Below are 230686 nucleotides of genomic sequence, written 5' to 3'. Positions count from 1 at the left end.
ACAATGATAACAACTGTATCAAATAAAGCTTGGTGGTGGCACAACGAATAACGTTGTGGCAAACTCCTATTGCATTATTTGATTAATACGTCAAGATATGATGGGCTTGCCTAAATAAGGTAAGCCCTTTTTTTATTTAAATTACCATGAAAGAAATTTTAGCGCATTTATTTGAATACAAGACATTTTCTCGGCAAGAGGCCTACGAGATTCTAACCAACATTGCCATGGGCAAATATGACAGTCACCAAATTGCGGCATTTATGACGGCTTATGGTATGCGCAGTATTCGCGTTGAAGAGCTTGGAGGGTTTAGAGATGCAATGTATGATTTATGCCTCAAGCTGGATTTTAACGGTTATGATTTAATTGACCTTTGCGGTACAGGTGGGGATGGTAAAAATACCTTCAATATCTCGACAATAGCATCTTTTATCACCGCTGGGGCTGGTTACCATGTCGCAAAACACGGTAATATCGGGGTATCTTCGAGCTGTGGTTCATCCAATGTCATGGAATATTTAGGCTATCAGTTCAGCAACGACAAGGCTGAACTACAACGCCAGCTTGATGAAGCCAATATCTGTTTCCTACATGCGCCATTGTTTCACCCTGCCATGAAAACCGTTGCCCCGATACGTCGTGCATTGGGTGTTAAGACTTTCTTTAACATGCTGGGACCATTGACAAATCCTTCCAATCCTAGATTTCAGTCTGTTGGTGTATTTAGTTTGGAATTAGCAAGATTGTATGGTTATCTATATCAAAATACCAACAAACAATATTCCATTATTCATGCTTTGGACGGTTATGATGAGATATCCATGACCGGTGATTTTAAGGTAATCAACAACCAAGGAGAGAATTACTACAACATGGAAGAACTTGGTTTTACCCCAGTCTCAGCTCAGGAGTTGACGGGAGGTGAAACGATAGCAGATGCGGCCCAGACATTCTTATCTATATTGAACAATCAGGGTACAGATGTGCAGAACAATGTTGTTTTGACCAATGCCGCATTTGCGATTAAGACCTTTAATCCCGAAAAATCTTTTGGCGACTGTTTTTATGAAGCTGAAAGTTCATTGATGGGAGGTAAAGCTTTGCGCAGTTTCCAAAAACTAATCAAAAAATAAAATGGCGATCAAAGTAAAAGTTTGTGGCATGAAATATCCCGACAATATAACCGCTGTAGCCTCCTTGGGCATCGATTATATGGGATTTATATTTTATGATCAATCCAAACGTTATGTTGGTCAAAGCTCCTCCTCATACATTAAGGACCTTGACAGCCTAAGCAAGGTCGGAGTTTTCGTCAATGCCAGCCTTTCAGAAATTCTAGATAAAATAACTGAATTCCAACTAAATGCAATTCAACTGCATGGAAATGAATCTGCGGAATTCTGTCTTGAATTGAAAGAAAAATCAGCAGTTAGCATCGTGAAAGCCTTCGGAGTCGATAAGAACTTTGACTGGATACAGCTGGATCCTTACGCTAAAATTGTAGACTACTTTTTATTTGACACAAAAAGTAGTTCCTATGGTGGTACAGGAGTACAATTTGACTGGTCCCTATTGGACCAATACAAACTTACTACCCCCTATTTTCTCAGCGGCGGTTTAGATCCCGAAAATATCAAAACAGCACTAGAAAGAAATGATCCACGGCTATATGCACTGGATTTAAATTCAAAATTTGAAGTAGAACCCGGCTTAAAAGATATTGAGCTATTAAGCCACAGTATAAATACTATTAAAAAATGAGTATATATCAAGTCAATGAAAAAGGATATTATGGTCCCTTTGGAGGAGCCTATATCCCTGAGATGCTCTATCCCAATGTGAAAGAGCTACGTGAAGAATATCTCAAAATTATCGAAGAAGAGAGCTTCCAGGAGGAATTTAACCAACTGCTCAGCGATTATGTCGGACGTCCTTCTCCATTATATCATGCCAAGCGTCTTTCTGAAAAATATGGAACCACGATTTACCTAAAACGGGAGGACCTTAACCATACCGGAGCGCATAAAATCAACAATACCATTGGCCAAATTCTATTAGCGGAACGCTTGGGTAAAAAGCGCATCATTGCGGAGACAGGCGCAGGACAGCATGGCGTTGCCACAGCTACCGTTTGTGCGCTGAAAGGTATACAATGTGCAGTGTACATGGGAGAAGTTGATATTCAACGTCAAGCTCCAAATGTAGCACGGATGAAAATGATGGGTGCCGAAGTTATTCCCGCAACATCGGGCTCCAAAACGCTAAAGGATGCGACCAATGAAGCTTTGCGAGATTGGATCAACAATCCTGTCGACACCCATTATATCATTGGGTCTGTTGTGGGACCACATCCTTATCCCGATATGGTTGCTCGCTTTCAGTCTATTATTTCTGAAGAAACGAAAAAACAACTATTAGCAAAAACAGGAAGAGAAAATCCAGATATGGTATTGGCTTGTGTCGGTGGAGGCTCCAATGCGGCAGGTATGTTCTATCATTACCTCGATGAAGAATCGGTTCAATTGTATGCCGTTGAGGCAGCTGGCCATGGTGTTGATTCAGGCGAATCCGCTGCGACAACAGCACTAGGAAAAGAGGGCGTTTTACATGGAAGCCGATCTATACTGATGCAAACAGCGGATGGCCAGGTCATAGAACCTTACTCCATATCGGCAGGACTCGATTACCCCGGTATTGGCCCTCAACACGCTTGGTTATTCAAATCCGGCAGAGGTAACTATGTAAGTGTGACCGACGACGAAGCGATGCAGGCAGGTCTTGAGCTCACCCGACTAGAAGGTATCATACCGGCTATTGAGAGTTCTCATGCCCTGGCTTATTTGGAAAAAATACCTTTTAAAGGTGATGAGACTGTCGTTGTCTGTCTTTCTGGACGTGGTGACAAGGATCTAGATAATTATATGAAATACTTTGATTTTTAAGGCATGAATACAATTGAAAAAAAAGAAGGTACTCCCCTTTTATCGATATATTTTACAGCTGGGTATCCAACATTGGACAGCACAATAAGTATTGCCAAGAAATTGGAAGAAGCTGGCGCGGACTTTTTGGAAATTGGTTTTCCTTATTCCGACCCAGTGGCAGATGGGCCTGTCATTCAGCACAGTTCAGAAGTCTCTTTGGCAAATGGCATGACCGTAAAAAAGTTGTTCGATCAATTGATTGACCTCCGCAAGCATGTTAGCATTCCCGTATTTTTGATGGGCTACTTTAATCCTGTGCTCCAATTTGGTGTTGAAAGATTCTGTGAAGAATGTAAAAATGCAGGTGTGAACGGTGTCATTATACCTGACCTACCCATGGATGAATACGAAGAACTTTACAAAGAGACGTTCGAGAAAAATGGGATTGCAAATATCTTCATTGTAACACCGCAGACTTCTGAAGAACGAATCAGAAAAATAGACAGCCTTTCTAGGAGCTTTATTTATTTACTTTCTTCCAATGCAACGACGGGTAAAACACTTGATGTTGGAGACGATACAGCTGCTTACTTCAAGCGGATACATGATCTTCAATTAAAAAACCCATTGATCGTTGGTTTCGGTATCTCCGATAAACCTACCTTTCAAAAAGCAAGTAAGCATACAGCCGGTGCCATTATAGGTACAGCATTTGTCAAACGGCTAAAAGAACCGGATTATCTTGCACAGATTCCAGCATTTATTGCGTCTATCAAAGCTTAATATGTAGGCTAGAAATTAGCAAAGCGTTAATTTTTTAATAAGAGTTCGGTCTAAAGTCTTTTTTCTTGGATCGAACTCTTATTTTTAAGACAGTTTTCGAAAATATGATTTTTGGAAAAGAATAACTTTGTTGCCTTGATTAACCAAGCAATAGGCAGCCAACCAAATCAATACTGATATAACCATGGATACTCGAAGAGATTTTTTAAAGAAAGCGGCTATGCTTGCTGGGGGAGCTTCTATCTCCCATGTTATTCCATCCGCTATTGCGAAAGCGATGGCTATAAATCCAGCATTGGGCAGCACATTTTATGATGCCGAACACGTTGTTTTATTAATGCAGGAAAACCGTTCATTTGATCATGCCTTTGGAACACTGCGTGGTGTAAGAGGCTTCAATGATCCTAGAGCTATCCGTCAACCCAATCGGAATAAAGTCTGGTTTCAGACGCAAAAATCCGGCGAAACATTTGCTCCCTTCCGATTGGATATCAAAGATTCAAAAGTCACCTGGATGGGTTGTCTCCCGCACAACTGGACCGACCAAACAGATGCTCGCAATAAAGGCAAGATGAACAAATGGTTGGATGTAAAACATTCCGGATTTAAAGAATTTTCGAATCTACCGTTGACTATGGGACATTATAGTCGCGAAGATATTCCATTTTATTATTCTCTCGCAGACTCTTTCACAATCTGTGACCAACACTTTTGTTCGAGCATCACCGGCACGAATCCGAATAGGCTTTATTTCTGGACAGCCAATATCCGGGAAAATCTTACAGGAAAGGCCTTGGTTTGGAATGGAGACTCCGAGTTTAGCGGGAAAGCAACATGGACAACTTTCCCCGAACGCCTTTCGGAATTAGGCATAGACTGGAAAATCTATCAAAATGAAATTTCTTCGAGCAGCGCTGGTTATAGTGGTGAGGCAAACAGCTGGCTCGCCAATTTTGGTTGTAATCCGATGGAGTACTTCCCCCAATATCAAGTCAAATATCATCCACGCTATCGTCAGCTCCTGACATTAAAAAAAGAAGATCTTGAGCGCAAAATTAGCGAAACAACAGCTGGCGAAGCACTTGAAAATTTAAAGAAAAATCTCAAGCATACTCAAGAAGAATTACAGTTATATACAGCCGAGAACTTTGAAAAGCTCGACGAGCGGACAAAAGATATTCATCGCCGTGCTTTTGTTAACAACAGTGCACAGCCTGAATATATGGAATTGGAAACAATGCATTATCAAGAAGGGGGGCAACAGCGCGAATTACAGATCCCTAAAGGGGATGTCCTGTATCAATTCCGAAAAGATGTCGAGGAAGGTAAACTTCCAACCGTATCATGGCTGGCTCCACCGCAGCTTTTTTCTGACCATCCTGATTCTCCTTGGTTTGGCGCATGGTATGTTAGCGAAATCATGGACATTCTTACCCAAAATCCAGAAGTTTGGAAAAAAACAATTTTTATACTGACATATGACGAGAACGACGGGTATTTTGACCACTTTGCACCCTTTACAGCTCCAAATCCGGATGATACAGAAAGCGGAAAAGTATCAGCGGGAATCAATCCTGGGTTAGAATATGTACGCCGCGATGAGCAATATTATCCTGAAAGCGGAAGAGAAAGCAATATCGGTCTTGGTTATCGTGTACCGATGATCATTGCTTCTCCATGGACCAGAGGCGGTTGGGTCAATTCGCAAGTGTTTGACCATACCTCTAGTTTACAATTCCTAGAGAAGTTTATTAACCACAAAATCAAGAAAGATATAAAAGAAACCAACATCAGCAGTTGGCGGCGTACAGTATGTGGAGATTTAACTTCGGCATTTAGGCCTTACCATGGCGAAATCATTAACAAACCGATTGTGCTAGAACGGGAACCTTTTATCCAAGAGATTCACCAAGCCAAGTTCAAAGGCCTTCCCATGGGCTTCAAAGCGCTCAGCGCAATGGAGATCAAACAAATAGAGGAAGACCCCAGCGGTTCACCTTATTTCCCAAAACAAGAAAAAGGGCTCCGGGATTCATGTATCCTTCCCTATGAACTTTATGTGCATGGCGAATACCAATCCAAAGGGGATTACTTGGTCACATTTGAAGCTTCAAATAAAATTTTTGGCAAACACGCTGCGGGCTCACCTTTTACAGTCTACCATGCTGCTAGCTACAAAGGAGAAGTTGGAACCTCAAGAAATTATGCTATTTCTCCTGGAGATCGTGTAACGGACCAATGGTCGCTAGACGCCTTCGATAAAAAAATGTACCACCTCGAGATCTATGGCCCAAATGGATTTTATCGAGCGTTTAAAGGTGACACAAACAACCCAGAGTTAAAGGTCCGCTGTACCTATGAAAAAAATAAAAATGAATCCGCGTTTACTGGGCGTTTGTCTTTTTCATGTACAAACAATGGGAAAACAACCCAGCAACTTGTTTTCGAGGATATCAGCTATGGAAAAGAAAAAAGGAAACTGCAACTTAAAGGTGGGCAATCCATTAGGATACATTTTGATTTGGCTAAGCAAAACTTTTGGTATGATTTCCGCCTCACCTGCGCTGGTTTTCTAAACTTTGAGGAACAATATGCGGGTCGTGTCGAAATTGGAAATGCGGGAAAAAGTGATCCTTTATTAAGCCGATAAACAAAACGAATGGGAGCATTTAAAAAATGTTCCCATTCTTATAACATCTTCTTTATAACATCTTCCTGGAATAGGTAAATTTCAGGAAATAAATTACATACGTTGTTATCCGATAAAGTGTTCCGAAAAAAGATCGAACACACTGTACTATTCCTGTATACGACGAACCAAATGATAGAATCCCTTGTACAATAGAATTGCCCCAACAATCAAAAAGATAGCTAACAAATACGAGCTGACCGGATTGATAAATAATAAATACATAACTCTGGTAATTTTTGGTTTTTCATTTGTTACTACAAGTTATAACATTTATCCAAAATATTACAAAAAAAAATTACATATTTTCTTTATTTTTGCTTCAATGAAGAAAATTGCACTATTTATCGGCTTATTTTTCTATTTGCTCGCAGCAAGTGGTGCCTCACTGCATCTTCATTTTTGCCAAGGGGAAACAAAAAGTGTATCGTTATCGGAAAGCCATAATATGGCCTGCCCTCTTTGTGCCAAGTCTGCAAAAAAAAAGCAGAACCACTGTCATGAAACAGGAAGCTGTAAAGATGTTAAGATCGAAGCACAAAAGGTCGATCACTTCAGCCGAGTAACACAAAATCTTGATTTTAACACTTTTTCTCCCGCAATAGTTACGCTTCATTGGATACTTAATTATTATCATTTCTCTGGGGAGGAAGACGATTTTTCTAAACTAAAGTATACCGATTTTGCGAGCGACAATAGACAGAACCCACCTGTTTTTATTCTCAATCAAAATTTTAGAATTTAATATCACCTCTTTTCACCCAACGCAGTTCATTTTCTTGAATTGACCGAAGTCCAGTATCGTTTTTATATTTCGTGAGAACAGCAGACTGTCATTCCCAGCATTGACCTTTCCGTAGCTTGTCACGGAACAAAAAAACAGTGGATTTTAAATCATTCAGCAAAAATAGTAGTAGAACTGAAAAAATAAATCCGTACCCCTTGAATGTGGTTGCGTGGTATCATGAAGGTAAAAATTAAATGCTAGTTGAAGCGAATACTCTTAATTAAAATGATGAATCAAATTTTCAAAAAAATATATACGACAACCATTCTATCCTTATTTTTTCTGGCATTTGTACAGGCACAGACCGACAGTACGAGGACTCTTACCGTGGCTGGAAATTGTGCCATGTGTAAAAAACGTATTGAAACTGCCGCAAAAATGCATGGCGTAGAAACGGCCGTTTGGAATGCAGGAGACAACTTATTGCAAATCAAATATAACCCCCAAAAAGTTCAACTGGAGGCAATCAAGAAAAATATTGCTCAAGTTGGTCATGATGTAGACAACTTGATTGCCACTGATGAATCCTATGCTAAACTCCATGAATGTTGTATGTATCCGCGATTGGAAAATGGCAAAATACCCGAAAAGAAAACTGTAACAACCGATAACCATGACCATCCACATACTGTTACCGGTGTTGTCGTTGAAGAAAATGAAAAGGGGGATCTTAAGCCCATTATTGGTGCCAATTTACACTGGGCCAACCTTCCAACAAAAAACACAAGGACAAACGAAAATGGTGTTTTTAAATTGGACCATAAAGAAGGGTTCAACAAATTGGTTGTAAGTTATGTTGGGATGAAACCTGACACCATCACCATCAAAGATCTTCATGAAGTCATCATGATTACAGCAAAGGGAAATGTGTTGATGGAAGTCGAGGTAAAAGGAACACGACGCTCAAATTACATCGACCGTATGACACCTGCACGACTGGAAGTTCTTACAGGAAAGGAGTTATTCAAAGCGGCGTGCTGTGATTTAAGCGAGAGCTTTGAAACCAATGCCTCCGTCGATGTCGTCAGTGCTGATGCAGTAACAGGCAGCAAACAGATTCAAATGCTAGGTCTCAGTGGTATTTATACCCAATTAACCGTTGAAAATTTACCCGGACCTCGTGGGCTCGCTTCTCCTTTAGGTTTAAATTCTATTGCAGGAACATGGATTGAATCAATTCAAATCGCGAAAGGTATCGGTTCCGTAGCCAACGGTTTCGAAAACATGGCCGGACAGATCAACGTCGAATTGAAAAAACCTCAAAATTCAGAAAGATTGTTTTTTAATGCCTATGCTAACAACATGGGACGCACAGATGTCAACTTAAATCTTTCACAAAAAATTGGTCAGCATTGGTCCACTGCAGTTCTATTGCACGACAATTTCATGTACAATAAATCCATGAACTTTAGTCACAACGGATTTAGAGATGTACCCGTTGGCAATCTATTCTCTGGGGTCAACCGTTGGTTTTATGAAAATGGAAAAGGACTTATGGTACAATTTGGGGTAAAATATCTCAATGACGACCGTACAGGCGGGCAGATTGATTTTAACGAAAAGACAGATAAGGGTACAACGAATCGCTATGGTTTAGGGTTTGATATTGAACGTGTAGAAGGTTTCGCTAAAATTGGTTATGTGTTCCCCGAAAATAAGCATCGCAGCATAGGTCTCCAGCTTGCAGGGTCAAATTACAATCAAAAAAGCTATTTTGGGCTCAATAACTACAATTCGGACCAACAAAATGGATACGCTAACCTCTTATTTCAAGATATTATCGGTACAGTCGCTCATAAGTATCGCGTTGGTGCCTCCATTAATTATGACAATTACAATGAGCGGTATTTAAAAGATCAAAACTTCAAAAGGAAAGAAGTGGTTTCGGGAGCATTTGCAGAATATACCTATAGTCCATCAGAAAAATTTGATGCCATTATCGGTCTCCGCCAAGACTACAATTCCCTGTACGGTTGGTTTACAACACCACGCATCCATTTACGTTATGCCCCGATTTCGGGAACAACGGTTCGAGCTAGCTCAGGAAGAGGTCAACGTACAGCAAATATATTCGCAGAAAATACGGCCGTCTTGGCAAGCAGTAGAAAATTGGTTATTCAATCGCCTAATATATACGATAAAGCTTATGGCCTACAACCTGAAGTCTCCTGGAATAGCGGAATAGCGATAGACCAAAGTATGCGGATCTTTGGACGTGAGGCTTCGGCATCCGTTGAATTTTTCCACAACAGCTTCTCTAACCAGGTCGTGGTCGATTACGAAAATCCCCGAGAGATCAATTTTTACAATTTGAATGGGAAGTCTTTCTCCAATAGCTTGCAAACAGAATTTCGCTTTATGCCAGCACCACATTTTGAAACGAGATTGGCCTATCGCTTACTTGATGTCCAAACTGATTTTGAAAGTGGCAGAAAGACCAAACCGCTATTGGCCAAACACCGTGGTTTTGTCAACCTAGCTTATAATCACCATTCTGGCTGGAGTCTAGACTATACGTTGAATGTAGTTGGACAAAAACGTATTCCGTCAACAGCAGAGAACCCCGTTGAATATCAAATGCCTACTGCATCAAAAGCTTATGCAACCATGAATGCGCAGATTAGCAAAACTTTTGGGAAAGAGAAAAACTTCACTGTATATGTGGGCGGAGAAAATCTGTCTAATTATTTCCAAAATATGCCAATACTTGCAGCGGATCAACCCTTTGGAAGCTATTTTGACACTTCGATGCTCTGGGGACCATTAACAGGACGCATGTTCTACACTGGGGTTCGTTATTTCATCAAATAACAGCTCAGCTAAAAAATCAAGGAATAATAAAAAAGCGGCAAAAGCCGCTTTTTTAGATTAACTTTTTCAATTCTTGATAAAGCTTTGCCGTTGGCAATCCGACCACATTATTATATTCTCCCTCTATTTTTTTTACAGCGATTAAGCCGATCCATTCCTGTATTCCATAAGAACCCGCTTTATCTAATGGTGAAAATTTAGTAACATAATGATCGATTTCATCCGCATCTAATTCGTAAAAATAAACAGTTGTCGTTTCGACAAAAGTGCTAATCTTACCCTCCCATGAGATCGCTACAGCAGTCAACACCAAATGTTTCTTACCAGACAAGTTTGTTAGCGTTGCTTTGGCTTCTAGTTCATCTTTGGGCTTACCTAAAATTTCACCCTTATCCGATACGACAATAGTATCAGCACAGATAACCAAACAATCGTCTTTATCCCTAAATGCCTCCGCTTTACAAATAGCGATTTGACGAACGACTTCTGCAGCGGATAAATTGGGATCCACATATTCTGCCGTTTCCCGAACGTCGACTTCAAATGTCAGCCCAAGCCCTGCTAACAGCTGTTTTCTCCGTGGAGATTGAGACCCTAATATAATTGTTCTATTTTTTATATTTTTCAACATCCCTATATACTTTTTACTGTTTCATCCTCATACCAATTACCTTGTACTTTCATGACCTTTTCGATCAATTCACGCACAACTCCCTTTCCGCCACAAAAACCAGACACATAATGTGAAATTTTCTTGATCTCTTCTACTGCATCTGCCGGAGAAACAGCTACGCCAACAGACTTCATGCAGCTAAAATCAGGAATATCGTCACCGATGTACATCAACTGATTTAATTCAAGCTTGTAATCATAAGCAAGTTCTTTCATTTTAGACAGTTTGTCACTAACTTTTGAATACACTTCTTTGATTCCCAAACCTTTCATCCGCTGCTCTACCCCCTTCGAACCTCCACCTGTGATAATAAAAATAGGGTAACCTTTCTTGATCGCCAACTGCATAGCATAGCCATCTTTTATATTAAATGTACGTAACTGATGCCCTTCTTCATTAACTTGTACAGTACCATCAGTCAATACACCATCTACATCCAATACAAATGCTCTTATCGATTTAAATTCGGTCAATACCATAAAAATTTATTTTTGTAAAAGTAAGGCATTTCGAGTAATAATTCGCGTAGCGATACTGATCTAATTGACAGGACTGTCAGATAATTATTCAGTTAAGCCGAAATATCATTTGTGTGTCACAACATAGTTGTATTAGCAACTTATTCTCAAAAATATTTGGATGCTACTGTATATTTACCGTATCTTTGTAGAAGATAATTAAAGGTTATCTCGCTATGAAACACTAACAGCAAGCAATCAGAAGAGTTATTTACTTGAAGCTTGCATAAGATTTAAAAAAACAATCATTTTTAGTTTTCACGGCACAACACGGCAACTAATTTAGTTTAGAAGCCCTTAAAGAGTCTTTTCATAATTTAGGTTTATAATTGGTTAGTAACGAACCCTGGTGCCCATCATCAGGGTTTTGTTTTTATAAGCATTTTTTCTTCTTCTATTTAATAGACTTGACCGAACCACTTTCCTACCAACATATAGTTAAGAACAATTGTCAATCAATTTTTAGACAGTGATCAGTCACTGCTTATCAGTCTATACTGAGTGATCACTGAACGAGCACTGAACAAACACTGAACAAGTACTGTTAGAAGGCCTAATTTGATCACTGCTTGACCCCTACTTGCCGCAACTAAGAATTAGAAGACAAAAAAATGGTATGAGCTACGCTTACGTAACAAAAAATCGCTATTGCGCGGTAATCGATTATTTTGGGATGCCCCTTGACTGTTTATAGGTTTGTTTCTATTCTGACTTTCGATTATTTTAGGAATAGCAAGTTTTTTTGTTATTTTACATATATCTTTTCCCCCAGGTACCATCGAAACACAATACCTACAGAAAAGTAAACGATAAACTCATTCTAACATGGATCGAAAAAATTATAGAAAGCAAATTACCATAGGAGTGATAATTTCTTTTTCGCTTATCTTCCTTTCAGCCCTATATTTTTTCATATCGCTGCATCATAATTTAAATAACGAGCGAAGTATTGTTCGTGTAGCCGAAAATAGATTCAATATCATTAATGAAATTAAATCAAGTGTAGACGAGGTAAATGACATCAAACTGGATTACCTGAATAAGAAAGACGCTTCACTATTTATTCCTTATAAAATGGAATTAAAAAAAATGGACGAACTGTTGCGATCTTTAAGTTTGAAAGATGATTTCTATCATGTTCAGCCAAACAGCACTGAAAACATCCGCAAAGATATTGTTGCATTTTACGACTTTGAGCAGGATATCGGTCACACAAAGGAAACTCAATCCATATCCCATAATATTCACGAACGAAAGGCCTCGATATTAAATCAGATCGATCTCATGTCCAGAGATCTATTAGACCAACGGGCAAGACTCTTAGAAAAATCTAGAAATGAACTGCAACTGGCCCAGTACATTACTTACCTTTTCATCGCCATTGGCTTAAGTGGGTTCTTCTATATTCTCGCTAAAATTTCCTCGATCTCTAGATTTCTGAGGTCTACAGTGAAAAGTCAACAAGAATCCAATAAAAGTCTACAACTATTGCAAGAACAGACCAACAGTGATAACTGGATTTTGAATGCGATTAATGGCATCGACGAACAGTTACGCGGTGATTATACAGACAAGAAAATTGCCGAAATAAGCCTACATGCTATTGCTTCTACGATAAAAGCATTAGGTGGGACTATTTATATTTTCGATGATAACTATCAAGAGTATCAGCTTTGCCACAAAATTGGCATTTCCTCCACACAGTATATCAAACGAACGTTTAAAGAAAACGATGGCATTTTGGGCGAAGTTGCAAACAATCATGAAGTCGTTAAAATAAAAGATATTGACCACAAACACCTTATCTTAGAGACCTCATTATCCGATCACTTAGAAGCTGAGATTTATATTGTACCCTTCTCTTATGAAAGCCATTGTGTCGGTGTTATGGAGATTTGTTGCCCCATTATCAATGAGAAGGACGAGCAACTGCGATTTAACTTCTTGGATAAAGCAAAAGATAACATTGCTGTTATCATCAAAGTAGCCCAAACTCATGGAAAGCTTGCCGATCTTTATGAGGAACTTCAACAACAAACGGAAGAATTAGAGACTCAACAGGAGGAATTGAGAACAACTAATGAAGAGTTAATCCATAAGACACATTTGTTGGAGGCTTCTGAAGAAGAGCTTCGAGTACAGCAGGAAGAACTTATCCAAACCAATAATGAGCTGGACGAGAAGGCAAAATTGCTCTTTGCCCAAAATGAAGATCTAGAAAAAGCCCGTCAGGCCATAGCCCAAAAAATAGAGGAAGTAGAGTTGTCCAGCAAATATAAATCTGAATTTATGGCCAATATGAGCCATGAATTGCGGACACCGCTTAATAGTATTCTCATTCTTGCCAAATTACTTCAGGATAACAAAAAGAAAAACCTCAGTGAGGACCAAATAAAGTATGCTTCTGTTATTCACAGTGCCGGCTCAGATCTCCTTCATTTAATTAACGAATTGTTGGATCTGGCAAAAATTGAATCTGGTAAAGTTGAAGTCCAAAAAGAACGTATCAACACAAACTATCTTCTCAATTATATTAAAGATTTTTTCAGTGATACCGCAGCGTCGAAAAATATTCACTTCTTACTCGATGTCGACGTAAATGCACCGCAGGAATTCATTGGTGATGAACATCGTATACAACAAGTCCTCAAGAATTTATTATCCAATGCGTTCAAGTTTACAAGCGAAAAGGGCGAAGTCTCTTTAGCAATAAAAGCTGAAGCAGAAAATCTTCTTTTTACGGTTAAAGATAGCGGTATTGGCATTTCTCCTGAAAAACAAGAGCTAATCTTTGATGCTTTTAAACAGGAAGATGGTTCAACTAGCCGTAAATATGGCGGCACTGGTCTCGGCTTATCGATATGCCGCGAAATTGCTAGCTTATTAAAAGGGAAAATAAGCTTATCCAGTAAGGTTGGTGATGGTAGTATCTTCACCTTCAGCATCCCGGTAGAACAGGAAATTCAAATTTCAGTCAAGAAAGTAGCATCTATCGAAAAAGAAAGCAATCCGCCAACGCAAATTCCGAAAGAATCTCCTATAGTCGAAAAAACGAAGTCGATCGACAACGATGGAAAACACAATAAACTTCTGATTATTGAGGATGATTTTATTTTTGCAGATATTCTAAAAGACTACGCCGAACAGAATGGCTACGATGTATACATCAGCTATGATGGGCAAGATGGTTTACAAAAGGCTCAAAATTTACGACCTGCCGCAATTATCTTAGATATCATGTTACCTAAAATGGATGGTTGGGAAGTTCTTCGTAACCTCAAAAAAATTGAAAGCACAAAGGAGATCCCCGTGCACATGATGTCGGCAGGAACATTTTTACATGATGAACCTATCTCTGCCGGAGCCATTGGATTTATGGCTAAACCTGTATCAGAAGAATCTTTGGCTGAAACATTCTTAAAAATAAAAGCATCGACTAGTCATCCATTGAAAAAAATTCTGCTGGTGGAAGATCAGGAAATCCAAAGCGATTTTATCAAACAATCTTTAGAAGAACAGCATATTCAAATATTTCAGGCTTTCAATGCAAGACAAGCACTCGATTTGTTAGATCAAGAGAAATTGTTTGACTGCATCATTATGGACCTGAACCTCCCTGACAAATCAGGCATTGAACTCCTGAATGAAATCAAATCGAACAATCAATTTAAGGATTTACCCATTATCATCAATACGGCGATGGAACTCAATACGGAGCAGACTTCCGAAATTTTGCATCACAGCCAAGCAATGGTCCTTAAGTCAGCTAAATCAAATAATCGTCTGATTGATGAAGTTAATTTATTCTTAAATAAAATTCGCAGCAATAAGCACGAATACACGATGTTCAATCACTCAGGATCCTCTGTAATTACTGAGAACAATTTAGCTTCCAAAACAGTATTATTAGCAGATGACGATATGCGGAATATTTTTGCCCTTAGTACGGCCTTTGAAAGCTATGATATGAACATTGAAATTGCCAACAATGGTCAGGAAGCTTTAGATATTCTTGAACGAAATAAACAAATTGACCTTGTCTTAATGGATATCATGATGCCCGTTATGGATGGTTATGAAGCTATTGAAAAAATAAGGGCAAACAAGAAATTTGCAAACCTTCCTATTATTGCTGTGACAGCGAAAGCAATGAAAGGTGATAGAGAAAAAACAATTGCTGTTGGAGCAAACGATTATATAAGTAAACCGGTTGATGTTGACAAATTAATATCCCTAATGCGCGTATGGCTGAGTTAACCGATAAAATAGTAGCAATGATAAGTTTTGAAGAGTTGGAAGAAGTTATTGATATAGTCAAAAATCTCCACGGCTATGATGTGTCGGGCTATACAAGAGCTTCCTTAAAAAGACGTGTGACTAGAATAATGGAACTTAACAAGCTCAATTTACAGGAGCTAAAGTCCAATTTGATTAATCAGCCAGGATTCAGCACCTATTTTCTACAGGAAATTACAGTCAATGTGACTGAAATGTTTAGGGATCCTGATTTTTATAAAGCAGTAAAAACAGATGTATTTCCCTATCTCGCAACTTATCCACATATAAAACTCTGGAGCGCAGGCTGTTCTACTGGCGAAGAAGTTTATTCACTGGCCATATTATTAGAAGAAGCAAATCTTTACCAACGTGCATTTATTTATGGTACCGACATTAACGGCAAAGTGTTAGAAAAGGCAAAACGCGGTATCTATTCTCTTGCAAAAGTTAAAGAGTACTCGGAAAATTTTATTAAAACAGAACCAAAAAACTCATTGTCGGATTATTATACTGCGATGTACAACGCCGCTACCATTAATAATAGTCTTAAAAAAAATGTCCTTTTCTCCATGCATAGCTTGGTGTCCGATGGCGTTTTTAATGAATTTCAACTGATTACCTGCCGTAATGTATTGATCTATTTTGATACTGAATTGCAAAATAAAGTCCTGGATTTATTCTATCATTCACTTTGCCATCTGGGCTTCTTATGTTTGGGAGCGAAAGAATCTTTAATCAACTATAAAGACGCTTCTAAATTTAAGGTCGTAAACAAAAAACAGAATATTTACCAAAAAATTGGGTAGTCGGTGATGGAAAGAAAAATTCTTTTGTTAGCGGGGTCTGCCGGTGGGTTTAGTGTCATTCTAAATATATTAAAGTCATTGGAACGACCGATCCGCATACCAGTTATTGTGATTGTACACAGAAACCCTAAATATGCTTCTAGTATTGAGGACACGCTTTCCAAAGCGCTTGTTCAAAAAATAAAAACTGCAGATGATAAGGAAGCGATAGAAAATGGGACTATTTATTTTGCCCCTGCAGGCTATCATCTTTTAGTTGAACCAGACTATAGCTTTTCTTTGGATATCTCAGAACCTGTTCAATACTCAAGACCATCAATTGATGTGACTTTCGAATCCGTGGCCGAAATATATAAAGAAAATTGTACAGCTATCCTATTCTCTGGAGCGAATCAGGATGGTGCACAAGGATTATTAATGATAAAACGGTACGGCGGGAAGACATTTGTACAAGACCCTGCGACTGCTGAAGTTCCCATCATGCCCGAAGCAGCTATTCAACTCGATGCACAGGAGCGCATTTTGACCATTCAAGAAATAAAAGATTATATCAAGCAATTGACTTAAAATTGTATTTAGATTTGCTATAATGAAGAAGATAAATATATTGATTGTCGATGATAAAATTGAAAATATTATCAGTCTTAAAGCACTGCTGGAGGATATCGAAAATATAAATATAGTGACGAGCACAGATCCTAACGAAGCTTTAAAAATCTGTTGGAAAGAGGATATTGACTTAGCGCTCGTTGATGTACAGATGCCAGAAATCAATGGTTTTGAATTTGTTTCCTTTCTAAAGAAGAATCCGAAAACAAACCATATTATCCCGATTATGGTAACAGCAATTTCAAAAGAAGACAAATACCTCATTCAGGGACTTAATAGCGGAGCTGTAGATTATCTATATAAACCACTGAACCCAGAAGCGACCATCGCAAAAGTAAAATCTTTTGTTCAGCAATTACTGATACAGCAGGAAATTAAAGAGAAAAACATTGCCTTAGAAGAATCAAAACAGGACATTCTCAAAGCTAAAGAAGAGGCCGATCTTGCTCGGAAATCCAAGGAAACCTTTTTAGCGAATATGAGCCATGAGATACGGACGCCAATTAACGGCATTATGGGGATTACACAGATGCTAAAAAACTCTCAGCTCACTTTAGAGCAAGAAAACTGGATCAATAAACTGGACTCTGCCTCTCAAAATCTGTTGACTATTATCAACGACATATTAGACCTCTCGAAAGTCGACTCCGGTATGATGAAACTTAACATGGAGTCGACATCAGTGCACGATATCACAGATGATCTCAACAACCTCTTTATTGATAAAGCCAACTACAAAGGGTTGAATTTTTCAATTGATGTAGACGATCGGATCACAAGTTATTTTCTGACAGATCCATTACGGTTGAAACAGATATTGACCAACTTCATCTCCAATAGTTTCAAATTCACCTCGGAAGGTTCTGTTGTATTAAAAATTCAGCTTCTAACAGAGGATAACCATAGCATCTGTTTACGGTTTCAGGTTATAGACACAGGGATCGGCATTGTAGAAGACGCCTTGGAAAAAATATTTATTGCGTTTGAACAGGGAGAAGATAGTATCACCAAAAAATTTGGCGGTACCGGATTAGGTCTTGCAATTGTAAAACGTATTGCTGCACTGCTCAACGGTCGGGTTTTTGCATCGAGTGAATATGGTAAGGGAAGCATATTTTCCTTTGAATGTACTTTTGACAAAATCAAAGACAAACCGGTAGAGAAAGAAACGCAGGTACTCTATACAGAATTACCCAAGTTTAACTTCCCGATGATTCTGATTGCTGAAGACAATGAATTAAACAGTTTTATGCTGGCAAATATCCTGAAGAGTTGGAATTGCGAAATCACTTTGGCGACAAATGGCCTCATTGCATTAGAGGAAATCAATAAGAAAAAAATTGATCTGGTGTTTATGGATGCCCATATGCCGCTCATGAGTGGTTTTGAAGCAATCAAGGAAATACGTCGAAACACTAATCCGATAATCGCAAACATGCCGATTATTTCCATTTCAGCCTCTGTGCTCCAAGCGGAACAACAGGAAGCGCTCGATGCCGGAGCCAATGAAGTTGTCGGAAAACCATTCGATCCTATCAAATTATATAAAACAATTGATACTTTATTGTCAAAATTGAAATGATAGTTTCAATTTATCAATGAAATCATTAATTTTAGAACATAAACAAGATGTTTTGATGTTATTTCTCATGAACGTGCATCCAGAAAGGAATTACGTTCGTCATAACTTCATCACTAAACCGCTAAAGGCTGCGGAAATGCCTACAATAAATAAAAGATAAACAAACAATCATTCAAATGAAAAAACTTTTTATGATACCAGCAGTTGCAGTTGCTTTATCAATTGCATCTTGTGGTGGAAACAGTGACAAGTCTGAAAAATCAACTAGTACAGAAGCGACAACTTCAACAGAAAGCCAAGCAACAGAAACAGTGCCTGGAATTGAAAACGTGGCTATTTCCAACAGCTTATCTTTAGAAGGTAACGATCAAATGAAATATAATAAGGATTTATTCCGTGTAAAAGCGGGTGAGCCAGTAGAATTATCTTTCAAAAATGCAGGTACTATGCCAAAAGAGTCCATGGGACATAACGTAGTTATCCTAAAACCAGGTGTTGACCTTCCAACTTTTGGTGCTGAGGCTGCTGCAGCTGCTGCAGACGAATATATTCCAAAATCAGCTTTATCTTCGATTGTTTCCCACACAAAATTATTGGGACCTGGAGAAACTGATAAAATCACTTTTACACTTGAAAAAGGAGTTTATACGTTTATTTGTAGCTTCCCTGGTCACTATGGTGTCATGCAAGGAAAAATTGTTGCAGAATAACTAATAAGTAAAAAAGGATATTCAAACTATGAATATCCTTTTTTCAATTTTATACCCCCACTAGCACCGATTCATTGTTCCCCAAGGTGCATAATTTCCATTCTTTTATCAAAAAAATGGAAAGTAAGGATCTTTGGTCACAAATCGTAAGTTTTGATTTCCTATCCCATTAATAATCATTAAATTTGTGGTACAAAAAAATAAAACGTAATCAATGCAATACGACGTAATTGTAATCGGAAGTGGTCCAGGCGGATATGTAGGAGCTATCCGTTGTGCCCAATTAGGATTAAAAACAGCTGTTATTGAAAAATATAGCACATTTGGTGGTACTTGTCTTAACGTTGGATGTATTCCTTCAAAAGCGCTTTTAGATTCTTCGGAGCATTACCACAATGCTGCGCACAATTTTGATGCATTCGGCATCAGCTTGAAAGACCTGAAAGTAGACATGGCAAAGATGATTGCTCGTAAAGACGATGTCATTGCCCAAAATACTGCTGGTATTACCTTCTTATTTAAGAAGAATAAAATTGACAGTTTTCAGGGGGTGGGTTCATTTGTGGACAAAAACACCATCAAAATAACAAAAGCAGATGGTTCTACAGAACAGATTACTGGTAAAAATGTAATTATCGCAACAGGATCGAAACCGACTTCATTGCCTTTCCTACCTGTTGATAAAAAAAGAATCATTACCTCAACCGAAGCACTTAACCTAAAAGAGATTCCAAAACACCTTATTGTCATTGGTGGTGGTGTTATAGGTTTGGAACTAGGTTCTGTTTATGCTCGTTTGGGTTCAAAAGTTTCTGTTGTTGAATTTGCAAAATCTATCATCGGTACAATGGATGGTGGCTTAGGAAAAGAACTACAACGTGTTTTGAAAAAATCATTAGGCATGGAGTTCTATTTAGGTCATAAAGTGACTGGAGCTTCCGCTAAAGGTAAAGTTGTAAAAGTAACTGCTGAAGATCCGAAAGGACAAGAAGTCACTTTAGAAGGCGACTATTGTATCGTAGCCGTTGGTCGTACCGCATATTCTGAAGGTTTAGGATTAGAAAATATCGGCATCACAGTAGAAGAAAGAGGCAAGAAAATCCCTGTTAATGCCCATCTGGAAACAGCTGTACAAGGTGTATTTGCAATTGGTGATGTGATCACTGGAGCAATGTTGGCACACAAAGCTGAGGACGAAGGTGTATATGTTGCAGAATATATTGCAGGTCAAAAACCACATATTGATTATAATTTGATTCCAGGTGTTGTTTATACCTGGCCTGAGGTTGCTTCTGTTGGAAAGACTGAAGAGCAACTTAAAGACGCAGGTATAAAATACAAAGCTGGATCATTCTCTTTCAAAGCTTCTGGTCGTGCAAAAGCATCTGGTGACACGGATGGTTTTGTAAAAGTACTGGCAGACGCGACAACTGACGAAGTATTAGGTGTACATATGATTGGTCCTCGTGCAGCAGATATGATTGGTGAGGCAACCGTAGCTATGGAATACCGTGCATCTGCAGAGGATATCGCGCGTATTTGCCATGCACACCCAACCTATACTGAAGCAATCAAAGAGGCGGCGCTAGCAGCTACAGCAAACAGAGCAATACACGCTTAGGCGAGAAATATCGAATACTCAAGGGGAAAAGGAAACTTTTCCCCTTTGTCATAAATACCTATACACGATGAATTTTTATACAAGAAAATGGGTCAAACCCGAAGACCTAAATCCCAATGGAACATTATTTGGAGGAACACTACTGCGATGGATTGATGAAGAAGCAGTCATCTATGCTATCGTTCAATTAGGAAATCCCAAAGTGGTTACGAAATTTATTTCAGAAATAAACTTTGTAAGCTCAGCCAAGCAAGGCGATATTCTCGAACTGGGTATTGAAGCGATTAATTTTGGAACAACATCTTTAACGATGCGCTGCGAGGTACGCAATAAAATATCCAGGAAAACAATTCTATCGATCGATAAATTGGTCTTTGTCAACTTGGATGAAGATGGTAATCCAGCTCCTCATGGAAAAGATAGCATTACCTATGCGTATATGGGGATTGAGAAGACAGGTAGAGATGATTAAACATCTCCCCTGTCTTTATTAATTTGGTATCTCCCCCCCTACCTAACCCTTTGCAAAAATTCATGCATTTGTATTTTTTAAACAAACTATGATTTCTGTCTCTTTCCTTCAATTTCTTTTTTAAGATCCAATTCCACCCAAAAGCCAAAAATAGGGATCAAAGAAGCCAAGAAATATTTCACGGCCTTTAATATAGGCCACTTGTATTCTACAGTTGACATGATCAGCATAACGACGAAGATAACGACAAAGAAGCCATGAATGGAACCGGCTATTTTGACTGCTTCGGGGATTCCCGCGAAATATTTCAACGGCATGGCAATAAAAAACAAGCAAATGGTGGAGATTGCTTCCCACAGGGCGATCTGTCTGAATATTCTTAACATAATGATAAACTGTGTATTGTGAACTTCAAAAATAAGACTCTAAAAACGCTTTAACTATTATTTTTCCCCCTTTGACCAGGATGTGACATTCAGCTAGAAACAGCGACAGTGTTTTATCAGAAACCGCCAATTTTACAATAAATAGTTCATATTCATCAGAAAAAATGCGTACTTTTGAATGAATATATGCTTCACAGATTTTGTCATTTGAAGCTATAACACTCAACTACAGAATATTTATTTATATGAATTACGACATCATTGTAATCGGTAGTGGTCCAGGCGGGTATGTTGCTGCCATTAGAGCCGCTCAGTTAGGGTTCAAAACAGCGATTATTGAACGCGAATCATTAGGCGGAATCTGTCTAAACTGGGGCTGTATCCCTACAAAAGCATTATTGAAAAGTGCTCAGGTATTTGAATATTTAAACCATGCCGCTGATTACGGCATCAATGTTCAAGGTGGTGAGGCTGATTTTGACGCTATTGTCAAAAGAAGTCGCGGGGTTGCTGAAGGAATGAGTAAAGGTATTCAGTTCTTGATGAAAAAGAATAAGATCGACGTCATCAATGGAACTGCAAAAATTAAAAAAGGTGGTAAAATCGATGTGAAAGGAGCAGACGGTTCTACTAAAGAATATTCGGCAAAACATACCATCCTAGCGACTGGTGCACGTTCACGTGAATTGCCTAATTTACCTCAAGATGGTAAAAAAATCATCGGCTATCGTCAAGCAATGACACTTCCTAAACAACCAAAATCTTTAGTTGTTGTTGGCTCAGGTGCTATCGGTGTTGAGTTCGCTTATTTCTATAATGCAATCGGAACAAAAGTAACTATCGTAGAATTTATGGATAGAATCGTTCCTGTTGAAGATGAGGAAATTTCAAAACAATTAGAGAAAAGCTTAAAGAAACAAGGTATCACCATCTTAACGAAATCTGAAGTTCAATCCGTTGACACAACAGGTGAGTTGAGCAAAGTTTCTATCAAAACAGAAAAAGGTATTGAAGTTATCGAAGCAGAGATTGTATTATCGGCAGTTGGTATCGCTCCAAATATCGAAAATATCGGCTTGGAAGAGGTTGGTGTAAAAACTGATCGCGGCCGTGTTGTTGTAGATGATTTCTACAAAACAAACATCGAAGGTGTATATGCGATCGGTGACATTGTTAAAGGCCAAGCCTTGGCTCACGTTGCCTCAGCAGAAGGAATCACTTGTGTTGAAAAAATCAAAGGTCTACATGTTGAACCTATTGACTACAATAATATCCCTGGCTGTACATATTGTTCCCCAGAAATTGCTTCTGTAGGTTATACCGAAAAAGCGGCAAAAGAAGCCGGGTATGAAATTAAAGTTGGTAAATTCCCATTCTCAGCTTCAGGAAAAGCTTCAGCTGCTGGTGCGAAAGATGGCTTTGTTAAAGTTATCTTTGATGCTAAATATGGTGAGTTCCTAGGTGCACACCTTATCGGAGCCAATGTTACAGAAATGATTGCAGAAGTTGTTGTTGCCCGCAAATTGGAAACAACAGGTCATGAAATGATTAAAACAATACATCCTCACCCAACAATGAGTGAAGCGATTATGGAAGCTTGTGCTGATGCTTACGGTGAAGTGATCCACTTGTAGTAGTAAAACAAATAAAACTAAAAAGGGGAAAATCTAACGATTTTTCCCTTTTTAGTTTTATGATCGAATGGTTAATAGCGATTACATAACCAATCGCGACTTAAAGACGATCTGTTGATCGACAATCTCGGTGTTGTCAATGCGTTCAAATAAAATTTCAGCCGCTTTACGCGCTTGCATTCCCGGAAATTGCTCTATGCGTCCCATTGGCGGATTTTCCATATATTGCCATAACGGATAGTTGGCATAACTAATAAAGAAAATATCTTGATTTAAGACAAGCCCCTTTTGTCTGGCCGCTTTCATCAAATCAAGTGTAACAAAGTCATTAAAAGATATAATTGCAGAAGGTCGCTCAGACATCGCAAATATACTATCCATAGCCTTTTCGTTTCCTTCCGTACTCAGGTCTGTTTCGATGATATTCTTTTCTAGAATATCCATACCATTCCTTTTCATGGCGGATAGATAAGCTACTTTTCGATCTTCACTAGCCGGCAAGGTTTTCGGCCCATTTACAAGGGCAATAACTTTATGTCCACGCGCGACGAAAGCATCCACAGCTTCGTTCATACCCGTAGAAAGATCGCTTTGTACTTTATTGATATTGGGTAAACTAGGCACACAGTCAAAGAAGACAATCGGGATACCAGACGCTTCCAATTTCTCAATGAATTCTAAATTGGTCGTCTTTTTACCTATAGACATCAAAATCCCATCGACACGATGGTTTTTAAATGTTTTTAAGATCTGCTCTTCACGCTCGGGGTCATCCAGTGATTGTCCCATCAGCACAGTATATCGGTGTTCTGATGCAACATTTTCAATTTCACTAATGGCGAAAGAAAAAAACGGTTCGGACAAACTCGGTAAGATAACAGCAATCGTAAATGTTTTACGCTGCTTGAAGAATATAGCCGTTTGATTGGGTTCATAATTCAATTCTTCGGCCATTTTTTTTACGCGCATTGTTGTCACCAATCCAATACTAGGATGATCATTCAATGCTCTAGAAACTGTCGAAGGACTGATTTTCAGCTTCTTGGCAATTTCTTTAATCGTGGCAGGCTTGTTCACTTTATTCATAAATCCAAGGGCTTTATATAAAAATAGGGCTTTTATATCCCTAATCATAATTTTTTCTCAACAATATCGACAACGACTTTAATAACAATTATTGTTGGTAGATTCAACAAAGATACTGACTGTAAACTTAGTCTACAAATTGAATTGCGGTCGTGTCCACCGTAAACTCATTGGCGAGGAACTCCAATGGATCAATTCCCCTAAAAACAAGTTCATCCTTAAAGTAAACTTTTATATCATCCCCATATTCACCCCAATCCACAAATTTGACTTTATTGAGTTGTTCTAGCGGATTTCCTTTCGTCAAAATACAAACATGTTTATCTGCGGCTTTTAACTGCCTAAACAGCGTATTAATATGATCAAACAAATGTAACTGTAGTGGCAAAATTGCATTGACATGAAGCCGCTCAAAATTTTCCTTATATTTTTGATCAAATCCAAAAGTTTGCTGCGCATGTTCGAACAATAAATTCTCACCTTGATGCTCGAGGTGATTTTTCATAAATTGAACCAAATCTGCTTGAGCCGGAACTGTCTCTGTAAATTCTATAAAATTAGCAAAAAGATAATATACTTGAAGTAAGTAATCCCTTTTAGGAAAAACAACATCATCTAATTCAAAAACATATACCTTTTTTTCTTCTGGGAACATCATGATATATAAAAGCTTAAAATTTAAGGGCTATGTCAACAGGGTTAAAACCTTAATGACACTAACCACAAAAATAAGATTCTATTTGGATACACAGATTAATGCTAAATCCTCCCCGGAATCCGAAGCAACAAACAATCCATCCAGTGATCTTTCGAAAGTCGCTGAGTCCAATAAATCGTTGCCCTTTGACAGAAGTCTATAAGGCAAATCAGCTGGCGGATTTTCCATAACAGGAATAGTTTCAAGCAGATCTTTATCAGGGACAAGAACTGAAATCTGATATTCCTCAAATAAAACTTTGGCTGCAGCCAATGGTTCCAGCTCAAAACCACCTAAAGGCAGCACATAATCAACCTGTTGGTCTAAACTTAATTTGAGTATCTCATGTGCAAAAGTAGGAAGAAGACCTTTTGGAATTTTGGCATATTTCCCCGACGCTAAAAGCAATTCTGGAATATCTTCTGAACTTGCATATAATATTTCGAAATCAGCCCCAAGTCTTTTAGCGATACGCATCGCCAAAGGTCTGGTCCCGAAAGTTATGAGTATTTTCTTCATTAAAAATATAATTATAATCCGGATTACTGTTACACGACTAACCCATCGCGCATATGTATCGTTCGGTCCGAAATTCGGGCAAGCTCCTCATTATGGGTAACGATAATAAATGTCTGCTGAAATTTATGTCTAAGATCAAAAAACAACTGATGCAAAGCTGCTGCATTCTCTGAGTCAAGATTACCCGAAGGTTCATCTGCCAAAATAATGGAAGGATCATTGATCAGAGCACGAGCCACAGAAACACGTTGTTGTTCTCCGCCAGACATTTCAGCAGGCTTGTGATCAATACGATGAGAAACCCCCAATAGTTCAAGTAATTCTCTTGCTTTAGCTTCCGCCTCGGACCTTCCCTTTCCTTGAATAAAAGCTGGAATACACACGTTTTCCAAGGCTGTAAATTCAGGCAGCAAATGGTGAAATTGAAAAACAAAACCAATATGTTCATTTCGGAAAGCGCTTAGCTTTTTAGCATTCAATTTTTGAACATCAACACCATTGATGGAAACCGTTCCCTGATCAGGCTTATCCAAGGTACCAATGATGTGCAACAGTGTACTTTTACCAGCTCCTGAAGCACCGACAATACTGACGATTTCCCCTTTTTCAACAGCGATATCAACACCTTTCAAAATTGGTAATGACCCATAAGCTTTGTGAATTCCTTTGGCATGTAACATCATAGGACAAAGATAAATAAATTTACGATACCACGAGTTTGAATAAATAAGCTGTTATTTCTCTATTCCAGCCATTTTATTTTGTCTAAATGTCAAAAAATAGATAAAAGAGCAACTTATCCCTTGTCTTATCCCCCAAAAAATTATATTTTTACGCCAAATATTTTTGCAAATGAACATTCACGAATATCAAGGAAAGCAAATACTAAAGAGCTTTGGTGTGCGCGTACAGGAAGGTATCGTAGCAGATACTCCAGAGCAAGCTGTGGAAGCGGCCAAAAAAATGAAAGAAGACTACAACTCTGATTGGGTTGTTGTTAAAGCTCAAATTCACGCTGGTGGCCGTGGTAAAGGTGGTGGTGTCAAGTTAGCTAAGAACTTAGATGAAGTCAAACAAAGAGCAACTGACATCATTGGCATGCAATTAGTAACGCCTCAAACTGGACCTGAAGGTAAAAAAGTAAACAAAGTTTTGGTAGCTCAAGACGTTTATTATCCTGGCGAGAGCGAAACAAAAGAATTCTACATGTCTGTATTATTAGACCGTGCTAAGGGACGTAACATCGTTATGTACTCTACAGAAGGTGGTATGGACATCGAAGAAGTTGCAGAAAAAACACCACACTTGATTTTCAAAGAAGAAATCGATCCAAAAGTAGGCTTACAAGGGTTCCAAGCACGTAAAATTGCTTTCAATCTTGGTCTTTCTGGTGCTGCACACAAAGAAATGGTGAAATTTGTTGCCGCTCTTTACAAAGCATACGATTCTACAGACTCTTCTATGTTTGAGATCAATCCGGTATTAAAAACTTCAGACGACAAGATCCTAGCAGTTGATGCGAAAGTAAATCTTGATGAGAACGCTTTGTACCGTCACCCAGATTACGCTGCTATGCGTGATGTAACTGAGGAAGATCCAACGGAAGTTGAAGCTGGTGAATCAAACCTAAACTACGTTAAATTAGATGGTAACGTAGGTTGTATGGTAAATGGTGCTGGTTTAGCAATGGCTACAATGGATATCATTAAATTAGCTGGTGGTGAACCTGCAAATTTCTTGGACGTAGGTGGTACTGCAAATGCTGAAACTGTAAAAGCTGGTTTCAATATCATTTTAAAGGACCCTAACGTAAAAGCGATCTTAATTAATATCTTCGGTGGTATTGTTCGTTGTGACCGTGTTGCTCAAGGTGTAATTGATGCTTACAGCGAAATCGGTAACATCCCTGTTCCAATCATCGTTCGCCTTCAAGGTACGAATGCTGAAGAAGCGAAAAAATTAATTGATGAGTCCGGTTTACAAGTTTATTCTGCAATCTTATTGAAAGAAGCTGCTGAATTGGTAACGAAAGTATTGAAAGGTTAATTCCTTTAATCATCATAACAAAAAACGCGGACTAGTTATAGTCCGCGTTTTTTGTTTCTAATCTTCCTATCGTTCGCCACACAAACAAAAAGCTCTCTTCTTAGCAAACCTATATTCCGTAGCAAAACGAGGTGTGTGCCATTTTCCAATCTTTGAGTTTTCACCTGTCTTTATTTCAAAATATATTTTCCTTGTGCAGGTTAACGAACCATCTTTAAGCGAATTAAATCAACATTTATAACCAATAAACCAACAGAATAGCTTATTTTTGTATTGCTTTTTTAACAAAGCATCTTTTACAAGTCAATCTCCAAAAATTAAGATGGAACACACAAGAATAAAGGAACTATTGAATGCCACAGAATTTGGCAAAGAGGTCGTTGTTAAAGGTTGGGTAAGAACTTTCCGCAACAATCAGTTTATAGCAATCAATGACGGTTCGTCAATCAATAATATTCAAGCAGTTGTCGATTTTGAAAATACACCTGAAGATATCTTAAAACGTATCACTACTGGAGCCGCAGTTCGCGTAAAAGGTCAATTGATAGAATCATTGGGTAAAGGGCAAAAAGTTGAGGTAAAAGCTACTGAAGTAAGTATTATTGGCGACTCTGACCCCGAAAAATATCCATTACAACCCAAAAAGCATAGCTTAGAATTTTTACGTGAAATTGCGCATTTGCGTTTCCGTACCGGAACATTCAATGCAGTATTCAAAGTGCGTAATGCTTTAGCATTTGCGGTACACAAGTTTTTTCAGGAAAACGACTTTGTCTACATGCATACACCAATCATCACAGGTTCCGATGCGGAAGGTGCTGGAGAAATGTTTCAGGTTACAACCTTGGATTTAAAAAACCCGCCACGCAAAGAAAATGGAGATATCGATTTCAAAGAAGACTTTTTTGGAAAATCGACGAACCTTACTGTATCGGGCCAATTGGAAGGTGAGCTTGGTGCCATGGCATTTGGAAACATCTATACGTTCGGTCCAACATTTAGAGCGGAAAACTCAAATACAACACGTCATTTGGCTGAATTTTGGATGATCGAACCCGAAATGGCTTTCTATGAATTAGAGGACAATATGGACTTGGCCGAAGCTTTGCTGAAATATGTAATCAAATATGCTTTGGAAACCTGTCCAGAAGAAATTGAGTTCTTAACCAATCGTTTGTTGGAAGAAGAGAAATCTAAGCCTGCTGCAGAACGCTCAGAATTAAATCTTGTTGAGAAATTAAACTTCGTATTAACAAACGATTTTGAACGCGTTACCTATACCGATGCTGTTGAAATATTAAAGCGTAGCAAACCAAACCAAAAGAAACAATTCAAATATTTAATTGATGATTGGGGTGCTGATTTACAATCGGAACACGAACGCTATTTGGTTGAAAAACACTTCAAGAAACCTGTTATCTTAACAGACTATCCGCGCGAAATCAAGTCCTTCTATATGAAGCAAAATGAGCCGGATGCGCAAGGAAGAAACACCGTACGTGCCATGGATATTCTTTTCCCAGGTATTGGTGAAATGGTCGGTGGTTCGCAGCGTGAAGAAAACCTTGATCGCTTACTCGATCGCATGGCTGAAGTTGGTATTCCTGCAGAAGAAATGGAGTGGTTCTTGGATACACGTCGTTTTGGATCGGTACCGCATTCAGGATTTGGTGTAGGTTTTGAACGCCTCGTTTTATTCACGACAGGAATGACCAATATTCGCGACGTCATTCCATTCCCACGTACGCCGAAAAACGCAGAATTTTAATATAAAGAACAACAGCCAAAACAAAATATTTTGGCTGTTGTTCTTTTAGATATAGCGTATCTGAATGCAGATAATAACCATTGCCCTATTGACTTCCTACAACAGTGGCTAAGATTAAACCTAATTCAGGTACTTAACAAAAATAGAAAATGCTTATTAAGATATATAACGACAATCCTAACCCCAAGGCAATAGAACAGGCGGTTGATATTCTACGGCGTGGAGGTGTAATCATCTACCCTACTGATACCGTATATGGTATCGGCTGTGATATCACGCAACAAAAAGCCATAGAACGAGTATGTGAAATTAGAGGTCTAAAACCAGAAAAGGCCAATCTATCATTTATATGCTATGATTTAACAGATATTTCGCAATACACAAAATCCTTCGATACCTCCGTATTCCGTGTATTAAAAAAAGCCTTGCCTGGACCTTTTACCTTTATTTTTAACGCAACAACTAAAGTCCCTAAGCTACTAAGTTCCAAAAAGAAGACTGTGGGTATACGTGTGCCAGACAATAATATTGTTCGTGAAATTGTCAAACAATTAGGCAACCCTATTGTGACAACCTCCATTCACGATGAAGATGAAATTATTGAATATTCTACTGATCCCGAATTAATTCATGAAAAATACGAAGATCTAGTTGATGCTGTTATAGATGGCGGTTATGGCGATAATGTCGCATCTACCGTGGTCGATCTTACAGAAGGAACTTTTGATATTATTCGTGAAGGAAAAGGTGATTTGGAGCAATTCCTATAAAAACCAACTTTCAATAGAAACTCCCCTTATTAACTATTTGCAAAATTACCAACAGCAGCATTGTTGGTAATTTGTGTATAAACTCCCCCTATCAACATACTTATCAACAAAACAGGCTACTTATTAACACAATAAATGTTAATAAGTAGCCTGTCAACACCTATACATTAACATAAAATGTGTATAAGTACTCCTTTATCAACACCAAATTGTTAATAACGCAAACCAAAAGGATTCAAAAAAATAACAAAATGTGTAAAACTAAGGGGTTATACACATAAAAATGTGTATAAGATAACATTCATCGACAAATTCGCTAAATATCATGTTTATAAATAAACTAGACTAACAGATCCCTGTGGAAAGTTAAGAACGACACTCTACCCGTCCTTTTATCGCTATGTTGAAAAGTTCAAATCCGCGTTTTGTTTCTATCAGTAGTTTTCCCAGAAAAGGAACCAACAATCCAGAAAAAAATTCACCTTGGACAAATCTAACTTGTGAAGCTCCCACTTGTTCTAGCCTAAAATAATGCTCGCCATCAAAAATACCTGGAAAGAATAAATCTCCTTTCCAGCGCAGCTCGCTATTCTGTTCAATAGAAAGGAATTTTGGATTCATTTTGATCTTGAATCCGTTTGGTTGTTCTAAAAGGACTTTGCAGCGTTTTCCGACTACCGGTTGCTTTTCAAACTGCTTGATTGTTGGGCTCCATTGGGAATAAGCCTTAAATTCACTTAATACCTGCCAAACCTCTTCTGCTGTTGCATCAATGAGAATACTCGTTTCAATCTTTTTCATTTTGTTCTTTTTATCGCTGAAACGACAAAATAGCTCAAGCTTCTTCACCTGTGTTCAAATAACGATAAAGCGTATGTGATGCTATTCTAGTTTCGTATTAATTTCAATTATTACAGCTACAAACAAACTATTCCAAGCCTATTATGAACCGTATAAATACACAAAATTTTGGTTACGTGTTCGATTAAGCAAGCTGTTCGTTAACAGCTACAGGACAAAACTAGAAAAAGACAGGCAGCTCGCTCTTGACTTTTATCAAGAACTTATTTTTGCTCGAATACGACTCAAGGTTTCTGGGCTCATACCCAACACGGAGGCGATATATTGAAGGGGAACTTGTTGGAATAATAATTTATGTTGTTCAAAGTATTGGACATACCTTTCTTCCGCTGTTAGACAAATAAAATCCGAGATTCGCTGCTCCATAGTACAAAAGCATTTTGCCAAAAAAGCCTTCTCAAATTTATTCCATTCCACAATTTCGGATTCCATTCGCTGGTAATCGGACTTTGACAAACGGTATACCGTACAATCGCTAATGCATTGGAAATTCCATATGGAAGCCCTGTCAAAAATGAAAGAAGCAAGATCTGTCACAAAATGATTCCTTGTACCTATCCATTGCGTAAACTCTCCTTTTTTTGACCAAGCATATTGACGGATTAATCCGGATTCTATCACAAACAGATTGGAAGAGTAATCGCCCGCCTTGATCAGATATTCACCTCGTTTTAATTCAATGCGTTCGAAGTTTGAGAAAAGTTTTAAGGTACTAGCCTCAGAAATAGGAAAAAAATCTCGAAAGAGTTGATCTAACATGAAAGGAGGTTTTATAAAATCACGACTTCTTCAATAATGACGTGACCTACATATTCATTTACCCTTCCAAGAATTTGTCTTCGCATAAGCGCCAATTCATTCTTAATAACAGCAGACTCTACACGAACGAACAGTTTTTTATCACGAACATATAGCTGCTGTGTGCGATTAGCGATAGCTTTACCAATCAATTGAGGCCAAACAGATGCGATCGAAGTTTCATCAAATTTTCTCCGTAGTTTATAAGCCTCAAGAAGACGCTCAACCCCCTCCTTAATTGTCATATCGTCGCTTGACCGAATGAATTCCAGGCTTTTTTTAGTTTGCTTCTTATACATTGACTTGTCCTCCTTCAATATCAAATATACGAACAGGTCGGCTGATTTCGTCAAAGATTCGCTGAATTCTCACGGAATCCGTATCTGTCAGGAAAATCTGTCCAAAATCATCTTCTGAAACCATCTGCATCAATTTATGTGTACGGCGATCATCAAGTTTATCAAAGATGTCATCCAAAAGAAGTAGGGGCTTAAAACCCTTTTTCTGCTGGAGATAAGAATATTGTGCAAGCTTCAGGGCAATTAGAAAAGATTTTTGTTGGCCCTGAGAACCAAACTTCTTTAAGGGCATTCCACCGTGAATGGTAAAGATCAGATCATCTTTATGTATTCCTTGCGTTGTGCGTTCCAGCATACGGTCACGTTCCAAATTCTTCTCCAAAATATTTAGAAAAGAATCTGTCATTAAAGGCGATTCATATTGTAATTGAACAGACTCTGCATCCTCGGTAAGGAACTGATAGTGTCGGTCAAACTCCGGCTGAAACTCCTCCATAAAAGACCTTCTTTTTTGAAAAATAATATTTCCAACTTCTTCAAGTTGAAAATTGAGAATTTCGATTAGGCCAAGATCCAACACACTGGTTTGACGTGCTTGTTTAAGGAGACTGTTACGTTGGGCTAAAAACTTATTATAAATAATCAGGGTATCTAAATATTTATTATCTGTTTGGGAAATCACATTATCCACAAACTTTCTACGCTCTTCACTCCCATCTGTGACGATGATGCTATCGTTTGGGGATACCATGACCAAAGGAAATAAGCCGATATGATCAGCCAGTCGCGGATAATCCTTCTTATTTTTTTTAAATTGCTTTTTCTGATTTTTTTTTAGGCTACAAGAAATGAAATCACTAATGGATTCTTTATCAAATTCACCCTGTACCATAAACCAGTCATTTCCTGATTTGATATGCTGCGAATCAATTGGATTGAAATAACTTTTACAGAGTGATAAATAGTGAATCGCATCCAAAAGATTGGTTTTACCAACACCATTATTCCCTGTAAACGCATTTACCTCGGGGAGAAATTCCAAAGATGATTCCGAGTAATTCTTGAAATTTAGAACAGAAAGTTGCTTCAGCCACATAGCACAAAGATACGCTATTTGGATTGCTAAAAATTATTTTATTTCCTCAAAATCCACAAACTCACCAGCGGTTTCAGTGCCTTTGCGTTCAGGGCTTTCTTTCGGCGGAATGTAATCGACATGTACCTTACCTTCGGGCTGAGACCTTTTACTTTCCTGTTGCCCTTGACCATTAAATTCATAATAAAAGGTACCGCCTGATCCTTGGCTACCGTATGCTCCCCCCTGCTGCTGCGCTTTTTTCATCAACTTTTCAGCTGCTTTACGCATTGCAAATGGTAAAAATAATCTAAATAAGAATCTTACTACAAAGTAAACAGCGAATGTAATAAGTATAAATTTTAAAAATGCCATAGTTAATTCGTTGCTATTTTATCAAATTTAACCAATAACTCGATAAACTGTTGTCTTTAAAATGTCAGATAAGAATTTATTAACAAATTTTAAGACTTTCCTAATCGCGCTTTTGTTTCCATAATAATTCGATAGAGCTCTTCCTGGCGCTGTGTACCCAACACATAAGTAAGACCATCTTTATCTGTTAAAAAAACAGCATTTTTGCCTCCAGCGAAGAATTTAATCTTTCCTTTAGTGTGCAGATTATAAACAGGATTATTGAAAAAGAATGTACTATAAGGCGCCTTTTCTATTTTTGTAATGGAGGCAAGATCGATTTTGACGACTCGAGTAGACCATAGTCCACTAATAAGTATATGGTCTTGAAATACTTCCGTACGAAATAATACCATATACATCATGACAATAGATGTGATGATAATCCCTACTCCTACAATAAAGAACAATTGGCTCGATATCAAATGGTCTAAATTCAAATAAAATGCCGTAAAACAAAAAAGTACGAGCACTAAACGCACGCTGATCCAAACACGGTCACGACCTAAATATTGATTTTCCGAATAGAGTACACCTTCTTTCATTTACTTAAGATTTAGCTATTAATTTGGAGACTTCGCACCATTGTCTCTTACTATTTGAACTCCTCATTAGTATCATTTTTGCTGCTATAGATTTTGTATCATTCAGGATCCTTCCATCATTTTTAGCAGCAACAATTTTTCTTGCTAATCAGTTCTGCAAACTAAAGTAAGGACTTTTTTTGTATTGGCGGTAATTTTATAACGATTGTCCATGCGATAATTGGCTACCCAAAGGATATCTCCATTTCCATTCACCACGATCGGGATATTTTCCTTTTCAAATAAGCTGATCTTCTTATTGATAAAAAAATCACTCAACTTCTTGCGCCCTTCCATACCTAAAGGATAGAAGCTATCGCCAACTTTCCATGATCGAATCGTGAGCGGGAAAACTAATACATCATAATCCAGCTTTGCAACCTCACTCGCTTTGACAATAGTTAGATCCGCAGAAACATTGGCATGAAAACAATAGTGTTTCCACTCCACAGTTGAAGTTTCGGAGGTGATTAAAGCCTCATCAGGTGAAATAAATTCCTTTTCACGAATAAAAAGTTCATTTCTATCCAGGAGCATATGGTAGGCTTCGGATTGAAAAATACGTCCAGACTCTCTTGACCAAGCTTGTTGGAGATCACTTAGTACCGGCTTTGAGAAATTAAAAGCCGAAAACAACTCATAGAGCAAAGGCAGATTATCTATATAGGGTTCCAGATCTTCCTTCCGAACTCCCCATCCTTCGTCAATAGGGTAAAACAGCTTTCTCCGAATGGGCTCCACAAATTGCTGCAACAGCTGGTAAGATTCCTTAAAATGATTGATATTCTGCTCGAAGACCATCTCAAAATCTGGCTGAAGTTTTTTAAAATGTGGGATGATATCAATCCTTATTTTATTACGTGCATATTTTGTTGAAAAGTTGGATTGATCGTCTCGATAAGCAATCCCATACATATTCACGAAATGTTCAATTTCGCTAGCCTTCAGAAAAAGTAGTGGTCGGATGATGCGCTCTCTGATAGGGAAAATACCCTGGAGGCCTTGGAGACCGGTTCCACGTGAAAGGTTCAGGAGTACCGTTTCGATATGATCGTTCAGATGCTGAGCTACTGCAATTCGGTCGAACTGCAGCTCATGTCGCAATTTCTCAAACCAAGCATAACGAAGTTCCCGTGCCGCCATTTGAATCGAAATCTGATGGTCCTTTGCGTAAGCCTGTGTATCAAAGTGCTTCACGTATATTGGCACATTATTTTCCGCTGCAAATTTTCTGACTAGAGCTTCATCCTCTTCAGATTCCGCCCCCCTTAATTGAAAATTGCAATGTGCAATAGCAATCGTATACCCTGCTTTTGCAAATAAATGTGCCATTAACATCGAGTCCTTTCCTCCACTCACCGTAAGCAATATTTTATCATGAGGCATCAACAAATGCTCCTTCTCAATATAGCCCATTAGTCTTTCCAGCACATTCATATAACAAAGTTACGGTATATTTTGTCCGAATGATAAATTCAAGTCTTAAAATTTGTGAAATCCAGTGAAGTAGCAATTAAAATCCATATTTTTGCCCTTGTGAAACAATACATTTATACACTTATTGTATTTATTTTAACTGGCTTGTCGGTCCAAGCTCAGAAACAGGATGAACTAAAGCTTCTTTCATCATCCCATATTATTACTGGAAAAGACGGCAATATCCTCTTTTACCGCCCAGTCTATGAACATGTAGGCTCAACACTATCATCAGATAGTGGCTATTTACACAAAGACAACATTGGTAGACAATTTTTTGAAGCCTTTGGAAATGTAATCATTACTCAACCCGACGGTACGCAGATATTTTCCAATAAATTGCACTATGAAGCGGCCATGCAGCTCGCTACACTTACGGGCGCTGTACGAATGGTCAGCACCAGTGGCTCTATACTGACAACCGATCATCTTGTCTATAATATGCGAAGTAAAATCGGTAATTATTACAGTGGTGGGCGTATTCTATCAGGAAGCGATACAATTACAAGTCAGCGAGCTACTTATTTCGAAAATACAGGGGAATCTTATTTCAATCAAAAAGTTGTGGTCCGATCAACCAATGTAAAAGTCTATACAGACTCCATGAAATATAATGGTAATACACGCATTACTGATTTCTATGGGCCTACCAATATCAAGGGAAATAAAGGGGAAAACCTGTATACTGAAAAAGGCCGATACCATATGGCAACGGGCCAGGCTTATTTCTCTAAAAACAACCTCTACACAGAAGGGACAAAGTTTCTTAAGGGAGACAGCCTATTCTACGATAGACAAGTGGGAATCGGTAAAGCCGTAAAAAATGTGGTCTTTGTTGATACCTTGGACAAATTTTATGCCTATGGTGGATTTGGTTTGTACAACGGGAGAAACGAATCCATTACAATGACGGACAAACCCCTGATCATTTCGGTTGTCAAAAAAGATTCAACACAAAAAGATTCTGTATCTTCTTTGTCTCCCGTCCAACAAAAATCGGAGAAAGAGCTAAAAAATGAAGCTAAAGAATTGAAGAAGATTGAAAAAGAACAACACAAAGATGACCTCAAATCAAATAAAACTACATCGCAAGTTGCTCTAGAAGAAAAGGAAAATCCAGGTAAAAATATCAAAAGCGGCAATAATAAACCACTTAAGGCTGATTCACAGGTAGATTCTGTTTTTATGACAGCCGACACGCTCTTCTCACAGATGATATTTCGCCGAGATTATATTGCAAAAGATTTTAAATTGAATCGTGAAGGTGGGGCGATTGAGGATGACAATGAGGTCGATTATGGTGACCAGGATTCCAGCTCAACAACAGTTGATTCCACGGGTACATTAGAAAACATAAAAGATGACCTTCACAAGGGAATCGACAGTTTGCATAAAAAAGACAGCGGCAAACCGGTTCTTGAAAAGAGCATTAAAAAAGTACAAGATACACTTACAAATAAGAAACCGATTGCAACAAAAAAAACACCAGCTATTGTCGGTGACCAAAACAAGATAGAAATTGAAAAAAATCTCAAGGCTGATAGTGTATTGCGTAAAAAAGCGATCATCCCGAAAGGCGGTGAATCCGATAAACTGATGGGAGCAGCTTTAAAAAATGCCCAAAAGGGTAAACGGGATTCTCTCGCTCAGGATACGGCCAAAACACGGATTATAAAGGCATACTATAATGCCCGATTATTTAAATCGGACTTGCAAGCAGTAGCAGATTCTATGTATTATGGTATGCAAGATTCCATGTTCAGACTGATGGGAAAACCAATGATGTGGGCCGAAAACTCACAAATATCGGGCGATACCATTTTCCTACAGGTAAAGAATCAAAAATTAGACAATTCGCTACTTGTCGGTAACGCTTTCATGGTAAACGCAACAAGTGACTCATTGAAATTCAATCAGATTAAAGGTCGGAAGATTACTAGCTTTTTCACCAATAACCGTATGGAACGTCTGTTTGTTGATGGCAACGCTGAAAATATATTCTACAATATTGATGAAAAGACCAATATAACCACTGAGCTTGTCCATGATCGAAGCAGTCGTTTCAAGATCTTGATGGAAGATAATAAGCTGAAGGAATATGTATCTATTCGGAAAGTCGATGGCAAAGTATATCCTATTGCTGAAGTCACGGCCGACAAGGAGTTTCTTCCGAATTTCACCTGGCGCCCCGAAGATCGACCTAAATCAAAAGATGATTTATTAAATCGAAAAAGGGATCTTTCAAAAGCGTCATTTACGGTTCCGGCGGCACCAGAAGGTGAAGAATCTGGAACAATGAAGTCTATTAAGAAAGGCGATAAAACAACTACTCCCCAAAAAGGCGCCACCAAAAAAGCTGGCGCGGACGAAACTCTCGAGAAAGAAAAAGAGGTGGAAGCTGCAAACAATAAAACAAGCGCTGTAACCAAAACAGCCAAGCCATCTGAAACAACGGATAAAGCTAACGCTACGAAAACAAGTGTAAAGACCGCAACTGACAAAGTAGCTGCAAAGTCCGACTCAACAACTAGTAAATCGGCGATAATACCTGCTCAAGATAGTACCCAAACAAAAGTAAAAGCTAAATAATAGCAGAAGTCAATAAAAAAAAGGAAGTGCGAAACAAATTGTTTTGCACTTCCTTTTTTTAGGCTTCAACCGATCAGATTAGGATCTCCTCCTGGTAAATTGAAAGCTCCTACTTCTAATCTAATTGAAAGAAATATTAACCTATTTTGTTTTTAGGTATTCAGCAAGTTTGCCTACAGCAATCGCTCGGTGGCTAATGCTATTTTTTTCCGCAGCTGTCATTTCGGCAAACGTTCTATCATAGCCATTCGGAATAAAAATGGGATCATAACCAAAACCATCAATACCCTTACGTTCTTCAATAATTTTCCCCTCGATACTTCCTTCAAAAAAGTGCTGCTGCTCATTCAAATATAAGGAAATAACTGTTTTGAATCTCGCTGTACGATTGGGGTTATTGCCTAAATTTTCCAGGACAAGATCAATATTCTTTTCCATATCCCTCGATCCGGAATAACGTGCTGAATAAACTCCAGGCTCGCCATTTAATGCATCAATTTCCAAGCCTGAGTCATCTCCAAAACAGTAAAGACCATATTTGTTCACCAAATAGTCCGTTTTCTGCTGGGCATTTTCTTCAAAGGTCACTCCCGTCTCTGGAATATCATCATTACAGTCAATATCATTTAAGCTCTTAATGATAAAAGCACTCCCCACGATCGCTTGGACTTCCTCTAATTTATGGGCATTATTGGTTGCAAATACAAGTTCTAGCATCTTATTCAAATTTAGTTTTTGTTTGTTCTTTCGCTTTATCGACCGTGCTCCTCACTCTGCCGTGGGCTACGATTTTTCCATGAAGTTACACCTTCAAAAATAAGCATTACGATATATATATTCTGTAATAAAACTTATATTTGGCAACTATTAACCCAATAAAAATAATGAAAAAGTTTTCTTTAGCAGTTTATCTACTGCTGTTCTTAGTGATGGTGTCGCCATGCAGTACATTTGCACAAAAAATGAAAGTTCTTTCTGGAAATTTTGAGTTCCTAAAAGGACAACAAGAATTGAACGTTGTGTTTGATTATACTCCCATGACCTTTTATAACGAGAAGATGTCAGAAAATGACTATTTAGAAAAAAGAAACAAAGACATCAGTGCAAATAAAGGTACGAATGAAGCCGAAAACTGGAAAAACGACTGGGCTTATTCTAAATCTACAGCATTTCCAAACAAATTTTTTGCTTCTATGAACAAAAACTGTGCTATCGCGACAGGGAGCAAAGAATCGGCCCCTTACACATTAGTCGTTCAAACAACATGGATCTATCCAGGGTGGTTTGCCGGAGTAATGAAACAACATGCAAAAGTTACCACATTATTAAAGTTTATCGAAACAGCTAATCCCGCTAATGTGCTACTCGAAATAAACAGTGAAAAAGCACCTGGAGATTTTGATTTCGTCGGGATACCCAATACCAATGACAGAATAGCCGAGGGTTACGCTAAAACTGCAAAGTCCCTTGCCAAATTAATAACAAAGAAGATTAAATAATAGATGGGGTTTAAGAGCTCACATTCCCTCTTAAATCCCAATTTTATTCATAACAAGTTTCTGATAAAAAAATCAAGAAACAATAAAGGTCTTAAATTCGTTCCAGAACAGCTTCTTTTTATTCACATCGACAAACATCTCTTCAAAACTGAACGTATTAAAAACCGTTGCAATACGGCCTTTCATATAGGAATTATGTTCAATAAATGGAAGTTTCAAAGATGCAGGTTCCACACCCAACAATATAATCTTAGTCGGTTGAAAAAACTGCATAATGCGCTTAAAATCATTCGGGTTATGGGAATTTGCCAAATTGAGAACCGCAACGGTCTCTTTGGTCAATTTCAAGGCACCAATTGTTTTTTCAAAAGCGTCCAATGCGGCTGGAGAAAAGTAGGGGTATTGCTCGTAACGCAAAATAAAAAGTACTCCCTGATCCTTATTTCCTTGATAGATAAATTCACCACCCAATACTTCAAGATGGTTAACAGTATCACCGCCCTTGCGGGGCTCAATAGCCACAACGGCCTGCTCCGCACCTACCCCCACTGCTACACACGAAGTGTCCTTCGTTGTCGATGATGCCTGTACAACAGCTGTTTGCGCATGCGCACTGTTCTCCTCCTGTAAAGGATGTGCAGACAGATCGCCTTGAAAATCAAAACCATTTCCAAAGATTGTTTCATCCATTAAGGTCTGAAGTGCAACGGGATTATCTGTTGTAAGATTGCTCATCGAGAAAAGAAATATTAGACAGTAAAGATAAAGAAGAAAAAGGGAAAAGAAAAAGGAGCGAAGAATCGCTCCTTTCTGTATGTCAAAAAGATTAATGACCTAAGATATACGAGAAGATTAATGGCGCAACGATCGTCGCATCAGATTCTACGATAAATTTAGGTGTATCAATATCTAATTTGCCCCAAGTGATTTTCTCATTTGGAACAGCACCAGAGTAAGAACCATACGAAGTTGTTGAATCTGAAATTTGACAGAAATAAGCCCAGAAAGGTACTTCTTCCCATTCAAGATCTTGATACATCATCGGAACTACACAGATTGGGAAGTCACCAGAAATACCACCTGCGATTTGGAAAAATCCAACACCTTTACCTGCTGAGTTGTTACGGTACCACTCTGTCAAGTAAATCATATACTCAATACCAGATTTAACCGTACTCGCTTTCAATTTACCTTTGATCACATTGGAAGCGAAGATATTACCTGTCGTTGAATCTTCCCATCCTGGACATACAATTGGTAAATTTTTCTCAGCAGCAGCAACAATCCAAGAATCTTTTGGGTCGATTTCATAATATTGCTCCAACACACCAGAGTTAACAACTTGATAAAGAAACTCATGTGGTAAGTAACGCTCACCTTTAGCCTCAGCAGCGTGCCAAACATCTTCAAGATGTTTCTGCAAACGACGGAAAGCTTCTTCTTCCGGAATACAAGTATCTGTAACACGATTATAGTGATTATCCAATAGCTCTCTTTCTTGCTCAGCTGTCAAATCTCTATAATTCGGGATTCTTTTGTAGTGTGAGTGTGCCACAAGGTTCATCACATCCTCTTCCAAATTAGCACCAGTACAAGAAATAAAGTGTACTTTATCTTGACGGATCATTTCTGCCAAAGAAACACCCAATTCAGCGGTAGACATTGCACCTCCCAAAGAGATCAACATTTTTCCACCATCCAATAGATGTTCCTCGTAACCTTTTGCAGCATCTACTAATGCAGCTGCGTTAAAGTGACGGTAATTATGCTCAATAAATTGAGAAATAGGTCCTTTTTGAGTACTCATGATATTTTCTAACTTTTATAAAATAATAAGTATCGCAAAGGTACTGAATATAATCTATTTTCGTTCCAACAGAGATTCAAAACGCGTATAGACCACATTTTTTTTAACAAATGTAAAAAGAATGGTATTCCTCATATGCGATTATAAACGTGACGCTTCTCCTTCGATCGAAGTCTGTTTGATCTTTTGCTTTTTATAAAGGCCAAATGTATAATTAAAATTTAGGCCAATAATTCTTGAATCGACCACTGTTTTAGAATAAATGTTGAATTCCTGTTCCAAAATCTCTCGTTTCAAAACACGGCTATGAAACAGATCAGTATTCGAAACTTTGATCTATAGCGTGGGCTAGTTTATTGACAAAGTCAGGTTTCACATTTTTATCAATGGCATTGATGTTATCCAGCTCAAGAAGAAGTGCCGGTATTTTAGCACCACGTAAAATCGCTAGTTTTGTATTTATCGCCGGAGCACTTGCTGCCAGTCCATTCTGTTGCAACCTTTGCCCCAAACTAAATGCAAATTTGCGGTTAAGCTCTTCTAGCATCGTATGATTAACCCCCGACTGATATAATATTCGAATAGGAAGAGATTGTTTGTCCTTTACATTGTCGAAATGGATCGATAGCAATAAATCCCCTTCAAAGTTCGATCGGTCTCTGAGTAATTTATATTCATCAGCAGCCCTTGACAACACTACTTTGTACCCCTTGCGCTCCAGCTCCTGTTTCAAAAGTAAACAGGTTTCCCAGGTCAATGATTTTTCTTCCAATCCGAAAGATGAAATCCCCCCCGTGTCTTTCCCACCGTGTCCGGGGTCAAGGATGATCGTTTTAGACGGATTCTTTTTCCCATTTAAAGATGCGGAAAACCAAACGCTCTTCGGTGGATTAATAAAAGAGTAAAATAGCAGTAAAAAGCCTAATAAAGGAACGGTCAATACGTATTGCCATCTTTTCTTTTTAGAGGAAGGTTTTGCCATCATGGCCTGAACCCGTTCAACCAGCTCATGCCTATTGTTAAATAAACTGCTCTGCAATCCAGCAGGACAGGGCTGTTGCGTTAAAGTCAGTAGAAAACGGGCATAGCGGCTGTTACCATATCGATTGGCCAATACCTCGTCAACCTGATATTCATGCACCAAATACAACTGTCTACGCATCCAATAAACAAATGGATTTAGCCAAAAAAGACAACGAAAAATTTCTATAAACAATTTATCCCGACGATGTTTAAAAACAATATGCTGGCTCTCATGTTCAAAAATCAATTTTCCATCTGGCGTATCAAGCTGATCTTCTTCCATAACAATTACATGCTGAACTGAACAATTTGCATAATGTCCAAAGGGAGCAACCATCGTAAATCCTTCAAATTTATACTGACTCAGCTGTCCAATACGACGGCCTAAGCGGATATAGCGTAACGCAAATCGGCATAACAAAACAAAAGATACAAGCAGATAACCATAAGCAATGCCATATCCAATCGAAAAGGAATGCCAGAAAGAATCGACCATTTCTGTTTCAGATACGAGATCACCCGAAGCTCCTATCGAATGAGCAACTGTGTTCGATTGTTCAAAAGCGAGCACTGGACTTGTCGGCGAAAGAAATAGTTCGCCCAAACGTACAGTTCCAAATGGCAGAAGCAGACTCAACAAACATAAACCCAGGATAAAATAACGGTTCCATTGAAAAAATGAAAGCTGTCTGAATACCAGAAAATAAAGAACTGCGCCGATTACCAGACTGCAGTTAACTTCAAATAAATAATAAAGTAAGCTATTCATGATCTTCGTGTTTTTTGATGAGTTGTTCTATTTTCTGAATATCCTCCGCCGAAAGCTTCTTTTCTTTTACCATAAAAGACAGTAAGTTCTCAACCGAATCATCAAAATAATGATCGAGCACTCTTGAGAATGATAACTTTCGGTATTGCATCTTCGAAATCAAAGGATAATATTGATAAGTTTTTCCGAAGGCTCTATAACCTACATACCCTTTCTTTTCCAATATTCTTACAATCGAGGAGATTGTATTATAGGGTATGGAATTACTTGGATCCAGATACTCAATAATATCTTTGACAAAGACCTCTTTGAGCTTCCAGATCGCCTGCATGACTTCCTCTTCTTTTTTTGTTAATTCTTCCATAATTTGATACGTTGTTTATGCTAACATAAAGCTATAACTTATTTTTTAGTTTTACAACTGAAAAATAAGTTATAAAACTGAAAAACAAGTTCACAGAAGATATTCAATCAAAAAAAAGAAATTAAAACCTACTTTTTCAACAACTTAGAGAAAAACAAATAGGCCGCTACCAAAAAGATAACGATAATAATCAGGACAATAATCTCTTGTGTCCCTATTCCCCAGTTCATACTATTCATAATTTTTTTTCCAATTTAAATGATCCATTTCTCGCATTGATCTAAAAAAGTTTGGTCTATATCTGCCCCGATTCCAATTTGGTCTGAGATATGTATTTTGTATCCGTCATATTGAATACCACCGATAACAGGATCCTCCAGATGGCCAACCATACAAGTGTCCAGATCAAAAAACTTGACATTTGGGGCAGCATACGCGAAATGTACCTTAGCAGCCAAAGCCAAGCGAGATTCCAACATTCCTCCGATCATACAAGTAATACCGTATTCCGCGGCAATATGATTAATTTTTAAGGCCTCTTGAATACCTCCTGATTTCGAAAATTTAATATTAATATAATCGCAAGCATCAGCTTTGCAGAGACGCTCTGCGTCATGGTGAGAATAAACAGATTCATCCGCCATCACGGGAACAATAGTTTCTGTGCGCAATTGCGGTAAATATTCGTCATCCCAGGTACGCATTGGTTGCTCACAAAATTGTATCTTAAAAGGTTCTAGCCCCTGCAAAGCTTCTATTGCCCCCGCATAAGACCAGCCTTGATTTGCATCCACGCGAATAGGCATTTCGAATCCAACAGCCTTACGTATTTCACGAATGCGTGCAATATCCGTTTTTGGCTCCTTCCCCAGTTTAACTTTAAACATGACCGCACCTTCGTCCTGTAAACGCTTTGCCTTCAGCGCCATCTCTTCCGGAGACGCAATTCCTAAAGTGATATCTGTCGTAATTTCTCGTTTCGTTCCCTTTAGAAACTGATAAAGCGGTAGACCAGCATGTTTGGCGGCCAAGTCATACAAGGCCATATCAAAAGCCGATTTGATCGTTTTGTTACCGGCAATATACAAATCCAATTCAGCCAAACGCTCTTCTATGGCCAAAGGATCGCGCCCCTTCCAGATCTTTGCAAAATCTCTAGCCAGAACTAAGCAAGTATCTTGTGTTTCTCCAACGATCATCGGAAAGGCAGAACATTCGCCCACACCATATATATTGGCATCGGTATATATACGTATAAAAGTATTTTGCGCATAGTCCATTGTCCCTGTCGCAATGACAAAAGGTTCCATAGGAATGCTTAGTCGATAAATTTCAATTTCAGTTATTTTCATCTCATTCTCTTTAGTTAAGCCATGTCGATACAGCATAAAAGGATATGCAATACTTTGCCTAATTTATATATATTCTCGCAATCTTGGGATGCTTTTTCCATATCGCACAAAAAAATATTGCCAAATGTTGCATTATTCAGCTACGCATCAAACTGTATTAACAGCCACGAATACCAAATACAATATCAGCAACAAAACACTTCAAAAGAAATGATAAAATCAAATTAAATACATTTTCATTAGAATATTTACAATATTTACGTTTTTTATTCCTATATTAGCAATGTATAATATTTGAAAAGGAAAGATGATTCAACAAAGACCGAAAACGGAGGGCCTCTACGACCCTAATTTTGAGCATGACGCCTGTGGGGTAGGCTTTGTCGCCCATATCAAAGGGAATAAATCACACGCACAAGTAAAGGATGCATTGACCATGTTGGAAAACATGGAACACCGCGGTGCTTGTGGCTGTGACCCAGAAAGCGGTGACGGAGCAGGTATCATGATCCAGCTTCCACATGAATTTTTATGGGAAGAATGTATCAACTTGGGTATACAACTGGAAGAGCCAGGTTATTATGGCACAGGTATGGTCTTTCTTCCTAAAGAAGAAGACATGAACAAAATATGTCGGGATTTGATTGAGGAAGCGGCAACAGAAAGGGGTATGAAATTCCTTGGCTACCGTCCAGTACCAGTCAATCGTGAAGGTATTGGACCAACAGCGCTCAGTGCAGAACCTGAAATTGTCCAATTTTTTGTCAGCAGACCGGACGGCGTTTCAAACACTGAAGAATTTGAACGCAAACTTTTTGTACTACGTCGCCTGATCATTCAAAAAGTTAAACAACAACAAGAATATCCTCTCCCGCTTTACTTTGCATCGCTTTCTTGCAAAACAATTATTTACAAAGGTCAATTAACAACATACCAGGTCGGAACTTATTATCTTGATTTACGCGATCCTCGTGTGGTATCTGCTTTTGGCTTAGTTCACTCGCGCTTTTCCACCAACACCTTCCCTTCATGGTCGCTTGCTCAACCATTCCGTATGCTGGCACACAATGGCGAGATCAATACGTTGACAGGTAACCTGAATTGGTTTTATGCAGGTATGCGCGCTTTATCATCGCCCTATTTTACGGAAGAAGAGATGGAAATCTTACTTCCAATCGTTGACCGTGGTCAGTCCGATTCGGCCTGCCTCGACAATGTAGCGGAACTTCTTTTACACAGCGGTCGTAGCCTCACCCACGTCATGTTGATGTTGGTACCTGAAGCTTGGGATGGCAATACACAAATGGATCCTTTAAAACGTGCTTTCTACGAATACCATGCGACGTTGATGGAGCCTTGGGATGGTCCTGCAGCCCTCTGCTTCACCGATGGTAAGCATATTGGTGCTACACTAGACCGCAATGGTTTACGTCCACTACGTTATGCCGTAACCTCAGACGACCGCGTCGTTGTTGCTTCTGAAGCGGGAGCGCTTCCGATCGAGGAGTCTACCATCATCAAAAAAGGCCGCCAACAAGCAGGCAAGATTTTTCTTGTCGATATGGAACAGGGCCGTATCCTTACCGATAACGAAGTAAAAGATCAGCTGATCAACCAGCAGCCCTACAGCGATTGGTTGGACAATTACAAAATCAAACTGGAAGAACTGGAAGAGCCTCGTGTAACCTACACCTATCTTTCCAAAGATTCCGTTTTCAAATATCAAAAGACATTTGGTTTCTCCCGCGAGGATCTGGAAACCATCCTGACCCCAATGGCATTGACAGGGTACGAACCGACAGGCTCAATGGGGTCCGATGTTCCGCTGGCCATTCTGTCCGATCAACCACAGCATATTTCAAGTTATTTTAAGCAATTTTTTGCCCAAGTAACCAACCCGCCAATCGATCCGATTCGCGAACGCTTGGTCATGAGTTTAGCAACATTCATCGGTAATGCAGGCAATATACTGATCGAAGACAAGAAATTCTGTCACTGTGTGACTTTACCGCATCCAATCTTGACCTCCAAAGAACTGGAGAAATTGCGTTCGATCGACACAGGATTGTTCCAAGCAAAAACCATTCAGTCTTATTTCCGCTCAGATGGTAAGCCTGGATCATTGGAAGCAGGTCTGGAACGCTTGTGCCGCTATGCGGATGATGCCGTACGTGATGGTTTTGAAGTCTTAATTCTTTCAGATCGTGCGATCGATTCCAAACATGCAGCAATACCATCGTTACTTGCTGTTTCAGCAGTCCATCACCACTTGATCAAAACAGGTAACCGTGGCGCTGTAGGTCTCGTGGTCGAAGCCGGTGATGCTTGGGAAGTGCACCATTTTGCCTGCCTATTAGCTTTCGGTGCCACTGCGATCAACCCGTATATGGCATTGGCGAGCATCCGTACGATGAAGGAACAAAATACCTTAGATACAGAGCTCACTTGGCCAGAATTATCCAAAAACTACGTCAAGGCCGTCAATAATGGTTTGTTGAAGATTTTCTCCAAAATGGGGATCTCTACATTGCAATCCTACCACGGAGCGCAGATTTTCGAGGTACTCGGCATCGACAAATCTGTCGTTGATAAATTTTTCTGCGGAGCAGTCTCACGTATCGGTGGCATGACATTAGATGATCTTGCCAAAGAAGCCCTCTCAAAACACTGGCGTGGATTTGAAAAAAGCCGTACACCGCAAAATCTATTGCCAGAGGGCGGTATTTACCAATGGAAACGCCGCGGTGAAGGCCACCTTTGGAATCCCGACACGATTCACCTATTGCAACAGGCCTGTCGCACCGGAGATTACGCAACCTATAAAAAATACGCTCAGAAAATCAACGAGCAGAAGGAACATATGTTTACTCTTCGTGGATTGTTGGACTTTGCAAAACATCGCAATTCTATTCCATTGGAGCAAGTAGAACCTGCTAGTGAAATTCTAAAACGTTTCGCAACCGGAGCGATGTCCTTTGGATCAATTTCCCACGAAGCGCATAGTACCCTTGCCATCGCCATGAACCGCATCGGTGCAAAATCGAACACTGGTGAAGGTGGAGAAGATGAATTGCGTTATCAACCGCTTCCAAATGGAGATTCTATGCGCTCGGCAATTAAACAGGTTGCCTCGGCTCGTTTTGGTGTCACGTCCAATTATCTGACACAAGCGGACGAACTACAGATCAAAATGGCCCAAGGTGCCAAACCGGGAGAAGGAGGTCAATTACCGGGTCCCAAAGTGGATGCCTGGATTGCAAAAACCAGACACTCTACACCGGGTGTCGGTCTGATTTCACCACCACCCCACCACGATATTTACTCCATCGAAGATTTAGCCCAGCTGATCTTTGACCTAAAGAATGCTAACCGTCAAGCAAGAATCAACGTAAAATTGGTCTCTAAAGCAGGTGTTGGTACCATTGCTGCCGGAGTTGCAAAAGCCCATGCCGACGTCATTCTTATTGCAGGTTTTGATGGTGGTACAGGTGCATCTCCAATCAGTTCAATCAAGCACGCTGGACTACCTTGGGAATTAGGCCTTGCAGAAGCGCATCAGACACTTGTTAAAAACAAATTGCGCAGTCGTGTCGTGTTACAAGCGGACGGCCAGGTAAAAACAGGTCGCGACATCATCATCGCTACACTATTGGGCGCTGAGGAATGGGGCGTATCTACAGCAGCATTGGTTGCCGGCGGCTGTATCATGATGCGTAAATGCCACCTGAATACGTGTCCTGTAGGTGTTGCAACTCAAGATCCAGAACTGCGTAAATTATTCTCTGGAAAACCAGAAGATATTGTCAACTTATTTACCTTCCTCGCGGAGGAAGTCCGTGAAACTATGGCTTATCTAGGCTTCCGTACCATCAACGAAATGGTGGGAAGAGCTCAATTCTTGAAAAAACGCGAGAATATAAACCATTGGAAAGCTAAGAAAATTGATTTCACAGACATTCTACATGTGGAACGCAACGAGCCTGGACAATCGTTATACAATACCGAAGAGCAGGATCACGGCATGGCTATGATTTTGGATTGGGGCCTCCTAAAACAGTCAAAATTGGCTTTAGACAGCAAAACCCCTGTATTTGGCACATTCAAGGTCAAAAATACAGACCGCACCATCGGAACAATGTTATCCAATGAAATTTCAAAACTCTATGGTTCTGAAGGTCTACCTGACAATACCATCAATTTCAAATTTGAAGGTTCGGCCGGACAAAGTTTCGGTGCATTTTCAACAAAGGGTCTTTCATTTGAATTACAAGGTGAAGCCAATGATTATGTTGGAAAAGGACTATCAGGAGCGCAGTTAGCAATCTATCCAGTTGCAGAAAGTGCTCTTGTACCGGAAGATAATATCATTATCGGCAACGTTGCACTATTTGGAGCAACATCCGGACATCTATTCGTCAACGGACAGGCCGGTGAACGTTTTGCAGTACGTAACTCAGGCGCAACAGCTGTAGTTGAAGGTGTTGGTGACCATGGCTGTGAGTACATGACTGGGGGCCGTGCGCTGATCTTAGGGGCAACGGGTCGTAACTTTGCTGCCGGAATGAGCGGTGGTATCGCATGGATCTACGACATTAACGAGGATTTCCGCGAAAACTGCAATCAGGAAATGGTCGATCTGGACCCATTGGAAAGTGAAGACGAAACCGCAATTATCGCCTTACTGAAACGTCATATCTTACTCACCAATAGCCGTAGAGCAGATTTCATTCTACAAAATTGGTCAAGAGAAAAAAATAAATTCATTAAGGTATTCCCTAGAGAATACAAAAATGTCATTCGTCAAAAATTAGTTGAAGCATAATATAGGAAGCACATCATGGGAAAAATTACAGGTTTTAAAGAATTTGAGCGCGTGCTTCCGACAAAAGAAGCTGTGGAAGGTCGCGTACAGCACTTTAAGGAATTCAATAAAGGGTATTCGGAGAACGAGCTCAATAAGCAGGCCGCGCGCTGCATGGACTGCGGCATTCCATTTTGTCATTCAGGTTGCCCACTGGGCAATGTCATCCCTGAGTTTAACGATGCCGTATACGATGGAAAATGGGAAGAGGCTTATCAGATTTTGTCCTCCACCAATAACTTCCCTGAATTTACAGGTAGAATATGTCCGGCACCATGCGAATCAGCCTGTGTACTTGGCATACATAGTACTCCGATCACTATTGAGGAGATCGAAAAACATATTATTGAGATTGCTTTTAAAAAGGGTTATGTCAAAGCACATAAAAGCTATTTAAAAACAGGCAAACGCGTCGCTGTCGTCGGCTCTGGTCCAGCAGGACTAGCGGCTGCCGCTCAGCTCAATAAGGCTGGGCACGATGTTATCGTCTTCGAACGTGATGATCAGGTTGGAGGTTTACTCCGTTACGGTATTCCGGATTTTAAATTAGAAAAATCGGTGATCGATCGTCGTATCAATCTCATGAAAGAATCGGGAATAGAATTCAAGGTTAACACAGAAGTTGGCAAAGATATCAGCTTTTATGAATTAAAAGCTTATGATGCAGTTATATTGGCCACTGGCTCAACCGTTCCTTGGCACATGCAATTACCGGGACATGAAGCTAAAGGCATACATTTTGCCATGGACTTTTTGACCCAACAGAATAAAGAAGTAAGTGGAATTGCTGTCGAACAAGACCGCATCTTGGCAACAGACAAACATGTTGTTGTCATCGGTGACGGCGATACCGGATCGGACTGTATTGGTACATCCAATCGTCATCGTGCAAAAAGTATTACACAGATTGCCCGCAAACCTACACCATCTAAACACCGCCTAAAAAACAATCCTTGGCCGATGGACAAGCTCACATTCGGAACCTCCTCTTCCCAAGAAGAAGGTTGTGAAAGACTTTGGGCTACAGAAACGCAAGAGTTTGTTAAAGATGAAGATGGCCATATCAAAGCTATAAAAATCAAAGAAGTTCAATACGAAGTTGATGAATTTGGAAAAAGAACCCGCTTAGGAGAATCCGAGATCCGTGAAATACCGGCAGACCTCGTATTATTGGCTATTGGTTATCAACACACTGAACATACGCTCTTAGAACAGTTAGGTGTTCGTGTAGATGAAAAAGGAAATATCCTTGCAAATGACAAAGACTACCAAACGACTATTGATAATATCTTCACTGCCGGAGACTGCCGTAAAGGCCAATCGCTTGTTGTTTGGGCCATCTCCGAAGGACGCGAATGTGCTCGAAAAGTCGATGAATACTTAATGGGGTATTCAGAGCTTGAAAGCAAAGACTTCCTGGCGACAATAAATGCATAAAAGTAGGCCGCGCTCAACAGGGGGGGCATACTAATGATACGCCAAGCCACCTTCAATATTCAGTAATAAGGACGAAAGCTTGAACAGTATAAAATCATAAAAAGGTCCGTTGAAAATTCAACGGACCTTTTTTATGATCAGTAATTAGTCCCTATTTCAATGGGTCCTTAAGCTTAACAAAATAAATACTGTTTTTGTCTACAGTCTTTATGTAAGGTAATATTTTCGACTCATAGAAGCCTTTTCCAGTCACCCCAAAATCATCATCATTACATACCGCGATCATGAATGGATTAATGACAGCCAAGCCCTCTGCTTTATCATGCGGATACAATTCCTTGATGTCAGTCATTAAATCAGCAACCAATGTCTTATTGACTGGTTTAATATTATACTTTGCCAATGTAGCTGCGTCTTTGAGTTCCTCGACAGTTTTACCGTCAAATAATTTCCCAGTTGCGGTATTATTCGCATCCGAGATATCTGTTGCGCCAGAAAGATCTATTTTATAAATTTTCTTAAATACAGTAGAGCGAGTTGCTTCTGTCGCGTATTCCCCATCACGTTCCAAGACAATAAATGTTGAATTGCTCACGGCAGCGATTTCACTCACAGCCTGCAAATCGGTACGCTCCATCATATAGACATATTGTTTCGTGGCGCCGCTCGCAATATCGAGCGTAACAATACGGATTGCCAACGAATTTTTAATCGCGTCTTTAGAGGGATTATACAGTGGAAATTGCATGATTCCGACCAATGTTTTACCGTCTGGTGTAAGCGTCAATCCCTCCATTCCGCGATTAGGACGACGTTTGGCAAATACCAAAGGCAACTTTTTACCCGTAGACCAAGGATTAATCCGTTCGATTTCTTTTCCCGAAGCGTCAAAATGAACGATATGTGGTCCGTATTCGTCACTGACCCACCAAGATCCATCCGCCGCTCTCGCTAGTCCCTCTGAATCGATTCCATCCTCGCTTTTCCCTAGATCTTTACCATCAACCCCCAATGCTTTTTCTCCAGAACCACCCTTCCCTTCAGGATTTGGCAGACCATTCAATTTCACACCATCTTTATTTTTCAATTCGATAACAGATTCCAATGTTAGCGTATTTTCCTTTAATCTGAATTTACCGATCTGCGGTGCAAATGCCGGAGTAGCAAATACTTTACTATCACTTTCTGTCCCATCAATATTTGGTCCCCTATCAGTTAAAAGATAAAATATAGATTTATCAGTAGGATCTTGGACCATCGAAGACCCATAGCCTCCATTATACACTTTTACACCATTAATATCACTTAATACTTTTGGGTCTGTTGCTATTGCCTTTTGCGGATAGGTCAGTTCTGTCGGGTCAGTAATCTGCGACACATCATCTTTACTACATGAAGCACACAATAGGGCTATCCCCAGTACACTGTATATTTTTTTCATCTGTACAAATTTTTCAAATAATGTTTACTGCTATTCAGGTTCACTCCAATAGCCAAATTCTATTCCTGTTGCCTTGCATATCTGATAAAACAGTAGGGTTAGTCTAAACAATCTATGCTTGGCTGGCTGTCCGAATACTGATGCAAACATAATTGCCAGATATTAGCCAATCATTAACATAAGTTTAAATAAACTGCATCTATCGTAAAAAACATCCTATAAAAATTAAATACCCTCGGTTATGGAATTTTGAATTTTCCTGCATCACTAGAAAAATAACAACTAATTGTGCCGCGAACCATCGATGTATTCACGGACCTCACCTACTAAACATAGAAAGATGAAAAAGATTATAGTTGCCCTTTTCATAATTTTGGTATTTTCCAATGTGGATACGAAATCTCAGATCAAAACTACACGCGAAATACCCAGCTTAAGAATTAAAAATGACGATGGCCAGCAAAACAAGGTGATGTTGGCAGACCTAAAAGTAGATGTTGCGATCTTCGGAAATATGGCCAAAACGACGATGACAATGGTCTTCGACAATAAGACCAATCGCGATCTCGAGGGCGAACTGACATTCCCTATGCCGGAAGGCGTCTCCGTGAGCGGCTACGCCTTAGATATCAACGGCAAATTACGCCAGGCAGTTCCAGTCGATAAAAATAAAGGTACCGAAGTATTTGAAAGTATAGAAACACGCCGGGTCGATCCCGGTCTATTGGAAAAAGTCGAAGGAAATAATTTCCGAACTCGGATTTACCCATTACCAGCGAATGGGAAGCGGACCGTTCAGATCAGCTATTCGGAAAATCTGACAACAGCATCCGATCAGGCTCGTTACTACCACCTACCCTTAAACTATACATCCCCCATTGAAAACTTCACCTTGGATATCCATGTCTTTCAAGACACATATAAGCCAGATTTCACAGAGAAACCAGATGGTTCGTTGGCATTCTCACAACATAACAGCAATTACACAGCTTCTTTACATAAACAACAGTTTAAATCCCAGCGAAATTTAGTCATTCAACTGCCGACAGACAACAGGGAAACATCAGGTCTATTTCAGGCAAATAATGACAATACCTTTTATTTTCTTGCCAATGCAAGCGTCAACTCCATAAAACCTGCTCAAAAGAAATGGGGGCACAGCATTGGAATTATATGGGACCGTTCGCTCAGCAGTAAAAATAGAGATATAGAAAAGGAACTCGCGCTATTAGATCTCTTTTTTAAAGAAAACCCCAATATGACTGTTGATCTGGGCTTATTGGACATCCGCTTTGTAAAAGGGCATACGTTTCAGGTAAGTCAAGGTAATTGGAATGATCTCAAAAACTACATCAAAGGAATTAATTACGATGGCGGTACAGATTATAGCCAAATAAAGGCCGGTGTAATCAAGGCCAGCAATTACCTGCTGTTTAGCGACGGCCTTTCTACATTTGGTCAAAGTAAAATGAGCCTTGACAATCCAGTCTATTGCATTACTTCATCCAGTGGGTCGGACTATGGTGTCCTAAAACAAATTGCCCAAAAACATATTGGAAAGATGATCAATTTAGTCAATACCTCAATAACTGAAGCTTATCATAATCTAAATACGATAAACCTTATCTATCTGGGGATAAAAGAAAAAAATGATTTTGAGGAAGTTTATCCTCAAAAAGGTACCCGAATACAAGCCAATTTTTCTATCGCAGGCTTAGGGAAACACCCAGGAATGAAGCAGCTCACAGTACTTGTAGGAGATGGGCAACAAGCACCACAAGAGATTAGTATAGCGCTGCAACCTGACCATGGTGAAATTGACCTACAACAGATCTGGGCACAAAAGAAAATTGAAGCGCTGGATCTTCAATACGAAGACAATCGTGAAGAAATTGAAACCCTTGGTAAACAGTTCGGTATTGTTACCCGAAATACCAGCTTAATTGTACTGGAAACTGTAGAAGATTACATACGTTATGCAATAACTCCACCTGCCGAATTGCTTTCCGAATTTAATCGGCTCATAAAAGAAGCACGTATCGCAAAGGAAGAACGTGTAGCAGACTTGTTGGATCAGGCTCAAGATATTACCAAACAGCTTCGGTCCTGGTGGAATACCGATTTTCAGCAAAAAAAGAAATATCCAAAGCGTAAAAGATTAATTCGCATTCCAGAACCTGCGGTTGCCGAAGAGATGGCTACCGGTGTTGCTCCTGTTACACCCATTCCGTCGCGTCCCTCAGCTAGTCCTGCAGCTCCCACGCTAGCCTTAGAATTGCGTTCGTCTGACGGAACCTCAGCGAAAAGCATCTCGGCAACTGGCAATTCAAGCACTGCCCATACAGCAACCAGCGAACTGGCGAAGGCGGCCGCATCTGAGGACGTTCTTCAGGAATTCGCTGTTGTTCAATCCTTAGAAGGGCGTGTAGCTGGCCTACAAACGCCAAGCGGCATTAACAACATACGTGGAAAAATTAGCATCCCCGAAATAAAAGAAGACCAAGCCTATTTACAGGACCTTATTCAATCCAAAGATCCTTACAAAAGCTATCTCCAACTTCGGGATCAGTATATGGGAACGCCAACTTTTTATTTTGATGTCGCAAACTTCTTTTTCAAAAGAGGGGATCGAGACAAAGCGTTACTCATTTTAAGTGCACTCGCAGACTTACAAATTGAAAATGCAGATCTCTACAAAACCATCTCTTATAAGTTACGGGAATGGGGCGATTACGATAATGCACTATTCATTACAGCTAAGGTTTTAAAATGGCGTCCAATGGATCCACAAAGCCACCGCGATTATGCCCTTGTCTTACAAGACAAAGGTATGTTCAAGGAAGCACTAGAACAATTATATGGGATTTTGATACAGAGCTACTCCCCGGAAGCCGCCGACCGCGATGACGGTATTGAAGAAACATTGGTTATGGAAATCAATAATCTCATTAAAGCAAACAAAGCTGCAAGCTCCACAGTTACCGTGAACAAAAAATTGATTGCGGATCTGCCCGTTGACATTCGTGTTGTTATCAATTGGAATTCACAAAATACCGATATAGACCTTTGGGTAACTGATCCAAATCAAGAAAAATGCTTTTATAGTAATCCAGTCACAGCGATTGGGGGTCGACTCAGCAATGACTTTACTGGCGGCTATGGCCCTGAACAATTTTTATTGAAAAAAGCACTAAAAGGAAAATATAAAATTGAAGTTGATTTCTTTAACGATGGTTCCCTTACGCTAGCAGGTCCAGCGGCTGTCATGGCTGAAATCTATACCTACTATAGCAGTGGGAAGCAAGAACGAAAAATCGTTACGATCTACCTTGACCGCAATAAGGAGCGCAATATTGGGATTGGCGAATTTTCATTCCAGTAGATTACCAGAGACAGTGAAGTCAATAAATTGACTTCACTGTCTCAATTAATGCAATTTACGAATAACCAGATCCTTTTGTCTATTCTCCAATTTGGTTTTTACATAAGGGTAAGTAAATACTGCTCCTAAAACGATACAGGCTCCAAGATAAAACCCGCCGCTCATGGTCTCCTTTTGCCCAAATATCAACATCGCTAACAGAATACCATAAACAGGCTCCAGATTGGTTGTCAGCGCAACAGTAAAAGCAGACAATTCCTTCATAACAGCAACGCCCATAACATAAGCCACCGCCGTACAAACCACACCTAACAACAGCAGATAAATTAAATCTTGCTGCCCCAATTTCATTTCAGCGTTGAAATCTCCTGTAAACAACATCAATATGCTGATCCAGAAGCATGCCCCCATCATCTCATAGAACGTAATCAGGGTTGGGCTCGATTTTTTAACCATGCGCGCATTGGCGATAGAAAATATACTCGCGCAAAACGCACAACCAAGCCCCGCCAATAGACCAACGAGGTAATGTGTTTCAAAAGAAAAGATCGTATAAATACCAATGATAATTACCAAACCAACAACAATATCCAACAGTGCAATGCGCTTTTTATTCACAATAGGCTCCAATATTGCCGTAAATAAAGTCACCGAGGATAGCGTAACCAATGTCACCGATACGGTAGATACTTTGATCGAATAAAAAAATAATACCCAATGCAGTCCAACAACGGCCCCCACCATAAAAAATTGGAGAAACTGTTTCCGCGAAACTACAATCGATTGTTTGGTTACCAAGAAATAGATCAACAGCGCGATAGACGCTATTGCAACACGATACCAGACTAAATGAAGGGCGGATACGGAAATCAGACTACCCAAAATTCCGGTAAACCCCCAAATAAGTATTGTTAAATGCAGAATTAAAATATTCCGATTTAATTGAATTTTAGTCATATTCTCTAGAATACATTTGTATAGAAATGATGAGCAATACCTATTATTTCCCTTTATAAGGCAGGCTCACTGAAGTTATTGAAAACTGAACAAAAATTACTTTGGCGCTTTTATCGCCAGGTATAGTGCTACCAAAAAGAAGGTAACATTCGGAATTAATACGGCTATCAACGGTGGCAGTCCCCCTTTCAAAGAAAACATAGTTGCAAACTGTATAAAGACGATATACGTAAAACTTAACGCGATACCAATACCAAGGCTCAATCCTATCCCCCCACGCACTTTCTTGGAGGACAGTGCCACACCCATCAAGGTCAGTACAAAAGCTGAAAATGGATACACATAACGCTTGTATTTCTCAAGTAATAAGTCGTTCATAACTCCGGTTCCCCGGATCTCCTCCTTATGGATACGAATATTTAATTCGCGTGTATCCATGGCGGTAAACATGTTATCACGTACCTCAAAATCCGAAGGTTTCATATCCAAGGTCGTGTCTTTAACGGCTCCTTTGTCCATGCGTTCATGCAGTCCGTTGATAATACGATTGGTATACCCTTCAATCTTCCATTTTGTTGCCACCGAGTCCCAAGTAATACGGTCAGCCATCATTTTTTCCTTGAGGGTATCCCCTTTGAAAATTTCAAGTACAAAGCCGTATCCTGTTTTGGTTGTATTATCAAAATTGTCTATATAAACATAGCTGTTTTTGTCCAATTGCATGTGAGTAGAAACCCTCGAGTTATCCTTGGGTGGCTTTACATAGATATTTTCAAAATCAACCTTCATTTTATTCGTATTCGGAATAATAAAAATGTTGAATACCAAAGAAATGGCAAATATCAGGGTTGCAGCGATCATGTAAGGACGAAGCAAACGGTTAAAGCTATACCCGGCACTTAGAATTGGGACAATTTCAGTTTGGTCCGCCATCTTGGAGGTAAAGAAAATAACCGCAATAAAGTTGATCAGCGGACAAAGAAAATTTAAGTAAAAGGGAATAAACCCCGCATAATACTCAAAAATAATCTTATCGAGGGGTGCATGATATTTTAAAAAATCATCCAATCGTTCGGACACGTCAAAAACCACCATGACAACAGTAAATATCGCCATAGTGAATAAAAAAGTACTTAGATACTTTTTGATAATGTAACGATCGATTAACGACAGCATTTTTTTACTTGAGCTATTTAGTTCTACAAACGTTGATCCAATATTTTCACCATTTTGTTTTTCCAATCGTAGAAAGTTCCATCAATGATTCGCTCCCTAGCCTGATTAACCAACCAAAGGTAAAAATGCAAATTATGTAAAGAAGCAATTTGTGCCCCAAGAATTTCTTGTGATTTAATCAAATGCCTTAGATAGGCTTTCGAATAAAATTGATCTGCATGCAGATCACTCTCCGCTTCTATTGGTGAAAAATCATCTTTCCACTTTTCATTTTTGATATTGATAATACCATTTTGTGTGAAAAGCATGCCATTTCTAGCATTACGGGTTGGCATAACGCAATCGAACATATCCACCCCTAAGGCAATATTTTCAAGAATATTTACCGGTGTTCCCACCCCCATAAGATAACGTGGTTTGTCATGCGGTAAGATATCACAGACAACTTCGGTCATAGCATACATTTCTTCCGCAGGTTCGCCAACCGATAATCCACCGATCGCATTTCCTTCGCGGTTAAACGAAGCAATAGTCTCTGCAGATTTTATTCTTAAATCTTTGTAAACAGATCCTTGAACAATTGGAAACAAAGTTTGATCATACCCATATAGCGGATCAGTGCTATCAAAACGATCCACACAGCGTTTCAGCCAACGATGGGTCATATCCAAAGAACGACGTGCATACCCATAATCACATGGATAAGGCGTACACTCATCAAATGCCATAATGATATCCGCACCGATAATACGCTGCGTATCCATTACATTTTCTGGTGTAAATAGATGTTTTGATCCATCGATATGGGAACGAAAGGTAACCCCTTCTTCTTTGATCTTACGTACTTCGGTCAACGAATACACTTGATAACCACCAGAATCTGTTAAAATAGGTCGATCCCAACCATTGAATTTATGCAATCCGCCGGCTTTATTCAACACATTCAACCCTGGACGTAAATAGAGGTGGTACGTATTACCCAAAATAATCTGCGCTTCAATATCGTTCTTCAATTCATGTTGATGAATTGCTTTCACTGTACCTGCCGTACCAACAGGCATAAAAATAGGTGTTTGAATGGGACCGTGTGCAGTTTCGACAACACCTGCACGTGCTTTTGACAACTTATCTTGTGCTTGTAGCGTAAATTTCATTAATATTTTTCCTCTGAGACTATTTCTATTTTAAAGAATGATTTGCCATGGAAATGGCGATATCGGCATTTGGAGTGAAAAATTAAAAACTCATTTTCAACTAGTTGCAACTTAAAAAGTCGTTATAGCTTTCCTAATTTCCACCCAAGCTCGGATTCATCCCTAGAATACGTTGCAAAAATACTATAAAAAGATTTGCAAACAGGATGTTTCAAAAATAAATTATCATTTTTCCCCTATAAAAAAGTTGCGGAAAGCACTTATCTTTGTGAGCTATGCTTGACCTTCACGTATTTTTGGCCAATCTTCCATATATTGCTTTCGGAGTATTGGGTCTTTTCCTATTGATACAATTGTACTACATCTTATTTGTATATAGCAAATTGAGTAGTTATCAAATTGAACCTGTACAAGAAGGAACCGAATTCCCACCGCTATCCGTTATTATTTGTGCACACAATGAACAGGATAATATTCCCGAATTCCTTCCGAGTATACTGAATCAAGACTATCCCAATTTTGAAGTAATTGTTGTCAATGATTTCTCAACAGACAATACGCCTTGGATATTGCATGATTTCGAAGCAAAATATCCCAATTTAAAGATTGTGGATATCAAAGAGCATATTCGCTTGAAACATGGTAAAAAGTTTGCCGTCAGTATGGGTATCAAAGCATCAAAGCACCAGACACTGGTGTTTACCGATGCGGATTGTGCGCCACAATCCGATCAATGGCTCAAAGAAATTGCCGCAGCTTTCAGACCGGAAACAGAAATTGTACTAGGCTATTCTCCTTATTTTAAGAAAAAAAGCTTGCTAAATCTATTGATTCGATTTGAAACTAGCCATACTGCCATGAGTTATTTCTCCTATGCCCTAAAGGGCGATGCCTATATGGGAGTAGGGCGCAACATGGCTTACAAAAGAGACCTTTTCTTTCGTAACAAAGGATTTGCAGCACATATGCATATTAAATCCGGCGATGATGATCTTTTTGTTAACCAAAATGCAAATCCGACCAACGTTAACATTGCACTGGCAGCCGAATCCATTGTCTATTCGGAACCCAAAGCGACCTGGAGGAGCTATTACAAGCAAAAAGCAAGACACTCAGGCGCCTCTACCATTTACAAAAAGCGACATCAGCGCATGCTGGGCACCCAGCTGGTATCGGCAGTCTTCTTTTACATAGCACTTATCGCAACAGCGATTGCCTTTCCAATGTACTGGTATGTTCCCGTTACAGCCTACCTTCTAAGGCTGATTGCCCAATGGATAATATTTGCCAACATCTATAAAAAACTAGAAGTAAAGGAACTGATTTGGTGGCTGCCTTTGGTAGACTTCATCTACTATTTCTATATTTGCATCAATGGCATCTTCAGCAGAAAAAAGAAAAAAATAAGCTGGAAATAATTCACTTTTAAAATACGAAGCTTTGAATCCAACAGTTGATATCATCTATAACTATTTTCCAAAATTAACGGATATTCAAAAAGAACAGTTTGCAAAACTTGCCGACCTCTATACATTTTGGAATAGCCAAATCAATGTTATTTCACGTAAAGACATTGATAGCCTCTACCTGCACCATGTGTTACATTCGCTAGGTATCGCTAAATTTGTCCAAGAGCTCACGCCAGAAACACAAATTTTGGATGTGGGAACCGGAGGAGGCTTTCCAGGTATCCCAATGGCCATTATGTTTCCTGAAGTCAAATTCCATTTGGTCGATTCTATCGGCAAAAAAATTAAGGTCGTACGTGAAGTTGCAGCTGGACTCGGTCTCCAGAATGTTGAAGCAGATCATATCCGCGCAGAACAACTCGACGACAAATATGATTTTGTCATATCACGTGCGGTGACAAGACTTGGAGAATTTACGCCTTGGATACAGAATAAATTCGCAAAAAAAGATAAAAACGGGATCCCTAATGGAATTCTTTACTTAAAAGGCGGAGATCTCACCGAAGAGATCAAAGAATCTAAGCTCAAAGCAGAATTACACCCACTTTCAGATTACTTTAAAGAAGATTTCTTTGATACAAAATATCTGGTATACGTACCTATGTAATTAAAGTTTGGCATTACCCATAGGAAACTGAAGTCTCCTATGGATAATGTCTACAGAATCGAGGTAGTTCGTTAAACACTTATGGATATAAGCGATCTTCTCATAACGATCATTCTCACGAAGCCATTTTAAGGAAGGTTCATAGTATATCCTAAATTTGCGCAAAGAATCTCCCGATAGCTTGCTGTATTCCCCTGTCAAAGGATACCATTCCTCACGAATCAGATCCTGTTGGTATTCTTTTTCAAACTGACGTTGAAGTTTTCTCGAATTTCGTCCCTTTCGACTGAATTTATTGTAAGGCTTGTTCAGATTGACGGCAATTCCGCCCTGATGAGGCAAGGTCACCATATTTTTCGTATCACCCCAGAAAAAGATCGACTTATACTCCTCCTTTTTTTCTTCCCATTTATCCGCTGCTGATTTACGTTTGATCGAAACAGTATCCAAACGCAAAGTATCTTTTTGGCTTCCTTTTTTTCCAATGGTATCCTGATAATAAAATTCCGCTGGATGGGCAAAAGCTCCCGGCCGATAAAATGAAAAGTAGACACAGAAAAACAATAAAGATAGAAATCCGATACGTACCATATTTATAATTGATAAACCAAAATAACCAACTATAAATAAAATTAAAAAGTATTTAACTATCTTTAACTTAAGAGACTAAAGACCCAATTCTTTTTTAATTTCTAAGCCAATTAGATTGATTTCTTCATCCATACCGAACATAGGAAGCTCCGTTTCTGGATTAAGTTTCAACCAGTTTGTATCATTGTCTTTAATAATCTTTACGTATTCCACGCCATCCTTAAAAATAACATACGTATCTTCTTCCTCAGGGAAAACAGAATAAACTACATCCCCCAATTCGATATCAAAAGGTTCTTTCATTTCCATAGTTAAAATATCATTAATCGTTCAAAGTTACCAATTCCTCTTCTTTCTTTCCATAATTGACCAATATTTCATCCCAGGAGATCTCAAATAAGCTCGGGAAAATTGCATTCATTCTAGAGCAATCCGCAAATTTTCCAGCAGGCACGTGATCTCCTCCGATTAAGAACTTCGTCATTCCACTAAAAATACAAGAAGCCTGAGCAATTCTAACAAAAAGTACAACAGCTCGTTATATTTTTCATATATTTAGATAAACCCAATTATGAAACTAATTTATCCCATAGCTTTGACGAAAATCAAGGGGATTGGCCCTAGAACAGCGCGTCACATCATTGACCAAGGTCACGATTTAGCGGACGTATTTGCGTACTCAAAAAAAGATTTGATGCAAATTCTTGGGATACGTGAGTCAATCGCCGAAGCAATATACAATAAAAGCTATATGCCCGCCTGTGAAAAAGAACTCGCTTTTATCGAAAAACATCAGATACAAGCGTTATGGCTGGAAGACGAAAATTACCCCAATAGGCTACGACAATGTGAAGACTCTCCGCTTGTTGTCTATTATAAAGGGAACCAACCACTCAACAGTGCAAAAGTTATTAGTATCGTCGGCACTAGACATGCGACCTATTATGGCCAGAAAATATGCGAAGATTTGCTAGAAGCCATGAATTGTACCAAAGACACCTTAATCGTTAGTGGTCTTGCTTATGGTATTGACGCATTAGCACATCGCAACGCACTAAAAAATAATATTCCAACCGTTGCTGTATTAGGGCATGGTCTCGATCGAATTTACCCCGCATCCCATCGCGAACTTGCCACAAAAATGCTAGACCAAGGCGGTTTATTGACAGAATTTACATCCAACACATTACCTGAGCGCAGTAATTTTCCTATGCGCAATCGCATCATAGCCGGTATGGCAGATGTCACCATTGTCGTAGAAGCTGCAATTAAAGGAGGCGCATTGATTACTGCCGAAATTGCCAACAGCTACAACCGCGATGTATGCGCCTTTCCAGGAGCCGTTTATGAAAAAAGCTCTGAAGGCACCAACTACCTCATCAAAACCAACCGTGCTCATATGATTAGAGGACTTCAGGATCTCGAATATCTCATGAATTGGGAAGTCAGCATAAAAGCTGTTGACCAACAGCTTAGCCTTCCTTTGACACTGACAAAAGACCAACAACTCCTTTTTACACTCATTCAGCAAAAAGGACAATTAGAGATAGACCAGATGATTGACCTCACAAAATGGCCACAAAGTAAATTAGCCTTAATCCTATTGGAACTTGAAATGCAGTCACTCATTCACGCCCTACCTGGAAAACGGTATAAAACTGCCGGACAGACGGAAATTCAAAAAAATTAGCTCATTTCATAGCATGCACCAGCGCCGAAAGGCCGTTTGGAGCACGACAAAAATTCACCATTATACCCAACCAAAAACCAAGAATTAATGAACGAAAACAATACAAAAAGTATCTGGAAAGTCATCGGAGCCTCCTCCATGGGAACACTAATCGAATGGTATGACTTTTTCATTTTTGGCAGCCTATCCATTGTAATTTCCACCAAATTCTTTCCAGCAGAAAATCCAACAGCGGCTTTTCTTTCAACCCTAGCCACATTTGCCGCAGGGTTTGTTGTCCGACCATTTGGCGCCCTATTTTTTGGGCGACTAGGTGATATTATCGGTCGAAAATATACGTTTATGGTTACTTTAATGCTCATGGGCGGAGCAACATTTCTCATAGGTTGTATCCCCAGCTATGAGAGTATTGGGTTTTGGGCACCGCTGCTGGTGTTGATCCTTCGTCTCTTGCAAGGTCTTGCCCTAGGAGGAGAATATGGAGGTGCAGCAACTTACGTCGCTGAACATGCCCCATTGGGCCAGCGGGGTTATTGGACATCATGGATACAAACAACAGCTACCTTTGGCCTTTTCATATCACTCGTTGTTATCCTCCTGACCAAAGGCTTTCTCAGTGAATCACAATTTGATTCTTGGGGATGGCGGGTTCCTTTCCTCCTATCTTTAGTCATGGTATACGTTTCCTATCTTATTCGTAAGAAGATGAAGGAATCACCCGAATTTAGCAAGGCCAAAGCGGAAGGAAAAACAAGTACAAATCCGCTAAAAGAAAGCTTTGGCAACCGCTACAACCTCAAATTTGTACTGCTCGCACTTTTTGGTGCAGCCATGGGACAGGGCGTTGTTTGGTACACTGGACAGTTTTACTCGATGAGTTTCATGAAAACGGTCATGCACCTTCAATCTGACCAGGCCGATACCATCCTCGGCATCGCACTACTGTTGGGAACTCCATTTTTTGTCGTATTTGGATGGCTTAGTGACAAAATTGGACGAAAATGGATCATGCTCGGCGGGATGTTACTTGCCGTATTGACTTACCGCCCGATTTACGAATCCATGTACCAACTTTCCAATGTAGAACAGAAAGTCAAGGTGAACGAAACAACGGAGGTCCCCCATGGACCGCAAACAACAGAAATCATTTCGATCATCAAGACTCAATATGAGGACCAGACGGAAGTTACTATAGCCAGCATGATACATCAGTCAGGAAAACTCAAAGGACAGCCAATGACCAAAACCACAGTCCATCTTGCAGGCAAGAACTATATGCTGCTCGTCCTGCTGATCTTTATACAAGTGATTTATATTACAATGGTGTACGGGCCCATCGCGGCTTTTCTTGTTGAACTATTCCCTGTAAAGATCCGGTACACATCCATGTCCTTACCCTATCATGTTGGAAATGGAATATTCGGCGGCCTCCTTCCTGCGGTATCGACATACTTAACGACAAATGCTGAAGCATCCAATACCCCGCAATTCTATCTTGCAGGTTTGTGGTACCCTATTATCATTGCCATTGTATGTTTTATCATTGGTAGTATTTATATCAACAACAAATCAACTCCCGCAACACATGAATAATCTCAAAAAATTTCTCGGCATACTTTGGATCGTTTTAGCATTGTTTACTGCTTATTTCTCCATTTTTGAACTGGCCCTGCCAAAGATTTCAACGGGACATCAGGAAGATCTCGTTTTCGGAATCATTATCCTGTGCATCTTGACCCCCATAATCTCCATTGGACTCGGCTTATTTGGCTATTATTCCCTATTAGGCGAATACAATCAAGACAAAATGTAGACCAAAAAATGAGATCGACTTTGAATAAGCAAAATTAAACTATTTCGCCTATTCAAAGTCGATCTTATATATGCAAGATTATACTACTTTCGATGTTTCCAAAAGAATAATTACAGCCAGTGGACTTCGTCAAGCCCTTATTTTACGTCATTTTTAGCGGATTTACACAGATACCAACTATTTTCCACCATAAAATAAAGCTAAGAGCAGCTACTAAATACAATTTATTGCAATGATAATCAGTAGCATAAGATAAAATAGCATTTTTTCTTTCCTAAAACTGTTTTTTTTTCTACTTTTGTGGCGGGTAAGTCTTCTACGACCAGCTCCCATTGACTCCCCCAGGTTGGGAACAAAGCAAGGGTATTTGGTTGAGCGGTGCGATAGGAGTAGCTTACCCTTTTTTTATGCCCATTTTTTTTGACTAATCCTCCGGTCCAAAATTCAATTCTAACCTAATAATCAGCTAAATATCTTATATATCCCAATTGTTACCCGCATTTCCCCTATTTATAGAAGCCCTGTTACACAAGGAGTTTTAATCGCTTGGCATGTACATTCAACACAATTATAATTGTATATAAAAGCAAATTTATATAAGTTTGTAATCGAATAAGAACTATCGTATGAGTTGGTTTAAAAGAGAAAAAGCTGGTATTAGCACAGCTACCGCTAATAAAAAAGAAGCACCTGATGGTATGTGGAACAAATGTCCCACATGTAAAAAACCATTATTGCATCTTGAACAAGTAGAAAACGACTATGTTTGTCAATATTGTGGCCACCACTTAAGAATTGGCTCCAAAGAATATTTTTCAATTTTATTTGACAATAACGAATTTACAGAACTATTTCCTAATCTAAATTCTGGTGATCCATTAGAATTTTTCGATTCAAAGCCATACCCTGAACGTTTAAAGGAAAGTCAAGCCAAAACAGGCCTTAAAGATGCTTTACGTTCTGGCCATGGAAAAATGAATGGTCAAGACATCGTTATTGCTTGTATGGACTTTAGTTTCATCGGCGGATCAATGGGATCTGTCGTTGGTGAAAAAATCGCGCGTTCGATAGATTACTGTATTGAGCATAAAATTCCATTTATGCTAATTTCCAAATCAGGTGGTGCACGTATGATGGAAGCCGCATTTTCATTGATGCAAATGGCTAAAACTTCGGCTAAATTAGCGTTATTGGCAAAGGCAGGACTTCCTTACGTTTGTTTATTGACAGACCCTACCACTGGAGGAGTTACAGCATCTTACGCGATGTTAGGTGATGTGAATATCGCAGAACCGGGAGCATTAATTGGATTTGCAGGACCACGTGTCATTAAAGAAACAATCAAAAAGGATCTTCCAAAAGGATTCCAGACTTCAGAATTTGTTCTTGAGCATGGATTTTTGGATTTCATTGTCGACCGTAGACAGTTAAAAAACCAAGTAGCTACTTATCTTAAATTAGTGGGATAATCGCCTTCAAAATAGAAAATAAAGCGGTGCCAAGAGTATTCTTGGCACCGCTTTATTTTCTGAAAGTATCTCTTTTATCTGCTAGAAAGCGTCTTCAATTCATCTCATAACTGTTGTGCCTTTGACCTCATGACGGTTTTATAACAGGGTTGAATAGGCCACCCTTTTTAAAGATATTGCCAAAAAGCCCATATTTTTCTTTTGGACAAATAATCCGTTTCGCCCTCCCTATCATACGCTTCCCGCTCAAAAGAAATACGCCGGTAAGCTTTATCAAAATCTCTTAATTGAATAAAATGAACGGTAAATTCGATGAGATACCATACATAGAAAAAGAGAATACCTAATTCAAGCGCCTGTCGCAAATGTATACGCTCATGACGAATCAAGTCATCCTGCTGTTTAAAGAAGGTATTTTTCAGAAAGATAAAAGGATAAATAGTAATTGCATTGGCTTTTCCAAAAGAGAAGAAATTCGTCCAAAATTTGCTAACTATAATCATATATGATGTTTAGACCGTTTTCAAACTAGTCAAACTTAGAAAAATTTACCTTTATACACAATTATTATTGGCTTCTCATGAATTGTACGATATCCCTCTCGGTCAGGCCCTAATCAGATAAGAGATCGCAAAAATTTCTTTTTGAATTGGAATTTTTATTAAGTTTGCTATAGATTAATCGTGAAGATATGCCGTACAAAGAGCGTGAAATAAATAAATTGTATTATACAATGGGAGAAGTTACAGAAATGTTTGATGTAAATGCGTCCCAAATACGTTTTTATGAGCGTGAATTTGACATTCTACAACCTAAGAAAAATAAAAAAGGCAATCGCTTATTTACGCAAGAAGATATTGCCAATTTAAAGATCATCTTCAATTTGGTTAAAGATAAAGGTTATACCCTACAGGGTGCACGTGATTACCTGCGTGACAACAAATCTGAGGCAAAAGAAAATCAACGTGTTGTAGATTCATTGGAGCGCTTGAAGAACTTTCTTCTTGAAGTTCGTGATTCACTATAGTACCTGAGAAACTTCTTTTAAAACTCCCGCAATAGGAAACTTTCCATCGTTTTGACCAACTTCTTCCCGTCTATCCGAGGGGGAAATTCTTTCGATTTATAGAAGAAATAAGATAACGAGCTGACACATTTTACAGCTGAAAATCATATATTTATTTTGATATCAGTAATAGTGTTATTTTATAATATATAGCCATGAAAGCCCCCCATCACCTTCCATACCCAGGCCCTGATCTTACAGACCTATTTACAGGACCTTTATCAACAATATATTAGCAACAACAGATAATAGCAAAACGACCATGCAGACAGCATCTATTTTTCAAAACGTCACATTTCAGGACAAAAAACCCAAAATGGACCTCCTGTTAGAAACAAATGGCAGCAAAGAATATCGCTTGGCTTTTGCAGAAGGGCAATATCTAAAGGAGCATAAAACAGCTGCATCAATTATTGTAGAAATTGTCGAAGGCAATATTGATTTTGGTGTTAACGGAAGCAAAATCAGTCTAACAAAAGGCATGTTAGTGACATTAGAGCCGAATGTACCGCACGATCTCTTTGCTATTACCCAAAGTATCGTCCGGCTGTCTATTCATAAAAAAGACTAAAGAAGAGTCTAGGTGACTTAACGGTCTTTGAGTTCAATAACCTCCAGGTTCTCAATTTTATCTTTATTGATCTCAAACCGCATTAATGTCCTTACTTTGTGCCAGCCCTGCTTACCTGCCGCCCCAGGGTTGAGATGGAGACAATGGATCTTGGGATCGAAGATAACCTTTAGAATATGTGAGTGTCCAGTAATAAATAATTTAGGTGGATTTTTCATCAATTCCCCTTTTATCCGTGCAGCATATTTCCCTGGATAACCACCAATATGTGTCATAAATACGTCCACTTCCTCACACCTAAACCTCAAATCTTCTGGAAATTGTAAACGAATTTCTTGACCATCAATGTTTCCGTATACTCCGCGCAGTGGCTTAAAAGCGGCTAACCGATCCGCAACATCAGGATCACCAAAATCGCCCACATGCCATATCTCGTCGCAGGCTGCAAAATGAGTAAATACAGCTTCATCTAAAAAAGAATGTGTATCTGAGAGTAATCCGATCTTTGTCATCACTTAAAAAGCTAAAAAATAAGGTGCCAAGGCATTTCGATAAGCTTCTGAATAAATACCCTTGGCGGCATAAATAACAAACGTACGTTGAGCGAGCAGTTCGACACGTAAGCGTTCAAATGTAACGATTTTTCGAATGGCCGATTCCCCTTCAAAGGAGCTTATTTGTACTTCACTGGAACAGTATAATCCCCTTTCCGCCGAAATTTTAGTCAACGTTTCCGCTAATGCCGTTGGAACGATCAACACTAATTTTCCCCGATCCGATAAGCGTAAAGCGGCGAAATCCAGCAGTTCAGCAAAAAAATCCAGATCGGTATGTCGCGCCAGCTTCTTGCGTTCATCCGGATTATGTAAGGAATCTGTATAAAAGGGTGGATTTGATACGATCAGATCGTAATGCCCTTGTACATCCATTTGTTGAAAGGAGGAAGCATGCAGTACTAAACGTTCCTGGAAAATGGAATTACGGAAGTTTCTGTCAGCCATTGTAGCAGCCAAAGGGTCTATTTCGACAGCCTCTACCCTACTGTCTACGAGCCGTTGAGCCAACATCAATGCAATGACTCCCGTGCCTGTACCTACGTCCAGCACCCGGTCCACAGGTTCTACTTCCAGCAAGGAAGCCAGCAGTACGCCATCTGTGTTAATCTTCATTGCACAGTCAGACTGATCAACCTCAAACTGTTTAAACCGAAATATCGACGCCATACATCAAAGATAAAACTTTTAGAACCTTTGGTACAAACAAACCAGTGTATCCTGCAATTTATTTGTTAATTTAGTCAGCAACAAATCTATATAAGCCATGAATATCCGTCAGCTTGCTCTTATGATATTGATCATCATCGGTGTGCTTCCTACAAAACTATTGCATGCACAAGAGAATTGTGACCGGCATACAACTGAAATACTTCCCTTATTGACAAAAACATTGAACAACAATGACTTTGACAAAATTGATCCCCTACTCAATAGTATACAAGCTAGCTGTGGTACCAACGAGTTTGTACAGCGTTTACGTATTCTTATATACATCATTGAAAAAAAGAATACCACAACAGAGATCAAAAATTATATAGACAATCAATTCGATAAAAATTTTCTACAAAGACTGGATGCGGCAGACCAGGACGATTTTTCAACACAATACGAACAGCATAAAGAAAAATACAATTTCGTGCCATTAAGACATCCCCTGGACGGCCTGATAAAAGTAAGAGCCAAAGCCCTGCTTGCTTCCGATAGTTATACGTTAACCGATCAGGAAAAAACTATTTTAGAGCTTTTTTCAGATACTGAAGTTGCTAATGCCGTACAAGACCAACAAGCTAACGAACAAGATAATCAACAGCGGTTTCCAGCCCCCAAAGTGTACAGAGATAGACAGAAAGCCAAACTGGGCTATGTTCCTTCAATCGGCGTAGTCACTCCACTTGGCGGAGCCAACAAAATTTTCGGAACCAACATAAACTTTGGATTTATGCTGATGAGCTCGCTGGAAAGAAAATTTATTTTCGAAGGTGGCTTCAAGGTGCGCATCAACTCTAACGACCGCAATATTGATTACAACTACGAGGGCTCCAATGTTTCGGTCAATTCTTCAGCGACCGCATTTATGGGCGGTGCTGTAGGTTACAAAGTTTTTGACAATGATAAATTTATACTGATTCCAAAAGGTATCCTTGGCATAGATATTACAGATACCGGCATCACAGAAAGCGCTTATTCCTCTGGTTATTATGATCCGGATGGTTATTATTATGATGGCGGATACACCGATCGTATGGTAACCATCAATAATGTGCACTTAGGACTTGGTCTCGCATCCCTATTTCGCATGAAAAACCAAAAGTATATTGGTTTCGAACTCGGCTATCATTACACGCCTTATGATGCAAGCAGCAAGGTATTGATTCCGATACAGGCAAATTACGGAAGCTTGGAGCTATTCTTCAGGTTTTAAGCAAATAGCCTTCAAAAACCTGATGACTTCGCAGACACCAACAGTAATGAAAGCGAGCTGAAGATTCTTTCTGGCCAATAAGACCAGAAACTTTCAGAAAAAAAATACGCCAGATGATGTCTATCTTAAAAAAACATCATCTGGCGTATGTAAATCGAAAAAACAAATTCTGCTTGAGAGCAAGTGTCCAAGCCCAAGGGAAGATTTAATTCTTTAAAAGGCGTTGTATCTCATCCAATTTCATTAATGCTTCAACCGGAGTAAGCGAATTAACATCCAGATTATTCAGCATATCCCTGATCTTATTCAAGACAGGATCATCAATAGAAAACATCTGCAATTGGTAGGCCTGTTTCTGGATTTTGCGCATGCTATCTTTAATCTGCTCACCACCTGTGCGCTCCTGCTCCAGCCTTTTCAAAATTTGATTGGCCCGATTAAGCAACTTTTGCGGCATTCCAGCGAGCTTTGCCACATGGATTCCGAAACTATGCTCTGAGCCTCCTGGAACAAGTTTACGCAAGAAAATAACTTTGTTATTGACCTCCTTCACCGTTACATTATAGTTTTTTATACGATCCAGCGAAGTAGTCAGCTCGTTTAATTCATGGTAATGGGTGGCAAACAAGGTTTTTGCCTTAGCAGCAGGATGATTATGTAAAAACTCGGCAATAGCCCAGGCGATAGAAATACCGTCATAAGTACTTGTACCACGACCGATTTCATCCAAAAGAATAAGACTGCGGTCCGATAGATTATTCATGATGCTCGCGGTTTCATTCATCTCCACCATAAACGTAGATTCACCCGAAGAAAGATTGTCCGAAGCACCTACACGGGTGAAAATTTTGTCAACCAAGCCGATCTTAGCCTCTTTTGCTGGAACGAAGCAACCAATTTGTGCCATTAGCACGATCAATCCAGTCTGACGGAGCAATGCAGATTTACCCGCCATGTTAGGGCCCGTAATAATAATAATCTGCTGTGTTTTCGGATCTAAAAAAGTATCATTGGTAATATAATCCTCACCTATTGGCAGGTTTCTTTCAATGACAGGGTGTCTTCCACCTTTAATATCCAAAATCTTGCTCTCGCTGACTTCGGGTTTTACATAATAGTTTTTCTCCGCTACAACAGCAAAGTTAAGCAGTACATCCAACTTAGCTATGAGCTGAGCATTGAGTTGAATAGGTTTGATGTATTCAGCAATGGCAACCAATAGCTCGGCATATAATCTATTCTCAAGCGCTTGGATCTTCTCCTCAGCACCGAGAATCTGTTCTTCATATTCTTTAAGTTCCTCCGTAATGTAACGTTCAGCATTCACCAGCGTCTGTTTACGGATCCACGTCGTCGGAACCTTATCTTTGTGTGTATTAGTGACCTCCAGATAATAACCGAAAACATTATTGAACGCTATTTTTAAAGAAGGAATCCCTGTGAGTTCCGCTTCCCTTTTTTGGATCTCAAGCAGATAATCCTTGCCACCAAAAGCGATCTTGCGCAATCGATCCAATTCAGGATCCACCCCTTCCGCGATTACACTCCCTTTATTGATTGCGACAGGAGGCTCCGCCTGAACCTGTTGCTCGATTTTTTCACGTATAACAGCACAAGCATCTAACTGATCTGAAATTGTCCGAAGAGCATCAGCATCTTTACGATCTGTAAGTTCCTTCAATTTCTCAATAGCATATAATGCGCGCTTCAATTGTACAATTTCCCGCGGATTTGCTTTTTGCAATCCGATCTTGGAAATTAAACGTTCTAAATCTCCCACCTGCTTGATCTGATCAATCAGCTCATCCCGTAAATCACGGTTAGTGAAAAAGAAATCGACCACATTCAATCGCTCCTGAATACTCTTTCTGTCTTTGAGCGGCATCACGATCCAGCGCTTAAGTAGACGCGCTCCCATTGGACTGGATGTATGATCCAATACATCGGATAGCGTAACCGCATTTTCATTCAACGATCCGATTAATTCCAAATTGCGAATCGTAAAACGATCCAGCCACATAAAACGGTCCTCTTCAATACGGGAAAGCGTAGAAATATGTTGCAGATTACGATGCTCGGTTTCATTGAGGTAATGCAATGCCACACCAGCAGCAACAACTCCTGCTGTCATGCGGTCCACGCCGAATCCTTTCATCGAGGAGACTTCAAAATGCTTCAATAGCGTTTCAGTGGCATAATCACCCGTATAAGGCCACTCGTCAAGAAAATAGGTGTAATATTGTGATCCAAACTGCTCTGTAAACTCCTTGCTCTGTTTTTTTGAAAGAATAATTTCTCTCGGTTTAAAGCCCTGAAGCAATTTATCTATATAGGCCACGCTACCTTGAGCAATCAGAAATTCTCCTGTTGAAATATCTAGGAAAGAAATACCGATCCGCTCCTTTTCGATAAAAATTGATGCTAAATAATTATTCGATTTCTGTTGAACAATATTGTCACTGTAGGAGACTCCGGGCGTCACTAGCTCGGTCACACCGCGCTTAACGATTGTTTTTGTCGTCTTCGGATCCTCCAGCTGATCACAGATCGCCACCCGTTGGCCAGCACGCACCAGTTTCGGAAGATAGGTTTCCAATGAATGATGGGGAAAACCAGCCAATGCAGTTTCCGATTCCGAGCCATTACCACGCTTCGTCAAAACGATGCCCAAAATCTGGGCAGCTTTGATCGCATCCTCACCAAATGTCTCGTAAAAATCGCCAACACGGAACAACAACAACGCTCCAGGATACTTAATCTTGATCGCATTGTACTGTTGCATCAATGGGGTCACTTTCTTTTCTTTTGCCAACTTTTAAAATCAATTTTTATGAAGCGTAAAAATAGGATAATATCGTCGCTTTGGCAAATTACAATATCGAACAAATTTTAACACTAATTAAGAATCTTTGAACAGTCAAATTAATATATTTGATTTCCATATAAACTATTTATTATGAAAGTTTTTTTCGCCACATTATTGCTTTCGCTAATGCTCCTCAACATTGCTTACGCACAGATGAAATCAGATCCCATTTCTTTAACCGATGAATCATATGATAAGTCCGGCAAAAAACAGCTTGCTAAAGTGACAGGCCGTGTGCTAAACGCAAGTCCAGAGGAACTCTCAAATCTCAAAATTCAATACACCTTTGTTAACCTAATCGGACCTAGTCAAAGCAGCAATGAGATAAAGGCAAATGCCGATGGTACCTTTGAATTTACCCAAATACATATACTACCTTACCAACAGATATGGTTTAGCTTAGGTGACTATGCTTATACCTGTCTTTACCTTCAAGATGGATTGGAAATCACCTTCGATCTAAGCAAGCTCAAGAAAAAAGAGATTTATATGATCGGTGATGGTATTTCGTTTGCAGGAAAAGATGCCGAAGTAAATCGGCAAATGAACGAATATATTTTATTTGACAAGAAGCATAATCCCGATTTTTACAAGCCACTCCGCCAGCTCAATCCAAGCGACCCTAATTTTCAATATAAATTAGATTCCCTATTTAAGATTCAGCGGAATACAGATCAGGCTTTCTATCAGACATACGGCACAACATGTAAAACGCTGATTGACGCCGCCACTGATGCCCAGTATACGTACAGACAATTGGATTACTACCTAACAAATAAAATTAAAGTAGCTAATGATAGTATACTAGTTCCTATTTATTCGATATCTAATCATGTCAGCGATTATTTTAGATTTTTGCATTATTATGTGAAATATGTCCTTTACCCGGTCAATGAAACTCGCGGAGACTACGTGAAAGTAGCAGACTATGCCAGTCAAACCTTCCCTAAAAATTACGCCGATATTATCAACCTCAGATTTGAAGACGACGATATTGCAGCGCAAAATAAGATTTATAAGACAATACTGAACAAATTAAACAGCAAATGGGCGAAAGAGAATATTAGAATAGAAATAGATGGGCTAAATGTTAAACAAACAAAATTAGAAAAGCTACTGGCATCGGCAAAGTCAGCACCAAAACAGACCTCACTAGGAAAAATTATCAAAGAATTTCCATTTGATGCCGAGCTCATCTCAAACCAAAGCAAAGACGGATCCGAACTTCTTAAAACCATCAAAGCAAAATACCCTAATAAACTTATCGTATTAGATATATGGGCGACCTGGTGTGCACCTTGTATTGGTCAGATGCCTTACAGCAAAAAACTACATCATGAGGCTAAGAGAGTAAAATCACCAATAGAATTCGTGTATCTATGTACTGATCAAGGATCAAATCAAGAGAAATGGATCAATAAGGTAGTCGAACTTGAACAACCAGGCACACATATTTTTGTCGAAAATAATGTAATTAGCGAGCTATTGTCTTTATTTAACGGTGCCGGTTTTCCAACTTATGCTGTGATAAAACCCAATGGTGAAATTGATACCAAGGCAATATCCTGGATGAAAGACGTGACATTAGAAAAATTAGAAGAAATGACAAAATAGTATGTGGAATCTTTGCTTTATGATGCTTATGTTTGCACAAATTTTGTAATGATATGGCCATCAAAAGATCTGGTAAACAAAATACGTCCAGCAAACAACAAAATACCTTCAAAAAAACATCCTTCAACCCATTGAGGTCCATAAAATCTCCTATCCTGCGCATTGTGACACGGGTAGTCCTCTATTTTATTGGTATTTCACTCTTTTGGGTCATTAGCCTGCGGTTTATTAATCCTCCCATCACTTGGTTGATGATTCAACGTGGGTTTGAGCTAAAAGAACAGGGCAAGGGATTTAAACTGGAAAAAAACTGGCTGGATTACGATGAACTTTCGGACAACCTAAAGTTAGCAGCCATTGCAGGAGAAGATGCTCACTTTATGACACATTGGGGATTCGACATGCAAGGGATTCAGAATGCCATTAAAAAAAATGCACAGGGAAAGAAATTACGTGGCGGAAGTACAATCAGTCAGCAGGTAGCCAAAAATGTCTTTTTATGGCCGGGGCGCTCCTGGTTAAGAAAAGGCTTCGAGACCTATTTTACTATTCTTATCGAAACATTCTGGAGCAAGAAACGCATCCTCGAAGTTTATCTCAATGTGATTGAAATGGGACAGGGAGTTTATGGTGCCGATGCGGCAGCTTCGTATTATTTTAGCAAAACAGGCAGCAATCTTTCCAAAAAACAAGCCGCATTGATCATAGCCATATTGCCTAACCCAAGAGAATGGGATGCGCGTAACCCTTCTGCTTATGTCAATAGACGTGCAAATGCAATAGCAAAATATATGCATCATTATACTATTCCTGAATAAGCGAAAATATCGCTATTCGGCGGATCGACCAGAAGAAAAGCAATACAGATCTATAGATAAAATCGATAGATCAAAAAAAAGGCCATATGTAATTATGGCCTTTCTTATATAACTCGTTTTACAACCTATCTAAAAAGTCGTTTATGCCAGCTTTGATGGAAGGGTATTACCCAAGCGTCTTCCATTTGATGCTCATGGGTAATGGTATTATCAAATACTAAGGTATTATCGTTGATGGTACCGTCTGCCAATAACTTCTCAAATCCGTCACGGTTAACCACGCCTATTCCCTGATCCGCTTTATAAGCAAATTGCATTCGATCAAATAGTTGAATACCGTACTTGGATTCAACCCCTTTTAAAAATCGAACCGAACTATCAATAGAACAACCTGATGCAGCCGCGACTTCCTCGTCCACCTTAAGGATGATAAAAAGATTATCCCGCAATTCTGCGGAAGCAGAAAGTGGTTTTCCATGTACTTTCCACTGTTCGACAAAAGCTTCCAGGTCAGTAACAATCTCCTGTCCCTCTGTCGCCGTTAACAGGCGATCTGCCTGATAAATCCAGATACGCTTCATATGCGAATGATTTTTTACAGATCCATCTAGCCGATACGAATCAACTGATTAACCCTATACTGTTTATACTCCCGGATATAAGGAATATCTGTTCCATTATATCCATTTCTATTCCAATTTTAAACCAGATTCAACACATCGAACCCGGCGCACCTTTGTGTTTTTTTATAACAATAATTTGGTCTGCTTTCCGTTATCGCTAACCAATATAATACGGAGAGATCATCAAATAAACAATCACGCCAGTAACGGCCACATAAAGCCACATGGGATAAGTAATACGGGCAAGCTTTTTATGACGTTCATAAGAACCCGATATGCCTCTAACAAATGTAAAGAGTACAAAGGGGATGATGATAATGGAAAGCAAGATATGCGTGATCAGGATAAAGAAATAGATCGGTCTCAAAATTCCCTCGCCACCATATTTTGTTTCGATTGAAGTCATGTGATAAGCGACATACATCGCTAGAAATGCTAAGGAACAAGCAATACACCATTTGATCAAACGCTCGTGTAGAGCCTTATTTCCCTTTTTTATCGCAGCCACGGCCAAAAAAAGCAATACAGCCGTAATCCCATTGATAGCGGCGTAGATAGGAGGCAAAAATGTTAGCGGTTTTACATCATAACCCAGCTTTTGTAAATTCACCGTAAAAAGGATAGCAACCACTATCGGTATCACAATCGATAGCAACCAAATCCATTTACTATACTTTTTTTCCTTGTTAAGACTCTCTTCCATGATATAATTACCTCTTTTGTTCTATTGTAGCTGGATGGTTCCGGACTTCCTCGACCAATAATAATTTGATTTCATCCTCAAGGCGGTCAACATCCGTTTTGACATTAATGTCATAAATACCTCTTATCCGTCCTTTTGTATCAAGTAAAAGATAATTAGACCCAATAATAAATGGTTTGCTGCCCTCCTTATTGACAAGTGCATCCTGCAATAAACTTTCCTGGGCAAATTTAAAGATATCAACAGAAGGATCTGTCACAAAAAACCAAGATTTGGTCCAAGGTTTGTAAACTTTTGCGTATTTAGCTAACACTTCTGGTGTATCGTATGCCGTATCAACCGTAATTGAATACAAGCGGACCTTCTTATTCTGAATAAATCGATTAGCGATTTGATCCAAACGCTTAATCATCGTCCGCGATAATGAAGCATCTCTAGAGTACATCAGATGGACGACAGAAAGTGTTGTATCATTATCCAATAGATGCACTTTCTTGCCATCGAAATTCACAAAATCAACCGGGGGTACAGTATGATAGATAGTATCGGGAATATCACGTCCCCATTTACGATGGGTAGTTCCCGGAACCTCTTTCTTTCCAAAAATTGGCAAAGAGGCGTAGCTATTAGAACCGCTTTTATTTAGTACAAAATATAAAAATCCTGGCAATAAAAGAATTACTGCCAGGATCAATATAGTTTTAATACCTTTCTTTTGTCCAGTATTATTATCCATTCACTTTATCTATTTATTTGGAAACAATTGATGTTCTTGAAAAGCAGATGCTAAGTGCCCTCCTTCAACAAGCATCAAAACAATAAAATAAATAATAAAAATAAACACAATTGCAACGGTAACAATGAAACTCGACTTCTCGAATTTCAAGTGCATAAAGAATGCAACGATATAATAAGCTTTAACTAAAGTAAGCACGATATAAATAGTATTTACTAACGCACCTTTAGCTAAAATTTGCCAATGGTGCACGAAGCCCAATGCAATTAAAAACTCTAGACAAGTAAGGGCTAAAAGTACACCAAATACTCTCCAGATGGCCTTCTTATCCATCCCACCTTCGTGAGCGTGCTCGCCATGAGCGATATTATCTTGATATTGTGACATAGCTATCTAAATTTATTATTTCGGAATTAGATTAAGTAGAAGAACGTAAATACGAATACCCACACTAAATCCACAAAGTGCCAATATAAACCTACTTTCTCTATCATCAGATAAGAACCACGGTTTTCGAATGTATTATTTAATGTCATACATAGAATGATGATATTCAAAATAATACCCACAGTAACGTGGAAACCGTGAAAACCAGTAATTGTAAAGAACAAGTTAGCAAATTGCAAGGCCGAAGTATAAGAAATGTCATGTGTGAAATATGGCATTAATGCTGTTTTGATGGCATCACCTTCCAAACCTGTTGCTGGATTTTTACCAAACCAGAAACCCATGTGGTGTAAGTGAGTCCACTCGATAGCCTGACAGCCTACGAAACAGATACCTCCCAAAATAGTCCAAAGCATCCACTTAACAACTTCATTCTTTTGATTACGATGACCAGCTTCCACGGCCAAAACCATAGTTACAGATGACATAATCAAAATAAAGGTCATTAAACCGACAAATACCAACGGTTGACCATGTTCTGCAATTCCTGGGATAGATTGGAAGATCTTATCAGGATCAGGCCATGTTGGATGAGAAAAGCGTTGTGCGCCGTAATAAACCAAAAATGCAGAAAATGTGAAGGCATCCCCTACCAAGAAAAACCACATCATGATTTTTCCATACTCTAAGTTCCAAGGTGATTTCCCACCATTCCATGGACCAGTTTTTACCTTATCCAATTGCGATACTGTTGTACTCATTGTTTACTATTATTGATTCAAAAGTAAGAAAACATATATATAAATCCATAAAAGATCGAGAAAATGCCAAAAAATACTGGCAAGATCCATGCGGAAAAGATTGCCGTCTTTAGGAAGTTTGTTAATTCCTATAATCGCGCCAATCAAAACGATCAACCCCGCAATAATATGCGCCAAGTGCATCCAGATAAAAACGTAAATAAAAGATTGCGATGCATTGTTATTCACAAAATAAACACCCCTATCGATCAATACATTCCAAGCATGAACTTGCAAGGCAAAAAATACAACTCCCAAAATAAAAGTTGCTATCAAAAACAACCGCTGTTTGGAAGACTCGCCATTTTTAGCCGCTTTATGTGCTAAAAACATCGTTAGACTACTAACCACAATTACCAAGGTACTATATAAAAGTGCGTTTGGCAATAGGGTCTTAATCCCTTTGTCCACGCCGCTCGCTGTGTATACAATGAAACCACTGGATAACGCCGCAAACATCATGAACATACCCAACATACCCAACCATAGGTTGAACTTTTGGGCTTTTCTCTGTACTAACTTCTCGTCAGTTTGTGCTTGTATATCTAACATTATTTCAACGGAATAAAGTTAAGCAATAATACGAGTTGTGTCACAGGCAAATAGATAAATGAGGTAAACATCACTTTCTTCGCTGAAGGAATATCACAATTCTTAAACAGCAAATAACCGTAATAACCAAACATTATTCCACCAACCACGGATACAATCGTAAACCAAATTCCACCAAAGCCAAAATGATAAGGTATAAAACCTGCAGGTATCATAAACAAACCTGAAATGAATACCATAAACGCAGATATCTTATCACGTTTTGTCGTCGGCAATAAGCGAAAACCCGCTAATTTATAGTCATCATCCACAACCCAGGCAATTGCCCAGAAATGCGGAAACTGCCATAAAAACTGAATAGCAAACAACACAAAGGGAATAATAATAATTGCCGCTTCGTTATGTCCACTATAGTAGGCTAAATCGTCTTGCGAAAAGGCTGCATAATATCCAATTAATGGCGGAAATGCACCAGGAAACGCGCCGACAAACACTGCTATTGGTGATTTTCTTTTTAATGGCGTATAGATAAATGCGTAAAGAAGGATACAGAAAACCGACAGCAGACCAGCGACAAAATTTAAACGAACAAGCACCAAGGTTCCTAAGATGCCCATAAAGACACTCAATACCAAAGCCTGTCCTGTTGTCATGCGGCCTGATGGCAACGGTCTGTCTTCCGTACGTTTCATCAGTTTATCCAAATCCTTTTCAATGATCTCATTAAAACCATTAGCGGAACCTGTCACCAGAAAACCACCTATAGTCAACAATAACCAATTGAACCAGAATATATCACCCTGTTGTTTTGATCCTATCAGAAAAGCAATTGACGCAGAAAATACGACCGTCAACGTAAGTCTCAACTTAACAAGCTTTTTAAAATCTGAAATAAATTCTTTCATAACTAAAAGAGACCTCCTACTATCAGTGTAATTAAACACGTACTTTTAAACATAAACATCCCGAATTCCAAGATTAGTGCCTTTGCTTGTTTAACAATAACAACAGGTAGAACTGTGCCCCAAATAAGAGCGTCGCTACCACCAAATGCGTTGTCTGTGCAAATGCAGGTATTGCAAATCGAGCTAAGATAATTCCTGATAGCATTTGGATACCCACTAGAATCAATGCGATTAAAGCAAATTTATATTGCTTAGAACCCGTATTAAAACTCGTGCGGACCAAAAAGAATAATACAATAACTAAAATCAAAGAACAATATGCCAACCAGCGATGTAACTCAAACTGTTGGCCAATAGTTGTTATAAAATCAGTCCGGGCTATCGTTGAACCGGTTAATAAATCAACCTCCTCACGAACTCCCGTTCCGACAATTACCTGTGTTAGCATCAATAAAATTGAAGCAATAGCAAGTCCTTTTAATATACCCAAAGAACGATTGACCAGTAAGGTCTTGTTTCGCAAAGTAACTGCTTTGAAATATGTATAAATACTAATACAAACAATTACAATGGCTAAGAGCATATGTACCGTAATAATCCAAGGCATCAGATTTGTCGATACAACGATCGATCCCAGCCAAGCCTGAAGTACTACAACAAAAAGATTAATCACTGACCAAACAACGATCGAGCTTTTTGATTTTAAATAGGTGAAAGAATAAATAGCTGTAAATAACAAACAGAATCCGGAAACGACGCCTACCAACCGATTGATATATTCCGTCCAAGTTTTCGCAACATTAAACTCTTCATGCTGCAAAATACTCTTATCGGTACGGAGCTTGTAAGCCATTTCCTTATCGCCGAAAAATTCTACAATTTTCGCGAAACGTTCGTTCTTCTTTGCCCTTCCTTCAATATAATGTTGTTCATATCCTTGAGGTAATTGGGAGATATCTGTTGGAGGAATAATACGGTTAAAACATCTTGGCCAATCTGGGCATCCCATTCCTGACCCTGTACTCCGAACAACTCCTCCAGCAATAATGACCAAAAACAACACAATGATCGTTATAAAATTGGTCTTTATAAATCGCTTCTCAGCTGCTGGAAACATAATACTACCCCTACCTCTTAAAATACAAACTTCTATAAAATAGAGTAGGAATCCCTACTCTATTTTATAAGATTTTATTAGTCTTTTCTACCATTTTGAGCATTCCATTCTGCCTGGATACGCTCAGCTTCCTCGTCTCCTTCGAAATCATGAGGCAAATTAGAGCTCATTGTTTCAGAGAAAGGAACACTTTGAGGAATAAAATCCTCACCGTGCCCTGGCTTACTGTAATCGTAAGGCCAACGGTGTACAGTTGGAATTTCACCTGGCCAGTTACCATGGATATGCTCTACCGGAGTAGTCCATTCCAATGTATTTGACTGCCAAGGGTTTTGCGGTGCTTTTTTACCGAAGAAAATCGATGTAAAGAAGTTCCACAAGAAAGCTACCTGACCTAAAGCGGCAATGATTGCAGCCCAAGTCACCAATTTGTTTACAGAAACCCATTTCGCCATGAAAGCAAACTCTGTAAATGCATAGTAACGGCGAGGCACACCATCGATACCCATAAAGTGCATTGGGAAGAATACCATGTAAGCACCAATGAAAGTCAACCAGAAGTGTAAATAACCCAATTTTGTGTTCATCATACGACCGAACATCTTAGGATACCAGTGGTAAACACCACAAAGCATACCGAAGATTGACGCCGATCCCATTACCAAGTGGAAGTGGGCAACAACAAAATACGTATCGTGTAAGTTGATATCTAACGCTGCATTACCTAGGAACAATCCTGTCAAACCACCGGAGATAAAGAACGATACCAAACCGATAGCAAACATCATCGCTGGAGTGAAACGGATATTACCTTTCCACAACGTTGCAAGATAGTTAAATGCTTTTACAGCAGAAGGAACCGCAATAATCAATGTTGTAATCATAAATACACCACCCAAGAACGGGTTCATACCTGTTACAAACATGTGGTGACCCCATACGATAAACGATAATACAGTGATACCGATCAACGAATAAACCATCGCGTGGTAACCAAAGATTGGTTTACGTGAGTTGGTTGCAATAACCTCAGAAGTTAAACCTAAAGCCGGCATAACAACGATATATACCTCAGGGTGACCTAAGAACCAGAACAAGTGTTGGAACAAAATTGGTGAACCACCTTCGTTCGGTAAAATTTGTCCTTGAACAACAAGATCCGACAAATAGAATGACGTACCAGCAGCACGGTCAAAAATCAACAGAACAACCGCCGAAACCAATACTGGGAATGACAACATACCCACGATAGCAGTTAAGAAGAACGCCCAGATTGTCAAAGGCATTTTCCATAAGTCCATTCCTTTTGTACGCATGTTCAAAATTGTACTTACATAGTTAATACCACCGATCAACTGTGAAGCTACAAATAGAACCATACTCACCAACCACAAAGTCATACCAGTTGCAGATCCTGCGATTGCAGTAGGAACAGCCGATAGTGGCGGGTAGATTGTCCAACCAGCAGAAGCAGGTCCACTTTCTACGAAGAACGATGCAACCATAATAACTGATGCTACAAAGAACAACCAGTAAGACAACATGTTCATAAAAGGAGATGCCATATCGCGTGCTCCGATTTGATATGGAATCAATAAGTTACTAAAAGTACCTGATAGACCAGCCGTTAACACGAAGAATACCATAACGGTACCGTGAATGGTTACCAAGGAAAGGAAAAACTCCGGTTTTATACGACCGCCTTCAGCCCATTTACCCAAGAATACTTCTAATATAGGGAACTCTTTATCCGGCCATGCTAATTGGATACGGAATAATACTGATAAAAGCATCGCAAAAACTGCCATGATGATACCAGTGATCAAGAATTGCTTAGCAATCATCTTGTGGTCACCCGAGAAGATATACTTTCTGATGAACGACTCCTCGTGATGATGGCCGTGCGAATCGTGATGTTCAGCGCTATGCGATATTACTGTACTTGACATATTCGATTTTATATTCAAAAATTCTTAATTAGTTCAAAGATGCTGTAACTTGTACGCTATCCTTTTTCACGTTAGCTGTTTTACCGCTGAACTCTTTTTGCAAATCCTCAGTAAAATATTTATTTTGTTTAGCTAACCACTCTTTATATTTCTCTTCAGTTACGACAACCACTTTCTTTTGCATGTTGTAGTGACCAGATCCACAGATCTTGTTACACAACATCACGAAGTCATAGTTATAATCACCCAGACGATCACGCATCTCTTCTGTTGTAACTGTAGGTGTGAACTGGAAGTAATTGGTCATTCCCGGTACCGCATTGATCTGAACACGGAAATCAGGAATATAGAAAGAGTGAATAATATCTTTTGAAACGATATGGAAACGAACTGGTTTATTTACAGGCAACCAGATTTCAGATCCCTGAATATCATCCCAAGAATTTTTATCATTAAAGTCAATACCGTAAGGGTTGGTTGGTGTCGTCATTTTATAATTACGTTTACCAATAATCCCATCTGAACCAGCATAACGGACATTCCATTGGAATTGCTCGCCTAATACCTCAACTTGCAATGCTGATTTTTGTAGATCCTCAGGAATATTTGTGATTGATCTCCATGTAAAGAAACCGAACAATACCAAAACTGTCAAAACAACAGCTGGAACAATTGTCCACAATTTCTCGATTGCATTGTTATGAGGATAATAATAAGCCTGACGTTTTGCACGCATGCGGTACAAGAATGTAAATGTCATCAACAAGATATGTGTGATAACCAATACAAATGTTGTAATTGCTGTCGTAATGATAAACATCGTATCAATACGCTCACCGTGCTCAGTTACTGCAGATCTCCAATAAGCGGCTCCCCAGTGTACATATGACCAATATACACCGTAAAGGAATACAACCAAGAAAATGAATAACAATGCCGATTGAAACGTGTTATTCGCAAACGGATTGTATTTACCGTTCATCTTTCTTGTCAATTCATAGATCGAAAGTACTTTACCGATAACGGCAACAACTGTACATATAACCAAGAATAACAAGACATAATATGTGAAGTTTTTATAAACCTGAGGGTCTATTTGCTTCACTTCTTCAACAGCAGGAGCAGCAGCACTAGCTTCCGTAGAAGAACTAGCAGATGCAACAGCAGCAGTACCTGCTGCCGCTGTTGTATCTTTTGCAACCGAATCCGTTGCTGCAGGGGCAGCTACTGCTGTAGTCGCCGCTTTAGCAGAATCAGATGCTACTGTATCTTGTTGACTTGCAAGGATAGGAGTCGCAAAAAGCAATCCTAGTGCAAGCACAAAACCCGAGATGGATTTGAATCTATTATTTAATTTAAAGCTCATTTCTTTTATAACGTTTTTACGTAACCTTCCTTTAAAAGTGAAACTATATCTGATGATGCAAACTCTCATCCAAGAAAGGATGATTTTTAGGCACCAATGCTTGTTTACTCAATTTACTCATCACTAAGAAGATGAACAAACCTAAGAAACCAAGTGCAGTTCCGATTTCAATGATACCAAATCCTCTATGTTCAGCAACAGTACCAGGCATGATCATGATATAATAATCTAGCCAGTGACCAGCCAATAATAGAATCGCTACGAATAACATCACGTTTTGTTTACGTTTAGCATCGCGATCCACTAATAGTAACAATGGTGCCACAAAGTTAATGATAATACTCAACCAAAACCAAGGTTTGTATTCAGGTTCCCAACGTTTGTAGAAATAAACTGTTTCCTCTGGGATGTTTGAATACCAAATCAACATGAATTGTGCAAACCAAACGTAAGTCCAGAAGATCGAGAAACCGAACATCAATTTACCCAAATCGTGTAAATGATTTTCGTTTACCCAGTTCATATAACCAGCTTTCTTCAATACAACAACGATGATCGTGATACACGAAATACCGCTTACCCACATTGCTGCAAAGTTATACCAACCGAACATTGTCGAAAACCAGTGTGCCTCTAAAGACATTACTGTATCGAAAGACCAGATAGGTGTAGTAAAACCGAAGATAACTAAGAAGATTGCCGACAATTTGAATGACTTTTTATAAGAAGTCAATCCGCCTTCCAAATCTTCTTTATAAGAAAGTTTCGCAAAAATAACAGCAAAAATGCTATATGTTCCCATAAATACCACCTGACGGATCAAGAAGAATGGAACATTTAAATAAGCAGATTTACCTGCGATAATAGGGTCAAAATTTGTACTATGCGGATCAGTGATACCATCTGCATTCCAGTGGTGATATAAGTTATGTGTGGTTAAACCTAAACCTACAATAACTAATAAAACTAATGATGCAATTGGTAAAACACTCGCCATAGCCTGAGGTATACGTACCAAACCTGCAGACCATGCAGATTGTGTTACATATTGCAAGGCAACAAAGAATGTTCCAGCTGCGCATACACATGTAAAGTAATAACCCATCAATAACAAGTTGGCATAAGTACGCTCTACAGTAACGTGATCGCCCGAAAGCAACCCGAAAGCTACAGCAGCTACGCCTAGTACAACAGCGACAATACTGAACATTTTAGCTTTGCCAGCAAACTCGTATCGCTCGTTGAAATTATAATCGTGATGATGACTGTGAGTTCCCATTTATATATCTGATGTTAGATTATTTCTTTTGTAATTCGTGAACATACATAACAACTTTCCATCTCTCCTCTGGAGACAATTGAGATGCATGTGATCCCATGGAGTTGTGTCCGTAATAAATTGTATGGTAAATTTTACCATCAGTCAAGTCAGCCATCAAACCACCCCGTGAAGAGCTCGCCGCATCTGTTCTGTGATAAGATGGTGGCGGAGGAAAGTTCTCTAATTGACGAGTACCTCTTGAATCAGTCACGCTACGGTCTTTTGTGATAGGACCATCACCTTTACCTTCTACTCCATGACATATAGAGCAGTAAGTGGTGAATAAAGCTTTACCTTTTTCAAGATTTTCGGCATTTACGACCAAAGGACTTTTTGCTTCTCTTCCTGCACGTTCATAATCCTCTAATGTATTGGCATACTCAAAACGAGTGAAACCAATTGGATCCGTACCTTTAGGAGGTGCTTGTGCTGTTTTTCCATCAGCAAAATTCGCATTAGGTTGATCCGGATTGAAAGCAAGCGGATCGTACATGTTACGAGAAAACTCTAAACCTGTACTACGAGTTGTTTTGTCACCACAAGAAGAAACAAGTGCTGTCAATGCCACAGCTGCGCATAGCGTTCCAAGTAAATTCTTCTTATTCATAGCTAACATATTTTCTATCATTGTACTTAACTTCAACAGCTCCAGCTTCTTTCAATAAGCTATCGATCAAAGCGTGATCTGTATTTTCTTTGGCATCTACCGCAAGGATGAAACGATCATCTGTTGCTCTCAAGTCCATTACACGAGGTGCACGTCCCGGAAATAAGTGGTTACGGAAGAAAAACGTGGCAACCATACCCAAGGCACACAATAAGATCGTAACCTCAAATGTAACTGGAACAAAGTTTGGCATACCAAAAGATGGTTTACCACCGATATTCATCGGCCAATCATAGGCCATTGTATAATACAACAAACTAAAACCCAATGTCGTTCCTAATGCTCCAAAGCAAAATGCTGCGATAGGCAAGCGAGAAGGTTTCACACCCAGCTTTGCTTCGATGCCGTGAATAGGCATCGGAGTAAAGCAGTCGTAAATACTTATATTGTTTGCTTGCAATTTGTCGATCCCATGCATCATTTCATCGGGATCCGCAAAACTACCTAATATATATTTTGTATTGCTCATTGCTGATTATTTTCTAACTGATAATTCTTTAATCTCTTCTTCTGTCACTGAATCATATTTCTCTAATGACTCTTGGAAGTACTTAACTTGTTCCTCAGGGAATGCGCCTTCTTGAGCCAATTTAGTTTTATGTTGTAATGAAGATGATTTCAACAACAATTTCACTTCGGCGATAGCGATACCTGGTAAGAAACGTAAGAACAACAAGAATAATGTAAAGAATAATCCGATTGAACCTACAAAGATACCTACGTCTGTCCAAGTCGGATAGAACATTGCCCAAGATGAAGGCAAGTAATCACGGTGCAATGAAGTCACGATAATTACAAAACGCTCAAACCACATACCGATGTTTACAACAATCGATAAGATCCATGAGATTGGAATACTTGTACGGATTTTTTTGAACCAGAATAACTGTGGAGAAATTACGTTACACGTCATCATTGACCAGTAAGCCCAAGCGTATGGACCCAACATACGGTTCTCGAAAGCATACATTTCGTATTCTGAACGAGAGTACATTGCGATAAACAACTCAGTCAAATAAGCCACACCTACGATAGAACCTGTCGTCATGATAATGATATTCATCGACTCAATGTGGAACATCGTGATGTAGTTCTCAAAGTTCATTACTTTACGTAAGATCAACAATAAAGTCTGTACCATCGCGAAACCAGAGAAGATCGCACCCGCCACGAAATATGGAGGGAAGATCGTTGTATGCCATCCAGGGATAACCGAAGTTGCAAAGTCCATGGATACGATCGTGTGTACAGAAAGTACCAGCGGCGTAGAAATACCTGCCAAGATCAATGACACGATTTCAAAACGTTGCCAAGTCTTAACTGAACCATTCCATCCGAATGATAATACAGAATAGATTTTTTGTTTTAATCCAGTAGCACGGTCACGAATTGTCGCGATATCCGGCAACAAACCACAGTACCAGAATACCAAGGATACTGTAAAGTAAGTCGAGATCGCAAACGCATCCCATACCAATGGAGAGTTGAAGTTTACCCAAAGTGATCCAAATTGATTTGGAAGTGGGAAAATCCAATAAGCCAACCAAGGACGACCCATGTGAGCTACAACGTATGTAGCCGCACAGATTACCGCAAAGATCGTCATCGCCTCTGCAGAACGGTTGATTGAATTACGCCAGTTCTGGCGGAAGATTAATAATACAGCTGAAATCAACGTACCCGCGTGACCGATACCTACCCACCATACGAAGTCGGTGATATCCCAAGCCCAGCCTACAGTTTTATTCAGACCCCAAGCGCCGATACCTGTCCAAAAGGTATAACTAACGCTAACTACCCATAATAAAGCACCTAATACAGCAACGGTAAAACCAATCCACCATGCTTTATTCGGTTTATTTTCAACCGGTAGTAAGATATCATCCGTAATTTTTGCATACGTAATGTCCTTACCGGTCATTAATGGTTCTCTTAATATTGATTCGTTATGCGATGACATAGTATTTTTATTTCAAATATTGTACAAGATTACGCCTCAAAAGTGTTTCTAACTTTTGTCATATAACCGATACCCGGTTGAACATTGATTTCCTCAAGTACGTAATAAACACGCTCGTTGCGTAATGCTTTAGATACTTCTGATTCTGGATCATTTGCATCACCAAAGATAATTGCATTTGCAGAACATGCTTGTTGACAAGCCATTTGGATATCGCCATCTTTAACTTTGCGATTTTGAATCTTAGCTTGCAATTTACCTGCTTGAATACGTTGGATACACATTGAACATTTCTCCATTACCCCACGTGAACGAGTAACAACATCTGGATTCAATACCAATTGTGTGAACTCATTGTTCAAGTAGTTGTCAAAACGTGAATCATTCCAGTATGCAAACCAGTTGAAACGACGAACTTTGAAAGGACAGTTGTTCGCACAGTAACGTGTACCAAAACAACGGTTATATGCCATATGGTTCAAACCTTCTGAAGAGTGTACTGTTGCCAATACTGGACAAACCGTTTCACAAGGCGCGTGACCACAGTGTTGACACAACATCGGTTGGTGAACAACAGTGATATCTTCGAAATCTAAATCAGCCGAAGCTCTTGCAATTTCTTTCTCTTTTGTAAGATCTTGATCTTTTCCTTCGATTGTATAGTAACGGTCAATACGTAACCAGTGCATTTCACGACGACGACGAACCTCATCACGACCTACAACAGGAATATTATTTTCAACGTTACAAGCAACGATACAAGCACCACAACCTGTACATGCGTTCAAGTCGATCGCCATCACCCATTTGTGACCAGGTTGCTCATATTTGTTCCACAAATCGTATGTTTTGTGATTATCTGTAAAGCGTCCTGCCTCAGAGTTAGGATCTTTCAGATATTTCGCAAATGTCGTTTCACGAATAACGTTACGACCTTCGATCGTATGGTGTGTTTGTGTTTGTGCCAATTGGTAAGTACCAGACGCTTTGGCTACAGTTGCTTTAGCAACACCTTGCACTGTACCATTGATGATAGACGCAAAAGGGAATGCGTTTTTACCAACTTCATTACCTGCTTTACCAACTTTTGTACGGCCGTAACCTACAGCAACTGAAACTGTTCCTTGTGCTTGACCTGGTTGTTGTACAACTGGCAATTCCAATTCAACACCATTTGCTTTTACAGTTACTTTACCATCTTCACCCAAACCTAATTTCTCAGCATCTTTCGGGTTAAGAGCAGCGTAGTTATCCCAAGTTACTTTAGAAACCGGGTCAGGCAATTCCTGCAAGTAAGCATTGTTTCCATAACGACCATCGCGAAGTGCAGAAGGCTCATAAAGTTTCAATTCAAACTCACCGGTAATTGCTTTGCTTGATGCCTCAATTGCCGAAGCCGCTGCTGCAGCATTTCCTGTAAATGCAGGAGCTGTTGCCGCTTTAGCACCTTTATATTCAAAACCAGTTTGCAATACAGCATCCCAGTTTTTCGTAGAACCCGCTAAGATTTGTGTAGACCACAAGTTCTTAACGAAGTTGTACATATCGGTATCATTTCCTGCCCAAGTCAACAAGCTTTGTTCAACTTGACGTGTTTTGAAAACAGGATTGATTGTTGGTTGAATGATAGAGAACAAACCTTCTTTTGGATTCGCATCACCCCAAGATTCCAAGAACGTACTTGCTGGAGCAATCGCTGTCAATTCAGAAGCTGTTTCATCCGCACGTTGCGAAAATGATAAGGTGAAAGGAACTTGTTTCAACGCTGCTTTTACATCATCTGCTTTGAAGTAGTCATACACCGGGTTGCTATTCAAGAAGAACGCAACACCAACTTGACCTGATTTCGCTGCTGCTAAGAAAGCTTGGAACGAAGAATCCGAACCTTGGTATTGTTTAGAATAGTTATCCAAATCGATGATTGTACCGTAAGCACCTAATGCAACGTTGATTGCATTAACTAATACCTGTACATTGACATCGTTAGATCCAGCAACAACAACTGCTGCGCCTTTGCTGTTCACCAATTCTTTCGCTGCTAGAGCGACACCTTTTTGTGCTTTTTTGTTTGCAGTAGCACCAGCCAAAGACTGACCAGTGATTGCATTATATAAAGCAACCAATGTAGCACCTTCTTCCGAAGGTTTGATTGCGATACGTGCATCCGCATTTGTACCCGTCATGGAAAGACCAGACTCAAATTGCACGTGACGTGACATTTTGCCGTTTTTCAACGATTTATAATCACGGTTTTTAGCGTATTGTTGTGTATGCTCCTCACCTGCTAACCAAGTTCCTAAGAAATCAGCTGCAACGGAAACAATCACATTTGCCTTTTCAAAATTGTATGAAGGGACAACAGCTTTACCAAATGAAGCTTTATTCGCCTCGATAATACCGCTGTAAGAAACAGCATCGTATTGTACATGGTTAACTGTTGGGAATTTCGTTGCGAAAGCAGCGATAGCCGCCAACGTTGAAGGGCTGTTTACGGTGTTAGAAACGATCGTAATTTGTTTACCAGAAGATGCTGCTGCATTCAAAGCTTTAACAACTTCCCCATCCAATTTAGACCACTCAACATCTTGACCTTTCAATTGCGCCTGTTTCAATTTGGACTCATCATATAAATCCAATACAGAAGCAGCAGTCGTTGAATCCAAACCTTGGTTCAAACCAATTGCATTCGGGTTAGGCTCAACATTGATCGGACGACCTTCACGAGTTTTAACCAAGATGCTTTGACCGTTGAACGTCGAAGCATAATAGTTAGGGATACCTGGAGTTACCTCTTCAGGTTTAATCAAATAAGGAACTGCCTTATGCACAGGAGTACGGTTACAAGCCGCTAAAGAAACAGCACCCAAACCAAATCCTAATGCTTTCAAGAAGTCACGGCGAGGAGTTTTAGTACTCAAGCCAGCTTCGTTTAATACATCTTCTACAGGAATAGATTCGGCAAACTCACCCTTGCTTCCTTCAACGAAAGCAGGAGTTTGATTTAACTCTTCCAAACCTTTCCAATATTTTTTATTGCTATCCATTTAAGCTGTATATAAGATTGCGTATTTCAAATAATTATTAATAGTGACACTTACCACACTCAAGACCACCGATCATGGCTGCAGTCATTTTCTCACCTTTCTTAATTCTTTCGTGTGCTTTAATCAAATCTTCATAGTATTTGTTATCCGATTTGATATCTGTCTTTTTGTGACAATCAACACACCATTTCATCGTCAATGGAGAGTATTGGTATACTTCTTCCATATTTTGGATTGGACCGTGACAAGTTTGACACTCAACACCAGCTACCACAACGTGTTGTGAGTGGTTGAAGTAAGCAAAGTCAGGTAAGTTGTGAATACGAACCCATTGAATTGGTTTCGGATTGTTACCGTAAGTACGCGTATCAGGATTCCAATCCAATGCACGATAGATTTTAGCAATTTCCGGAGAAATCTCACCATCATAATGCTCTGAAGCAGTGATTGTATTGTGACAGTTCATACATACGTTGGCCGATGGAATAGACGCATTTTTAGATTTAAATGCTCCACCGTGACAGTATTGACACTCAATTTTGTTAACACCAGCGTGGATTTGGTGAGAGAACTTAATTGGTTGAACCGGCTGATAGCCTTGGTGAACACCAACGTTCCACATTGTTTTCCAACCACCTACAGCTAATAATGCAACTAACATCAAGACTGTAAAGCCAACCAACTTCTTGTTTTTAACGAATGCTTTCGCAAACTTCACAAAACGTTGGCTATCTTCTGGCTCTTGTTGCGCAGCAATAGCTTCTTGGTTTTTAGCAATTACATTTTCTAAGGTACGGATCACACGATTCAACACCACGATAACCACTACAGCCAAAACAACAACTGCGATCAAGCCCAAAATCATGAACATAGATGCGTTATCATCTTTAGCAGCAGCTCCATCTTTGTTTGGATCCTTCGGTTTCTCCTTAGAAGCATCTGTGATATACGCTAATACCGACTTGATCTGATCGTCAGATAAATCAGTAAAAGAAGTCATCACAAGCTTGTTGTTCTCTTCGAAGATTTTAACTGCATCAGCATCGCCAGACGCAATTAAAGCCTGAGAGTTCTTGATCCACTTGATTAACCAAGCTTCGTCTTTCGTCTCTGGAATCCCCTTTAAAGCAGGACCAACCACTTTTCTGTCAATGGCGTGACAGGATGTACACTTAGATTTGAAGATTTTTTCACCTTCCTTGACATCTTGCGCATGCAACGTCGTAACGGCAAATAATAGCATCAAACTCGTTGACACCACCCTCGCAAGGCTTCCCAAAACGGATGAGATAGTTCTCATATTTAGCACTTTATACTATTTATTTGTGAATGTAAAAAATTAACTCCCATGGTTAAAGGAGCCACTACCCCCCTAACAATGCCACAAAAGTATGATTTATTAACAAATCGCTGACAATTTTGTGACCTTTAATATCAATTTATAATCATTCTAAACAAATGCGTTTAAACTAGGATAAAACAACATTAAACTATTAAAGCGGTCCCATCGCTACAACTTTTCATTTGGATAGCTACTCAAATATAAGACAATTCCATGACAATTTAAAATACTCAAAATAACGGATCGCAGAAGACACAAAAAGTTTTTTTTCGTCTTTATTTCCGTAACTTTATCAAGATGAATGGAGAACTTTATCAAGACGAATGGAGATCTGGTCAGGGTCAAGTCCCAAGCTAACAATAAAAAAATCTGGATGATGTCTTTATATAGAAGGAATAGTTCATCCCTGTTGGGTAGTTCCTAGTAAAGCCAGCTTCAAGACTAAACACACAACAATCATGGAAACTAACAAAGAATACAACCCCTTAAGTAAAGAAGAGGAATACATTATTATACATAAGGGAACTGAAAGGCCTTTTACCGGTGAACTTTTAGACAATAAGCTCAAAGGAACTTATATCTGCCGCCGTTGTGACAGCCCACTATACCGTTCGGAGTCAAAATTTGAATCTGGATGTGGCTGGCCAAGTTTTGATGATGAAATTCCCGGGGCAATTACAAGGATCACCGATGCCGATGGTCGCCGCACTGAAATCCTGTGTAGTAGATGTGGCGCGCATTTAGGCCATGTATTCCTCGGAGAAGGCTTTACGACAAAAAACACGCGTCACTGCGTTAATTCTATTTCAATGAAATTTGTGGCCGATACTACGAAGTAACTTTCACTTTAGTCGACTCACGAACTTTCAGTTCACAAGGCAACACCATTCTACGTGTTGCTTTTATTTTACCCTGAAGACGAAGCAACAAAATATTGATCAGATTCTCAGCAATATCCTTGATCGGCTGCGAAACAACCGTAATAGCAGGTTCGACCAGCTTAAAAACCGTATGGTCGTCAAAAGCAATCACCGCCGGCATCGTAAAATTAAATTTTTTGGAAGCCTTCAAACCCGAAATCGCCAGATAGTTTGTGGAGAACAAAACAGCATCCAGCCTATTTTCACAGATAAACTCCCGCAATAGTTCCATTGCTTCTTCATCCGAAGCATCCATCTGAATCTTTTGAATAAAACTTTGTTGCTTATTATTATCCATAGCCTTCATATAGCCATCTGAACGCTCTTTCATTTGGGTCTGATCCGAATAGAGCGATACAAATCCGATACGTCTATAACCCTGTTGACACAAATGGTTACTGGCATCAAAGGCTCCCTGAAAATTGTCCGCACCTACATAGTCTGTTTCAAGACCCGGAAAATAACGGTCGAAGAGCACAACCGGAATATTATTTTGCTGCAACTGCTTTACTGTATCTTCCAAACCATCGGAAGGCGTAATAATAAAACCATCTACCTGCCGATCGTAAAACATCTGGATTAACTCCTTCGCTTTTTCCACATCATTGTTGGTGCTACAATAAATAATACGATAGCCCTGCTCATAGACCTTACTTTCGATCAGACGTGCTATATTTCCAAAAAAAGGATTGGAAATATCTTCGATAATCAAACCTAGAATCTTCGTCTTCCCTGTGCGGAGACTTTTTGCCAATTCGTTGGGCTTATAGCCGACCTTTTTGACATAGTCCAAAACCCGCTTAGTCAAAGCCTCACTAATACGCTTTTCTTTTGCCTTATCATTCAAAATAAAGGACACAGTAGTTACAGAAATCCCCAACGCCTTTGCGATATCACTGATCAGAATACGTTTCTTCATGTAGTAGTAGTAGGTTTGTTAAGTTTTTTATTACGAAGCTTACTAAAGTAAAAAATTTAACGACAATTTACTAAAATAATAATAAAATTGCGCTAAAAGGTTTTATTTACTAATTTTAAGCAGTTTTCAAATACCCGAACAAAACCTATGACAGGAAATAAACTACTCAAAACAGTGTTGGGCACACTAATTTTGCCATTTTGTGCGCAAGCCCAGCAAAATCTTACACAATATGTCAACCCCTTTATTGGGTCAGCGGATCATGGTCACGTCTTTGTTGGTGCAAATGTACCTTTAGGTGCAGTACAATTGGGACCTACCCAAATTCCACAGATTTGGGACAAGTTCAACGGATGGGACTGGTGCAGTGGATACAATTACAAAAGCCAGGAAATTTTGGGTTTTACCCATACCCACCTGAGCGGAACAGGTATCGGTGACCTCAACGACCTCATGATCGTTCCAGCCAACGGAAAATTACAATTAACGCCAGCGGAATTCAATAAAATGAATACAGGTTATGGCTCTTCCTTCAAAAAGGAAAATGAGGTTGCCAAACCCGGATTCTATAGCGCTTATTTAGATGACTATCAGGTACAGGCCAACTTGACGGCAACCGAACGTGTAGGCTATCATCAATATCGCTATGAAAAAACAGACAATGCACATATTTTGGTCGACTTAGGTTACCATATCAATTGGGATAAACCGACAGACACCTACATCAAACAGGTTAACGACTCGACCTTTGTTGGTTATCGCTTTTCAACAGGATGGGCAACTGACCAAAAATTGTATTTTGCGATCAGAACTTCCCAGCCGATACAAAAAGTAAGATTTTTCGACGGTAAAGAAGAGAAATTAGGCCAAACAACATTTAAAGGACAGGCAATCAAAGCGGCTTTATTCTTTGATGCTGTTAAAAACAAAACCATCGAACTTAAAGTCGGTATTTCTCCAGTAAGCTCGACCAATGCCCTGAATAACATCAATGCAGAGATTCCAAGCTGGAATTTTGAAAAAGTAAAACAAGAAGCGGATCAACGTTGGAACAAAACCTTAAATAAGATTCAATTTGAAGCCGACAAAGATACGAAGACAATCTTCTATACCGCATTATACCATACCTACTTTGCTCCTACCATCTTTAACGATGCAAATGGCGATTACTTAGGAACCGACAAACAAGTATACGAGAAACAGGATTTTGTCAACCACACGGTATTTTCGCTTTGGGACACCTACCGTGGGCTTCACCCGCTGATGACCATCTTGGAGGACCGTAAAATCAACCAGGATTTTATCAAGACGATGTTGGCTATCTATCAACAACAAGGTAAATTGCCAATGTGGCACTTACAAGGTAATGAAACCAACACGATGGTGGGTCTACCTGCGATTCCAGTCATTGCAGACGCTTTCTTAAAAGGAATTATTGACGAGAAAGATTATCCTTTGGTCTGGGAAGCTGTAAAGACAACAGCCATGGGCAACGATCACGGCCTGAAATATGCACGTGAACTGACTTACATTCCGATCGACAGCATGCCGAATGAATCTGTAGCATGGGCATTAGAATATGCGATTGCTGACTTTGGTACTTATAAAATTGCCGAAAAATTAGGTAAAACAGAAGACGCTGCCTATTTCAAAAAACGCTATAAACTTTACGAACAGTATTTTGACAAAGAAGTAGGTCATTTCGTCGGTAAAAAAGCCAATGGCGAGTTCCGCAGACCTTTCGACCCATTAATGGCCAAACACCGCGAGAATGATTATTGCGAAGGAAATGCATGGCAATATACCTGGTTAGTACCTCAAGATGTCAAAGGTCTGATCAATCTTTTCGGTGGTGAAGATAAATTTTTGAAAAAACTGGATTATTTTACGACCATGTCATCGGATCTTGGCGGTGAAGCCTCTCCAGATATTTCAGGATTAATCGGCCAATATGCGCAAGGTAACGAACCAAATCACCATATCCCTTACTTATATGCTTACGCTGGACAACCTTGGAAAGGTGCAGCCTTAGTCCGTAAAGCGATGACGGAGTTCTACACAAACAGCCCAGCTGGTCTATGTGGCAATGATGACGTCGGACAAATGAGTGCGTGGTATGTGTTCTCAGCAATGGGCTTCTATCCACTGAATGCAATGAGCGGTGTTTATGTCTTCGGATCTCCGATGATGCAACATGCGAATATCAATTTACCAAATGGCAAAACGTTAGCTATCGATGTTAAAAATCAAGGTAAAGCAAATCAATACATTAAATCGATCAAATTGAATGGTAAACCTTATGCTAAGTCGTTCATTACACATGCACAGCTTTTAGAAGGTGGACAGATGGAAATCGAGATGAGTGCTACGCCAAACAAAAACTTTGGTAAAAACAAAGCCGATTGGCCTTCAAGCATTGACAATAATTAACTGAAATATTGTCAGTAAAACATTACTGGATTAATATTTGTTAATACCTTAATAACATATTTAAGGAGAAACAAAACATGGCAGATTACAAAAACATCAATATACAAGATATCCCCGATGGAGGTGATAATCCAAAAGACTTCTATGAAACTTTTAAAGAGCGCTTAGAAGATTTAGAAACATTTCCAAAGGACTATACGTATAAATTTATCTTACCAAAAGATCAGGACCATTTCAATCAAATCCAGCGCGTATTTGATGACACAGGTGCTCAGTTTGATTTTAAGGACTCCAAAACCGGTAAGTATACTTCAATTACGGTAAACTTGAACGTAAAAGACGCCGATCAGGTAATCTACTTCTACAAAGAAGTAGCGAAGATAAAAGGTGTTATCATGTTATAAAAGAACAAAGAAGGCTGTCGAATTGACAGCCTTCTTTGTTCTTTTATAACATGATATTAAATCCCCCGAAACAACTCAAATGTAAATAAGGAAGGATAATTTCTCGGCAGCTCGGTGCTCAGATTATGTAAGGGGAAATTATCGTTTCTGATTTTGCCATCAGGATCCATCAAGATATAACGTGGTATTCCATTGAATTTGAACAGCTCACGCAAAGCCAAATATTCATCGGCCGATACGATGTAGCTTTCGGACATGTGATTTTCAACCGTATACTTGTTATAGAAGTTTATATCAGGTGTCCCACTGCTGTCTGTCACGAATACGAATACCAAGTTAGGGTTATCTTTAAGTTTCACGCGTTTGTCCCGCATCGACTCAATCCCGGAGCGACAAGGGCCACACCATTGCGCCCAAAAATCAACCACCACCACTTTGCCTCGATACTTGTCGGTCAACTTCTTAAATAGGTCCGCAGATGCTGTTTGGGGCAAAACATAACCATTCACTGTCTCCTTTAAACGTGCTGTCAGTGCCTGCGCTTCCTTTCTCAGATTCTCATTTGGGAGTATGGCCAAAAGATCTGTAGCGAGTTGCTCCATTTTGAGAGTGTCACGTAAATTCGACAGCCTTGATCTTAATGTTCGAAGCTTGGCTATCTCTGTTATCAATGTACTTGATATTATTGGATTGGCCTGTCTATTGGCCGAATCCAACACAACATACATATTTCCCATCCGCTGCTTATTCAGCTCCCGATGATATTTATCCAGACTGAACAACGGTGAATATTCGAAACGATTAATAAAAGTCGAAAACTGAGAAGGTACCAGTAATACAGGATCATTCAGATCAAGCCGTTTTATAAAGTCAAAATAATTTTTCGGAAGTGGTTCTTTAAGGTTAGGGTTTATAGTATCTCCCCTTGAAAACTGCTTTCGATACGTTTGAATATCCAATAACTGAATCGCATAATTAAGTTCAACCTCGCTTTTGATGATATGTTTTATTTTCTTTGAATACTTTGTTTTGGCCAATCGATTATCTACGTCTTTTTGTACTGTTACCCAATTTGTCAGAATCTGATCTTTCGTGTGTTGTATAGGCTGCTCCTTTAGTAGCTTTTCCAAAGCTTGATAAAACTCCTTCTGATGATTTTCCCATTTGAAGTCCAATAGTTGTTGATTTTCCAGTGCGAGTGAACCTTTATACGTTATAAATTCTAATTTGTTGTCTAGAGAAACTTTAAACATCATTGCTATGGTCTGTCCGGGCTCAATATAATATTCAAACATATCATCATTGAATACCACGTAAGACATTTCTGAATTCGTCACAATATAGCTCGCTTCAAAGCGGCCATCTGGCTGAATTTGAATAGTTGTAGGATAATCTTCTCGCGTCAATTGATTGCTACTATAGATAATACCACTCGTAAAGCCAAGCATTGGGTTATAACCATCGATATGACCGATGATTCGTACTGAATCTGATCTAAAAAAATTTTTTTCGTAATTTTTGAGATTTGTTTTGACCTTTGCCTTGGAAAGCTCCTTTTCGATCCAACTGTAAGCCCTTTTATCACCGATATTCCCAGAAGTTTGCGCTACCACAAACGACATACTCAAAAATGTCAAAAAAACGACGAGATGAAATTTCATAATTTAGGTTTTTTAATCCCATTAAGATAAACATTACATCTTAAAGAAAATTACCGAGTCCATAATTTATCGTATTTTTTTATTTTCCATAAAAAAAGCCCGCTTAAAGCGAGCTTTTCATATCATTTGAAAGGAATAAACTTATTCTTGTCCAGCACCAGCTACAGGAGCTTCACCGGCAGGTTTATCCTGCTTTGGTTTGTCTTCTTTCGGAGGACGAGGCAATAACGCTTTACGCGAAAGCTTCATTTTACCTTGTTTGTCGATATCCAACAATTTAACCGTTACTTTATCACCTTCTTTGAAGATACCGTCCATTGTTTCAAGACGTTTCCAGTCGATTTCAGAGATGTGCAATAAACCATCTTTACCAGGCATGATTTCAACGAAAGCACCGAATGGCATAATTGATTTCACTTTACCTTCGTAAGTTTCACCAATCTCTGGTTTAGAAGCGATTGCTTTAATACGACCTACTGCATCATCAATAGCCGCTTTATTATCTGCAAATACTTGAACAACACCTTTGTTATCAACTTCTTCGATCGAAATTGTAGCACCGGTCTCACGTTGCATCTCTTGGATAATTTTACCACCTGGTCCGATTACAGCGCCAATAAATTCTTTATCGATCAACAATTGAACGATACGAGGTGCATGTGGTTTGTAATCTTCACGTGGAGCAGAAATTGTTTTCTTCATTTCACCTAAGATGTGTAAACGCGCTTCTTTTGCTTGATCCAAAGCTTGCGTCAACACTTCCCATTTCAAACCATTGATTTTTAAGTCCATTTGACAAGCAACGATACCTTTTTCTGTACCAGTTACTTTAAAGTCCATATCACCTAAATGATCTTCATCACCTAAGATATCCGATAAGATCGCATATTTACCAGTTTTCTCATCAGAAATCAATCCCATGGCAATACCTGAAACTGGCGCTTTCAATTTCACACCGGCATCCAAAAGTGCCAATGTACCAGCACATACCGTAGCCATTGAAGAAGATCCATTTGATTCCAGGATATCAGAAACAACACGGATAGTATATGGATTTTCACTGTCTGCAGGAAGTACCTGTTTCAATGAACGCATAGCCAAGTTACCGTGACCAACTTCACGACGACCAGGACCTCTATTAGGTCTTACCTCACCTGTAGAGAATGCAGGGAAGTTGTAGTGAAGAATAAATTTGTTATAACCGTTGATAAAAGCACCATCGATCATTTGTTCATCGTCTTTAGCACCTAAAGTAACCGAAGTCAATGATTGTGTTTCACCACGTGTGAATACTGCCGAACCGTGCGCAGCAGGCAAGTAATCCACTTCAGACCAGATCGGACGTACAGTACGTACATCACGGCCATCTAAACGCATACCTTCATCCAAAACCAGGTTACGGACAGCATCATACTGAACATCGTGGAAATATTTTTTAAATAAGAATGCAGTATCATCATCCAATTCCTCTGGCATTGTTGCTCTGTACTCTTCCGCGATTTTTGCGAAGTTCTCAGAACGGTCATGTTTGGCAGAAGCAGATTTTGCAATAGCATAAACCTTATCGTAAGTAGCTGCAAAAATAGCATCTCTCAATTCAAGGTTTTCAGGCTCATGGTTATACTCACGCTTAACAGTTTTACCAACTAAGTTAGCCAGCTCTACTTGAGCAGCAACTTGTTTTTTGATAGCTTCATGAGCAAAAGCAATTGCTTCTACCATTTCAGCTTCAGAAATCTCTTTCGCCTCACCTTCAACCATACCGATATCTTGTGCAGAACCAGCAACAATAAACTCTAAAGTTGCATTTTCAAGCTCAGACAATTTTGGGTTGATAACCAACTGACCGTCAATTTTCGCAACACGAACTTCAGAAATTGGTCCATTGAAGGGAATATCAGAAACAGCAATAGCTGCAGAAGCAGCCAAGCCCGCTAAAGCATCAGGCATAATATCTTTATCTGCAGAAATCAAGCTGATTGCAACTTGTGTATCTGCGTGATAATTTTCAGGGAACAAAGGACGTAATGCACGGTCTACCAAACGTGAGATCAATACCTCATAATCTGACAATCTAGCCTCACGACGTAAGAAACCTCCTGGAATACGGCCAGTTGCCGCATATTTTTCTTGATAATCTACAGAAAGGGGTAAAAAATCAACGCCAGATTTCGCTTCTTTAGCTGAAACAACTGTTGCAAGCAACATCGTATCACCTTGTTTTAATACTACAGCCCCATCAGCCTGTTTTGCCAATTTACCTGTAGACAATTCGATCTGGGTGCCATTACCCATATCGATGGTCGTTTTAATTTCGTTGTAATTCATTTAATCTTGTTTGCGACATGCTTTTCATCTTGTTGGCAGCATGCCAATATTTTAAATACATTAGATTTCAGCACAAAGGTAAATTAAAATATTAAGATTAGTGCAATTAACAGCAGGCTAAATCATCAAACCATCGGAATACGGCAGCAACCGCCTTAATCCGTCAAGCAATGAATCGATTGAAGTCTTCTCAAGTTCTCTTATTTCTCGAAAAAGGCTTCCAAAGGCTTATCAATTATAACGAGGAATCTAGCCTATCGCGTAGTATAAAACAATTTAAGACAAGTATAAAACATGGCTATCATTTTCGGAGATTCCTCGGTGCTTCTTCGGTACTTGTTCGGAGCTTGTTCGGTACTTCTTCGGTTGAAAGCGAAGAAACAGCGAACAAGCTCCGAGGAAAAAACGATTAAATAACGACTAAATAGTGAAACTGAAGTAAAGGACAAGTAGCCCAATCTCGTCCGCTAACCTAAGGAAGTCCTGAACAACTACAAAAGTCATGACGAACAGAAAACGACCATGCTGATGCAAAAAATCCAATAACAATTCGGGCACGATAAGCACAACAAAAAAGCCATCCAAAAATTGGATGGCTTTCTTAACACCTTTGTATTAAAGCTTATTTGATAATATCACGTAAACCTAGACCTTTAATGATCGCACGGTAACGGTTGATATCTTTCTTGTAAAGATAAGCTAATAATGAACGACGTTTACCTACTAACATTTGTAGGGCACGTTGTGTACCGAAATCTTTTCTGTTTTTTTTCAAGTGCTCAGTTAAGTGAGCAATTCTCTTAGTGAATAAAGCAACTTGACCTTCAGTAGATCCTGTGTTTGTAGCTGATCCAGCAAATTCCGCGAAGATATCAGCTTTGTACTCTTTACTTAAATACATTTCCTGAATAATATTAAAGCGTTAAAAATTTTATTAATTGGCTGCAAAGATAGCAAAAATCTTCGGTTGCCAAAATAATTTAATAAGCAAAGGTTCAGCTACTACTAAACCTTTACGTAGATTTTCTTCTTGTCCAACCAATAGCAGATTACCCACATCAACGTTAAGAAACAGAGTGAATAAACAAAAGAACCAACTTCTGGTATCCCAGGCACTTTCGCGCAAACATATTTATAAAACCAGGCAAAAGCGTCGAGGTATTTTTGTGTACCATCTTCTTTTACACCATCAGGAATACGGAACAATCCCAAAAAGCGTGGTAGAATACCGCTTAATACAAAGATGAATAACGGATTTTTACCAAAAACATCAAAAAACTGTGTCAATTTATTTTTGACACCCTGCACTTCAATAAACCAGATCATACCACCTAGTGTCATGGTTGCCAAACCTGTTGTATAGAGCACATAGGAACTCGTCCATATTTTTTTATTGATCGGAAAACCCAAGGCCCATATCCAAGCCAATACGACCAAAATAAATCCGGTCACAAACATCCCTGCCAGCAATTTAAAATGAGGTTCATTAGAAGCCGGCACTTTGGACCACAGCCAATCCACCTGACCTTGCTTTTTAATAAATACACCAACTAAATAGCCAAAGACAACCTGAACAATTGTCGGCAAGGTACTCATCAGCCCTTCAGGATCAAATGGCACCCCCTCCCCTTTGTAAACATGCGGCAAACCTAGGATTGCTATATCATACTTTGTACCGAACCAGCCCTCCAAGCTATAGGGATCTGCTCCTCCGGCTATTGCACAGGTTGCCCAATATAACAACAGTATGATTGCCGAGATCCAGATAATCGTTTTTTCTTTAAAATAATAAGCTAAAATCGAAGCAAAACAATAAGCAACTGCGATGCGTTGGAGTACACCAAAAATCCGAATTCCCCGGCTCGGATCCGTTCCGTCCACCCATTGTTTAAAAACCAGCTCCGCACCATCCCATTTCACAAAAGGCCACCAATTGATGAAAAGTCCAATCGCAAAAATCAAGATCGTCCGTTTAATTACTTTTTGCCAAAATACTGCCGGTCCCGCCTCCTGTAAACGAGGTATAACAAAAGACATGGCATTACCTACTGCGAAAAGAAAAAAAGGAAAAACCAGGTCTGTAGGTGAACATCCATGCCATTCTGCATGTTTTAGCGGTGCAAACATATGAGCCCATGTCCCCGGATTATTCACCATAATCATCAGTGCCACAGTAGCTCCACGAAAGACATCCAAGGAGTAATAGCGTTGTTTCATAATCAGATTGTATAATTAAAAGGTAAATATAACGTATTTGCCCTTCATTTTTATGCGCAATCCACAATTTAATGGCATAAACAGGAAGGTCAAACGATAACATTGTTACAATAACAAACGTTTGCATAGATTTAATGGCTAAGAATCAAATACTTTTTAAATATTTTTAAAAAGTATTTGAAACTTAACGGTAAATAACTAATTTTAACCAACAACTTTTATACTAACCATATTTTGTTGTTTGAACGAAGCAGTCAGAAATAACCGTCTGGCTATAAAAAACTATTAACGAAAGTACCTTAGATTAACAGTGAACATCAGGTGTAATTCCATGGATTTGCGCATCACAAAACAACTTTATTAACCTTAAATAATAGAAAATGAATTTATTACACAAAAAAAACAAGCAAAAAAGCGAGTGAACTGGCTTAGTACAATTTCCAAGCAAGCACAACGAACTTTAGTAATTCAGCGAGAGAGGCAAGTATGCTATTCAATCTCTCGGCTTCCTGAAATGAAGTAAATCCTATTTTAAGTTGCCCACAAAGTGAAAAAGAAATTATTTAAATAATCTTAAACTGTAAAGAAAAGCCTTGACAATTATCTGATCAATATGACAGTTAATATCTTTTCGATGAACTCCCAAATGAATTTGGATCAGGCTACAAATTAAATCATACGCCTTTAGCCTAGGGCTGAATGATGAAAATAAAAGCCTTAAAATTAGCGGTAAACTATTTTAGCAGCCATACATATCAACCGTTAGCAGTAACGGTAACGAATGAGAGACCATAGAACAAACTTAAACAACCTTAGAAGTTGTAAATAAAAACTAATCATTATTAATACTAAATATTATAAGCATGAGTCTATTTTACAAAAGATCCGCAGGATTGGCGATATGTACTCTTTTTAGTGCATCGGCTCTCTATGCGCAGCAGACTATTACCGGAACGGTAAAGGATGCCAATGGGCCAATTTCTGGGGTAACAGTTGCTGTAAAAGGTACTACCAGAGCCACACAAACCACCGTAAATGGATCCTTCAATATCCAAGCGGCACAGGGCGAAACGATTCGTATAACACGAGTTGGTTACACTCCACAAGAAATCTTAGTCGGTACCAATACAAAAATTAGTATCACATTATCAGAAAATGCATCCGCTTTAGATGAAGTTGTTGTAACTGGATTAGGTGAATCCAGAGAGCGTCGACAACTGGGATACGCAATGACACAAATCAGTGGAGAAGACATTGCAAAAACAAATGCTATTAACCCAATTGCAGCTTTGCAAGGAATGGTCCCCGGCATGCAAGTTAACGTTGGTACCGGTGGCCCTCAATCGACTCCGCGTTTTCTTATTCGGGGGGCAAGCTCGCTCGATCCTTTCGGCAATACCCCTTTAATTGTCGTAGACGGTATCATTATGGATGATGACGTCGTCATACCAAATCGCGGCGGAGAACAAGATTTCGGTAACATTCTTAAAAATTTCAACTTGGATGATATCGAATCTATCTCTGTTTTAAATGGAGGGTCCGTTACCGCTCTTTATGGCAGCAGAGCAAGTAATGGGGTAATTTTAATTACGACTAAAAAAGGTTATTCTCAACGTGGACTGGGAGTTTCTTTTACACACACACAAGGAATCGACGATCCCTATGCAACAGTAGACTTTCAAGATAAATACGGCACCGGAATATTACCGAACTACGTTTATCCCAAAGGTAATGATGGCTTAGAACAGATTCCCGCTACTTATTTCGGCTATAGTTTTGGGCCTGCCTTTGACGGACGCACGCTGAAAGATCCTGCCGGGCACGAAATAAAATTTCAGCCAAATAACAATATCCTTGATCTCTACCAGACAGGCCAATACAGAAACTCTAATTTAGCTCTTTCGGGAGGAAACGAACAAACTACATTTCGTATCTCCTATTCAAATTCGTACGCAAAAGGAGTAGTTCCACAAAATAAATTTGATAGAAATAGTATTGCATTAAGAGCTACTCATCGCATTAGAAAAGCTGTAGTAATAGATGCAGGGGCAACATATGTTGGGAGCAACAGTTTCAACCCAAATCGTTCTTCTGGAGGAAACAATTTAATGTATGGCCTCACATGGGGAATGCCTAGAGAGTATGATCTTATGTATTGGAAAGATCAATATCTTAATCCTATCAATGGCGGTGTTAGTGATCAAGATCCGACTTCATCACAAGGCGTATTTTTCACGTTGTACGAACAAAAACAACTTCAAAAAGAAGAAAACTTCCGTGGTAATATCAATGCAAAGATTAACTTCACGGATTGGCTACAAATGGAAAATATCTTCAGCGTAAATCTATTCAATGCCAATAACGAACAGAGAAACCGGGGACAGGAATCTAATTTTAACGGAGGTAGCTACCGCACAAATCAGTATCGAGTAATCCAAACAAGATATCATAGTAATATTAACTATAGAAAAACTTTCAATGACTTTGAAGTCACTGCATTAGGAGGAGCTGAAGTAAACCGCTCCGAGCGTAAGGGTTTAGAAGCTTGGACCAATGGCATGCGTATCCCAGACATATTCCGTCTTTCCAATTCAACAAACGCTATAGGCTACACTGAAAGCAAACCTTATATTAGTCAAAGTTTTTCCTTGTTATTTCAAGGTGCTGTCACCTATAAAAAATGGCTTACATTAAATCTATACGGACGTAATGACTGGGACTCATCTCTTCTATACCCTGACCAGACTGGTACATACTCCTATTTTTACCCAGGAATGGATCTAGCCTGGACATTCCATGAAGCGTTGAAATTACCTTCCACTATATTCAGCTTCTCCAAATTAAGATTTTCTTACAATATCGTAGGAAAAGGAACTGATGCATACAGGGCGATGACTGGATATTACCTTCCTACTAGTAATTATATTAGTGCAGAAAACGGCGAAATAACACGTTATTATTTCGACTCAAATAATTTAGGAAACAGGCATCTTGTCCCAGAAAAAAGTTCTACCTGGGAAACGGGTACTGATTTAAGATTTTTAAATAATCGTTTGGGAATTGATTTCACATATTACCAAAAAAACACTAAAAATCAGATTATCAACCTACCAGTTTCACAAGAATCAGGCGTAAGCAATGCGCTTATCAACAGTGGTCATATCCGAAACCAAGGAATCGAAGCTAAGATATATGGTACTCCCATTAAAAAAGAAAATTTTTCTTGGGACGTAGCTTTTAATTATACGCGTAATAGAAGCAAAATTATTGCATTGGCACCAGGTGTAACAGTCTCATCATTAGAAGGAGATGACGGTATTAGGGCGATCGCTGAAGTAGGAGGAGAATATGGCGTTATGGTTGCCTCTTATGGTCTAGCTCGTTTCCAGGCAAGAGATGGTTCAGGAAATCCAATAGATCATCCGAGCAATGGTAAATATGTTATGTCACCTACAACAACGGGAGCATCGTACGTACGTTCGCAAAACTATGCGCAAGGATTAGATAAAGAAATTAAAATTGGATCCACACAACCCAAATTCCTCGGAAGCATTATTAACACCGTGAACTACAAAGCCCTATCATTAAGTGTAATGCTCGATTCTAAATTTGGCGGATATGTATATTCTCCAACATACAATTATGGTTCTCAAACTGGACAAATAGCGAGTACATTATACGGTCGAAAAGGAGAAGCTGGAGGAATACAATTCAAGGATGCAAATGGAAATGAGGCTTGGGGACTTATTCCCGATGGCGTTTTTGCCCAAGGAACTATGTTAGGCGGTAAAGATGTTGGAGGTATGAGCTATCAGGAAGCAGTAGATCAGGGATTAAAAAATCCTATGCTCACCTATGCATACTACAATAACACCTACGGTTGGGGTGCTGGTATCCGCGAAAAATCTGCGTTCGAATCCTCATGGGTAATGGTAAGAGACGTCTCTGTAAGCTACGACTTGCCTCGTACCACAGCATCAAGATTCAAACTTAACAATTTGCGCATGACACTATCTGGCAGGAATTTAGGATATCTTTACAATAGTTTACCAGACAATATCAATCCAGAAGATTATCGTACTACTGGATCTGCATCTGCATTTTTAGGTGGAGGAACGCCACTCATAAGAAGCTTCTCTGTCACGTTAAACACCAATTTTTAAGTTAAAAAGTTTGATCATGAAAATATTATCAAGACACTTAAATAGAATTACTATTCTATCTATATTTATCACTACACTAAGTGCGTGTAGCAAAAAAGATTTCGCAGAATATAACACGGACCCTGATGCGGTTATTAATATCTCTTTACCCCCACTATTCGCTCAAGCAATCACTTCAGCCCACAACAATGATTTTGAAGCGTTTTATGATAATTACAATTTCATTTCAAGATGGTCTCGTGCTTTTCTGTCACGAACAGGAAATGGTATAACGGTTTCAGAAAATGCGGCTAATACAAACAATCGCTACGGAAGATTTTATATTGGTGTTGGAAATGTCCTTGTTGATATCCAAAAGACTGTCGATAAAATGAGTGAAGACGAAAAGGCCAGATATGTCTATATGCGCACCATTCCAACAATACTAAAAGTATATAACGCCTGGTATGTTTCTGACGTTAACGGCAGTTTAGCTTATACCGAGGCATTCGGGGCGAGATATGGCGGTACCTTAACCCCTAAATACGAAACACAAAGCGAATTATATGCGACCTTTGATCAAGAATTAAAGGCAGCAGTAGAAATTCTAAAAAAAGAACAGCCCGTTGAACAATTTAGTTATGGCAACAGTGATCTTTATTTCAAAGGCGATGTGTCTCGATGGATTAAGGCAGCTAATTCGCTTCGTTTAAAAATTGCATTACGCTTGTCAAAACGCGACCCGCAACGTATGGCAACGATTGTTAAAGAAGTACTTGCCGATGCCAGTAATGTAATTAACAGTGCAGATGAAGAATGGGTATTTTATCCAGGAGCTCAGTTTACTGGCGGTGGCAATTGGAACATTACAGGCAACGGAAGGGCTTTTGTAGGAGATCACGATGTGATTGATTATATGTGGAATAATCAAGATCCGCGCTTACGTTTCTTCTTTGTGAAAAATATGTGGAGTGAAGATAATTTCGCTTTAGCTAAAGCACAAGGCAAAATACCTTCCTCATCCATTTTTGATACAAGGCGTTATTATGGTCAGTACTCTAGCCCTTCGTCTCCAAACGATCCAAAAAAATCAAGATTCTTTACGCCAATTCAGATAGCAAACGGCCAAAGCACGATTACATTAGATACAGTTTCCAGAATACAAGATAGATTATTCCAACCCGAAAATAACGGTGGCACGGGATTAGGTACAATGCCATTGATAACGTATGCTGACGTATGCTTTATGCGTGCTGAACTAGCCCAACGTGGAACAACTAGCGAAAGTGCGGAAGAATGGTACTATAAAGGTGTTGAAGCCTCTTTAAAGTTTTATGATAAGGCAGCAAAAAAAGCGCTTATCTATGACTACTCTCCTTTGACAGATACTGAAATAGCAACGTTTAAACAACAGCCGGACATTAAATTCAAAGCAAGCAAAGGATTAGAACAAATTGTATTGCAAGCTTATCTAAATTTCTTCAAAAATTATAATGAAGCGTGGGCAATAGTAAAAAGAACAAATATGCCTAATAATAATACGGCAATTGCTTTTGAACCTTGGTTCGTTGAAGGTCAAGCAATAAAAATGCCACGTAGATTCGTAATAAACTATCCATTAGCAGGCGATTACAATTACCAAAATCGTTTCGATGCAATCGAAGAAATGAGAAAAGATCCTGATTTCGGAGAGCCAACAAGCATATTGGGGCGAGTATGGTGGGATAAAAGTGAATAATAAAACACAATGCAACTTACTTGATCCAATAAAGGATCAGGTAAGTTCTTTATTTTAATAAGCTGGAAAAATGTTATGCCCATGATAAATATCCAAAGATTACCTGAAAAAGGAATCATGATAAGCCTTCTATTGATGTTTTTCTTTCCTTCGAAAGCATTCTTGCAAACCGTAAATAAAGAAATATTTAGGTTGACAGACATCAATAAAAATTCAGACATTTCATTTATGCCTTCTGAATTGGCTACAGTCTATATCTTTCTATCTCCTGAATGCCCATTGTGTCAAAACTATACTAAAGACATAAATACCCTGGCAAAGCAGTATGGTGATAAAATAGCATTTATTGGTATTTTTCCTGGAGAATTATACGAATCTTCCGAAATTCAGGCTTTTGCAACGAAATACAAACTTAATATTCCATTATTCCGAGACACTAACTTAAATCTAACCAATTCTCTTCATGTTAAAATCACTCCCACAGTTACGTTCGTCGAAAACGGAAAAGTAATTTATTTTGGAGCTATTGACAATTGGGCAGTTGATTTGGGCAAAAAAAGAACGGTGACAACAGCACACTATTTAGCAGATGCTTTACGACAACACCTGTCAAAACAAGCGATTACTATAAAAAAGACAGAACCTATCGGGTGTATCATTAACTGATATTGACTCGCTCATTTAATATTGCCATGAACAAAACAGCTATTTATAAAGTTATATCAAGTATATTAAAAACAATATTTATAGTGGTGGGCTTTGTAGATACAAATTCTTATGCTCAATCCTATTATCAAGATGTCGAACCTATTATTTTATCAAAATGTGCGCCCTGTCATCGACCCGGTGAAGCAGCTCCTTTTCCACTTTTGACTTATAACGACATTTCCAAACGAAGTAATTTCATAAAAAAAGTAATCACTTCAGGATACATGCCTCCTTGGACTGCAGATAATAATTATGTCCATTTTTCTAACGATAGGTCACTGACTAAAAAAGAAATCGAAACAGTCGTCAACTGGATCGATAACGGAGTAAAAAAAGGCAAAAAATCAACGACTGAAATAAGTGAACTGTATAGTATCACTGGATATGGACGAACTCCAGATTTGACACTGACAGCTTTAGATACATTTACCGTCAAAGGAAATAACAAAGAACGTTTCGTAGAATTCAAGATACCTTTTGAATTGGATCAAGAACAAGCTATAGAAGGGGTAGAATTCTTTAGCAACAATAAACGCTTAATCCACCATGCTAACTATTCAGTACAGGTGATTTCAGATCCGGCAATAGATATTTATCAACAACCAAAATTTGCCAATCATACCGACGGCAATACTATTTATACAGATCCATACAGAATTTTCAAGCGTGATATGGCATACTATGGAGGATGGATCCCAGGCTCGTCAGCTGAATCTTATCCCGAAGGAATAGGATGGACAATGCCTAAGCGTGGTATAATATTGCTATCTATCCATTTTTCTCCTACACCTATTGATGAGCAGTCCGTTAATGGTATACATTTATTTTTCACCAAAAAACCGATAAAAAGAAAAGTTACTGTTGTAAGCTTTGGTTCTGGCGGTTTAGGAGAAAAGGATATTAGGCCTTCTTTTTTTATGATCCCAGCTAATCAAGTAAAGGATTATACATTGAAATTTACAAATCCCGCCGAAGATCTTTCTTTGCTTTATATATGGCCACACATGCATTATATCGGGAAATCGTTTAAGGCATACTACACCAACAATCTGGGAGATACTATTCCACTCGTAAATATTCCAAAATGGGATTATAGATGGCAAGAGATGTACCGCTATAAAAAATTTATGAAGATACCCCGCGGCTCTACTATACATATGGAATGTACGTATGATAATACCGAAAAAAACCCTTTCAATCCGTTCAATCCACCACAAAATATATATTCTTACTCCAATATGCAATCCGACCAAGAGATGATGACAATGCTGCTGATTTATGTACCATACAAGGAAGATGACGAAAAGCTCAGCGCTTCGCCTGACTAACAATATTTGTTATTAAACTCGATAATAATTAACAACTTTTAGAAGAATCAAAATGATGATACAAAAAATCTTCTCCTGCGCAGTTAGCAAATTAATTATAATACCTTTCGCTTTTTTACATTTTGGCTTACTTGCCCAAAACAAATATCGTTTTGAAAAAGGACTATACTTACAAATTACGCATTCCTATGGCAGAGAAGCAGTCTATTCAGACGAGTTTCTTTGGAACTATTACAACGGAACATTTATTGAGCCCAAAGAAGGGAAAAGCATAACCGGAAAGCAGATAGATCAAGCAAAGTGGACCTTTATCCAGACTGACACCTCTGGTTTTTTTAGACCGTCGCCCGGTATGGGGGGGAACCTACGAAATCCCAATAACCCTGCAGGCCCGGGAAGAATCGAAAAGATAGCTAATTCTACCACCACACAACAAAACGCTACCCCACGACGTGGATTAGGTCCTACCTATTTGTATCTGACTTATAACGCAAAGAAATCGCAAGCTGCTATTCTTAATATCAAAGGCAACAGTGCTGTTTTGATCAACGGCGAACTCCATTCCGGTGACCCCTATCGCATGGGCTGGTTAAACATTCCTGTACAACTAAAGAAAGGATTGAATGAATTTTATGTACGTGGTATATTGGTACAGGCTGAGTTATCATTTCCTACTCAGCCAGCGATATTGGACATTAACGACACTACACTTCCTGATATCGTTTTGGGTAAAAATAACAGTAAATTACTGGCGGGTGTTGTTGTGATCAATAATACATCCAAGAACATGTACGACCTTAATATAGAGAATACTATTGAAGGATTTACAAGTACAACAGCTGTTCCAGTTATCCCGGCACATAGTACGAGAAAAATTAGCGTGCAGATAGATGCGTCAAAAATTGTAGCCATCGGTTCGCCCACAGTAAAGCTCGGTTTGTTCAAAAAAGGAAAACTGATCGATCAGAAAAATATCAACCTACGTAGCGTATCTGCAAGCACACCATACCGCCATACTTTTACCAGTGAAATAGACGGTAGTCTACAGTATTTTGCGGTGAATCCCGCGACCGGCGGTGAAAAATCAGGCGATGCGTTATTCTTCTCCGTACACGGTGCGGGCGTGGAAGCATTAGGGCAGGCCCAAGCTTATCACGCAAAAGACTGGGGAACATTAGTAGCTCCAACAAACCGTAGGCCTCGTGGATTCAACTGGGAGGATTGGGGACGCTTAGATGCGCTAGAAGTGCTTGCTTTAGCAAAACAGACATTAAAACCAGACACACAGCGTGTATATTTAACCGGACATTCTATGGGCGGACATGGAACTTGGTTCTTGGGGGCTACTTATCCAGATAAATGGGCTGCAATTGCTCCTTGCGCCGGTTACCCGACACTTAAAGGCTACGGCTCGGCAGACGGATTAATTCCCGAAAAAGGTCGCAATGAAATGGAGAATATTTTACTCCGTTCGAGTAACCAAAGTGACGTCATCGCCTACGCATCAAACTACAAGCCACTGGGAATTTACGTCTTGCACGGCGATGCCGATCGCACCGTACCGATAAGCTATGCACGTCAAATGCGTAACATTCTCGGTGAATTCCATCCAGATTTCAGTTATTACGAATATCCCGGTGGATCGCACTGGTATAGTAATGAAAGTGTAGATTGGAAACCCATGTTTGATTATTTCAAATGGCATAAACGTAAAGTCGATAAGGATGTCAATAAGATTGATTTTAAAACAGCAAATCCAGGCATATCGGCTTCTTACTATTGGGCCACAATTTATCAACAGGAAGAAGCGTTATCCTATTCACACATCCAGCTCACTCGTGACCTAGAAAACAATACGATCCAAGGCCGAACAGGCAATGTAAAAACCCTGGCCTTAAACCTGGACGCCTTTCCTGAAGGTCAACATATTAATATCATGTTGGATTCGCTATCACAGATTAGCTACCAAAGATCAGCAAAAGATGCGATGATCTATTTAAGGAAGGCGAAACAGGGATGGCAGATCATCGAAAAGCCTTCGCCTGCCGAAAAGGGGCCACACCGAAACGGAATGTTCAAAGAGGCCTTTAACCATAACATGGTATACGTTTATGGTACGAAAGGTACACCCGAGGAAAATAAATGGGCATTTGAAAAAGCGAAATACGACGCTGAGTCATGGTATTACCGTGGTAATGGCTCATTTGACATCATCGCCGACACTGAATTTGACACCACAGCATATGCCAATAGAAATATTATTCTTATCGGCAACAGTGAGACTAACAGCGCTTGGAACGTACTCTTGACAGATTGCCCTATTTCCGTAACATCTTCAACGGTAAAGTTGGGAATGCATACATATGAAGGTAGTGATCTAGGTGGTTACTTTATCTGGAAAAAACAGGGAAGTAATATCCATACGATCGGCATTATTACCGGCACTGGAATCAAAGGTATGAAAGCCGCTACTGCAAACCAATACTTTGCCGGTGCAAGTGGTTTCCCGGATTATATGTTTTTCAAATTGGATATGTTGAAATATGGTCCAAATTCACTTATTGATGCGGGCTTTTATACAAATGATTGGCTTGTAGAATAAGCAACGCGCTAAAATGAAGGAACTATCGAATTGCAGTGGCAAAAAAAAAATGTTTTTTGTGCCGCTGCAATTCATACTCACTAAGAAATATCTCCAATCAAGCGATATCATAAGAATCATCAAGAATAACCATATTTGGAAAATAGCTTTTTTATTAAAAAAAGATTCTGACAATCGTACATTTAAAATTCCAACAGATATATAGATTATAACTTCAACCTTGCGATTAGCAACTTTGCTAAAACACGTAATCCATTTATTTTGAATAGAAAAAACTTTTTAAATAATTTTAAAAAGTTTTTTGAACTTTCGATAAAAATACTTTATCTTTATTAAACAATTATAACCATTCTGTCACTAGCCAATTGACCATGAAAGCTGACATACTAAGATTATTATATTATAATGAGAGGCAATCGATTGCAGAAATCTCAAAATACCTCTCTAAAAGCACTCCTATTGTCACAAAAACAATTAATGAGCTTGTTAAAGAAGGTCTAATCCTTGATAATGGCCTTGGAGACTCTACAGGTGGACGTCGCGCATCCCAATATGGCTTAAACAAGCAGCTCCCGCATTTAATTGCAAGTATTGCAATTGATCAATATTATAGTTCGTTTACCATATCGGACCTAGCCCACAATGTCGTCGCGCAACATAAAGATGTGGCGATTAATCTGAAAGAACAAGATGCTGGTGAAATGATCTTGCAACATCTAGAGGAGGTTATAGCAAAAAATCAAATAGAAACACAGTATATTATTGGTGTTGGCATCAGTATGCCGGGGTTTGTCAATCCCGAAGAGAAAATCAACGATTCTTATCCTAAAAACTCTTCTCTTCACCATCTCTACAAACAGATCGAAGAGAAGTTAAAAGTCACCACCGTCATTGATAACGATTCACGGTGTATCGCGTGGGCCGAAAAAGAATTTGGACATGGTGTTGATATTGCACATACACTGGTCATCAATCTCAACTGGGGTGTTGGTCTTGGGATCATCATAAATGGTGAAATTTTTAAAGGAGCAACTGGTTTTGCCGGCGAATTCAGCCACATCCCACTTTCAGACAAAAATACCCTATGTTCCTGTGGCAAACGAGGCTGCTTGGAAGTTGAAGCCTCTTTAAATGCAGCAATACAAAATACAGAATCTGATATCGAAAATGGGGAATATTCCATCTATTCCACTTTCGCAAAAGCAGGTCAAAACAAATCTGATGCTTTAATTGAAGCTGCAAAACTTGGGGATCAAATTGCCATTAATAACCTCGGAAAAATCGGATACATGTTAGGCAAAGGGATTTCAACATTATTGCATATCCTCAATCCGAACAAAATAATAATCAGTGGACGCGGTGCTGAAGTCGGAGATATCATAGCGCCACAAATACAAGTTGCCATTAACGAATTCAGTATTCCAAAAATAGCGAAGATGACAGCCATTGAAATATCTTCACTTCACAAAGATGCGCAGCAAATGGGAACTGCGGCGCTGGTTGCGGATCATCTGATCGAAAACATTATAAACTAAATCAATTTCATATAACACCTATTCTATGAGTCTATTTCAAAAAAAAGCTGCGGGAATAGCACTGTGTACTGTTTTTAGTGTCACATCGCTATACGCACAGCAATCTCTCACCGGTACGGTAAGAGATGCAAAGGGACCTATCGCTGGAGTCTCTGTTTCAGTAAAGGGATCAAACCGGGCAACACAAACCAGCGAAAACGGTACTTTCTCGATCCGAGCTAGCCAAGGTGAAACCTTACGGATCTCAATTGTAGGCTATAAACCACAGGAAATACAGGTAACAACCACGACAAATTATGATGTTATCCTCTCCAACGATGACTCTACCCTGGATGAAGTTGTTGTTACCGCATTGGGAATCAAACGCGAAGCCAAATCGCTCGGGTATTCCGTCCAAAAAGTCGGTGGAAAAGACTTAACACAAACAAATGCACCTACTGTGGCTACTGGACTCATGGGAAAAGTATCCGGTATGAACATCAGTATGTCAAATGGCGTCGAGGGTGGATCACAACGTGTTGTGATACGCGGCGCAGCTTCACTTACAGGAGCAAACCAACCGCTATACGTTATCGACGGAATGCCGATAGACAACAATCAAATTGCAAGTAAAGGAAATGATATCACCAAAGCAAATGGTTCTTATCAGGATTGGGGATCCATACTTAACTTCATAAATGCAGATGATATCGAAGAAGTCAGCGTCCTTAAAGGGCCTACTGCCGCTGCTTTATATGGCGCACGTGGTGGTAATGGTGTGGTCCTGATCACGACAAAGAAAGGAAAGCTAAAAGAGGGGCTCGGAATTGATTATAACTATTCCTTCCGTTCTAATGATCCCTATCGCTACCAAGACATGCAGAATAAATATGGTTACGGCGGCGCAATTGCGCTCTATTCAGCCGTACCTACTCTACCAGTAGATGCTAAAGGCCAAGTAAGATATCCAGGTGCAGACCCTTGGTCGGGCACAAATATTACGGATCAAAAATGGTTAAGCCAGGGTGCTGTACCCGGTGGAAAAAACACCTGGGATTATTTTAGCTGGTATGGTACAGGCGCCTCCTGGGGAGCTGAAATGAAAGGTCAAGAAATCCTATGGTGGGATGGAACGAAACGGAACTATTCTCCTCAACCCGATAATATTAAATCATTTTACCGAACAGGAAATACCCAAACTCACAATGTAGCATTCAGTGGTGCAAATGACCTCGGAAGTGTCCGGCTATCCTATACCCGCCAAAATAACACCTCTATTATTCCTAACAGTAACTTTAATAACAATACCTTCAACTTAGGAACTAACGTCAAAATATCTAAAAAAGTTACCGCTGATGTTTCTGCTAGTTACATTAACTACTACCGCCTGAATTCTCCAGATGTAGGTAATAGCAACAACTCATGGGGTAAATTTTCGACATACGGGATGTCTAGAGATTATAAAAATCTTGAAAAAGACATCTATCGCAATGCCGACGGCAGTAAGAACTTATTGGATGGATCAGTTTACAATATGGGATACCCCTATGGAGGCTATGGAAAAGATCTATACTGGAACATCTTCATGAACAACACGGAATTGAATCGCGACCAGCTTTTAGGTACCGTCAAGTTAAATGCAGAATTAACCGATTGGCTAACTTTAATGGGTAGAGCTTCTGGAAATTTCTCTTCGGATGAATTTGACAAGAAATTCTATCCTACCGATAAAGAAGGATTGCAAGGCAAATATGGACATGAATTATACAAAACAACAGACCGAAATCTTGACTTTTTAGCTACAGCACATAAGGACAATTTAAATGGCTCCAAATTCAGCGGTAGTGTTTCGGTAGGTGCAAGTTCCTGGAAATCAAATTATCGCGGAATCCAAGGCTTTAATGATGGACCGTTCAATGATCCTTTTTTATTTTATCTTGCCAATATAAACAAAACAGGTTCCGTATCCGGATTTGTCCCTGTTGAGGAGCGAATGGAACAACAGATTAACTCTCTTTTCGGTATCGCCAACATATCGTATGACAACTTCCTCTTCTTCGAAGGAACATTTAGAAATGACTGGGCTTCAACGTTACCGAGCAAAACAAGAAGTTACAACTACCCAGCGGCGTCATTGAGTTATGTCTTCACAGAAAAATGGAATGACAAGCCCAGCTGGTTAGATTATGGTAAATTGCGTGCTGCATTCGCCAAAAGTGCAATTGGAACAAAACCGTATCAAACATCTTATATTTACGGTACAGGAACATTTAATGGTCAAGCCCTGAGAAAAATTTCCAACAATTTACTTCCTGTAGATTTATTAAAACCACAACGCTCTACTTCGTATGAAGTAGGAACAGACTTAAGCTTCCTGAAAAATCGCTTAGGACTAACCTTTACCTATTATAAAGTCAACTCAACCGATCAGATTATCGACTTAAATGTCGCACCATCGTCTGGGGTTACTGGGGTACGGACAAATTCCGGAGAACTTCAAAACCAAGGTTATGAATTTACGCTGCGAGCCACTCCGATCAAAACACAGGATTTCTCCTGGGATTTAACGCTTAACGGAGCCCACAACAGAAATAAACTCATTAAGTTAGCTCCAGGTATTGACGAATACTACTTAGATGAAATGTTCGGAAATGAAGGGGTAACGATGAAAGTTAAAGTTGGTGATAATTTTGGTACAATATATGGCACTGACTTCACTTATGATGATAAAGGCAATCGTATTGTTGAACGTGTCTTGGACGGACAGGGTAACCCTACGGGTACGCGTTACAAAGTGACGACCAATCAAGTACCCATTGGAAATGCGAATCCAAAATTAACAGGCGGGCTTGGCACAAACCTTCGCTACAAAGATTTCTCACTCTATGCACTCGTCGACTTCAAATGGGGCGGAGATATCTGGAGTGGAAGTTATTCAACTGCTATGGGCAATGGCCTGGCTCCTGAAACCTTGTTGGAAAGAGACGGCGGCGGTTTAGCATATACCTATCCTGATGGAACGAAAGCAAACCACGGCGTCATATTGGATGGGGTTTTTAGCAATGGTGAACAAAACAAAGACGTTGTTCACTACATGTGGAAATATGCAGGCTCATACGCTGCATGGTCTAATATACCAATGCCTCGCAGTTTGGCAGTTTTGGAAAATTCCTGGGCAAAACTACGCGAAGTTAGATTGACCTATCAAATTCCAAAATCGGTCGTTCAAAAAACAAAATTCTTCCAGGGAATGTCCGCCTCTTTGATCGGTCGCGATTTATTTTACCTATATACCAGCCTACCGGATAATTTAAATCCGGAAGCTGTCAATGGTATCGGTAATGCGCAAGGTATTGAATTTGGCGCTCTTCCAGGAGTCCGTTCCTTAGGATTTAGCATAAGTGCATCATTTTAACATTCGGAAATCATGAAAAGAAATTATTTTAAATCAATCGTATATAGTTCATTAGTCCTTGGAACGGCAATGGTATCTTCATGCACCAAAGACTTCGACGAAATGAACGCACCATGGAAGGACGCACAGACAGCTGATGTCAAAAGTCTCTTTAACGGTGTCGTAGCCAGCATCGAGCTTGGTGCACAAGAGCAGGCAACAGCCAATACCTGGATCTATCCGGTAACACAATTGGGCACAACGGTAGGTAATTCGGGCTATTCTATGCAAAATGCCTCGAACGAATTGTGGGAAAATTACTATAGAGCATTAATATCCATACGTCTTACAGAACGTATGATCAATGAATCCCCCGACAAATCGAAATATCAAAATGTACAAGCGATGTTAACAATTTTAAAGGCTTATAAAACCTTTAAGATGACTGATATTTTTGGCGACATCCCCTATTCAGAAGCCGGTATGGCAGATCAAGGTCCAACAAATTACAGACCCGTTTTTGATAGCCAAAAAAGCATTTATGAAAGTTTGCTGAATGATTTAAAAACTGCAGTGGCTGCCCTAAGCACTTCTGCTGATCAAATTAATATCGGATCCTCAGAGTCTATGCTCAACAGCGATATTGCACTTTGGAAAAAGTTTGGTAACTCCTTACGTTTACGCTATGCGCTCAGAATGAATGATGCCAACGCCACAGTTGCAGCAACGCATATCAAAGAAGCGCTGGTATTACCTCTTCTGGAAAACACAGAGAACATAGGCCTGACCCCCGCGGTCCAAAATTTTACCGGCGAATGGCGGGAGTGGTCATTCCATGCAGGAATCTATTTACGTATGGGTAGTACTGCCTGGAATATGCTTAGCGATAATAATAATGTAGATGGTACTGGCATCTTTGACCCACGTGCAAAAATCTATTTTGAAACAAATGCAAAAAATGAGTGGGTGGCCAAACCGCAAAATCAAGCAATGTCAGACGGAGGTGAGCCATATAATAGAAGAAGAGATGATGATTGGTCAAATAAGGGAGCCGGAGATCTTATTTCTAACTTCAATTATTATTTCGGCCGTGATAAAAATATCCCAGAATTGATTATGACAGCTGCCGAAGTTTATTTTCTAAAAGCCGAAGCGGCAGTAAAAGGCATCGGCAACGCGACTGGCATTGCTGCGGCCAAAACAGAGTACGAAAATGGTGTTAAATCATCAATCAATTTCTGGACCACAATGGCCATGAAAAGTGTAGTATGGAAAGAAAATAAACCTACCTCCCTACCGACTAACGCGCAGCTAAATACTATTCTTTCGAATCCAAAAGTAGCGCTTTCAACAAGTTTAAGCAGTGCAAATGCATTAAAATTAATTTATGCACAACGCTGGTTAGATAATTTTAGACAACCTTACGAAGCCTGGGCACTTGCACGACAAACAGATGCAACGCCAAAATCTGCTGCAAATAACGATTTATACGAAAAAGAGTTTTATATGAACCGCTTAAATTACGCAGATAAAGAATACCAATATAATAGAGAAAATACCCTTAAAGCTACAAAAACAGAAACAAATAGTACAGAATGGCAGAAAACCAAAGTATGGTGGGATGTCAATTAATTTATAAAATCTTCGCGTAAAAAGCGCTCCCGATTAATGGGGGCGCTTTTTTTTGCTTTCACCTATCAAAACTATTTAAAAACACTTATTAAAAACATTAAACTTTTTAAAATTTTTAAAAAGTTATTTTTTCTTAATCTAAAAATAACATATCTTTAGCACACTCTAAGGGAGTCTCACTAACAAAACACTCATTATTATATGGAATTAAGGGAGAAAATCCTGATCTGTCTGTATTATTTAAAAGAACAGTCCATTGCTGGCTTATCCAAAAGTCTAGCTAAAAGCACACCTATTGTTACAAAGGCAATCAATGAATTACTCGAACAAAATATCATTGTCGACAAGGGACTAGCGGCATCAACCGGAGGGCGACGGGCGGCATTATATTCCTTAAATGACGACTTGGACAATTTCATTGTTAGTATTTCGATCGACCAATTCTATACATCTATCTTTCTCAGCAATTTACAACAAGAGATTTTAGAGGAAGAGATAGATATTCAATTGGATTTACAAGATCCAATTGCCGGAATAAATATTCTCACGCAGCTAAAGAATTTTATTGAAAAACATCATATCGATATTAAAAAAATTATCGGTATCGGAATCAGCATGCCTGGGTTTGTGAACATGAATACAGGTGTTAACAATTCATATGCCGAAGAAAACCCACTGCACTACCTCAAAAAAACTATTGAGACAGCACTAGAAATACCTACCGTTATTGATAATGATTCGCGAAGTGTCGCTTGGGCTGAAAAAGAATTCGGCGGTGGAATTGATAGTACACATACCTTAGTGATCAACCTCAATTGGGGAGTAGGATTGGGTATAATCATCAATGGAGAAATATTTACAGGAGCAACGGGTTTCGCCGGTGAATTTAGCCATATCCCATTATCCAATACAAATAGTTTGTGCTCCTGTGGCAAAAGAGGTTGCCTTGAAGTCGAAGCCTCTTTAAAATCGGCTATCGATCAAACTGAAATTGCGATCCAACAAGGTGAATATTCAATTTATAGCACGTTGATAAAAACGATGAGCAATAAGAGTGACGCACTGATAGAAGCTGCAAAAATTGGTGATCAATTAGTTATCTACCAAATTGGGAAAATCGGATTTATGATTGGAAAGGGAATATCTACTTTATTACATATCCTCAATCCAAACAAGATCATTATAAGCGGAAGAGGAGCTGAAATCGGAAATATATTAATGCCACAGATCCAAAACGCAGTTAATGAGTTTAGTATTCCAAGGATTGCCAGGATGACCAAAATCGAAATCTCAACGTTACATAAAACAGCTCAACAACGAGGGACAACGGCCTTGGTTGTTGAACATCATATCAATCGTTTATTAGATACTATTTAACTACCTGAAAAAGATGCCGGCGCTAAAAATACCATATAATCTGCTAGGAACAATCACTGATTTATTCAGCAAAAACTGAGTTTTAATCATATCCTTTGTTACAATTAACATTGATATTAATAAAGATACATCAACATTATAGCTAAAAATAAATACTTGCGTAATACTTTTTAAAAAATTTAAAAAGAATTTTGAACTTAACAGAAAGACTACATATCTTTAACATCATAAACGCTAATACTGAATCACATTAAGAAAAGTACCTTCATGAAAATTCAGGAGAAAAACATACTAACGATGATATTATAACATATCATTAAAAATACCGAGGAATAACTTTTAAATGCAATCATACGATATTATCAATACAAAGAATAAATACACAAAATCCGCAACCGATTGCGAAACATAAATTATATAAACTTTTACATCTATTATAAATAAACACGTCAAGTTTAAAGCACATTGCATTAAGCCATGATAAATTAATAAACAGTACAATTAACTGACACATTTACACAAATACCTAAAACATGAGTCTATTTTACAAAAGAACTGCAGGATTAGCGTTATGTACACTATTTAGTGCTACATCACTCTACGCGCAGCAAAGCATTACTGGGACAGTTTCAGATGCTAATGGACCTATTTCTGGTGCAACGGTTACTATAAAAGGAACAACTAGGGGCACACAAACAGCAGCAAATGGTTCATTTACTTTACAAGCTTCTAAAGGCGAAACTTTAAGAATATCCATTATTGGATACAAATCACAAGATATTGTAGTTGGTTCGACTAAAACGATTAATGTTACCTTAACTTCTGACGCCTCTGCATTGGATGAAGTTGTCGTCACAGCGATGGGCATTAAACGGGATTCCAAGGCACTAGGTTATGCGGTGAGTACGATCAAAGCAGAAGAACTTACGAAAGCAGGAAATACAAATATAGGGTCAGCCTTATATGGTAAAGTATCAGGAGTAAAAATAACCACAGCACCTGGTGGAGCATCAAGTGCTGTGAATGTCCAAATCCGTGGTATTAACTCCCTAAACTATCAACGGCAACCGTTATATGTTGTAGATGGTGTAATTATCCGTAATGATGAACAATACGGCACTAAAGGAGCCAATAACAACAACTATTGGGACGATCAACGTATTCGTGGTAATGGTATGTTAGACATTAATCCTGCGGATATCGAAAGCATGTCTATTTTAAAGGGGTCTGCTGCAAGTGCACTATATGGTTCTGATGCGGCAAGTGGGGTTATTGTCATCACAACAAAAAAAGGAATTAAAGGTAGAGGTTTAGGCATTGACTTTAACTACAACGGTTCTATCGAACGCGCTGCATTCTTACCAAAATTCCAAAATATTTACGGTCCTGGTTATGATGCTGCCACAAACATCGCCAATGGTGCTGATGCAGAAGGATGGATCGCAGACAAAGATTCACCCTCAGGAAGACGTCCTTATTTCCGTTCATATGGAAACTTCGGCCCTAAATTTACTGGTGAAGAAGTAAGCTGGTGGGACGGTACGACCAAGAAATACGAAGCCCGCGAAAACAACTTCAAGGACATCTTCGATTTAGGTTACAACTCTAACATCAACTTTGCCATTTCCAATCAAACTGATAAAGTGAACTATCGTCTGAGCGGTACGCGCATGGATTACAAAAGCACTAGCCCAGGTTCAAAACAAAGCAGAAACACCTTCAACCTAAACAGTACGGTGAAGATGCACGAGAAATTATCACTAGATCTCGTCGCTAATTATACAAACACAAAAACACATAATCGCTCTGCCTTACTCGGACAAGTATTAGGCTCCTATGGGGGATTTTTCAGTCGCACGGAGGACATGTCAGTATTAAAGGAAAAGTACCAAACTTCCGATGGTTATAAATATTCCGCTGTTGGTACTGGAAGAGACGAAGATTTCAAATATTCGATTCGTCCTTACAATTTATTAGACTATTTCTGGTCGCAGAAGAAAAACAATTACGACGAAACAGAAAATCGTTTGCTAACAAGTGCTACATTGAACTGGAACGTGGTAGACCATCTCAAATTAAGAGGAAGAATTGGTAATGATTTTACTTCAGCAGCCATTACGAACCAACAATACAATGAGTATGCTACACGTTATAACTCGACATCCAATAGTTCTGGTGGGTTCTCAACATCAAAAGGACTTTATTCCATATTATATGGTGACGTGTTAGCCACCTACGCTAACAAAATTAATAGTGACTGGGATTATAGTGTAAGTGCAGGCTTCCAGTCACGGGAAGAAAATTACGATGACCAATCATCAACAACACAAGGTGGCCTTGTAAAAGAAAATTGGTTTAGTATCAGCAATAGTTACGCTCCCGCGACAACAACGAATGAACGAAAGAAAAAAATTAAATATGCTTACTTCGGAATGGCCAATATCGGTTATAAAGGCTTTGCATATTTGGATGGAACCTATCGTTCGGAGTATTCGTCTACAATGCCTCCTGGCAATAATAACTATAAATATGGTTCGGTTAGCGGAAGTTTCATTTTTAGCGATGCTTTAGGCTTAAAATCTCAGAATTTCAATTTTGGTAAATTACGTGTTTCCTATGGTATTGTCGGAAATGATGCTGGAATCTATGTTGCAAATGTAGCAAACAGCCAAAATGCCATTGCAACAATCAATGGATCGGTACCTTCTTTGACTTACAGCGGTAGTTATGGAAATCTAGGCCTTATGCCAGAAATGAAATATGAATGGGAGTATGGTTTGGAATTGAAATTCTTAAAAAACAGATTAGGTTTAGACGTCAGCTACTATGACAACTATATTGACGATCAAATTTTAAATCTAACAACTGAAGCATCTGCTGGTGCAACTTCCCAATGGACAAATGTGGGTCGTATCTCAAATAATGGCCTTGAAGTTTCGTTAACAGCAACACCTATTCAACGTGAGAATTTCAGCTGGAATACCCGTCTAAACTATTCTTTCAATCGCACAATGGTAGATAAATTAAATAGTGGGGGAGATATGTTAACGTTCTACAGTGCAGATGAAAACTCTTTAAAAGTAGTCGCTGAAGTGGGCAAAAAATTAGGTAATATTTATGCCTACGATATTGCCAAAGACGAACATGGAAATAACCTTATATCTGATGAAGGCTATTACGTTATTGACAAAACGAAGTATAAATATGTAGGGAATATTCTACCAAAAGCAATTGGTGGTATGACAAATACATTCAACTACAAAAATTGGTCATTGGATTTTACTGTTGATTACCGCCTTGGAGGTAAAATGGTTTCTGAAAATCAAAAATATGCTATGGGTACTGGTGCCTATGAAAACACCTTAGAGTACAGAGAAACTGGAGTTACTTTAGATGGGGTAAATCAAAATACCGGTGCTAAAAATAACGTGCATTTGAGTGCGGCAGAATACTATATGAACACTTTCGGATGGGGAGCAGACTCATGGACAGAAAAAGGAGCGGTATACGACAACTCGTTTGTCAAAATGCGGGAACTATCTGTTAGCTACCGAATTCCATCTACTGTTACTCAAAAACTCAAATTAAATAACGTGAGAGTTTCTCTATTGGGTAGGAATCTATTCTACTTCTACAGAACTCTGAAAAATATTGATCCAGAATCACCAGTTGGAAATCAGTGGTGGTCACAAGGTGTAGATGTGGGTTCCAATACAGCGACAAGAAGTTTTGGTATATCATTGAATGCTAATTTTTAACCTTATTAATCATGAATAAATCATTTTATATATTATTATTTTTAACGCTATCTACCCTCGGATTTACAGGATGTAAATCCAAAATGGAAGATGCATTTAACAATCCCGATCAAACAACAGAGGCTAGCATTCCGGGTTTCTTTGCGGATTTGTTAAACAACGATAGAGTTCGACCATCTTATTGGCATTATAGAACATTTATTCTATCAAATCAAGCAATTTACACACAAACAGTTTCTTTTATACCAGGTAATACAATGTATCAACCCGGCGACAGCTATTCCTATGGTTACTGGACCGATTTCTACGCCCCAGGAGTACTTGGTGTATATAGAAAAATGGAGGCTGCATATAATGCCTTAACACCAGAGAATAAAGCCAAAGAAGAGATTTTTCTTCAAGCAGGTAAAGTTGTTCTTTATGACGAAGCATCGAAACTGATCGACAATTTTGGAGATATACCATTTTCAGAAGCAGGGAGTTTGCCATTAACGAGCATTGCCAAAAAAGCCAAATTTGATGATCAAAAAGAACTATATTATTCTTTTATCAATGATCTCAAAGCAATTAACACTTATTTTAGTCAAGCAGCAACTACTGGTGATTTTTCAAAATTCGATATCTTAAATAGCGGGGGAGTCGATAAATGGAGACGTTACACCAACTCTTTACGTCTACGCTTATTAATGCGAATTTCTAATGTAGATGAAAGTAAAGCAAGAACAGAAGTTTTAGAAATGTTGAATAATCCATCTACGTACCCTCTAGTAGATGGTGCAGCTAATGCAAATTATCTACCGGGAACAACAGACATCTTGTTGCAACCATTAACAACAAATACGACCACATTGCGCGATGCATTAACAGAAGGAAATAATCAATACGCAACGGATTACATGTTAAATAAAACAATGAAACCTGCTAATGATCCACGTATACCTGTATTCTATGACAAATTTGGCGTAACTAAAGATAAAGTATTTACACCTAATAAGGAGTATAATGCAATGCCCATCACCTTTACAGAGAACGATATCTTAACAAATTATCAAAAATATGCTGTATTGGATTCGGCAACTTTCTTTGATAACGCAAAACTGCCAGGAATCGTTACTACTGCATCTGAAACAAACTTTGCCAAAGCAGAGGCATATCTGAGATGGGGAAGTGACACTGATGCAAAGGCGGCCTATAATCTAGCACTTAAACAATCTGTTACGTTCTACTACTACCTGAATAAGTTAAATATTTCAGGTATAAAGACCGAGAATAAACCTAGTGATGCTACGATTACTGATTTCGTAGACAATTCAACAGCCACTTATAGCGGAACTTCAGCTGCAAAATTAGAATTGATTTTAACGCAAAAATGGGTTCATTATGGATTTTTACAAGCGCAACATGCTTGGTCTGAATATAGAAGAACAGGTTATCCTAAAATCACAGTTTTGACAGCTGGACTTGCGAACTATGCAACTCCTCCCTTAAGACTACTTTATCCTACTGGGGAAATTTCAGTAAATTCAGAAAACTACGAAGCTGTTCGTTCAAAAGACACAAGAACAACAAAAATCTTCTGGGACGTTAATTAACGTATACACTACATCATCTATTTAAAAGAAGGCCACCTAAGGTGGCCTTCTTTTTATCATTTTCATTATATTTAGAAATGCAAACACTAAAAACCATTATATCCACTGCGCTGATCGCTTCAAGCGTAACACTCACCTTTGGCCAAGCACACAATGTATCAGCCGGCTATCAAAAGCCGACAGATCCTTTAGTGATTGAAAATCTCGAACAATGGCAAGATATGAAGTTTGGTCTTTTCATGCACTGGGGTACCTATAGTCAATGGGGAATCGTTGAAAGCTGGAGCTTATGCCCAGAAGATGAAGGCTGGACGCAACGCAAAACCGAACACGGAGCTACATATAATGAATATGTGAAAAATTACGAAAACCTACAGACCACATTTAATCCTACGGATTTCAATCCACAAAAATGGGCTGATGCTGCAAAAGCTGCCGGCATGAAATATGTCGTCTTTACAACAAAACATCACGATGGGTTTGCCATGTTCGACACAAAGGAATCAGACTATAAAATTACCTCTCCAAAATCACCATTTTCAAAAAATCCAAAAGCAAATGTAACCAAAGAAATTTTCAACACCTTCCGCAATGACGGTTTCAAAATTGGGGCCTATTTCTCCAAACCGGATTGGCATACGGATTTTTACTGGTGGAATTATTTCCCACCAAAAGATCGAAATGTAAACTATGATCCTCAAAAACACCCTGAGCGCTGGGAAAAATTTAAAAATTACACCTACAATCAAATCAATGAACTTACTTCCGAGTATGGAAAGGTCGATATCTTATGGTTAGATGGAGGTTGGGTACGACCATTCAAAACTATTGACCAATCCGTCGACTGGCAACGCACCATTAAAGTCGAACAAGACATTGACATGGACCGCATTGGTGGCATGGCAAGGAAAAATCAACCCGGCATTATCGTTGTCGACCGTACGGTACCTGGAAACTGGGAAAATTATGTCACACCTGAACAAGCGATTCCTGAACATCCCTTGGATATTCCATGGGAAAGTTGCATAACCATGGGAAATTCGTTCAGCTATGTGCCCAACGACCAATACAAACCGACCAAAAAGATTGTTGAAACATTGGTAAAAATTATTTCTCGCGGCGGAAACTACCTATTGAACATAGCCCCTGGCCCAACAGGAGATTATGACCAGGCAGCATACGATCGCTTGAACGAACTGGCAGCCTGGATGAAAATCAATCAAACTGCAGTATTTGCAACACGTACGATTGCTCCATATCACCAAGGTGACTATTACTACACTAGAAGCAAAGACAGTAAATTGGTCAATGTATTCCATCTTTCTGAAGGTGATACTTACCAGCAGCCAAATGAATACGTCTTTCAAGTACCTGATAATTTTAGCGTAAAGAAAATCGCTATTTTGGGTCATAAAGGTAAATTAGACTGGTCTCAACGTGGTAACCAAATTACCTTAAGAAGCCCTAGTACACGATTTAGTTATGCGACTGCAATTCAATTGCAAAGCAAATAATATAGAATTCCGTTGGATATAATCCAACGGAATTTTATCATTTAACAAGGTCATTGTTTACCGATCACCGCCTGAACATCTCAATATTCCCAAAGCCTCTGCTCAGGAATAAGAAAATAAGTCATCAACAAACTATGGTTTTTTTAGAACCTTAAATTCCAATGAAAAAAATCAACCTATTTCCACTATTTATCCTTCTTTTTCTATCCTCGTGTGCAACGTATAAACCTCAGATCCTGGTATCAGAGCAAATTTTTAAAACAGGCCAGGTTCCATTCCAACAATGCCATGCTTCCACGATTCAAGTCATCGGAAAAGACAGTTTATTGGCAGCCTGGTTTGGTGGTACACATGAATCTAACCCCGATGTTGTCATATGGAGTTCACTGTATAGCCATGGACAATGGCAGCGTCCTGTACAGATTGCAGACGGTATCATTGGTGACAACCGCTTTCCAACATGGAATCCTGTCTTCTATCAATACCCGCACAGTGATACCCTATCTTTGTATTATAAAATAGGGGTCAACCCCAGAGAATGGAAAGGCTATGTCAAACATTCGCTGGATAAAGGAACGACCTGGTCTGCACCGCAGCAGTTGCCTGAAGGTATATTGGGGCCTATCAAGAATAAACCGATCACCTTGACAAACGGACTGATTCTCTCCCCTTCGAGCACGGAGTCCAAGGAAGAAATCTGGAAAGCACACCTGGAAATCAGCCGCGATCATGGCCGCTCCTGGTCCGTCAGCGCAATACGCCCCGATACCAGTATCCAGGTTATTCAGCCAAGTGTGATCCAACATGCTGATGGACGCATTCAGGTGCTCTGTCGAAGTAAAGAAAATAAGGTGATGGGAGCATTCTCAGCAGATGAAGGCCTTACCTGGGGGCCCTGGCAAGCCACAAACCTGCTCAATCCCAATTCAGCCACCGACGCCATCCGTTTAAATAATGGTTTATTTATGATCGTCTTCAATCCGGCCATCGCGGGCAACGACTGGTGGGAAGGACGCACAAAACTGCATGTTGCCATATCAAAGGATGGCTTACAGTGGAAAGATGTCCTAACCCTTGAAGATGGAGTAAAAAACGATGAGTATTCTTATCCGACAATTATTCAGGACACAAACGGTCTTATCCACATCACCTATACCTGGAATAGGAAAAGTATTAAGCATATTGTGCTCAAATAAGAATGATAGTTGTAACAAAAATGGCAGTAACTTCGTTGTATTCTAAAAACCAAGTTATGAGATCAATATCAAAATTATTAACATTATTAGCATATATCGTATCCGTAGGTTGCTCAAAGGAAACTGCTAATCACAACCTCTATCTCGAGGGAAGCTATTCAGGAAAATTTATAGTCAGCTATAAAAATCAGGACCAAACTTTCACTGGAGACGTAACTGTACGGTTTAAAGCGGACAGTTTCTTTTGTACAGCAAACAAAAACAGATTTCCTGCAGGTGGCTCGGGAACATATGAGATTAATGGTGACCAAATTATTTTCAAAGATAAAAATGTATGGACCGCCGACTTCGATTGGGCTTTAATATTGAACCACAATTACACCTATTTAGTGGATGGAAACGATCTAACTTTAACAAAAGCTCCCCATCAAAATAATAGCTATATCTATAAATTAACGAAGGATTAATTAATAATCCTTCGTTAATTCCAATTCTCCCTTCAACCGGATATCATCGGAAGATGCGCCGACCAAAAGTTTAAACCCGCCTTTTTCTGTCTTCCATTCGTTACCTGCATTCCAAAGTTTGAGGTCCTCCTTGGTCAATTGAAAAGAATAACGTTCTTTCTTTCCTGCGGCAATGTTTTTACGCTCAAACCGCTTCAATTGCATAACAGGTGTCACGACCGAACTTACTTCATCCACAACATACAACTGAGCGACTTCATCGCCCGCCAATTTGCCGTTATTTGCCACGTCGAACGACACTGTACATACAAAATCATTGCCATTCTCATTCAGAGAGACCTGTAAATTGGAGTAATCAAAACTACTGTAGCTCAACCCATAACCAAAAGCATACAATGGTTTGGCCGACATTTCCACATAATCGTGATGTTTAGGTTTTGTATGGTTGTAATGTACCGGAAGCTGGCCGACCGAACGAGGTACCGAAATCGGTAATCTTCCAGCCGGATTATAGTCACCGAACAATACATCGGCAATAGCCAAGCCGCCTTCTTGTCCCGGATACCAGGCATTCACGATCGCAGGCACATGTTCAGCGGCCCAATTTAAGTTCAATGGTCTTCCCATAATTGTAACAAGTACAACTGGTTTTCCGGTCGCCTGTATCGCTTTCAGCAACTTGATCTGGTCGCCCATCATATCCAGTGAAACGCGATCAAATCCTTCTCCGCTCTCCATATCACTTACCGTATTGGGATCAACATTGGCTGCTCCAGTTGCTTGATACGACGTTTTAAAATCACGTGCACTCGAACCACCCAGGACTAAAACCACCGCATCGGCCTGCTTTGCAGCTGCGACGGCGGCAGCGATATCGGAATTGCTTGTATCACGGATTGCACAACCTTTCACATAATCAACCTTGGTACTGTTACCAACTGCCGCCCGTATTCCGGTCAAGAGGGTCTGAACTTTCCCCTCAGCTTGTGGAGCAGTATAATCGCCCAGCTGATTATAGGTATTGTCGGCATTCGGTCCTATAACGGCTATTCGTTTCAACGATTTACTTAAGGGTAAGATATGCTGATCGTTTTTAAGCAAAACAATCGACTCGCGGGCCACCTGTCTTGCTACCGTTTTATTTTGTGCCGTAGCGACTTTTTTGGCTACCAACTTTTCATCCACATAGGGATGATCAAAAAGCCCCAAATTGAACTTCATTCGCAGTACACGGGCCACTGCTGTATCAAGAACAGCAGGTTCAACGAGCCCCTGTTGGACAGCCTTAAGCAGATTTGAACCATAACCAGTCCCGCTTAGATCGACATCCAATCCGGCATGTATACTTTGTGAAGCCGCTTCTTCTGCAGTCGCTGCTGTTGCATGCCCTCCATTGAGCCCTGATATACTCAGTAGATCCGATACAACAAACCCCGTAAATCCCCAGTCTTTACGTAGAATGTCTTTTAGCAACCAGGGGTTGGCAGAACAAGGAATACCATCAATGCTATTATATGCTGTCATTACCGACCCAGCTCCCGATTTTACAGCACGCTCAAAAGGCGGCAGAAAATACTGTCTCAGGCTTCGTTCTCCAACCGATACGGACTCGCCATTGTGACCGCCATCTGGAGCCGCATAGGCTACAAAATGCTTTAAAGTTCCTATTATTTTATCGCGCTCACCTAGCTTCTCACCCTGAAAACCACGGATCATTGCAGTTCCCATCTGACCGATCAGATAGGGATCCTCCCCATAGGTCTCTTCAGTGCGCGACCAACGTGGATCTCGTGCTAAATCTAATACAGGACCGTAGCCGTTTTTACCACCCACGGCATAAGTCTCCATGGCAATTGTTGATGCCATATCCTGAATCAACTTTGGGTTCCATGTACTCGCCTGTCCGATCGCGGTAGGAAACACTGTTGCACCAATCGCCATATGTCCATGTGGCGCCTCTTCAGACAACAACAATGGAATCCCTAGTCGAGTACTATCCACAATATAACGTTGGATCGCATTTGTAGCGCGCGCAGCTTCTACAGGGCTCAGGCCATTCAGCAAGGTTTTCTGTGTCCAAGGATCGGCACGTAAGGTTGCCCATAACAATCCGATATGCTGTTCTTTTACTGCCTTTCGCAATTTATTGCTGATTGTAACCTGCTTTCCGTTTTTGCTATACATTTCCCAGCCCAGCAATTTGCTCAATTGCCCGACTTTCTCTTCCACAGTCATTCTTCCCAATAGATCACTTACCCGTTTTTCAATTGGTAATGTACTGTTCTTATAGGGCAATTGCTGGGCTTGAAGTTGTGGGCAGAGCAATGTCGTCATTGCCGCCATAAGTAATATACGGACTTTCATAAGTGGATTATTATTTATCTAGTTTTCTTCATTAATTGGATCCGGTTTTATTATTTCACATTATCTATGCAACCGGTTTCCAAACCACTAAATTAACGATTTAGCCTAAATAATCAAGTTAAATTTTGATTCCTAATTCTTTTAACAATCTACAGGGCGGCGGCATTGGTTTGAACAGTGTTCATCTAAGCAACCTGACACTGGGTCTACTTTATGTATTGAAGTAGAGGAGAGCAAATGGCAAACATCCACGAAATTCATTCTTGCACGTTGGGCAACAACAAAACAGGTAGACAAAGAAAAAATTAATGTGAAATATTCAATTGCAACTTCATCAAAACAGAATTTAACATTCAAAAAAAAGACGGCTAGCCGTCTTTCTTTTGAATGTTAAAGGAAATATACTACTTATTTTGTTGCAGCCTTTCGCTTACCTTGGAAATAGTATTCAACTGGTAGTACGTATGCTGCAGGATTATTATTGCGCGAAATTAATATGAGCAGATCACCATCAAGCTGTACCTCATAACTTTGGTAAGGGCTACTGTCGGCAAACTTGATACTTTTCTTCTCTTTATTATAGGTAAATGCGCGATGCTGTTGTTCAGAAAAAATCAAACTTTCAAATGTTAGCTTATCATCCCCACATAGTTCTTTACCACGATTGACAGTGAACTTATTCGCTGATTCAGCAAATGTAAACGTATACACATTATCCTTTTCACAATCTTTCGGTTTATGCTTCAATTGCTCGTTTGCCGTCCCTTTCGCAGACACGATAGGGCTCCATTCAAAACTTTCCAGCTGTTTTTGAACATCCATAGGTGCAGTCACTTCATTTTCCTTACCGCAGCTCGTCAGTAAAAAGAGAATAGGAAAACTTCCAGTAAATAATTTATTCATTACGGTTTCCATTAGTTATATCTTGATGACGATCATTTTACCAATATCGCTACAATAAAACCACGCATTTTTAACTACACAGATAAAAATAGACTAAGAGCCGGAGAGCACTTCGCGCCACAAACTAGGATGATCTGTTTGAATAAGACGTACAAAAGGATATTTCTCCAAAAAAGATCGATAAGCTTTCTTTCCCTCCTGTTCTGCTTTGTCGTCATATTCCCCCAAACTATTCATCCAAAAATAAATGCCCTGTTGGCGCAATGCATTAAGTTTTTCGGTATCAGTAAATGATTCATCAAGATGGACAATTGAGGTTAATTTCATCTTCAGTATGGCCTCTAGATCCTTCATGCTGCGTGCCCTCGGAAAAAGCGTGATCGTTGGATTGAGTTTGTAAATCTTGAGCATGTCTTTGTAATCGTAAAGAAAAAACAGTACCTGGTCTTCCATCCTCTCCTGTTCAACAAGTGCATAGGTTTTCTTAATAAACTCTTTGCGATCTTCTTTAAAATCGAGATCAACAAGGATTTTTCCTTTTGCAACGCGCAAAGCTTCCGATAGGGTTGGTATAACATGATCCGAAGCTTCACCATTAGCCTTTTTGCGTAAGTGAAGCTGTTGAAGTTCGGCATAGGTCTGTTTGGCGACCTCTCCTTGCCCGGTTGTCGTCCGATTGACTGTTTTATCGTGCATCAGCACAAGTACACCATCTTTGGTTGCCCTTACATCTACCTCTACCACGGAAGCCCCCTGCCGAATGGCCTCTTCGATAGCAGCAATTGAATTTTCAGGTTGCTCCAGATGAGCTCCCCGGTGTGCGGCAACGTGTAAGCTTTTTTGATCTAATTTTTTCATTAAATCGTTCGACTGAGCATATAAGTGGGTTGTAAAACTTACTATTATACCCAACAGAATAATAGAAAATAAAATCTTTTTCATTGCTGTATAGTTATTTTTTTGCAATCTCTTTTTGTTATACCTTAAAAACCGGCGATCTCGCTGCAGTTACATCTCAATCGCGTCATGGAGTGAATCCCGCAATTATATTGACGGAAAGTAATCTGGTTTGAATGGATTACCTTCCGTCTATATCGTTCTACTTTTTCGACAACTCGAATGAATCAAACAACTGTCCATTCAGCTTGTAGCTTGAAAAATACAATTTATTTTCGGTCAGCTTGATCACCTGATACAATTGCGTCTGTGACGTTGCAACTTCCATCCAACGTTCAGAATCTGATTCATACATCTTAGGCCCCGCTACAGACAGGAGATAGACAGGCCGCTTTTTACCCAGCCCGCCACGAGCGTAGGTATGATCGTGGCCCTGAAGGACCAAATCGACACCATATTTCTCGAAAATAGGTTTGAAACGTTCTCTCAAGATGGTATTGTCACGATTTTTTGCCGTAGAGTATACGGGATGGTGCATGACAACAATATTCCATTTTTTTTGTGATGAAGACAACACTTTCTCCAACCACTTTTCCTGTATCGTTGCTGCAGTAGAGTCGAGCATAATCAATTGAGAATTTAGGGAAATCATACGTAGATCCTGATAATCGAGGTAGTAAACAGCATCTTGCATACCCTCAGGGCCATTCCTTGGCAAGTTGAACTGTACTTTCCAATGTGGGTCAAGTACAAGCTTCCCAAGCGAGTCGCGACGGTACTCGTGATTACCCGGTGTTGGAACAGCAGGGATCATCTGATGAATAAATCCTGCGGCCTCATGCCATTCTGCCCACTCCTCGTCTGCATTCGAACGATTGATCAGATCGCCCGCGTGAACAATAAAGCGTGCATTCGCTTCCTGCTGGAAAGCACGCCGAATGGCACGTGCCCAGCGTGAACGTAAGTCGTTCTGTGCATCACCCAAATAGATAAATGAAAACGCGCCTGAACGCTCCGCAGTCCTAAATTGGTTCCAGGCACTCCAATTGCTGCCATCTCCAACGCGATAGGCATAAACTGTACCGGGTTTCAGGTCACGGAAGGTTACCTGTCCATAAGCATCCTCTTGCTGTCCTCGCTCGAGCGGTAGCGCAGTTCCATTTATTGTAATCGCGTTTTTTTCAAGTTCTGGATTGCTCTGTTCTTCAGCAATCTGACCAATTATTTTGGTCCTATCCGCATTGATCCGCCAAGAAACAGACTGCGTACTGCTGGGATTATCGGACCAGGTCAACGTAATCCGGTCAGGTTGTTTGGCGTTATTATCCGTCTGGCTTTTCCCTTTCAATAAAGTGCAGCACAGTACTACAGCAAGAAGAATATGTTTGATTTTCATTGTGATATTGTTTTACTAAGCGATTTGATTGTTATGTTTAATAACTTTTAATTGATGATTACGAATTACCAGGGCTTGTTTGTTCCTTGCAATAACCAAGGTTTTGACCAAGCGCTATTTTCATTGTCTGCCTGTGAATACGCTGTCTTTTCAATACGTTTCAAGGCCTCGTCGGCATTTTTTTGATTCACACTCATTTCGGTTTGCATATAAGGCACACGAACAGGAAGCTGTGTCCGGATGGCTGCGGGGCCGGCCTTTAAAGCGGGGTACCCTGTGCGACGATAATCAAACCAGGACTGTGCGGCAGTTGACCAACTGGCGATCCATTTTTGTTCAATGATCTGCACTTGCGTATTTTCAAAAGTCACACCTTTCTGACGGATATAGTTGGAATAGTCTGCGCCCCTTCCCCAGCTTGCCAAAGATTCCTCTATAGCACGCTCATAATAGGTCTTGGCTGATTCAGGCAGCCCCCATCCTTTCCAGGCTGCTTCAGCCAAAATAAAATTAACTTCGGCAGCAGAAAGCAAGCGTGCTTTTAACAAACTTCCCTTCGCCGAACGATAGCTATCATTCAGGTAAGAAACATGCGGATTAATCGAGGTCTGCCCCGGTGTTGGATTGAGGTTGTAGGCTGAAGGGTTTTTAGATACACTTGGCGGAAGTCCAACATACTCCTTATCGGTATCCACGGGAACACCTTTGACGACATCTGGCGATACAATCCGAACACCATTAACGATCTTATCTGTACCTGCAGGCTCGTTGCTGCGGATCTCAATGGGTATGTCTACCTTTCTTGCCCAAACCGCCAAACGAGGGTCGCCAAGTTCCTGTAGTCGGTCGACCAGTGTTGCACACATTTTCATTCGTCTAAAATTACTTCCACTGGCATCATACACCGTATTTGACGGCCAGGAGTCATTTGCATTATTTCCAACAAAATCCATCAATACATCATCAGTGGTACTCGTAATAATTGGAAATTTATCGGGATTGGCAACAATACTTTCAATTCCCTGTTTGGCAAAGTCAGCAGACTTTGCTGAAATACGCATATAATACCGTAATGCCAAAGAATTGGCAAAACGACGCCATTTCGAAGCCTTTCCGCCAAAGTAAACATCCGCATTCGCCAGCACCTCATAAGAACCATCGGGGCGGGATAGAAGTTCATTGGCTTGTTTCAACTCCTCGATAATTCCCTTATAGATTATTTCCTGACTATCGTATTTCGGAAAATTATATACAGCATCTCCCAGTTCCGCTTTTAAGGCATCGGTATAAGGAGCGTCTCCCCAGAGATCAGTCACCAATCCGAATAAATAAGCGCGCATCACCAGCGAAACTCCCTTATGGAAATCTAGTCCCAATTTCTCCGCACGTTTACGCATAAGCTCATTGTCACGTAGAAAACCATAATAGGCATCCCAGCTCAGAATCCCTCCTGTCCATTCGTAGTCATTATGCGAATTGAACCATGCATCAAATTGGGTGTGCTGCATAACTCCGCCAAGATCTGAGAAACTCAATTCGTTGTATTTTTTCGCTGTTCCTGTCAATATCGTCGGCAATAACAGATTGGGATTGGCATCTTCCTCACTTACACCGTTTGGATTGATATTAAGTTCGGTCAGATCTTTACAAGCTGAAATATTCCATACCATCCCAAGGCCTACTACAGCCATGGTGAATCTCTTCAACTGATTTTTCATTTATGTCGTATATTAAAATGTCACATTTACTTTAAATCCAATAGGCATTGACCAAGGGGTAACGTTGTAGCGCTCAATCCCCTGTTTAAATCCAACACCAGTTTCTGGCTGGAAGGCCATTTCCGGATCTATACCTACTTTTGCTTTGGTCCATAAGATCAGGTTACGGGTATAGACTCCCACACTGCCATTCTCTATTCCGAGACGTTTCAGCCATTTTCCTGATAAATCGTAGCTAAAGGACAGTTCCCGAAGCTTGATAAAAGAAGCATCAAATGTCGCTGCATTCATAAAATCCCAAGGGTAATTGTCTGAATAAGCGATATATTTTGTTCCTTCACCACCAAGATTCTCTGTATAACCTGTGATATTACCTTTATCATCATATTGTGCGATAACACCTGGATTAAACACCCCAAAATTGCCAACAAGACCACCCACACTGATCGGATAACCACCATACTCTTCGCCTGGTCCTCCAACAATGGGATACCTATTACCTTGCACGCGAACAAGATTGTTATCGACCAAATAATTGCGCAGCGTTTCGCCTGTCATTCCATTGGGATTGATCATCTGATCAAGAAAACGTTGCGTGGTTAGATTCGATTCGAAATAGCGATAGGTCTGCGACATAAATTTCCCGCCAAAACGCATATCTGCGGCAATATTCATCGTCCATTTTTTATAGCGAAGACTTGACTGTAGGCCCATCGTGAAATCGGGATTAAAATTTCCGATTTTGTTGCGACTATTGTTAATCCGTACAGCCTGCCAAGAACCATTTTTATTGAGAATAGGAAAACCATAATACGGCGACGATTGATCCTCCACGGTCACTAACTTGGAATCGTACAGATCCCCAATCTCTTCCCCGACATAGGTACGTGCCCCACCCCGACCGTCGGTCCAAAAGGTATAGAATTCTACACCATCAGAAAGCTCATCGATACGGGTACGATTGCGATGCCAGTTGACACCAACGTCCCAGGACCAATTTTCCTTGGCAATAGGTCGCCCCGAAACAGCAAGTTCAATACCGCGGCTGCTTAACAGTCCGGCGTTGATATTTTTCGAATTGAAACCACTTGATCCGGGAAGTGTTGTTGAAATAATTTGGTTTTTGTTCTCCAGCTTATAATAGGTTCCTTCAAACTTCAGTCGATTATTCCACATGCCTAGATCCAAGCCAAATTCGTAAGATGTGGCAATTTCGGGCTTCAGATTAGGAACCAAGAGTGACCCCGAACGTGTTAGCCGTAATACGTCGCCCCAGCTACCTGGATTACTCAGTACATTGGAGAGATTATAGGGATAAGTATCATTTCCCACGCGCGCAATACCCGCTCTCAGTTTTGCCAAATTGATCGTTTTAGGCAGAGAAAACACCTGGTTAGCTAGCACACTTAGGGATGCCGAAGGATAGAAATAGGATCGATTGTTCACAGGTAAGGTGCTGGACCAGTCATTGCGCCCAGTCACATCTAAATAAACCATATCCCGATAGCTTAAATTGATCAGTCCGTAAACACTGTTTATGGCTCTTTCAGAAATTGTACTGTAGAAATCCAAATTTAATGGACTGATATTGGCCAATGTGTAGAGTCCCGGCGTGATTAATCCAGCGCCATTCTTTGAGGTATTTTGCACGGATTTACCACGATTATACCGCAAATTTCCACCCAATGACCCTGTGATATGAAAGTCGCTCATCTTCTTTGTATATGCTGTCAGAAAATCGATATTCTGTTCCATATTCATCAGATTAACAATCCCATAAGCACCTCTGGGTTCGTTCGTATAACTGTAAGGGATTTTTGTTTCCCTATTTTCCCAATAGATATCCGTTGCATACCGAATCATGGCCGTCCAATCTTTTTTGATGGTCCAATCTAACCGTAGGTTTCCAAAGACGCGGTCTCTTGTAAAAGCATTATTCACTCCATAGGCAAGGAAATACGGGTTATTGTGGTTGCCAATAGACTGTGAACGCTGTTGGATCTGCTCCTGCCCTGGCAACCAATAATCCTGCAAGTCCAGAATATTGATGTGAGGTGCAACTTCATAAGCCGCTTGCATTGGATTGGTTCCCCGATTTCCTGCAGGTCTATTGTTGGAGTTATTTCTGCTGGCATCTAGCGAGAGCCCCAATGTCAAACTATTGCGAAGGCGCATGGTCGAATTTATATTCAAGGTGTTTCTGAACAGATCCGAATTGGGGATAATACCCTTATTGGCCATATTGGAATACGAGAAACGATAGTCCAATTTTTCGCTTCTGTTGCTGAGGGAAATTCCATTGGTACTTGTGACCCCAGTCTGGACAAAGTTTTTAATGTTATTTGGGTACGCTTTTAGTTCCGTAGGAATGGGCTTACCGTTCTCGTCAAGTGGACTATTCCATTGGACAGCTTTATACCCCTTATCCAGTGCAGGGCCTACCATAACACTAGACTCCTCCTCAATAACTAAATTGCCGGGCAGGTCGCCTGGTCGCCATGGCAAGGTACCGCTTGCAAATTTGTTATGCAATTCAATAAATTTATACGGGATATCAAATACTGTGTTACTAGTCACAGCAATGGTCATCTTCTCCGCATTCTTACCACTTTTGGTTGTGATCAGCACCACACCATTACCTGCACGTGAGCCGTAAAGCGCAGCTGCACTTGGCCCCTTCAAGATGGAAATATTTTCAATATCTTCGGGATTGATATTGGCAATTGCATTACCATAATCCACTTTGTTGTCGTCACCGATCTGACCAACATTATTTAAACTATTCATCAAGGGCACTCCATCTACGACAAATAGCGGCTGGTTGTCTGTACTTAGCGATGATGCCCCCCGAATCACCATATTCACGCTGGAGCCGGTGGGTCCTGTAGAGCTAATCGAAACCCCGGGCACTCTACCTGCCATACCAACCAGAAAGTTATCATTATTGACCCGATTGATATCGTCGCCCTTAATTTTACCAACAGCATAACCGAGGGAACGATCCTGTCGTTTGATGCCCAATGCAGTCACGACCACTTCATCCAATTCGTTGTCACCTTCGTTTAAGACCACCTGACGTATACCTGCTGTGTTGGCATCGAGCTTGAGATCGTTCAACTCTTTTTTTTCATAGCCAACATGGCTTATCAGTACATCATATACGCCTGCAGCTAGTCGAATAGTCACTTCACCTTTGGCATTCGACAAGGCGCTCTGTCCAGTCAGTGGAATATGCACAGAAGCTCCCCCAATAGGCTGTTTTGTGCGATCGACAAGCTGCAATTTCAAATCATAAGACTCCTGTTTACCCGTATTTTTTACAAGGACAATACCCCCTGACACTCTTTTTGACTTAATGTTGGTCCCGTTCAGGATATAGGTAAGGACTTCCTCGAAGCTCGCATTCTGGAATTTTTTTTCGGCAATTAAAATCCGATCTAATTGGAGCATACTCCGATCGTAGCCGATCGCTTGACCTGTTTGTTTTGACAACTGCAGTACCGCCTGCGCGGCGTTACCACTAGACAAATGAATATTGATATTATCCCAGTAAGCGCGATTGATCTTTTCCAATCCCTCAGCATGGCTATTGGTTACAGCACAAGAGACCATAGCGCAGATAGCAAGCTTTGTCGCAAGGCCGGTAAGCTTAATTATTTTATACATATATTTGTATGAATGTTTTAAACATGAATATTCAGGTGCTCACTGGTCGATTTAGCGGTTTGCCAGATGAGCACTTTTCTTGAGCAGATAAATTATGCTGTTCTACCCCTTACAGCTTATTTGTATAAGATTATTTCATTTTTCTCCCTCCTAAATTTGATTTGATGAATATTGCAAACGATATTCAGCACCTGGTCTAGTGACTGTACATGCGGTATCATAAGCGAATAATTGAAAGTATCTGTATTCAGATTTTCGGTAAGCAACACAACACCGAAGCGGTTATAGATTATTTCTTTCAGTTCCTTGAAGCTGATGTTATTCAATTGCATACCGCCTTGTGTCCAAAGGCTGATGTAAGCTGGATCGCTATCGAAAGTTTTAAAAACATTTTTAACTACGCTATACCGGACGGCCTTACCTGCTGTAAGGATATGGTTTGCTCCATTTTTTGCATTTAGAACACTCACCCGCCCAGTTTTAACTTCGACAGTGACATGTTTAGTAGACATCGAATTGTTGACGTTGAATGATGTTCCTAGGACTGCAACAGAAACGCTGCCTGTTTCTATCTTAAATGGATGTAAAGTATCCCGTCTGACCCGAAAGAATGCTTCCCCTCGATCTAAAAAGAATTTTCTATTTGATGCAAAATTCTTACGATCGTAGCGGATACGTGTATTTCCGTTTAAAAAAATGGATGTGCCATCAGGTAACTGAATTTCTTTCAATTCGCCCGCATTCGTAACCGTTTCCGTTAATAATGCGATCGTTTCTGCCCGCTTCCGAGAAAGCGACATCGGGTTGTGCTGTAAAAATAGCAGACTGATGCCTCCTAGGATTAAAATAGCCGCTGCTGCTGAAAGCCAAGAGAATTTTCTGACCGGTATGTTGGCCACCTTCTTTGCCCTCGCAGGTTCTTCAGCTATTCCTACACGAATAAATAATTCTTGTTTGATTTTTTCCCGATGATTTGCATCGATAAAGGGATTAATATCATCGTTTGAAATAGACTCGTACCAGTCGTCAACATGACCTTTTTCCTCCTCAGTCAATTTCCCCCCGAGATAATCTGATATGATAAGTTTAAAGCGTTCTAAATTCACCTGCATTAATTTTTATACTAATACAGATCAAAACGGGCAAAGTACTTTAATTAAATATGTTCTTTATATTAAATAATCATAAAGGAGATAGCTTCCTGCAAGCAATAAAAATACAGAATCGTGGTCCGCAAACCTTCTTGTCAATTCGTACCGCATAATCTTTTTGGCCTCTGACAGGTAGTTTTTAACGGTCTGTTCCGCCAGATTGAGTTCCTTGGCAATTTGTGTTATTGAATAATTGTCAGAACGCATTAAGTAGACTGCTTTCATCAATCTAGGTAATTTGTCTATCGAGTCATCCACGATAGCCTCCAGCGCCTTATACCTGGCAAAGGCCTGGCTATCCAAATTGGAAAAAGCGTCCATACGTTCCATTGATTTCTCCAAGACCTGTTTTCGTACACGCTCCGAGGCGTAGTAATTCAGTATTTTGTTTTTGAGGGCTTTGTGGAAATAGAATTTTATATCGGAGTATTCAGTACTCACGAGCGATCGTTTTTCCCAGATATGGATAAATACTTCCTGCACAAGATCCTTAGCCTGATCCTCTTCCCGAAGATGACGAAAAGCGACGGTGTATAGACCCTCCCAATACCGCTCAAAGAAATAGGCAAAGGCAATGGGGTCACCTTCTTTAAAACGCAACACATAGTGGTTATCTACATTGGCTTCGGTAGTTTTCACCTAACAAAGATAGGTTCGTCAGATTATCAAAATGTTAATTTTTCGGGAAGCTTTTATTTGAATGTACTCTACTATTTGAATAAACTGCGCTATTTGAATGAACTGCGCCATTTGAGTGCACTCCGCTTAGTGTTTGTAAAAAACCATCCCAGGAATTGTTAATAAACATGTTAGCTTTCTAGTATAGAGCAGATATTTTGTTAAAAACGTAGCGGACTTCCTATTTTTTTACAATTAGGCATTTAGGGCAAAAACAGTTCAGCTAAAATGTTAATAACAATGTTAATTAACTTGTAATCAACAATCTTTATGTTAACAACTACTTATCAGCAAAACCTATAAAATTTCATGTAATGATATGTAAACTTAAGTTGAATCATGCATATTCGCGGCGTGAAAAACAAAAAATTCGGTAAAAGCTAAGGGTAAATTGAAAGTCGGCTGTCATAAAGATAAAAACTAATCTTTTATGAAACTATCGCCAATCTTACTCATTGGATTATCGCTTCAAGCAGGGTTTACATTCGCCCAGCAACCAGCATCGCCAAAGCAAAAAAATCAGGTTGTGACCGAAACTGTCAAAGGAACCGTGATAGATAAAAATACCAGATTATCGCTTACAGGTGCCACAATTGTCATTTCATCCAGTGATGGAACAAAGTCTGTAAGTACAGACGCACAGGGCATATTTCGGCTGCAGCAAGTTCCGGTTGGGCGTCAACAGCTTCAAGTTCGCATGGCCGGATATAAACCAGAAGAATTTACAGAATTACTGATCACCAGTGGACGGGAGAATATGGTCAATGTGGAAATGGAGCCGCAAATAAATGCATTAAACGAAGCTGTCGTCTATGCCAATGCCGGAAAACAACCGCTCAACCAGATGGCAATGACGAGTGGACGCTCTTTTTCGCCGGAAGAGACCAACCGCTATGCTGGCGCCTTTTTTGATCCCGCCCGTATGGCACAGAGTTTTCCAGGTGTTGCTGCCGGCGGCGATGACAATGAAATTATTGTCCGCGGAAATTCCCCCAAAAGCTTGCAATGGCGGCTTGAAGGTATCGAAATTGTAAATCCCAATCATTTTGGAGCCGAAGGCGCTGCAGGCGGCGGTATCAGTATGCTCAATACCATGGTATTGGGAAAATCTGATTTCTATACTGGTGGACTTGCCGCGGAATACAGCAATGCAACGGCAGGTGTTTTTGATCTTAGGTTCCGTAAGGGAAATACCGACAAACGCGAATACACATTCAACGTCGGAGTACTGGGCGTAGGAGCAACGTTAGAAGGGCCTTTCAAAAAAGGAAGTGACGCTTCTTATTTGATTAGTTACCGCTATTCTTCATTGAGTCTACTGGAAAAAGTAGGTGTAAAAGTTTCAGACACTGGCGTCCCAAAATATCAGGACCTTTCTTTTAATTTTGTATTTCCCACAAAAAAAGCCGGAACCTTTTCCTTATTCGGTATAGGTGGTTTGGGGAAACTTCAACAAACTGCCGAGCGTAATTACGAAAAATGGGAAGAACGAACAGACGCCCAGGATCTAAATTTAAAATTCAACGCGGGGAGTGCTGGACTAAAACATCAATACATTGCAAACGACAGATTATATTTCACCAATATTGTTTCCATGTCTCTTAGCCGTAATTCCAATAGCACCGATACATTAACACGGGACTATATTTCCAGCCTCTATCACAAGGACAAATTTACGAATACGGCTCTTCGCTATGCGGGTACGCTAAACTATCGCGCCAACAGTAAAAACACGATTAGAGCGGGCTTAAATGCAAGTTTATTACACTATGACCTCTATGCGCTGTCCTACGACACCGAGCTAACGGCATTAAAAGAGCGTATTAATGAGACTGGGAATACAAGTACTTATGATGCTTTTGCACAGTTAAAAACAGTTTTGAACGACAAACTAACGCTAAATACAGGAGTACATGCAAATTACTTCGCCTTGAGCAAGAGCTGGTCTATCGAGCCAAGGCTTGGCCTAAACTGGCGTGTAGCCGCAGATCAAACGATATCTTTTGGGACTGGTCTATATAACCGACTGGAGCCCTTGGTCTACTATTTTGCCAAAAGTAGCGATCAAACAAGCCTTGAGCCAAACAAGCCTCTTTCGCCAACGAAATCTGCCCAAGCTGTTATTGGCTATGAAAAGAACCTAAGCAGAACACTCCGGTTTAAGACAGAAATCTATTATCAGCATCTTTATGATGTCCCAGTATCTACAGATTCCGACATCAACTTCTCCTTACTCAATGTATCGGATATTGCAGCCATTGGTACATCAAACTACCGTCAGCTTATCAATAAAGGAACCGGCAAAAATTACGGCATTGAGCTAACGCTTGAGAAGTCGTTAAGTAAGGGGTATTACTTCATGGCAACGACCTCCTTCTTCGATTCAAAGTTCAAAGCACGCAATGGCAAAGAATACAATACCACATTCAATACACGTTACGTAGGAAATATACTGATGGGGAAAGAATGGACCGTGGGAAAGAGTAAAAATAATCTGTTTGGTCTCAATGGCAAATTAATTTATGCCGGTGGAAGAAAGTACTCTCCTGTTCTGGAAGAAGAATCGCTTCGTTTAGACGAAGAAGTTATTGACCAAGATCGCATCAATACCCTGACTGCCGATCCCTACGTACGTGTTGATTTCTCATCGAGCTATCGGGTTAACCGCAAAAAAGTAAGCCATCTGTTTATTTTGGATATTCAGAATCTCCTTAATAGAGAAAACACTGTGGGTATGCACTACAATTTCAGCAAACGCATCATTGAACCTCAAAAATGGACTGGTATTATTCCGACCATTAACTACCGGATTGAATTCTAATACCCAATAGTAGCAAGTACAACGGAAAGATTTATTTCCAATCGTTTGTCTCCAGACACTAGGCGCTGAAGACAAACGATTGGATTGATGAGACGAGCTCATGCTTCCAACAACACTCTTATTTATTCACTGTGTTTAAGTTACTAAAACCGATAGCTAACTGAAATACCCAAGGAGCGATTACGTATAGCATTCCCGGATTTATAATCCCCCCATTTGGATTCTAAATTGGCAATTCCTTTCTGAAATTCTATACCGACAAGATAATGTTCCCTAAAAAGATAGTTTACTTTTGCACGAGCGCCATAATCAAAAGGTCTCCCAAGTGTATAATCCCCATACTCACCTTCACTCGAATCATTTTTGAACTTGATATCTCCCTTGTTATCAATTGCAATATCGTCTAGGTAAACAGATTCTGAAGTTTTCCATTTCCCGCCCAATCCATAACCGATATAAGGGCCTATACCGACCTCCAACTTACCTGTACCGATCGTAGCATTAAAGACAACATCGATAGGCATTTCGATATAAGACGTATTCGCTTTAAAATCTTTACCCCAACCTATAAAACTCCCATATTTTCGTTTAAAGCCCCGTTTAGCAAATACAAATGCCGGTTCTAAAGAGAAATTCTCACTGAGGCGTAATGTTGGACCGAGTCCCAAATACAGGCCTCCGACCGCGGCCGTGTTGGCCTTATCGCCCGCTTTATTTTCAGCATCCACATTTGAAAAGGCGACTCCGGCTTTTACATTCCATTTTGTCTGTGCATAGACTGCATATGCTCCAAGTGACAGACATAACAATAACGCGGTTTTTTTGATATTCATCATACGAAAAGAAATAGGTTTACATAGTTTCCTTATTAAACGACAATCGCTTACAGACGCTACACTGACCTTTGAATTATTGATCCAAATACTCCCAGTAGGCATACCTTTCTAAACAGATATTAACCAAAAATCTTTCGATTTTTAGGCAGGCTGTTACGAAAACGATTGCGAGAAAACGTCCTTATTGTTCTCTATCAATACTGTAAATTCACTTCACAGAAAATTCATTTTTCAGACCAATTAAATCTAAAAGCCTATGATCAAGATCAAGAACACATCCGTTTCGAAGAATCGTTGGATGTATCCGGCAATACCATTATCCTGCTTGTTGGTCGTATCTAGCCTGACAACACAAGCGACTCCATTTGCACCTGTTAAAACAAACAGCAAGCTTTCACTGGCCATGCAGCAGACAACCATTCGGGGTAAGGTTGTAGACAAAGATGGCAAAGGCATCGCCAATGTCACCGTTCAGATTAAAGGAACGAATCTAGCAACATCGACCAATGCAAGTGGTTCATTCGAAATCAAAAGTCAACAGAACGACGCAACATTGGTTTTCACCAGCATCGGTTATAAAAGTATCGAAACGAAGGCACAAGTTGGCAGCCCGCTTACGATCACCTTGGAGAATGAGTCCAAGGGACTCGACGAGGTTGTTGTTGTCGGTTTTGGTACACAGAAAAAAGAGAATGTAACCGGTTCGGTCTCTTCCATCCAGATGTCCGAGGTTGTGGAAAGCAGACCTGTAACATCCTTGTCAGCTGGTCTAGCTGGACAGGCGCCGGGATTATATGTTAATCAGGGCTCAGGCAGACCGGGCAGTGATGGGGGAACACTACGTGTTCGTGGACAGGGAACACTCAATAATGCCAATCCACTTGTCGTGATCGACGGTGTTATTGGCGACATGAACCTGATCAACCCACAAGATGTTGAAAGCATATCGGTTTTAAAAGATGCTGCTTCAGCGTCAATTTATGGTTCAAGAGCCGCAAATGGCGTTATCCTCATTACAACGAAAAAGGGTAAATCAGAGCAATTTAAAGTTATTTACAACAATTATTTCTCGAGTCAAAAACCATCCAATACTATTGGAATGGTTTCCAACTATGCCAACTATATGGAGCTGATCAATGAAGGTTATCGCAATGGCGATCCAAATGCTAAGCCCATATTTTCACAGGAAAAAATTGACCTTTGGCGCCAGGACGCAGGACAGGATCCATTGAAATATCCCAATACGGACTGGGTTTCGGACCTTTTCCAGAACAAAATAAGTCAAAACCACAACCTTTCCTTTACCGGAGGTAGTGACAAAATCAAGTTCTTTGGTTCCTACGGCCTCCTCAATAACCCTGGAATCATCGAACAGGCAACCTATAAACGTCATACCGGACGTATCAATCTAGAAGCTGATGTAAAACCTTGGTTAACGTTGGGAGCCAATATCAATGGTGTCGTTTCCAAAACAGATATTGGCACCAATATCATCGATGATGTATTTACTTTTGCCGCAGCAAGTACTCCGGGGATGGTCCTGCGTGCTCCAGATGGAAGATTTGGTTCGCCAAATAATCCGGAAGATGACCCACAGTCTAACAACGTGCTACACCGCCTTTATGCGCAGAAAGGTAACATCAACAAAAATCGTTTCGTGTCGCGCTTCTACGGAAAACTGAAACCCATCGAGGGACTTTCCATCGAAGGATCGTACACCTATACCTATGATGATGATTTCGTCTACTCTCAACCCGTGTTCAATGACCGGTGGAACTTTTTGACAAATACAATTGCCTCAGCGGGTACAGGCCGTTCGTCGGTAACTAACGAATCAATCAAATCCTACCGCTATTACATGGATGGAATTGCCAAATATAAAAACAAGCTCTTTGAGAAACTGAACTATGAAGTCATGGTAGGCGCCAGCCAGGAGTATTTTAAAGATGGCTGGTTTGCGGCATCCAAACTCGATCTCGTAGATCCGTCCCTGACCGTTCTGAATGCGGCGACTATGGATGCCTCAGCTTCCGGCAATATTACCGATTGGGCGATGCGTTCGTTTTTTGGACGGATCAACCTATCCTGGGATGACAAATATTTGTTGGAAGCCAATCTACGGACGGACGGTTCATCGCGTTTTATGAGCGGAAAAAGTCGATGGGGTACTTTTCCTTCAGCTTCTTTTGGCTGGAAGGTTTCTTCAGAAGATTTCTATGACATCAAATGGATGCCCAGCTTGAAATTCCGTGCATCATATGGCGCCTTGGGTAACAATGGAACCTCCGATGAGTCTTTCCGCAAAAACGCCAACATCAACAATTATGAATATCAAGCGCTTTATAATCCAACAAACTATGTGTTAAACAACCAGCTCTATGTAGGTTTTGCGCAGACCGTATTGAGTAATGCGCTTCTGACCTGGGAAAACACTTATATCCTGAATGCTGGTTTAGATTTTGACCTTTTCAATTACAAACTAGGGGGCTCGATCGATGTCTTCAACAAAGTAACCGACAACATCTTAATCAACCTGCCCGCTCCCCTTGTCGTTGGAAATGCGACAATACCACGTACCAATGCGGCCAAAGTACGCAATAATGGTGTCGAGCTGAATTTGACTTACCGCGATAAAATTGGCGATAATTTTAAATTCAACATTGGCGGCAACTTTACCTTTATTGACAATAAAGTAGTCAAATTTAAAGGCAATGACAAGTCTATCAGTGGTTCCAATTTACTTCAGGAAGGTTATGCCATCAATACCCAATATATCCTGTTGACCGACCGCATATTACAGACAGATGCTGATATGCAGCTCGTACAACAGATGATCGATAATGCGCCAATCGACCCAAACACCAATCAAAAAGTCAATCCATTCGCATCCTATGGTACACCTAAAAAAGGAGATCTCTTGTATAAAGACACCAATGGTGACGGCGTCATCAACGACAATGACCGGGTTCCGGTAGGTCATGGTACAGCGCCACGGATGACCTATGGTTTTAACATGGGATTCGATTATAGAGGATTTGATTTCTCGGTCTTCTTGCAAGGTAACGCAGGCAACAAAGTCGTCTGGACGGATGGTTATTACACACCCACTGTTCGCTGGGGTTATCAAATCAATCAGGAAATTGCTGATGGCCGATGGACTGAAGGTGCAACAGATGCAAAATTCCCGCGATTGTTGCCTTATACCGATACAAGAAACACCAAAAACAGTGATTTCTGGTTACAGAACAAGGCATTTATCCGCGTAAAAAATATCCAGCTGGGCTATACAATTCCGAACGATATCACTAAGCGGATACAGGTGCAAAACCTACGCGTATTTGCATCGCTGGAAAATTTTTGGACCATTACCAAATATAAAGGTTTCGATCCGGAGATCAGCGGTACCAACTATCCAACAATGAAACAGGCCGTTTTTGGCGTTAGCTTATCTTTCTAATAAGAAAGAAATGTAACTGGAGGTATCCCCTTCCTGTATTAAATAAATTATGGACAAAAGTTGAGGAGGTGGTTTAACACCTTTGAATATAACACATATCATGAATAATTAATTAAACCTCATGAAAAAGATTTCACTACTCATAGCCGGATGCATTGCTTTATCATCTTGTTATAAGCTTGATACCAACCCCTACAGTCAGGTAAGTGCTGGCACATTCTGGCAGAATGAAGACCAGGCCTTAGCTGGCGTACTGGGCTGTTATAATGATTTAAAGAAAGAAGCTACCTTTGGCTTGCAATTTTCTTACGATGGTCTTACCGATATTGGTCTGGGCTATGATCCCCCGGGTTTGGGCGAAGTGATCAGCGGTACTTTTACGGACCGTTCGTCAATTATTGTGGATAGATGGCAAGCGGGTTACGATCTTATCCAACGTTGTAATCATGCAATCGCGCATATCCAGCCCATGACCATAGACAAGGCCAAACAGGAGGGCTTTATTGCGGAAGCGAAGTTCTTACGTGCGCTGATGTACTTCCAGCTCACCAATCTATATGGCGCCTTGCCGATATACGATGAAACTGTCGACTTGAACAAAGATTTCGCTGATCTTAAAAATAGTCGCTCTTCTGTAGAAGATGTCAATAAGTTTATCCTCAATGACCTGAACTATGCAATTGAGAAATTGCCGGTAAGCTATGATGCAAAGTATTATGGAAGAATCACCAAAGGTGCAGCGTATGCTTTAAGAGGGAAAGTAGCCCTTTACAATAAAGATTGGGCTGGAGCAATCCGGGATTTTGAAGAGATTGTTTACAACAAGACCAACACGTATGGCTATAGTTTAAACACAAGCTACTCGGCCTTATTCACCATGGATGGTGATCAATCGCCGGAGATGATTTTTGCCATTCAGAATATGGGTGGTACGGGCTTCCCTTATGGTATGCCTATGGCCTTCTATATGGGAACGCGTTCAACCTTTGGTAGCGACTGGAACAACTGTATGCCGAGCACACGCCTTGCTGATCGCTACGAAAACCGCGATGGAAGCCCCTTTAACTGGAATGATTATTTCCCCAACTATACAACGGATAATGCGGTCAAAAAACAAGCGATGGAGTCTACGCAATCTGGGGGCACGCTTACCAAAGTACCAGATACAGCAAAACTGCGTCAGATCTATGCCAATCGCGATCCTCGGATGAATCAAACCTTGATCGTACCTTATTCGCATTACTTAGGATGGAATGCAAACAAAGAAAGAGATATGCAGCTGATATTGGCAACCGGTGTAAACGAAAACTTTGGTCAGATCCGCAACAATCGGGGTTGGTACACCTATCTATGGCGGAAATTTGTTCCTGAAGGTAACCTAAAAGGTGCCATTACCGATCGTGCACATACACCGATCAATTTTCCTATCATACGCTTGGGCGATGTACTTTTGATGCTTTCCGAAGCGTACAACGAGTCCAATCAATTGGATAAAGCGATTACTGAGCTTAACAAAGTACGTACACGCTCTAAAATGCCAGCACTAAATAGTGGTAGCTCATTTTTGGTTGTCGGTAGCAAAGCAGATATGAGTAAACGTATCCAGCACGAAAGGGCCGTAGAACTAGCAGGAGAAGGATGGCGTTATTTTGATCTTAAGCGCTGGAACCTCTTAGAAAGCGTCTCCAAAGACTACATCGAAAAAAGTATTACTGGAGACAATCTCGTCACCCGGGGTTACCAAAGCCGTCATAAGCTTTGGCCAATACCAGGGCAAGAGATTGAAATGAACCCGGCATTACTGCCACAAAATCAAGATTGGTAATTATGAGAATTTACTTAATCCTACTATTTTTCCTTAGCAGTTTTTCTTTCCAAAGACTGCTAGGGAAAGATCTAAACCTGCTAACAGGGGCTTTTAAACAAGAGAACCTGAAAGCCAGTCTAGGCAATGACAAATCTTGGGTTCCCTACCCGGCTTATTCCGACCGTTTAGCCTGGGATAAGCTGATGGCTCCCTTTAAAGAGCGTATTATAAAAAAGGGAAACGAGGCCCTTAGCTACCAATGGCAGGTCGTCAAAGCAACCGACTACCTTGAATATGAGCGTTCAGGCAACCGCAGCATAATGGAAAAGCCGATGAACGAAAATTGTACTGCGCTGACCAACCTACTGTTGGCGGAGCTTGCAGAAGGACAGGGGCGCTTTGTTGACCAAATTCTAAACGGCAGTTGGCAATTGACGGAAATGGCAACATGGTCTCTCTCGGCACACCTTGGGGCCTTTCAGTCCAGTAAGCGATCATTGCCGCAAGAGCGCACACAAGTAGTCGATCTGATGGCCGGTGATGTAGGCTCTCTCCTCTCCTGGGTTCATTATTTCTTTCGCGATACATTCAATACAATAAACCCCGAAATCAGTACCCGTCTAAAACAACAGATCCAACAACGCATTATACAGCCCTATCTGGATCGTAACGACATGTGGTGGCAGGCATTTGAACTCAAGGAAGGACAGTTGGTCAATAACTGGAATCCATGGTGTAACTTTAATGTTCTTACAGCCTTGCTTTTGGTTGAGGACAATCCCGATATACAACTGGCGGGAATTTATAAGACAATGTCTTCTGTGGATCGCTTTATCAATTATGTCAAAACAGACGGTGCCTGCGAAGAGGGACCATCCTATTGGGGCCATGCTGCGGGCAAACTGTACGATTATTTAAAAATACTTTCGCTGGCCACCAAGGGCAAGATCAATATTTTTGATAAACCTGTAATTCGCGATATGGGTGAGTACATCGCACAATCCTATATTGGCGGAGATAAATGGGTAGTTAATTTTGCCGATGCTTCGGCAAAAGGTGGCGGCGATCCACTATTGATCTACCGTTATGGACAGGATGTCAATAGTAGCGAGATGATGCAATTTGCCCGATATATGGAAAATACCGGCGACAAAACTGCAAATTTCAAACCTTCAAGGGATATTTTTCGTGCCTTCGAGGACCTGAGATGCTATCCACAGCTAGAGCGTGTTACCGCTGCGCTCCCTCAAAATAATGCGAAGTGGTATCCGGAAACACAATTTATATATCTAAAAAAGGGTCCGTTTTTCTTCGCTGCCAAAGGTGGTTTCAATAATGAAAGTCACAACCATAACGATGTCGGGAGTTTTATCTTATACGAGGATCAACAACCACTGTTCATTGACGCCGGTGTCGGCACCTATACCAAAAAGACCTTTAGCGATGACAGATACAGTATCTGGACGATGCAGAGTGCTTACCATAATGTTCCGATGATCAATGGAGCCGACCAATCTTTTGGAAAGGAATATAAAGCTGAAAATGTAGCATTTCTGCCTGCACAAAATAGATTCCAACTTGATATTGGAAAAGCATATCCGAAGTCGGCGAATGTTGAACACTGGAATAGAAGTTACACCCTCGTACAAAATGGGCTGGACATTCAGGATGAGTTTAAAATCACAGGTCCTAAGCAGGCCAATATCATCCATTTTCTGGTTGCTCAGGAACCAAAAATTGGCAAAGGGGAAATCCTCCTCAATAATGGGCACGCAACCCTACACTTTGATGCCGGACAGTTCACAGCGAGCTACGATGTCATTCCTCAGGATGACCCACGTTTGAGTCAGGTATGGGGTAAGGAACTCTATCGTATCAAACTCACCGCTAAAAGCATTAAATCCGCTGGAAAATATACCTTTACGATTCGCCAAGAGGCTATAAAATAAAAAGAATCGAGATTATTATGTAACTTACTAAGAATATAAGCCGTTATGAAAAAAAGAAAACCTGGTCTAAAAGCACTTTTTGTGATCACATCCAGTCTGATTGCACTGAGTTTTACAGATCAAAAACCAAGCTTTATTGACACAAGTTTTAAAGCTGCAGAAAAACAATATCAATTTTTAGAACAAGCAGCAGAAAAGCAGCACAAATTTCCACGCACATTGAGTCCTGCAGGAAAACTGGTAGGGACAGACGAATGGGATTGGACCGGTGGTTTCTTTCCAGGGTCACTGTGGTATATCTACAACCATACCCATAATAAAGAGACCGAAGCTGCGGCGATCAAATGGACAGAGGCGCTTGAAAAAGCCAAAGACCTCGATCAACATCATGATATTGGTTTTGTGATGTATTGTTCCTATGGCAATGCCATTAAATACCTCAAAGATCCCAAAAAGGTTGCCGCTTACAAGGATATCCTCATCCACTCGGCCAATACTGCGCTTAAACGTTATAATCCACAGGTGGGCGTCATCAAATCATGGAACGAGAAGAAGTCCTGGGACGGCAAGACCCTATGGAAATATCCAGTCATTATCGACAACATGATGAACTTGGAAATGCTGTGTTATGTGTCCGACTTGACTGGAGATACCAAATATAAGGATGTGGCCATCAGTCATGCCACCCAAACCATGAAAAACCATTTTCGTAAAGACTACAGTACTTACCATGTTGTCGATTACGATGGTAATGGCCATGCTATCCACCAACAAACGAACCAAGGCTATGCCGACAATTCAACCTGGGCACGCGGTCAAGCCTGGGCTATTTATGGATTTACCATGATGTACCGGGAGACCAAAAAGCCAGAATTTCTTAAAACGGCAAAAGCGGCGGCAAAGTTTTACATGACCCATCCGAATCTTCCAAAAGATAAAATTCCGTATTGGGACTTTAATGCCGGAAAGCCGGGTTATAAATCGGATGCTGATTTTTCTTCCTTGAAATTAAATTTTGTGCCGCGCGATGCCTCAGCTGCAGCCATTGTTGCGTCTGCACTGATTGAACTCTCAACATTGACCACTGGCACCGAAAGCAAATCCTATTTGACATTTGCTCAGGAAAGCCTGCAAACACTATCAGGAGCCACCTATTTTGCTCAATATGCAAGCAATGGCGGTTTCTTACTGCAACATAGTGTCGGTAGCTTACCCCATCATTCGGAAATCGATGTTCCGCTGACCTATGCAGATTATTATTATCTGGAAGGTTTGACACGGTTGGAGCAGCTCAAAAAATAAAAACACAAAGGGGAGATATTAAATATCTCCCCTTTGTGTTTTTATAAGCTTTCCAATTGAATCTGGATTATTTCTTCCCGATCGCGATTTGGTTACTTACAGTACTCCCGGCGTATTCGCCCTGTGGAAGCGAAACCTCTAGCGATTGATTTACACGAAGGTGTTTATTGACGAGCTGAACCTTCACTGTTTTGGCTCTTTGGAGTGGATCTGCCAGATCAAGCTGCATGCTAGTTGCTTCTCGCATATTCAATTGTATGATAGCAGGTTGATCGAGCTTTATAGACCAATCGCCAACTTGGTACGTTCCAGCTTGATAACAAACAATTTGTAGAATCCGGCTCCCCTTATGCTCCACCGCCTGTATATCCGATGTATTCTGCCAAATTTTTAGCTGCTGCATTGCTTTTGTATCAACAGTTTTGGTACCAGGCACAACAATATAAGCATAGCTCGTATTGTTCGGAGCAACAGCATGATCAAACCAAAGCTTGAAGACCTTTCCATGTACAACATCTTTAGAACGGGAACGGTTGATCCGGTACCAGGAACCAACCTGATCTTTGGTTGTCAATCCAACATTCATAGCTGCTGGAAAATAATACAGAACATTGTTATGGGTTATAAAATCGCCTACTTTGACAGATCTCTGTACTGAATCGAGTGCAGACATTTCCTTTCCATTCCAGACAACGGGTCCATTCAGCCAGGTTTGGTTTAAGGTTGTTACCACAGCTTCTGGCGCAGCACAGTGAATCCCAGCCCCCAAACAAACGATTTCCCGATCGAAAAAGAACCAGGCTTTTTGAGCCTTGACCCCGTCGTACTGGACCGACATAGCTGAAGCCCCTGTCTTATCGTTGCTTACGCCGCCCGCAAAGTTATTTGCGGCAAGTGCTCCCCATTGTTCTTTCAATTCCAGGTCGCCCGGATAATCTCGTGTTGTCGTTCCAGGAATTTTATCCCATTCCCATACGGGCATAATATTATAATATTCGGGTCCAAATACCTGAATATTGGTCACACCATCTGACATATTGCGCCCAAGAACGTTTTCTCCATTTCCAGACTCCGATTTATTGGTACGGCTACTGGCCAATCGAACATTAAAGTGGAATTGCTTACGCAGATGAGTCGTGTAGTCTCCTTTCCAGTAATGGCGGTGGACCTCGATATTTTCAGCGTCATAAGGCTGGACGCTATCTAGTTTTGCTAGCGCTTTGTTCCAAATGGCATTTTTGGCGGGATCAATCAACTTCATTTGTTGTAATATGGCGGTTTCCTGTGTTTTTTCCAAGATATTGGGGCGTGAGATCCCGCGGCCATGTACATTAAAATCGATATAGCGCGATCGAATAATTGGCAGGTAGGTTTCTGTAAGAAAATGTTCAAAAAGGCCGAGCCTCTTCATGTCTACAGCATAAGGTGTCTCCCGCACATAGGCCATAACTTTTGAGATCCCCTTCAGAAATTCCTCCCCATAGCCTGCAATGTATAATTGAGGGCCATGTTGTAAGTAAGAGAAATCATATTGCAGTCCTTCCTTGCCATTCACGAGCTGTATCGGAAAAAGCAGCTGTTCCATCGCAGCAGCTAAAAGATTTTCATCTTCCAAGATCAATGCACGATAAAAATAGTGCATGGCAATATCACTTTTATTTGCTCCTGTTTTTGTGTAAGGATCACCACGCTTCATCAGCTCAACAAGTGGAGTCTCTAGTGTAGTAGGAATTTTTTCCTTTCCAAATTTCATCAGGATAAGACAGACACCGATGGCTTTTGGCGAAGCGATCTCGTTATGCCACCAATTTGAAGACTCAAAACGATGATTTGCCCAATATTGTGCGGCAAGCAGGATTTTATCGTAAAGTGATTTTTGCTGATAATATGCACTTTGTGGAGACACATAGGCGACAATAAGTGTCCTTAACCGATCCAAGTGTTCTCCCGGAGGCCAAAGCGATATTGACTTACTGCTGTAATCGATATCTGCCCAAGTACCGTCAGTATGCAGTTGATTACATAGGCTTAACGTTTTATCTGCATCTGGCAATGGGCCACTTAACTCATCTTCGTATACATGCTTTTTAATACGCACAAACGTATCGCTGTTCTGCGCCTTTGCCGTAACTAAGGCAAAGGACAATAAAAATAGGATTAGTCCTTTCATCTGTTTTTAGTATTCTTTACTTAAGGATATTGTCGTTCTGCGGCTCGTCCGACGACATCCATCCGGTGTTTCATCAGTTGATTTTGATCATTGTCCAATACAGAGCTTAGCCATTTTGGATTCTCCAGCCCCTTTTCCCATTCCGTCAGTCTATGCAGCATCTCCCTTACACGCTCAGGATACTTCGTAGCCAGATTGTACTGTTCCCGAAGGTCATCCTTAAGATTGAACAATAATATCGGATCATCTTTAACCACAATCAGTTTCCACTCTTTATGTCGCACAGCACGTGCAATCCCTCGACGCCAGAATAAATAGTCGTGTCCATTTTTCACATCCTTATAGGAAGATAGCAAACTGATGCCATCGATTTGCTGCCCCTGGATGTTCTTCCCTTTTATTGCCTCGATGCTGGTGGGTAAGATATCCATTCCCGATACCATGGCATCTGATGTTACCCCTTTCGGTAGCTTGGCTGGCCATTGCATGATAAGGGGAACCCGAATTCCACCTTCCCATTTCGATCCCTTTAAACCACGCAATTGTCCATTGTCTGCGCCATTATTTGTTGCCGCTCCATTATCATTCATAAAAATGATTAAGGTGTTTTCATAAAGTCCTTCTTGCTTTAAATGTTCTACCAGACGTCCAATATTTTCATCCATATTATCCAGCATAGCCAAGTAAGCACGTCGCAATGGATCAGCTACATTTTTATACTTATCAATAGTCTTCAGGGGCGCTTCGACAGGTGTATGCACTGCATTGAAAGCTAAATACATAAAAAAGGGCTGGCTTCGATATTGTTGAATATACGCAATTGCTTTATTGGTCAATGTTTCAGTCAGATAATGAATAGAGTCTTCGGGGACTATACGTCGATCGTCATAAAGCAGCTGCGTTGGCTTCACGGCACCATGGATTGGGAAGTAAGGCCGGTCACCACCGATAAAACCATAGAAATGGTCAAACCCACGTTTCAATGGATTAAATTGTGGACCATCCCCCTGATGCCATTTGCCAATCGCTACAGTTTTATAGCCGTTATACTTCATGAAGTCAGCAATGGTGGCTACCTGCGTATCCATTCCGATATCTTCCGGTGCGACGCCCGCAGTGGGACGTTTCGAAATATTATGTTCAAAACCAAAGCGCTGCTGGTAGCGGCCAGAAAGTAAGCCCGCCCGAGAAGGAGCGCATACTGAAGCTGAGGCATAGGCCGACTGAAAACGCACGCCATTTTTCGCAAGTGCATCAATATTTGGAGTGTAGACCTCCCTACCGCCATAACAACCAAAATCATCATAACCTCCATCGTCGCTCAGGATGACAATAACGTTAGGATGTTGCTGTCCGAATACAGAAATCCCAAACCTAAAGAGTATATTCACAAGAGTTAATATACTATAGCAAGTAAATCGGTAGATCATAACATTAGATTTATCCTTAAATGTATCGTTAAATGTATAGGATTTTTTGTTAAAAAACCGCAAACGATTTCGTTAGGCTATTTTTAGACGATTAAAAACAAAGGTCAGAGATGAAAACAGATGAAAAAAAATTGGTCGGTACACTTGCTCATTTTTTGGTCAGTGATTTGGATAGTACTGCGCTGAGCTCATTTTTGTGTTCATTGACCTATCATCCCAGTACCATCAGAACCGAACTCGTTCAATTGTTGAACAAATGGCAAAACAAAGCAGCTGGAACAATATTTCCCAGGGAGGATCTCTGGACGGATTTTAAGCAACTTGTGGGTAGCAATCCCGATCTTGGCGTGGCTGTGGTTGATGGCTGTAGCATCAACGATATTGCAAGTTTTTACGAAGAAATCAATGCCGTCTACATGTCCAGCGAAAGCTGGAAGATAGGAAGCCTAGACGGCTTTGACGACCTGCTTTACGGTGGATTTGGGACCTTCAAAGACGCTGCTTCACATTGCATTGTTTGGAAGGATATTGCACACAGCAGGACGTCATTGGGCGTTGAAACAACTTTGGCCTATTATCAAGGTAAACTTGGAGCAGAATCACCATTCAATCAAACGCATTTTCAAAAGAAACTAGATGAGCTAAAAGCTGGTCGTGGAGAAACCTATTTTGACATTGTTGCCGATATCATCCGATCGCACCGCAAAGTTACCTGGATTTACAACGGGTATCCTCAGCACAAATCGGTATATTTATAATAACTAAACTTAACATATGAAGCATCTTATCCGCCTAGTTTTCCTGCTCCTATTCTTCCAACAAATTGCACAGGCCAGTGAACGGCTTAAGGTTGCTGTTGCAGGGCTCAACCATGACCACGTATTCTTGCTGTTAAATTTATATAAGGATAAAAAAGTCGATATTATCGGTATTGCCGAACCGAATCAAACCTTATCAAACAAAATACGAACGCAGTATAATTTACCTGACGCAATCTTCTACCATGACTTACCCAGTTTATTGAAACATGTCAAGCCAGACGCGGTGCTGGCCTACAATCCAACCAATGAGCATATCGACGTCGCAGAGACCTGTCTCCCGCTCAAGATCCCAGTGATGGTAGAAAAGCCTCTTGCTACGACTCTTTCTGACGCAAAACGTATTGCATTTTTGTCCAAACAGTCCGAAACACCTTTTTTGGTAAATTACGAAACAACCTGGTATAAAAGTAATCAACAGTTGAAGCAGCTGGTCGACAAGGGTGAAATTGGAAAAATCACACGTATACTTGTAAAAGACGGACACGAAGGACCTAAAGAAATCGGCTGTAGCAATTACTTCCTCGACTGGCTTACTGATCCGAAAAAAAATGGTGGCGGTGCAGTGATGGATTTTGGTTGTTATGGCGCCAATCTGATGACCTGGCTCAAAAATGGTGAAAGGCCAATTTCAGTAACAGCCTTTACACAACAGCTCAAGCCTGAGGTTTATCCAAAAGTCGATGACAACGCTACCATCATACTAAGCTACCGTGACGGCAGCACGGGTATTATTCAAGCTTCCTGGGCTTGGCCATACAGTGTTAAAGATCTGCAGGTGTTTGGCACAAAAGCTCAGCTCTACGCCAAAAATGACAAAGAACTTCTAAAATACAAACAGCAGAATGATCCACCTACACATGTATCGACTGCGATCCCCTATTTTGAGAACCATATTGCCTATCTCGAACAGGTTCTGAAAGATGCTATGGCTCCAGAAAGTGATCTCGGATCGATCAATAATAATGTCACTGTGGTCGAAATCCTGGAAGCGGCAAAACGCTCGGCTAAAGAAGGAAAGTCCATTGTTTTAAAATAAAAAAGGTCCGTAGCTTGCAATGCTGCGGACCTTTTTCATGCCTTCCCATAAGCCATAGACAAAGCCGATCCGCTCGGTTAATGGATTAGCAATTGGCCTACTTAGTCGGCTAGGGGTCTAATGGTTCATCAGGATCGATCGTATAGGCCTCTTCTTTTGCCTTGAACTCGATGATCACATCTGAAATTCGTTTACCCAATGTATAAGGAATATACCCCAATTCACGTATACAACGATCGCCCATTTTTTCCACCGCATCAATGTGCACTTTACTACTGTTAACGATGGCGTATTTCTCTTTCGGAAAACCATAATTCAACAGGATACGTGCTGTATTACGCAAGTTTGTGGTTGTATGTCTCGCATGTGGATCAATCAATATTGCCGTTTCAGGTACTCCCATAATCTCGATCAGATACTTTTTCATTTCTATTGCCTCAATAAAGCGAGTCTTATAGGGATGTACTTTACCGCCAGACAACACAATAAAAGGGGCCAGTTTTTCAAAGTAGCTTCGGGCTGCCATCCGCGCACGTAACATTCCACCGGGACTAATAGGCTGTCCATACACCTCGGGGCCTGCACCTAAGGTCAGTAACAGACTATAGGGATAGCTTGAGAAATCGGTATTTTTGACCGCTTCGTAAGCCTTCTTGTTTTCGTGTTCAATCAGCGGCTCTAGTTGTGCCGCGTCCCATCGCTCATTAATTTCCAATAAGCGTACAGCAGTCATCATGGTCAAAAAAAATGCTGTTTTATGTGTTGGAATATCTTTGCGGACGTCTTGGCAAACATCGCCCAAAAGATGAAGATAGGCCGCACGTTTTACATCGAAAGAGATCGAATCTATCTTGGGGTAATTGGGACTTTTACCTCCCCCATAGACGTCCACCACATAATTCATTGCCTTTAAATCCTGTTTCAAGGCTTTCGTAAAATAGGCCTTTGCCGTTTCATGATGCAACACACCATAGGTCATTGATGGAATAAGACTAGCCTGAACAAGCTGGTCCAATTTCTTGTTATGGCCAATTTGCTCCGCCAAATGCTCTGCCAACAGGTCAATTTCGTTATCCTGCCATTTGAAGGCATTCAAATAGCACATGAGATCGGGACAACTAGCACTCTTGTTAAAACGTTCGAACCGTTTTTCCAATACCTGTGCTATCGGCTTGGAGCCCATGAGCTCCTGTATAAGGACAGGGTCTTTTAAGAGCAAATAGGATGCATAATAATTCTTCTTGATCAGCCAATCCTGTGGACCTACAGGCATATTGTTTACTTGCCCTTTGGAAATATGCAGGCAGCATATTCCAAAGACAAGTAACAAGATCTTTCTGATATTTTTTATCATATCTATTCCATTGCAGATTAATAACCAGGGTTTTGATACATACGTGCCGGATCCAGCTTATATTCATCAAAAGGAATTGGATAGTATCGATCTTTTGTCGAGATATTGGAGATTTTAGCATTTCCATAATCAGCCTGACTCTTCGTTTTGAAATAAGTCACCAGTTCTTGTGCATTATAATTACGGATCAAATCAAACCAACGTTGGTTTTCAAATGCCAGTTCTACACGGCGCTCATGCAATATGGCCTCCTTTAAGGTTGGATATTTACTACGATAAGCCGTATTCAACATGGAAGTAGCATATGAAGGCAATCCTGCACGTTCACGTACCTGATCCAAAAGCGCGATAGCTTCAGCATCTTTGCCCAAGTGATATTTTGCTTCTGCCAATAACAGCATCACATCGGCATAACGGATCAAGATCCAGTCGTTTCCGCCCCAACCATTGGTACCTGCAGCATCACTGTTATCCCTAAATTTGGTTACAAACCAATCGTTAACCTGTGTATTTGCGGCAAACTTCACAGAGAAATCTTTTCGGATATCGCTTTGCTCGTAATCTTTGACCAGATCTAGTTTTGCCACTTCACCTGCACCTGTCGAGTTGTAGCGGGAGTTGATGGTTTCTCCCCGTGCTTGATAATTACGGGCAATACTTGAGCTATAGTTTTGGTCACCTTGTTTGTACTGAATCTGAAAAACTAGTTCTTTACAGCTATTCTTCTTGGTCACATCGAAAACATCTGCGTAGGGAATTTCGTTTAGCTTGCCAAAAGTTCGCATTTGGTAGGCCGCATTGAGGTACTGTTCTGCTTTCGCAAAATTCTCCGCATTACCTGATGTCTGCGTTGCACCTAACGTTAAGTATACTTGCCCCAAAATTGCATTGATGGCCGATTTAGATGCTCTGCCGATAACGTAATCTTTTTGTGTATTGGGAAGATTGCTGGACAATGCCTCTGTCAAATCCTTAATGATCTGTTCGTACACAACCGACTCTTTTTGCCGAAAAGCTAATTCATTTGCTTGCTCTTTACTGGTCACCTGTACCGTAGATAATGGAATATCTCCGAATTTACGCACCATATGGAAATATAATAATGCACGAACGAATTTCGCTTCCGCAATATAACGTTCTTTTAATTCTGCACTTGTAAAAGTCACATCGTCGACATGTGAAAGAACTACATTACAACGACTGATTGCCGCGTACATAGCCGACCAATGTGTCTTTAAATAGGTATTACTTGGCAGCAACGAAAAGTCATTAAATTGGAATGGCTCCCCGGCGTTGGATTGGTTATCATTACGTCCACTATTATCCGAACGTTCCTCATTATACAATGTACTGGATTCTCCGATCGTACTTCCCGAGCGAAGGGACTGGTAAAGACCGTTAACCGCCAAGAGCACATCATTTTCTGACTTGAAGTAATCATCAATCGTAACGGCGTTGGGATTTTTCTGATTTAAAAAATCTTTGGTACATGAAGACAATGCCAACAAAACAAAGGGTAATATATATCTTTTTTTCATCCTGTTATTTTTTTATTTTTCATCAGCCCACCTAACTGCAAAGAGCAGTCTGAAGGACTATTTTTACAATACTGGAGCTATTAACACGGGCTTTCCTTGATGTTCCTACGCACAACAGCTCCTCGATCCTGCTATTAGAACGTTACTTTCACACCAAGGTTATATGATCTCACCAATGGATAAAGCCCATAATCCACACCTGGAGTCAGGTTGCCGCGTTGATTATAATCCGGTTCCGGATTGTAGCCTTTGTATTTAGAAATCGTAAATGGATTGTCCACGGTCGCGTAGACCCTTACCCCAGAAAGTGTTAGCTTTTCTGCTAGACTTTTGGGAAGATTATAACCCAAGGCAATATTTGTCATACGCAAGAATGAACCGTCCTGCAGATAAAAATCGGAAAGACGTGTACTGTTACTTTGCGTACCGCCACGTGATGCACGGTAGACTTTACCATTTCCCGGATTTTGAGCCGAACGGTAGCGTTGTGCGACATCCGCATATTGGTTACCGGAGCCTTCCATATTGTAGAGGTAATAATCATAGCCATCCAGCACTTTATTCCCCTGGGAGCCATTAAATGATGCGCGTAGATCAAATGCCTTATAGCGTGCGTTGACGGCAAAACCATAGGTGAAATTAGGATGCGGATTGCCAATCACACGTTTATCGGCATCATTGACGATACCATTGCCATCTACATCTTCAAAATAAAGATCTCCTGGTTGTAGCGGGGTTGTTGAAGCCGCAGAAGGTGCGACAGTTTTATAGTTTTCCTCTGTTGCAACACCCAGAACTTTGAAACCATAGAACATACCAATTGGACTTCCTTCTTGTGTAATATGCGTTAAGTAGGAACGTTCAGCACCATTCGTCAAGATGGTAGAAGCCCCACCAAGATCGAGCACTTTATTTCTGTTGACATTGATATTCCCACTGAATCCTAATTCAAATTCATTTTTGCGAATCAGTGTTGCATCAATCTGTAGATCAAAACCTTTATTCTGCACCTTCGAATTTGGCAGATTGGTCAAGATCGTTGTTGATCCAGATACAGCGGAGAGTGGCTGGTTGAATAATAAATTGAAGGAACGGCTCAGGTAAAAGTTGGTCATAATGTTGAGGCGGCCTTTCAACAAACCGAGATCAAGACCGGCGTTGTATTGCGAAGTTGTTTCCCAGCTCAATTTTGGATCGAGTAGATTGCCTGCCGTATAAGAGGTCTCGACTTTATCCCCAAGGATCACACCCGCTGGTGAGTTGATCACGGATATCGCATTGTAATCACCAATATTATTATTTCCACTACGTCCCCAGCTCGCTCTTAGTTTGACTGTCGATTGTTGCCCTAACCAATCCGCATAAAACTCTTCCTTGGAGAGGGTCCACCCGGCTGAAACCGATGGGAAAGTTCCCCATTTACTGTTCGGTCCAAAGCGCGACGAACCGTCTGTACGAATGGACGCCGAAAGGAAATATTTCGAATCAAAGCTGTAATTTACGCGGCTGAAATAAGACTGGAGCGTTGTCGTACGTTTGAACGTATCGTCTTTTAGCAATTGGAAATTAGAAGGATCGGCTCCTTTATCTGTAATTTCCCCAATTGCATTATTATTAAAACCGTTGGCTCTCACACCTTGATAATCGTAATCTGTTCGTTGAGCCGAATAGCCCAATAACGCAGATACCTGATGTTTACCACCAAAGGTCTTGTTATAGTTTAACGTTGTTTCCAGCAATTTGTCCAATTCATTTTTTGTCTTGGCATCTGCATAGGCAGCAGAAATTGCCTGCGGTGAAAACGGTTTGTTGTTTCCATCAGATATACTTGTCGGACGGAAATAATCATACTTCTCGTCATAAGTAGACAGTCCACCGTTTACTTTTAGATTTAGGCCATCCATAATGGAAAAATCTGCAAAGGCGTTGTATACTCCTCTCTTTCCACGACGGTTGTTTTTAATCTCAGTAACATAAGCCAGTGGATTTTCAGGGTTCTGGATACCGTAATTATTCGCCGAAAGATCAGCCATCAGGTATTTAGCATAGGTCCCATCTTCATTATAAACCGGCAGTGTCGGCAGATAGATTAAAGCCGCCATAGACGGGCTTCTGTCGTAACGGCCTGTCGTCACCTCGTTATTGTCGTTATATGTAAACGAAACATTTGCGCCGACGGTCAACCTCTTGCTTACTTTGCTATCGATATTGGCACGAAAATTAAAGACTTTTTGATCCGTCCCCAGCATGATCCCTTGTTGATTCTGATAAGATCCACTTAGGAAATAGCGATTTTTTTCGTTACCGCCATACGTAGAGAGATTATGACGTTGGAAAGGCGCATTACGGTATAAGGCATCCTGCCAATCCGTATCATATTTCGCTTTTTTTGCTGTACCGGACGCAAAGTCATAGTAGTCTTCAGGAATACTTACTGAACCGGCATTTCCGACATTGGCGATACGCGTTTTATTATCATCAAAGCGTCTACTATCGCTCCAAGCGATCCCTTTCGTAGCCAGAAGGTCTTTATAGGAATTGTTACGACCATCAATCAAGAGATCAATAAACTGTTCCGAATTTAAAACATCGATTTTCTTGGAAAGCTGACCAAAGCCCCCCAATACTTCGTAGTCCACATTACTTTTACCTTCCTTGCCACGCTTGGTTGTAATCAATACAACACCACCAGCGCCACGGGATCCATAGATCGCAGCAGAAGCGGCATCCTTTAAAACATCGATAGACTCAATATCATTGGGGTTGATATTGAGATTATTCCCTGCTGGATAACCATCAATAACGTACAATGGATCCGAACCAGCATTGATCGAGCCCATTCCGCGAACACGCATTTTGGTCCCATCATATGGAGCACCACTTGTTTGCATCACCTGTACGCCCGCTACTTTACCAACCAATGCTTGGGATAATTTTGGTGCGCTCAAATTGAGTTCCTCGGCCTTAACGCTAGCGATTGCGCCAGTGACGTCCGACTTTCTGATCCGCTGATATCCGATAGAGATGGTCACCTCTTCCAGTGTGTTTTCATCGGTCTGTAGGGAAAATATCTGCCCATTGGATTGGGTAACAGCTTGCATAAGTCTGCTATACCCAATAAAAGAAATACTCAGATTATCACCCATTTCGGCTTCGATCTGAAAATTTCCTTTTTCGTCAGACTGAACAGATTTTTTACTTTTCAAATTTTGAACGGTTGCTCCTGCGACAGCATTTCCTTGGGCATCGACGACACGGCCTTTAACGATCCCTTGTGCATACGTAAATTGTGACGTGGTTAGTGTGAGCGATTTGGCTTGAACAGCGGGTGAGCTCGCTGCAATGGCACATAACAACCAAAAGACATTGTTGGCTTTAAATTTCATAAGTAGCGCATTTGATTTATGGGTACAAGATTACAAATGCTATATGAAGGCAGAGTCAATAAAACATTAACAGTTTTTAACTAAACCGAGTTAGCAAGCCACGAAAGCTTAACAAAAAGGTAATACTAAAAAGGCGACTGTGTACTCAGCCGCCCTGCAAAATAGCTATAAATATATTGAAAAAGTGCTGTGGTAACTTTGTATCGACTAACGCGTTTTTTTGAACGTATAAATCTCCGTAAATTTCCCCCGCCGTCCAGAAGGCTGGACAAGATAATACGTCACATGTATGGTCTTAGTTGCTGGATCATAATAGTTATTTGCCGTATTGTCGATCTCGCCATACCGTCCACTACTATTGGTACCCTGTCCATAATAGTTTGTCACCCCTGTGACCTTATTCGTTGCATTGTCAAACGTGAATATCGGGCTCCAATTGCCGAAATATGAATTTGATCCCCCTGCGTTAAAGTAATAGGAATGTGGAGAACTACCGTTATTGAAGGTTGTATAATTAATTTCACTGGTATTACCTGTGAGCGTAACAAGATTTGCGGTCTGTGGATAGATCCCCGTGAATGCAGCATTAACATAGTCCTGATAGGTTCCTGTGACCTCATAAATACCATCGTACTTATTTTTTATCGACACCGCATAAACCCCCTCGGCATAATTTCCGCTGATCTTTCCTCCTGTCGCAGACTGGATCTGAACGCCAAGCGCATAGGATTTGGTAAAATCGATGGCAGTAAAACGTGGAGGATAAATTTTAATATTCAAGATAGCTTCTTTTCCCCCTTTGGGGATGATAACATCATAAGTGTCCACAGCATATAAACGAGTAGGCAATGCTTCATATTTAGATTGCCAGGCCAGGTTGTATTTTTCAACAGAGCCGTCGTTTATTTTCAAGGTTAGCTTCAGCTCTTCTGTGGCACCCTGTGCGCCTGTCAACTGAACTTTTACAGGCAGCGTCACAACGTCCAGGGCTTCAAAAACAGTCGTCACAGCACGGGCAATTGCCGTACTGCTTGTCCGTGCAGGAAGTACAAGCTGCACGATACCTGAACTTCCACCATCTTCAAAGACACCTTTTTCTTTCACGCAGCCCCAGAGCGTCATACTCAAGGCAACAGCTGCCACGCCTAATAGTGATTTTTTATTTATTTTCATTGATTTTCAAGCTTTAGTTGATGATGTTGATCAATTGATATCCCAAAAGATTGGATCCGAAAATCCATTCGTCAATTTGGGAACGTTCGCATTTAAATTTATTTCAGTCTGTGGGTAAAGATTGCGTATTGGAAGTTTATCCGCGCGGGGCGACCCCGATTGGACCGATGCAAATGTTTCCGTGGCAACTTGCGAACCATTGACAATTTTTGGATATCCTGTACGGCGAAATTCGTTCCAGGCCTCATGACCATGGAAAAAATTCAAGGCAATATATTTCTGCGTGATGATAGCCTCCAACCGTTGTGCGGTTGTGGTAGCCAATGCATAATTGACAAGATAATTTGTACTATTTTCTGTTTTATAATTCGCAGCATCGTTAGCAGGTACCTGTCCTGTTGCTAACGCGTTGGTCGCATTCTTTTCCAGATAAGTAAATGAAGCTAAAATGCCTTTTTCGAAGTTGGTTGATGCCGAGCCACTAAGCTCGTGCCCATATAGAGCCGCCTCGGCCAATAAGAAGTATGTTTCCGAAGCAAGAAATATAGGTAAACCCGCGGTTCGTCCTTTCAATACACCTAGGGCATCTGCATTTCCTATTCCAACATACCAGACATAGTCATCAGAATTGGGGTTATTAACTTCATCGCCGAGCTGACCGATGGATGTATTGGGGAAATTTCGGAACGTAAGCTTGCCCCGTTTTTCATCGGTTATTTTACGACCGTCATAGAACGTAAACAGATATTTAGAAGGCACATAATAATTGGCTGCCGTCGAAATTGAACCTGCAGTTGAGCTATGAAAAGTTGCAAATAGGGGGTTCTGTGTTGCCGTGGCCTGATATCCGGGATCTACGAGTACATCATCGATCAGAAATCCATCCGCAGAGAATTTACTAAAAGCCGATTGGACAAAGCTGTCAATAGAAGTGCCTCTTGCCCGCACCAAAAGACGCAATTTAAGGTTGTTAGCAAACTTAATCCAGTTATCTAGATTACCAGCAAACACCGGATCGGTCTTTTTCGATAAACTCCGGTAATTTAGATCACCTTTATACTGCTTAATATCCGCGATAATTGCATCGAGCTCGGTAACCAAAGCTTGGTAAACGACGGCATCATCGTCAAACTTAGGAGCCAAGTTGTTATCTCCTTGGAGCGCTTCCGTGTAAGGAACATCTCCGTAGGCATCAACAAGCAACTGATAATTGAATACTTTAAAAATGCGCGCTATATCGCCAAAGAATTTATACTCGGGACTTTTTTGTGCATAATTGATAATAAACTGATAATCGCGAAGATTGTTGAACACATTGTTCCACAATCCAACATTGGTATTGGATGTAATGTTATAGGTATAAGTATCTCCATAACCGCCAATTCCACCACCTGGAAGCTGATATCCAACCAAAAATGCGCCATACGAATGATAGCTAACGATATTGGAAGCTGTGGTCGCGATCGCCTGCGTCAACACCAGGTCAGGTGTTATGGTCGCTTCGGTTGCCGCATTGGGATTTTCATTGATATCCAATTGCGAACAAGAAGATAGTGCAATGATGATCCCAAGGGACAATATATTTTTCAAATGTAATTTTTTCATTGAGAATAAGTGTATGATAGTTCACTAGTTAAAAAGTAAGGGACAGTGTAGCCCCAAAATAGCGTGTAGGTGGAGTCTGCCCTGTCGTCGAGACCCCTATGGCATTGTTATCATTGGCACTGTAATCGGGATCGGTATACTCGTTGGATTTAGGGGTAAATAGCAAAAGATTACGTCCTTGGATGCTGACCGAAGCAGCTTTAACACCTTTTAGGCGAGAAAGGACACGCTGTGGTAAGCGGTAGGAAAGCGAGGCCTCGCGCCATTTCCAGTAATTACCCGAAATCACATAATTGCTGTACACGCCCCTATTGTATGTGCCCGAAGTCCAAAATCCAGCTCCGCCGTCTGAAACTGTAATATGATCATTGGTTACATATTGACCACTGGTAGCATCTAAATAAGAGGAGTTTGGAAAGACAAACGCCTCCCGATTATAGTAGGCACTTCGAGCCGATGACCCGCCAAAATCAAGCGTGCTACCGAGGTCTATAGCGGCAAATTTGTACCCACCACGATATTCAAAAAGGGTGCTGAAAGAGAAATCCTTCCAGCGTAAAGAAAGATCAAGGCCCAGGCGGTGACGTGGTGTGGTATTGCCAAGTATCTTACTTTCCGAAGCCACGGAAGGGTAACCTGTATTTACGTCGACGATGACACGCCCCTGCTCATCACGGGCATAATCGGAAACGATGATCTGATTCAGCTCCAGCCCCTTCTGCGCATAGATCACACTACTTCCATTAATAGAAATACGATCCAATCCGGGGTAAAGATCCTGTAAGATGTTTTTATTGTGCGTATAGTTTCCGCCAACTGTTAATTGGAAATCCCTGCTACGAATAGGCGTGATATGCAAAGCGGTTTCGACCCCCTCGTTCGTTACTTTACCCGTATTGACATAAAATTGGGAATAGCCGGAAGAAATTGCTATCCCGGCAGGAATCGCCTGTCCTGTTGTTCCTGTATGATAGTAGGTGAGATTTGCATCAATGCGGTTATCCCACAATCTAAAATCGGTACCAAACTCAACCCCTGTAGTAATCTCTGGTTTTAAATTAGATGAAACAATGCGGCTTCCCTGAGAAAAGAAAGTTCCGCTACTATATCCTGTAACTGAGGAGAAGGTAGGTACCAGCGAGTAAGGATCCACGTTGACATAGCCAGTGCGCGACAGACCACCTCTCAACTTCCAGTAATTGACAATCGAATTGTCTTTTAGTTGCTTAAAGGCATCCGTTGGAATGAAAGACAAGTCTACAGAAGGGTAGAAATAAGATCTATTTGCTTTGCTGAGGACTGATGTCCAATCGTTTCGGCCTGTAGCATGTAAGAAAAGGTAATCTTTGTATCCGACCAAGAGGTCACCCCATACCGCAAATGTACGTGCCAGTGTATTCGATTCGCTGGCACCAGCTTCCCCGATTCGGTTCGACACGTTGTAAAGCCCCGGGATCTCAAGACCTGATGCCGAAACAGCTACCGATTTATATCGTCGGCTAATAGCAGTACCGGTCAGATTAAAGTTGAAAGAGAAGTCATTGACATCTTTTTTTATCCCTATCTGAAGATCATGGTTGATACGGGCACTGTTATATTCGGTGTCCGAAACACCACCCGCTAAATTGGTACGTCCAATTGTATTGACAGAATAGCTCGAATAAGTCTGTTTGGGTGAAACAGATTTTGAATCATACCATCGGTTGGAAATTGAGGGCCTATAGGTAAACTCCAACCAAGTTGTCGGACGATACTTTAGTTCGATTTTGGCTGTCAGATAGCTGTTTTTTGTTTTCGATCGATAATTATCCGCTGTCCAATAAGGATTTAAGTACCAAGGATTGTACCAACCGTCAGGTGTCGCAAAAGGATTATTGACATAGTCTTTGTAGCTCAATAGTGGAATATTGGCTGGAGTCTGTGTTAACTGCGTATAAATGGAGCTTGTCGCTGAGGTAATATCATAAAAGTTCTCGACATAACTCGCTGAATAATCCAGGGTCAGATTGGGATAAAAAGCTCTTGTACCGTTTAAACGAAAAGAGATCCTGTTGTATTTATCGCCGGGGGTTGTTCCTCTACCGGTAAGATATTGACCGGCAATATATTGCGAAGATTTATCATTTCCGGAGGAGATCGAAAGATCGGTTTGGTTATTGCGGCCGACATTCCAAAAATCAAATCGATCATTACGTGCTGAATAAGTACCATATTGCTGTTCCCCATTTTCCAAAGGATTACCGATCGCAACGGTAGACCCGTCGAAAGCAGGACCATACTGTTGGTTTTCTTCGGGGTTGTAGATCTGTGTACCCGAAGTGGATCCCGCACCAAACTTATCCTGTAACTTCGGAAAGAAACTGATTTCTTCCAACGTAAAGGTATTACTCAAGTTGATCGCGGTACGTCCCGCCTGTCCTTTTTTCGTTGTAATGATTAACACCCCATTGGATCCTTCAGCTCCATACGCAGCAGCACCTGAAGCTCCATTCAGAACCTGTACATTTTCTACATCTGCAGGATTAATATTGTTGAGCAGATCACTGCTCACAACAGCATTATCCAACACGATTAAAGCTGTATTGTCGCCCAATAAAGATCTGTTTCCCCTAAGCACCAACCGGTAATTAGGGTTCACACCACTGCTGATCTGATTGATCTGCAATCCCGGTACCTTCCCCTGAAGCCCCCCAGCAATAGTCGGTGATTTTCCTTGGGTGAGATTTTCGCCGGTGACCTGCGTTGTTGCATAACCCTGCTCGCGGGGAGTCCTGAGAATCCCCCCTGCTGATACCACAACTTCATCCAACACAGATTCCTCTTTCAGTAACACAACATCCAACGATGATCGTCCTTTTAAATCAATGTGACGGACCTGATAGCCTATGAAGCTAAATATAAGTTTTTCGGAAGCTGCGACACGGATGCTATATTGACCATCTCTACCTGTTTGTGTGGCCTCCTTCGTATTCTCCACCCGGATAGAAACTCCAGCCAAAGGAGTACCATCCGGTGCAGATACAATTCCGCTGACTTTACGAGAAGACTGTGCCTGAACATGGATGGCAAAGAGGATCCCCAACAAAAAATAGATTAATTTTTGTTTCATTGTAATTTTCGATTAATAAAAGTGTAGCATGTCACACAGGGACAAGGCAATGCCCTAGGGGCATTTGCTCGGCATCCCTTTTTGCGACAAAAAAGTGTAACAACATGAGGTAAACCCCATATCGTCAATGAATAAAATAGAGGGAGTAGTTTAGACCTACATATATGGAATAGGCATGCACATTCGTGCTTGGGAAATATAGGCTGAATCAACAACATTCACTGTCGTTGTAGCAATGGATTTTTTACGGGATAAAATCGATAACTGTCTTTTCATAAATTCTGTATGTTTACTGTTTAATCAATGATATATTTAGAAAGTTGGAGTTCCAAATCTTCACCACGAAGGTTTTTGGCAATTATTTTTCCATTGGGATCGATCAGAAAATTTTGAGGAATCGATCGGATATTATAAAGCTTAGCGACCTGGTTATCCCAAAAATTAAGATCCGAAACCTGATCCCACTCTAATTTATCATCTGCAATAGCTTTTAGCCAATTGTTCTTTTTGCCAGGTTGATCTAAAGATACGCCGAGCACGGTAAATTTTTTGTTTTTTAGGGCATGATAAGCTTTTAAGACATTTGGATTTTCATGACGGCAGGGACCACACCAACTTGCCCAGAAATCCAACAACACATATTTACCTCGATAATCAGCAAGGGAAATATTTTTACCTTCTGGGTTAGCTTGCGTAAAAGCCGGAGCAATCTGTCCGATCGACGTCGCTTTGGTTTGATCAATCTGTAGTGCAAAAGCTTTTCCTTTTTCCGAATGACGTATTTCTGGACTGAGCTGTTTGAAATATCGATCCAGGTCCTCAGCTTCGGGAGCATAGCCAACGACCTCTGCAATACGGTCTAGGCTGACGAAAGAATTGGGATTCTCTGAAATAAAGGTTTCCAGGATTTTTTTATTCTCAAGCTGATAGTTTTCGCTGAGCTGTTCAATTTCCTTTTTGAATTCAGGGGAGTTTCGTTGCTCTTGGCTTGCCGAAAAATATTTTGTATTCAGCGCATCTCGCAAAGGGGCAATTTTTTCAAGCCGCGTCTTTAATTGGCTAAGCTCCGTATTTGTCTTTCCTCCTTGAACCGATGGATTTTTCAATGAATCGGTAGACTGAACCTTGATCGCTGTGTTTTCAAGATAGAATGTCAGACTTTTTGAACGTTGCGCTAAGGCCAGTGTTTTACCTACCGTTAGGCTAGCTATTGTCGGATCGGCAATCGTATAATTGAATTGAAATGTTCCATTTGAACCGATGTTAACCGAATCGACGCTGCGTTGAGTACCATTCCGATAGCTTAGAAAAGCTTTGTCCTGCGTGGCATAGCCAGTCACTCGACCGCTTAGCAGGGCAGTTTTATGCTGCGCCATAATCGCTGTAGAGAAAGTGAGCGATGCAATCAATGTAAATACTTTAGTCATATGTTTATTTTTAAAAAAAACTACCAAATAAGTAGACTATTCAAAAATAAGTGGTTTGACTATTCATTTCCAACAGTTAGGTAGAAAATATTCCTATATTAAATGGTGCTATGAACATTTAATACGCCTTAGTGGGAAAGATTTTTCGAGGAGGCAACAGTAGTTTTGAAATAAATAAAAATAAAGACTACTATATAAGTAGATTATATTTTCAAATTACTTATCTTTGGCTATACCAAACCCTGTGTTCACATTAATTTGAATTCTACTAACCATGAGCAATGTTACATCACAAGAAATTATCAAAGCCGTTAAAGAGCGTAGGAAATATCTCAAGATATCACAACGGGCAATGGCTGAACAGCTATATATTTCCTTAAAAGCCTATCAGAACCTTGAGATTGGAACGACGAAGATAGACATTGAACGTCTACAGCAAATTGCGGATATATTACAAACGGATATGAATAGTTTGATCAATCCTCCGACAGCTCAGATAAAGGGAGAAAAATCACCCTTAACAAATGAAAAGCAGCTTTTACGGGACAAAGAAAGTTATATTTCTTATTTGGAGGAGAGTTTACAGTTTTACAGAAATCTTATTAAGGAGAATAATCTGATGTAGCCAAAGAGCTTCAAATTAGAAAAGGTATGCTTGACATTCTTTATGAAATTCATAGACCACCTAGCGCTTTCGTATGGTGACGCTATAAATCCGGAAGATCATTAAAGCCAGGGTTGCAGAAAAAAGAATATTGCCGATCAATTTTAGAGGTTCAAATTCATGGTATCCGACCTGCTCATTAAGATCTGGGCTATAACCACTTCCTTCCCTATAAAATATCCAGGGAAATCCTATTGTCAAGTTGCCGTCAACATCAAGTTGATTATGATAGAAACAAGCTGTCAAAATAGCAAAAACACCAATAGTCCCAACAAGAATTTTGCATAATACTGGTACTATTGATGTTTTACGTTGTTCAGGTTTTGCATGCATGATTAAATATAGCAATTCATTTTGATTGCATGTTATAATCACTATCGTTTCCCTATTAATGGCTAGTTATGTTTACACATTTTGATCGTCGTATTTTACAAGGTTGATTAAACTTAACATAGCATTATGCTGTATGTGTTGTTTTATCTCTCACCATCATTAATTCAATTTCTCATATCCGGTCTTTCGATCAACCGGATAAAAAGAATACCTTCCTTCCACATTTCTGACGACCAACCTGTTTTGCTGAATGAGTCCATACAGTACATTTTTCAAATGCCTTGGATAAATCTGGAGATGAACCTGTCCCGTTTCCTTAACTTTCCGAAACAGTTGCCAAGGAGCTGCACCATGCCCAAAGAATTCCAGATCCAATAGCCCTTCAATCTTTTGGCGCACATGTAACATCGCATCCGATTCAAGCTGGATATCTTTTTCAGCTTTCCATTCCTCAAATTGCAATGCAATTGAAGACTTTTTTTGCGAGACAAACTGCCAGGGAATTTCAATAGAATAATGCCACCTGACCTCGTCCTCTTCAATATGAAGACGGACGAGACGTTCTTCGGTAGCTTCATATCTTTCGCGATGGAATTCCATCGGTTCAATGCATGAGCTCATGTATATTCGATCCAGCAAGATCGATTCTTGGGTCAAAAAACCTCGTACTTGATACATTTTTTCAAAGTCTAAATATGCATGATCAGGTCTACCAAGCAAGAACGACAGTTCTTCAGGCCTCCAGCCCTTTTCTATCCTCCGTTTTAGATAGGTGTACCATAGTTGAAAGTCGTGCGAATACATCATTCCCCCATAGGATGCTTTTTGTGGAGATACTTTTTTGATCATTATAGTGTACAATTGGTTATTCAAATAATTTAAGCAGCTCATCTTTACTGATCGATTTCATTAGATTGGCCTCATCTAAAATCAGTCCTTCGGATATTCGTTTTTTACTTTCTTGAAGTGCTAAGATGTGCTCCTCAACGGAATCCCGACAAACAATCTTATAAGCCATCACATGCTTTTCTTGCCCTATTCGATAACAACGATCTATCGCCTGTGCTTCGGCAGCAGGATTCCACCAGGGGTCTAAAATATAGACGTAGTCGGCAGACGTTAGATTTAATCCTGTTCCTCCCGCTTTAAGGCTGATGAGAAACACACGACATTCGTCCTCGTTCTGAAATCTTTCGACCGCATTTTGCCGCTGATCTTGATTCATCTTACCATCAAGGTAGGCATAAGCTATTCCCTTATTTTCGATTCGTTGAGCCACCAGCTTAAGCATGGAAGTATACGCCGAAAAGAGAAGAATCTTATGATTTGGAGCTACTTCATCCATGATCTCATCAATAAAATCCAATTTAATAGATTCATGACCGAAGCCGCCATCTTTCATCAGAATGGGCGAGTTGCAAAGCTGCCGTAGTTTTTGCAGCGCCTCGATCGCTAAAAATTTGGATTTCGTGGAATCAGCGCTATTCAGATTATTTTCAATCTCCCCCTTGAATATTTTTCTGACCTTATCGTATATTTTCCTTTGCTCCGGAAGCATATCCATATACAGAATTGTTTCGGTCTTTTCAGGAAGGTCCAAAGCAACCTGTTTTTTTGTACGCCGAAGAATAAAAGGTTGAATCATCTTTTGGAGGCCAAGGGTAGTTGCTTGCGCTGTATTTTCATCTTTGATCCCCTTATAGGTGTTATTAAAATTGCCATAAGTTCCAAAAAAACCCGGATTGACCATACTCATTTGTGCATAGATATCCTCCACGCCATTTTCAATCGGTGTTCCTGTCATCGCTATGCGATAGCAGGATTTTAGCTCAGTGAGCGATTTAAATCTTTTTGAATTACGATTTTTCACCGCCTGCGACTCATCTAAAATCATGTAACTAAAGGACTGGGATTTAAGAAAATCAAGCTCCATCATAACTGTTCCATAGGTCGTAATCAAGATGGATTCGTTCTCTATTTCTGTGATTTCCCTCCTTTTTTGTCCATGATAAATAGCAGTCCGACGATTTGGGGAAAATTTCTTAAATTCTGACAGCCAATTGAATAGTAAGGAATTGGGTACAATAATAATTGAGGGGGCCGCCTTTGGATTATTTTGATAGAAATATTCCAAAAGCGTTATTGCCTGTAAGGTTTTCCCTAATCCCATATCATCAGCCAAGATACCGCCCCATTGAAAATCACTTAAGAATACCATCCAGCTAAATCCTGCCTGTTGGTAAGGGCGCAACTCTGCCTGGATCTCTTTCGGAACATCCAACAGGGCTATTTCATCCGTATTCAACAGTTTCTTTCGACGTTCAGCTAGGCTATTTTGAATAATACGGGGATCAATTCGATCCAGCCGTGTTTGGAAAGACAACAATTGGGCTGAAGTGAGTTTAAGACAGTCAGTTTCAACCACCGCATAATTAAACAGCACGTCAAATAATGCTTTATCTGAGGCTTTGATATATCCGAAAGATTGATCCGCCAATTGAATACTACTGTAGTCGTTTACGATCTTTTCTTCAAACTCTCCCGGTAAATAGGTCGTTGTTCCAAATTTGAAAATCATGTAAATGGAAAATACATTATTGTCCTGACGAATATCCAATACTTCCCATTTCAGTTGGTGTGGCAGCAAATAAGCTCCCTTTGAAATATTGTTCAGTATAGTTTTGTACCCCTTGCTCTTACATTTTTTTATAAATTCATACAGTCTATTTCTGTTGCTATACCCCTGCCATTCCAAGCGCTTAACCATCCTATTGCTGCAACTTTTCAAATTTGGAAACTGTGCTTCAATAAAGGTATTAAACTCATTCTCGCCAACAAGATCTCGCTCAGTATATAGGCAGGTTCCATTTTCCGATTTTAAAATCAAGTTTCCTCCATATGGAATTACATATTCTTCCTTTTCACTCAGCATAGCTTTCAATTCGAAATTTAAATGATCATCGTCGTCTTTCTCCACCACAACCTTAAATTGCGGCACATGATGAGCGGTATTAGAAATAAAAACTGTATCCTTGTTTAAAGGTTCAAGGTCTATATGAAGGGATGTTGACAATGGAATCAACATACGCGTAAAGAAGTCTTCATAGTCCCTCATTAACACCGTTATTTTAGTAGAAATACTGTGAAAGAAACGTAATAGAAACTCCTTTTGTAGATTATCAACAAAAAGACACTCATCTTCATTTAGATTGATAAAGAAGAAATTGGACCGACATTCGGATGTATAGTCTTTCAACTCCTCTCCTTTGTAGATAAGAATTAACGATAGAAGCAGGTGATCGCTGTATTCTTTCAAATGAAATTTCAGGCTAAGATCATCGCCCGCCAAAATCACATTCCGATAAGTTGTACGATATTTGGATGGATATTTGAAGTTTTCAATTGTCGTTTTAAAATTATTCCTATCGACAAAGGCAACACGTAATCTTTCCGATTTTCCTTCCAAAAGTTTACGCCAAGCACTGATGATAAAATCCTTCTCCACATGATCAAAGTCATTTCGCAGGTCATCTTTCTCCCTATCCCCTAATTGTCTTTGAGGACTTTTGGAAAAGGCTAAAATCTTATGACATAAATCGATTTTCAAAACATCGCTATCAGCAAAATTCACCAACTCATTACCAAATTCGCCTAAATAATTTATCTTACTGTCTTTTTCAAAAGGTATTAAAAAAGGTAGTCCGTCCACCTGACGCTCTCTAGGAACGACATACATAAGGTCCGGACAAGGCGCCCCAGGCTGTCCCAACCATCGGCTTTCAGATGCTGCAGCTAGCAATTCCGATTCAAGCTCCCGGTGGTCGAAATAATTATATACCTGACCAAATTGATTATGGTTTTCAATACAAACCTTATCATTGCGGTAATAAAGCCTAGAAATACCCAATTGAAAGAACTTATGCTGACTTTCGGGTAGGATGGCAATATCTTCTGCATATAAATCATGTAAGAATTTATTACTGAGTAAAAACTTACGATAAAGTCCAATAATTACATAATCACACAGACTATCATGACGCTTTTTACAATCACACTTAACCTTCAATCCGATTTCTTTGATCTCGAGATCAATTTTGAGATATTTGCCTTTATATTTTCCGTCTCTTCTTAGAGAAAATGGCCATTTAAACTTGTTGACTTTGATTATCCTAACGCTGTAACTGTAAAGGTGGAAATCTTTCAATGGTATTTCTCCTTTATAGAGCTTAAGAAAGTAGTCTGATGAAATATAAAGATCCTCCCGGTTTTCCCAGGGAATAATAAAGCTATTCTTCTCTTTATCAGGTACAATCGGAGCAACATCTGTTGGTAGCCCCAGATTTTCAACACTGTTTCCCATAAATTCTTCTTTATTACTTATTGAAATTAACCTCCGATTTCAGCTCCATATACCGTATACTCTGATCACAGAGATCGACAAAGAAATCTGTAATTTCTCTCGCTTTTGAACTAAAGTAGTCCATATCAAGCTGAGCTAATTGTGAAGGAAGCTCATAAACCCGCCCTTTCATCTGTTTTAATAACTCTGCATTCAATATTTCTTCTACATCACCTCTGGCGGTAAAAAACTCCTTAACCTTTTTATCACAGATACAGGTCCAGTCCACCAGATCGGCTATCGTCACATTCATTGGGGCATAACCGATCCGTAGGTAGAGATAACTGTATAGTCCAATTGAAGTCAATTGATTTAAAAATAATACAGCCAATTGTGGACTAGCAAGTCCTTCAAAAGCAAATACACCTAGCAGATCCTGCATAAGTTTTGAATTGCGTGTCCATGAAATGGATGTCTTAAACAATGTATCATGCCAATTGATCGGAGAAACGGAATATGTTGGCTTATAACTCGGACGACGGTAAACAACAACAGATTCATTCCAGATGGTATGGGAGAAACGGCTGCCCAGATCCAGTTTTGTTGCCAGGAAATCTGTACTCATAAAAGCTACAATTGCAGTAACTCCACCATAAACGATTTTTCGAAAATGGCAGTGACCTATTTTCTTTTTTATTACTGCAAGGTAGATTTCTGCCTTTTCATTTTCCTGCGGTGGAAAATGAAAAAGCCCTTTCCCATGCGCATCGCTAACGTAATAATTGAGCAGCATCATTTGTTCGGGATTATTCTCCTGACGAATCTGAGCCAGCACATGAAGTATATCTGTCTCATACCGCTCCGGCCAAGGAAATGCATGAAACTGCGAGGCCGTAGCATTCGATAATGTAGTGTCCTTCGCCGCCAGATTACCTACTGCAACTTCGACGTTTTTATTTACGACTTTTTGTTCCTCTTTTTGTTGCTCTTTTGCCAACAATTTTTCATAGCCCATTTTAAGGCCTTCCATAAAACTCAAGTACAGTTGTTCAATCGTATGAAGAACAAACTTGCAATGCTCATAAAGCCAGGAGGCATCAAAGGCGGAGATTTCGAGATCCTTGTTTTGTTTCACCGCATCAAAGGCGCTGTCCAATAATCTAAAACGTTTCTTTTCTTCCTCATCCTTTCCGACAAGGGACTCCCTTAACATGGAAAAATGTTCATTGAGGCTTTTAATTCTGTTATTAACATGATGTACATTATTGGCTTTTCCGTCAATCATTAGCTGTAAAAAACGCAAGTGGTTTTCCATACTTTGATGTAACATAAATACAGCCCTTTGATAGTTGCCCTGTTGACCAAATGTTTCAGCCCCCTGTAAGAAGCCTGATGAAATAGGCAGGAGCTTCTGGTAATATTCATCAGCTATTTCTAGAACACTTTTTAGTTCTTTCGCTTGAAGAGGTGGGTTCTTTTTGCTACTAGCCTGATGAACGATATTTTCAGGTAGTGAGGCGTAGGAATAATACAGACTACCCACTTTGACTTTACTGAGCATTTCAGCAATTGGCACCAGCTCAAAGGAAATATTCTTCTGGTCCATTAAACATAATTCCACAATGGGTTTTAATACCTTCGGTGAAAGCCCGCTCACATGCTTGAGCGCAAGAAGCAAATGATAATGCTCCTGCCCGAGAAACTGATATTTAAAAAGATAGGCACGATCGAGATCCATACGCTGAGAAAGCCGATCGATAATTAATTGGCTATTAATTTCCATACTAAATGATTTAAGATTAAAAATTTGGCACAATAAATTACCCCAACAGATCAAACTGTTACAGATCATTATTGCAAATAATCAATACTTTATTGTAAAAAAACAGTATTACAACCAAGGAGACTAAAGAGGGGTTAACACATTACTACATATAGACGTTCGCCCCTTGGCTTTTCAGGAAATACCAGCATTTAAATCAACATGTATTCAAATCATTCATTTAGCGAAAAAGTGTCTCCCCGTCGCTGGCAATATAGACAGAGAAAACACTTTGTTTTCCCATGAAAAGAAAAACAAAATAGAATACATTGATATAGTTTATATATACAAATATATAAATAAACAAAACCAAATCAAAATATTATTTATCATTAAAGTTTTAAATAAAGGATACCGGCCTGTATATAGACACACGACCATTTATTTCCAGCTTTTACAAATTATAAATATATGCTGCGAATTGTAAACAACTCACGAATCAATTATATATTTCTATTATTTTTAGGCTATTCAATTTTTAAGCTATCAGAAAATACGCTATTTCTTAAATTGCATTAATTTTAACAACCATATACATGACCAATACCAAATTATTCCTCATCTTTTGTCTTGTTTTCTTTGTTCGACCAATATATGGTCAAACCACCTGCAACTGCTCACAGGCACTTAAGCAATTAATTATAAAAATAGAGAGCGAGTACCCTGGTTTTCCAGAAAAAACCAAGCAGAATAAGGACCTGTATCAAGCTAAAAAAAATATATTGACGAAGAAAAGCTTGCTGGTTTCAAATGGGACCTGTATGCAACTTTTGCAGGAATATCTTGACTTCTTCCACGATGAACACATTGTCTTAGATGATCTTTCCAAAAAGAAAAATGCTCCACAGACAAGTACCGAAAACCCAAAGGTAGAACCAGAAGAGGAAATAAGTTCAAAATCGATCAGTCCCGATATATTTTATATTAAAATCTCAAGCTTCGGGTATGAAAACATAGCCCCTTTCAAAGAGCTGATCGAAAAAAACAAAGAAAAGATAGAAAGCAGTAAAGGACTTATTATAGATGTACGAAACAACGGTGGTGGAACGGACGATGTATACCAGCCCCTATTGCCTTACATCTTAACTAATCCCATCCGGATTATGAGTGTTGAGTTTTTTGCGACACAAACCTTAGTCAATGGTTTGCGTGATTATGCCATCAAGAATATCAAGCAGGATTCTCTGAATGAAGTAAAAAGAATTGACGAAGATCTGCGGGAATACAGGGAGAATATCGGAAAATTTGTCCTGTATGGTGACAAGAAGGTGATCATAGATACGATTGTCCTTAATAAAAAGAGTCCGCAACAGGTCATTATCCTAGCCAATAGAAATGTAGCCAGTTCAGCGGAGAATTTTTTATTCAGTTCCCGCCAGAGCAAAAAAGTAAAAATCATGGGAACCCCGAGTATGGGCGCCCTTGACTATGGCTCTATACGTGAGTTCAAATTTGGTTGCGACAACTACCAGCTCCTTTTGCCGACCTACCGATCTACCCGTTTACCGCAATATCCGATTGACAATATAGGTATACAGCCCGATATCTATATGGATGAATCCATTTCAGACTGGATAGATTTTGCCGTACGTTATATCCAAGAGTAGGCTAAGAACCAAAACGACTAAATTGTATGTTCATGATGCGAATATTGCCTTTTTTCTAAAGCCAAAAGGATTTCGATAATCACTGAAATCGGCTATTTTTCTAAAGCTTGTTTTCCACTACTTTAGCTTCGAAACCAACGCGTTTCTGAGTGTGTACGATTCGCCTTCGGGCTCGATCAACGCGAGCAATTGCAATAACATGCGAGTTGCAAACAAACAGGTTCAATTTATAGAAAAAAAAGGATGATCAAATCATTATTGCTAAGTATAACAGCTATGCTATGTATCACAGCATGTGCACAGGAATCCGCCATAATCACAAAAAATGACCGGGTTAAATGGATTCCCTATCAAACCAAAAACAAGCAGTTTGTCTATGTCGACAGTGCATTCCATAAGAAGCTATCCCAAGAGTTCCATTGGGCTCAGCCTTTCACGTCCACAGGATTTGCACTGGTAGCCAATGAAAAGGATCAAACGGGGATCATTAACAGCAAAGGTGAATTTATAGAACATTATTCCGACGCAGATTTACAGCTCTTAGACCTCGAACAGGTGACTCTCGTAATGAAACGCCAGGAATATGAAAAGAAATTGCCCTTCTGGAAATGGGACTGGAATATCCTAAGCAGTTATATCAAGAAAACAGCTACTTATGTTAAGCTCGAAATACGGGTATTGGAAAGTAATCAGGTCCTGTTGAAAAAAGATATTCCTTACGATGAGAACGAGTATAACCTTGCAACTTACCCCTTAGACGACAAGCACCTGATCCTCAATGGGAACCTGTATCTGCTAAAAGATCAAAAACTTAAGAAAATAGAAGAACACATTGAAATGCCCTTGGAAAACGGACGTTATATTCCAGCATCAACAAACAGTTTTGCTATCCTTGATATCCAAAGCAAAAAACCGGTTTTATCCGCTTTGACAGGCATTGACAAAATAGACCTTCTTTGGAAAAATGAGGCCATACAGCTCGATTCCATCAATCAGGAGCGCTACAGCCCAACAATCCCCAAACTACTAAAGGACAATAATACAGGGAGTATATATGCCTTTCCACAATACGACAAAGCTTTTCCAAAACAAATTAGACAAGCCAATGCTTCACAGATTGCCTTTCTAAAAGAAATATCCTTAGTTTATTCGGTGACCAATTCGCCCTACTTTATTCTAGGCAGGTTTAACTACGATCATGCCATCTGGGCTTATGATTGGTTATATATAGATAAAGATGGCAACTTATTGGACACCATCAAAGCCCCGAATTTCTATATCCTGGATCAAGTGGGTAATTTGGTCTGGCCAGACAAACACATGTTACTCACCTCGAATGCCATGGAAAAGAATTGGAAGACCGGAAAAATAAAATACATCGATTCATCAGAAGATCTTTATTTAATTGATGTAAAACGAGGTGATCTAGAACCTACAAAAGGCCTATGGAATTCAAGTGCAAAGACTTGGGATATAAATCCCGATTTCGAACATATTGAAACCTTAGATGGTAAACGACAAATCTTCGCATTACAGGAGCATAAAGATGGTCGCTATACTTTATACAACAATAAGACAAAACAACGAATCGGCAACAAAAGCTACATGACCATCAATCCCAACGGTTGGGTACAGCATAAAAATGAACACAATCAGAATGAGAGCTATTTTATAGACATCGCTACGGGCAAGGAATATAAAGAATAAAAATATACCGCTCAATTTCAGCAGAAATTCCCAAGATTAATTTATAACAGACAAAGTATACTCTTTAAGATTTATTAACTTTAAAGGAATACTGAGTTATTAGCTTTGTCCAATTAAAACTGATCTTGTGAGCGAATTATTGATAGCATCATTAAAGCAAGGTGACCACTTTGCCATGGAACAGATTTTTAATCTGTATTGGGAAGCCATATTTGATGCAGCTTTTAAGAAAATAGGTGACGAAAATGTGGCTCAGGACATTACCCAGGAAATCTTCATTTCGCTGTGGGAAAACCGTGAACAGGTCATCATATCTGGTGGCCTTGCAGCCTATCTACATGGGGCTGTAAAATTTAAAGTAATCAACCATTTTCGGAATACGACAGTTAAAGATGGACACAAAGCCGAACTAGCGACTTTAATGAACCAACAATATGCAGATTCAGCGGACGACCTGCTGATCCTAAAAGATGCGCAGCAAAAAGTTGAAGAAGCTTTAATGCAGCTTCCCGAACGTATGCGACTGGTCGTCACAATGAGCCGCAAGCAAGAAAAATCAATCAAGGAAATTGCGAGCGAGCTGAATGTATCGGTACAAACCGTCAAGAATCAAATTACCTCGGCCATGAAACTGCTCAAAAAAAGCCTCTCTTAGGCAGTTCCTACATTTTTTTGAGTGTTAACAATAAATTAATATACTCCTAATATTTTCGACTAGTACCAATTCCCATTTGAAGTGACATGTATTCAAATGATGGAAGAAAAAGCAAAGCAGCTACTGCAAAAATATTTAAATGAAGAGGCCAGCGCCGCCGAGATTAAACAAGTCGAAGATTGGTACGCCCAACTGGATAACGCATCAAAAAAAATTCCGCAGGAACGCAAAGCTGCGCTGCGCGAACAATTATTGGCCAATATCCAGTCCGGTATTTCAGAAAAGGAAAGTAAACGACCTTCCCTGCTGTATTCACCTGTATTCAAAATAGCGGCCGCTATTTTAATGATTGCTTCCATAGTACTTCTTTATTGGAAAGTAAATAATCAACCTATCGCACCATCTGCGCAGATCGTCACAACAACCCTTGCAGGTGAACATAAAAAGATTGTATTGGCAGATGGTTCGGAAATTATCATGGAACCATCTTCAAAAATCAGCTATCCAAGTAAATTCAGGGGAAATATCCGCGAAATAGCACTTACTGAAGGGGAAGCTTTCTTTGATATTGCCCACGACGAGCAACACCCATTTCAGGTACAGCTTGCATCCAAGCTAGCGGTTAAAGTATTGGGTACCTCCTTTCGGATAAAAGCCTATCAGGCTTCCGGCCAAGTCGAAGTCACCGTTGCTACCGGTAAGGTTGCGGTACAGCAACAAGATAAAATCTTGGGTATATTAACCAAAAACCAGAGTCTACGTTACAGCAAGGAGACCGCACAATCTTCGCGTAGCGTAGTAGAAAAAAATACAGCTGTCGCCATAGCATTTGATGGAACAAACCTCCAAGAGGTCGCAAAAAAACTGGAATATATCTACAACATTGAAATTATCTTAAAGGATACATCGCTTAGGTCTCTAAAAACAACAGCCACATTCAATAGCACACAAAATCCAGCAGAAATACTGGATATTATCTGCAGCCTACATCACCTTAAGTACAGTACGATTGAAAAGGATAAAGTATTTAAAATCCACAAATAATGTCTAAAAATTTACCTAAAACATCTTAGTCACCATGCGTAATTCATTACCTAATTATTACAAAAAAATGAAAACACCTGCATTCAAGAGGGAATTCTCTTTTTACCGGATCATGAAGTATCCCTGCATCGCATTTTCGATTACTTCAGTATTCTGCAGTTCATTGATGGCCTCCCCAAGCATGGCCCAACGTTTGGACAAAAGCAGTGTAAACATCAAAATAAGCAAGGGCGAAAAACTCGATGTGATTCTCCACAAAATCGAGAGTCTTTCGGGCCTTCATTTTGTTTACAATCCCGATCTATTGCAAGAACGGAACACAGTCTTAAGCGGCAGTTTTAAAACTGAACCCGTTCGCTCTCTCTTGAATAAGCTTGGAATCAATGCAGTGGAAAAAGAGGACTATGTGATCCTGAACACGCAAGCAAACATCAAGGCAGACCGAATCGTTACCGGTTTTGTAAGAGATACAACAGGGGCTGCAATTGCGGGTGTTTCTGTAAAAGTATTGGGTACGCAGGTTGGGACCACAACAGATATAAAAGGTGCATTCCGTATCGAAGCAGGACCGCAAGCCGTACTTTCCTTTTCGATGGTCGGATTCCATTCTAAAGATGTTTCTGTTGGTGAAAATGAAGTTATAAATGTAACGCTAAGCGAAGAGCGTTCGACCTTATCAGAAGTTGTTGTTGTGGGATATGGCACCCAGAAAAAAGAAACACTAACAGGTGCTGTCAGCTTGGTATCACTTGACAAATTATCGTCTAGATCTGTCAACAGTGTTGGCGAAGTATTGGCCGGTAAATCACCAGGTGTTATTGTTACGAATGAAGGTGGTGACCCAACTTCAACGCCACGTATCAATATCAGAGGCGCCGGTGGTATCAATGGCGAAAATGTACTCTACGTTATTGACGGTTCAATTTTCCTAGGCACCCCACAGCTCAATCCAAACGATATCGAATCCATTTCGGTCCTTAAAGATGCATCGGCAGCGATCTATGGAGCGAGAGCTTCTGGTGGTGTGGTATTGATCACCACTAAAAAAGGAAAAAAAGGACAGATGCAAATTAGCGTTGATGCCAAGTTAGGTCAACAAAGTACATGGCGAAAATTACAGCCTTTAAATGCCGAACAACGTGCACAAGTAGCTGCAACAGCCGCTCAAAATGGTGGAACAACTATCCTACCTGCTTTTGATCCGACCAAATACCCAGAAGGTTTAGTCACCAAAACAAACTGGATGGATGAAGTTTTTAGAAACGCGACGCTACAGGATTACAATGCTGCAATTAATGGTGGTAGCGAAAAGTCTAACTTTTACCTGAGTTTTAATTACCGCAACGCCGAAGGTATTGTATTGAATACCAAAACCAAGCGCTATAATTTCCGTATAAATTCAGAACATCAACTTACCCCTTGGTTGAAAGTTGGTGAAAACTTATCCTATAGCAGTACCAATGGAAATGGTGCCAATACCAGCAGTGACTATACAGGAGCCCTACTTTCTGCCATTTATTATCCAACTAATGGAACCCCTTACAATGCAGATGGAAGCTTTGCTGGTCTACCGGGTCCATTCCCTGGCGATTACGGTGATATCATTAATCCTGTTGCCGAACTGATGCGCATCGACATCAACAATCCGGTCAATGTCCTTGTTGTCAATCCTTATGCTAGCATCCAATTGGCAAAAGGCTTAACATTCAGATCTAATTTAAGTATTACTAAATCGAATGCTCGATTTAAAAGCTTTACACCAAGACGTCCTGAAATAGGTAAACCGGTTTTGAGCAATAGTCTAGTTGAACGAGCTGATGATGCAAATGATATCCTTGCAGAACAAGTTTTAAATTACAAAACTTCTTTCGACAAGCATCAACTTGACCTAACTGGTGGTTATACCTTTCAAAAAACAAAGAACACCTATCTATATACTTCCGGAGCAGGTTTTGACGATGAGTCCAAACAATACCGTTATTTAACAAATGCGAATACCATTCAACCTTCGGAAAGTGGCTATGCTTCAACAGCAATATCATCGCTATTCTTAAGAGCAAACTACAGTTATAACGACAAGTATTTACTATCGTTAATTGGTAGACGAGATGGTTCATCCATGTTGACAAAAGAAAATAGATTTAAAAACTACGCTTCTGCTTCTGCAGGATGGGTAATCAGTAAAGAAGAGTTTTTAAAATCAGCAACCTGGTTAGATCAATTAAAATTACGCGGGAGCTATGGTATTTTAGGTAATCTCGGTAGTTTGTCAGCTGCAGCTGTTAACCCGCTACTAGCATCGACACAAAGTTATTTCGGCCAAACACCGACCTTACAAAAAGGATACGTACAAACGATTTTGGCCAACAAGAACCTCACTTGGGCAGAAAGTAAACAGACCAATATAGGTGTAGATTTGGGAATTTTCAACCATTTTAACTTAGTCGCCGATTACTTTATTAAAGAAACAAATAAAATGATCCTGACCAGATCACTACCAGGTACAGCAGGTTTAAATAGTCAAACGATCAACGCGGGTTTAGTCAAAGACAGAGGAATTGAGCTGGGATTAACGTACAACAGTTCAAAAAATTCCGACTTTACTTATTCCATCAACGCAACCTTAACCAAATTAAATAACAAGGTTGAAGAATTAGCACCGGGCTTGAACACCATTGCTGTGGGTACTAATTTCAGAAATGAGTTAGCTCCACTCTCTATTACTGTTGGTCAACCGCTCTACAGCTACTATGTACTAAAAACAGATGGTATCTTTCAGAGCCAGGCCGAAGCTGATAATTACAAAAATGCCAATGGACAAAAAATTCAACCGAATGCAAAAGCGGGAGATTTCAAATTTGTAGATATCGATGGCAATGGTTCAATCGGACCTGAAGACCGTTATTTTGCGGGCAGTGCATATCCAAATTTCTCCTATGGTTTGAGCTTTAATGCGAATTATAAGGATTTTGATTTCAATATTTTTGCTCAGGGCGTTCAAGGCAACAAGCTTTTCAACGCTATCAAAAGAACAACGTATAGTGCGAGTGGACCTTCTTACAATAAGTTAACGGGCATTTTGGACGCCTGGTCTCCAGAAAATCCAAACGGTAAAGTGCCGATCATCTCCACTTCAGATGCAAATGGCAATTTCAATGCGTCCGATTTTTACATCGAAAATGGTTCCTACCTCCGCATTCGTAACGTTACATTAGGCTATACCTTACCAAAATCAATTGCAAACAAATTTAAGATGGGCAACGTACGCGTTTATGCAACGGCCAACAACCTATTTACCATTACGAAATATACAGGTTTTGACCCAGAAATTGGAATGGATAACAATGGTCTTGACGTGGGGCGTTACCCACAAGCCAGAAGCTTTATTGTTGGTTTAAATGTCAATTTTTAATCTAAAAAAAGTCGATGATTTATACTCATCAGCCATTAAAAAAATAAAACGATGAAAACGAATATAAAATACCTTGCAATAGCAGCAGTAGCACTTTTTGCATCGTGCAATAAACAGTTAGATATAACACCAGAGGGTTCTCCCTCCGCACAGAATTTCTGGAAAACGGAACAAGATGCGATCAAAGCAGAAGCCGGGATGTACGAAAAGTACAATGAAGAGGATTATTACGGTCGTGGGATGTTTTGGTTTATTAATGCCAGTGACGACATGGTGACAGGACGTAACAAGCCCGAAGCCGACAATATCAAAAACTTCAACCGCAATTACATCGGTGGTGGTTATACAGAATCCCAATGGAGCATGCGTTATGCGATTATAAAAAGGGCCAACGATATTATTATCAATGTTCCCAATATAAGCATGGATGAAGCGCGAAAAAAACAGATCATTGGCGATGCCTATTTCAATGCAGGTCTGGTTTATTTTCAATTAGCGGCAAACTATGGTAACGACAAGGCGGGTGTGCCTATTGTTACGCCTGAAACAGATGCTTCTGTTCCTGTAGCTAGAGCCAACAACGTTAACGAAAACTACGATTACATCATTTCACTACTATTAAAAGCGGCCGACAACCTTCCTTATTTTTCTGAAATGAAGGATACCGATTATGGTAAAGCGCACAAAACAGCTGCATGGGCCTATTTATCAAAAGTATATCTGTACAAAAAAGATTATACCAATGCTGCGAAGTACGCGGATATGGTGATCAGTTCGGGCAAACATGATTTATTGACCAATTTTGTGGATGTGTTTAAGGCGGCTAACAACTGGTCCAAAGAATATATTTGGTCGGTGGTCTGTACGCCAAATGGTGGTGGTACTGGCTGGGGCAGTAAACTTCCCGGTGTTATGCTTACCAATAAAGCTTGGGGAATCTACAACGGCTGGGGCTACTATCTACCGACAAAAGAACTTTACGATTCTTTTGAAACAGGTGACTTGCGTCGTGAAGCAACAATCTTGAAACCAGGGGATAAGTTCCAGTTTTTTGGCACAGAACGTACATTTACAAAAGACGGCGGTGCGACTTCGAACTACCAGTTCAAAAAGTACATGGAACCATTTTCATACGCCAACCCTATTCCAACACACGTTAATCCAAATGGCGACAACGGAACAACAGACCTCAATGTACCATTGATGCGTTATGCCGAAGTATTATTGATTAAAGCTGAGGCCGCCATTAATTTAAATGGGGCTGGAGCCGGTGATACTGAATTAAATAAAATTAGGAGGAGAGCTGGTTTAATAACAAAAAGCGGAATGACTCTTGTAGACCTAAAACGCGAGCGCCGCAATGAGCTTGCTGGTGAATGGGCAGACCGTCACCGTGATTTGGTCAGATGGGGCGATGCGCAAGCTACATATGCCAAACCTTTACACGATTTCGATGGTGCTGTAATTTGGCCGGCTAGAAATTTCAATCCGCAAGTACATGATGTTTGGGCAGTTCCACAACGCGAGATCGACAACAGTTCCGGCGTCATTAAACAGAATGCAGGATGGTAAAAAACAATAAATTAATGTGGCTGCTATTTGCCGGCCTAAGCATTCAGTCAGTTTCTGCACAACAGAAACTGACTGCCAATGCAGGTCACAGCCACAATGATTACAAACAGCAAATCCCGCTGTTGGAGGCTTACTATGCTGGAATGGGCTCTATCGAAGCGGACGTCTTCTATCGCAATGGAGAGCTTTACGTCGCCCATGAAAGCAGCGAAATCAAACCAGGGAAGACGTTAAAAAAACTTTACATCGACCCTTTAATTGCTTTCTTTAAGGAGAACGGCAATAAACCTTATGCCAAACCTGAGCAGACCTTACAGCTCGTGATCGATATCAAAGAAAATTACGAACAGGTATTGTCTAAATTGTTGGCCGATTTGAAGGGCAACGAATCTATATTCGACCAGCAGAAAAATCCTTCCGCCATTAAAATTGTCGTCAGCGGTGAGATCCCGCCGCCCGAAAAGTTCGACAATTATCCATCGATGATTTATTTTGATGGCCGGCCGGAAAAAGATTATACGCCGGCGCAGCTCAAACATATTGGGATGATCAGTCAGGATATTAAGCAGTATTCTGTCTGGAATGGTAAAGGGACACCTACTCCACCCGACCTTGAAAAGATGAAATCTGTGATAGACAAAGCGCATAAATTGGGTAAATCCTTTCGTTTTTGGGCAACCAAAGACAGCCCCAATAGTTGGAAAGAGCTTGGTCATATGGGGGTAGACTGGATCAATACAGACCATCCTACTGCGCTTAAGAATTTCTATTTAAACAACGCTAAAGTCGAATACGCAAATCCAAAGGCCTACGTTCCCTATCAGCCAACCTATAAAAATGATGGTGCAACGAGCAAGGTTAAGAACGTTATTTTACTTATTGGTGATGGAATGGGCTTGGCTCAAATACAAGCGGGTTTAAGTGCCAATTTTGGTCAATCCAATATCATCAATATGAAACATATTGGTCTTTCGCGCACCGAGGCATCCAATTCGGATTTTACCGACTCCGCTGCGGGCGGGACAGCTTTGGCGACTGGACATAAAACCAATAACCGTTACATTGGCGTGGATGCTGACGGTAAATTGTTGAGCGCTATTCCCGACACACTTGCTCAACACGGGATTAAAAGTGGTGTCATCAGTGCGGGAGATATTACAGATGCTACTCCGGCTGCATTTTACGCACATCAGATCGACCGAACAATGTCACAGGAAATTGCGGCAGATTTCAAAAATAGCCATGTGGATATCTTAGTTGGATCCCGTCGTGAAAGCTTCCTCAACAACAAGGATAACACGCTGATGAAGCAACTGACCGAAAAAGGGTATCAGCTTCAGCACAATTTAGACGACTTTGAAAAAGCGACATCGGGTAAACAGTTGGTGCTCCTAGCTGATTCTGCGACAAGAAGAATACTCGATGGACGGGGAGAAATGTTAAAAAATTCCCTCTCAAAAACGATTCAGCTTTTGTCTAAAAATAAAAATGGCTTCTTTATCATGGCCGAGGGTGCACAAATCGACTATGGAGCCCATGCCAACGATCTTCCCTATGTTGTTACCGAGCAACATGACTTTGATCGACTTGTCGGGGAAGCCCTAAAATTTGCGGACCAAGATGGTGAAACACTAGTCATTGTCACTGCAGATCACGAAACTGGTGGACTTTCCCTATTGGATGCCAATTATAAAAAGGGAACTGTTAGAGGCAATTTCAGTAGCGATGACCATACCAATATTATGGTACCTGTCTTTGCTTACGGACCAGGTGCGCAAAATTTTATTGGCATTTACAACAATACAGCCGTTTTTAAAAAGATCATCCAAGCCTATAACTTGAAATAATCACTTTAAAGTTTTCATACAACATGGAACCCCTTAGTTTAAATACGAGGGGTTTTCACTTTTTCACCGACTACATTCCATAGTTTACAACCACTCCAAAATCCAATTTAAGGATTGATGTTCGATTTTTTGCCTATCTTGTAAGTCAACAAAACAGAACAACCTTTATGATACCATCAATCAAGCGACTACTGATTTTGTCATTATTGCTATTCAGTATTTCGGCCAAACTATTTGCACAAACTTCTGAAAAAGCCTCTTGGTTTAAAGATGCCCGCTTTGGCATGTTCATTCATTGGGGACTATACAGTGCAGCTGAAGGCATGTGGAAGGGTGAACCTTTACGTTATATGAATAACTATGCCGAGTGGTTAAGATATCGCAACCGCGTTTCCAAAGAAGAGTACGGTACTTTGGCAAAACGTTTCGACTGGAGTAAAATAGATCCTGAGCAATGGGTTCTTCTAGCAAAAGAGGCTGGGATGAAATATATTATCATCACCGCCAAACATCATGATGGTGTCGCCCTTTGGGACACAAAAGTTGGTGATTATAGCCTCCCAAAATTGAGTGGTTCCAATCGGGATGTCATCAAAGATATCGCAGAGGCCTGTAGAAAGCACGGCATGAAATTAGGCTTTTATTATTCCCATTGGATTGACTGGGAACATCCATACGGCTGGAATCATCAACAGGAGCTGTCGGGACATGTTACCGATGCCCAATACAATCAATATTGGCAGGAGAAAGTTATCCCTCAACTTCGGGAACTGATGACCAACTATGGCGACATTGCATTGATATGGTTCGACATGTGGATCCCTTATCAAAAGTCGATCATAAAAAAAGAACAATTACTGCAAGTTGTCAAACTGATCCGTGAACTACAGCCTAATTGCTTGATTAATTCACGTCTAGGTCTTCCTACGGATGCGGAGAATGTTGATTTTGAAACATTAGGAGATAACCAATTTGGCAGCAATTACATTAACCATCCATGGGAAACCCCTGGGACGATTGCCCATTCATGGGGTTACAACGGTCAGGAGAATGAATGGAAATCAACCAGTCAAATTTTCCAATCATTGATCTCCAATGTAAGTCTCAACGGGGGCTTCACCTTAAATATCGGGCCACGTGCCAATGGAACAGTTCCCTACGAAAGTGTCAGTCGTCTGCACGAAGTCGGAAATTGGCTAAACAGCTATGGAGCGAGCATCTATGGCAGCACCGGCCTTGATCTAAAAAACAACCATTTCGATTGGGGTTACCTCACGACAAAAAAAGAAGGGCAAAAAACAGTCATATATGCGCACGTCTTTAATTGGCCCTTAGATCATACACTTCGGATTACAGGAATCAAATCGACCCCAGAACAGGTTTCACTGATGAAGGGAAGTGTATCTACGGCGCTAAAATTTGATCAAAGTCTCAGTCTAATCCATATCCAATTACCTGACGCACAACCTGATCATTATGTTTCAGAAGTTAAATTGACTTTTAACAGCCCGCTAGAATTGGACAAAAATACAATCCCGGAATCAACCTTTGGTGGCTTTTCGTTGAAATCAACCAATAGCCTCAACCAAGGACTCAAAATTGTACGCTATAACGGCAAAAATCCAACGCATGCGATCCTGACGGGTGAGACGAAGATCGATTGGGAGGTAACCATCCCTGAAGCAGGAGTCTACTCACTCGATTTCTCAGCACATAATCCCAATAAACAAAACAGCGTTTTTGAAGTCAGTACTGCCAATCAGCTGTTGAAAGGAAGTTTTGCTCCTACAAACAAAATGGTGGTCGAGCCCAATGAAAACAACTACACAGAAGAATTTGTCGAAAACCGCATCGGCAAATTTAAATTCGATAAGCCCGGAAAATATATCGTAACCTTTAAAAGTAAAGAATTACAGCCACTTTGGTTTAACTGGATTTGGCTCGAAAAAATGAAGAATTAAACATAAGTTCCTCGGTACAGAACATGTAAAATACCAGCAGGCAGATTACTATGCTCACATAACAATCTGCCTGTTAGTAATTTATACAAAAAGTTACATATTTTAATATTTATTTATTATTTTGGGGTGAAAGTTGCCAATTTTGCAAATAGAGGCTGACAGGCCACTTATGCTTATAAATGAGAAAATTAACCCTAAACATTGTTGGATAATGCATCTGCAACGGGACTCTTTATCTGTGCTTTTTGACCAAACTGTAAATACAAGGTTGGAGGGACTAATCACGACCACCGATGATGGCACTATTCTACTGTTTAACAAACGCGCACAAGAACTTTTAGACCTCGAAAGTACGGCAAACACCAACAAACTACATGATTTAATTACATTTTACTCAGCAGATGATCTTTCGGAACTATCGCCTACAGAAACACCATTTTTTAGTGCTCTTTCCAAAAACCAAAACCAAAATGAAATTATCCTAGGACGAAAAAAGGATCAAGAGTTTAGATGGTATCAGTTCAATGTTCATCTTATTATAGAAGACAATAAAAAAGGTCTTTTAATCTCATTTATTGATGTATCGAAATTGGTCAATAAAAATCGTGTCCTAGAAGATAAACAACACCAACTTCAATTACTTGTTGCCTCATTGAACGATCTTGTGTTCGAAGTAACCGATACTGGAGTATTTAAAAACTACTGGACCAACAATCCGGATCTATTGTTCTATACGCCAGAAGAATTTCTAAATAAGAGCCTCACGGAGCTTTTCCCACCTGATCTTGCAGTGCCCGCTCTTCAATTAATACAAAGTTCATTAAAATTGGACCGCGAACTTAAGATGGATTTTCAATCCAATTTAAAAGAGCACAAAGACAAATGGTACCGTTTACAGATTAAACCTATACATAGGGCGCTGAACCGGGTAGCCCTGGTTATCTCCGACATTACAAAACAAGTCGAGTCCAATGAAAAGAGTAAATTCAATGAACACAAGTTTAATCAAGCATTTTATTTATCTGGTCTGGGAATCTCTTTGACAAGTCTCGAAGGTTACTGCATAGAATCCAATAACATGTTAACCAAAATTCTTGGTTATTCTCATGAAGAAATGTCGACAACCAAGTTTACTGATCGAACACACCCAGACGATATAGACAAAGATGTTGAACTTAGAGAACAACTTGTCAGGGGCGAAATTGAAGCATTTACGCTTCAAAAACGCTATTTACATAAATTAGGGCATTTTGTGTGGTGTTCTGTAACGGTTGCGGCAGTTTTTGATAATACCAATACCGCACAATTTCTGATCGTCCAGGTGCAGGATATTTCCGAATCAAAAAAGAATATAGAAATTCTAAAGAGGCAAAAGATTGAATCGGATCTAGTCAAAATAGATCTTGAAACCAAAATACGACAACTGGAAGAATTTGCTAACATCCTCGCTCATGATCTAAAGGGCCCACTCAGTAATATACAGATGCTTATTGACGAAATCAAGGTAACGGATGACGAAAAAATAAAAGCAGATTTTATAAACCTTTTGGATATTAGCAGTGACAACCTGACTGAAACATTACATGATTTGGGAGGTATACTTGATATCAAATCAAACAATTCACTGATTTACGAACAATGTAATTTTCTAGATGTATTCAAAAAAGTGCAACAGCAATTTCTGGAAGAAATACAGCAAAAAAATGCGACTATTTCCATCGAATTCAATGTAAAAGAGATATATTATCCTAAGATTTACCTGGAAAGTATCTTAAGCAATCTCCTGAGTAATGCACTCCGATTTACGGCAAAAGATAGAGCCCCTAAGATCGAAATACATACGCATCTGGAACAAGAAGGAACGTTATTAACGGTTAAAGACAACGGGCTGGGTATTAACCTACCAAAATACAAATCTGAGCTGTTTATGTTCAAAAAGGTTTTTCACCGTGGATTTGAGACTAAAGGTGTCGGATTGTTTCTCATTAGATATCTGATCGAATCATTGGGCGGAAAGATCGATGTACAAAGTAAAATCGATTCGGGTAGTACCTTTTATGTCAAATTTTTAGAAAAAGCATATAAAGATCCGCTGATACAACTATAAAAAATAGCGTTCAATCCTGTTCGTAGAAAATGACTGCTACGATCCTAAACAGCGTGATCTCACAAGTAAAAGAGTAAAAGAAAAACTGCAATGTCAATCAACAAAAAAGATGAGGTTTATTGACACGATGAAAACAATTATTAATCAAAAAGACCATGACTCCTGAAACTAAAAGAACGATCATTCTCATTGATGATAATGCCATTTTACGCACTATTTTCGGCCATATGTTACAGGGATTTACCGACTATGAGATTGACTTTCATTCCTTCAAAAATGCACTGGATGCATTGGATTTTTTGGATAACAATGACATCTGCCAGTCGTTGATGCCACCCATACTCTTTGTGGATATCAATATGCCATTTATGACTGGTTGGGAGTTAATGGATGTACTTGAAAATAGGACAGACTTCATCAAACAAACCAAGATTTTTATTGTCAGCTCCTCTACGAGCAAAAACGATCAGGAGCAACTGGCTAATTATCCTTTTATAAGCGATTTCATTCTGAAACCTTTTGGAAGAGAATCTATTTATGAGATTTTGAAAAAAATCGATTAAAGAAAGCCCCCCAAACTTTATTACTTAATTATTGGGGGGCCTTTTATTTTGACAACTTATTGTTGTGGACAGCGGACAGCCACTGTCGTTATTCTTTTTGAGCGATTAAATCGCCTGGCACTTGTCTGCCAACCAATTCTTTTCCTCAACTGTAAGATGAGTCGATAATTGATCAAATACCCACTGATTATAGTTATTTAGCCAGGCAATATGTTTCTTATCCAATAAGGATTTTTCGATTAAATCGGTTGCGATATAACATATTGTTAGTGTCTCAAAGTCCAAGAAGTCTCCAAATTCGGAAGATCCTGCTCTACGGGTCAACACGAGGTTCTCAATGCGAATACCATGTTTGCCGACGCGATACAATCCAGGCTCTATTGAAGTAATCATACCTGGTTCAACAGCAACATCTATTGCTGCTGCATTGAACACTTGTGGACCTTCGTGTACATTCAAGAAGAAACCGACACCATGTCCGGTACCATGTCCATAATTGCGTAATGTTTCCCACAATGGACGACGCGTAATTGCATCGATCTGATAGCCACGCGTTCCAGTAGGGAAGATAGCCTGAGAGCCTTCTATTGTCCCCTTGAGCACAAGCGTATAATCCTCTTTTTCCTCCTGCGTAAGACCTCCAAGCGTTACCACTCTGGTAATATCCGTTGTCCCTGTAGTATATTGCCCCCCAGAATCGACCAATAGTAAACCTTTAGGCTCTAGTGTATAATTCGATTTTTTATTAGCCGAATAATGCGGCAGGGCACCGTGATCCAAATATCCCGCAATTGTCGTGAATGAGACGTCAACAAAGCCATCTTGACTTTCACGAAATCCACGTAATTTGTCAGCAATAGATAATTCAGAAAGCTCACCAGAGGAGACATTCTCTTCCAACCATTTGAAGAAACGAGTCAACGCTATACCGTCTTTTACAAACGTATGGCGGTTATTTTCAACTTCAACCTTATTCTTAATTGCTTTTAAACTCGTCGAAGGGTTTATTTTCTCAACAATTTTAACCCCTTTAGGTACGCTGTCGAAAACAGCAAAACAGGTACGTTTGGGATCGATAAGAATAGATGCAACCTCCAATGTCGGAACTGTCTCAAAGAGATCCTCATAAGCTGCAATATCCACTCCGTAGCCCTTTAGTTCTTCCGTTGCCTGAGTTGTCAGCTTCGAAGGTTCAATATAAAGCGTTGCATTTTCTGCTGTAATCAATACAAATCCCAAAACAACAGGATTACAAGGTACATCCTGACCACGGATGTTTAATAACCAGGCCAGGTCATCCAAAGATGAGATCAGATGAGCCTCCGTTCTATTCTTTTTCATCTCCGCGCGGACAGCTTCAATTTTAGAAACCGTTGACTGTCCCGTAATATTTTCGTCCAGCAGGTAGGCCTGTGCCTTAGGAAGCTCTGGTCGTCCTTCCCATAATGATGACAACAGGTCAACATGACCATCTACTTTAATCTCCAAAGGCTCCAAAGTATTCTGAACAGATTGAGCCACCAATAAAGAAGCGAGATTGCCATCAAAAGCAACCTTAGCACCAGCACCCAACTGCTCGCCCAACCAATCTGCATACTCCGCTGCACCCTGCACTTTCAATTTCACCAATTCAAAACCTGTTCCTGCCAATTGCTCCCCTGCTTGGACAAAATAGCGAGAATCGGTCCAAAGGCCGGCAAAATCTTGTGTGATTGCCAACGTACCTGCCGAGCCGGTAAAACCCGAGGCCCAGGCAATGCATTTATAACGTTCCGGTAGATATTCACTAATATGAGGATCTGAAGATGGAATGATATATCCATCGATTCCCTGAACCTTCATCGCCTCACGAATGGCAGCTAATTTTTCGATATGCTTCATGTCGTCTATACAATTTTATGCAAGTTAGGATTTTTTAGGGTCGAATGCCTAACTTTAAGCCAAATAAAACAAACGAAGTACAGCGAACGCTTTCCCTTAAAATAGGCTGCGTTCAAGTCATCATGATAAATCCAATGGAATATCCATGATTGCCAGCACGAATATAGATAACCGTGTTTGCAAACTCATTGAAGATAAACTGGGATATACCATAGGACGATAAAAAAATAGTATATATGAACCAATTTCTGCTAAGTACCATTGCTTTTTCTACTTACGCGTTAACGACCGTTACCACTCCATTATTTGCGCAGGATCTTCGCAGTAAAATTCAGGATGCTTTTACGCAGTTTCAAAATCAGGAAAGCCTCAGGAATGGTTTGAGCTCACTGATAGTTTTCGATGGAAAAACAGGTCAGACTGTATTCGCAGCAAATGAAAATATCGGACTAGCAACCGCGTCCACCATGAAGGTAATCACTTCGGCTACGGCATTGGATTTCCTGGGCAAGAATTTTCAGTTCAAAACAACCCTGTATTATACAGGTGAAATCGACGAGAACGGTGTGTTAAACGGAAGTATTATTGTGACAGGTACGGGAGACCCTACCCTTGGCAGCGCCCGCTATCCGGAGACTCAGGCAACGACGATACTGAACAAGTGGCTTACAGCGATCCAAAATGCCGGTATCAAAAGTATTAATGGCGCTATCATTGCCGATGATCGGCTTTATAATGGGAACCAGCTTCCGGGTGGCTGGATCTGGACTGACATGGGTAACTACTACGGCGCGGGGATTTCTTCGCTCAATTGGTGTGAGAACGCTTTTGGCATCAATTTTACCCCAAGTAATAAAATTGGCGCCAAAGCGGAGATCCTCAGTTATACAGCCCAAGTTCCCTACCTGGAAATTATCAATGAAACGACCACTGGTAAATCAGGAAGCGGCGACAACGTATACGCCTATGCTGCCCCCTATTCAACGAAGATATTTGTGCGTGGTTCGTATGGGCAGGATCTCAAGAAAACAATTGAGCTCTCCTCTCCCGATCCAGCTTATGATCTCGCTTATCAATTAAACGAAGTCCTAAACAACAACGGTATTGTTGCCAGCGAACGGCCTGCTACTGGAACAAAGATGGATTCAGTTGATGTTTCAAAAAAACAAACCCTGGATATCCACCTATCCCCAACCTTAGATAAAATTGTCTACTGGTTTAACCAAAAGAGCATCAATCTCTATGGAGAAGCCCTATTGAAAGCGATAGCTTATACGACAGCGGGTAAAACGGGTACCGACGATGGCGCCTATTATATCCAAAAATATTGGAACGCCAAATTAGGCATAAAATCCAGTGAACTCAATAGTATGGATGGTTCGGGACTATCGCCTCAAAATCGAGTGACCACAGCAGCGATGAATAAGATTATGCAGTATGCACAAAAACAAAGTTGGTACCCTGCTTTCTATGAAAGTCTTCCCACCTATAACAATATGAAGATGAAAAGTGGAACAATCGGCGGCGTACTTGGTTATACAGGTGTACATACCAATAAAACAGGACAGTCATTTACCTACACATTACTGGTTAACAACTATTCTGGGTCGGCCTCCAGCATGCGTCAGCAAATGTTTAAACTGTTGGATGCCCTGAAGTAACATATTATTGTCTAATTATAATAAGATATTGGCAAATATTTCCAATTATCAAAAAGAATGATAGATTTGTAGCCTTAAATTAATAAAATCGTAATGAGTAACACTAATCGTAAACAGGCAGCGTTAAACTACCACGCAATGGGTAGACCTGGTAAAATAGCTGTTGTTCCGACCAAACCAACAAATTCGCAAAGAGACTTATCATTAGCATATTCTCCAGGTGTAGCGGAGCCATGTTTGGCTATTGCTGAGAACAAAGAAGATGCTTATAAATATACCGCAAAAGGAAACCTTGTTGCTGTTATCAGTAATGGTACAGCAGTATTGGGCTTAGGCGATATCGGCGCCCAAGCTGGTAAACCAGTCATGGAAGGTAAGGGTTTATTATTCAAAATTTTTGCCGACATTGATGTATTTGACATCGAAGTGGACACCAAAAATGTCGATGAGTTTGTCAACATTGTCAAAGCATTGGAGCCTACTTTTGGAGGGATCAACCTGGAAGATATCAAAGCACCGGAATGTTTTGAAATCGAACGCCGTCTAAAAGAAGAAATGAACATCCCAGTGATGCACGATGACCAACATGGTACGGCAATCATCTCAGGTGCAGCATTGATCAACGCCTGTGAAATTATCGGTAAAGATATTTCAAAAGTAAAAATCGTCGTCAATGGTGCTGGAGCGGCTGCAATGTCGTGTACAGCAATGTATATTTCAGTAGGTGCTAGCAAAGAGAATATTGTGATGCTGGATAGCAAAGGTGTAATCCGTACTGATAGAGAAAATCTAGACAGTATGAAAGCACAATATGCAACAGATCGCGATATTCGCACCCTGGCAGATGCTGTAAAAGATTCGGATGTATTTATCGGTCTATCGGCAGCAGACGTCATGTCGGCAGAGATGTTGTTATCGATGGCTCCAAACCCAATTGTATTGGCGATGGCAAATCCAAATCCTGAGATTGCTTACGATTTGGCGATGGCAACACGTAACGATATTATCATGGGTACAGGTCGTTCAGATTATCCTAACCAAGTAAACAATGTATTGGGTTTCCCATATATCTTCCGTGGTGCTTTGGATGTACGTGCAACAGCAATTAACGAGGAAATGAAAATTGCCGCAGTGCGTGCAATTGCAGATTTGGCGAAACAACCTGTTCCAGAAGAAGTAAATCAAGCCTATAACACGAGCAATTTAAAATTCTCGGAAGAATATATCATTCCAAAACCTACCGATCCGCGTTTGATCACTGAAGTTTCCATGGCTGTTGCAAAAGCTGCCATCGCATCAGGTGTAGCAAAGACCGTAATCGAAGATTGGGATCAATACAGCGATGCCCTACGTAAACGTCTTGGTAAAGATGATGCGATTATGCGCAATTTGACTATGGCCGCTAAAAGAGATCCTAAACGTGTTGTTTTTGCAGAAGCAGACAATTACAAAACGTTGCGTGCGGCACAGATTGTTAAAGAAGAAGGCATTGCGATTCCAATTCTTTTAGGTAGAAGAGATAAAATCGAACGCTTAATCAAAGAATATGCTTTTGAATTGGATGGTCTTGAAATTATCGACCCAGTTGCTGAAGTCGACAACGAAACGGAGCGTTCGAAGAAATTTATTGAGCATCTTTACATCAAAAGACAACGCCGTGGTATATCGAAATACGATGCCCGTAAGTTGATGTACGACCGCAACTATTTTGGTGCCTCTTTAGTGGAATTTGGCGAAGCTGATACCCTAATTTCCGGTATGACCAAAAATTATGCAAATACAATCCGTCCGGCATTACATGTAATCGGTGCTAAACCAGGCAGCCGTGTCGCAGGTATGTATATGATGTTAACAAAAAAAGGACCAATCTTCATGGGTGATACAACCGTAAATGAAGACCCTACAGCACAAGAACTAGCAGACATTACCCTGTTATTGGATAAAGCTGTGAGACGCATGAACATTCAGCCACGTATTGCATTACTATCTTACTCTAATTTTGGTTCAAGCGAAGGAAAAACGCCAACAAAAGTAAGAGCGGCAGCGCAGATTTTACACGCTCAACATCCAGAGATTATTGCTGATGGTGATTTACAAGCAAACTTCGCCTTAAACAGCGAAATGTTGACAGCAAACTTCCCTTTCAGCTGCTTAAATGGAAAATCTGCGAATACACTCGTATTTCCTAATTTGGAGTCCGGAAATATCGCTTATAAATTATTGCAAGAAGTTGGTGAAGCTGAGGCTGTAGGTCCAATCCTTTTGGGTATGAACAAACCAATTCACGTATTGCAATTGGACAGCTCTGTGCGCGAAATCGTCAATATGGTTACCATTGCCGTAGTAGATGTACAAGCACATCTTAAAAATTTATAGAATAGCTTAAAATCTTCCTATATTCGTATACTATGTACGAATATTTCAATGGAAAATTAGCATATAAAGCCCCCACTCATGTTGTTATCGATGTGAGTGGGATTGGTTATTATGTCCACATCTCTCTCTATACCTTCTCCCAAATCAAGGATCAGGAAAATTGTAAACTATTTATATCACTTCAAGTTCGGGAAGATTCACACACGCTTTATGGCTTTGCGACAGAAGGCGAGAAAAAATTATTCGAAAATTTGATCTCCGTTTCTGGTATTGGCCCCAATACAGGCCGTATGATACTATCGTCAAACACACCCGATGAGATCCAGTCTGCCATCGTCAATGGCCAGGTTGCCCTAATTCAAAAGATTAAAGGAATCGGTCCTAAAACAGCACAACGTCTTATACTGGAACTTCAGGATAAATTAAAAAAACAGGGCTTCGAAGCTTTGGCATCACCTATCCAATCCCAATCTGTGCCAGAAGAAGCCTTATCAGCGCTGGTTATGCTCGGATTCAACAAAGTCGCGGCAGAGAAGGTGTTAAATACCATTTTAAAGACCGAAAGCAATCTTTCCGTAGAGGATATGATCAAATTAGCATTGAAACGACTTTAATGCATAAACATTAGCAGTATGTATCCGATATTAATCATTAGATAACGGATACGTACTGCTAATGCTGTAGCGTAAAAGATAAAAGGAACCTTCGGGTTCCTTTGTCATTTCCTGAACCGCAGTTTTACTACAAATCAGTCCCTATTCAAGGTGCTTCAAATTTAAAGCATCAAAACAATATATCTATAAATTATAAGGAGCTAATAGGGACTTTATAGGGACCTCATTCGGACCTTATTCGGATAAGCCCCTATAAGATCCGTTTAACATACCTATAAATTAAGTCGTAATAACAGATTAAAAATAGCTGTTGTCAGAAGATTGTCCAAGGTTGTTATCTCCTCTATCGCTTCAATCGTCTAAATCAGCCACCTGCACAGCAAATGATATTTATGGTTAGATCATCTGGCCATAAAAAGAAAAAACAGTTAAAAAGCACATTTTTTTACGCGAATTTAGATCGTATTCCTTGAAGTAAAATATCCCCTTTAACAGGCTAGACAAACGATTGATCTACTTCAAACAGGCTATTACCCAAAACACTTCTAAGTGCCCAAAAACACTTTTAACAGTGTTTTCATACCCTATTTGTTACATTTCCTCTTTGCTAAAACGTATTTATTCACCTATTTTTAGGACTTCTTATTTCAGTTATAATCTCACGCATGAAGAAACTATTTTCACTTGCGCTGGCTCTAAGTGTAGGAGCAGCAGTATTTGCGCAAGAAAAGAAAGATGCTACCTTGAACATTGTGCCATTACCGCAACAGGTTCAAATTAAAAATGGTACGTTTAAAATCAACGCTAACACCAAAATCGCCTTTGATAGCGAAGAGGACAAAAAAGTTGCAACGCTGTTTCAGGATTTCCTAAAAAGCAACTACAATCTCAATTTATCAGTAGTGAAATCAGCGAGCAGCAATACGATCTATTTCTCCTCCAAAAACGCAAAATCCACTAATGCTGAAGCGTATGAACTTAACATAAGTTCGGACCGCGCAACTATTAGCGGAAAAGCTGCCGGTCTATTTTATGGTATGCAATCGTTGATCCAACTGCTACCTGTAGATAAAAAGGCCAGCATAGAAATTCAACAAGCTTCAATCCAGGATGAACCTCGTTTTGCCTATCGTGGATTACACCTCGATGTTGGCCGTCACTTCTTTCCTGTAGAATTTGTAAAAAAATACATTGATATTCTGGCATCTTACAAATTGAATACATTTCATTGGCATTTGACAGACGACCAAGGCTGGCGTATAGAAATCAAATCACATCCAAAATTGACTCAGATTGGCGGTTACCGCAAGCAAACTCTCCTGGGTAACTACAAGACAGATGGCGATTATGACAACACACCTTATGGTGGTTTCTATACTCAGGACCAAATCAAAGAAGTGGTTGCCTATGCAAAAGCTAAATATGTAACGGTTATACCCGAAATCGAGATGCCAGGACATGCATTAGCAGCACTTTCGGCTTACCCAGAATTGGGCTGTGGTGATAAGCCAGGACCTTACACAGCTGCTCAGACTTGGGGAGTGTTTGACGATGTTTTCTGTGCCGGAAAAGAAGAGACATTCAAATTATTGGAAGATGTAATTGATGAAGTCATTCCCCTATTCCCCAGCGAATATATCCACATCGGTGGTGATGAGTGTCCAAAAACAAAATGGAAAACATGTCCATTTTGTCAAAAAAGAATCAAAGACAACAACCTCAAAGATGAACATGAGTTACAGAGCTATTTTATCCAACGTATGGAAAAATACATCAATAGTAAAGGTAAACGTATCATTGGATGGGATGAGATCTTAGAGGGCGGTTTAGCGCCTAATGCGACTGTCATGAGCTGGAGAGGCGATCAAGGCGCAATTGATGCAGCCAATCAAGGTCACGATGTGATCATTACGGCAAACAGCTATGGTCTATATTTTGATCACAAACAAGGTCCTGATCAAAACCGAGAACCTTTAAGTATCGGCGGACTTTCCACATTGAGCAAAGTATATTCGTCAGACCCAATGCCTAGCAAAATTGCTGAAAACAACAAGAAACACGTTTTAGGTGTACAAGCAAATATTTGGACGGAGTATATTGGATCATCCAATAAAGTCGAATTTACAGTGTTACCGCGCGTTTTAGCGCTTTCTGAAATTGCCTGGACACAGCCAGCGAAAAAGAACTGGAAAAATTTCTCAGAACAGCGTGCAGCAAATCAGCTGGCTAAACTTGACCAAACCAATACATTCTATCGTGTACCGGAAGTATATGGCATAACAGATACCACCGTATATGCTTCGGAATATACGATCAGAGGCTTGAAACCATCTGTTGAAGGGGCCAAAATTTATTACACATTGGACAACTACGATCCTTCAGAATTGGATTTAGAATATACAGGCCCAGTGAAAATTACGGTTCCTAATAGTAAGGAACGTGTTTTCAAAGCCGTTGTTGTAACGCCTTCCGGCAAAAGAAGCAACTACATTCGGGTGAATATTATCAACACCAAGAAATAATAACATTTGCCTGATAAGAAAGCGCTAATATTCTGTTAACTTTGAACAGCGTATTAGCGCTTTTTCATTTCATGCAGGTTGGAACTCAATATGCCGTGAAGCTTTCCGGACAGGCAAAACATGCTTGGCAATTGTAATCCTGATAGCAAATGCATGATTATTTTTTTTACATAGATTTTTATGGCAGAGGATTTACAAATAGCTAAAGGTAGCAAAGAAGAACAATATCAAAATTTACTTCCTCAGATCGGAGGACTATTGCAAGGCGAGCCTAATCAAATTGCCAATTTGGCTAACATCGCTGCTGCACTGAAAGAACAATTCAATTTTTTCTGGGTTGGTTTCTATCTTGTTGATGGAGACGAGCTCGTATTAGGCCCTTTTCAGGGACCCGTTGCATGCACGCGTATCAAAAAAGGCCGTGGCGTATGTGGGGGTGCTTGGGCACAGGAAAAAACATTGATTGTTCCTGATGTGGAGCAATTTCCGGGACACATTGCCTGTAGTTCGCTCTCGCGGTCCGAAATAGTGCTACCCGTTTTTAAACAGGGACAGATTATCGGTGTGCTGGACGTTGACAGCAGTGAATTAAATAGTTTTGATGAAGTCGATGAGAAATACCTTACGCAGGTATTACAGCTTTTAGACAGCGAATAGATAAGCTCCACAACTGAAGATTGAAATAGCGTAAGTATCGGCCTAGATTTGAAAAACGAACCGTATACTTACGCTATTTTTTAACAATTCAAGCCATCCACACCTGTTAATCCAAAAAAACATCCGATCGATACCTAAAAACCAAATCCTACCTGTAAAGTAAAACGGTGCAGATCATATTTTTTATCCATTTGTGTTGTTCCATACCCTATGCTAGTGTCTGGCAAACTTGCTGAGGGTCGCGTATAAGTATCCTTTCGGCTATAGTGCTGATACCGATATCCTGTTGCCAAAGACCAATATTTCGCTGAATTCTTAAATTTAAAGCGCCAACCCAGCTGTGGATTTACCAATAAGCCGCCCTGATATTCATATTTTAAATTACTCTCGACTAGATTTTTATTCAAGAAAGCAAAACTATAGCCTAAATCCAATCCTGCAAAAAAACTACGTTTTCTGTCAGGGAATTCCACATAATTCACTTTGGCTGAGAGTGGTAAAAACCATTTTGATCCTTCATTGTTTACAGGATACCTATCCACCCCTGTATTTAAACCCAGAGCGATATTTTCATGGAGCTGCACCCCATGGAATGTATGCAGGCCAAATCCAGATTCGAGAAAAGCAGGGCCATAAGTAATAACCGAAAATTCATTATGATTTGTATATTTTTTTGTTTGGGCATCAACAGTTAAATACCCGAGAAGAGCCAAAATGGCAATCGAAAGTCTTTTCATATCAGAATAATGAAGCTCTTGAAATAGTTTCTTAATTGGATCTAATAACAGGAATAATGCTCAATTCTTTCAATTTGGCCTTATTGCTATAATCGTATTGATGTACACCTTTTTCTCCAACAACGATCAGCGATTTTGGTCCAGCGATAACATCTAGGCTCATCAGATCTTTGTGAGTTTCTAAAAGCTTATTACCTATTTGGCTGACGTCACTGGCATCGAATGACTTCAACCCAAATTTTCCATCACAGACATATAAGGTTTGGTCTGCTAGCGCCAGGCCGTAGGGGTTCTCCAAAGTGAAGGTATTTTTCAACATCGGTTTTCTCAGATCTTGGATATCGATAACTTCCAACAAATTCTGCAGTCCACCACATACCACGCCTGCACGTAAGGTTACAAAGGCATATTTCTCATTGACAACGACAGGATCACAGGCACGAATATGTGCATAACGTGACAGTTCTACGGGAGCAGATGCCGTCGTGATATCATAAATCACCATGCCTGTATTGGAGCCGATAAACAGGCTATTTTTAAAGGGAAAAATTGTTTCGATACCAGGGCCTATTTTGATATCCTTTACATAGGCCGGTTTACTTGCATTCTGTACGTTAAAAAGGTGTAATGTCGTTTGATCTACAGCATATAGGTGTTTATTGGCAATGGTAAATCGCGCCATGGATCCGCCCTGTCCTGAGCCTGAATTGGTTTCATTATAGAGAAGTTCTTTTCGGTCATAGGGCGAATATTTATCTTTTTGGCTATAGCTTACCAGACTATCTCGGAATCCTGTAATGATGCGATCGGCAGTGTTATTGAAGTAATCCATTTGAAGCAACATCTTAAACACATCCTTATTCCGTGTCAATAATTTGGGAGATGCAGGGTTTTCGAGATCGAAGGTCAACAGATCTGTAAAACTATCAGCATACAGCTTTCCATCTAGAACCGCAAGATCCACATTGCCAGGGATACTCAGGAACGATATCGCCAGAGGTTTTGACGGATCGACATTATTAAAAATATGAATACCTTTACCCGGCTCATTAATAAACAGGTAATCTTGATAAATATAGATCTTTCCAGTTTGAACAATTGTCGTGGGGCTGCTTACGGGATTAGCTTTAGCTCGTATACCTTCCATTGATTCGAATATGGGCACGCTAGCCAGATACATTCCTTTACTTTCGATTTTATCACAGCTCGAAAGCGCTATACAGCCTAATAAGATAAGCCAAATTCTTTTCATAAAATATAACTATAAGGTCAATTAAATTTATAATTACCATAGTTAACGATATAAGTATGAATTCGCTACAGAGAAAATTTATTTTTTCATCTGCTCAGTTAGTCCGTACCTTCTGCCCAATCTTTTATACATGAAATTCCCATACTTTTACTAATTTGTCGTCACCGACACTAAAGAAATATTGTCCATTTTCGGACCATGCACCTGCATTTACAGATAAATGATGGCCATCTTGCATCTTCTCGCGGCTCATATTTTTCAATAATGCAAAATCGGCTGTGGACCAAAATTTCAACGATTTATCGCGACTGACAGTTGCAAAAATTGGCGCTTCAGGATGGGGATATATTCCGTATACGGTAAAAAGATGAGGTACAAAGGAAAAATTAGTTGTCAATTGATTTGGATCTGAAATCACCAATTGCGCATCCCTTCCACCACTTAGCAATTTATTATGGATAAATGCCAGCGACGTAGCGGGCATACTATGCAATTTTGAATCAGTAATAACATGAAAGTCAGTACTGTCCAACATATAAACCTGTCCATCTTTATCGCCCAATGCTATTCGTCCGAGTCCTTCATCAATTGCAATTGCTCGAATTGTTGTTGGGGATATACGCTTCTCGTAAATACTTTTATAAGTTGCCAAGTCAATGACATACAATGTCCCCTCTTCACCTACTGCCAAAAGCTCATTTTTCCAGGACATATAAGCCAATGCAAAAATAGCTTTGGTGCTTAGTTGTATGCTTGCTACAAGCTTTTGCTCTTCTACATGTACAAAAAGTAGCTTGCCCTCGCGCAAGGCTATGGCCAGAATCGGCGTACCCGTTATCAACCGTAAAGCGTATACCGATGAACTTACCGCGCAGAGAATACGCTTAAATGCATTCTGCTCAATATCCCATTCGACAACGCCCTTATCGTTACCAGCTGTAAAAAATGTATGCCTATAATAGCCCTTCTCTACACAAAAAATAGGGTTTTGATGTCCTGGTAATGTCGATTTTAATGTAATATCCATAGTAATTTCGCTAAAACTCCTTCTCCAGCCGGATCGCATATTTTACGCCCAGTTTTTATGCTGTAGGACTAAATTCTCCGCTGATCGAACTGTGAGTCCAGTAAAAATCAATACAGCAATACGTATTGTTAGCCGGTAGAAACAAGAAGTGCAGTATATCCACAAATATACTGCACTTCTTAGATTATTTTGTCATCTTAGCTTAAAGCCTTCTCCACGTTTCGGATTTTGTTCAACGGTGTTGCCATCTTCCGATTTTAAGTGAGCTAGGAGCACGAAGTAAGATGTCCCTTCAAATACCTATTGATGTCTGCTCTCGAGGTTTTTCGCAATTGTTTCCAAAGAAAATCCTTTCTCACGCAACAATACGATCAAATGAAACAATAAGTCTGAAGTTTCATTGATAAAATCAGCATCTGTTTCTGTCAATGCTGCAATTACTGTTTCTACGGCTTCCTCGCCAACCTTTTGCGCAATCTTATTGATACCGCGAGAACGCAGACGATTGACATAAGATTCGTCAGAAGGATGTTCATAGCGATGGTTGACAATACGCTCTAACTCCAGCAGAAAGTTTTGGTTAAAGTCTGTACTGAAACAGCTTCTGCTCCCTGTATGACAGGTAGGCCCCATTGGTTCTGCTTTGATCAAAACAGTATCCTTATCACAATCAACATGGATACTTTTTACATTCAAAAAGTTTCCACTCTCCTCTCCTTTTGTCCAAAGGCGATTTTTGCTTCGGGAGAAAAACGTGACACGTTTCTCTGCTTGTGTCTTCTCCCAAGCTTTCTCGTTCATATAGCCTAACATCAACACTTCCAACGTTTGGAAGTCCTGCACAATCACTGGAACGAGGCCGTCACTTTTTGCAAAATCTAACATGATTTTAGTATTTCAATTTTTAATTATTTTCGAAGAGCCATGAGCTCTCTTTTAACTTCTCAGGATTTCATACAGCAAGTTTATGACTTACTTCTCCTTGATCAATCTTGCTTTCTATCTTACGACAATTCCATTTTGACGCAAAGTAGCTTTAAGATCGGGAATCAATATTTCACCATAATGAAACACCGATGCCGCTAAGGCAGCATCTACGTTAGCTTGCTGAAAAACATCCACAAAATGCTGTTGATTACCAGCTCCGCCAGAGGCAATCAGTGGAATATGAATCTGGTCATTTATTGTTTTTAAAAAACCATTGTCAAAGCCATTTTTTGTTCCGTCATGATCCATTGACGTCAACAGGATCTCTCCCGCTCCACGTTCCTGCGCTTCAAGTATCCAATCCGCTGTGTTCAATTCCGTCCTAATGCGTCCACCACTCAGATGGACAAAATGCTGTCCGTCGATGGACCGGGTATCGACAGCAACAACAACAAATTGTGCACCAAAAGCTGCAGCCATCTGATTGATAAGATCGGGGTTACGTACCGCCGCGGAATTGATGGAAATTTTATCTGCACCTGCATTCAACAGGATGTCAGCATCTTTGATTTCATTGATACCACCGCCGATTGTAAAAGGAATATTCACCTGACGTGCGACCGCTTTGACTAAATCAATTGTCGTTTTACGCTCCTCATGTGTCGCTGTAATATCCAGGAAAACGAGTTCATCAGCCCCTTGTTGAGAATATTCATAGGCCAATTCAACGGGATCACCCGCATCGCGCAGATCCACAAAATTGACTCCTTTTACAGTCCGCCCATCCTTAACATCCAAACAGGGAATTATACGTTTTGCCAGCATTTTAAAATCTGATTAACGATTTTAAATTCCAATCTTTGATTTCATCGATCGAGATTCTATTTTCATAGATTGCTTTACCAACGACAACAGATTCTACACTGCCCAGTTCCTGAAGTTTCTGAATATCGTCCATTGAACTGATCCCGCCAGAAGCAATTAACTTGATAATCGGAGAATGGTTCAACAACTTTTGGTACAATTCAACACCTGCGCCGCCCAATTTACCATCTTTACTAATATCGGTACATAAGAATCTAAAGAACCCTAAAACCAAGCATTTATCAATATATTCGATCAATTTGATTGGAGAGCTTTCCAACCAGCCGGAGTATTTGATGACTTCATCCAATACATCGATCGCTATAACAATGTGGTCTGCATATTTTACTTTACCTTCATTCAATGTAGCCAGTTCCTCCAAAAATGAAGGATTTGTAATTGCCTGTGTTCCGACAATAACGCGATAAACACCCGCATCTACCAATTCTTTAACCTTCTCTATGCTTCTAACACCACCGCCATATTGAATCTTCATATCCGTCTTTTGGATAATATCAAATAAATAGGCCTGATTGCTGAAGTCTCCTTTTGCACCATTTAAATCAATGATATGGACGAGTTCCGTACCATTTGCGCGATAGGTTTCGATTTGCTCTTCTAAACTAATCGCATACGTTGTAACGTCATTGTAGTTACCCTCTCTCAAACGGACAACTTTTTTGTCCAAAACGTCTATTGCTGGAATGATATACATAGTCGAATATTTTTAGTCAATTTGAATAGTTGAAAAATTGAGCAACAGCTGCTCTCCTGCTTTTCCAGATTTCTCTGGATGAAATTGTACGCCAAAGAAATTATCTTTAGAAATTGCAGCCGAAAAAGGCTGTCCATAGACACATTTTGCCGCGGTATATGTCGCATCGAATTCGATAAAGTACGAGTGGACAAAATAAAAATAAGTCTGATCTTCAATATGTGCAAATAGAGGACTATTTGCTGGCACGGAAACACTATTCCAGCCCATATGTGGTACTTTACCCGACTTTTCGGCATCAAAATGTAACGTCTTCAAAGGAAATAGCTTTAACATTTCGGCATTTCCTTCTTCTGAAAAAGCCGTCAGTAATTGCATACCAACACAAATCCCCAATACAGGCTTTTTTAGCTTTTTGATATAAGGCACCAACCCTGATTCCTGTAGTTTTTCCATTGCTGCGCCAGCATGCCCCACTCCAGGAATGATGATACGATCGTATTGATCGATCTCATCTGCGGTATTGACCATACCATAGGTAAGCCCAACACGATCCAGTGCCGCTGTCAAAGAGAAAATATTCCCCGCACCGTAATTAATAATTCCTATCATCTTACAATACTCCTTTTGTACTTGGCAATTGCATATGGTCGGCATCGCGTTTTACTGCTTTCTTGATAGATTTAGCAAAAGCTTTGAAGATCGCTTCGATCTTATGGTGCTCATTGTCACCTTCAGCTTTAATGTTTAAATTCGATCGTGAAGCATCTGAAAACGACTTAAAGAAGTGGAAAAACATTTCCGTAGGCATATCGCCGATCTTCTCCCGTTTAAATTCCGCATTCCACACTATCCAGTTGCGGCCACCAAAATCCAATGCAACCTGAGCCAAACAATCATCCATTGGCAACGTATAGGAATAGCGCTCAATTCCACGTTTATCCCCTAAAGCCTTCAAAAAGACCTCACCCAGTGCGATACCCGTATCTTCGATGGTATGATGTTCGTCGATATGAAGATCACCTTTCGCCTTAATGGTCAAATCAAGTGCTCCATGTCTAGCCAATTGATCCAACATATGGTCGAAAAACGGTAACCCCGTTTCGATATCAGACTTACCCGAACCGTCCAAATTCAACTGAATAAAAATATCCGTTTCATTGGTTTTACGATGATGTTCGGCAGTGCGCGTACCCAATTTAAGGAATTCATACACCGTCTTCCAATCTGTTGTCTCTAAAGCTATAACAGTTGAATCTATCGCAAGGTTTTCCAAAGCACCTAATTGATCGTTAGCACGCAGCCAAATTGCCTTTGCACCGAGGTTTTGTGCTAATTTAACATCATTCACACGATCGCCGATGACGAAGGATTGGCTCAAATCGTATTTCGACGTATCAAAATAAGCTCCAAGCATACCAACTCCCGGTTTTCGGGTTTCCGCATTCTCGTGTGGAAAAGTTTTATCAATATGTTCCTCGGCAAACACTACTCCTTCTCCTGCAAACGTATCAATCACAAAATGATGGACTGGCCAGAAATTCTCCTCCGGATGGGAAGACGTTCCTAAACCATCTTGGTTGGAAACCAAGATCAATTCGAAATCCAGCTCCTTTGCGATACGTGGAAGATACTGCAAAGCACCAGGATAGAATTTTAATTTGGCAAAAGAATCGATTTGTTCGTCTTCAGGTTCCAAAATTAATGTTCCATCGCGGTCTATAAACAGTACACGTTTTAAGTTATCAGGCATAGTATTATTTATTGATTTGATTAAGTTTTTCTAACAATATTTGATTTTCGGCAGGCGTTCCAACAGTGATCCGTAGGCAGCCTTCACATAATTCGACTTTGGATCTATCTCTAACGATAATTCCATATTGAACTAGATAATCGTAAACTTCACGTGGCTGCTCCATCTTGACCAAAATAAAGTTGGCATCAGAAGGTGTAATATGCTGCACATAGTCCAGTTCAAGCAATTCACGCACGAGTTTCTCGCGCTCCGCCACCGTCTCCTTGATCCAGTCATTGACTTGATCAACCTGATCTAAGGCTTCCAATACAATATCTTGTGTAGCTTGGTTGATGTTGTATGGTGGTTTTATTTTATTGTAAACAGCTATAATCTCTTTACTGGCAAACGCCATGCCCAGGCGTAGGGCCGCAAGCCCCCAAGCTTTAGACAAAGTCTGCAATACCACTAGATTGGGGTATTCAGCCAGTTCTTGCGTAAATGACTTGACAGCAGAAAAATTAATATAAGCCTCATCGACAACAACAAGCCCCTGAAAATTATTCAAGATTGTTTCAATATCCTGACGACGGATTGAGTTTCCTGTTGGATTATTTGGAGAACAGATAAAAATCAGTTTAGTATGTGCGTCTATTGCATTGGCAATACCATCCAAATCCAGCTGGTAATCAGCAGTAAGGTTTACTTTTTTGAAAGCAACATCATTGATGTTCGCAGAAACTTCATACATGCCGTAGGTTGGCGGAACTAATATGACATTGTCAACACCAGGGGTACAAAATGCACGGTATAAAATATCAATAGCTTCATCACTTCCATTTCCCAAAAAGATATTCTCTGATGGTACACCTTTTATTTTAGAAAGTTTTGCTTTAACTTGATGTTGGAGAGGGTCTGGATATCGGTTGTAATCATGGTTTAAGGGGGATCCAAAAGGATTTTCATTGGCATCAATCAATATGGATGCCTCCCCTTTAAATTCATCTCTTGCGGATGAATAAGGTACGAGCTTCTTAATATTTTCCCGTAGTAGGTTGTTTAAGTTGAATGGATTATCCATTATAAAAAAATTAGAGCCGTAAACTTAGATAAATTGTTCATCATATGCAATATAATAAGCAATTATTCATAGGCGACTATTGGATCTTCAGTTGCATTTATCAGCTTGTTCTACCTGCTAGTTTGCTTGTATCTATTCGTTTTGGGGTCCTGATTACTTCTCCTTTATCGCTATTTTATTGGTCTTTACCCGTTAATCGCTAGGATATAAGAGAAAAATCAAAAAAACTAAACGGAAAACCATCTACCTTCCACAGAGAGTTCCGTATTTGGGAATACAGTTCTCGCTTCTTCCAATAGGGGATTTAAGTCTCTGTACCGAGCTGAATAATGACCTAATAGCAACTTCTTTGCGTGAGTTTCCTGGGCGATCTCTCCAGCTTCCAGCGCTGTTGTGTGAAAAGTCTCTTTTGCGCGATCGACCATATCGTGCAAGAAGGTAGACTCATGATACATCAGATTAGCCTTTTGCACATAAGGCAGATATTCTGGCGTCCGTACGGTATCCGAACAATACACATAACTGCGCGATAAGGGAGCAGGAAGGCTCAGGTCGTCTGCACGATATACTGTACCGCTTTCATCGACGTAATCAAATCCTTTTTTGATCATCGGAAAATAGGCAGTCGGTATATTTAATTCCTGCACGACATCGCCAAGCAATGTTCGCGCGCGGGGTCCCTCATCAAAACGAAAGCCGGTGCAGGCGATACGGTGCTTTAATGGAAAAGCACTTACTTTTAATGTTCTGTTTTCAAAAATAACACCAGGCTGTTCGGGTGAAATCGGATGAAAAATAAGATTATAGCGTAAGATAGTCTCGGAATGCAAAAACTGCACGTCTAAAATTTCCTTTAACGCAGGTGGGCCATACAAATGGAGATCACTTTTTCGGCCGACAAGGTGCATCGATGAAAGCAGCCCCACCAAGCCCAAATAATGATCCCCATGCAAATGGCTAATAAATATATGTCCTATGCGATTGCTTTTGATGCCATATCGGCTAAGTTGCATTTGTGTGCCTTCTCCACAGTCGATCAAAAACAATTGCTCATTAAAGTTCAACACTTGGCTAGTCGGATGACGATCAAACATCGGCGTTGCCGAGCTATTTCCTAATATCAGAACTTCAAATTTCATATTAATCCTCAATTGTCCCCCGATACTCAGATTCCAATTCGTGCGCAAAGATTAAATCCTCCGCAACCTTTAAAGATGGTGCTATTTTCAGCGATTTATCCAAATGCGATACACGAACCATATCCATTAACGTTGGACAAAGATTAACCAAAATAAATATGCCACCAACAGACTGACATAAACGATGGGCAAGCACGCCTAATCGAATACCTACCTCGTCCGTTTGCTTAACGTGGATCATATCCAAAACAATATTCCGTTGTCCAATCGTATTCCGCAACAAAAACTCCCCTTTGAGTTTAGCGGCGTTATCCGCGTCAATCACATCGACATGAGGTTCTATGACAATATAGCGATCGTGCTTATCAATGGTATACTTCATTAGTCTATCTCCTTTGTTTGAGGATACAATGTACTAATAATTTAGCGTTTTCAAGGCGTTTGCCACATTTCTTTCCACACGTTCCAGTACGTTTTCCTGATCCGGGTACACAAACTTCTCTCCGACGATATGTTCGTATAGCTCAATATAACGTTCAGAAATGGAAGCTACTATCTCATCGGTCATCTCCGGAACGACCTGACCGTCTTTCCCTTGGAAGCCGTTTTCAATTAACCATTTGCGAACAAACTCCTTCGACAATTGCTTTTGTGACTCACCTTTTTCCTGGCGTTCCTGATAGCCTTCTGCATAAAAATAACGGGAAGAATCTGGTGTATGAATCTCATCGATCAACACAATTTTTCCATCTTTTTTTCCAAACTCATATTTTGTATCCACCAAAATTAGCCCTCTTTGCGCAGCAATTTCAGTACCTCTTTGGAACAATGCTTTGGTATATTGCTCCAATTGAATATAATCTTCCTCGCTTACGATACCTTTTTTCAAGATATCGGCACGTGAGATATCTTCATCATGTCCAACAGCAGCCTTTGTTGTCGGTGTAATAATTGGCTCAGGCAATTTGTCATTTTCTTTCAGTCCTTCTGGCAATGCCTCACCACATACTTCACGTTTGCCTGCAGCATATTCACGCCAAGCGTGTCCCGACAAGTAACCCCGAATAACCATTTCTACTTTAAACGGCTCACACATTTGACCGATAGTTACACTTGGATCCGGAACAGATACGACCCAATTTGGAATAATATCAGCCGTAGCCTTTAAAAATTTGGCTGCAATTTGATTCAACACCTGCCCTTTATAGGGTATAGGACGTGGAAGTACCACATCAAATGCCGAAATACGATCTGAGGCAACCATCGCCAAATAAGTATCGGCAATCGTATACACGTCACGTACTTTTCCTCGGTAAAAAGCAGTCTGATTTTCAAAATTGAAATTTGTTTCTTTTATAGCATTCATGTTCAAAGTAAAATTCAAATGTAAGTAATTGTTCATTTATGACTGCGTTTAATAGCATTCATAAATGCAGCGCATTTATTTAAGAGCTCGCTCGGCTCGATTTGTCTTTTAATATTAAATATCACCATACGCTTCGAGGATGCGGCGAACCAATTTATGGCGAACCACATCTCCACCGCTGAGGTGGATAATGTCTATTCCTTCGATATTCTCCAATAAACGAATCGAAGTAGACAATCCAGATTGATTTTTTTTCGGTAAATCTACCTGTGTCATATCACCTGTAACGATAAATTTTGCCGTCGGCCCCATACGTGTCAAAAACATCTTCAGCTGCATATCCGTTGCATTCTGAGCTTCGTCCAGAATCACAAAGCAGTTGTCAAGTGTTCGCCCACGCATAAATGCTAAAGGAGCGACCTCAATGGTCCGATTTTCCAGATAACCTTTTAGCTTCTCTGCTGGAATCATATCGTCCAATGCATCGTAGAGCGGTCTCAAATAGGGATCTACCTTCTCCTTTAAGTCGCCAGGTAAAAAACCGAGATTTTCTCCGGCCTCTACGGCTGGTCTCGTTAGAATGATCCTTTTGATTTCTTTATTTCGAAGTGCCCGAACAGCTAATGCAACCGCCGTATAGGTCTTTCCTGTACCCGCCGGTCCGATAGCAAATAAGATGTCATTTTTCGAAATACTATCCACCATCTTCCGCTGGTTGGCCGTACGTGCACGTACAATAAGACCATTAGGTCCATACACGATCGGTTCAGATCCAAAGGCTGCATGTTTGGCCGCAAGTTCTTTTTCTTGTTGGACAGCAGAACCTGCACTTGCTCCAAGGAGATTTTCAAAATCCAATAAGGTAATGTTGTTAAATTTCTCCAGATGAGCCATGACTTCCTTAAACGATTGCTCAAACAGATCTAATTCCTTCGCGTCTCCCAACACCTTCATTTCACTTCCGCGAGCTACAATCCGCAGTTTTGGGAATTGCTTCTTCAAATAATCGAAGTGCTCATTGTCTGCTCCCCATAATATGGGCAAATTCAGACCATCTAATGCAATTAGTAATTCGTTCAAATTTTATCCTATTTAGAATTAATTAGATTGTAGCCATTACACAATATCGTTCCTGTATAATACTATTCAAAATTAACGTATTCTAACGAAACAACCAAGAAGATACAGCGTACAAACGATGATGATTTAGAAGCTTATGGAGACAGCCCACAAAGGGGCACAAAGATTTCATTATACATAAAATCTTCGCTATGTTTGTGTATATCAATCGAAAAAAGACAGATTCAAAATAAGTTATCCAATTAGCTTTATAAATCATCTGATAAATAGTAATTTTGTCCACTATTTAGATAAATTTAAGGGTATATTTAAGGGAATTCGACAGCAATTCGATCTAGGATTTAGATTATAATGGCAGTAATTACATTAACAACAGACTTAGGACACAAAGATTTTTATCAAGCCGCGTTAAAAGGTAGTCTTTTATCGCAGTTGTCCGATGCCAATATTGTTGATATTACCCACGAAATTCCAGCATTCAATATCCCTCGGGCGGCCTTTGTATTAGGTAACGCTTATCATTATTTTCCTAAAGGAACCGTACACATTATCGGAATTAACACCCTGTTTCATGAAGAGTCGAAATATATCGGCATGAAATACAACGATCATTATTTCGTCGGTGCCGACAATGGTATTTTCAGTCTATTGCTGAATGGCAATGAACCACAGGAACTCTATGAGCTCAACTTGATGCAAGACCTTCGGTATCTTCACTTTCCGCTCGCAGATATCCTTTCTAAATCCGCCTGTCATATTGCCAAGGGAGGCAAACTGAAAGAAATCGGAACTTCAATGCAACAGCTCATCGAAAAAGTAACTTTGCAGCCTATCTTTGATAAAGACATGATCCGAGGCAACGTCATTTATGTGGATGCTTTCGGCAATGCCATTACCAATATCTCGAAAGATCTATTCAATAAAGTTCAAAAAGGACGTCATTTTGTCCTTTATTTCAAACGCAATGAAACCATTACCAACCTTTCCTGGCATTACAACGAAGTAGGAGAAGGCGAGAAACTTTGTTTATTTGGTATTTCCAACTACCTTGAAATCGCCATCAATAAAGGTAATGCAAGCCAGCTACTCGGACTTCACGATGACGATTCCAATGTAATTCGTATAGAATTTAAAGATTAATTTCATAAATTCATCTGTAATGCTTTCGCTCCATTTTTTTACCTTGGTCAAACTGATCATAGGGCTAAAATTGTAGATGTAGCTTTATGGCAAAATAAAATTTTACCATGAACGTTAGTTTAAACTAAACATTTGATAAATAGATCGTCCAAGTACATGATGAAATTCTTAAGATTCCTACTTCCAATCACCGTTCTTTTTTGCTTCTTTGAACAGGCCAAATCGCAAAACAACCCAGACTCCAGCTCTTTTGAGGTACAACGAAGCCGTGTAAATGACCTACTCGATGCCCGTCAACAGAAATTCGGGGCTTATGACACGAGCCTTAAACAAAAAACAGGACTTTTTGGTCTTTTCAAATCAAAAGGTGACATGCAAAAGAGCATCGATATCCTTAAAGATATCGTCATCACAGATAACAACATTTTCCTGGAAACCCAAAAACTATTGAAAATCAAAGATTTTGAAAAAGATAAATACCAACAATTGGCAACAGATTACGACAAGCAGGTCTCAGCCTATATAGGTACCATAAGTAAACTTCAAAAAGAAAACGAAAAGCTGCGGGCACAGGGAGAGAATACGTCCGGAAATCTACCGCTAAGCAACATCCTCCTCTATATCGCTTTACTTGTTATCGCCGTATTAGGATATTTACTCTATAAATTTAAAGCGCAACAAACAGCTTCAAAACAACAAAATTCAGGATAAAACGCCACAGCAATAGACATCTGCACAACGACAAACCACTTAAAACTGCTGTTTAAATCAGAAAAAGTACGATTCTACTTAAAAATTGACTAAAGTATGATAGCAAAATATTTTTAATCTCTTTACATTTGTCCTCGCAACAAAATTTGAAGTAGCGGATATGGCAAGAGGATTCAACAGCGGTAATAAACAAGAAGAAGATCTACCAAAACCAAAATTGAATAAGGAGCTCCTATTGAGAGCATCTAAATTGATGACCTATTTAAAACCTTATCGGTTTAAATTTGGGGTCGGCATGTTTTTCTTGGTATTATCCAGTTTGGCCATGCTCGCCTTTCCGGCTTTGCTTGGTGCCATGATTGATGCTGCGCAAGGCAAGCAAACTTATCCATGGCTTGCACCACATGTTTATTATATTGGTGGAATTGCCTTTATTATTCTGTCTTTTCTATCAGTCGTCTCTTTTTTTCGTATACGCATTTTTGTTGAAATTGCAGAACGTACGCTATCCGCATTACGCAAGGACACCTACCTCAAACTCATTTCATTACCAATCGAATTTTTCGCCAATCGTCGTGTCGGGGAATTAAACAGCCGCTTGTCTGCAGACCTTTCACAGATTCAGGATACGTTAACAACAACATTGGCTGAAATCTTAAGACAGTTGATTAGTCTCTGTTTCGGTGTATTCCTTTTGGTTTGGGTATCCCCCAAACTTGCGCTCATGAACCTTTGTATATTACCGATCATTGTTGTGGCTGCTATTATTTTCGGAAAATTCATCCGCGAATTGTCCAGACAAGCACAGGATAAAATGGCCGAGTCAAATAGTATTGTCCAGGAAACATTGTTGGGGATAAGCAATGTAAAAGCCTTTGTGAATGAATATTTCGAATTCAACCGTTACAGTAATCAGATGGATTCGGTCGTGAAATTAGCGGTCAAAGGAGCTACCTTCCGAGGTGCTTTTGCCTCTTTTATTATCTTCTGTATTTTCGGAGCTGTGATCGCTGTCATCTGGTATGGAGCGGCATTAGTTTCTATCCATGAAATGACAGTAGGCGACCTAACGACCTATATTCTATATTCGATGTTTGTGGCAGGCTCTATGGGCAGTTTTCCTGAGCTATATGCCAATATCCAACGCTCTTTGGGAGCGAGTGAACGGATTTTGGAAATTTTGGATGAGCCACAAGAAAACCTTAATGTGAAGCCAACTTGCAAGGAAGTCCACAAAACCATGACCGGTAAACTAAGCTTCAATCATGTTTCCTTTGCCTACCCAAGCCGTCCCGATATTGAAATCCTGAAAGACATCAACTTTACAGCCAATGCGGGTGATAAAATCGCTATAGTTGGCCCAAGTGGAACTGGAAAATCAACAATAGCTTCATTGATTCTACAATTCTACACAGCAAAAAAAGGGGAAGTTTGTTACGACGACAGACCGGCATCCGATTTTGAGCTTTGTGATATCCGCAACCAGGTCGCTATCGTACCACAGGATGTTTTGTTATTTGGCGGGACAATCCGTGAAAATATAGCTTATGGTAAGCTCGAGGCTAAAGAGGATGAAATTATAGCAGCTGCGAGACGTGCCAACGCGCATCAATTTATTTTAAATTTCCCTGAAGGCTATGACACCATTGTTGGTGAACGTGGCGTTAAACTCTCCGGTGGTCAGCGCCAGCGCATCGCCATTGCCCGTGCACTTTTAAAAGACCCGGCAATTCTTATTCTGGACGAAGCCACCTCTTCCTTAGACTCAGAGTCAGAAAGACAGGTACAGGAGGCATTGGAGGAATTAATGCGTGGACGCACCTCGATCATTATTGCACACCGACTATCGACCATTGTTGATGCCGATAAAATTATCGTTGTCGAAAATGGAATCGTATCTGAAAGCGGTACTCACTTTGAACTGCTCCAAAAAGAAAGCGGTCTCTATCAGCATCTGTATAATCTGCAGTCAAAGCAGCAGAAAATTGATATGTAAAATTTTGTTAATTATTGATTCTTTTTAAACAAATTCACCCTGTGATTGTTCATTTGGTATCATACTTGATTATCATTTGAATATATAACAAAATAGAAGAATTATGAAAAATAGCAAAAATGGATTAGTGGCATTTGCTTTGGTAGGATTAGCTGCGGGAGCTGCTGCATGGTATCTTTTAGGAACTGATGATGGAAAAAAACAATTAGATCGTGCAAATGATGGCATTAAAAGCTTAACTAAGTCATTGAAAGATCTTTCAAAAAAAGAAGCTAAAAAGGCACAAAAACTAGCTAACAGAGCTTCGGCCGAACTAGACCATTTGAAATCAAAGGCACAAGCAGCGTTCAGCAGAGCTTCAGATGATGCAGATGCACTGAAAAACAAAGCAAAAGAAGCCGGCAGAGAAGCTTTGGACCACGCCAATAATGCCGCTCAAAATTTGGCAAGCAAAATCGACAATACAACTGATGCTGCAAAGTCCAAAATTTCTAACGCATAAGTAGAAAAATAGGTCAAAATACATTTGTATCTTTGCTGCATATGACTTTGCTGCAACAGGTAAAAACTTTAATTCTTAAAGACATCATTCTGGAATGGCGTTCAAAATATGCTATTAACGGAATTCTACTATATGTCGTATCAACTGTTTTCGTCTGCTATCAAGCGTTCAAATCAGTTGATACGGCTACTTGGAATGCATTATTCTGGATCATTATGCTCTTCGCTTCGATCAATGCAATCAACAAAAGCTTCGTCCAAGAAAACCCAAACCGGCAACTTTACTATTATTCACTGGTCGATCCCAGAGCAATCATTTTAGCGAAAGTCATTTACAATATGATGATGATGACTCTGCTGGCGGTCATTGCCTATTTTGTCTATTCGACGATATTCAGAAACCCTGTCGGTGATCCAACCCTTTACTTCATTTCGGTCATCTTAGGCAGCATAAGTTTTGCGACTGTTTTTACCATGATCTCGGGGATCAGCTCCAAAGCAGGCAACAATAGCACCCTAATGGCCATCTTGAGTTTCCCCGCCATTATCCCGCTGTTAATCGTATTAATCAAGCTGTCTCGCAATGCAATAGAAGGCCTGGAAAGGGCTTCCAGCAGCAAAGAAATAATCGTATTACTTGCAATTAATGTAATCACCGTCACTATTTCTTTGTTGTTATTTCCGTACCTTTGGCGAGATTAAGTGTCAGAATTGAGAACAAACTAAATTCAATTTATCCATGAGAAAAAAATGGTGGAAAATATTAGCGGTAATGATTATCTGTGCGGTCATTATCAATGGTCTTTTAGGACCTGTTCCCCGCCTATTCATCCTTCACGAAAGCATACGAAATGTTTATTTTCATGTCCCAATGTGGTCTGCCATGTTCGTTATGTACTTGGTTTCCGTTATTTACAGTATTAAATACCTCAATACGGGCAAACAGGAGTATGACTTAATGGCCATTGAAGCTGTCAATACCGGAATAACATTTTGTTTTCTGGGGCTTGCGACAGGCATGCTTTGGGCAAACATCACCTGGGGAGAACCCTGGCCAAACGATCCGAAGCTTAATGGCTCTGCAATAGCAACACTTATGTATCTGGCCTATTTGGTACTCCGTAATGCGCTGGAAGAAGAGCAAAAAAGAGCAAAAATATCCGCTGTGTACAATATCTTTGCATTCCCAATTATCATCGTGCTACTTTATATTCTACCGAAGATGACAGACTCTCTTCACCCCGGAAGTGGTGGAAACGCTGCCTTTGGCGATTTAAAAATGAGTAGCGAGCTACGTCCTACATTTTATGCAGCGATGATTGGCTGGCCAATGATTGCAGCTTGGATCTGTTCACTCCGCTATAGAGTACGTTTGCTCGAAAAGAAAGATTTGAACGCATAGAATTGAACGGCTAATACAATCCTTTATTTCTATCATAGAGAAATCGGATAAAGCCCAATCAATAAAAAAACAGGATATTACATAAATCAAATAGCGTGTATCGAATCATGTATAACAATGAAAACGACACGAATAATATTTTAAACAAATGAAAAAAATAACATTGTCAATCGCCTTACTACTCTTATCGACTTTGAGCACATTTGCACAAGATGATGTCGAGATGGCGACTGGATTGCGTAGCGAAGGTAAAATCTACGTTGTTGTATTGGTCATGTTGGTCATTTTTTTAGGTTTGGCTTTCTTCCTTTTCTTGCTCGATCGCCGTATCAGCAAATTGGAAAAAAAGAATAAATAGCATTTTATTGATCGCATACAATGATTATAAGTCAGTTTAGAAATTATTCACCCATCAATATTTTATTTCTATCCTTCGTGGGTTTTGTTTTATGTTTAGGCATATTTCTTCACCTTCCGGACAAACTTGATTCTGTAATCTTTGAACCTGCCTTGGGGAATCTTTTGGGAGAAAATAACTTAATCAACCTCTCTCCTTCGACCAATGTTTTTATCACACTGATCTTGACGATTTCTCAGGCAACGATACTCAATCGCATCACAAGCCATTTTAACCTGCTGGGAAAACCCAGTTTCTTGGTTGCTTTAATGTACATGACATTGGCCAGCCTGTTTTTACCATTTTTGGTATTGTCCCCGACCCTGATCTGTAATTTTATTTCGATATGGATGTTAAGCAAGTTGCTCTCCCTCTATCGGCAGACAGATGTTAAAGCCGAAATGTTTGATCTCGGTATGATTGTAGGTATAGGAAGTCTGATCTACTTCCCGTTTCTGAGTATGTTCTTCCTATTGTGGATAGGCCTACTCATTTTTAGACCCTTCAATTGGCGTGAGTGGATCACCCCTTTACTTGGCCTGGCAACAGTCTATTTCATCTTAGCGGTTATCTATCTATGGATGGGTAAAATGCAGCAGTTTTATACCATTTGGTTGCCGTTTACCTACAAATTTCCTACTGCTATCCGCATTCAATTAGTCGATTATTTGGTACTCGTCCCGGTAATCTTTACGTTAATACTCTTCCTTTTGGTATTGAAAGACAATTTTTTCAAAAGTGTCGTGCATATTCGCAAGTCATTTCAACTGTTGTTTTTTATGTTATGCCTAGCGATCGTCTCTTTTTATTGGAATAAAAAACTAACGGAGGCTCATTTTTTACTTTGTGCCCCTTCTATCGCTATTTATATGGCTTATTATTTCACCTATGCCAAAAAGAAATGGTTTTTTGAAGTCGTATACGCCATCATAACACTTACCATAATCTACTTTCAGTTTTTCTAAACTACTGTACAATAAGCGTTTAACCTTTTTTAACAAAATCGGCTTAACAAGCTCGCAAAAATTGAATAGTTTTGTATGCGATTAAAAGCAAAGAACATTTAATATAAGAGTCAGATAACTCGAAAATTTCACTAAAACTAAATAAACATTAGTTTCTCAATTTTATAGATTGACCATGCAGAAACGCTTTACAAGCTCTCTAAGAAATAAATCACTCCAACTGTTGTTAGCAGGTGGAATTTTAGCTAGTTCTACTACCGCATTTGCACAAAAAACGACATCCGCATCACCTTATTCTCAATTTGGACTTGGTCAGATGCGTGAAGATTTATTGCCACAATATAGAGGGATGGGAGGTGTCAATACCGCTATCCGGAGAATCAATGGCGTATACAATACCAACCCAAGCAACCCTGCATCTTATTCCGCAACACAGTTTACAACCTTTGATGCTGGTTTATACGGGAATTACACGCAGTTAAATTCGACGACCAGATCCGATAATACTGCTGACTTTGCCTTTAGCCACATCACGATGACTTTCCCAATGAAACGATTTGGTGGTATCAGCTTGGGTATCCTTCCCTACTCGGATATAGGCTATCGGACATCTTCATCTGGAACAGTCAATTCTGATCCCTATACGAAAGTATTCACGGGCGAAGGTGGTTTAACTAAAGCCTATGCAGGTTGGGGTGTACGCATTGTAAAAGGTCTGAGTATTGGTGCCAATATGTCTTATCTATTTGGAACCTTAAATGATTATAGCCGCGTGGAGTTTTTGCCTACATCCGGAGCATTAAATACACAACAACAAAATAAGCGCGAAATCCAAGGAATTATCTTTGATTATGGATTACAGTACGAACAACCTTTAAATAGAGAATATTCGTTGATCGTTGGTTATTCAGGATCGTTAAATAATGACATCAAAGAAAGAACAACAATTTTTAATACAAGAATTACACCTTCAACGGATCCAGACAATCAAAACATTCCTTTGGATAGTACCTATGTTTCTGGCCGTAGCAGCAGGCATTTGACGCTTCCGTTGAAACACAATGTAGGTATTACCCTTGCACGTAACAACCGGTGGTTGGTAGGGGCCGATTTTAAATATGCCGATTGGTCAAGATTTCAGACAAGAGCGGGTGAAAACGAACTACGGAAGAATTATGGCGTAGCCATTGGCGGTCAGATAACACCAGATGTTACTTCGCTCAAATATTTAAACCAAGTGGACTACAGAGTTGGTTTTAGGTATAATAAAACACAATATTTCTTAAGCGACCAAAATATCAACGATATGGCGGTTACTGTAGGCGTAGGTTTGCCATTGGCAAGAAATCAATTTTCAGGGGCCTTCTCTAAAATAAATTTCTCTGCAGAATTTGGCCAAATGGGTAAAATTAGCAATAGCCTCCTACGTGAACGTTATATTAACTTTAATATCGGCTTTACCCTAAATGACCGCTGGTTTAGAAAACCTCCTTTAGATTAATTAATACGATGGTACGCAAGGCATTTGCTTCATCCATATTCAAAAATATATCGCCCCTAGTAATATTATCTTTACTAGGGGCGCTCTCATTGACCTCTTGCGAACCAGATCTCAAAGAGGTGGATCGCCTTGCCAACATGAAAAAGGAAGAGGCGGTCGACATTTCACGTCATGTCGATATTATCTATAGCGATTCCACACGGGTAAAAGCGAATCTCACAGCGCCCGAAATGCGTATCAAACACGATAGCACCGAAGTATACGAATTTCCAAAAAGCATAAAAATCATCTTTTATGACGACAATTTAAAGGAAACTCAGCGAATCACTTCCGACCATGCTATTCGGCGGGAAAAAGAAAAGACGACCACCTTTACAAAAAATGTGGTGGTAACGATGGCTGACGGTTCTATCATCAAAACAGAAGAGATCATCTATGACGAAAGTAAAACCGATAGCAACAGCAACATGACCTTTTATAATCATGTTCCTATTACGGCATTCTTTCGAGATAATCGCGGCAACTTACAAGGTTCATCATTTACTTCGGACAAAGATTTTAAACATGTCAATATAGCCAATGCAACTGGGTATACGGTCATTACCAACAACAACCTCTTCCCTTCACTAGGTAAATAGCTCATCGTGGGCCATAAACCAGATTCCGGTTTGGTTTAAAAGCGGCTATGGATCTGATACAATGGTTCCAGACTGTTTATTTATACGATTAAGTTATTCAAAACGAATCATTTGAACTAAAAGAGAACAAAAAACTCCACTTTATACAAATAGTTTTCAAATTTGTTTTGCTACATTCAGGAAAATATTCCGTTTTTTTTTATAAAAATTGTATCTTGCACCGCATTTTGCTATGCTATGCATAAATTAACGAAATACAAGTATTTACACAATATAAACACAATAAGCAGACTATGGGATTAATGGGCTTTTTGCGTAA

General features: G+C 40.0%; 172 protein-coding genes and 1 other RNA gene. 85 read left to right on the top strand and 88 right to left on the bottom strand.

Annotation, left to right across the window (positions count from 1 at the left end):
* The first annotated feature begins 146 nt into the window (after positions 1–146).
* The 7 genes from trpD to ACHWSC_RS00835 all read left to right on the top strand — a co-directional run bounded on the left by trpD (position 147) and on the right by ACHWSC_RS00835 (position 9997).
* The gene (trpD, locus tag ACHWSC_RS00865) at positions 147–1136 is read left to right on the top strand and encodes an anthranilate phosphoribosyltransferase (RefSeq protein ID WP_120333481.1); all 990 of its coding nucleotides are present in this window, start codon (positions 147–149) and stop codon (positions 1134–1136) included.
* Between the two features lies 1 nt (position 1137).
* Positions 1138–1764 (top strand): phosphoribosylanthranilate isomerase, encoded by a 627-nt coding sequence (locus ACHWSC_RS00860; RefSeq protein ID WP_286851562.1) that lies wholly within the window; start codon positions 1138–1140, stop codon positions 1762–1764.
* Positions 1761–2945: a tryptophan synthase subunit beta gene (gene trpB, locus ACHWSC_RS00855; protein WP_120333483.1), complete on the top strand. Its 1185-nt coding sequence runs from the start codon at positions 1761–1763 to the stop codon at positions 2943–2945. The genes ACHWSC_RS00860 and trpB overlap by 4 nt, the downstream gene beginning before the upstream one ends.
* Positions 2946–2948: 3 nt before the next feature.
* Positions 2949–3710 carry a tryptophan synthase subunit alpha gene (gene trpA, locus ACHWSC_RS00850; protein ID WP_205399709.1) on the top strand — a complete coding sequence of 254 codons (762 nt, stop codon included), beginning with the start codon at positions 2949–2951 and terminating at the stop codon, positions 3708–3710.
* 184 nt (positions 3711–3894) lie between these two features.
* Positions 3895–6360, top strand: coding sequence for a phosphocholine-specific phospholipase C (locus tag ACHWSC_RS00845; protein WP_394675493.1), 2466 nt, complete (start codon positions 3895–3897; stop codon positions 6358–6360).
* Positions 6361–6544: 184 nt separating this feature from the next.
* The gene (locus ACHWSC_RS00840) at positions 6545–7144 is read left to right on the top strand and encodes a hypothetical protein (RefSeq protein WP_394675492.1); all 600 of its coding nucleotides are present in this window, start codon (positions 6545–6547) and stop codon (positions 7142–7144) included.
* A gap of 267 nt (positions 7145–7411) precedes the next feature.
* Positions 7412–9997: a TonB-dependent receptor domain-containing protein gene (locus tag ACHWSC_RS00835; protein WP_394675491.1), complete on the top strand. Its 2586-nt coding sequence runs from the start codon at positions 7412–7414 to the stop codon at positions 9995–9997.
* Positions 9998–10049: 52 nt separating this feature from the next.
* On the opposite strand, the gene ACHWSC_RS00830 is transcribed toward ACHWSC_RS00835, so the two are convergent.
* Positions 10050–10628: a Maf family protein gene (locus ACHWSC_RS00830; RefSeq protein WP_394675490.1), complete on the bottom strand. Its 579-nt coding sequence runs from the start codon at positions 10626–10628 to the stop codon at positions 10050–10052.
* Positions 10629–10630: 2 nt separating this feature from the next.
* On the bottom strand, positions 10631–11149 hold the full coding sequence (locus ACHWSC_RS00825; RefSeq protein ID WP_205399717.1) for an HAD family hydrolase: 519 nt from the start codon (positions 11147–11149) through the stop codon (positions 10631–10633).
* Positions 11150–12013: 864 nt separating this feature from the next.
* Between ACHWSC_RS00825 and ACHWSC_RS00820 the strand changes: the two genes are divergently transcribed.
* The 7 genes from ACHWSC_RS00820 (at position 12014) to ACHWSC_RS00790 (ending at position 21266) form a co-directional block, all read left to right on the top strand.
* The gene (locus tag ACHWSC_RS00820) at positions 12014–15445 is read left to right on the top strand and encodes a response regulator (RefSeq protein WP_394675489.1); all 3432 of its coding nucleotides are present in this window, start codon (positions 12014–12016) and stop codon (positions 15443–15445) included.
* Positions 15446–15462: 17 nt separating this feature from the next.
* Entirely contained in the window at positions 15463–16272 is an 810-nt protein-coding gene (locus ACHWSC_RS00815) for a CheR family methyltransferase (RefSeq protein WP_394675488.1), read from the top strand.
* 6 nt (positions 16273–16278) lie between these two features.
* A complete protein-coding gene (locus tag ACHWSC_RS00810) occupies positions 16279–16839 on the top strand; it encodes a chemotaxis protein CheB (protein ID WP_205399721.1) in 561 nt (186 codons plus the stop codon).
* A gap of 22 nt (positions 16840–16861) precedes the next feature.
* On the top strand, positions 16862–18463 hold the full coding sequence (locus ACHWSC_RS00805; RefSeq protein ID WP_394675487.1) for a response regulator: 1602 nt from the start codon (positions 16862–16864) through the stop codon (positions 18461–18463).
* Between the two features lie 176 nt (positions 18464–18639).
* Positions 18640–19173: a plastocyanin/azurin family copper-binding protein gene (locus ACHWSC_RS00800; RefSeq protein WP_075991088.1), complete on the top strand. Its 534-nt coding sequence runs from the start codon at positions 18640–18642 to the stop codon at positions 19171–19173.
* Between the two features lie 214 nt (positions 19174–19387).
* A complete protein-coding gene (lpdA, locus tag ACHWSC_RS00795; RefSeq protein WP_394675486.1) occupies positions 19388–20794 on the top strand; it encodes a dihydrolipoyl dehydrogenase in 1407 nt (468 codons plus the stop codon).
* Between the two features lie 67 nt (positions 20795–20861).
* Positions 20862–21266 (top strand): acyl-CoA thioesterase, encoded by a 405-nt coding sequence (locus ACHWSC_RS00790; protein ID WP_075991086.1) that lies wholly within the window; start codon positions 20862–20864, stop codon positions 21264–21266.
* An 86-nt stretch (positions 21267–21352) separates the two neighbouring features.
* Here the strand turns inward: ACHWSC_RS00790 and ACHWSC_RS00785 are convergent, their stop codons facing one another.
* On the bottom strand, positions 21353–21652 hold the full coding sequence (locus ACHWSC_RS00785) for a DUF3817 domain-containing protein (protein WP_046674086.1): 300 nt from the start codon (positions 21650–21652) through the stop codon (positions 21353–21355).
* Positions 21653–21897: 245 nt separating this feature from the next.
* On the opposite strand from ACHWSC_RS00785, the gene lpdA (ACHWSC_RS00780) reads away from it, so the two are divergent.
* Entirely contained in the window at positions 21898–23286 is a 1389-nt protein-coding gene (lpdA, locus tag ACHWSC_RS00780) for a dihydrolipoyl dehydrogenase (protein ID WP_070560650.1), read from the top strand.
* Positions 23287–23367: 81 nt separating this feature from the next.
* Here the strand turns inward: lpdA (ACHWSC_RS00780) and ACHWSC_RS00775 are convergent, their stop codons facing one another.
* The 4 genes from ACHWSC_RS00775 to ACHWSC_RS00760 all read right to left on the bottom strand — a co-directional run bounded on the left by ACHWSC_RS00775 (position 23368) and on the right by ACHWSC_RS00760 (position 26268).
* Positions 23368–24420, bottom strand: coding sequence for a LacI family DNA-binding transcriptional regulator (locus ACHWSC_RS00775; RefSeq protein WP_394675485.1), 1053 nt, complete (start codon positions 24418–24420; stop codon positions 23368–23370).
* A 79-nt stretch (positions 24421–24499) separates the two neighbouring features.
* Positions 24500–25030, bottom strand: a complete 531-nt coding sequence (locus ACHWSC_RS00770; protein ID WP_394675484.1) for an HAD family hydrolase — start codon at positions 25028–25030, stop codon at positions 24500–24502.
* Positions 25031–25108: 78 nt separating this feature from the next.
* Positions 25109–25588 carry a hypothetical protein gene (locus ACHWSC_RS00765; RefSeq protein ID WP_145327825.1) on the bottom strand — a complete coding sequence of 160 codons (480 nt, stop codon included), beginning with the start codon at positions 25586–25588 and terminating at the stop codon, positions 25109–25111.
* Positions 25589–25617: 29 nt separating this feature from the next.
* Positions 25618–26268 carry an ABC transporter ATP-binding protein gene (locus tag ACHWSC_RS00760; protein ID WP_394675556.1) on the bottom strand — a complete coding sequence of 217 codons (651 nt, stop codon included), beginning with the start codon at positions 26266–26268 and terminating at the stop codon, positions 25618–25620.
* Positions 26269–26440: 172 nt separating this feature from the next.
* Between ACHWSC_RS00760 and sucC the strand changes: the two genes are divergently transcribed.
* From sucC to ACHWSC_RS00745, 3 genes are all read left to right on the top strand, one after another.
* Positions 26441–27634 carry an ADP-forming succinate--CoA ligase subunit beta gene (sucC, locus tag ACHWSC_RS00755; RefSeq protein WP_046674091.1) on the top strand — a complete coding sequence of 398 codons (1194 nt, stop codon included), beginning with the start codon at positions 26441–26443 and terminating at the stop codon, positions 27632–27634.
* A 322-nt stretch (positions 27635–27956) separates the two neighbouring features.
* Positions 27957–29402: an asparagine--tRNA ligase gene (gene asnS, locus ACHWSC_RS00750; RefSeq protein ID WP_120333497.1), complete on the top strand. Its 1446-nt coding sequence runs from the start codon at positions 27957–27959 to the stop codon at positions 29400–29402.
* 149 nt (positions 29403–29551) lie between these two features.
* Positions 29552–30172, top strand: a complete 621-nt coding sequence (locus ACHWSC_RS00745; RefSeq protein WP_394675483.1) for an L-threonylcarbamoyladenylate synthase — start codon at positions 29552–29554, stop codon at positions 30170–30172.
* 366 nt (positions 30173–30538) lie between these two features.
* Here the strand turns inward: ACHWSC_RS00745 and ACHWSC_RS00740 are convergent, their stop codons facing one another.
* From ACHWSC_RS00740 to tilS, 7 genes are all read right to left on the bottom strand, one after another.
* Positions 30539–30973: an SRPBCC family protein gene (locus ACHWSC_RS00740; protein WP_394675482.1), complete on the bottom strand. Its 435-nt coding sequence runs from the start codon at positions 30971–30973 to the stop codon at positions 30539–30541.
* 255 nt (positions 30974–31228) lie between these two features.
* Positions 31229–31792, bottom strand: a complete 564-nt coding sequence (locus ACHWSC_RS00735; RefSeq protein WP_394675481.1) for a Crp/Fnr family transcriptional regulator — start codon at positions 31790–31792, stop codon at positions 31229–31231.
* An 11-nt stretch (positions 31793–31803) separates the two neighbouring features.
* On the bottom strand, positions 31804–32076 hold the full coding sequence (locus tag ACHWSC_RS00730; protein WP_227550177.1) for a DUF721 domain-containing protein: 273 nt from the start codon (positions 32074–32076) through the stop codon (positions 31804–31806).
* Positions 32077–32122: 46 nt separating this feature from the next.
* Positions 32123–33226: a DNA replication/repair protein RecF gene (gene recF / locus ACHWSC_RS00725; protein WP_088160262.1), complete on the bottom strand. Its 1104-nt coding sequence runs from the start codon at positions 33224–33226 to the stop codon at positions 32123–32125.
* 33 nt (positions 33227–33259) lie between these two features.
* Positions 33260–33580, bottom strand: coding sequence for a DUF4834 family protein (locus tag ACHWSC_RS00720; protein WP_088160261.1), 321 nt, complete (start codon positions 33578–33580; stop codon positions 33260–33262).
* Between the two features lie 89 nt (positions 33581–33669).
* Positions 33670–34164 carry a hypothetical protein gene (locus ACHWSC_RS00715; protein ID WP_120333501.1) on the bottom strand — a complete coding sequence of 165 codons (495 nt, stop codon included), beginning with the start codon at positions 34162–34164 and terminating at the stop codon, positions 33670–33672.
* A gap of 144 nt (positions 34165–34308) precedes the next feature.
* Positions 34309–35640, bottom strand: coding sequence for a tRNA lysidine(34) synthetase TilS (gene tilS, locus ACHWSC_RS00710; RefSeq protein ID WP_394675480.1), 1332 nt, complete (start codon positions 35638–35640; stop codon positions 34309–34311).
* Between the two features lie 54 nt (positions 35641–35694).
* On the opposite strand from tilS, the gene ACHWSC_RS00705 reads away from it, so the two are divergent.
* Positions 35695–38268 carry an OstA-like protein gene (locus ACHWSC_RS00705; RefSeq protein ID WP_394675479.1) on the top strand — a complete coding sequence of 858 codons (2574 nt, stop codon included), beginning with the start codon at positions 35695–35697 and terminating at the stop codon, positions 38266–38268.
* 141 nt (positions 38269–38409) lie between these two features.
* Here ACHWSC_RS00705 and ACHWSC_RS00700 read toward each other — a convergent pair whose 3' ends face one another.
* Positions 38410–38985, bottom strand: a complete 576-nt coding sequence (locus ACHWSC_RS00700; protein ID WP_394675478.1) for a non-canonical purine NTP diphosphatase — start codon at positions 38983–38985, stop codon at positions 38410–38412.
* A gap of 167 nt (positions 38986–39152) precedes the next feature.
* Here ACHWSC_RS00700 and ACHWSC_RS00695 point away from each other — a divergent pair, with 167 nt between their 5' ends.
* Entirely contained in the window at positions 39153–39767 is a 615-nt protein-coding gene (locus tag ACHWSC_RS00695) for a hypothetical protein (protein WP_394675477.1), read from the top strand.
* A 72-nt stretch (positions 39768–39839) separates the two neighbouring features.
* On the opposite strand, the gene ACHWSC_RS00690 is transcribed toward ACHWSC_RS00695, so the two are convergent.
* The 5 genes from ACHWSC_RS00690 to ACHWSC_RS00670 all read right to left on the bottom strand — a co-directional run bounded on the left by ACHWSC_RS00690 (position 39840) and on the right by ACHWSC_RS00670 (position 45082).
* Complete coding sequence (locus tag ACHWSC_RS00690; RefSeq protein WP_394675476.1) at positions 39840–40502, bottom strand: hypothetical protein; 663 nt, start codon at positions 40500–40502, stop codon at positions 39840–39842.
* A 91-nt stretch (positions 40503–40593) separates the two neighbouring features.
* On the bottom strand, positions 40594–41574 hold the full coding sequence (locus ACHWSC_RS00685) for a deoxyhypusine synthase family protein (protein WP_046674101.1): 981 nt from the start codon (positions 41572–41574) through the stop codon (positions 40594–40596).
* Between the two features lie 316 nt (positions 41575–41890).
* The gene (locus ACHWSC_RS00680; RefSeq protein ID WP_394675475.1) at positions 41891–43366 is read right to left on the bottom strand and encodes an N-acetylmuramoyl-L-alanine amidase; all 1476 of its coding nucleotides are present in this window, start codon (positions 43364–43366) and stop codon (positions 41891–41893) included.
* Entirely contained in the window at positions 43359–43730 is a 372-nt protein-coding gene (locus ACHWSC_RS00675) for a BlaI/MecI/CopY family transcriptional regulator (RefSeq protein ID WP_394675474.1), read from the bottom strand. Before ACHWSC_RS00675 ends, ACHWSC_RS00680 begins: the two co-directional genes overlap by 8 nt.
* Positions 43731–43984: 254 nt before the next feature.
* Positions 43985–45082, bottom strand: coding sequence for a mandelate racemase/muconate lactonizing enzyme family protein (locus tag ACHWSC_RS00670; RefSeq protein WP_075991068.1), 1098 nt, complete (start codon positions 45080–45082; stop codon positions 43985–43987).
* Positions 45083–45389: 307 nt separating this feature from the next.
* Here ACHWSC_RS00670 and gltB point away from each other — a divergent pair, with 307 nt between their 5' ends.
* The gene (gene gltB, locus ACHWSC_RS00665; protein ID WP_088160254.1) at positions 45390–49904 is read left to right on the top strand and encodes a glutamate synthase large subunit; all 4515 of its coding nucleotides are present in this window, start codon (positions 45390–45392) and stop codon (positions 49902–49904) included.
* Between the two features lie 15 nt (positions 49905–49919).
* On the top strand, positions 49920–51380 hold the full coding sequence (locus ACHWSC_RS00660; RefSeq protein WP_394675473.1) for a glutamate synthase subunit beta: 1461 nt from the start codon (positions 49920–49922) through the stop codon (positions 51378–51380).
* 151 nt (positions 51381–51531) lie between these two features.
* Here ACHWSC_RS00660 and ACHWSC_RS00655 read toward each other — a convergent pair whose 3' ends face one another.
* Positions 51532–52821 (bottom strand): esterase-like activity of phytase family protein, encoded by a 1290-nt coding sequence (locus ACHWSC_RS00655; RefSeq protein WP_394675472.1) that lies wholly within the window; start codon positions 52819–52821, stop codon positions 51532–51534.
* A gap of 340 nt (positions 52822–53161) precedes the next feature.
* Between ACHWSC_RS00655 and ACHWSC_RS00650 the strand changes: the two genes are divergently transcribed.
* The gene (locus ACHWSC_RS00650; RefSeq protein WP_394675471.1) at positions 53162–56203 is read left to right on the top strand and encodes a VIT domain-containing protein; all 3042 of its coding nucleotides are present in this window, start codon (positions 53162–53164) and stop codon (positions 56201–56203) included.
* Positions 56204–56248: 45 nt separating this feature from the next.
* Here ACHWSC_RS00650 and ACHWSC_RS00645 read toward each other — a convergent pair whose 3' ends face one another.
* The 3 genes from ACHWSC_RS00645 to tgt all read right to left on the bottom strand — a co-directional run bounded on the left by ACHWSC_RS00645 (position 56249) and on the right by tgt (position 59490).
* Positions 56249–57160 (bottom strand): DMT family transporter, encoded by a 912-nt coding sequence (locus tag ACHWSC_RS00645; RefSeq protein ID WP_070560678.1) that lies wholly within the window; start codon positions 57158–57160, stop codon positions 56249–56251.
* A 96-nt stretch (positions 57161–57256) separates the two neighbouring features.
* Positions 57257–58333, bottom strand: coding sequence for an LptF/LptG family permease (locus ACHWSC_RS00640; protein WP_088163445.1), 1077 nt, complete (start codon positions 58331–58333; stop codon positions 57257–57259).
* A 26-nt stretch (positions 58334–58359) separates the two neighbouring features.
* Positions 58360–59490, bottom strand: a complete 1131-nt coding sequence (tgt, locus tag ACHWSC_RS00635) for a tRNA guanosine(34) transglycosylase Tgt (protein WP_075991063.1) — start codon at positions 59488–59490, stop codon at positions 58360–58362.
* Between the two features lie 275 nt (positions 59491–59765).
* Between tgt and ACHWSC_RS00630 the strand changes: the two genes are divergently transcribed.
* Together ACHWSC_RS00630 and rsmG are read left to right on the top strand one after the other, a co-directional pair.
* A complete protein-coding gene (locus ACHWSC_RS00630) occupies positions 59766–60908 on the top strand; it encodes a glycosyltransferase (RefSeq protein ID WP_394675470.1) in 1143 nt (380 codons plus the stop codon).
* A 22-nt stretch (positions 60909–60930) separates the two neighbouring features.
* A complete protein-coding gene (rsmG, locus tag ACHWSC_RS00625) occupies positions 60931–61566 on the top strand; it encodes a 16S rRNA (guanine(527)-N(7))-methyltransferase RsmG (protein WP_394675469.1) in 636 nt (211 codons plus the stop codon).
* Here rsmG and ACHWSC_RS00620 read toward each other — a convergent pair whose 3' ends face one another.
* The 3 genes from ACHWSC_RS00620 to ACHWSC_RS00610 form a co-directional block, all read right to left on the bottom strand.
* Positions 61567–62157, bottom strand: a complete 591-nt coding sequence (locus ACHWSC_RS00620; RefSeq protein ID WP_394675468.1) for a hypothetical protein — start codon at positions 62155–62157, stop codon at positions 61567–61569.
* Between the two features lie 75 nt (positions 62158–62232).
* Entirely contained in the window at positions 62233–62466 is a 234-nt protein-coding gene (locus ACHWSC_RS00615) for a hypothetical protein (RefSeq protein ID WP_293905108.1), read from the bottom strand.
* A 13-nt stretch (positions 62467–62479) separates the two neighbouring features.
* A complete protein-coding gene (locus ACHWSC_RS00610; RefSeq protein WP_394675467.1) occupies positions 62480–62641 on the bottom strand; it encodes a hypothetical protein in 162 nt (53 codons plus the stop codon).
* Positions 62642–62728: 87 nt separating this feature from the next.
* On the opposite strand from ACHWSC_RS00610, the gene dprA reads away from it, so the two are divergent.
* The 5 genes from dprA to accD all read left to right on the top strand — a co-directional run bounded on the left by dprA (position 62729) and on the right by accD (position 67129).
* Positions 62729–63847, top strand: a complete 1119-nt coding sequence (gene dprA / locus ACHWSC_RS00605) for a DNA-processing protein DprA (protein WP_394675466.1) — start codon at positions 62729–62731, stop codon at positions 63845–63847.
* Between the two features lie 87 nt (positions 63848–63934).
* Positions 63935–65440: an MFS transporter gene (locus ACHWSC_RS00600; protein WP_394675465.1), complete on the top strand. Its 1506-nt coding sequence runs from the start codon at positions 63935–63937 to the stop codon at positions 65438–65440.
* Positions 65433–65660: a DUF6814 family protein gene (locus ACHWSC_RS00595; RefSeq protein WP_394675464.1), complete on the top strand. Its 228-nt coding sequence runs from the start codon at positions 65433–65435 to the stop codon at positions 65658–65660. The genes ACHWSC_RS00600 and ACHWSC_RS00595 overlap by 8 nt, the downstream gene beginning before the upstream one ends.
* A gap of 305 nt (positions 65661–65965) precedes the next feature.
* An RNA gene (ffs, locus tag ACHWSC_RS00590) (signal recognition particle sRNA small type) lies at positions 65966–66063 on the top strand.
* A gap of 223 nt (positions 66064–66286) precedes the next feature.
* Positions 66287–67129 (top strand): acetyl-CoA carboxylase, carboxyltransferase subunit beta, encoded by an 843-nt coding sequence (gene accD, locus ACHWSC_RS00585; protein ID WP_394675463.1) that lies wholly within the window; start codon positions 66287–66289, stop codon positions 67127–67129.
* A 167-nt stretch (positions 67130–67296) separates the two neighbouring features.
* Here the strand turns inward: accD and ACHWSC_RS00580 are convergent, their stop codons facing one another.
* Positions 67297–67632 (bottom strand): hypothetical protein, encoded by a 336-nt coding sequence (locus ACHWSC_RS00580; RefSeq protein WP_394675462.1) that lies wholly within the window; start codon positions 67630–67632, stop codon positions 67297–67299.
* 188 nt (positions 67633–67820) lie between these two features.
* Here ACHWSC_RS00580 and ACHWSC_RS00575 point away from each other — a divergent pair, with 188 nt between their 5' ends.
* Positions 67821–68156 (top strand): MerR family transcriptional regulator, encoded by a 336-nt coding sequence (locus tag ACHWSC_RS00575; protein ID WP_046674120.1) that lies wholly within the window; start codon positions 67821–67823, stop codon positions 68154–68156.
* 301 nt (positions 68157–68457) lie between these two features.
* The gene (locus ACHWSC_RS00570; protein WP_120333520.1) at positions 68458–68766 is read left to right on the top strand and encodes a cupin domain-containing protein; all 309 of its coding nucleotides are present in this window, start codon (positions 68458–68460) and stop codon (positions 68764–68766) included.
* A 17-nt stretch (positions 68767–68783) separates the two neighbouring features.
* Here ACHWSC_RS00570 and ACHWSC_RS00565 read toward each other — a convergent pair whose 3' ends face one another.
* Positions 68784–69278, bottom strand: a complete 495-nt coding sequence (locus tag ACHWSC_RS00565) for a metallophosphoesterase (RefSeq protein ID WP_088160241.1) — start codon at positions 69276–69278, stop codon at positions 68784–68786.
* 3 nt (positions 69279–69281) lie between these two features.
* Positions 69282–69989: a tRNA1(Val) (adenine(37)-N6)-methyltransferase gene (locus ACHWSC_RS00560; RefSeq protein ID WP_394675461.1), complete on the bottom strand. Its 708-nt coding sequence runs from the start codon at positions 69987–69989 to the stop codon at positions 69282–69284.
* A 97-nt stretch (positions 69990–70086) separates the two neighbouring features.
* Here ACHWSC_RS00560 and ACHWSC_RS00555 point away from each other — a divergent pair, with 97 nt between their 5' ends.
* Positions 70087–71244, top strand: a complete 1158-nt coding sequence (locus tag ACHWSC_RS00555) for a hypothetical protein (protein WP_394675460.1) — start codon at positions 70087–70089, stop codon at positions 71242–71244.
* A 205-nt stretch (positions 71245–71449) separates the two neighbouring features.
* Here the strand turns inward: ACHWSC_RS00555 and mutS are convergent, their stop codons facing one another.
* Positions 71450–74056, bottom strand: coding sequence for a DNA mismatch repair protein MutS (mutS, locus tag ACHWSC_RS00550; protein WP_394675459.1), 2607 nt, complete (start codon positions 74054–74056; stop codon positions 71450–71452).
* A 144-nt stretch (positions 74057–74200) separates the two neighbouring features.
* Between mutS and ACHWSC_RS00545 the strand changes: the two genes are divergently transcribed.
* Positions 74201–75724 (top strand): TlpA family protein disulfide reductase, encoded by a 1524-nt coding sequence (locus ACHWSC_RS00545; protein WP_394675458.1) that lies wholly within the window; start codon positions 74201–74203, stop codon positions 75722–75724.
* 53 nt (positions 75725–75777) lie between these two features.
* Entirely contained in the window at positions 75778–76542 is a 765-nt protein-coding gene (mtgA, locus tag ACHWSC_RS00540) for a monofunctional biosynthetic peptidoglycan transglycosylase (protein ID WP_153846053.1), read from the top strand.
* A 125-nt stretch (positions 76543–76667) separates the two neighbouring features.
* On the opposite strand, the gene ACHWSC_RS00535 is transcribed toward mtgA, so the two are convergent.
* The 16 genes from ACHWSC_RS00535 to ACHWSC_RS00460 form a co-directional block, all read right to left on the bottom strand.
* Positions 76668–77123, bottom strand: coding sequence for an ABC transporter ATPase (locus ACHWSC_RS00535; protein ID WP_394675457.1), 456 nt, complete (start codon positions 77121–77123; stop codon positions 76668–76670).
* Positions 77124–77322: 199 nt separating this feature from the next.
* A complete protein-coding gene (locus tag ACHWSC_RS00530; RefSeq protein WP_309364561.1) occupies positions 77323–77868 on the bottom strand; it encodes a DUF420 domain-containing protein in 546 nt (181 codons plus the stop codon).
* Positions 77869–77875: 7 nt separating this feature from the next.
* A complete protein-coding gene (locus tag ACHWSC_RS00525; RefSeq protein ID WP_088160235.1) occupies positions 77876–78604 on the bottom strand; it encodes an SCO family protein in 729 nt (242 codons plus the stop codon).
* Between the two features lie 9 nt (positions 78605–78613).
* Positions 78614–78991 (bottom strand): cytochrome C oxidase subunit IV family protein, encoded by a 378-nt coding sequence (locus ACHWSC_RS00520; protein WP_075991045.1) that lies wholly within the window; start codon positions 78989–78991, stop codon positions 78614–78616.
* 26 nt (positions 78992–79017) lie between these two features.
* Complete coding sequence (locus tag ACHWSC_RS00515) at positions 79018–79752, bottom strand: cytochrome c oxidase subunit 3 (RefSeq protein ID WP_046674128.1); 735 nt, start codon at positions 79750–79752, stop codon at positions 79018–79020.
* Positions 79753–79761: 9 nt separating this feature from the next.
* A complete protein-coding gene (locus ACHWSC_RS00510) occupies positions 79762–80343 on the bottom strand; it encodes a cytochrome c oxidase subunit 3 (RefSeq protein ID WP_075991043.1) in 582 nt (193 codons plus the stop codon).
* Positions 80343–81248: a heme o synthase gene (gene cyoE, locus ACHWSC_RS00505; RefSeq protein ID WP_070563553.1), complete on the bottom strand. Its 906-nt coding sequence runs from the start codon at positions 81246–81248 to the stop codon at positions 80343–80345. The genes ACHWSC_RS00510 and cyoE overlap by 1 nt, the downstream gene beginning before the upstream one ends.
* A 73-nt stretch (positions 81249–81321) precedes the next feature.
* Positions 81322–82365, bottom strand: coding sequence for a heme A synthase (locus ACHWSC_RS00500; RefSeq protein WP_070563550.1), 1044 nt, complete (start codon positions 82363–82365; stop codon positions 81322–81324).
* Between the two features lie 77 nt (positions 82366–82442).
* Positions 82443–84314, bottom strand: a complete 1872-nt coding sequence (locus ACHWSC_RS00495; protein ID WP_172462307.1) for a cbb3-type cytochrome c oxidase subunit I — start codon at positions 84312–84314, stop codon at positions 82443–82445.
* 28 nt (positions 84315–84342) lie between these two features.
* Entirely contained in the window at positions 84343–85680 is a 1338-nt protein-coding gene (locus tag ACHWSC_RS00490) for a cytochrome c oxidase subunit II (protein ID WP_075991042.1), read from the bottom strand.
* 43 nt (positions 85681–85723) lie between these two features.
* Positions 85724–86959 (bottom strand): quinol:cytochrome C oxidoreductase, encoded by a 1236-nt coding sequence (locus ACHWSC_RS00485; protein WP_088160229.1) that lies wholly within the window; start codon positions 86957–86959, stop codon positions 85724–85726.
* Positions 86960–86978: 19 nt separating this feature from the next.
* Entirely contained in the window at positions 86979–87617 is a 639-nt protein-coding gene (locus tag ACHWSC_RS00480) for a c-type cytochrome (RefSeq protein ID WP_376778456.1), read from the bottom strand.
* A complete protein-coding gene (locus ACHWSC_RS00475; RefSeq protein ID WP_075991040.1) occupies positions 87601–88137 on the bottom strand; it encodes a DUF3341 domain-containing protein in 537 nt (178 codons plus the stop codon). Before ACHWSC_RS00475 ends, ACHWSC_RS00480 begins: the two co-directional genes overlap by 17 nt.
* A gap of 6 nt (positions 88138–88143) precedes the next feature.
* Positions 88144–89628: an NrfD/PsrC family molybdoenzyme membrane anchor subunit gene (gene nrfD / locus ACHWSC_RS00470; protein WP_046674137.1), complete on the bottom strand. Its 1485-nt coding sequence runs from the start codon at positions 89626–89628 to the stop codon at positions 88144–88146.
* A gap of 29 nt (positions 89629–89657) precedes the next feature.
* The gene (locus ACHWSC_RS00465; protein WP_120333528.1) at positions 89658–92672 is read right to left on the bottom strand and encodes a TAT-variant-translocated molybdopterin oxidoreductase; all 3015 of its coding nucleotides are present in this window, start codon (positions 92670–92672) and stop codon (positions 89658–89660) included.
* Positions 92673–92709: 37 nt separating this feature from the next.
* Complete coding sequence (locus tag ACHWSC_RS00460) at positions 92710–93972, bottom strand: cytochrome c3 family protein (RefSeq protein ID WP_046674139.1); 1263 nt, start codon at positions 93970–93972, stop codon at positions 92710–92712.
* A 500-nt stretch (positions 93973–94472) separates the two neighbouring features.
* Here ACHWSC_RS00460 and ACHWSC_RS00455 point away from each other — a divergent pair, with 500 nt between their 5' ends.
* Positions 94473–94853 carry a methionine-R-sulfoxide reductase gene (locus ACHWSC_RS00455; RefSeq protein WP_376749019.1) on the top strand — a complete coding sequence of 127 codons (381 nt, stop codon included), beginning with the start codon at positions 94473–94475 and terminating at the stop codon, positions 94851–94853.
* Here the strand turns inward: ACHWSC_RS00455 and ACHWSC_RS00450 are convergent.
* Positions 94843–95853: a LacI family DNA-binding transcriptional regulator gene (locus ACHWSC_RS00450; protein WP_075991038.1), complete on the bottom strand. Its 1011-nt coding sequence runs from the start codon at positions 95851–95853 to the stop codon at positions 94843–94845. The genes ACHWSC_RS00455 and ACHWSC_RS00450 overlap by 11 nt on opposite strands.
* A gap of 147 nt (positions 95854–96000) precedes the next feature.
* Here ACHWSC_RS00450 and ACHWSC_RS00445 point away from each other — a divergent pair, with 147 nt between their 5' ends.
* Complete coding sequence (locus tag ACHWSC_RS00445) at positions 96001–98283, top strand: GH92 family glycosyl hydrolase (RefSeq protein ID WP_394675456.1); 2283 nt, start codon at positions 96001–96003, stop codon at positions 98281–98283.
* A gap of 77 nt (positions 98284–98360) precedes the next feature.
* A complete protein-coding gene (locus ACHWSC_RS00440) occupies positions 98361–98687 on the top strand; it encodes a DUF493 domain-containing protein (RefSeq protein ID WP_145327846.1) in 327 nt (108 codons plus the stop codon).
* Between the two features lie 56 nt (positions 98688–98743).
* Here the strand turns inward: ACHWSC_RS00440 and ACHWSC_RS00435 are convergent, their stop codons facing one another.
* From ACHWSC_RS00435 to ACHWSC_RS00420, 4 genes are all read right to left on the bottom strand, one after another.
* Complete coding sequence (locus ACHWSC_RS00435; RefSeq protein WP_394675455.1) at positions 98744–100348, bottom strand: thioredoxin-like domain-containing protein; 1605 nt, start codon at positions 100346–100348, stop codon at positions 98744–98746.
* A gap of 141 nt (positions 100349–100489) precedes the next feature.
* Entirely contained in the window at positions 100490–102676 is a 2187-nt protein-coding gene (gene pnp / locus ACHWSC_RS00430) for a polyribonucleotide nucleotidyltransferase (RefSeq protein WP_075991035.1), read from the bottom strand.
* A 622-nt stretch (positions 102677–103298) separates the two neighbouring features.
* Positions 103299–103577: a 30S ribosomal protein S15 gene (rpsO, locus tag ACHWSC_RS00425; protein WP_046674145.1), complete on the bottom strand. Its 279-nt coding sequence runs from the start codon at positions 103575–103577 to the stop codon at positions 103299–103301.
* A gap of 104 nt (positions 103578–103681) precedes the next feature.
* Positions 103682–104893 carry an acyltransferase family protein gene (locus tag ACHWSC_RS00420; RefSeq protein WP_394675454.1) on the bottom strand — a complete coding sequence of 404 codons (1212 nt, stop codon included), beginning with the start codon at positions 104891–104893 and terminating at the stop codon, positions 103682–103684.
* An 863-nt stretch (positions 104894–105756) separates the two neighbouring features.
* On the opposite strand from ACHWSC_RS00420, the gene ACHWSC_RS00415 reads away from it, so the two are divergent.
* From ACHWSC_RS00415 to ACHWSC_RS00350, 14 genes are all read left to right on the top strand, one after another.
* Positions 105757–109056: a SusC/RagA family TonB-linked outer membrane protein gene (locus ACHWSC_RS00415; protein WP_394675453.1), complete on the top strand. Its 3300-nt coding sequence runs from the start codon at positions 105757–105759 to the stop codon at positions 109054–109056.
* Between the two features lie 16 nt (positions 109057–109072).
* On the top strand, positions 109073–110773 hold the full coding sequence (locus ACHWSC_RS00410) for a SusD/RagB family nutrient-binding outer membrane lipoprotein (RefSeq protein WP_313186341.1): 1701 nt from the start codon (positions 109073–109075) through the stop codon (positions 110771–110773).
* Between the two features lie 81 nt (positions 110774–110854).
* Positions 110855–111439, top strand: coding sequence for a redoxin domain-containing protein (locus ACHWSC_RS00405; protein ID WP_394675452.1), 585 nt, complete (start codon positions 110855–110857; stop codon positions 111437–111439).
* 26 nt (positions 111440–111465) lie between these two features.
* On the top strand, positions 111466–112809 hold the full coding sequence (locus ACHWSC_RS00400; RefSeq protein ID WP_394675451.1) for a c-type cytochrome: 1344 nt from the start codon (positions 111466–111468) through the stop codon (positions 112807–112809).
* Positions 112810–112861: 52 nt separating this feature from the next.
* Positions 112862–115411, top strand: a complete 2550-nt coding sequence (locus ACHWSC_RS00395; protein WP_394675450.1) for a prolyl oligopeptidase family serine peptidase — start codon at positions 112862–112864, stop codon at positions 115409–115411.
* A gap of 371 nt (positions 115412–115782) precedes the next feature.
* Complete coding sequence (locus tag ACHWSC_RS00390; RefSeq protein ID WP_394675449.1) at positions 115783–116946, top strand: ROK family protein; 1164 nt, start codon at positions 115783–115785, stop codon at positions 116944–116946.
* Positions 116947–116971: 25 nt separating this feature from the next.
* On the top strand, positions 116972–120340 hold the full coding sequence (locus tag ACHWSC_RS00385; RefSeq protein WP_394675448.1) for a SusC/RagA family TonB-linked outer membrane protein: 3369 nt from the start codon (positions 116972–116974) through the stop codon (positions 120338–120340).
* A 12-nt stretch (positions 120341–120352) separates the two neighbouring features.
* Entirely contained in the window at positions 120353–121951 is a 1599-nt protein-coding gene (locus tag ACHWSC_RS00380; protein ID WP_394675447.1) for a SusD/RagB family nutrient-binding outer membrane lipoprotein, read from the top strand.
* Between the two features lie 201 nt (positions 121952–122152).
* Positions 122153–123328, top strand: coding sequence for an ROK family protein (locus tag ACHWSC_RS00375; RefSeq protein WP_394675446.1), 1176 nt, complete (start codon positions 122153–122155; stop codon positions 123326–123328).
* A 533-nt stretch (positions 123329–123861) separates the two neighbouring features.
* On the top strand, positions 123862–127086 hold the full coding sequence (locus tag ACHWSC_RS00370; protein WP_394675445.1) for a SusC/RagA family TonB-linked outer membrane protein: 3225 nt from the start codon (positions 123862–123864) through the stop codon (positions 127084–127086).
* 11 nt (positions 127087–127097) lie between these two features.
* Positions 127098–128678: a SusD/RagB family nutrient-binding outer membrane lipoprotein gene (locus ACHWSC_RS00365; protein WP_394675444.1), complete on the top strand. Its 1581-nt coding sequence runs from the start codon at positions 127098–127100 to the stop codon at positions 128676–128678.
* 77 nt (positions 128679–128755) lie between these two features.
* Positions 128756–130192 carry an alpha-L-fucosidase gene (locus ACHWSC_RS00360; protein ID WP_394675443.1) on the top strand — a complete coding sequence of 479 codons (1437 nt, stop codon included), beginning with the start codon at positions 128756–128758 and terminating at the stop codon, positions 130190–130192.
* Positions 130193–130353: 161 nt separating this feature from the next.
* Positions 130354–131388, top strand: a complete 1035-nt coding sequence (locus ACHWSC_RS00355) for an exo-alpha-sialidase (protein WP_394675442.1) — start codon at positions 130354–130356, stop codon at positions 131386–131388.
* Between the two features lie 56 nt (positions 131389–131444).
* Entirely contained in the window at positions 131445–131855 is a 411-nt protein-coding gene (locus tag ACHWSC_RS00350) for a hypothetical protein (protein WP_394675441.1), read from the top strand.
* Here the strand turns inward: ACHWSC_RS00350 and ACHWSC_RS00345 are convergent, their stop codons facing one another.
* The 8 genes from ACHWSC_RS00345 to ACHWSC_RS00310 all read right to left on the bottom strand — a co-directional run bounded on the left by ACHWSC_RS00345 (position 131856) and on the right by ACHWSC_RS00310 (position 144589).
* On the bottom strand, positions 131856–134219 hold the full coding sequence (locus tag ACHWSC_RS00345; RefSeq protein WP_394675440.1) for a glycoside hydrolase family 3 N-terminal domain-containing protein: 2364 nt from the start codon (positions 134217–134219) through the stop codon (positions 131856–131858). It abuts the gene before it with no gap.
* A gap of 408 nt (positions 134220–134627) precedes the next feature.
* Positions 134628–135122, bottom strand: coding sequence for a hypothetical protein (locus ACHWSC_RS00340; protein WP_394675439.1), 495 nt, complete (start codon positions 135120–135122; stop codon positions 134628–134630).
* Between the two features lie 93 nt (positions 135123–135215).
* Positions 135216–136064: a glycerophosphodiester phosphodiesterase family protein gene (locus tag ACHWSC_RS00335; RefSeq protein WP_394675438.1), complete on the bottom strand. Its 849-nt coding sequence runs from the start codon at positions 136062–136064 to the stop codon at positions 135216–135218.
* A 157-nt stretch (positions 136065–136221) separates the two neighbouring features.
* Complete coding sequence (locus tag ACHWSC_RS00330; RefSeq protein WP_394675437.1) at positions 136222–137415, bottom strand: metallophosphoesterase; 1194 nt, start codon at positions 137413–137415, stop codon at positions 136222–136224.
* A gap of 65 nt (positions 137416–137480) precedes the next feature.
* Complete coding sequence (locus ACHWSC_RS00325) at positions 137481–139133, bottom strand: SusD/RagB family nutrient-binding outer membrane lipoprotein (RefSeq protein ID WP_394675436.1); 1653 nt, start codon at positions 139131–139133, stop codon at positions 137481–137483.
* A gap of 12 nt (positions 139134–139145) precedes the next feature.
* Entirely contained in the window at positions 139146–142799 is a 3654-nt protein-coding gene (locus ACHWSC_RS00320; protein ID WP_394675435.1) for a SusC/RagA family TonB-linked outer membrane protein, read from the bottom strand.
* 116 nt (positions 142800–142915) lie between these two features.
* A complete protein-coding gene (locus ACHWSC_RS00315) occupies positions 142916–143905 on the bottom strand; it encodes a FecR family protein (protein WP_394675434.1) in 990 nt (329 codons plus the stop codon).
* A 63-nt stretch (positions 143906–143968) separates the two neighbouring features.
* Positions 143969–144589, bottom strand: a complete 621-nt coding sequence (locus ACHWSC_RS00310; RefSeq protein ID WP_394675433.1) for an RNA polymerase sigma factor — start codon at positions 144587–144589, stop codon at positions 143969–143971.
* 469 nt (positions 144590–145058) lie between these two features.
* Between ACHWSC_RS00310 and ACHWSC_RS00305 the strand changes: the two genes are divergently transcribed.
* Positions 145059–147449 carry a carboxypeptidase-like regulatory domain-containing protein gene (locus ACHWSC_RS00305; RefSeq protein WP_394675432.1) on the top strand — a complete coding sequence of 797 codons (2391 nt, stop codon included), beginning with the start codon at positions 145059–145061 and terminating at the stop codon, positions 147447–147449.
* A gap of 143 nt (positions 147450–147592) precedes the next feature.
* Here ACHWSC_RS00305 and ACHWSC_RS00300 read toward each other — a convergent pair whose 3' ends face one another.
* Positions 147593–148285, bottom strand: coding sequence for an outer membrane beta-barrel protein (locus tag ACHWSC_RS00300; protein ID WP_394675431.1), 693 nt, complete (start codon positions 148283–148285; stop codon positions 147593–147595).
* Positions 148286–148541: 256 nt separating this feature from the next.
* On the opposite strand from ACHWSC_RS00300, the gene ACHWSC_RS00295 reads away from it, so the two are divergent.
* The 4 genes from ACHWSC_RS00295 to ACHWSC_RS00280 all read left to right on the top strand — a co-directional run bounded on the left by ACHWSC_RS00295 (position 148542) and on the right by ACHWSC_RS00280 (position 156800).
* Entirely contained in the window at positions 148542–151742 is a 3201-nt protein-coding gene (locus ACHWSC_RS00295) for a SusC/RagA family TonB-linked outer membrane protein (RefSeq protein WP_394675430.1), read from the top strand.
* A gap of 121 nt (positions 151743–151863) precedes the next feature.
* On the top strand, positions 151864–153567 hold the full coding sequence (locus ACHWSC_RS00290) for a RagB/SusD family nutrient uptake outer membrane protein (protein ID WP_394675429.1): 1704 nt from the start codon (positions 151864–151866) through the stop codon (positions 153565–153567).
* 2 nt (positions 153568–153569) lie between these two features.
* Entirely contained in the window at positions 153570–155498 is a 1929-nt protein-coding gene (locus ACHWSC_RS00285) for a heparinase II/III-family protein (protein WP_394675428.1), read from the top strand.
* A gap of 45 nt (positions 155499–155543) precedes the next feature.
* The gene (locus tag ACHWSC_RS00280; RefSeq protein WP_394675427.1) at positions 155544–156800 is read left to right on the top strand and encodes a glycoside hydrolase family 88 protein; all 1257 of its coding nucleotides are present in this window, start codon (positions 155544–155546) and stop codon (positions 156798–156800) included.
* Between the two features lie 67 nt (positions 156801–156867).
* On the opposite strand, the gene ACHWSC_RS00275 is transcribed toward ACHWSC_RS00280, so the two are convergent.
* Positions 156868–158970, bottom strand: coding sequence for a polysaccharide lyase 8 family protein (locus ACHWSC_RS00275; RefSeq protein ID WP_394675426.1), 2103 nt, complete (start codon positions 158968–158970; stop codon positions 156868–156870).
* A gap of 20 nt (positions 158971–158990) precedes the next feature.
* Positions 158991–160400 (bottom strand): sulfatase-like hydrolase/transferase, encoded by a 1410-nt coding sequence (locus ACHWSC_RS00270; protein ID WP_394675425.1) that lies wholly within the window; start codon positions 160398–160400, stop codon positions 158991–158993.
* Between the two features lie 110 nt (positions 160401–160510).
* On the opposite strand from ACHWSC_RS00270, the gene ACHWSC_RS00265 reads away from it, so the two are divergent.
* Both ACHWSC_RS00265 and ACHWSC_RS00260 read left to right on the top strand, forming a co-directional pair.
* Positions 160511–161158, top strand: a complete 648-nt coding sequence (locus ACHWSC_RS00265; RefSeq protein ID WP_394675424.1) for a hypothetical protein — start codon at positions 160511–160513, stop codon at positions 161156–161158.
* Positions 161159–161174: 16 nt separating this feature from the next.
* Positions 161175–162257 (top strand): Gfo/Idh/MocA family protein, encoded by a 1083-nt coding sequence (locus ACHWSC_RS00260; RefSeq protein WP_394675423.1) that lies wholly within the window; start codon positions 161175–161177, stop codon positions 162255–162257.
* A 109-nt stretch (positions 162258–162366) separates the two neighbouring features.
* Here ACHWSC_RS00260 and ACHWSC_RS00255 read toward each other — a convergent pair whose 3' ends face one another.
* The 7 genes from ACHWSC_RS00255 to ACHWSC_RS00225 all read right to left on the bottom strand — a co-directional run bounded on the left by ACHWSC_RS00255 (position 162367) and on the right by ACHWSC_RS00225 (position 175849).
* Positions 162367–163611: a YdcF family protein gene (locus tag ACHWSC_RS00255; protein ID WP_394675422.1), complete on the bottom strand. Its 1245-nt coding sequence runs from the start codon at positions 163609–163611 to the stop codon at positions 162367–162369.
* Between the two features lie 17 nt (positions 163612–163628).
* Positions 163629–165149 (bottom strand): RagB/SusD family nutrient uptake outer membrane protein, encoded by a 1521-nt coding sequence (locus ACHWSC_RS00250; protein WP_394675421.1) that lies wholly within the window; start codon positions 165147–165149, stop codon positions 163629–163631.
* 134 nt (positions 165150–165283) lie between these two features.
* Positions 165284–168535: a SusC/RagA family TonB-linked outer membrane protein gene (locus tag ACHWSC_RS00245; RefSeq protein WP_394675420.1), complete on the bottom strand. Its 3252-nt coding sequence runs from the start codon at positions 168533–168535 to the stop codon at positions 165284–165286.
* Between the two features lie 207 nt (positions 168536–168742).
* Positions 168743–169708: a DUF1735 domain-containing protein gene (locus ACHWSC_RS00240; protein WP_394675419.1), complete on the bottom strand. Its 966-nt coding sequence runs from the start codon at positions 169706–169708 to the stop codon at positions 168743–168745.
* Positions 169709–169738: 30 nt separating this feature from the next.
* Positions 169739–171313: a SusD/RagB family nutrient-binding outer membrane lipoprotein gene (locus ACHWSC_RS00235; protein ID WP_394675418.1), complete on the bottom strand. Its 1575-nt coding sequence runs from the start codon at positions 171311–171313 to the stop codon at positions 169739–169741.
* Positions 171314–171341: 28 nt separating this feature from the next.
* The gene (locus ACHWSC_RS00230) at positions 171342–174422 is read right to left on the bottom strand and encodes a SusC/RagA family TonB-linked outer membrane protein (RefSeq protein WP_394675417.1); all 3081 of its coding nucleotides are present in this window, start codon (positions 174420–174422) and stop codon (positions 171342–171344) included.
* A 296-nt stretch (positions 174423–174718) separates the two neighbouring features.
* Entirely contained in the window at positions 174719–175849 is a 1131-nt protein-coding gene (locus ACHWSC_RS00225; RefSeq protein ID WP_394675416.1) for a redoxin domain-containing protein, read from the bottom strand.
* A gap of 274 nt (positions 175850–176123) precedes the next feature.
* On the opposite strand from ACHWSC_RS00225, the gene ACHWSC_RS00220 reads away from it, so the two are divergent.
* Positions 176124–176474, top strand: a complete 351-nt coding sequence (locus tag ACHWSC_RS00220) for a helix-turn-helix domain-containing protein (protein WP_394675415.1) — start codon at positions 176124–176126, stop codon at positions 176472–176474.
* A 60-nt stretch (positions 176475–176534) separates the two neighbouring features.
* Here the strand turns inward: ACHWSC_RS00220 and ACHWSC_RS00215 are convergent, their stop codons facing one another.
* The 4 genes from ACHWSC_RS00215 to ACHWSC_RS00200 all read right to left on the bottom strand — a co-directional run bounded on the left by ACHWSC_RS00215 (position 176535) and on the right by ACHWSC_RS00200 (position 182968).
* Positions 176535–176846, bottom strand: coding sequence for a hypothetical protein (locus ACHWSC_RS00215; RefSeq protein ID WP_394675414.1), 312 nt, complete (start codon positions 176844–176846; stop codon positions 176535–176537).
* 159 nt (positions 176847–177005) lie between these two features.
* Complete coding sequence (locus ACHWSC_RS00210; protein ID WP_394675413.1) at positions 177006–177695, bottom strand: hypothetical protein; 690 nt, start codon at positions 177693–177695, stop codon at positions 177006–177008.
* A 16-nt stretch (positions 177696–177711) separates the two neighbouring features.
* The gene (locus ACHWSC_RS00205) at positions 177712–181206 is read right to left on the bottom strand and encodes a DEAD/DEAH box helicase (RefSeq protein ID WP_394675412.1); all 3495 of its coding nucleotides are present in this window, start codon (positions 181204–181206) and stop codon (positions 177712–177714) included.
* 13 nt (positions 181207–181219) lie between these two features.
* Positions 181220–182968 carry a hypothetical protein gene (locus tag ACHWSC_RS00200; RefSeq protein WP_394675411.1) on the bottom strand — a complete coding sequence of 583 codons (1749 nt, stop codon included), beginning with the start codon at positions 182966–182968 and terminating at the stop codon, positions 181220–181222.
* A 575-nt stretch (positions 182969–183543) separates the two neighbouring features.
* Between ACHWSC_RS00200 and ACHWSC_RS00195 the strand changes: the two genes are divergently transcribed.
* The 10 genes from ACHWSC_RS00195 to ACHWSC_RS00150 all read left to right on the top strand — a co-directional run bounded on the left by ACHWSC_RS00195 (position 183544) and on the right by ACHWSC_RS00150 (position 199482).
* Positions 183544–184614 (top strand): S41 family peptidase, encoded by a 1071-nt coding sequence (locus ACHWSC_RS00195; RefSeq protein ID WP_394675410.1) that lies wholly within the window; start codon positions 183544–183546, stop codon positions 184612–184614.
* A gap of 243 nt (positions 184615–184857) precedes the next feature.
* On the top strand, positions 184858–186321 hold the full coding sequence (locus ACHWSC_RS00190; RefSeq protein ID WP_394675409.1) for a hypothetical protein: 1464 nt from the start codon (positions 184858–184860) through the stop codon (positions 186319–186321).
* A gap of 127 nt (positions 186322–186448) precedes the next feature.
* The gene (locus tag ACHWSC_RS00185) at positions 186449–186976 is read left to right on the top strand and encodes an RNA polymerase sigma-70 factor (protein WP_112373850.1); all 528 of its coding nucleotides are present in this window, start codon (positions 186449–186451) and stop codon (positions 186974–186976) included.
* A gap of 96 nt (positions 186977–187072) precedes the next feature.
* Entirely contained in the window at positions 187073–188020 is a 948-nt protein-coding gene (locus ACHWSC_RS00180) for a FecR family protein (protein WP_394675408.1), read from the top strand.
* 67 nt (positions 188021–188087) lie between these two features.
* The gene (locus tag ACHWSC_RS00175) at positions 188088–191432 is read left to right on the top strand and encodes a SusC/RagA family TonB-linked outer membrane protein (protein ID WP_394675407.1); all 3345 of its coding nucleotides are present in this window, start codon (positions 188088–188090) and stop codon (positions 191430–191432) included.
* A 51-nt stretch (positions 191433–191483) separates the two neighbouring features.
* A complete protein-coding gene (locus ACHWSC_RS00170) occupies positions 191484–193004 on the top strand; it encodes a RagB/SusD family nutrient uptake outer membrane protein (RefSeq protein ID WP_394675406.1) in 1521 nt (506 codons plus the stop codon).
* Entirely contained in the window at positions 192998–194851 is a 1854-nt protein-coding gene (locus ACHWSC_RS00165) for an alkaline phosphatase (RefSeq protein ID WP_394675405.1), read from the top strand. Before ACHWSC_RS00170 ends, ACHWSC_RS00165 begins: the two co-directional genes overlap by 7 nt.
* A gap of 167 nt (positions 194852–195018) precedes the next feature.
* The gene (locus tag ACHWSC_RS00160) at positions 195019–196812 is read left to right on the top strand and encodes an alpha-L-fucosidase (protein WP_394675404.1); all 1794 of its coding nucleotides are present in this window, start codon (positions 195019–195021) and stop codon (positions 196810–196812) included.
* Positions 196813–197023: 211 nt separating this feature from the next.
* Positions 197024–198919: a PAS domain S-box protein gene (locus ACHWSC_RS00155; protein WP_394675403.1), complete on the top strand. Its 1896-nt coding sequence runs from the start codon at positions 197024–197026 to the stop codon at positions 198917–198919.
* A 155-nt stretch (positions 198920–199074) separates the two neighbouring features.
* Complete coding sequence (locus ACHWSC_RS00150) at positions 199075–199482, top strand: response regulator (RefSeq protein ID WP_394675402.1); 408 nt, start codon at positions 199075–199077, stop codon at positions 199480–199482.
* 105 nt (positions 199483–199587) lie between these two features.
* On the opposite strand, the gene ACHWSC_RS00145 is transcribed toward ACHWSC_RS00150, so the two are convergent.
* Positions 199588–201363, bottom strand: a complete 1776-nt coding sequence (locus tag ACHWSC_RS00145; RefSeq protein ID WP_394675401.1) for an aminopeptidase P family protein — start codon at positions 201361–201363, stop codon at positions 199588–199590.
* Positions 201364–201599: 236 nt separating this feature from the next.
* Between ACHWSC_RS00145 and dacB the strand changes: the two genes are divergently transcribed.
* From dacB to ACHWSC_RS00120, 5 genes are all read left to right on the top strand, one after another.
* A complete protein-coding gene (dacB, locus tag ACHWSC_RS00140) occupies positions 201600–203024 on the top strand; it encodes a D-alanyl-D-alanine carboxypeptidase/D-alanyl-D-alanine-endopeptidase (protein ID WP_394675400.1) in 1425 nt (474 codons plus the stop codon).
* Positions 203025–203117: 93 nt separating this feature from the next.
* Entirely contained in the window at positions 203118–205400 is a 2283-nt protein-coding gene (locus ACHWSC_RS00135; protein ID WP_394675399.1) for an NADP-dependent malic enzyme, read from the top strand.
* 32 nt (positions 205401–205432) lie between these two features.
* Positions 205433–206014, top strand: a complete 582-nt coding sequence (ruvA, locus tag ACHWSC_RS00130; RefSeq protein WP_145328917.1) for a Holliday junction branch migration protein RuvA — start codon at positions 205433–205435, stop codon at positions 206012–206014.
* A gap of 665 nt (positions 206015–206679) precedes the next feature.
* Positions 206680–208536, top strand: a complete 1857-nt coding sequence (locus ACHWSC_RS00125; protein WP_394675398.1) for a beta-N-acetylhexosaminidase — start codon at positions 206680–206682, stop codon at positions 208534–208536.
* A gap of 180 nt (positions 208537–208716) precedes the next feature.
* Positions 208717–209193: a GAF domain-containing protein gene (locus tag ACHWSC_RS00120; protein ID WP_046672350.1), complete on the top strand. Its 477-nt coding sequence runs from the start codon at positions 208717–208719 to the stop codon at positions 209191–209193.
* Between the two features lie 134 nt (positions 209194–209327).
* Here ACHWSC_RS00120 and ACHWSC_RS00115 read toward each other — a convergent pair whose 3' ends face one another.
* The 13 genes from ACHWSC_RS00115 to ACHWSC_RS00055 all read right to left on the bottom strand — a co-directional run bounded on the left by ACHWSC_RS00115 (position 209328) and on the right by ACHWSC_RS00055 (position 221116).
* Positions 209328–209930 (bottom strand): hypothetical protein, encoded by a 603-nt coding sequence (locus tag ACHWSC_RS00115; protein ID WP_046672349.1) that lies wholly within the window; start codon positions 209928–209930, stop codon positions 209328–209330.
* Between the two features lie 31 nt (positions 209931–209961).
* Positions 209962–211182 carry an LVIVD repeat-containing protein gene (locus ACHWSC_RS00110; RefSeq protein ID WP_394675397.1) on the bottom strand — a complete coding sequence of 407 codons (1221 nt, stop codon included), beginning with the start codon at positions 211180–211182 and terminating at the stop codon, positions 209962–209964.
* Positions 211183–211306: 124 nt separating this feature from the next.
* A complete protein-coding gene (locus ACHWSC_RS00105) occupies positions 211307–212209 on the bottom strand; it encodes a WD40 repeat domain-containing protein (RefSeq protein WP_394675396.1) in 903 nt (300 codons plus the stop codon).
* 300 nt (positions 212210–212509) lie between these two features.
* The gene (gene hisIE, locus ACHWSC_RS00100) at positions 212510–213094 is read right to left on the bottom strand and encodes a bifunctional phosphoribosyl-AMP cyclohydrolase/phosphoribosyl-ATP diphosphatase HisIE (protein ID WP_088160174.1); all 585 of its coding nucleotides are present in this window, start codon (positions 213092–213094) and stop codon (positions 212510–212512) included.
* A gap of 114 nt (positions 213095–213208) precedes the next feature.
* Positions 213209–213961: an imidazole glycerol phosphate synthase subunit HisF gene (gene hisF, locus ACHWSC_RS00095; RefSeq protein WP_075990988.1), complete on the bottom strand. Its 753-nt coding sequence runs from the start codon at positions 213959–213961 to the stop codon at positions 213209–213211.
* A 1-nt stretch (position 213962) separates the two neighbouring features.
* Entirely contained in the window at positions 213963–214715 is a 753-nt protein-coding gene (locus ACHWSC_RS00090; protein WP_075990987.1) for a HisA/HisF-related TIM barrel protein, read from the bottom strand.
* A 12-nt stretch (positions 214716–214727) separates the two neighbouring features.
* Positions 214728–215327: an imidazole glycerol phosphate synthase subunit HisH gene (gene hisH / locus ACHWSC_RS00085; protein ID WP_394675395.1), complete on the bottom strand. Its 600-nt coding sequence runs from the start codon at positions 215325–215327 to the stop codon at positions 214728–214730.
* A gap of 1 nt (position 215328) precedes the next feature.
* Positions 215329–216468 (bottom strand): bifunctional histidinol-phosphatase/imidazoleglycerol-phosphate dehydratase HisB, encoded by a 1140-nt coding sequence (hisB, locus tag ACHWSC_RS00080; protein WP_394675394.1) that lies wholly within the window; start codon positions 216466–216468, stop codon positions 215329–215331.
* 4 nt (positions 216469–216472) lie between these two features.
* On the bottom strand, positions 216473–217531 hold the full coding sequence (gene hisC, locus ACHWSC_RS00075) for a histidinol-phosphate transaminase (RefSeq protein WP_120333585.1): 1059 nt from the start codon (positions 217529–217531) through the stop codon (positions 216473–216475).
* Positions 217532–217758: 227 nt separating this feature from the next.
* Positions 217759–218670: a ribonuclease Z gene (locus ACHWSC_RS00070; protein WP_394675393.1), complete on the bottom strand. Its 912-nt coding sequence runs from the start codon at positions 218668–218670 to the stop codon at positions 217759–217761.
* Position 218671: 1 nt separating this feature from the next.
* Positions 218672–219052 (bottom strand): STAS domain-containing protein, encoded by a 381-nt coding sequence (locus ACHWSC_RS00065; RefSeq protein WP_075990983.1) that lies wholly within the window; start codon positions 219050–219052, stop codon positions 218672–218674.
* Between the two features lie 33 nt (positions 219053–219085).
* Positions 219086–220036: a phosphoribosylaminoimidazolesuccinocarboxamide synthase gene (locus tag ACHWSC_RS00060; protein ID WP_075994626.1), complete on the bottom strand. Its 951-nt coding sequence runs from the start codon at positions 220034–220036 to the stop codon at positions 219086–219088.
* Positions 220037–220150: 114 nt separating this feature from the next.
* Positions 220151–221116: a PhoH family protein gene (locus tag ACHWSC_RS00055; RefSeq protein ID WP_046672338.1), complete on the bottom strand. Its 966-nt coding sequence runs from the start codon at positions 221114–221116 to the stop codon at positions 220151–220153.
* Between the two features lie 351 nt (positions 221117–221467).
* Between ACHWSC_RS00055 and ACHWSC_RS00050 the strand changes: the two genes are divergently transcribed.
* From ACHWSC_RS00050 to lptC, 10 genes are all read left to right on the top strand, one after another.
* On the top strand, positions 221468–222256 hold the full coding sequence (locus tag ACHWSC_RS00050) for an S-adenosyl-l-methionine hydroxide adenosyltransferase family protein (protein ID WP_120333588.1): 789 nt from the start codon (positions 221468–221470) through the stop codon (positions 222254–222256).
* 156 nt (positions 222257–222412) lie between these two features.
* Entirely contained in the window at positions 222413–222967 is a 555-nt protein-coding gene (locus ACHWSC_RS00045; RefSeq protein ID WP_394675392.1) for a hypothetical protein, read from the top strand.
* 160 nt (positions 222968–223127) lie between these two features.
* A complete protein-coding gene (locus tag ACHWSC_RS00040; RefSeq protein ID WP_394675391.1) occupies positions 223128–224963 on the top strand; it encodes an ABC transporter ATP-binding protein in 1836 nt (611 codons plus the stop codon).
* Between the two features lie 103 nt (positions 224964–225066).
* Positions 225067–225465 (top strand): hypothetical protein, encoded by a 399-nt coding sequence (locus ACHWSC_RS00035; RefSeq protein WP_075990980.1) that lies wholly within the window; start codon positions 225067–225069, stop codon positions 225463–225465.
* Between the two features lie 41 nt (positions 225466–225506).
* The gene (locus tag ACHWSC_RS00030; RefSeq protein WP_394675390.1) at positions 225507–226166 is read left to right on the top strand and encodes a heme exporter protein CcmB; all 660 of its coding nucleotides are present in this window, start codon (positions 225507–225509) and stop codon (positions 226164–226166) included.
* A gap of 37 nt (positions 226167–226203) precedes the next feature.
* Positions 226204–226866 carry a cytochrome c biogenesis protein gene (gene ccsA, locus ACHWSC_RS00025; RefSeq protein WP_046672333.1) on the top strand — a complete coding sequence of 221 codons (663 nt, stop codon included), beginning with the start codon at positions 226204–226206 and terminating at the stop codon, positions 226864–226866.
* Positions 226867–227014: 148 nt separating this feature from the next.
* Positions 227015–227224: a CcmD family protein gene (locus ACHWSC_RS00020; protein WP_046672332.1), complete on the top strand. Its 210-nt coding sequence runs from the start codon at positions 227015–227017 to the stop codon at positions 227222–227224.
* A 20-nt stretch (positions 227225–227244) separates the two neighbouring features.
* Positions 227245–228228: a DUF6427 family protein gene (locus ACHWSC_RS00015; protein ID WP_394675389.1), complete on the top strand. Its 984-nt coding sequence runs from the start codon at positions 227245–227247 to the stop codon at positions 228226–228228.
* Between the two features lie 175 nt (positions 228229–228403).
* Positions 228404–229729, top strand: coding sequence for a hypothetical protein (locus tag ACHWSC_RS00010; RefSeq protein WP_075990976.1), 1326 nt, complete (start codon positions 228404–228406; stop codon positions 229727–229729).
* Between the two features lie 8 nt (positions 229730–229737).
* Positions 229738–230367, top strand: coding sequence for an LPS export ABC transporter periplasmic protein LptC (gene lptC, locus ACHWSC_RS00005; protein WP_394675388.1), 630 nt, complete (start codon positions 229738–229740; stop codon positions 230365–230367).
* The last annotated feature ends 319 nt before the right edge of the window (positions 230368–230686 follow it).

This window comes from uncultured Sphingobacterium sp. (genome assembly GCF_964277905.1).
GTDB classification, from domain to species: Bacteria; Bacteroidota; Bacteroidia; order Sphingobacteriales; family Sphingobacteriaceae; genus Sphingobacterium; species Sphingobacterium siyangense.
The sequence above is the reverse complement of the archived record's forward strand: the minus strand, read 5'-3'. Positions and strand labels throughout refer to the sequence as shown.

Excerpts from the sequence above, each read along its gene's own strand:
- trpD (WP_120333481.1), top strand. The coding sequence starts at position 147 with ATGAAAGAAATTTTAGCGCATTTATTTGAATACAAGACATTTTCTCGG.
- ACHWSC_RS00860 (WP_286851562.1), top strand. The coding sequence starts at position 1,138 with ATGGCGATCAAAGTAAAAGTTTGTGGCATGAAATATCCCGACAATATA.
- trpB (WP_120333483.1), top strand. The coding sequence starts at position 1,761 with ATGAGTATATATCAAGTCAATGAAAAAGGATATTATGGTCCCTTTGGA.
- trpA (WP_205399709.1), top strand. The coding sequence starts at position 2,949 with ATGAATACAATTGAAAAAAAAGAAGGTACTCCCCTTTTATCGATATAT.
- ACHWSC_RS00845 (WP_394675493.1), top strand. The coding sequence starts at position 3,895 with ATGGATACTCGAAGAGATTTTTTAAAGAAAGCGGCTATGCTTGCTGGG.
- ACHWSC_RS00835 (WP_394675491.1), top strand. The coding sequence starts at position 7,412 with ATGATGAATCAAATTTTCAAAAAAATATATACGACAACCATTCTATCC.
- ACHWSC_RS00830 (WP_394675490.1), bottom strand. The coding sequence starts at position 10,628 with ATGTTGAAAAATATAAAAAATAGAACAATTATATTAGGGTCTCAATCT.
- ACHWSC_RS00825 (WP_205399717.1), bottom strand. The coding sequence starts at position 11,149 with ATGGTATTGACCGAATTTAAATCGATAAGAGCATTTGTATTGGATGTA.
- ACHWSC_RS00820 (WP_394675489.1), top strand. The coding sequence starts at position 12,014 with ATGGATCGAAAAAATTATAGAAAGCAAATTACCATAGGAGTGATAATT.
- ACHWSC_RS00815 (WP_394675488.1), top strand. The coding sequence starts at position 15,463 with ATGATAAGTTTTGAAGAGTTGGAAGAAGTTATTGATATAGTCAAAAAT.
- ACHWSC_RS00810 (WP_205399721.1), top strand. The coding sequence starts at position 16,279 with ATGGAAAGAAAAATTCTTTTGTTAGCGGGGTCTGCCGGTGGGTTTAGT.
- ACHWSC_RS00805 (WP_394675487.1), top strand. The coding sequence starts at position 16,862 with ATGAAGAAGATAAATATATTGATTGTCGATGATAAAATTGAAAATATT.
- ACHWSC_RS00800 (WP_075991088.1), top strand. The coding sequence starts at position 18,640 with ATGAAAAAACTTTTTATGATACCAGCAGTTGCAGTTGCTTTATCAATT.
- lpdA (WP_394675486.1), top strand. The coding sequence starts at position 19,388 with ATGCAATACGACGTAATTGTAATCGGAAGTGGTCCAGGCGGATATGTA.
- ACHWSC_RS00790 (WP_075991086.1), top strand. The coding sequence starts at position 20,862 with ATGAATTTTTATACAAGAAAATGGGTCAAACCCGAAGACCTAAATCCC.
- ACHWSC_RS00785 (WP_046674086.1), bottom strand. The coding sequence starts at position 21,652 with ATGTTAAGAATATTCAGACAGATCGCCCTGTGGGAAGCAATCTCCACC.
- lpdA (WP_070560650.1), top strand. The coding sequence starts at position 21,898 with ATGAATTACGACATCATTGTAATCGGTAGTGGTCCAGGCGGGTATGTT.
- ACHWSC_RS00775 (WP_394675485.1), bottom strand. The coding sequence starts at position 24,420 with ATGATTAGGGATATAAAAGCCCTATTTTTATATAAAGCCCTTGGATTT.
- ACHWSC_RS00770 (WP_394675484.1), bottom strand. The coding sequence starts at position 25,030 with ATGATGTTCCCAGAAGAAAAAAAGGTATATGTTTTTGAATTAGATGAT.
- ACHWSC_RS00765 (WP_145327825.1), bottom strand. The coding sequence starts at position 25,588 with ATGAAGAAAATACTCATAACTTTCGGGACCAGACCTTTGGCGATGCGT.
- ACHWSC_RS00760 (WP_394675556.1), bottom strand. The coding sequence starts at position 26,268 with ATGTTACATGCCAAAGGAATTCACAAAGCTTATGGGTCATTACCAATT.
- sucC (WP_046674091.1), top strand. The coding sequence starts at position 26,441 with ATGAACATTCACGAATATCAAGGAAAGCAAATACTAAAGAGCTTTGGT.
- asnS (WP_120333497.1), top strand. The coding sequence starts at position 27,957 with ATGGAACACACAAGAATAAAGGAACTATTGAATGCCACAGAATTTGGC.
- ACHWSC_RS00745 (WP_394675483.1), top strand. The coding sequence starts at position 29,552 with ATGCTTATTAAGATATATAACGACAATCCTAACCCCAAGGCAATAGAA.
- ACHWSC_RS00740 (WP_394675482.1), bottom strand. The coding sequence starts at position 30,973 with ATGAAAAAGATTGAAACGAGTATTCTCATTGATGCAACAGCAGAAGAG.
- ACHWSC_RS00735 (WP_394675481.1), bottom strand. The coding sequence starts at position 31,792 with ATGTTAGATCAACTCTTTCGAGATTTTTTTCCTATTTCTGAGGCTAGT.
- ACHWSC_RS00730 (WP_227550177.1), bottom strand. The coding sequence starts at position 32,076 with ATGACAATTAAGGAGGGGGTTGAGCGTCTTCTTGAGGCTTATAAACTA.
- recF (WP_088160262.1), bottom strand. The coding sequence starts at position 33,226 with ATGTGGCTGAAGCAACTTTCTGTTCTAAATTTCAAGAATTACTCGGAA.
- ACHWSC_RS00720 (WP_088160261.1), bottom strand. The coding sequence starts at position 33,580 with ATGGCATTTTTAAAATTTATACTTATTACATTCGCTGTTTACTTTGTA.
- ACHWSC_RS00715 (WP_120333501.1), bottom strand. The coding sequence starts at position 34,164 with ATGAAAGAAGGTGTACTCTATTCGGAAAATCAATATTTAGGTCGTGAC.
- tilS (WP_394675480.1), bottom strand. The coding sequence starts at position 35,640 with ATGAATGTGCTGGAAAGACTAATGGGCTATATTGAGAAGGAGCATTTG.
- ACHWSC_RS00700 (WP_394675478.1), bottom strand. The coding sequence starts at position 38,985 with ATGCTAGAACTTGTATTTGCAACCAATAATGCCCATAAATTAGAGGAA.
- ACHWSC_RS00695 (WP_394675477.1), top strand. The coding sequence starts at position 39,153 with ATGAAAAAGTTTTCTTTAGCAGTTTATCTACTGCTGTTCTTAGTGATG.
- ACHWSC_RS00690 (WP_394675476.1), bottom strand. The coding sequence starts at position 40,502 with ATGAGCAATCTTACAACAGATAATCCCGTTGCACTTCAGACCTTAATG.
- ACHWSC_RS00685 (WP_046674101.1), bottom strand. The coding sequence starts at position 41,574 with ATGAGTACTCAAAAAGGACCTATTTCTCAATTTATTGAGCATAATTAC.
- ACHWSC_RS00680 (WP_394675475.1), bottom strand. The coding sequence starts at position 43,366 with ATGAATAGCTTACTTTATTATTTATTTGAAGTTAACTGCAGTCTGGTA.
- ACHWSC_RS00675 (WP_394675474.1), bottom strand. The coding sequence starts at position 43,730 with ATGGAAGAATTAACAAAAAAAGAAGAGGAAGTCATGCAGGCGATCTGG.
- ACHWSC_RS00670 (WP_075991068.1), bottom strand. The coding sequence starts at position 45,082 with ATGAAAATAACTGAAATTGAAATTTATCGACTAAGCATTCCTATGGAA.
- gltB (WP_088160254.1), top strand. The coding sequence starts at position 45,390 with ATGATTCAACAAAGACCGAAAACGGAGGGCCTCTACGACCCTAATTTT.
- ACHWSC_RS00660 (WP_394675473.1), top strand. The coding sequence starts at position 49,920 with ATGGGAAAAATTACAGGTTTTAAAGAATTTGAGCGCGTGCTTCCGACA.
- ACHWSC_RS00655 (WP_394675472.1), bottom strand. The coding sequence starts at position 52,821 with ATGAAAAAAATATACAGTGTACTGGGGATAGCCCTATTGTGTGCTTCA.
- ACHWSC_RS00650 (WP_394675471.1), top strand. The coding sequence starts at position 53,162 with ATGAAAAAGATTATAGTTGCCCTTTTCATAATTTTGGTATTTTCCAAT.
- ACHWSC_RS00645 (WP_070560678.1), bottom strand. The coding sequence starts at position 57,160 with ATGACTAAAATTCAATTAAATCGGAATATTTTAATTCTGCATTTAACA.
- tgt (WP_075991063.1), bottom strand. The coding sequence starts at position 59,490 with ATGAAATTTACGCTACAAGCACAAGATAAGTTGTCAAAAGCACGTGCA.
- ACHWSC_RS00630 (WP_394675470.1), top strand. The coding sequence starts at position 59,766 with ATGCTTGACCTTCACGTATTTTTGGCCAATCTTCCATATATTGCTTTC.
- ACHWSC_RS00620 (WP_394675468.1), bottom strand. The coding sequence starts at position 62,157 with ATGGTACGTATCGGATTTCTATCTTTATTGTTTTTCTGTGTCTACTTT.
- ACHWSC_RS00615 (WP_293905108.1), bottom strand. The coding sequence starts at position 62,466 with ATGGAAATGAAAGAACCTTTTGATATCGAATTGGGGGATGTAGTTTAT.
- ACHWSC_RS00610 (WP_394675467.1), bottom strand. The coding sequence starts at position 62,641 with ATGACGAAGTTCTTAATCGGAGGAGATCACGTGCCTGCTGGAAAATTT.
- dprA (WP_394675466.1), top strand. The coding sequence starts at position 62,729 with ATGAAACTAATTTATCCCATAGCTTTGACGAAAATCAAGGGGATTGGC.
- ACHWSC_RS00600 (WP_394675465.1), top strand. The coding sequence starts at position 63,935 with ATGAACGAAAACAATACAAAAAGTATCTGGAAAGTCATCGGAGCCTCC.
- ACHWSC_RS00595 (WP_394675464.1), top strand. The coding sequence starts at position 65,433 with ATGAATAATCTCAAAAAATTTCTCGGCATACTTTGGATCGTTTTAGCA.
- accD (WP_394675463.1), top strand. The coding sequence starts at position 66,287 with ATGAGTTGGTTTAAAAGAGAAAAAGCTGGTATTAGCACAGCTACCGCT.
- ACHWSC_RS00580 (WP_394675462.1), bottom strand. The coding sequence starts at position 67,632 with ATGATTATAGTTAGCAAATTTTGGACGAATTTCTTCTCTTTTGGAAAA.
- ACHWSC_RS00575 (WP_046674120.1), top strand. The coding sequence starts at position 67,821 with ATGCCGTACAAAGAGCGTGAAATAAATAAATTGTATTATACAATGGGA.
- ACHWSC_RS00570 (WP_120333520.1), top strand. The coding sequence starts at position 68,458 with ATGCAGACAGCATCTATTTTTCAAAACGTCACATTTCAGGACAAAAAA.
- ACHWSC_RS00565 (WP_088160241.1), bottom strand. The coding sequence starts at position 69,278 with ATGACAAAGATCGGATTACTCTCAGATACACATTCTTTTTTAGATGAA.
- ACHWSC_RS00560 (WP_394675461.1), bottom strand. The coding sequence starts at position 69,989 with ATGGCGTCGATATTTCGGTTTAAACAGTTTGAGGTTGATCAGTCTGAC.
- ACHWSC_RS00555 (WP_394675460.1), top strand. The coding sequence starts at position 70,087 with ATGAATATCCGTCAGCTTGCTCTTATGATATTGATCATCATCGGTGTG.
- ACHWSC_RS00545 (WP_394675458.1), top strand. The coding sequence starts at position 74,201 with ATGAAAGTTTTTTTCGCCACATTATTGCTTTCGCTAATGCTCCTCAAC.
- mtgA (WP_153846053.1), top strand. The coding sequence starts at position 75,778 with ATGGCCATCAAAAGATCTGGTAAACAAAATACGTCCAGCAAACAACAA.
- ACHWSC_RS00535 (WP_394675457.1), bottom strand. The coding sequence starts at position 77,123 with ATGAAGCGTATCTGGATTTATCAGGCAGATCGCCTGTTAACGGCGACA.
- ACHWSC_RS00530 (WP_309364561.1), bottom strand. The coding sequence starts at position 77,868 with ATGGAAGAGAGTCTTAACAAGGAAAAAAAGTATAGTAAATGGATTTGG.
- ACHWSC_RS00525 (WP_088160235.1), bottom strand. The coding sequence starts at position 78,604 with ATGGATAATAATACTGGACAAAAGAAAGGTATTAAAACTATATTGATC.
- ACHWSC_RS00520 (WP_075991045.1), bottom strand. The coding sequence starts at position 78,991 with ATGTCACAATATCAAGATAATATCGCTCATGGCGAGCACGCTCACGAA.
- ACHWSC_RS00515 (WP_046674128.1), bottom strand. The coding sequence starts at position 79,752 with ATGAGTACAACAGTATCGCAATTGGATAAGGTAAAAACTGGTCCATGG.
- ACHWSC_RS00510 (WP_075991043.1), bottom strand. The coding sequence starts at position 80,343 with ATGTTAGATATACAAGCACAAACTGACGAGAAGTTAGTACAGAGAAAA.
- cyoE (WP_070563553.1), bottom strand. The coding sequence starts at position 81,248 with ATGAAAGAATTTATTTCAGATTTTAAAAAGCTTGTTAAGTTGAGACTT.
- ACHWSC_RS00500 (WP_070563550.1), bottom strand. The coding sequence starts at position 82,365 with ATGTTTCCAGCAGCTGAGAAGCGATTTATAAAGACCAATTTTATAACG.
- ACHWSC_RS00495 (WP_172462307.1), bottom strand. The coding sequence starts at position 84,314 with ATGTCAAGTACAGTAATATCGCATAGCGCTGAACATCACGATTCGCAC.
- ACHWSC_RS00490 (WP_075991042.1), bottom strand. The coding sequence starts at position 85,680 with ATGAGCTTTAAATTAAATAATAGATTCAAATCCATCTCGGGTTTTGTG.
- ACHWSC_RS00485 (WP_088160229.1), bottom strand. The coding sequence starts at position 86,959 with ATGGGAACTCACAGTCATCATCACGATTATAATTTCAACGAGCGATAC.
- ACHWSC_RS00480 (WP_376778456.1), bottom strand. The coding sequence starts at position 87,617 with ATGTTAGCTATGAATAAGAAGAATTTACTTGGAACGCTATGCGCAGCT.
- ACHWSC_RS00475 (WP_075991040.1), bottom strand. The coding sequence starts at position 88,137 with ATGAGCAATACAAAATATATATTAGGTAGTTTTGCGGATCCCGATGAA.
- nrfD (WP_046674137.1), bottom strand. The coding sequence starts at position 89,628 with ATGTCATCGCATAACGAATCAATATTAAGAGAACCATTAATGACCGGT.
- ACHWSC_RS00465 (WP_120333528.1), bottom strand. The coding sequence starts at position 92,672 with ATGGATAGCAATAAAAAATATTGGAAAGGTTTGGAAGAGTTAAATCAA.
- ACHWSC_RS00460 (WP_046674139.1), bottom strand. The coding sequence starts at position 93,972 with ATGAGAACTATCTCATCCGTTTTGGGAAGCCTTGCGAGGGTGGTGTCA.
- ACHWSC_RS00455 (WP_376749019.1), top strand. The coding sequence starts at position 94,473 with ATGGAAACTAACAAAGAATACAACCCCTTAAGTAAAGAAGAGGAATAC.
- ACHWSC_RS00450 (WP_075991038.1), bottom strand. The coding sequence starts at position 95,853 with ATGAAGAAACGTATTCTGATCAGTGATATCGCAAAGGCGTTGGGGATT.
- ACHWSC_RS00445 (WP_394675456.1), top strand. The coding sequence starts at position 96,001 with ATGACAGGAAATAAACTACTCAAAACAGTGTTGGGCACACTAATTTTG.
- ACHWSC_RS00440 (WP_145327846.1), top strand. The coding sequence starts at position 98,361 with ATGGCAGATTACAAAAACATCAATATACAAGATATCCCCGATGGAGGT.
- ACHWSC_RS00435 (WP_394675455.1), bottom strand. The coding sequence starts at position 100,348 with ATGAAATTTCATCTCGTCGTTTTTTTGACATTTTTGAGTATGTCGTTT.
- pnp (WP_075991035.1), bottom strand. The coding sequence starts at position 102,676 with ATGAATTACAACGAAATTAAAACGACCATCGATATGGGTAATGGCACC.
- rpsO (WP_046674145.1), bottom strand. The coding sequence starts at position 103,577 with ATGTATTTAAGTAAAGAGTACAAAGCTGATATCTTCGCGGAATTTGCT.
- ACHWSC_RS00420 (WP_394675454.1), bottom strand. The coding sequence starts at position 104,893 with ATGAAACAACGCTATTACTCCTTGGATGTCTTTCGTGGAGCTACTGTG.
- ACHWSC_RS00415 (WP_394675453.1), top strand. The coding sequence starts at position 105,757 with ATGAGTCTATTTTACAAAAGATCCGCAGGATTGGCGATATGTACTCTT.
- ACHWSC_RS00410 (WP_313186341.1), top strand. The coding sequence starts at position 109,073 with ATGAAAATATTATCAAGACACTTAAATAGAATTACTATTCTATCTATA.
- ACHWSC_RS00405 (WP_394675452.1), top strand. The coding sequence starts at position 110,855 with ATGATAAATATCCAAAGATTACCTGAAAAAGGAATCATGATAAGCCTT.
- ACHWSC_RS00400 (WP_394675451.1), top strand. The coding sequence starts at position 111,466 with ATGAACAAAACAGCTATTTATAAAGTTATATCAAGTATATTAAAAACA.
- ACHWSC_RS00395 (WP_394675450.1), top strand. The coding sequence starts at position 112,862 with ATGATGATACAAAAAATCTTCTCCTGCGCAGTTAGCAAATTAATTATA.
- ACHWSC_RS00390 (WP_394675449.1), top strand. The coding sequence starts at position 115,783 with ATGAAAGCTGACATACTAAGATTATTATATTATAATGAGAGGCAATCG.
- ACHWSC_RS00385 (WP_394675448.1), top strand. The coding sequence starts at position 116,972 with ATGAGTCTATTTCAAAAAAAAGCTGCGGGAATAGCACTGTGTACTGTT.
- ACHWSC_RS00380 (WP_394675447.1), top strand. The coding sequence starts at position 120,353 with ATGAAAAGAAATTATTTTAAATCAATCGTATATAGTTCATTAGTCCTT.
- ACHWSC_RS00375 (WP_394675446.1), top strand. The coding sequence starts at position 122,153 with ATGGAATTAAGGGAGAAAATCCTGATCTGTCTGTATTATTTAAAAGAA.
- ACHWSC_RS00370 (WP_394675445.1), top strand. The coding sequence starts at position 123,862 with ATGAGTCTATTTTACAAAAGAACTGCAGGATTAGCGTTATGTACACTA.
- ACHWSC_RS00365 (WP_394675444.1), top strand. The coding sequence starts at position 127,098 with ATGAATAAATCATTTTATATATTATTATTTTTAACGCTATCTACCCTC.
- ACHWSC_RS00360 (WP_394675443.1), top strand. The coding sequence starts at position 128,756 with ATGCAAACACTAAAAACCATTATATCCACTGCGCTGATCGCTTCAAGC.
- ACHWSC_RS00355 (WP_394675442.1), top strand. The coding sequence starts at position 130,354 with ATGAAAAAAATCAACCTATTTCCACTATTTATCCTTCTTTTTCTATCC.
- ACHWSC_RS00350 (WP_394675441.1), top strand. The coding sequence starts at position 131,445 with ATGAGATCAATATCAAAATTATTAACATTATTAGCATATATCGTATCC.
- ACHWSC_RS00345 (WP_394675440.1), bottom strand. The coding sequence starts at position 134,219 with ATGAAAGTCCGTATATTACTTATGGCGGCAATGACGACATTGCTCTGC.
- ACHWSC_RS00340 (WP_394675439.1), bottom strand. The coding sequence starts at position 135,122 with ATGAATAAATTATTTACTGGAAGTTTTCCTATTCTCTTTTTACTGACG.
- ACHWSC_RS00335 (WP_394675438.1), bottom strand. The coding sequence starts at position 136,064 with ATGAAAAAGATTTTATTTTCTATTATTCTGTTGGGTATAATAGTAAGT.
- ACHWSC_RS00330 (WP_394675437.1), bottom strand. The coding sequence starts at position 137,415 with ATGAAAATCAAACATATTCTTCTTGCTGTAGTACTGTGCTGCACTTTA.
- ACHWSC_RS00325 (WP_394675436.1), bottom strand. The coding sequence starts at position 139,133 with ATGAAAAATCAGTTGAAGAGATTCACCATGGCTGTAGTAGGCCTTGGG.
- ACHWSC_RS00320 (WP_394675435.1), bottom strand. The coding sequence starts at position 142,799 with ATGTATAAAATAATTAAGCTTACCGGCCTTGCGACAAAGCTTGCTATC.
- ACHWSC_RS00305 (WP_394675432.1), top strand. The coding sequence starts at position 145,059 with ATGAAACTATCGCCAATCTTACTCATTGGATTATCGCTTCAAGCAGGG.
- ACHWSC_RS00300 (WP_394675431.1), bottom strand. The coding sequence starts at position 148,285 with ATGATGAATATCAAAAAAACCGCGTTATTGTTATGTCTGTCACTTGGA.
- ACHWSC_RS00295 (WP_394675430.1), top strand. The coding sequence starts at position 148,542 with ATGATCAAGATCAAGAACACATCCGTTTCGAAGAATCGTTGGATGTAT.
- ACHWSC_RS00290 (WP_394675429.1), top strand. The coding sequence starts at position 151,864 with ATGAAAAAGATTTCACTACTCATAGCCGGATGCATTGCTTTATCATCT.
- ACHWSC_RS00285 (WP_394675428.1), top strand. The coding sequence starts at position 153,570 with ATGAGAATTTACTTAATCCTACTATTTTTCCTTAGCAGTTTTTCTTTC.
- ACHWSC_RS00280 (WP_394675427.1), top strand. The coding sequence starts at position 155,544 with ATGAAAAAAAGAAAACCTGGTCTAAAAGCACTTTTTGTGATCACATCC.
- ACHWSC_RS00275 (WP_394675426.1), bottom strand. The coding sequence starts at position 158,970 with ATGAAAGGACTAATCCTATTTTTATTGTCCTTTGCCTTAGTTACGGCA.
- ACHWSC_RS00270 (WP_394675425.1), bottom strand. The coding sequence starts at position 160,400 with ATGATCTACCGATTTACTTGCTATAGTATATTAACTCTTGTGAATATA.
- ACHWSC_RS00265 (WP_394675424.1), top strand. The coding sequence starts at position 160,511 with ATGAAAACAGATGAAAAAAAATTGGTCGGTACACTTGCTCATTTTTTG.
- ACHWSC_RS00260 (WP_394675423.1), top strand. The coding sequence starts at position 161,175 with ATGAAGCATCTTATCCGCCTAGTTTTCCTGCTCCTATTCTTCCAACAA.
- ACHWSC_RS00255 (WP_394675422.1), bottom strand. The coding sequence starts at position 163,611 with ATGATAAAAAATATCAGAAAGATCTTGTTACTTGTCTTTGGAATATGC.
- ACHWSC_RS00250 (WP_394675421.1), bottom strand. The coding sequence starts at position 165,149 with ATGAAAAAAAGATATATATTACCCTTTGTTTTGTTGGCATTGTCTTCA.
- ACHWSC_RS00245 (WP_394675420.1), bottom strand. The coding sequence starts at position 168,535 with ATGAAATTTAAAGCCAACAATGTCTTTTGGTTGTTATGTGCCATTGCA.
- ACHWSC_RS00240 (WP_394675419.1), bottom strand. The coding sequence starts at position 169,708 with ATGAAAATAAATAAAAAATCACTATTAGGCGTGGCAGCTGTTGCCTTG.
- ACHWSC_RS00235 (WP_394675418.1), bottom strand. The coding sequence starts at position 171,313 with ATGAAAAAATTACATTTGAAAAATATATTGTCCCTTGGGATCATCATT.
- ACHWSC_RS00230 (WP_394675417.1), bottom strand. The coding sequence starts at position 174,422 with ATGAAACAAAAATTAATCTATTTTTTGTTGGGGATCCTCTTTGCCATC.
- ACHWSC_RS00225 (WP_394675416.1), bottom strand. The coding sequence starts at position 175,849 with ATGACTAAAGTATTTACATTGATTGCATCGCTCACTTTCTCTACAGCG.
- ACHWSC_RS00220 (WP_394675415.1), top strand. The coding sequence starts at position 176,124 with ATGAGCAATGTTACATCACAAGAAATTATCAAAGCCGTTAAAGAGCGT.
- ACHWSC_RS00215 (WP_394675414.1), bottom strand. The coding sequence starts at position 176,846 with ATGCATGCAAAACCTGAACAACGTAAAACATCAATAGTACCAGTATTA.
- ACHWSC_RS00210 (WP_394675413.1), bottom strand. The coding sequence starts at position 177,695 with ATGATCAAAAAAGTATCTCCACAAAAAGCATCCTATGGGGGAATGATG.
- ACHWSC_RS00205 (WP_394675412.1), bottom strand. The coding sequence starts at position 181,206 with ATGGGAAACAGTGTTGAAAATCTGGGGCTACCAACAGATGTTGCTCCG.
- ACHWSC_RS00200 (WP_394675411.1), bottom strand. The coding sequence starts at position 182,968 with ATGGAAATTAATAGCCAATTAATTATCGATCGGCTTTCTCAGCGTATG.
- ACHWSC_RS00195 (WP_394675410.1), top strand. The coding sequence starts at position 183,544 with ATGACCAATACCAAATTATTCCTCATCTTTTGTCTTGTTTTCTTTGTT.
- ACHWSC_RS00190 (WP_394675409.1), top strand. The coding sequence starts at position 184,858 with ATGATCAAATCATTATTGCTAAGTATAACAGCTATGCTATGTATCACA.
- ACHWSC_RS00180 (WP_394675408.1), top strand. The coding sequence starts at position 187,073 with ATGATGGAAGAAAAAGCAAAGCAGCTACTGCAAAAATATTTAAATGAA.
- ACHWSC_RS00175 (WP_394675407.1), top strand. The coding sequence starts at position 188,088 with ATGAAAACACCTGCATTCAAGAGGGAATTCTCTTTTTACCGGATCATG.
- ACHWSC_RS00170 (WP_394675406.1), top strand. The coding sequence starts at position 191,484 with ATGAAAACGAATATAAAATACCTTGCAATAGCAGCAGTAGCACTTTTT.
- ACHWSC_RS00165 (WP_394675405.1), top strand. The coding sequence starts at position 192,998 with ATGGTAAAAAACAATAAATTAATGTGGCTGCTATTTGCCGGCCTAAGC.
- ACHWSC_RS00160 (WP_394675404.1), top strand. The coding sequence starts at position 195,019 with ATGATACCATCAATCAAGCGACTACTGATTTTGTCATTATTGCTATTC.
- ACHWSC_RS00155 (WP_394675403.1), top strand. The coding sequence starts at position 197,024 with ATGCATCTGCAACGGGACTCTTTATCTGTGCTTTTTGACCAAACTGTA.
- ACHWSC_RS00150 (WP_394675402.1), top strand. The coding sequence starts at position 199,075 with ATGACTCCTGAAACTAAAAGAACGATCATTCTCATTGATGATAATGCC.
- ACHWSC_RS00145 (WP_394675401.1), bottom strand. The coding sequence starts at position 201,363 with ATGAAGCATATCGAAAAATTAGCTGCCATTCGTGAGGCGATGAAGGTT.
- dacB (WP_394675400.1), top strand. The coding sequence starts at position 201,600 with ATGAACCAATTTCTGCTAAGTACCATTGCTTTTTCTACTTACGCGTTA.
- ACHWSC_RS00135 (WP_394675399.1), top strand. The coding sequence starts at position 203,118 with ATGAGTAACACTAATCGTAAACAGGCAGCGTTAAACTACCACGCAATG.
- ruvA (WP_145328917.1), top strand. The coding sequence starts at position 205,433 with ATGTACGAATATTTCAATGGAAAATTAGCATATAAAGCCCCCACTCAT.
- ACHWSC_RS00125 (WP_394675398.1), top strand. The coding sequence starts at position 206,680 with ATGAAGAAACTATTTTCACTTGCGCTGGCTCTAAGTGTAGGAGCAGCA.
- ACHWSC_RS00120 (WP_046672350.1), top strand. The coding sequence starts at position 208,717 with ATGGCAGAGGATTTACAAATAGCTAAAGGTAGCAAAGAAGAACAATAT.
- ACHWSC_RS00115 (WP_046672349.1), bottom strand. The coding sequence starts at position 209,930 with ATGAAAAGACTTTCGATTGCCATTTTGGCTCTTCTCGGGTATTTAACT.
- ACHWSC_RS00110 (WP_394675397.1), bottom strand. The coding sequence starts at position 211,182 with ATGAAAAGAATTTGGCTTATCTTATTAGGCTGTATAGCGCTTTCGAGC.
- ACHWSC_RS00105 (WP_394675396.1), bottom strand. The coding sequence starts at position 212,209 with ATGGATATTACATTAAAATCGACATTACCAGGACATCAAAACCCTATT.
- hisIE (WP_088160174.1), bottom strand. The coding sequence starts at position 213,094 with ATGTTAGATTTTGCAAAAAGTGACGGCCTCGTTCCAGTGATTGTGCAG.
- hisF (WP_075990988.1), bottom strand. The coding sequence starts at position 213,961 with ATGCTGGCAAAACGTATAATTCCCTGTTTGGATGTTAAGGATGGGCGG.
- ACHWSC_RS00090 (WP_075990987.1), bottom strand. The coding sequence starts at position 214,715 with ATGTATATCATTCCAGCAATAGACGTTTTGGACAAAAAAGTTGTCCGT.
- hisH (WP_394675395.1), bottom strand. The coding sequence starts at position 215,327 with ATGATAGGAATTATTAATTACGGTGCGGGGAATATTTTCTCTTTGACA.
- hisB (WP_394675394.1), bottom strand. The coding sequence starts at position 216,468 with ATGCCTGATAACTTAAAACGTGTACTGTTTATAGACCGCGATGGAACA.
- hisC (WP_120333585.1), bottom strand. The coding sequence starts at position 217,531 with ATGGATAATCCATTCAACTTAAACAACCTACTACGGGAAAATATTAAG.
- ACHWSC_RS00070 (WP_394675393.1), bottom strand. The coding sequence starts at position 218,670 with ATGAAATTTGAAGTTCTGATATTAGGAAATAGCTCGGCAACGCCGATG.
- ACHWSC_RS00065 (WP_075990983.1), bottom strand. The coding sequence starts at position 219,052 with ATGAAGTATACCATTGATAAGCACGATCGCTATATTGTCATAGAACCT.
- ACHWSC_RS00060 (WP_075994626.1), bottom strand. The coding sequence starts at position 220,036 with ATGAATGCTATAAAAGAAACAAATTTCAATTTTGAAAATCAGACTGCT.
- ACHWSC_RS00050 (WP_120333588.1), top strand. The coding sequence starts at position 221,468 with ATGGCAGTAATTACATTAACAACAGACTTAGGACACAAAGATTTTTAT.
- ACHWSC_RS00045 (WP_394675392.1), top strand. The coding sequence starts at position 222,413 with ATGATGAAATTCTTAAGATTCCTACTTCCAATCACCGTTCTTTTTTGC.
- ACHWSC_RS00040 (WP_394675391.1), top strand. The coding sequence starts at position 223,128 with ATGGCAAGAGGATTCAACAGCGGTAATAAACAAGAAGAAGATCTACCA.
- ACHWSC_RS00035 (WP_075990980.1), top strand. The coding sequence starts at position 225,067 with ATGAAAAATAGCAAAAATGGATTAGTGGCATTTGCTTTGGTAGGATTA.
- ACHWSC_RS00030 (WP_394675390.1), top strand. The coding sequence starts at position 225,507 with ATGACTTTGCTGCAACAGGTAAAAACTTTAATTCTTAAAGACATCATT.
- ccsA (WP_046672333.1), top strand. The coding sequence starts at position 226,204 with ATGAGAAAAAAATGGTGGAAAATATTAGCGGTAATGATTATCTGTGCG.
- ACHWSC_RS00020 (WP_046672332.1), top strand. The coding sequence starts at position 227,015 with ATGAAAAAAATAACATTGTCAATCGCCTTACTACTCTTATCGACTTTG.
- ACHWSC_RS00015 (WP_394675389.1), top strand. The coding sequence starts at position 227,245 with ATGATTATAAGTCAGTTTAGAAATTATTCACCCATCAATATTTTATTT.
- ACHWSC_RS00010 (WP_075990976.1), top strand. The coding sequence starts at position 228,404 with ATGCAGAAACGCTTTACAAGCTCTCTAAGAAATAAATCACTCCAACTG.
- lptC (WP_394675388.1), top strand. The coding sequence starts at position 229,738 with ATGGTACGCAAGGCATTTGCTTCATCCATATTCAAAAATATATCGCCC.